Genomic DNA, 228,105 nt, shown 5'->3' on the forward strand with positions numbered 1-228,105 from the left:
TGTAAGCTCTGTTTTTCTTGGGTTAAAAGTTTGTTTTTCTCTTTTAGCAATAGTGAGTTTATTAAAAATTGGATATAGCTCAAAAGTTAGATTAACTAGATTGAGGGAGATTAAAAATTCTTATTTATATGAAAAATCAAGGTTTGATGGTTTAAGCAGTAGATTTGATGATTTAATCTCTTTAGAGGGCGAGCAAAGATTTATGAAGGATCAAGATCAAATGATTTCTAGAGACATAATCAGAGTAATATGGCGTTGATAAGTATGATTATAGGGTCATTTAATTATCGAATTTTTTAATTAATTTTTACAGCTTGTGGGTAAGAGTATTAAGGGCTTAGTCCTAATAACAGGAACAACATCAGGAGTAGGATTAAATACCTTAAAACCTTTGTTGAAATTTGGATGGGAAGTTATAGCGGTAAATCGCTCAAATAAAAGGGCAGTAGAAATAGCTCAGCAATCTTTAACAGATTCTCAAATAAAAAATATTCATTTTATAGAAATTGATTTGTCTGATTTAGACGATGTAAGAAATGGTTGTAGTGAGATATTGAAAAAATTTAAAAAACCCATAAATTCTATTATTTGTAATGCTGCAGTTTATAAACCAAGATTACGGAAGCCTGAAAGGTCTCCCCAAGGATTTGAAAATTCTATGGCAGTTAATCATTTTGGTCATTTTCTCTTGATTAATCTTCTTCTTGATAATATTTTGTCCTCTGAGAAAGAAATTGATTTAAATGGTAGAACAATTAAATTCAAACCAAGAATAACCGTATTAGGAACTGTTACGGCAAATTATTCAGAACTAGGCGGAAGAATTCCTATACCTGCTCCAGCTGATCTAGGTAATTTATCTGGATTTAAAAATGGATTTTTATCTCCAATTAGCATGGCAAATGGAAAAAAATTTAAACCCGGGAAAGCATATAAAGATAGCAAACTGTGCAATATGGTGACAGTACAAGAATTATCAAAAAAATATCCTAAAGAAAGAATAATTTTTAATTCCCTTTACCCTGGATGTGTGGCCGATACAAAACTCTTTAGGGATACCCCTTGGCTTTTTAGATTTTTATTCCCAATCTTTCAAAAATTCATCACAAAAGGATATGTATCTCAAAGATTAGCTGGAGAAAGAGTAGCTCAAGTAGCGACTCTTAAAGAATATGCTAAGCCAGCAGTCCATTGGAGTTGGGGAAATCGCCAAAAGTTAGGAAGAAAAGCTTTTTCTCAAAAATTGTCTAAGAGAATTATTGATTCAAATATTTCAAGACAAACTTATGAATTAACTAGAAAATTGGTTGGATTAGCTTAGGTAGTTAATCAAATCCTAATAAATCAAAAATTTCTCTATCTTTTAGTGGAGTACCCTCAAGTGGTTCCACATTGTCTAACATATTTTTAGCGAGAGATAAATATTCATTTTGCACCTCAACCACATCTTCAGTTGGTTCCATTTCAAAAATCGTACACTTTTTAAGCCTTGATCTTCTAATGGCATCTACATCTTTAAAGTGAGCCATGGTTTTTAAACCAGTTCTATTATTGAACTTATCAATTTGATCGGTATCTTTGGATCTATTTGCTACTACTCCACCTAATCGAACTTTATAATTTTTTGCTTTTGCTTGAATTGCAGAAACAATTCTATTCATTGCAAATATTGAATCAAAGTCATTAGCCGTTACAATTAGGCAGTAATTAGCGTGTTGTAAGGGAGCGGCAAAACCTCCACAAACGACGTCTCCCAAGACATCGAAAATAACTACATCGGTGTCTTCTAGTAAATGATGCTCTTTTAAGAGCTTTACTGTTTGGCCTGTTACATATCCGCCACAACCTGTACCAGCTGGAGGACCTCCACTCTCGACGCACATTACACCATTAAACCCCTCAAACATAAAGTCAGTTGGCCTTAATTCCTCACTATGAAAGTCCACTTCCTCCAGAATATCAATAACAGTAGGAACCATCTTGTGAGTAAGAGTAAAAGTACTATCGTGCTTTGGATCACACCCTATTTGTAAAACTTTTTTACCCAATTTTGAGAATGCTGCTGAAAGATTAGAAGACGTTGTTGATTTGCCTATACCCCCCTTACCATAAACAGCAATTACTAATGCTCCTTCTTCAATATTTACTTTTGGATCTTGCTTGACTTGAACACTACCTTCTCCATCAAGAGGCTTATTTATTGTACTTGTCATTTAAAGCTGAAATTAACACGTTAATAAATACATTCTTGCAGGAATATGCTTCTATAAATGTATTTCTCAACAAATAGTTATTTATCAAGATTAAAGATACAAGATATATGTTTATAACTAGATATTATGGGATTATTATTGTTATTATGAGTGAAAATACTCATGCTAGAGTAATATTTTATTTGTAAGGATTAACCGAAATAAGCCTTCGCGTCGTAAAGGGTCTCGTCGTTAATTTCAGGGAGACCTTTGGATAGAGCGTATTTCTCGGTATTTGATTTAACTTTACCTCTTACAAAAAATGGAACTTTTGTAAGTTCTGCTCTTCCAGAGTCTGTCCAAATTATATTCCCCTTTTTTTGAACATTTATATTACTTTGGGCATGCTCATCTACTTTATTATCAAGACCTTTTGTAGCAGTATGGCCAAGATGACTTTGATGGCCATCAACAAATTCAAAGTCATGTTTGAACATATCAATAAGATGTTCTTCAAGACCCATCATAAGAGGATGAACCCAGTCGTCAAAAATTACATTTGCGCCTTCCCATCCCATTTGAGGGCTGTATCTTGCAGGAACATCTTGAACATGCATTGGAGTACTAATTACTGAGCATGGGATACCAAGTCTTTTTGCGCTGTGCCTTTCCATTTGGGTCCCTAAAACTAATTCGGGAGATGCTTTTTTCATGGCATCTTCTACTTCTAAGTAACTATTGGTAATTAGTGCTTCTATATTTAATTCCTTAGCTGCAGCTCTTACTTGCCTTGCCATTTCTCTACTATAAGTTCCCAATCCAACCACCTCAAAACCTAATTCATCTTTAGCAATTTTGGCAGCTGCAATAGCATGAGTACCGTCACCAAATACAAAAACTCTTTTCCCAGTCAAGTAATTTGAATCAACTGACTTTGAGTACCATGGAAGTTTTGACTTGTGCTCTAGTTCCTTTTGATTCGTTAACGGAAGGTCAAGTTTTTCATGAACTTCGTTAATAAAATTAATTGTATTTTTTATACCAATTGGGATGGTAGTTGTATATTCCATTCCGCAATTACGCTTAAGCCATTCACAAGAAGTCTCAGCAATCTCGTGATACAGACAAATATTAATATCAGCATCAGTTAATCTTGTAATATCATCTGGACTTGATCCAAGTGGTGCAACCACATTAGTATCAATACCTTGCTCTGAAAGGATACGTTGAATCTCGATAACATCATCTCTGCATCTAAATCCTAATAATGTAGGACCTAATATATTTACTTTAGGTCTTCGACCTAAAGATTTCCATCTTTGAGGATTAATCTTGTCAATTTCGTTTGCCTTATCTTTTAAAAGAGTTCTAATTATTTGATAAAAGGTTTCTGAGGCACCCCAGTTTTCTTTTTTGCTATAGGCTGGAAGTTCAAGGTTCACTATTGGGATATCAAAACCCATACCTTTTGCAAGTGCTCCTGGCTGATCTTGTATTAATTCAGCAGTGCAACTTTCACCTACTAAAAGAGTTTTTGGTTTAAATCTTTCAACTGCTTCAGTAATATTCCTTTTAACTAGTTCTGCTGTATCTCCTCCTAAGTCTCTAGCCTGAAATGTTGTATAAGTTACTGGTGGTCTTTGACCTCTTCGTTCAATCATTGTGAAAAGAAGATCTGCATAAGTATCTCCTTGAGGAGCATGGAGAACATAATGAATATCTTTCATTGATGATGCAACTCTCATTGCACCTACATGAGGAGGGCCTTCATATGTCCAAAGAGTTAATTCCATAATTTAATGTGTTGCTAATGATTTGGAGGTGAGTATTTGATTCCTTGTTAAAGGCCTTGAAAAGAGCCCAGCCAAGTCTGCCGCCTGATCAATTCCATGTATGGGACTAAACACCATTTCTATAGACCATTTAGTACTAATCCCCTCTGCCTCCAAAGGATTTGCTAAACCCATTCCGCAAACTACTAAGTCAGGGTTGGAAGCTCTTACGCGATCAAGCTGTTTTTCTACATGCTGACCTTCAACAATTTTTGTATCATCCGGTAATAAATTAAGCTCCTCTTCCATTAAATCTCTATTTAAATAAGGTGTTCCAACTTCAATGAGTTCCATTTCACATTCGTTATGTAAAAATCTTGCTAATGAAATTTCAAGCTGTGATTCAGGTAAAAGAAATAATTTTTTTCCTCTTAATATTTCTTTGTGTTTTTCTATTGCCTGCCTAGCTCTATTAGCTAAAGGAGCAATTACTTCATGAACTTTTAGTTCATGAATTTTAAAGGCAGCTGCAGCAGCTAAAACCCATTTTGTGCTTCCCTCTACACCTAGTGGAAATGGAGCCTGAATTATTCCACAACCACGATGCTTTAGGTCTCTGACCGTATCACTCAAATATGGTTGAGCTAACAGGACCTTTGTATTCTTTCCAATCTTTGGTAATTCAGTTGATTGCCTAGGAGGAAAACTTTCAACATTTGTTATTCCAATATTATTGAATATCTTCTTAAATCTATCTTCCACATTATTAGCTAATGTCCCAACTAATAATAATTTCTCATCATCTGTAGATTCCATTAATGGAACAAGAGCTTTCAATGCTCCATCTTCGCCTTGGGTAAAGGTGGTTTCGATCCCGCTGCCAGAATAGTTAACGAACCTTACTTGACCCAAAAATCGGGAGTTTAATTTTTCTGCAACGGTGGCGAGATCAAGTTTAATCACTTCGCTAGGACAAGAACCAACAAGGAAGAGGGTCTTTATTTCAGGCCTTCTAGAAATAAGATCATTGACTACTCTGTCGAGTTCTTCATGAGCATCGGCAAGACCTGCTAGATCTTTCTCTTCAAGAATAGCTGTCCCAAATCTTGGCTCAGCAAAAATCATAACCCCCGCAGCACTTTGAATTAAATGTGCGCATGTTCTCGACCCCACAACCAGAAAAAATGCATCTGGCATCCGTCTGTGTAACCAAACTATTGAAGTAAGGCCACAAAAGACTTCTCTAGGACCAGTCTCTTTATTAAGATCTACTTTACTCATTAAAATATTTAGAGCTTATTCTTCAAGCTTGCATAAACTTTTGGATTTAAGCACTAATTGATAAGTTCTCTTACAAAATGTATACATTTAAAAAACTTATATGAAAGTTTAAAAACTTTAATAAGAATAATTAAACTAATTTATTGACTCTGAAATTTAATTTCTGTAATAAGAACTTCCTTGGCCAAGTTTAGATAATTTCCAGACATTCCTGGCAACTTTTATGGCTAATATTCCACCTCTCTCTATCTTTGATTTGCCAGGCTTTGCTCCCATTAAAATTGAGACTTCGGAAGTTGTTAGAGGTGCTCCTGTCTTAATAGCTAATTCGGTTAACTCTAGTCTATCTCTAAGATTTTTAAGATTTAATTGATCTGGTTTCATCTCTCCCAACCAACTAAATGAAGGATCTTTCTGAGATAACTTTTGCATTAAACTTAAGCTTACTAAACCGAGGGTTTGATCAGGACTTAATTCATTGTCAGATGCAGAAGAATCTGGTCCTTTTTTTTGAGAAGTTACCATAAAATTTCATATCTTTAATTTGAAGTTATCGGTTCGTACGAAGCATGCAAGTTAATTTAATAGAAAAAAAAGAACCCTAATCCGTTATAGTCTCCTGAATGGAACCAACTTCTAGCTTAAATAGAGGAGATCGAAAAAAAGGAAGTTCTCTTGTTACTGGATCTGAAGTTCAATCTCAGTCCAATGGAGCTAGCTGTTTTATAACAACTGACTCTGAAAAGTCATTAGTTTCAAGACAAGCAAGTCAAGTTGAGCAAATAGAATTAAGGACATATGTTTTTTTAGATTCTTTACAACCTCAGTTAGCTGCATATATGGGGACTGTGAGTAGAGGTTTTTTACCAATTCCAGGTGATTCTTGCTTATGGATGGAAGTTTCTCCCGGAATGGCAGTTCATAGGGTTACTGATATAGCTTTAAAGGCAAGTAATGTAAGGCTAGGTCAGATGATTGTGGAAAGAGCCTTTGGCTCTTTAGCTCTTTACCATAAGGATCAAAGTACAGTTTTGCATTCAGGAGATGTGGTTTTAGATGCTATTGGGAGTGAAGTGAGGAAAAGAACCAAGCCATCAACAAGTTGGACAGAAGTTATTTGTGCAATTACTCCAGATCATGCAGTTTTAATCAATAGGCAAAACAGAAGTGGATCTATGATTCAATCTGGAATGAGCATGTTTATTTTGGAGACCGAACCAGCCGGATATGTACTTAAGGCAGCTAATGAAGCTGAAAAATCCGCTAATATAACCATCATTGATGTAAAAGCCGTTGGAGCTTTTGGAAGACTCACTCTTGCAGGGAAAGAGGGAGATGTTGAAGAGGCCGCAGCAGCTGCAATAAGAGCAATTGATCAAATATCAAATTATTAAATAGATTTTTAATCTATTCCAAATTCTCTTTTTAAAAAAGGAGCAATATTTTTTGCGGCTTTACCTCTACTCCCAAGTTTACTCAATTGAGAATGACTTAATTCTCCATATACACAATTAGCCTCCTTAACCCAAAAAATAGATTCAAACTCTCCGTTAGGATATTTTGGTTCTTTAAGAATTTCCCCCCAGCAAATACCCGTTGCATCTTTTACTAACTTCCCTTCTGGATCACATAGAACCATGCAACTAATGAATTTTGCGCTTCTGTAAGGGATATCACTGAGCTCTCTTATTAACTTAATAAGCTTATCATCGTTATTTTTGGCATATCTTGCAGAATATATACCCGGTCTTCCATCTAAATAATCAACCTCAAGCCCTGAGTCATCAGCTAAGGCCCAAGTCTTAGTCTCTAAAGAAGCTGCTTTTGCTTTTAAAAAAGCGTTGTCAAAATAGGTTTTGCCTGTCTCTTCTACATTTAAATGTTCGGGTTGTTTTTTTACTTTTAAAGATAGAACATCTAACATCTCTAATATTTCAGATACCTTCTTTTGATTTCCGCTTGCAATAGTAAGAACAGAAGAAGAATTCAAAATAATATAAAAAATATCTGAATATTATCTTACTTTAAAACTTGATACAGAGACAGGAGGGGTTGAACATTCCACACCTGAGTAGACAGGGCCTGTCTCGTACGCGCATAACATAATGTAAATTTTTTATTAACACAACCGTATGTTTTGATGCACTAACTAATTTCGATAAGTATTGACATATCAATAGTAGCAAGGGTGATAAGTTTAACTTATCAATGATAGAAAAAACATTAATAGAGTATTTAGTAAAAAATGCTTGACTTATCAGTACGTTATGGACCATTCTTCGGATTGAACATTCCACATTTAGTAATTAGTAGGCAATGGCTACAGAAACAATGGGTATCGCACTCGGCATGATCGAGACACGCGGACTTGTACCTGCAATCGAAGCAGCAGACGCAATGACCAAGGCAGCAGAAGTTCGTCTTATTGGTCGTGAATTCGTAGGTGGCGGTTATGTCACAGTTTTGGTTAGAGGAGAAACAGGAGCTGTCAACGCAGCAGTAAGAGCTGGAGCTGATGCTTGTGAGAGAGTTGGTGATGGTCTCGTCGCAGCTCACATCATTGCTCGCCCTCATAGAGAAGTTGAGCCAGCACTTGGTAATGGCGATTTCCTTGGTCAAAAGGACTAATTAAATAAAGCAAAATCTAATTTTGCCAAAAAATAATTTCCCTTAATAGACCTAAATTTATCCTTATGAGTAAGAAGTATGACGCTGGGGTAAAGGAGTACAGAGATACCTACTGGACTCCTGAATATGTCCCCCTCGACACTGATTTGTTAGCCTGTTTCAAATGCACAGGCCAAGAAGGTGTCCCAAGAGAAGAAGTTGCAGCAGCGGTAGCGGCTGAATCTTCTACTGGTACTTGGTCGACTGTTTGGTCCGAGTTACTTACCGACCTTGAATTTTACAAAGGCCGTTGTTATCGAATCGAAGACGTTCCTGGTGATCCAGAAGCCTTTTATGCATTTATTGCATACCCTTTAGATCTTTTCGAAGAAGGTTCAATCACAAACGTATTAACCTCTTTAGTAGGTAACGTATTTGGATTTAAAGCTTTAAGACATCTCCGTCTTGAAGATATTAGATTCCCAATTGCTTTTATTAAGACCTGTGGTGGACCACCTAACGGAATAGTAGTTGAAAGAGATCGACTTAATAAGTATGGAAGACCACTTCTAGGTTGTACCATCAAACCTAAATTAGGATTGTCTGGTAAGAACTACGGAAGGGTTGTCTATGAATGCCTTAGAGGGGGTCTTGATCTAACTAAAGATGATGAGAATATCAATTCTCAGCCATTCCAACGTTGGAGAGAACGATTTGAGTTCGTTGCTGAAGCCGTTAAACTTGCTCAGCAAGAAACTGGAGAAGTAAAAGGTCATTATTTAAATTGCACCGCTAATACCCCTGAAGAACTATACGAACGTGCAGAGTTTGCTAAAGAGCTTGATATGCCAATCATCATGCATGATTACATAACTGGTGGATTTACAGCAAATACTGGCCTTGCAAACTGGTGTCGTAAAAATGGCATGCTTCTGCATATACACAGAGCTATGCACGCTGTTATTGATAGACATCCAAAACATGGTATCCACTTCAGAGTTCTAGCGAAATGTTTAAGACTCTCTGGAGGAGACCAGTTACATACTGGAACCGTTGTTGGGAAACTAGAAGGTGATCGTCAAACTACTCTTGGTTACATTGATAACTTAAGAGAATCATTTGTTCCCGAAGACAGATCAAGAGGTAACTTCTTTGATCAAGATTGGGGATCAATGCCTGGAGTTTTTGCTGTTGCATCTGGTGGTATCCACGTTTGGCATATGCCAGCACTGCTTGCAATATTTGGAGATGATTCTTGTCTTCAATTCGGAGGAGGAACTCATGGTCATCCATGGGGTTCAGCTGCCGGAGCTGCTGCAAACCGTGTTGCATTAGAAGCTTGTGTGAAAGCACGTAATGCAGGTCGCGAAATCGAAAAAGAGAGTAGAGACATTCTAATGGAAGCTGCTAAGCATAGTCCTGAATTAGCTATTGCACTCGAAACTTGGAAAGAAATCAAGTTTGAGTTTGATACCGTTGATAAGCTCGACGTTCAAGGCTAACTCAGATTTCAAACAAGAGGAGAAAATCATTTCTCCTCAATTTTTCAAACCTCGTTTTTACGAGAATATCATTCACAAATCATTTAATTATGCCTTTCCAGAGCTCAGTTGGTGACTATCAAACAGTTGCTACCCTGGAAACATTCGGTTTTTTACCACCGATGACCCAGGAAGAAATATACGATCAAATTGCCTACATTATTGCTCAAGGATGGAGTCCTGTTATTGAGCATGTACATCCAAGTGGAAGTATGCAAACTTATTGGTCTTATTGGAAGCTCCCTTTCTTTGGGGAAAAAGATCTTAACTTGGTTGTAAGTGAGTTAGAAGCATGCCATAGAGCATACCCTGATCATCACGTAAGAATCATTGGTTATGACGCTTATACACAAAGTCAAGGTACAGCTTTTGCAGTTTTCCAAGGACGCTAAATTTTTATTTAACAGTCAATATCTTTCTCCTTTCAAAACTACAATTTTTATTGGAGAAAGTTTTTTTTAAGAGTTACTAATTTGAAGATTATGTCAACAAAAACAAGTAGAGAGATTGCACTAGAAAGAAGAAAGGCTATGAGTGATGGCGGGAAAAAAGCTGCCTTACATTCTTCTTCTACTAAAGATAGGGTTAGATCATCTCAAGATATAAATTCAACTGGAGCAACTTCTTCAAATAAAAAAGTTTTAACATCACCAAGTAAATCTAATATACCTGCCAATAAAATTGCTAGAAAATCTACTTCATCAAAATTATCGAGTAAAGAACTTGGTATAGAAAGAAGAAAAGCAATGTCTACACATGGTAAATCAGCTATTAATTCTTCAGATAGAACACGTACTGATGTTAAAAGTGATATTAAAGTTAATAAAGTTATTTCAACCGAAAAACCTCAGGCCTTAAAAGACCACAATAACAATATTAAAGATAATCAAGTAGTTAAACAAAATATCAAAAGAAGAATTAATCAAAAGAGAAAACCGATAACAAATACAAGCAGAGATATTGTTTTAGCAAGAAGAGAAGCTCAATCTAAACATGGAAAATCAGCATCAAAACAAAATACAAGTGCTGCTTCTTTAGCGAGAAGAGGAGACCCGGATTTGTCTAGTAGGGAAATTTCTCAAAGGGTAAGAGAACTTAGAAGTAAAACAGGATCTACATCAAAACAAGGTAATGGTAAGTGTAGGCCATGTGGTCCAAACAAAAATGGCTCTAAATTAAATATCGCTGATGCAAGTTGGAAAGTTGGAAAAAGTGAAACAGATTCTGGACAAACTGTTACGGGAACACAAGCAAACAGATCTTTGAAAACAACAGGTAATGAAGCTAGCACCTGTAGAACAGTAACTGGGACACAATATATGGGAGCTGAGGTGACTGGTCAATTCTGTCAAGACAAACCAAAATATAAACAACCTATAAGAGCATCTGTTACAACTACAACATCAGGGAATAAGGTTACTGGTAATGAAGTCGGAAGATCTGAAAAAGTTACTGGGGATGAACCTGGGACTTGTAAAAACTTGACTGGAACAGAATATATTTCTGCTAATCAGTCAAAAAAATATTGTGGGGAAGTAATAAAAAAACCATCAAAGGTAATGCAAAGTATAACAACTGATGGATTAAAAGTATCTGGTTCCTTGCCAGGAAGATCATCCTTAGTAACTGGAGATGAATCAGGATCTGGGAAGCAGTTGACTGGCGATCAATATCTGGGATCAGAGCCTAGCCCAAAAGGAAAATCATTTGAAAAAGTTGGAAGTTATGACACTTTAAATGGAAATAACGTTACAGGAACTGGTGTAGGAAGATCTGATTATGTAACAGGTAATGAATATGGTAGCTGTAAAAATCTGACGGGAGATGAATATATTGGTTCCCAGCAATATGAAAAATTCTGCGGATCTACTCCAAAGCCTGAGGCTAGGAAAGTTGGTTTGAGTCTCTCTTCCAAATCTAATTTGATAAGTGGAACAATGACAGGTAGATCAAAAATCGTAACAGGCGATGAGCCTGGTTCATGCAAGGTATTAACAGGAACTCCTTATGCAGGCTTAGATCAGATTAATGATAATTGCAATGCTGAAATTGCTGATGATATGAAATCTCGAGCGACAGTCAATTCTGGCAATAATTCAAATGCTAGATTAACTGGACTGCAGCCAGGCATTGGTGGAGTAATGACTGGAGCAACAAAAGGTTCTTGTAAAAATTTAACTGGAACCCCATATATTGGAGGAGATCAGTTTTTATCAAATTGCGAAACACCACCAAACGATGCTTCTTATGCAAATCAAGAGAAGTCAGCCTCAAATTCTTGGAAGGAATTTTCTGTTAATTCACCATCAAGAGAAAAGTATTCAGCTAAAAATACAGAAGGAGTAACAGGTAATAGGTATGAAGATAGTTCAAAGATTACAGGACCTTTTGATATGGCAGAAGATAAAGTCACGGGTACTGAGCAATTTAGATTTGAACCTAATAAAAATATGACTTATAAACAAAAAATGAAACAAGAAGAAAGTCAAAATATTGATATTCCTACAGATAAAAAAGAGCCTTCTAAAATAACAGGTGAGGGTCAATCTGCAGGGAATATAACAGGTGATGACTGGGATAGAGGAGATAAAGTTACGGGAACAGAAGGAGTTTCTGCTAGGAAGAGGAATCCATCAAGAGCGGGATTTATGGGGGCAATGCCACCTGTTGATAATAAGAGAAATGATGAGACAGAAAAACCTGATTTTCTTATAACTGGATCTAGTGGTAACACTCGCGATGGACAACTGGTTACCTTTTCAGGTGGTGCAAGAGGTTAATTAAATAATGCCTTTGAGAGGACTGGCTAAAGCCAAGAACTTCACATTGGGGCCAACTGCTCCAATGAAAACCTTTACAGAAAATGTTCATTCACAGAATAATGAAATAAATAATTTAAAAAAAATTGATAAGACTCATAACTTAACTAATAATTCTCAGAATGAAAAACTTTATAAATATGAGAGTCAAATAAAAAGTAGTTTTGACAGAATTGTCCCTACTTTGAAAGAAATTGCTCGTATACAACATCATGAGGATTTCATAAATACAGCTCAATCTATATCTAAGCAAAATTTAGGAATAAATTTGCCAACACATATTTTAGATAAATCTTGGGTTAAACCATTAGATATGAGGGCCTTATATGCATGGTGCGCCTTTAAGCAGCATGAGAAATTAAGCGATAATTTTTTCGAAAATGATCCTTTAGAGGGGTCTTTTGGTAGTCCTAACGCAAATAATTTCGAGACAGCACTGCTAGATTGTGGAATTCATTTGTTAGACATAACGCCCTGCTCTGACGGAAGATTGGCTCATTCAGTAGCTTATGTAATGAGAATTCCATTTAGTGCAGTTAGAAGAAGATCACATGCAGGGGCACTCTTTGATATTGAAAATACTGTGAATAGATGGGTAAAAACTGAACATAAAAGATATAGAGAAAATAATCCAAATGAAGCCCATGAAGATACAAGGTATTTAAAAATCGTCACATACCATTTTAGTTCTGTTGACCCTTTACATCAGGGATGTGCGGCTCATGGTAGTGATGATAAATTAGCAGCTAAGGAGGGTAGTGAAAAATTACTTGCTTTTAAGGAGGCGGTTGAAAATAGCTTCTGCTGCGGGGCTTCAGTAGATCTAATGTTAATTGGTCTTGATACTGATACTGATTCTTTAAAGATTCATTTATCTTCAAGTGACGGAAAGATTGATTTAGAAAATACTATTTCTAGTTTAGACATTTACAATTCCACAATAAATTTTTCAAAAGACGAAGCAGAAAAAGAAATTTGTCAGATTATTTCAGGTAATTCTAATAAGGTTCAACTAAAGGGATTGGACAAGTTTGTCTATAAATTAATAGTCAATAATATTTCTCAGATTGATTATGTTAAGAAATTTCATAAAGGTTCTTATGAAGATATTGGTCATGCTGAAAGGTTTATTGGGGTTGGGATTGGTTTCAAAGAGGTTCATCTAAGAAATTTAACGTATTTTGCGCATCTTGATACAGTTGAAGAAGGAGCTCCTGATTTGGATGTGGGAGTAAAGATTTTTACAGGATTAAATGTTTCTCAAGATCTACCTATTCCAATAGTAATAAGATTTGATTATTCTGGTAAAGTACCTGGGGCGAAAGAAAGGGCTGCAAAAGATTGTTATAGAGTCAATAATGCGATATCAATTAGATATAAAAGTTTAGTTGATAAAGGGTTGTTGCACACTTGTCTTACTATTAGAGATAGGGACAACATTCATTCCGCCCAAATAATTGGAATGTCTTTAGATCAAAAAACAAAGGAGGCCCATTAAATCATGCTTATTTGCAAGGTATTGAAACCACTTGTTTCAACAAATAGAATACCGGGATTCGAGCATAAGCATCTTCAAGTAGTTTTAGATGGCTCTTCTAATAAGGTTGCCGTTGATGCTGTGGGATGTAAGCCCGGTGATTGGGTTATTTGTGTTGGTAGTTCTGCTGCTAGAGAAGCTGCAGGGAGTAAGTCATATCCAAGTGATTTAACGATTGTTGGAATTATTGATCATTGGGATCCCGATAGTCCAAAACAGATTGAGGTGTAGAAATTTTGGAAATAATGAAGGTATGTGGAAGAATGGTCTGCACCCAGAGAGTAGCTGGCCTTGGACACATGAATTTGAGAATTTTAGAAAATAATAAAGGTAAAAAAGTTGTTGCAGTTGATCCTGTTGGAGCTAGAGAAGGTAATTGGGTATTTACTGCTAGTGGCTCAGCAGCAAGGTTTGCTTGCCCTAATCCAGAAGTTCAAACTGATTTAACCATTGGCGGAATTATTGATTACTGGGAATCTAATTAGACTTTTATAGTTTTTGCTTGTCCTAATTTATTTGTCAAAATAATTAGTAAAAATATAAAATAAATGTATAGTATTAATTGCTGTTGCAAATTATGTCTTAATGTGGAAACAAAGGGAATCTCCTTCAAGAATTGAAAAAAGATTTGAGTTTGAAGAGTATCAAAAAATTAGTATATTTTTGAAAAAAACAGATGAATTATGTAAAGAAAAAAATATCTATCCCAATATTAGTTTTGGTAAGAATTTTGTTAGTGTATCCATCTTTTTAGATTCTGAGGAAATACCAAGTAATGAAAAAGACTTTTCTATAAAATTAGATAATTTCTTTTTAGAAAAATAATGTGCTTAATAATGATTAGGTTTATCTATATCTCTTTTAATTAGTGCCATTAAATAAGTAGGGGCTTTATATCTTCCAGGAAGGCATCTATTTAATGTTTCAAGATGACCCCAACAAACTGTCCTTTCAATCTCTTTTAGTGAATTTCCTTTTAAAATTAATAACCTTAGCGCTTTACAAAATAAAGGGTAGCCTGCTTCTAGTTCGTCTATATTTAGCTTTGCTGCTGTCATAGATCATAGAAGTTTTGTTATTTAATAATCTATACAAATATGGCGCATAATTGGTTCTTATTTCAAATTTCTAAATAATAATAAATTAATCTAGAAAAGCCACGCAATCTATTTCAATTAAAACACCTTTTGGCAAAGAAGAAACTTCTACACATGCTCTTGCCGGTGGGTTCTCCACATTAAAAAAATCACTATAAATATCGTTAACAGTTTTAAAATTTTTTAAATCAGTTAAATAAATAGTCGTTTTTATTACATCTTCTGCTTTTGCTCCTCCAGCATTAAGAACAGCTAAAAGATTTTTTAAAACTTGAGTAGTTTCTTTCTCAATATTACCTAGGCAATTTATTTTATTTGAAACTGGATCGATGGCAATTTGACCCGAACAATAAATAAAATTTCCTGCTTTGATTGCTTGGTTATAGGGACCAACAGGGTCTGGTGCATTAGCAGTCTTAATTACTTTTGTTGAAGACATTTGAATAGGGATATATATATAAATTTAAACCCATGAATCTTTATTTGCTCTTAAAAAAGAAAATCCTTTTAAATTATCTGCTCTTAAAAACAGATTAATTTTCATCTCTTCTTCAAGTAGGCATGGAATTGTAAGTTCTTTTAAAGCTATTTTTTTTTCAACTTCAATGAGTTTATTTTTAATATTTTGATTCTCTGGTTCAAGATCTAATGCCCACAAAAGATTTGATTTCGTATATTCATGAGCACAGTAGATGAGTGTGTTTTTGGGTAATGACTTAATTCTTTTGAGAGAATAATACATTTGTTTATAAGTACCTTCAAAGATTCTTCCACATCCAGCAGAAAATAAAGTATCACCAATGAATAGAATAGGAACGTTGTTATTTATATAGAAAGCTATATGAGATCTTGTGTGTCCTATTACTTCGATTACTTTAACTTCTTCATCTAATAACTCTAATGTGTCTCCATCCTTAACGGATGAATTCTGAAATGGTATACGATCTTTTTCTTTACAGGAGGCTATAACCTTAACATTTGGCCATTCTTTTATAAGCTCTCTAGTCCCTCCAATATGATCTGAGTGATGATGAGTTTGTAATATAGCTTCTAAATTGAGATTATTAGTTTTTAGGTATTCTTTTACAGGTTGAGAAAGAGCAGGATCAATAACTACTGCTGATCTATTTTTTTTCCAGAGCCAAATTATATTATCCCTTAGAACTCTTATCCCAATAATTTTATGCTCTTTATTAAATTCCATTATTACCTTAGAATTAAAAAATTGTTTGAAAATAAATTGATCTATGATTACTATAGCTTTACCTAAAGGAGCTCTGTTAGAAGATTCAATTTCAATTTTTAAAAAAGCAGGATTGAACTTCTCTGATGCATTACTAGAGAATAGTAGATCATTAACTGTCGAGTCGAAATGTAAACGAGCCAAAGCCTTACTGGTAAGAAATGGAGATGTCCCAGTTTATGTAAGTTACGGGCAAGCAGATTTAGGAATTGTAGGTTATGACGTATTACAGGAATCTGAATTGAAAGTTGCTAAATTGCTTGATTTAGAGTTTGGTGGATGTCACATGTCACTTGCTGTAAAAAATAATAGTAATTATTTAAAACCTACGGATCTTCCCGCTAATTGTAAAGTGGCAAGTAAATTTACAAAAACTGCAAGAGCCTATTTTGATGATTTAAATATACCAGTTGAAATTGTTCATCTAACGGGATCAGTAGAGCTTGGACCTATTACTGGAATGGCAGAAGCTATAGTAGATTTGGTTGCCACAGGTAAGACTCTCAAAGAAAATGGTTTAAGTAAAATTGACGATCTTTTTTATTCAACTGCAAGGTTAATAGCTAATCCTCTCTCTCTAAGATTAGATAGCAACCCTCTCAGAGATGTGATTTTATCAATAGAATCTTCTAAGGATATATTAAATATTTAAAGTAATGTTTTTGAATGATTTTGATAGAATAAAAAAATTAGGTAGATATTTAACTAAAGATAAAAAAACTATTTATCTTATTCTAATAGTCTTATTACCGGTTTCATTTGCAGGGGCTATTCAACCATTATTAGTTGGTCAAGCTATAACAATCTTAAAAAATGAGAGCACAGATGTCTGGTTAAGTAAAACATTCTTTGGGCAATCTATAAATATAATTATTATCACTTTGTTTATAACTGTTCTTTTTAGATTAGTGTTGCAAGGATATCAATCATATAATATCCAATCTGTTGGACAAAGATTAACAGCAAGGATTAGAAGAGAACTTTTCGAACATTCTATTTCTCTTTCTCTTAAGTATCACGATAAAATGCCCGTCGGTAAATTACTAACAAGACTTACCAATGATGTGGATGCATTGGCTGAGGTTTTTGGCAGTGGCGCAGTCGGAGTTATTGCTGATTTTGTTAGTCTTATAGTCATTTCGTTGACAATGCTTTCTATAGATAAAGGATTGGCAACTTTGCTTCTCTTAACTCAAATTCCTGTTTCATATTTTATTATCTGGCTTCAAAAACGCTATAGAAAAGCAAATTATCAAGTAAGAGAGGAATTATCTCAACTTAACTCTGACTTCCAAGAGAATCTTCAAGGTTTAGAGGTCGTTCAAATGTTTAGGAGAGAATTTTTCAATAGTAGGAAATTTTCTAATACGGGTATTGCTTACCAGAAAGCAGTTAATGGGACCATTTTTTACGATAGTAGTATATCTGCTTTTATAGAATGGATATCCCTTGCAGCAGTGTCATTAGTATTGGCGGTGGGAGGGTATCTAGTAACTTCGGGCAATATTGGTTTAGGAACATTAACAACTTTTATTCTTTACTCCCAAAGACTCTTCGAGCCTTTAAGACAGTTAGCAGAGAGATTTACACAGATTCAAGGGGGACTTACTGCTGTAGAGAGAATAAATGAATTATTAGATGAAGAAATTGAGATTAAAGACTCTATTTATACTCAACAACTTTCAGGAGGAATTTTAAGTAAGGATTATAAATTTAAAGGGAAGATTGAATTTCGGAATGTAAATTTTTTTTATAACGAGGGTGAACATGTAATAAAAGACCTATCATTTTTAATTAATCCAGGAGAACATGTAGCTTTTGTTGGCCCAACTGGTTCTGGTAAAACAACCATAATAAGGTTGTTATGTAGACTATATGAGCCTCAAGAAGGCCAGATTTTGATAGATGATGTAGATATTAAGGGTATACCAATAGCAAGACTTAGAAATATGCTTGGTGTCGTGCTGCAAGATACTTTTATTTTTAGTGGTGATGTTTCAGAAAACTTAAAATTAAGTACCGATATTAATAAACAAGACTTAGAAAATATTTGTAAAGAGCTTGGTTTAGATACTTTATTGAAAAAATTGCCTGATGGTTTGAATACTTATCTTAGAGAGAGGGGAGGTAATCTTTCATCCGGAGAAAGACAACTTCTTTCTGTTGCTAGGGTAGCCATAAGAAATCCAATTATCTTGATAATGGACGAAGCTACTGCATTTATGGATCCATCTACAGAAGCAACCTTGCAAAAAGATCTTGAAAGAATATTGAATAAAAGAACGGCATTAGTGATCGCGCATAGATTAGCTACTATTGAGAAATCTGATAAGATATTAGTCTTAAAAGGGGGAACTTTAATTGAAGAAGGGAATCATAGAGAGCTTAGACTCAAAAAAGGATTATATTTCCAACTTTCCGAGCTTCAAGAAAAGGGATTTGCTAGCTTTTAATGATTTTTAGGAACAAAAGGTCATCAATTAAGAAAACAAATATTCTTTCTCAAGATGAGCTGATTAAACATTATGGTATAAATTCTTATGAATTCACCCATCAAGAGAAAAAAGAGATATTTGTTTGTAGCAAGGTCAAGGAATTTGACCTTATTGAGTTAGATCAACTTTTGCAGACTGTAGGATGGAGCAGGAGGCCAATAAGGCGAGTTAAAAGAGCTTTAGAATTTAGTATTCTAGTAGTTGGGTTATGGCGTCATGATGAGAAATTTCCTAGGCTTGTAGGTTTCGCTAGATGTACTGGGGACGGGATTATTGAGGCAACTATTTGGGATGTTGCTATCAATCCTGTTTATCAAGGACTTGGTTTAGGTAAAGAATTGATGAAATATATATTGCAAGAATTAAAAAAAATTGGGATATCAAAGGTTACTTTATTCGCGGACGCCGAGGTGGTTTCATTTTATAAAAGGCAGGGTTGGGAATTAGAACCAAAAGGTTCAAAATGTGCTTTTTGGTATGCAAATTAATTTAATTTTTGTAGTAATCATTATGTAAAGATTTTATTGACTCTCCTCTTAACCATCTTTTCCTATAACTCCAATTCTTGAATGCTTGAAAAATGATATTAGTTTTTTCCCACTTCCTACTACTTGTATAAATTGGAATAGTTAATCTTTTTAAAGATGTCTTATTCTTTAATCTTTTTATAAAATCTAAATCCTCCATCAAAGGAATTTTTCTATAACCTTTATTCTTAAAATATATTTCCCTGTGAATTAAGAGACCTTGATCACCATATGGATCTTTGAAGATATAGCTTCTTAGGTTTACAACTATCTCGAGAAATCTGTAAATAATTTTTTTATTATTAATCTTGAATTTAAAAAAATAAACAGAATTTTCATCGTATCTCATTACTGACTTCACTTTTTTTAACCAATCTTGATTAAGCCTAGAATCGGCATGTAAGAAAATAAACCATTTTCCTGTAGCCTTTTTGGCTCCGATATTTAATTGCAACCCTCTGTTCTTTTTTTTTGATTTATGTATCTTTGATCCATATAATTTTCCTATCTCTACAGTTTTATCCTCACTATTACAATCTACAATTAGTATCTCTGCTTCCTCATTAGAAATTGATAAATCCGAGAGAAGTAATGGTAAGTATTGAGATTCGTTATAAGTTGGAATAATAATTGAGATTTTATGCAAGTTAATTATCCTCTTTTTTCGATATCTATAATCGTATCAATATCTATTTTTCGATGAAGGAAGTCATATTTTAAGTCAATTGAAGAAAGGTTTTTAATAGTTTGTTCAAGGACGTCTTCTCTACCCCATTTAATGTTTATAAAGGGTAAATATAGATTAGCAGATAATAATCTTTCAGAAAAAGCAATAAGCCAATATCCTCCATCATTTGAGGGGCCTAAAATCAGATCATTTTTTTTAAGTTTTGAAAGAGTATTTAATAAATCCATATGACAAAAATCTGGAAGATCAGTCCCTATAAAAATAATATTTCTTTTTTTTTTTAAACTATTTTTTTTTTCTATAAGAATTTGCCTTCTCATCTTTTCTCCTAAACATCCTTTACCTTGTAATTTAAAGTTTTTAATTCCTAATTCATTACTCCACCTTTTACTATTTTTTAATCCTAGTCCAGATATGGCTAAGGAAATATCAATCAAACCTTTATTCTCCAGAAATTTCGCAACTGAAACAGTATGAACTGTCATTTTTTTCTGCACTTTTGCAGAACTAATTTTCCCTATATCTTTTGATAATCTATTTTTGCAACGACCATAAGCATGCCACTTAGTCATCACTATGAGTAGTGCTTTATCCAACAAAACATAAACAAGGTGTAATTATTATAAGGTTTAGGCAATTAATAGATTTCACTTTTTTAAAATTTATAATCTGTATTGTTAATAAATTTTAAATTTATCATGATCTTATGATTTGAGACTGACCAATTAATAAATTCCCACTAGATTAAATATCTATTGAAAAAATTTAGTGCAAGCAGCCAATCCTATTTGGGCAGAAGTTCAACAATTACTTCAAAAGAATTTAAGCAAGCCTTCTTTCGAAACTTGGATAAGGCCAGCAAAATTTAATTGTTTTGAAAATGGATTGTTAACTCTGATTACTCCAAATAACTTTACAAGTGATTGGCTAAGAAAAAATTATAGTGAAACTATTGAAAAAGCTGCAGAAGAAATTTGTGGACATAATGTAAAAGTAGTTTTTAAGTCTGAAACTAATATCAACAACAATTCAAATTCTTCTGATTCAGTTAGCCAGCAAAATATTAATTCTCAATCAAAATCATTTTCAATAAATCAGAGTAATAATTTAATTAATAGATCAAAAAAATCTCATTCTTTAAATACACGTTATGTCTTTAAAAGATTTGTTGTAGGTCCTAATAGTCGAATGGCCCATGCTGCAGCTTTAGCAGTGGCAGAATCTCCGGGAAGAGAATTTAATCCCTTATTTATTTGTGGTGGTGTCGGTCTTGGAAAGACTCACTTGATGCAAGCTGTTGGTCATTATCGAGTAGAAATTGATCCAGATGCGAAAGTTTTATATGTCTCCACTGAAACTTTCAGCAGTGATTTAATTCAATCTATTAGAAAAGATGGAATGCATGCCTTTAAAAATAAATATAGATCAGTAGATCTATTATTAATTGACGATATACAATTCTTGGAGGGGAAGGAATATACACAAGAAGAATTTTTTAATACTTTCAATGCTTTATATGAAGCGGGTAAACAAATCGTTATTGCAAGTGATAGGCCTCCTAGTCAAATACCTAAATTACAAGAAAGGCTAATTTCAAGATTCTCAATGGGATTAATTGCAGATATTCAACCTCCTGATATAGAGACAAGAATGGCGATTCTGCAGAAAAAAGCTGAACAAGAAAGAATGAATCTCCCAAGAGATTTGATTCAATTTATCGCAGGAAGATTTTCTTCAAATATTCGAGAATTAGAGGGAGCCTTTACTAGGGCAGTGGCTTTTGCCTCAATAACTGGATTACCTATGACAGTTCAATCAATTGCTCCAATGCTTGATCCAAATAGCGTTGGAGTAGTAGTGACTCCTAAGCAGGTAATTAAAAAAGTCTCAGATTTCTTTGAAGTTTCAGCTGAAGAATTAGTTAGTTCAAGCAGAAGAAAGCCAGTCAGCCAGGCAAGGCAAATAGGCATGTATCTAATGAGGCAGGGAACTGATCTAAGCCTTCCGAAAATTGGAGATGAATTTGGAGGTAAAGACCATACAACAGTTATGTATGCTATTGAGCAAGTGGAAAAAAAATTGTCAAGTGATCCAAATGTTGCCAGTCAAGTTCAAAAAATAAAAGATTTACTTCAAATAGATTCAAGAAAAAATTTATAATCTTTTTTTTAATATAAATCTGGCAGGATCTTGATCATATCTATGTTTTTCTGGAATCTTATCGATTTTGGTATTAAGATTCGTTGACTCAATTTTATTTAAAGATTGTCTTAATATCCTTGCAGAAATTACAGGCATATCTCTTGGCACAGAAATTCTATTTTTTAAGTAGTTGATAGATGTAGCTGCCTTTTTGGGAACTTCATTGATTTCGGAGGTAATCATATGGGTAAGAGCAGCCCTTAATGATTCCTCAAATAAGTCTTTTTCATAAGGATTAGCGTTAATAATATTGTCTTTATGTTTTAGAACTCTTTTAAGTGCAAATTTAGCGTAATAACCCAAGTCAATATCTTGATTAAATTCCAAGTTCCCTAGCCCTTCTCCTACATCTATTAGATTAGAAAAGGAAATTTGTTGATCATTAACATCCTTAAAGCAGCCACCCATTTGAGGAGGTAGATCATGGGAATGAGTATGAAAATCACCTTGAGTACCTCTATATGCACTGAAATTTTCAAAAAGGGTTAACCATCTATCAATAAAAGGATAACTATTTCTTAAATCGAACCCCTTGTAATAACTTAATGAAGCATTCATTCTTTCCATATATGGAATAAAAATTATGTCTCCAGTACCTGGCTCTAATTTTTCTGAATCATGTATTGGTGAATCAATAAACCCTGTTTTGGATAAACTTAATATTTTTTCTAATTTGCAAATAGATTCTCTAAATTTTTTTTTTCGAAAGGATAAATCTAAATAACTAAAGCTTTTTCTGCAAAGCCAATTACACCATGATCTAAAAATTTCTCTTTCTAAATTTCTAACTTCTCCAATATCCTTTGATAATAGAGAGGAACCAAGTGTTCCATATTCATTTTCTAAAAAAGTGATAATGTTATCACTTTCAGTTATTATCTTGCCATTCAATTCTATCGCAGGCAATTTACCAGAACTTACTTTGTTGAGATACCACTTTTCTTTTTGGCCATAACAATACATATTTATTTTCTTCACTTTGTAAGGAATCCTTTTGAATTCAAGCCATAACCATATTTTTTGACAGTAAGGGCACCAAGAATGTCGATCTCTATAGAAAATCAGTTCGACTTCTTTTTCGCAATGGCCAAATAATCTTAAGTTTGAATAAGAATTATTTATCCCATTAACTCTATCAATATCATCAATTTTGAATTTACTTAAATCAGCCCAACTCAAGATGTTATTCATTTATTGAATTTAAGCTTTATATTTACGATATAATAAATGATTTTAAAGGTTTTGGAATTCGAATTTGACTTAATTGTTTTGGGTGCTGGTTCGGGAGGATTGGCTGCCGCAAAACGAGCTGCGAGTTATGGCGCAAAAGTTGCAATAATTGAGGTAAACAAAATTGGAGGGACCTGCGTTATTCGAGGTTGCGTGCCAAAAAAATTGATGGTTTATGCTGCTAATAATAGAAGAAATATGTTGTCTTCAGAAGGTTATGGGTTAATAAGCAAAGAAATAACTTTTGAATCAAACATTTTACTGAAAAATGTGAGAGAAGAAGTTTCTAGATTAAGTGTTTTACATTCAAATTCTTTAAAAAAATTAAACGTTAAAGTTTTTGAGGGCCTTGGAAGATTTTTAAATCAAAATACAGTAGAAGTAGTTTGTCCAAAAACAAAAAATATTTTAAGAAAAGTAAGTGCCAAAAGTATTCTTATTTCAGTTGGTGGCAAACCAAAAAAATTAAATATTCCTGGAACAGATTTTGCGTGGACCAGCGATGATATTTTTGAATTAAAAGATTTTCCTAAGAAATTGTTAATAGTTGGGGGAGGTTATATTGCCTGTGAATTTGCATCTATTTTTAAAAACTTAGGCACTGAAGTTACTCAATTAATAAGAGGTGAGAACTTGTTAAATGGTTTTGATAAAGACTTGTCTGAATGTTTAGAAAAATCAATGACTTCCTTAGGTATAAATTTAAAATTCAAAAATCAGTTAAAGTCCATTAAAAAGATAAATGATGGTCTAGAGTCGACTTTGGAATCAGGAAGTAAATTATTAACCGATAATATACTTGTTGCAACTGGACGAGAGCCATCTCTTAAAAGATTAAATTTAGATACTTTAAATCTTAAAATGGATGGAATATATTTAGAAGTTAATGAGCTTAATAAGACAAGTATTTCTAATATATTTGCTATTGGAGATATAGTAAAAAGACCAAATTTAACACCTGTAGCAATTGAACAAGGGAGAGTTTTTGCAGATAATTATTTCGCTGCTCTTAAAAGAAAAGTTAATTATGAAAATATTCCTAAGGCAGTCTTTACTATCCCAGAAATTTCAACAGTTGGACTTAGTGAGGAAAAGGCAAATGAAATTTATTCGGAAGTAAATGTGCAAGTTTTTAAATGTAATTTTACGCCTATGTCTAATACCTTTAAAAAGAATAAATCTAAATGCATGTTAAAACTTGTGGTCAATAAAAAAAATGATAAGGTCCTAGGCTGCCATATGTTTGGAGAAGCAGCCTCTGAGATTATACAAATGGTTGCAGTATCTTTAAATACAGGGATTACTAAAAAGGATTTTGATACTACTATGGCGTTGCATCCTACTATTTCAGAGGAATTTGTAACTATGTACGGGTAATTAAATTATCTTCTTGTTGTTTTGAGACTTTCTTGGGCAAAAAGGAATACTGTTAAAAATGCAAAATAAACAAAAATACAAACTCTCAATTCATAGAGATTGTCAAATCCGTTTAAGAAAAATATTTTATCAACGATGTAGAAAATATATAGATTTAAAAGTATAAAGCCTTCAGTTCTTGTAATTTTACCCTTGGTCCAAAAGATTGGGAGGCAAGCAAAAGTCGTTAAAACCATAAATGGTAAGTCAACTTTTATAAGACTTTCATCAATTGTAAAACCTTTTAATCCAGAAAAAATACTGCAACTTCCAAGAATAAGTAGCTGATTAAGCAAATTGCTTCCAATAACATTACCAATTGCAAGATCTGTTTTACCTTTTAATGCTGCAATTATTGAAGTAACTAGTTCTGGCAGAGAGGTACCAGTCGCAACTATAGTTAGACCAATAATAATTTCATTTACCCCCAATAGAGTCGCTAAGGATTGAGAACCATTTACTAAAATATTTGAACCAAAGCTTAGAAGTAAAATTCCAGATATTAATTTCAATATAATATTAAATTTAACTTTCTCAATGCCTGGAGACTCTTCTATCTCTGGCTCAGCTTTTTTAGTATCCTCCTCATTTTCCTTTATAGTATTTATTTCCCAAATTGTATTTAAAGTTAAACAAAATATCAGAAAAATTCCTGCTTGCCAAGTTAAAAGACCAGTTGAAGACATTGCCCAGACTGCACATGAAATAGCTATTAAAAGAGGTACATCTCTTCGGACAATTCTACTTTTTACTTTTAAAGGGGTTATCAATGAGCTTATACCTAAGACAACAAGAACATTAAAAATATTGCTTCCTATTACATTACTTGCTGCGAGTGAGTCACTCCCCTTAAAGGTTGAATTTAAACTTACTAATAATTCAGGAGAACTTGTCCCTAAGGAAACTACGGTCAATCCTATTACTATTTGAGGTATCCCTAAAATTAAAGATAAAGAAATCGCCCCTTGAATGAATAATTCTCCACCTGCAAAAAGTAATATTATTCCAATTATGATCTCTATTATTGGCAATATAAATTCACTCATATTTAAAAGACTTCTTTACATGATTATATCTTTAATTGATTCAATAACTTTCTGAAAACTATTGTCAAATTTTATTTGCTGTTAAAATTAATTAAATAATTAAAATTTTGAAAGAATTAACTATATCAAAACCGGATGATTGGCATTTACATTTAAGGGAAGGCATTGTTTTAAAAAATATTATTAGGTTTACATCTCAATATTTTGGTAGGGCTATTGTGATGCCAAACACCAAAAACCCAATAACATCTATAGAAAAATGTATTTCTTATAAAAATTCTATATTTGAAGCATTGTCTAATAATTCTACATTTGAGCCATTAATGACGATATATCTTACGGACGAGACAATAAAACATGAATTAGTAGAAGGTTTTAAAAATAAAGTTTTCTTTGCTGCCAAATTGTATCCTGCTAATGCAACAACAAATTCCAGACATGGAGTTAAAAAAATAGAAAATCTTTATGAAATTTTTGAAGTTATGCAAGAACTTGGAATGCCACTTTTAATTCATGGAGAAGTCACTGACCCTGAAGTAGATATTTTTGATAGGGAAGAAGTTTTTATTGATAAAGAACTTTCACCTTTAATACAACAATTCCCAAGATTAAAGATTGTTTTAGAGCATATAACTACCTCTTATGCAGTTGATTTTGTTCAGAGGAATAACTTAGGAGCTACTATTACTCCACATCATTTACACATAAATAGAAATGCAATGTTCTTTGGAGGTTTAAATAGTGACTTTTACTGCTTACCAGTCGCAAAGAGAGAAAACAATAGAATTGCTTTAAGGAAAGCTGCTACTAGTGGAAAAGAATGTTTTTTCATAGGCACGGATTCTGCTCCTCACTTAAGACAGTGGAAAGCTTTTTGTGGTTGTGCAGGCATTTTTAATTCTCCAGTAGCAATAGAAAGCTATTTAAAAGTTTTTGAGGAGGAAAATGCACTTAATCAATTCGAAAAATTTGCCAGCTTGAATGGGCCTAATTTTTATAATCTACCTATTAATAACGAAAAAATTAGATTGGTATCAAGGTCAAATAAAATTCCAGAATTTATTGAAGTAATTGAACAAAATAAGGTTGTTGGACAAATAAAACCATTTCATGGAGGTGAAACTTTAACTTGGCGAGTAGAGGGAGTTGTTAAATAAAAAATTAAATATCACATACTAATAACAGAAAAATATGATTATGTCATTTTTTCATAAATGATTAATTTAATGATTGAAAGATATAATCCCATCTCAATATTCCGAGAAAATGTAAATATTCACATTTTTCTTGGTTTATTAAGATACTTTCGGCTACGATTAAAAAGCGCAAATTCCTCTTGGGAGTGTGGCGGAATTGGTAGACGCGCCGGACTTAAAATCCGTCGAGCGCTTTAGCTCGTGGGGGTTCAAGTCCCCCCACTCCCATTCTTAATCTATTTAATTTTAGTTCTTACGATAACTTTTAATAGTTGTTATGTTTTAACTAAATAAACCAGAAATTTAAATGGAAAGTATTTTTAATAATTCATTTGCTACTTTAGTTGCCTACGTAGGGATTGTTTCTATTTATTTATTGGTTATTCCGTTAATACTTTTTTACTGGATGAATAATAGATGGAACGTTATGGGCAAATTTGAGAGATTAATAGTTTATGGATTAGTATTTCTTTTCTTTCCAGGTTTAATTTTATTTTCTCCATTTTTAAATCTAAGATTAAGAGGAGATAGCAAAGGTTAAATTTTGACTAAAGGTAAGGTTGTACAAATAGGTTTATTAATCTCATTATTAGGATTATTAAGTTATAAATTAGCGCCACAATTGGGTATCGATAACTTTACAGCTAGCACAATCTCTAACTTTGTTTTGATTGTGATTGTCATAAGTTGGGTTACATCTTATGTTCTTAGAGTTTTAAACGGAAAAATGACTTTTATGGAACAAAGGAAGCGCTATAGAAAAGAGTATGAAAAAATTGTGAATGATAAACTAGAAACCAAATTTAACTTATTACCAAAAGAAGAGCAGGAAAAACTAATGGAAGATTTAGAAAAAAATCCATAAACTATTTAAAAATTATCAAATAAAAATCTCAAAAATTCATGAAAGAAAACAAGAAAACGCAATTTCCTATAAATAAAACTTTATCAAAAATAAATAAGAAGTTTTTGGAACTAAAGAAAAGCGATAAATTAGCATTGATGCCCTTCATAATGGCAGGCGATCCTAATATTGAGACTACATCCGAGATTTTATTAAAGTTGCAAGAAAAGGGTGCAGATCTTATTGAATTAGGAATCCCTTATAGCGACCCTCTTGCTGATGGCCCAATAATTCAATTATCAGCTTCTAGAGCATTAAAGTCAGGAACTACATTGAAAAATGTTATTCAATTATTAGAGTCTTTAAAAGATAAGTTGCATATTCCAATAATACTTTTCACTTATTTTAATCCTGTATTAAATTTTGGACTTGAGAATTTTTGTGAATTGGCATCTAAAGTAGGAGTCTCAGGATTAATAATTCCCGATCTTCCTTTGGAAGAAGCATATAAATTTTCAGAAATAATTAGTTCTTATTCTATAGACTTGATATTATTAGTTGCTCCTACTACTCCCTCTGAAAGAATGAAAATTATATCTAATAATACAAAAGGTTTTACTTATTTAGTAAGCGTAACAGGAGTAACTGGAGAGAGAAACAAAATGGAAAATAGAGTAGAGAATCTTATTACTAAATTACAAGAAATAAGCATTAATCCTGTAGCGGTTGGTTTTGGAATATCTTCTCCTGAACATGTTAATAAAGTTCGTAAATGGGGGGCAGATGGAGTAATTATTGGTAGTGCATTTGTTAAAAGAATCTCTAATAGTAATGAAAAGGAAGTTGTTAATCAAATTGGTAAATTTTGTGAAGAAATGCGTAAAGCTGCTGATCAATAAATGTAATTAAAAAAGTAATTTTGTATGTTTATTTTATTAAAAAACCCCTTATGAAAAGGGGCTTTAATTCTTATAATTAGAATAATATTTTATGGGAATTATTCCGAGGGTAATAATCTTATTTGTTTTCTCCCAAGCTTTATTTCAAACTCATCACCTGCTTTTAAGTCTAAAAGTGCTGTATATGCTTTCCCAATCAAAAGATTCCCATTACCTTGAACTGTCGCTATATAACTTAACTTTCTACCGCCCTTACCAATACCAGCAACTCCGGTATCTCCGAGGTTAACGCCTTTTGCTTCAAGAAGTGCTTCATAAAAAGCAGTGAAATTTAAACGTTCGCTTCCATTTTTTTCGTGGAAACGTATCCACATTTACGAACAAGATCTGACTTGCTAACATCACCAAGTTCTTTAACTTTAGCAAGGAGATCGCTACCACTTAGCATAATAAATTAATAAAAAGTTATTCTTAAATAACATAGCAATTAGTGAGTAATTTGTGCAATTATTAAGCATGTATTTATTCAATTAGTTATCTTTTAATGATGGAAAAATTTATAGTATTTGGGAAGTATTGTGACGATGCAATTAACAAAAGGGAACCATTTCGTAAAAATCATCTTGATAGACTTGGGGATTTAAAAGATAGAAACATTTTAATTACTTTAGGACCTACTAAATGTACAAAATATTTATTTGGTATTTTTAACGCTAATAATGAAAATGAATTAAGACAATTAATTGAGAAAGATATTTATTGGAAGGAAGGTATATGGATTGATTTTGATATTTATCCATGGATCCAAGCATTTTAAAAAAGTATATATATTAAAAAACGATAATCTTTTAGCTAATTTTATTTATAATTAGAATGTCAATTATTTTTTAAAATTGTAAAAATAAGGTTTTTATTTATAGAAAAAATTAAAAATAAATAATAGAATTTTCAATAAAAAATGTTTCTTAAACACTATGTATATATGGTTATTTAAGTTAGTTTTTAAATAAAAAAATTGCTAAGTTTAAATATTTTATTTACTACTGTCTTTTTTTATTTGGTTCACTAGGGAGTCGATATCTAATTGATTATATGGGTGGGTTTCTTTTATTCCTTGAGAATTTGTCGGAATATTGTTTAGCCAATTTTGTTCTATCTTTATGAGATTTTTAACAACATTGAAAATACCTCCTTTTTTATAAAATTCTTTAACTTTTTGGGAGATTTCGGAGGTTCGGCTTGATTTGAGATTTAATTCATTAGCTAGATCTTTTTGTGTATATCCATGGGATTTTAACCAATCTTTAATAAAAGATATAAGTTCTTTCTCTTCTCCCTGTGATAGTTTACTCATTTAACAAAAGGGAACAATTTATTAAGTTTCCTTTCTGCTCTTGCTCTTATTGCAGGAGTCATATATCTACTCCATATACTTAAAACTGCAGTGAGAGCAACAAAGTCATCACTGTAACCTACTAAAGGCATAAAGTCAGGAAATAGATCAAATGGCATTATTAAATAAGCGAGTGCGGCCATTAAGGAAACTCTTACTTGTGTTGGAGTAAAAGGATCGAGAGCCATTTCTAGAACTTCTAAAGCTGGTTTTGCAATAGTTCTACCAGCTCTTATTAAGATTTTTATAATTATATTTTCATCTAATGATGAACTTTCTAAAACCTCTGCATCATAAATTTTTTCTTTGTCTTTGTAATAGCTATCATTCATGATTTTTAGCTAACACTATCAACTAGTCCATTTTGGATTCCTGCTTTCCTAAGCTTTCTCAAGGCTCTTTGTACAACTTGTCTGCAATATTCTCTACTACAACTCATATGTCTTGCAACTTCAGCCAAAGTTCTCCATTCATTTGAACCATCTAAACCGAATCTAAGGCTTACTATCTTTCTTTCTTTTTCAGTAAGATTTGCCTTGTCTAATAATGTCCAGGCAGAGGCTGTCCTCTCAGCTAGTTCTGCTAATTCCATTGGAGGCGTTTGATCGCTTGGCAGAATATCAACAAGTTCAGATGGATCCGACTTGGATTTTACCGTACCTTGAAGACTTACTGTTATACTCCTTAATTCGCAAGAAAGTAGTTCATCTATCTCCTCTTTAGTAATTTTCAGTTCATTTGCTAACTCAATGCTAGTGGGAGGAAAACCTTTAAGTTGCATTAATTTTGATTTTGCTGCTCTTAATTTAGTAAGCTTTTCATTAATGTTTACCGGTATTCTTATTGTTCTACTTTGCGTTGAGAGTGCTCTGTTTAGTCCCTGCCTTATCCACCAGTAAGCGTAAGTAGAGAATCGATGCCCCCTTGAAGGATCATATTTCTCTACAGCTCGCGTAAGACCAAGAGTGCCTTCTTGAATTAAGTCTAATAAATCTAAACCTTTTCCCTGATATCTTTTTGAAAGATTTACTACTAATCTTAGATTTGCCGTAATCATTTCATTCTTAGCTTTTTCACCAATTTTTATTTTCTTTTTTTCCTCTTCGGAATATTCACAATCGGGACCTTTTCCACCGGCTGTTTGACATCTATTGATAAGTACTACCATTTCTTGGACTTTTCTTCCCATAGTGAGTTCCTTCTCTGGTGTCAAAAGTTGATGACGACCTATTTCTCCAAGAAAATCGCTTAATGAACTCACGATTTACACCTTTACGTAATGTATTTAACTTATAGTTAATTTCTTAATAAGCTATACATGTAATAATTAATTAATAATTAATTAATAATTAATTATTATTATTATTTATTAATTTGATTAAATTTATAGATTCAAATTATATATATTTAATTATTTTTTCCCCTTCTTGATTCAAGAACATTTAGTACATCTCTCCACTTAACTCCCTTATATATCAATGCAACTTGGAGATGATAAATTATATCAGAAGCTTCATTTGCAATCTCATCTTTGTCATTATCTTTGCAAGCCATAATAAATTCAGCAGTTTCTTCTCCTATTTTTTTTAGGATAGTATTACTACCTTTTGTTAACAAATGATTTGTATAACTTTTTTCTAGAGGATTAATTGATCTTTCATGAAGTGTATCAAATAATTCTGAGCAAATATTAGAAAAAGGACTTGTTTTCTTTGCTGTTTTATTCATTGAAATACTATCTATTTCATTGAAAAAACAACTTTTTTCGCCTGTATGGCATGCCCCTGAGCCATTCTGTTCTATCGAAAGAACAAGTGCATCATTATCGCAATCAAATCTAATTTCTTTAAGAAATTGGGTACTTCCGCTCGTTGCTCCTTTTCTCCATATTTCGGATCTAGATCGACTCCAGTAATGTACATTTCTTGTTTCGAGTGTCTTATTTAAGGATTCTTTATTCATCCAAGCCAGCATAAGAATGGATCCGTCTAGCCAATCTTGTGCTATTGCAGGGATTAATCCTTTATTATCAAAACGAAGTTCTTCTATGGAAAAATTTTTTGAATAAGCCATTATATTTAATGTGTTAGACCTCTTACTCTTTGTTTTACTAAAGTTTATCTTATCAGTTTATTAATGGATATTCATTCATCAAAATTTTCTTGCAGCAAAAGTTATGAGGATTTTCCCTGCTCTCATAGGCAATGGCGCCATGATGGACACTGTAGATTTGTTCATGGTTATTCAAGGACATTTACCTTTTGGTTCACTGCGAAAGAATTGGATAAAAATGGTTTTGTCGTTGATTTTTCTGGTTTGAAACCTCTTGAGAAAAGGCTTAAAGAACAGTTTGATCATACATTTCTTGTAAATAGTGATGATCCTTTATTAAATTACTGGAGGAAATTACATGATTTAGATGCTTTGAATTTGAAGATTATGGATAATGTTGGAATGGAATATTCTTCTGAAATGATTTGGCAATGGGCTAATGAATACTTAAAGGATAATGATAAAGAAAGAACATGCTGCTGGAAAACTGAATCAAAAGAAAATAAATCAAATTCTGCTAGTTATGAAAGATTACCAGAGTGGTTTTAAGATTTATTTAAAAGTTTATAAACAAATTTAAAAATAATACTTTAATCAAAATATCAATTTACAAATATGCATCCATCTTTAATAGAAATATAAACCTCTTTTTTATTTAAGTAATTGTTATTGAGAATATTATTTGCAATTTTTGTCTCGATTTCTTTTTGAATAATTCTTTTTAATGGTCTTGCTCCATAACTATTATCAAAACTATTTTTGACTAGATGGTCAATAGCCTCATCTGTAATTTGAAAGTTTAAGTCTTTTTTGATAAGCCTATTTTCAAGTTTTTTTAGTTGTAATTTAGCTATATCTTTTAATTCATTTAATTCCAAATTTTGAAATATTATTATTTCATCTAGGCGGTTTAAGAATTCTGGTTTAAAAAATTTCTTCAATTCAACATTTACAATATTTTTAATTTCATTTTTATCTTCATTCCTAATAGATAAATCATTTATAGATTGACTTCCTAAATTACTTGTAAGAACAATTATTGAATTTTTAAAACTAATTGTTCTGCCTTGCCCATCGGTAATAATCCCATCATCAAGAACTTGTAATAAGACATCTAATACATCTTTGTGGGCTTTTTCTATTTCATCTAGGAGTATAAGAGAGTAAGGGTTTTTTCTGACTGCTTCGGTTAATTGGCCTCCTGATTCAAAACCTAGATACCCTGGAGGGGCCCCAATAATTTTACTTACAGAATGCTTTTCCATATATTCAGACATGTCTAGTCTCGTGATTGATGAATTCGAGTCAAATATTGTTTTGGCTATTACTTTGCTTAGTTCAGTCTTTCCTACTCCTGTTGGCCCTAAAAATAAAAAACTAGCTATTGGTCTATTAGGATCATTTAGTCCTGTCCTTGATCTCTTAATTGAATCTGAAACGGCGCATATAGCATTATTCTGACCAATAATTTTTTCTTTAAGAGTTAATTCTAGTTTTAAAAGTTTTTCTTTTTCAGATTGATTTAAATTATTTACTGGAATAGAAGTCCACTTCGAAACAACTTCTGCTATGTCATCAAAATTAACTTCTTGCCTTAAAAGATTCTTTTCACCACTTTTAAAAGAATCTACTAAATTCTCACTTTTGATTTTTAATTTCTTTTGTAAAGAAATTAAGGTTCCAAATTCTAATTCTGCAGCTTTATTGAGATCAAAACTTCTTTTGGCTTGTTCAATTTTTAATTGAGTAGATTCAATTTCTTCTTTTAAATTACTAATCTCGTCAATTTCTTCTTTCTCTTTTTGCCATTGATGGTTTAATTCAGATTGCCTAATCTTAAGATCGTGAAGCTCATTATTAATTCTTTTAAGCCTTTCTAAAGAAAAATTATCTGATTCCCTTTGTAAGGATAAATTCTCCATTTCTAGTTGTAAAACTTTTCTATCAATCTCATCAATTTCTTCTGGTTTGGATGTTATTATCATATTTAATCTTGAAGCCGCTTCATCAATTAGATCGATTGCTTTATCTGGTAGGAATCTATCATTAATATATCTTTCACTTAAGCTAGCAGCAGCAACAAGAGCATTATCAGAAATTCTTACACTATGATGAACCTCATATTTTTCTCTTAGCCCTCTAAGTATTGAAATCGTATCATCTACTGAAGGAGCGTTAATTTTTATTTTCTGAAATCTCCTTTCAAGCGCAGGATCTTTTTCAATATTTTGTTTGTGCTCATTAATTGTCGTAGCACCTATACATCTTAATTCCCCCCTTGCGAGCATTGGTTTTAAGAGATTACTGGCATCTAAAGAGCCTCCAGTTGCTCCAGCACCAACAACTGTATGAATTTCATCTATAAAAAGAATAATCTTACCTTCAGAACTTTTAACTTTTTTTAAAACATTTTTAATTCTCTCTTCAAATTCGCCTCGGTATTTTGCTCCAGCTATTAATGAACCCATATCGATTGATATCAATTGCCTATTATTTAATGAAGATGGGACATCTCCATTAACGATTCGCTGAGCTAAACCTTCTACTATTGCAGTTTTACCTACTCCAGGTTCTCCTATTAGAACAGGATTATTTTTGGTTCTTCTGCTTAATATTTGGATCGTTCTTCTGATTTCTTCATCCCTCCCAATAACAGGGTCAAGGATGCCATCCCTAGCTGATTTTGTAAGATCAATGCCGAATTTATCTAAAGTTTCATTTGAACTTTCAAAATTATCATTAATCGTGGATTCAGATTTCATCTTATTTAAAAGTTCTAAAAATTCAGGGATTTTTTTTGTATTTAAAACTAATTCACTGCAAATCTCATCATAAGACAAACCGTAAAGTATGTGTTCTGTTGATATCACTACATCATTAAACGAAACTCTTAAATCATTTGCTTTTAAAAAAACTTTTTCTGTGGTTTCTCCTATGAATAGAGTTTTTTGTTTATTCTTCATTTTTGCTTTCGCATCTAATAAAGAAGTTAACTTTGTTTCTATCTTTCTAATATTTACACAATTTTTTTTTAGTATTTTAGAGGTTAAAAGATCTTGTTTTATTAGTGCAAGTAATATATTTTCAGAATCTATATTTTGCTGAAAATTATTTTGTGCAATTTCCTTTGACAAAATAAAAATGTCCCAAGCAGAATTGGAGAATTCACTTGGGACAAATTTCATTTAAACGAATGTAATTAATTTAATTAATAAAATAGTTAGTAAATATTTTTTAATTAATTAGGTATTTTATTCAACAATTACTTTCCCTACCATCCCTGCACCTCTGTGCGGCTCACAATAGTAATCAAAAGTTCCTGCTGTATCAAATGTTTCTTCCCATGATTCGCCAGGAGCGAAGGCTAGATCAGCATGACTTAATTCTTCATGGCCATCAAAAACAGCATTATGAGGAGCTAATTTATTATTGATGAATTTAACAGTATCACCTGTACTGATAGTTACAGAACTTGGTTCAAAAGCTAACATCCCAGCGTCAGTACCAAGCTTAACTTCAACAGTTTTAGCAGAAACAGAAGAAATTCCAAGTCCTAGAGTTAAAACTATTGCAAAAAAACCTGCAAAGATTGAACGTAACATAATTTAAATTTATTATTTATATATATTACAAGGTTTTTGGAACTAAATCGCGAGAAGTTTAATTGATATTACAACCTGGTAACTTTGCTAACCTTAAAACATCTTGCAGGGATCTGGCATAACTTTTTAAATTTAATTTCTCAGGATTAGTTATGGGCACATGGTTAAAGTCATATTTTTTTATGCTGAAGCTATCCCAAGGAGTCATTTGAATAGGAAGCACTCTTAATAATATTTTCATTATTGTTTTTGTTAAGGGAATGGAAAAGTATCTATTCATTCCGTTTCTCTTTAAAAGGATATTTATCGCATCATCAATTGAAATAAAGTTTTGACCTAATACAAATTTTTTGAACCCTTTGTAATTCTCTTCTTTATGATTTTTAATTAGAAACCCACAAATTTGTGCAATGTCATTGGCATGTATAAAGTGAAACTTTGAGTCAAGTTTTAGAAATCTTGCTATCCAAAGCCATTTATTTATTTCTTTCAATCCGCTTGTTAAATAGCTCGCGGGATACTTACTTCTTTTATTAAGAGTCCCTCCAAAAACTAATGTAGGAAAAACTGCGAATGTTTTTTCTGCAAATGAGCTCTCTTTAAGTCTTTCAAAACACTTATATTTTGTTTGAATATATTCTGTTCCATAAGTTAAAGATTCCCTCATTAATTCACATTGTTCGTTGAGTATGCTGGCTGTTGAAAAATAAATTATTTTCTCTAATTTATCTTTTTCAAGCATTCCTAGTAACTCTTCGAACGCTTTTATGTTTACATCATAGGCTCTTTTTGGATCACCCCAAGCAGTCGCAGTGTGGATAAGAAAATTTACCTGACTAATTTCTTTACTAAATCTATCGCATTCTCTGATATCACATATAAGCAATTTAATCCGTTTGTTTTTCTGTATAGCAAGGGGGAGCTTATTTTTATCTCTTACCATGAGATAAAGCCTATATCGGGTGTTTCTTAAAAACCAATCAATCAAATATTGGCCAACACATCCGTTAGAACCTGTTATTAATAAGTTTTTAATTGCCAAAATTTAAATTAATAAGTTAGTTTTTTACCATGTTCAAAAAATGTTTTAGCATTTTCTTCTGGTGTGCCTGGTAAAATTCCATGACCTAAATTAAGAATATATTTTCTCTCTTTTACTTTATTGAAAGTATTATCGATTCTCTCTTTTATTGAATCTTTATTTCCAAATAATATACCTGGATCAACATTTCCTTGTATTCCAATTCCTGTAGGGATTCGCTTGCAAGCCTCCTCAATATCTACAGTCCAGTCTAGTGAAATTATATCTACACCAGTTTTAGCCATTCTTTCTAATACCCCAGCACTGCCCGATATATACAATATTATCGGAGTATCTGGGAATTCTTCTTTAACGATGTCAACAACTTTCTTTTGATAAGGGCCAGCAAAAATATCGTAGTCTTGAGGACTTAATTGCCCTGCCCAAGAGTCAAAAATTTGTACAACTTGAGCGCCAGATTTTATTTGATACTTTAAATACTCACCAATGGATTTTGCAAAGTGATCTAGAAGTTTGTGAAGTAAATCAGGTTCTTTAAAAGCCATTGATTTTATTAAAGAATAATTTTTACTGCTTTTACCTTCAACGACATATGCAGCCAAAGTCCAAGGCGCCCCAACAAAGCCAAGAACCGTTGCTTCATTTTTTACATCTTTTTTTAATGATGAAAGGACTTCTCCCACAAAACTTAAACTTTCGTTCGGAATTAATTCTTTCAACTTTTCTACTTGGCGAATATTTCTTATGGGATCTTCTATTATTGGACCCTTACTTTCTATTATCTCAAAGTTGATCCCCATTCCAGGAAGAGGGGTAAGTATATCTGAAAAAAGAATTACACCATCTGGCTTGAAAGCCAAAAAAGGTTGCATTGAAATTTCATAAGAGAGTTCTGGGTTCTCAGACCTTTCCCTAAAGCTTGGGTAGCGTTCTCTTAAATCTCTGTAAATCTTCATATATCTGCCTGCTTGTCTCATCATCCATACTGGAGGCCTATTAACTTTCTTTCCTAAGGCAGCAGATAGTAAAAGTGGTAAATTCTCACCCATTTTTTGAGTACAATATGATTTTTTAAAAATTAAAAATCTTTAACTTAAAAATTTTAAAACGTGGAGCAGATTAAAATCACTATGTGAAGAATTAAATCAAATTGACCAATAAATAAACCTTTATTATTGCTTTAATTGATGCTTAAAGATACTTACACTTAGCGGTGGCAAAACAATTTCTAGAGCATTTTCATAATTATGAATATTATATTTTAAAGTTTCCTTACCTCCCATATTACCTTTGTTACTGCCGCCATATTTAGAACCGTCTGAATTGAAAATCTCTTTATAGAAGCCCTCTAAAGGAACACCTATTTTATAGGATCCATGAAAGTTAGGGGTAAAGTTTGCAACAATTACAAGCCATTCATTACTTTCATTTTCCCTTCTCATAAAACTGATAACTGAATTGGAGGTGTCATTGCAATCTATCCATTGGAATCCATAAGGATCAAAGTCATTTTTCCATAAAGAAGGCTCATTTTTATAAAGTTTATTTAAGTCATCAACCAAGTTTCTAATACCTTTATGGGGTTCAAATTCTAAAAGTTCCCATTGAAGATCATCCCAAACATTCCATTCTTGCCTTTGTCCAAATTCCATTCCCATAAAAATTGTCTTTTTACCAGGATGTGTCCACATGTAAGTTAATAGAGCCCTTGTATTCGCGAATTTTTTCCAATCATCTCCTGGCATTTTATGTAAAAGATGACTTTTCCCATGAACAACTTCATCGTGACTTAGGGCAAGCATAAAATTTTCGGTGTAATTATAAGTTATTGAAAAGGTCACACTATTTTGATGAAATTGCCTAAACCAAGGATCTATTTCAAAATAATCGAGCATATCGTGCATCCAACCCATATTCCATTTTAAATTGAAACCTAGTCCACCTACATTTGTAGGCTCGGTAACCATTGGCCAAGTTGTGGATTCTTCAGCAATAGATAGTGCGCCTGGAAAATGCTGAAAAAGTACATGGTTTGCTTGCTGAAGAAATTTAACAGCTTCTAAATTTTCATTCCCACCATTTTCATTTGGTATCCATTCACCCTCTGGACGTAAATAGTCTCTATATAACATTGAAGCTACAGCATCTACTCTTATCCCATCGATATGGAATTCCTCAAACCAATATATAAGGTTTGCTACCAAAAAATTCCTTACTTCATTTCTACTGTAGTTAAATATTAAAGTACCCCATTCTTTATGCTCTCCAATACGAGGATCACCATGTTCATAAAGATGACAACCATCAAAGAAAGCTAAACCATGCTTATCTTTTGGAAAATGGCCAGGAACCCAGTCGAGAATTACACCTATACCCTCTGCATGACATCTATTTATAAACTCTTTAAATTCATTAGGAGTGCCATATCTACTTGTCGGGGCGTACCAACCTGTAACTTGATAGCCCCAGGATCCATCGAAAGGATGTTCTGAAATAGGCATTAATTCGATATGAGTAAATCCTCTTTCTTTTACATATGGGATAAGCTTTTCTGTTAACTCTGGATAAGTTAAAAACCTTGTCCCAGGTTTTAAATCTGCTGCAGGAACTGGAGATCTTGTCTGTCCATTTTTTTCAATATATTTATTCTCAATTGAATCGTGCATCCAACTTCCCAAATGCATCTCATAAACTGAAATAGGTTTATTAATTTGACTAGATGAATCTCTATTAGTTATCCAAGAACTATCTTCCCAATCAAAATTGTTAAGTTTAGATACTATTGAGCCATTTTGGGGCCTGATTTCATGAAGGAAACCATATGGATCAGCTTTTTCATAAATATGTCCTTCTTGAGTTCTTATTTCATATTTATAAGCATCTCCTTCTTTCATTATTGGCATAAATAATTCCCAAATACCACCCAGCCTTTTTTGCATAGGATGATGTCTACCGTCCCAAGAATTTATATCTCCGATTATTGAGATTGATTTTGCATTTGGTGCCCAAATACAGAACATTACCCCTTGTTGATTTGTTTCTTCATGGATGTGAGCCCCCATTTTTTCCCAAATATGATGATGGTTACCTTCAGCAAAAAGGTGTCTGTCTAATTCCCCCATCCATTCTTTCCTATAAGCCCAAGGATCTTGCTGTGAATGAGAAACTCCTCCTCTTGACACATTTATTTGATAATTATTTTTGGGATCTTCAGGAAGTGTTACTTCAAACAGCCATTTATGATTTAACGTAGTTGTTTTATAGGTTTTATCTTTAAAAATAATATTTACTTCATCTGCTTCAGGCATCCATACTCTCGTTATCCACTGTCCATTAACGAAATGGGGGCCTAAAATATTTAATGGATTATCATTGCAACAATTTTCGAGGTTGAAAGCTTCTGATTTAATCCAGTCTGCTTGAATAGTTTCTTTCATGACTGGTAGCTGTTAAGGAATTAGTTTATCAAATTATCAACCAAATAAAAAAACTTAATTGAAAAATGGAGTCATTTTCATAAATGTTTTATTTAGTTCAAAACTTAAAGTTATTATTTTGTGATTAATAGTTGGGGCACCAAGCATATCGTCACCAAATCCTGAATTAACACCAATAGCTGGGTATGCAGCAGCTGATATAGATAACCTTAGTTTTGTACCTTTTAGAATCGTAATATTAGTAGGATGCATTGCGATTTCGCAATCACATTTTTCGTCTATTTGTAAGTTTTTAACTCTTAAAAATCCAGTTGAAAATTGGTTTACAGTTTTATCTTCTTCATTAACAAGAGACAAAGCAAGACATATATCAAAGCTTTTTCTGTCACTCTTTACAGAGGTTTCAAGTATAGGCATTCCTGAAAGTTGAAGATCTTCTTCGAAGGAATTGGTTTGAAAAACACCCACATCTAATCTTTTGTCAAAAATATATCTATCAAATAACCCAGGATTTGGACCTAAGTGTCCTCCTTCTGCTTGAAATGGCCTCCAAGGATCATGAACAATTGAAAACCAGCCCGACCCTCTTGAATTCAAAAGGAGACTCCCATCAATAATTTCGAAATTAGCTGTTCCATTACTTTCAAGACCAAACTTGCAATCTTGAATCTTGTCTTCTTCAATTTCATCCCATTTTTTTAATGAAAGATTCCAAATTTTTTTATTCTTAAAAGAATTTGTTTTATTAACTTCTTTATTTGTTTTGAGGTGGGTATCAAAAAAATCTAACAAAGTATTTTGTGATCCCTCCCACCAATTTAGATGTGTAGAATTCCCAATAATTATTTCAGGATTTCCACCTGCTGCTTTTGATTTTTGATAGAGATCAAATGCTCCTCCTAGATGAGGATCCCAAAGACCACCAATAATTAACATTGGTTTTTTTAGCCATGATGAAATAAGTTTTATCTCTAGAAAATCTTTATTTTGATTTAGATTGTTAAGCCATTCAAGTATAAAGTTATTAGGATCATATTTTTTTAAAAGATCTAATCCTTTTCTTAAATAACTTTTATTTTCTAGGGCTGATCTTATTTCTTCCCATCCTAAAGAGTTATTTTCCCTTCTCATCTTTAAGGCAGCTATTTGTAATCCCCACGCAATATTATTATTCCACCAAAAAGCTCCACCATCCGAACTCCAATGATTTTTTAAATCTATCCCCGTCATTGCGGGAGATAAGCAATCAGGAGGCTTTGAATCTTTTGTTCCTGTAAGTTGGGTTAATCCTTGATATGAAAAGCCATATAACCCAAGCTTACCATTGCATTCTTTTAAAGATCTTACCCATTGGTGCGTTTCTGATGTATCACTAGGTTCTTGAGAGAACCCTTTGAATACTCCACCAGATGATCCCTGACCTCTAACATCTTGTACTACTACTATGTAACCTTTTGAAGCCCACCATTCAGGATGAGAATAAGTAACTGTTGAAGCTATTTCTCTTCCATATGGTTGTCTCATTAATAGCGCGGGCCAAGAACCTTTATCTTTAGGTGTCCAAATTCTTGATACTAATTCAACTCCATCATTTAATTTTAAAGACTTATCAACCCATTTTACTTCGCGCATTTAAGTGTTTATATAACCTGAGGACAATGAAGGCCAATTACATAAATAGATAGAATTTCAGCATTAATTGGATTCAAGTTATTTTTTTTTGAAACAAACTCTATAGCTTTATCTGAACTTGCTGAGATGCCTTTTGAATTTAATTCTTTAAATTTATTACACATCTTAATAGCATCACCAGGATTCTTTTTGACACTCTCCAAAAGACTTGATTGACTTAAAACAGGATTTATATTTGCTACCGATAAAAATAATAATAAAAAAAAGTTATTCATCTTATTTATAATCTTTTTAAAATTCTACATTAAATAAATCTTTTAACCAAGATTTTAAATAGATTTACAGATTTTATTAGCCCTCTTTATCCAATCTTTTAACGTGGATAAAGTAATATTTGTTTGAGTTTTAGTTCTAAGACTTCTCTCCAATCTTCCAATTCTCTCTTTGAGATCATATGGGTTTAAAATTGAAAGAGATTGAATAGACCCTATACCGCAGTGTAATAGTAAGTAAGATTCATATGGAGTTATTGAAAGCTCATTTTTAAAATTAGCAATAGCTCTGATTTTTTTTAAATTATTTAGTGTACATAATGAATGAGATCTTTGAATGATATTTAATTCAGAATCACTAAGTTGACTTAATCTTTTAAAGTCATCTAGTTTCTTTTTAATTAAAAAAGATTTTTCATGTCTGAAATTTTCGGGTAAAATTTCTAAAAATTTTTCTTCTATCATTTATTCATCTAATTCATATTAAATCTTTTTTCTATTTCTCCAATAATTACTGGCTTACTAACGTCATTGGATATCTTCTCAAGTTTCCTAATTTTAATTTTTACTTTTGATCCTGATCTACTACCTTTTTTAAGATTTTCAGATAATTGCTTTAAAGTCGGTTCAATTGCTTCCTCTGGAAATTCACTATCAGCTTTTGTAACAATTAAATCAAATCCATTATCATAAACAATTGGAACATATTTTGCTCCATCTATTTTTACATTATCTGTATAGCTCTGTATAAAAGCCCAACTGCTTAAAGAGAGTAATAATGAAAATATTGTCGCACCTGTAATTCTAAATTTAAAACCAAAGTTAAAAATAAATGCAATCAAAGTAACTAGAAAAAGAAATATTCCTAAAAATCCAAATATCTTAGGTGTATTCGCTAATAGTTCAAAAAAAGACATTTAGTGGCTTTAACCTGATTAATTTCTTATATTTTGTAAGCCTACTCTATTTTGGGATTCTAACTTGAAAAAAATTAGATCTCTAAATTTTAATAAAAAGCTTTTATTCTTAGGGACTACTTTATCAATTAGCTTTTTAGGAACTTTTTTATTAAATAAATTTCTTGAAGATTTCTATACCAATAGAAAACCCATACTTGAAAATAGGATAGAAAAATTTTTAAATAAAGAAGTAGATTTGGGGGATTATTCTGGGATCAGATTTCTTGGGATATCTTTAAATAATCTAAAAATTATTGATAAAAATAATTTAAATTCTGAAATCGTATCGAAGAATATCTATGTAGGCATAATGCCAATTAGATCATTTTTAAATCAAAGATGGATTTTTAATGTAAAACCAAAAAAAACTAAAATTGAAATAAAAAATGATTTTTTCAAAAGGGTAAAATCTGATGATAATAAAAATAGATTTATAAAAAGTAAAGTAAACTATGATCTAAATTTTAATTTAAATGAATCTGCAAATTTCAAATTAAAGGATATTGGAATAGAGACTAAAGTAAAAGGAACATTGATATATAAATCAAAAGCTAAGCAGTTTATTGGAAATTTTCAGACACATACTAAGGGTAAAGGTAATTTAAATTTAAAACTTAATACTAATTTAAATAAAGACTTTCTGAATCTCGAGATATTATCCCGTGGGATAAACTTGAAGGGATCTAAGTATAGTTTTGGTGATAGGAAATTTGCTATAAGAGGAGGGAATATTAAATCTAATTTTAAATTTTATAAATCTTCCAAAAAAACTTCTTGCAAAGGCAATCTTTCTTTCAATAACTTAAGATTAAAAACTAATAATTTAGTAGAGGATATAAAAAGTGATTCTATAAGGTTTTTATGCCAAGGTAATAATGTTATCGCGGATACAAATAATCTTAATTATGGTACTTTAATCTCTGATTTTAATCTCAATGTTCCTTTAAATAAAAATATTAATAATATAAATTTAAAAGGTAATCTTGGATATTTAGATAGTTTAAATCCTGAAATACAACTATCAGGAAATATACCCTATTGGGTTGATAAAAGGGGTATAAATTTTGGAAAAATTAATTCAAGTTTTATTCTTAATAGAACCCAATTATCTAATTTAAATATTTTCCGTAAAGATAAGATAAGAGGTTTTATTACTGCAAAAGGAGAATTAAAAGGTGAGATAAATAAACCTGATATTAAAATCAATTTCAATGTTGATTATCCTCATTACAAAGGGATGAGGATAAGAGAAATATGGGAGGGTGAGATTAAAAATCAAAATAATAAATATGTAGTCAATATGAAGAATAGATATTCACCAGTGCCCTCTTTCCTTACCTTTAATCTTGATTCAAAGATTAAGTTAGAGAATATAACATTTAGCAGAATATTTAATTCCAATAAAGGTAGTATAAATTTAATTAAAGAGAATGATAAGTATAGTTGGAATGCAAATAATTTTCCCTTAGATGAGCTTGAATTGGCTATTGGTAATAATGAATTCGATAGAGTTAGTGGAATCGTTAATGGTTCTGGTTTTATATCTAAAGATCAAACTTATTTTGATGGTCGTTTAGCTTGGAGTTTGGGCAAATATAGGAATATAAAGTTTGCTAATTCATTATTCGATTTTACTTTTGATAATAAATCATTTTTGGTTAATTCATCACTTTATCCAATTGATGGAGGTATAATTGATCTTGAATATGATTCTAATAAAGATGATTTTAATATAAATTTTAATAATATTAGTACTAGTTGGTCATTACAAACAGCAGTCGATATTTTAAATTTTGATAATAAAAAATTTCTTCCTAATAGTAATTCTAGAGTCTTGGATGATATCGAAATTGATAATATTGAAAGCTCATTTAACGAAAAAATACTTTTTATAAATAATTTTTTAAATAATGACAAAACTTTAGAAGATAAATTTAATTTAAAAAGATATTTGGATAAATTTCAAAGTAGATATGATGCAAATATATCTATAGAAGGAAATAATAAATCTAATTTTAAATTAAAAACTAAATTAAATGGATATTTTGATATTAAAAGCGATAATAAAAAAAGTTCTAGAGAACAGTTTTCTTTAGATTTAGAAGGAGGAATTTTTACAGGAAAAGGTATTTTGAATATTTATAAATTACCTTTAAAAACTATAAATATATTTTTAGATAAACCAAGAGACTTTAAAGGAAATTTGGATATTAATTTAATTTATAATTTAGATAAAAAATTCTTTGCTACTAATATTTCTTCGAATAATACGTCAATTAATAACAGTCCGATCAAAATAGATATTGGAGAAGTCGAATATGGTGATTCGATTTTTGATTTAGATTTATCTTTTTTATTGAATAATTCAAACACCCCAATAAATATTTCAGGTTCTATTCCTTTTAACAAAGAGGATAATTTAGACTTGAGATTAAATGGTAATGGAAAATTTATTGAATTAGTAGATATCTTTGCCGATGATTATTTCACTTTTAAAAAAGGTGATATAACTCTCAGAATGATAATAAAAGGAACTGTTAATAAACCGATTGCTAATGGTTTTGTTTTTATAAATGATTCTGAAATTGATATTTATAGTAATGTCATTAAAAATATTAATAGCACAATAATTTTTGATTTTGATCAAATAGAAATCAAAAGCTTTAAAGCTTCTGATGATGCTTCTGGAAATATTTTTATTAAGGGGGTTTTACCTTTTTATAGTAAAAATAGTTTGAATGAAAAAGATATTAGCTTATTGACTAATAATTTTAATATTAAATCTAATAATATAAAATTTCTAACTGACTCTAAAATCAATATTAGTGGTTCATTCAAAGATCCTTTATTTAGTGGAAAGTTAGCACTAAAAAATGGGCTAATTAATTTAAATAATGCTAATAAAAAAAATAATAAAAAAAATAATTTTAAAGAAAGAAATAATGAAAGAAATTGGCCAGAAATATTTTGGGAAAAAGATAAAAATATTGAAATAATTTCTAATGAAACTATATTAAGTTCTTTTCTTTTAGGAGAAAACTTACCAAATTATCTTGAAAATTTAAGTTTTAAGAATCTAAAATTAAAACTTGGGCCGGATTTTAGAATTCAATATGCAGGTATAGTTAAGGCTTATTTAGATACCAAGTTAGATTTAAATTTTAATGGACAGGTTGGAGAAGATTTAAATGCTAGAGGCCTTATTAATTTAAGTAGAGGTACAGCAAATTTATATACAACACCATTTAAATTAGATAAAAATAAAGAAAATTATATTTTATTTGCCTCTAGAAGTGGCATTGTTCCTTTTATTAACTTTTCACTAACTAGTAAAGTTCCAGATTCAATAATACCAATTAGTGAAAATAATCAAGATCTTAATATTTCAAGAGGTCTAGATGCGAATGTTAGTTCAAGTGGTTTTGGAGCGGTTGGTATCGGTAATACAAGACTTATAAAAATCGAAGCATCATATGAAGGCTTTTTAGATCAATTATCATTTGAGGATGAAAATAGAAAAATACTATTAAGAAGTACTCCAAGTTATAACAGATCTCAAATTATTGGTTTGATAGGAGGAAACTCTGCAAATTTAATAAATAGAGCATTTATTTCTCAACTTAATACGGCAAATGGATTTAGCGAGAAATTTCAATTGTCTTTGTATCCTGCTCTAATAGAAAATAATGAATCAATTAATAATGTTTTTTCTAATGAAAACCTTGATGTAGATGATACTGATGAATCATCTTCAAATGCTGGGTTGTCTACTCAAGCTTGGATTGCCGAAATAGGTCTTGATATTACTGATAGAGTTAACTTTGCTGTTCAAGCTACTCCAGATAGAGATGATTTACCCCCTTTAGGAATACTTACTTTACAAGCTAATCCAAACTTAGAATTATTAGGTTCTCTAGATTCAGAGGGAGAGTGGAAAAGTCAAGTTCAATTATTTTTCAGATATTAATTCCTAAAATAAAAGTTTTTAAGAATGCTTATTTTGAATTATTATTAAGTGAATTAAACTTAATTATGACTGATATATTTGAAGTGCCAACTCCTGATAATGAGCTTTTAGAAAAAGCAAAGCAACTTCGTCTGGCTTCAATTAAAACAAGTCAAACAAATAATGATGACAGAATTAGAGCCTTGAACTTAATGGCTGATTATTTAGAAAAAAACTCTAAAGAAATAATTGAGGCTAATATCGAAGATTATAAAAAAGCAGAAATTAAAGGAATTTCAAAGTCCTTACTTTCTAGATTAAAGCTATCAAAAGAAAAACTTAATTTAGGAATTGAAGGGGTAAGACAAGTTGGGAATTTGATTGATCCAGTTGGTCAAATTCAAATAAAAAGGGAACTTTCTAAAGGTTTAATCCTTGAAAGAAAAACAGTACCCATAGGAGTATTAGGAGTGATTTTTGAATCAAGACCTGATGCTGTAATGCAAATAAGTTCTCTGGCCATTAGATCTGGAAATGGAGTAATGCTAAAAGGGGGAAGTGAAGCAAATTTAACTAATCTTGCAATAGTTTCTGCACTTAAGGAGGGTCTGCAAGATTCAAATCTTGATGAAAATGCAATCTGTCTTCTCACAAGTAGAAAAGATAGTATGGCAATGTTGAATTTAGAAAAATATATAAACTTAATAATTCCAAGAGGGAGCAATGAACTCGTTAAATTTATACAGGAGAATACAGAAATTCCTGTTTTAGGTCATGCTGATGGAATTTGTCATTTATATATAGATAACGAAGTAAATCTAGATATGGCTTTAAAAGTGGCTTTAGATAGTAAGATCCAATATCCAGCTGCATGTAATGCTGTTGAGACTCTTTTGATACATAAAGATACTGCCTCTGAATTTTTGAATAAGGCTATTCCAATGTTTAACTCTAACGATGTTAAATTGATTGGAGATAAAAAATCTTTTCAATTGGGTGTTGCTTTTGAAGCTAATTATGAGGACTGGCAAACTGAATATTTAGATCTTATTCTTTCTATAAAAATTGTTAATGATTTAGAAGAAGCAATTGCTCATATACAAAAATTTAGTTCAAAACATACAGATGGAATAATTACGGAAAATATCAATAATGCTAATAAATTTATGAGCGAGATAGATAGTTCAGGTGTTTTTCATAATTGCTCAACAAGATTCGCAGATGGTTTTAGGTATGGCTTTGGAGCAGAAGTTGGAATATCTACACAGACATTGCCCCCAAGAGGCCCAGTAGGTCTTGAGGGGCTAGTAACTTATAAGTATTTTTTAAGAGGCGAAGGCCATATTGTTGATGATTTTTCATCTGGAAAATTAATCTATTCACATAAAGATGTTTAGCTCTTAGAAATGGAAACATATTTAAAAATTAAGGATATTAAACTTTGGGCAAGAGTTGGTGTTTTAGAACAAGAAAGGGACCTAGGTCAACTTTTTAGTTTAGATGTATTTTTATGGTCTGATTTTGAAAATTGTACTCAAAATGATGATATTAAAAGTACAGTTGATTATTCGAAATTAGTTGAAATATTAAAATATCAATCTAAGAAAATATGTTGCTTAACTATTGAGAAATATTCAAATGAAATTTTAAAAATTATTGATGAAGAGTTTCAACTTAGCAAAATTAAAATTATATTAACGAAATGTAAACCTCCAATTACTGGTTTTGATGGAGAGGTTTCAATAGTAAGAGTTTTTGAAAATAATTAACCGTATTGTCAAAGAGAAATCCCATAATATTAATTCATGGACTCTGGAATACAGCAGACATTTTCTCTTCGATAACTTCTAAACTTGATGAAATTGGAATTGAATATTTTTCCCCAACATTAAAGCACGAATATGGAATGACATCTATTGTTGAATTAACTAATTTATTAAATTATTTGATTTTAGAAAAATATGGTTATGAAAAAGAGCTTGATATTTTGGGATTTTCGATGGGTGGAATAATTGGTAGATATTGGATTAAAAAATTGAATGGTTATAAAAGAACTCGAAGATTTATAACTATTGGTTCGCCACATAATGGAACTCTTTCATCTCAATTAATTCCTAAGTATCCCTTTAAAGGAATATCTGAGATGAAAATAAATAGTCCTTTATTAAGAGAGCTTTCTAGATCCGATTATCTTCTTAGTGGAATCGATTGTATTAGTTTTTTTACTTATTGGGATCTTATGGTTTTCCCTGGATGGAGAGCTTGTTTGAATTCGGGTGAGAAAATATCATTAAAGATCTATAAACATAAAAATTTGGTAAGAAATCCAGATGCTGTTGATAAAATTATCGAAAAACTTCTTAATTAACAGATGATAGACCTAAGTGTCTTATCAAAGAATCGGTTTTAGGTTCTCTCCCTCTAAATAATTTAAATACCTCTAAAGGAGAGAAACTTCCACCAAGACTTAAAATTGTATCTTTGAATTTTTTACCTATGACTTTTATATTTTGATTATTTTCTAAATCAGCCTCTTCAAACATAGAAAAAGCATCGGCGCTTAAAACCTCTGCCCATTTATAAGAATAATATCCAGCGGAATAACCTCCTGCAAATATGTGGCTAAAGCAACAAAGGAACTTATCTTCTCGAATAGGCTCGATTACCGTTGTATTTCTGGCAATTTCTTTTCTTATCTCATCAGAATTTTTACCCTGATTACTATTAATATTGCTATGCAATCTTATATCTGTAATTGCAAAATGTAGTTGTCTTAAAGTAGCCATTCCGCAATTAAAAGTTCTATTCTTTACTAATTTTTCGAAATTCTCATCAGATAATTTCTCCCCTGTTTTATAGTGTTTGGCAATATTTAATAAAGTGTTTTTGTGAAAACACCAGTTTTCCATAAATTGACTAGGAAGTTCAACAGCATCCCATTCTACATTATTAATACCGGCTGCTTGTGGAAGATTTACTGTGGTAAGCATATGTTGAAGACCATGACCAAATTCATGGAACAAGGTTTGAACTTCATCAAAACTCATCAAACTTGGTTTGTCTTTGGATGGCGGGGTTTGATTACAAACTAAATAAGCAACAGGTAATGTAATTCTACCAATATTGTTTCTGTTAAGGCATTCGTCCATCCAGGCACCTCCCCTCTTTGACTCGGGACGAGAGTAGGGATCCAGATAAAATGAAGCTATTTTTTTATCATCTTTATTTAGGATATTAAAAAACAAAACGTCATCATTCCATATAGGAGCTTCATTTATGGCTTCAATTACTTTGATGTCGAAGAGCTTTTCACTAAGTTTAAAAAGACCTTTTAAAACATCATTCAGAGGGAACCAGGGTCTAAGTGATTCTTGATCTAAATTAAGTTTTTCCTTTCTGAGAAGCTCCGACCAATAGCTAATGTCCCATGATTGAAGATTTTCAGAGTTAGGGAATCCATTATCTTTTGAAAACTTATTAAGTCTAACTAATTCATTTTTGGCTGTTTTAAAGGCAGGCTTTCTAATCTCCTCTAAAAGTTTTTCAACATTATTAATTTCCTTAGCCATTTTTGTTGAAAGGCTTAATTCTGCCCAGCTTTCGTAACCAAGAAGTTTAGCCTGTTTAGTCCTAAGAGATAGAATTTCTTCAATTATTTGAGAGTTATTTTTTTCTCCATGAGAGGCTCTGCTTACAAAAGCTTTATATAATTTTTCCCTGAGATTACGGTCACTGGCATATGTCATAAACGCGGTATAGGTCGGAATATCTAAACTTAATCTCCATGGCCCATTTTTTGCATCAGCTTCTCCTTCTTTATTTAAGGATTTGTGAGCTGATATTGACATTAGTTCTAAAACCCTTTCTGGGACTCCATCTATTTGAGATTTATCATTTAGGATTAATGACCAAGAATTAGTAGCATCTAAAACATTATTGCTGAATTTTGTAGAAAGTTTTCCAAGCTTTTCAGAAATAACATTGAATTCTTTCTGGGTATCTGTATTTAATGAAATACCTCTATGTTCCATTTCGAGAATTTCTTTTTCTAGAATTCTATTTTTGATTTCATCAAAATCATTTGTTTTTTTAAGCTTTAAAAGAGCACTATAAATAATTTTACTTTGTCCAAACTTATTACTTAGATTAATAATTTCAGGTAGAAACTTTGAGTAAATTTCTCTTAAGCTTTCAGAATTTTTTACTCCATTAAGATGACTTATAACTCCCCAACTCCACCTTAGAATCTCATTGACTTCATTTAAAGGATTAATTACTTTGTCCCATTCTAGATTTTCTTGTTCTAAGTAATTAGATAAAAATTTTTCAATTTTTTTGAAATCTAGATTTATCTTTTCTATTACGCCTGGAAATTCTTGATTAATTCTATCGGAAGAAAATTTGTTAAATTCTGGTAATTCTCCGTAATTAAAAATTGAAGTTTCCATTTTATCAAAGATTAAATTGACTAATGTTTGAGATTAACCCAATTAATTTAGCTAAAGTTAGTTGTTGACTGAGAGCATTTGTTGAAGATTCATATAAATTTATAGCAATTTTTGGCCAAAAACCTATTACTAAAGTAGGCAATAATAAACTGAACCCGATTGTCAATTCTCTACCATTCATTTCTTTTACGGTAGCTAGCGCAGGAATTCTAGGTCCGAAAAATACTCTTCTACACATCGAAAGAAGATATATGGGCGTTAGGACAAGACCAATTGCCGCTATAAGAATTGTGATTGATCTAAAAAGAGAGCTAAAACCCTCTTGACTTGTGATCCCTAAAAATACGGTGATTTCGCTTATAAATCCACTCATTCCTGGTAAGGCCAGAGACGCTAGTGAGCTCGCCAAGAAAAAAGCAAATGTTATGGGTAAGACCTTTGCTAAGCCACCCATGTTTGGAATTGACAGAGTATTTGTTCTCTCATAGAAGGAGCCTGTGACGAAGAACATTGCCGCCGCTATGAGTCCGTGACTTATCATTTGTAGCATTGCTCCGCTTATACCTAACGCATCAACTGCTCCAATACCCAGAAGAACAAAACCCATATGACTTACTGAACTACATGCGATTCTTCTTTTCACGTTATCTTGAGCAAATGCATTTAAGGCCCCATATATTATATTGATAATTCCAAGAATAATTAAAGCAGGTGCAAGTTGTAGATGCACTTCGGGTAATATTTGTACATTAAATCTTAAAAGAGCATATCCCCCCATCTTTAAAAGGATTCCCGCTAGTAACATTGATACTGGAGCATTAGCTTCCCCATGAGCATCAGGTAACCAAGTATGCAATGGGAAGATAGGAAGTTTAACACCAAAACCTATTAGAAATCCTAGATAAGATAATAATGCGAGACTACCTTTTACCTGTTTATTTGTTATTTCGGTAAGATTTAGGGTAAATGTATCACCACTCAATGCAAGTGCAAGTCCGCTTATAAGTATTAGTAATGATGCTAATGCTGTATAAAGAATAAATTTTGTAGCTGCATATAATTTTTTCTTGCCTCCCCAAATAGCAATAAGAAGATAAACAGGAACCAATTCTAATTCCCAAGCTAAGAAAAATAATAAGAAATCTTGAGAAAGGAAAACTAGTGCTTGAGCTGAGGCCTGAATTAGTAAAAGAGCAAAATATAAATTAGATTTTTTCTTTATTTTCCAACTAGCTGCAGCTGATAAAAAGGTAATTAATCCGCTCAAAGCTACTAGTGGCGCAGATAGTCCATCTATGCCAAGAGACCATTCTAGGCCTATTGAGGGTAGCCAAGTTAATCTTTCAATAAGTTGTAATGAGCTATTTGTTGTATCAAATTTTTGGAAAAGTACTCCAACTATGAGAAGAAAATCTATAAATAAAAAACTTAATGAGATATTTCTTGGGAGTGTATTATCTTCTCCTTCCTTAGAACTTAAGAAAGGCATTATTAATGCCCCAATTAAGGGTAATAAAACAATAGATGATAGCAAAGGAAAAGATTCTAAATTCATAGAATAATGAATAATTTTTTTATTCTAGTTGAAGTTGTTCTAGCTTGAGACTATAACATTAAAAATGCCTAAGTAAAACTACTTACCAGAGATATCCCTGAATTGGCTGCCTGTTGTTTGGACGTTCAAATATGGTGCTCTACTTGCCACGCCTGAGTTTTCCCAAGCTTTTACCATGGCTTGACTGACTTCTCTACCCTTGTCCTTTTTACACAAAGCTAATATACTTGGCCCTGCTCCACTAATTGCACAGCCCAAAGCGCCAGCTTGTAGTGCGGCATCTTTAACTTCCAATCCACCTTTAATAAGCTTCCATCGGTATGGTTCATGTAATTTGTCAAACATGCCCTCTTTTATTAATTCATCATTACCTGTTTTTAAGCCGTTTAGTAATAAAGTAAGTGCCCCCATATTTGTTACAGCATCAGAAATAGGTACATTCTTCGGCATTACTCTCCTTGCTTCACTTGTACTTAAACGTATAGCAGGTATTGCAACTACAGTTTTAATTGAATCATGCCAGTCACATCTAATAATTCTCCATCTCTGAGAAGATGACCTGGCAGTTAAACATAGCCCCCCCAAAAGAGAAGGAACTACATTATCAGGATGACCTTCAATATCAATCGCAAGTTCTAAAAGTTTTTCTTTAGGTAAAGGGGAGTTCATAATCGCATTTGCTCCGATTAGTCCTGCAACTATTGCTGTTGCACTACTCCCTAGTCCGCGAGCAGGGGGGACTGCTAATTTCACTCTAGCTTCAAGGGCGAAAGGTTTGATATTGGCACTTTCCCATACTTTCTGCGCAGCCCTAAAAACTAAATTTTCTGGGCCTCCTCTTAAGTGATTACCATCAGTACTCTCCATTATCAAATCAAATCGATCTCTGCCTCCATCTATTCTTGTAAAGATAAATTCGTTATATAAATCTAATGCTGCACCTAGACAGTCGAATCCAGGACCTAAATTAGCAGTTGTAGAAGGAACTGTTACTATAATTTTTTTTCCTACTTCTGGAGAAGACATATGAAAATTATTCTTTTTGTGAAAGCATTTTTGCTCTGCAGGCTGCGCTAAATAATCCAAACTCTTCATCTAAGATTACATTCACAGGTATATTTTTAAGAATATCTTTTAATCTTCCTTTATCTGAAAATTGTTTCATAAATAAACCTGATTTAAAGTTTATGAAATGTTTTGGAGCGGTTCCTCCAGAAATCCATAACCCTCCATAACATAATTCTTGAAGAGCAACGTCACCCAATAATGAGGCGTAAGCATCTAACCATATTCTTTCCACTTCAATCATCATCTTATCCCCTAGATTAGAAAGATTACAAATTTCTTGAGGAAGTTCTTTTCTTAAATTATCAGAAGTTTTTAATTCTTTTAAGTATTTTTGTAGAGGATGGTTTTTGGCATCAGGTTTGCTAAGTCTCCACTCAGCTATTCTTGATAACCCAGTCCCACTTATGATTCTTTCACAAGATATTCTTTCAACTTTTAAAGAATATTTGAGCCAATTCTTTAATTCCCATTCTAAATCTGACTTTGGCGAGTATTCAACATGACCACCTTCGCTAGCTAAAACTTTTACTTTATTTCCAGATATTATGCCTTTTGCAATGCCTAGACCAGTTCCTGCTCCAACGATTGCATGTAAATCTTTATTGACGCCTACTGACCGGTCTCCATTTTGAATAGCAGAATATTGACTTTTTTTCAAAAAAGGTATTCCATAAATTTGCACTGCAAAATCGTTTACTAGCTCGCAATTTTTAAATTTAAATTTCTTTTTTAATTCATCGCCAGAAATATTCCACGATAAATTAATTATTTCCGCATTATTATTAGATATGGGACCTGCTACCGCGAAACAAGCAGAAAAAGGATGATTAATGTTTTTGCATTCATTTTTTAAGAAATCTTCTAAAATTGTGTCAATTGAATCCCATTCAGAAGATAAATATTTTTTTTTTAAAATTAAAATTGGAGTACAAGTATTAACTTCCTTTTTGAAAATTCCTAAAAGAACTTTTGTACCTCCTAGATCACAAGCAAGAAAATTCATCTGTGAAAATTATTCTGTTCTTCCTTTTTTTTCTATTAAATTATTCATTAATTTATAGAGATCATCTAACTTGAAAATTCCTAAATTTTTTCCATCTAAGGCTCTTAAAGCAACTGAATCAAATTGTTCTTCTTTATCGCCAATAACTGCAATTAACGGAATTCTTCCAATAGTTGCTTCTCTTATCTTATAGCCTATTTTTTCATTTCTAATATCAACTTTCGAACGATATCCCTTAGAATTTATTAATTGATTAAATTTCAAACATTTTTCAATATTCCTATCGGTAATGCTCAACAAAATTATTTGATAAGGTGCAAGCCAGATTGGGAATTTGGCTTCATATTGTTCTATTAAGATTCCAATAAATCTTTCAAAAGATCCCAAAATTGCCCTGTGGAGCATTACTGGATTTCTTTTTTCGTTATTCAAATCTATATAGGTTGCATCCAATCTTATAGGCATTGAGAAATCAACTTGAATTGTTCCACATTGCCAAACTCTATCAAGACAATCTTTTAAAGAGAATTCTATTTTTGGACCATAAAAAGCCCCTTCTCCAGGCTGTAATACCCATTTAAGACTTTTATTATCAAGAGCCTTCATAAGTGCCTCTTCTGATTTATCCCAAATATTTTCACTCCCCACCCTTTTCTCAGGACGGGTTGATAATTTGATAATAATTTCATCAAAACCAAAAGTTTTATAAACCTCGAAAACAAGATCAATGAAAGTAGACACTTCAGCTTGTATTTGTTCTTCTGTACAGAAAATGTGTGCGTCGTCCTGAGTAAAATTTCTAACTCTCATTAAACCGTGCAATGCACCAGAGGGTTCATTTCTATGACAAGAACCAAATTCAGCAAGGCGAATAGGTAAATCTTTATAACTTTTTAAACCTTGATTAAATACTTGAATATGGCAAGGACAATTCATTGGTTTTATTGCATAAGTTCTATTTTCTGATGCCGTAGTGAACATATCTTCTCTGAATTTATCCCAATGACCTGATTTTTCCCAAAGAGATTTATCAACAGCTTGAGGGGTTTTAATTTCTAGATAATCATTTTTATTAAGTATTTCTCTTACATATTTTTCAAGAACTTGGTAGATTGTCCATCCATTTGGATGCCAAAAAATCATACCTGGAGATTCTTCTTGTATGTGAAAGAGTGAATGCTTTTTTCCAAGTTTTCTATGATCTCTTTTTTCCGCCTCTTCGATTCTTTTTAAGTAATCATTGAGTTCTTTCTCTTTAGCCCAAGCAGTTCCATATATTCTCTGTAATGATTCATTTTCACTATTACCTCTCCAATATGAACCAGATAACTTTAATAATTTAAAATGTCTAAGGTGGCATGTATTTGGAACATGAGGACCTCTGCACATATCAATATATTCTTCGTGTTTATATAAATTGATGAGACCTTCATCAGGAATTTCTTCAATTATTCTTAATTTAAAAGTTTCATCTCTTTCTTGAAAAGTTTTAATTGCTTCTTTTTTGGTAACTTGTAAAATCTCAACATCATAATTTTTTTTAATTAAGTTATTAATTCTGTTTTCTATTTTTATTAAATCCTCAGGCGTAAATCTATATTCCGAAAAAATATCATAATAAAAGCCATTATCAATTACTGGACCAATTGCCATTTTTATATTTGGATAAAGTTGTTTAACGGCATGACCAATCAAATGAGCAAAGGAATGTCTAATTATCTCTATACCGTCTTTATCACGGGATGTAATTATTACCACTTTAGAATCATTATCTATGGGAAGTGTTGCATCAAAAAGAACGTCATTTACTTTTCCCGCAATTGTTGCTTTGGCTAAGCCGGATCCAATACTCTGAGCTATTTCTTGAATAGTTACCGGCTTTTCAAATACTTTTTTAGATCCATCTGGTAATGTTATTTCTGGCATGATTTATTTCTCTATTTCAAAAAATCCTAATTCAGATTTAACTCTACTAAGGGTTTTATTTGCCACTACTTCAGCTTTCTCTTTACCTTGGATAAGTATCTTATTTAACTCATGCGGATCGTTAATCAGAACTTGATATCTTTCTTGAATAGGTTTAAGCGATTCTATTATTTGTTCTGTAAATATTTTTTTAAAGGTCCCCCATCCTGTTTGAGATAAATCGTTCTCTAATTCAGAAACTTCTTTACCACTTAATAATGAATAAATCATTAAAAGATTTCTGGATTCAGGCCTCTCGGGATTATTAAATTCCATTCCCATATAACTATCACTTTTAGCTCTTTTTATTTTTTTTGTAATTATTTCAGGAGTATCTAACAAATTAATTCTACTCCCCTCGTTAATGTCACTTTTGCTCATTTTTTTAGATCCATCATTTAAGCTCATTATCTTTGAACCTTTTTTCATAATTATTGGTTGAGGAATTTTTAATATGTTTTCTTCCTTACCAAATTTGGCATTAATTCTCTGTTGTGCAATATCTTTGGCAAGTTCTAAGTGTTGTTTTTGATCTTCCCCTACTGGAACATAATCAGCATCGTATAACAAAATATCCGCAGCCATTAAGATTGGATAATCAAATAATCCAATAGAAACATTATTTCCTTGCTGAATAGATTTTTCCTTAAATTGGATCATTCTTTCCATCCAATTTATGGGAGTCATGCAATTTAATATCCAACAAAGTTCTGAATGTGCAGATATCTGGCTTTGAACAAAAATAGAACAAATTTTAGGATTTATACCACAAGCAATATATAAAGCTGCAGTGGAAAGTGTATTTTTAGAAAGTTGTTTGGTGTCATATTCTGTAGTAATTGCATGTAAATCAACTACACAAAGGAATGTTTCATGCTTCTCTTGGAGTTCAACCCAATTGTTTATTGCTCCAAGCCAGTTACCAATATGTAAATCTCCTGTAGGTTGAACTCCAGAAAGAATCCTTTTTTTATTTGTCATCCACTTCTTCTTGTTCTTTTTTGATTTCTTCTTTGATTTCTTCTTTGTTAGGTTGAGTTTGTTCACTAGGTGTATTTTTAACTGGTCTTGCAAAAGGATCAGGAACTACTTTTTTACTTCTGTTTTCAGAAGCTGTTGCCTTATTCGGTGACGATGTGTTTTTGTTATTTCTTGCAAATTTTGTTATCGATTCCATTAAATCTTTATCTTCAATCATTTCGCTAAGTGTTCTAACTGAAAATCCTAAAACTGCGACTGTCGACTTGAGTTGAAAAGCCTCCTGTATTGATCTAACAGCTTTCATTTCATTATCACTTAATCTTATTCGAAATCCTCCTCCATCTCTATTTCCTCCAGATCTGTTCCTAAAGTTAGATCTATCATTATTACCACGGCTTCTGTAGTTCTCTTGACCATAATTATTGTCGTAATTGGAATTTGACATCTTAGAGATTCTTTTTTTTATTTAAACAGTCTATTAACTTACCACCTAGTTATGCAAGAAGTCTTAAATTGAGCTTTAAAAAATTTTATCTATAGTTGAAGAGTTATGTAATTTTTCTTTTTTCATTCACAACTTGCACTAAAGTAGAAAAATAAGGATATTAAATTATTGTGTTTGATATTAGCAAAGAAAACTTTTTTAAGAATTTAATAAAGTTCCCCAAAAAAAATATATTTATGATTCTACTTTTTTTAGGTTTTGGAGAATGGTTTTTAAGTGATTTAATAAATTTTGCAGGCGGTTCGATAGGTTTTTTTATTTTATGTTTTGGGGGATATTTTTACTTAAAAAGTGAAAAGCCAAAATTTAATGAGCCAAAGGACTTAGATGGTTGGATAAAACTTTGTAATGAAGATTTAGATTTCTTCGAGGAAATTGAATTACATAATAATTTAGAAAAACAAAATATTAATAGAAAAAAAGCTCTTGAATTAATATTAAATAGAGAGAAAAAAGAAGAGATTTATTGTATTGGGCAGAAGAATTTTGACTCGAATGCAACATTATTTAAAAATTACTTTAAAGAAGATAAGTTTAAATTAAATTTTATGGAAAGACTTCCAAAATATAATTCTTCTGAAATTGTTCCTGAAGTAATTTTAAATAGCGATGCTATTTTGTATTTTTTAAAATTACCTTTATCCGCTAATGATTTTTTGTGGTTAGAAAAACTTCCTAAAAATATGCCCATTTGGTTAGTTGCATCATTTACAAAAGGATTAAGTTTTAATAATGAAATAGAAGAAGTTAAGGCTCAGATTTCAGGAGAATATGCAAACAGAATAATTAAATTTGACAAAACTAAAAATAGCTTTGCAAATATACCTTTTTCTTTGCGTAAGTTTTTTATAAGTTCAAATAATAATATTGAAAATACTAAAAAAAGACTTTTGAAGAGATTGCATACGAATTGGCAATCTGAGATTGAGGGAATAAGAAGAATGCAGTTGAATGATTTACAGAGGAGAAATCAAATTATCGTTGCTACTTCAGTTTTCTTTTCTCCGATTCCATCAATAGATGTCTTATCAATGACTGTTTTAAATTCCTTAATGATTAAAGAAATTAAGTCTATATGGGGATGTAATTGGTCTCCAGAAATATTGGATAAAGTATCAAAACAAATAATCAAGACTGCAATTGCACAGGGAGTAATTGAATGGAGTGGTCAGACTTTAATAGGTTTAACAAAATTGCATGGCCCAAATTGGTTAGTAACTGGGGCATTCCAAGCAATAAGCGCAGCATATTTAACAAGAGTAGTATCAAGTTCATTGGCCGATTTCATGGCTTTAACAAAAGGAGTCTCAGAACCTGATTTGGAATTTATAAAAGAAAACTCCGATAAGATCGTTGAAAGAGCCTTTGAAAATGAAAAAATAAATTGGAAATCTTTGATACCAGAGTTAAATATTCCATTGACTCGACTCACCTAATAATTCCAAATTTTAGACTTACTGTAAAGAAAATTATGAAAAAAAAGTTATTGCACTTTGTATTTTCTTTTCTAATATGTGTTAGTGCAAATTCATGCAAAAGGACTTCTTTTGAAAAAGAAACTAACAAAGAAGTAATTTTGGCTAGTTTTACAGTCCTGGCAGATATTATTGAAAATGTTGCTAAAGATGAGTTTTCTGTTAAATCAATTACTAAACCAGGAGTTGAAGTTCATGGTTATCAGCCAACTCCAAGTGATCTTATAAAAGCTTCCAAAGCCGATGTTTTTATTGATAATGGATTTGGATTTGAATTATGGGCTGAGAAATTTGTTTCAAACTTACAAATTAAGAGAGTAACTATTTCAAATAGATTAGAACCAATTTTTATAAGTGAAGATTTCTATAAAGGTAAACCTAATCCTCATGCGTGGATTTCTCCTAAAAGGGGAATGATTTATGTAAATGTTATCGTTGATTCTTTATCAGAATTAAAACCATCGAAAGCAGAATCATTTAAAAATAACGGACAAATTTACAAGAATAAAATCGCTAAAATAGATAAAGATTTTTCACTTTTTATTAATAATCTTAAGAAAAATAATAGGTATCTAGTAACTTGTGAAGGGGCATTCTCTTATCTCACAAATGATTACGGATTAAAAGAAGCTTACTTATGGCCAGTTAATGCTGAAAGTCAAATTACACCGAAAAGAATGGCAAGTACAATTTCTTTGGTAAAAAATAAAAATATCCCATCGGTCTTTTGTGAAAGCACTGTAAGTAATGAATCACAAATGGTTGTTGCCAGTGAAACAGGAGCAAAGTTTGGGGGAGATCTTTTTGTTGATTCGCTTTCTCAAGATAATAAGAGTGCTAATACTTATTTAAAAATGCTTCAACATAATTTGACTCTTATTAAAAAAGGCCTCAATTAAAAATATGGATGAACTTAATTATAAAAATTATAGAATTGAGGCAGAAAATATCTGTGTTGATTATCACGGAAAAGTTGCCTTATATGATGCGAATTTAAAATTAAAGGCCGGACAAATTTGTGGATTAGTAGGAATGAATGGTGCGGGGAAAACAACTTTTTTTAATGCCTTAACTGGTTTTGTAAATATCTCAAAAGGTAAAATAAGAATAAATGGTGAGTCTTTAAGAATTGCTCAACAAGATCAGTCAATTGCATATGTTCCTCAAAGTGAAGGAATTGATAGTCAATTTCCAGTAAGTGTGTGGGATGTTGTAATGATGGGTCGATATGGGTCAATGAATATTCTGAGATCGCCAAGAGAATCAGATATTCAAGCTGTTAAGGATGCTATAGAAAGAGTTGATCTTATGGAACTTTCATCTACCCCAATTGGCAATTTATCTGGGGGGCAAAGGAAAAGAACTTTTTTAGCAAGAGCTATTGCACAACGGGCATCAATACTATTACTTGATGAACCCTTCGCGGGAGTTGATATTAGAACTGAGAAACTTATCTCAGAATTATTTATGCAATTTAAAAATGAGGGAAAAACAATTTTGCTATCTACTCATGATATGATTCATGTTCGTGAATTTTGTGATTTAGTTCTTTTAATAAATAAGACAGTTGTTGCATATGGAGAGACTTCGGAAGTATTTACCCCAGAAAATATTACAAGTACTTTTGGAGGGATGTCGCCAGATGTCTTGTTTGGACCTGAATCTTAAAATCTAGTTTTATGGATCTATGCTTTTTATCTACAAACATAACTTCTTTTGTAGCAGATCCTTTATCTCATGAATTTATGAGAAAAGCTCTATTGATGAGCTCATTAGTAGCAGCTGTTTGTGGATTTTTATCTAGTTATTTAACACTTAAAGGTTGGGCTTTAATGGGAGATGCGGTATCTCACTCTGTAATGCCTGGTGTTGTTGTGGCTTATGCTTTGGGACTTCCTTTCTCGCTTGGGGCTTTCATTTTTGGAGTGGGTTCGGTAGCTTTAATAGGCTTTGTTAAACAAAAATCCAGAGTTAAAGAAGATACCGTAATTGGCTTGGTTTTCACAGGTTTTTTTGCTCTTGGAATAGTTTTAGTTTCAAAGATTAAAAGTAATATTGATCTTCACTCAATTCTTTTTGGTAGCCCTCTAGGGATTTCTCTCTCAGATGTAAAACAGACGGTATTTATTTCTCTATTAGTGGTAATACTATTGTCAGTTTTTAGGAAAGACTTAATACTTTATTGTTTTGATCCAAGACACGCAAAAACAGTAGGAATTAATGTCTTATTTCTTCATTATTTATTACTTACATGTTTGTCTTTAGCGGCTGTAGTTGGATTACAATCTGTTGGAATAGTTCTGGTTGTTGCAATGCTGATTACTCCTGGGGCAACGGCATATTTATTAACAGATAAGTTTGATAATATGACCATCATTTCAGTAATTAGTGCCATCATTTCAAGTGTATTTGGTATTTATTTTAGCTTTTGGTTTGATCTTGAAACTGGCGGCTCAATTGTATTAGTTCAAACGTTTATATTTTTATTTGCTTTTTTATTTGCTCCAAGATACGGGATATTTAAATTTAAAAAATTATTTTCTAGTTATTAGTGAAAAATGGGAAATTACCTAAATAATAAAAGTTGGAATTGGTGGCCTTTATTTCCCCTATATCCATATGGAAAAAAGAAAACTATTCTTAGAGAAATAATTCCTAACGAAATATGGTCCTTGGAACAGATTCAGGGTTTATATTATGTTGCAGTGCCAATCAGAATGACAATAATTAAGGTTAATAATGGACTAATGCTAATTAACCCTTTACCCCCTACGAAGGAACTTGTAAAAGCATTAGAAGAATTAATTTCCATTTATGGAAAAGTAAAAACAATTGTGCTCCCTAGTGCTTCTGGATTAGAACATAAAATTGGATTACCAGCATTAGTTAGAGTTTTCAAAGATGCTGAGATTTGGTTATGTCCTGGTCAATGGAGTTTTCCTATTAATCTTCCTTTAGATTTTCTTGGAATCCCGTCGAACCGGACAAAGATACTTTTTAAAGATGGAACTCCTTATGAAGAATGTTTTAAATGGTCTTCATTAGGGCCTTTGAATTTAGGACTTGGAACATACCAGGAGGTTAGTTGTTTTCATCTCTCAACAAGGACATTACATGTTACAGACGCTATAGTTGGCATCGAATCAACGCCTCCAGAAATATTTGACTTCGATCCTACCCCTTTATTATTTCATTCGAGAGATCGAGGCGATGAACCTATTCTTGATAACGTTGAATCTAGAAAAAAAGGTTGGGCAAGAATTGTATTGTTTTCATCTTTTTTAAAACCAGGAAAATTAAATATTCCCTCTCTGAAAGAAATTATCAAATACTCTTTTAAAGAAGGTCTTCGAAATAAGAAATCACATTTTGGAATTTACCCTTTTTTATGGGATGAAGATTGGGAATCATCTTTAGTTGAAATAATGGGTGAAAATATTCCAAAAATTCAGATTGCTCCTGTTTTGCAAAATTTAATATTTCCTAGATCAAAAAAAGTACTTCTTGGATGGCTAGAAAAAATTAAAACTTATGAAAACATGGAATATTTGATATCAGCTCATTATTCTGCCCCTATTAATTTCAAAGAAGAAAATTGTCAGAATTTGATAGATGAAATTAATTCAGATAAATGGAATAAATTACCAGATGATAATAAATTCCTTATTAATTTATATAAAAAATTATTTGAATTGGGGATAATCCCAAAAAAAGTAAATGTTTAGAGATTTATTCTTCCTCAATGGACATGTCTTCATCACTTTTTAGTGTTTGTTCAAGCTCTTTCCTTTGCTCCATTTGTCTCAAGAAATATCCTGTCATCATTGCAGAAGAAAGTAAATTAGCGATATTATCTTTTGAAGATGTTATTTTTACATCAAATTGATCAGATGGCAACATCCCTAGAAGACCTTGAACATTGTGCCTTATTATTTCTTGAATATCTTCACTAGCCGATTTGGCTACTCTCTGCATAACTTCTGGAGACTGTTTTTGTAGATATTGAATCAAATCATTCTCATCATTTGGATCATTATTTTCAGTAGCTAGAAATTCAGGATTGAACATTTAGGCATCTTCAACTTATAAAAACCCTACAACACCATGAACCCTTTAACCTAAATTATTAAGACTAGGGAACCGAATAGGACCAATGTTATTTAATGGCCAATATCTAAAAATAGCCTTTCCTATTACTTTTTCATAAGGGAGGAATCCCCATATATGTGAATCCATACTGTTATTTCTGTTATCTCCCATTACCCATAGTGATTTCTCAGGAACATAATATGGACCTGTTGAATAGTTGATGTTCTTATCAGAAATATAATTATTTTGAGCAATATCATTTAAATATAAATTACCTTCTTTTACTTCTACTTTATCTCCAGGGACCCCTATTACCCTTTTGATTAACGCAATATCTGATTCATACCCAGCGTCAATTAATTGTTCTGGAACATTAAAAACAATGATTTTATTTTTTAATTTAGATAAGTTTGATTTAGAAGTGATTTTTGGAGTTAACTTTTCAACTAATATTTTGTCTTGGATTTGAAGGGTCGGGAGCATAGATCCTGAGGGAATCCACCTTGGTTCGATTACTTGCCAACGTATAATCAAAGCAATTATTATCCAAATAAAAAGATTTTTAAAATCCTTTAGTATTGAACTTTTTTTTTCAGCTGGATTTTGCATTGTTAAATTATTTATTTGTTAAGAGGAATTTCTAACGTATTTATATAAATTATGACATCACATATAGAATGCCAAAATTTCTTTAGAAGTTTACAACTTTTAGATCTTTTTACAAAAATAGGGGTTAAAAATTTAATTTTATGTCCAGGCAGTAGATCAGGTCCTTTAGCAATAGCCGCAGGAGAGTTAAATAAACGTAGAGTTTTAAATGTATTTAATTCAATAGACGAGAGATCTGCTGGGTTTCATTCACTTGGAATTTCTACTGCATCTGGAGATGTTTCATTAGTTGTTACAACATCTGGAACGGCAGTTGGTAATTTATTACCTGCAGCCATTGAGGCAGATAAATCATGTAAATCAATTGTATTTATAACTGCTGATAGACCTTTAAGGTTAAAAAATTGTGGTTCTAATCAAACAGTAAATCAAGAGGAATTTTTGAATTCAGTTTGCAGAAGTAATTTGAGTACTAATTTAAATGGAATTCATGAAAATAATGATGATGATATTTTGAAAATTGTGGAAACTGTAAAAAAACAAATACTACAATCGCCTGGACCTATTCATTTAAATATTGCATTTGAAAAACCTTTGGATATATCTTTAAAAAATAAAAAAAAGAATTTTGAGGTTTTTGAAAGGTTTTATTTAAATAAAACCTATAAATTTTTAAAAAATGACAATCAGAACAAAAATATTCAATTTTCTGAAAAATTTTTTAAAAGGATAAATTTGTCTAATCCTGGAATTATTATTGTTGGCCCATATCAGGGCTCTACTAAAGATTTGTTTTCTTTTAATAGTGCTTTAAAAAAATTGCAAGAAATTACAGGATGGCCAGTTTTTGTTGATCCTGTTTCAGGCGTTTCAGCTGAATTGAAAGGTTTAGTTGAAAATTGGGAATTAATTCTTAAAAAGAATAAAAATATTATTCAATGTGATCAGATCTTAAGGTTTGGTCCCCTTTCCTCTTCTAATTATTTGGAGGATTTTTTATTAAATTTTGAAGGGTTACAAATTCTTGTAAAAGAAAATAATATAAGAAAACTAGATCCTATAAAAAAATCTTTAGAATATGATTTTGGAATAAGTAATTTTGTTAACCAACTTTTAGGAGCATTTTTAAATCATAAAAAGAAGAGTAAACCTTTGATCAATTTGGGACAAGTTTTGATCAAAGAAGGAGCAAAAATAAAGGAAATTTTAAAAGAACAACTATTTTCAAATACTGAAATAACAGAATATAAACTTGCAAATTTTGTACCAAAAATTTGGCCAGAAAATTATCCTATTATGCTCTCAGCTAGCAGTCCTATTAGAGATTGGCTCACATTCTCTGAAAATGCGACTTTAACAAGGGAATGTTTTAGCTTCAGAGGGGCTTCAGGTATAGATGGAACTTTATCACTTGCTTTAGGTATTGCAAGAATAACTAAACCTTTACTTCTGGTAACTGGCGATTTAGCATTAATTCATGATATCAATGGTTTTCTCATTGAAAATGCAATTGAATTAAATTTAACTATCTTATTAATCAACAATAATGGTGGAAATATATTTAATAATTTATATAAAAATAATTTAGATGAAGAGGAATTAAAGAAACTTTTCATAATGCCTAAATCTATAAATTGGGAAAACCTAGCAAAAGGTTATCAAGTACCAATTAAAAATGTTTCAGATTTGAATAAATTAAGAGAAGCTTTTGAATGGAGCCTTTCTATGCAAAAATCAGTAATAATTAAAGTCGATATTAATGTTGAAAACGAAATGAAAGGAAGAAATTTAATCTTAAAAAAAATTCTCACAAGTTAATCAATTTACTTTTTCAAACTTTTTAAATCTATGAAAATTTTACCTGGAGAAACTAACTCAAATTGGACAGAATGGAAATCTTATGAAGATATCTTGTTTCATAATAGTGGAGATGGGATAGCAAGAATCGCAATTAATCGACCTGAGAAAAGAAACGCATTTCGTCCAAAAACGGTTTGTGAGATGTTAGATGCTTTCAATCTTGTTCGAAACGATGAGAAGATCGGAGTTGTACTTCTAACAGGTGCAGGCCCAGATAAAAAAGGGGTGTTTTCGTTTTGTTCAGGAGGGGATCAAAGTATTAGAGGTCAAAATGGATACGAAGATGATGAGGGTACTCAACGACTAAATGTATTGGAATTGCAAAGGTTAATAAGAACTTTACCTAAAGTGGTTATAGCTTTAGTCCCCGGTTTCGCAATAGGGGGAGGGCAAGTTTTACAGCTTGTTTGTGATCTAAGTATTGCGTCTGAAAATGCAATATTTGGACAAACAGGTCCTAGAGTTGGGAGCTTTGATGCAGGATTTGGATCAAGCTATTTAGCAAGATTGGTGGGACAAAGAAAGGCAAGGGAAATTTGGTTTTTGTGTAGAAAATATAATTCTAAAGAAGCCTTAGAAATGGGTTTGGTAAATGCGATTACAAAGATTGAAGAATTAGAAGCTGAGGGTGTAATCTGGGCAAGAGAGATTCTACGAAATAGTCCAACTGCTATTCGAATACTTAAGGCGTCATTTAATGCTGAGTGTGATGGAATAGCAGGTATTCAAGAATTATCTGGGTACACAACTCAGCTATTTTATTCGACGGATGAAGCAAAAGAGGGCAGAGATGCCTTCCTTGAGAAACGGCCACCTGATTTTTCTGATTACGGATGGACTCCTTAATAGCTTCTTACTCTTTAAAAAGCACTTTTTATAATAAATAATCTTATGAGAATTCTTCTTGCTGCTGCTGAATGCGCTCCAATGATCAAAGTTGGAGGGATGGGAGATGTAGTTGGTTCATTACCACCCTCATTGATAAAACTTGGTCATGATGTAAGAGTTATAATTCCTGGCTATAGCAAATTATGGAATCTACTAGAAGTATCAAGCGAACCAGTATTTAGAGCAAATACTATGGGAAATGATTTCTCTGTGTATGAAGCAAAACATCCAATACATAATTACGTAATCTACCTAGTTGGACATCCAACTTTTGATTCGGGCCACATATATGGAGGAGAAGATGAAGACTGGCGATTTACATTTTTTGCAAGTGCTACTGCTGAATTTTCCTGGAATTGTTGGAAGCCCCAAGTTCTACATTGCCATGATTGGCACACGGGTATGATTCCAGTATGGATGCATCAAGATCCCGAAGTAAGTACAGTTTTTACTATACATAATTTAAAATATCAAGGACCATGGAGATGGAAGCTTGAAAAAATGACCTGGTGTCCATGGTATATGCATGGAGATCATACGATGGCTGCTGCAATGTTATATGCAGATAGAGTTAATGCAGTTTCTCCAACATATGCTGATGAGATAAAAACTCATGAGTATGGAGAAAGTCTTGAGGGATTATTGAATTATATTTCTGGTAAATTAAGAGGTATCCTCAATGGGATTGATCTAAATGAATGGGATCCTGATAAAGATAAAGTGTTACCTGCACAATTCAATATTAAAAATTTAGAAAGTAGATTAGAAAATAAGATTATTCTTCAGAAAGAAATGGGACTTGAGGTCAATAGTAAAAAATATCTTTTAGGTATGGTAAGTAGGCTAGTGGACCAAAAAGGTGTTGATTTAGTTTTGCAAGTTTCCCGAAGATTACTCGCATATACAGATTCTCAAATTGCTATTTTAGGTACAGGTGATAGATCTTTAGAATCTGGATTATGGCAATTAGCATTAGATTATCCTGGAAGATTTTCAGTGTTTCTTACTTATGATGATTCTTTATCAAGGCTTATATATGGAGGATCTGATGCATTCTTAATGCCAAGCCGATTTGAACCCTGCGGTATCAGTCAATTACTTGCTATGAGATATGGATCAATTCCAATAGTAAGAAGAGTTGGAGGCTTGGTTGATACTGTTTTGCCTCATGATCCAGAAAATAATAGTGGTACAGGTTTTTGTTTTGATCGATTTGAACCGATTGACTTTTATACTGCTCTAGTAAGATCTTGGGAGGCATTTAGGCATAAAGATAGTTGGAAATCATTACAGCTCAGAGCTATGAGTCAAGAATTTAGTTGGCAGAGATCGGCATTAGAATATGAATCGATGTATAAAGATGTATGTGGGATAAAGGCGCCATCCCCGGATATTGCTGAAATTGAAAAGTTTTCTTATGGGCAATCTGCTGATCCTTCTCTTAAAACAATGTGATCTAAGTTTTAATGGATTTTTCTGTACCTGAAGTTAATAAGATTTTAGGTAATATAAAAAATTGGGATAATCTTACAAATCAATTTCAAAGTTTTAAAAATATAAGTCTAGATAGTCGTACAATATTAAACCGCGAACTTTTTATTGCTATAAAAGGTACAAATTTTGATGGACATAATTTTCTTAATGAGGTTATAAAAAAAGGAGTAAAAGCTGTTGTAATTAAAGAGGGGATGCAGAATTTATTACCTTATAAGTTCCCTTTTTGGACCGTTCCAGATACTTTAGAGGCTTTTCAGAAATTAGCATTATTTAAAAGAAGAAAATTAAATATACCTGTTGTAGGAATTACGGGATCAGTTGGTAAAACAACTACAAAAGAAATGATGGGAGAGGTTTTAAAGCAATTAGGAAAAATCAAATTAAGTCAGTTAAATTTTAATAATGAAATTGGGGTAGGCCTCACCATACTTGATTCTGACTTTAAAGATAAAACTTTAATACTTGAGATGGGGATGAGAGGCCTTGGGCAGATTGAAAATTTGTCCAAATTTTCTGAACCTGATATCGCAGTTATTACAAATATTGGAAGCTCTCATATTGGAATACTAGGCTCAAAAGAAAATATCACTTATGCAAAATGCGAAATAACTAAACATTTAAATCCAAAGGGCGTTGTAATTATTCCTGCAAACGATTTATTTTTAGAAGAAACTTTAAAAAGAAATTGGAATGGAAGAATTATTAAAGTAGATTTACTAGATAAAAATCAAAAAGCTCAGAGTTTAAATAAAACTAATTTGCAAGGATTTTATAATAGATCTAATAATTCTGTAATCATAGAAGATAAGATCTTTGAAATATCTTTTCAAGGTTTTCACAATGCATTTAATTTCTTATTTGTATATGCGGTTGCAAAAGAGTTAGGAATAAAATTCAAGGATACTAACAAATTTAATTTTGTCAGTTTAAATGGAAGGAATAAAATCCTGAAATCAAAAAAGACCACCATTTATGATGAAACCTATAACGCTTCTCCAGAATCTGTAAAAGCATGCATTAATAATTTATTAGATAATCCAAATAATCATTTTTTAATTTTTGGGAGTATGCAGGAATTAGGTAATAAAAGTCAAAAATATCATAAGGATCTTTTTGAACTCATCGATAGATCAGATATAAAAAAATGTATTTTTATCTGTGATAAAAATGATGAAATCTATTATGCAGATTATTTAAAAAAGAGTACTAAATTCTTATTCCTTAATGAGATAAATAAAGTTGGTGAAACTATAAATAAATATACAAAAATGGGAGATTTCATCCTTATTAAAGGTAGCCGTTGTTGGCACCTTGAAAAAGTTATTAAATCAATTGATTGATTTTAGGATTTATTTTTCTTCCAATTTTCAATATTTATTTGTTTGCTTCTAGCAATAGCTAAGGAATTATTTTTAGAATCTTCAGTAATTACTGAGCCTGCTCCAGTCGTTACTGAATCACCAAGATTAATAGGCGCTATTAGAACTGTGTTGGCTCCAATACTAGAGTTTTTACCAATGTTAGTTTGATATTTTTTGGCGCCATCAAAATTTGCTGTAATAGTTCCTGCTCCTATATTGGTATATTTACCAACTTTAGAATCGCCAATATAACTTAGATGATTAACCTTAACTTCCTGATCTAGTTGGCTATTTTTTATCTCAACAAAATTACCAATTTTGCTTTTAGAAGAAATTTCACAATTAGGTCTTATATGACTATAAGGACCAATTTTTACATGGTCCATTATTTTGGAATCAAAAATAGTTGAATTTATAATTTCGCAATTTTCATTAATGATCGCATCTTTTATGAAAGAATTTGGACCAATTCTACAATTATTAGAAATTCTAGAATTTCCTCTTATATGAGTATTTGCTTCGATTATTACATCTAATCCTATTATTGACTCTTCACTTATTGTGCAACTCGCTGGATTAATAAAAGTTACTCCTCCAAGCATATGTTTCCTTTTTATTAAGGTTTGAATGGTTTCTTCGCATTCTGATAATTGAACTCTATTGTTAATTCCTTGAAGTTCGCCATTATCTTCAACTTCAAAGCTATAGGAATTTTTTAGTAAGCTAATAGTGTCAGTCAGATAGATTTCTTTTTGTTTATTGTTACTTTTTAAAGTATTAATTATCTTTGATAATCTTTTCCAACTAAAGCAGTAAATTCCTGCATTCGTCAATAAATTAGAACGTTCATCTTTGTTGCAATCTTTTTCTTCGACTATCCTTTCAATTAAATTATTTTTAGTAAATACTCTTCCATAGCCATGAGGATTTTTTTTTCTAGAAGTAATTAAGGAAACATCGGCTGTTTTTGAGTCATGAAAGTTAATAAGGTCTCTCAAAGTTTCGGCTTTGATAAGTGGAACATCTCCATTTAGAACCATCAAGTTCCCTTCATGTTTTTTTACTTCCTGAGAGAGAACTTGAATAGCATGACCTGTTCCTTTTTGCGGATTTTGAACAATAAAGTGAATGTTTTTATTTTTAAGTACTGATTCTTCAACCTCCTTTGATTTGTGACCTACGATGATAAATATTTTATCTGGTTTTAACTCATTACAAGAATTGATAACTCTTTGAAGGAGAGTTTTACCCGATAATTTATGTAAGACTTTAGGCAGTAAGCTCGTCATCCTAGTACCTTTACCTGCAGCTAATATCGCAACAGTTAACATATTTATTTAGATATTTTATTTAAATTTTACTGTTTATCTTCTATTTCGTCATTCCCCATTTATCTCTCCATTTTTTTGATGTCTTGAGATTAGATAAAAATTGTTCTTGGACTCTTTTTTTAATAATATCTTTTGGATTTGAATTTAAAGTAGGATCACGATAAGGGATACTTGCTTTAGTCAATAAATGTTCCTCTTCCATCCAAGATAACTTTTTTAAATATAAATTATTTTGTAAAACTTTTTCGTCAATATTTTTTACAGCAATTGTCCCGTAACTCCATAAATTTTTAGAGACTAAATTTGGCTTATTATTAAAAATATTCAAACCAAAATCTTTTAATGTGCTTCTTATCGCAGCTGAACAAGAGTAGGTTATTAAATATCCTTGAGGATTAAGTTTTTGAGTCACTTTTGATAGAAATTCAACTGACCAAACTTGAGGACATTTTTGAGGGGAAAACCCATCTAAGTAAATTAAATCGAATTTAATATTTGCAGGAATATTTTTTATTTTTTCTCTGGCATCGCCCCATAAAATATCACAGTCAAAAAATTGATCTTTATATTTAGAATTCTTTAATAATGCTTTTAATATTTTAAAAACTTTTGGATGCCATAACTTTTGAAATGATTTATTTCCTAGAGAATATTCTAGAGGCTTTTTATCAATTTCTAAAGCATACCAATTTATCAATGAATTTTGTCTAATTACGTTATTAAATAATGAAGCTGAATTGTATCCTAGACCGAAGCAGATATCTAAGACGTTCAGAGACTTATCTTTGAATCTTTTTAAATCAGAGGGATATATGAACTTAATTTCAGTTTCTTTTAGAGCCCCTTCAAGACTATGAAAATTCTCTTGAAAAATAAGACTCCTTAGTGTAATACTCCCATCTTTAGTTAAAACCTCTTTTAATTCTGACAAGAATTCTCGGATCAATTGATTAGTTTTTCTAGATCGTCCCAAAAAGTTGGATACGAAACTCTAGAAGCCTCTGCTCTTGCAATCTTTGAGGAGCCCTTAGCTAAAAGTGATGCTATAGCAAGGCTCATTGATACACGATGATCAGTTTCACTATCAACTTCAGCAGAATGAAACTTAGACTCACCATTAATTATTAAACCATCTTCCTTTTCTAAAATATTTGCACCAAATTTTTTAAGTTGGGTTGCCATTACTTTTAATCGGTCTGTTTCTTTAACTCTTAACTCTTTTGCATCTTTAATTTCTGAAACTCCACTACAAAAACAAGCTGCTACTGCAAGTATTGGAATTTCATCTATAAGTTTTGGAAGAATATCTCCTTCTACTTTAAAAGGTTTTAAATTACTTACATATTTTATATTTATAGAACCTATGGGTTCTCCTGCAATTGTAGATTTATCTAAAATTTCATAGTTGCATCCCATTTCATTCATTACATTCAATATCCCTGTTCTCGTTGGATTTAGGCCTACATTTTTAATGATAATTTCAGATTCTGGCACTATAGATGCGGCAATCATCCAAAAAGCTGCCGAGCTAATGTCTCCTGGAATTAATATATTTTGACCTGTCAAATTAGTTCCTGATTTTATTACTATATTTCTTCCTAATTCTCCTCTTATGTTTATGTCTGCCCCAAATGCTTTAAGCATTCGTTCAGTATGATCTCTCGAGGATGCAGGCTCAATAACTGAGGTAGTTCCAGATGCATTTAACCCTGCTAATAATATTGCAGATTTAACTTGAGCACTTGCTACTGGAGTTCCAATTACACAACCCTTTAGTTTATTACCAGTAATAGAAATAGGAGCTTTTGTCCCATTTTTTCTACCGTGAATTATGCCCCCCATAAGTGATAATGGCTTGCTAACTCTTCCCATCGGTCTTTCATTAAGAGATTTGTCTCCAGTTAAGATAAAATTTCGCCCTTCTTGTCCCGCTAAAAGACCCATTAATAACCTCATTGTGGTTCCTGAATTTCCGCAATCAAGAATTTCTTCAGGTTCTTTAAAATCATCTATACCTAAACCTTTGATAGTAAAAGGTTGATTTTTTTTTATTTCAGGAATATTTACACCCAATTTCCTAAGACAATCAGCAGTTGAAAGTGGGTCATCAGAATATAAAAAACCTTTAATATTTGTTTCACCTTCTGCAATACTTCCTATTATCAAAGATCTATGCGATATTGACTTATCTCCAGGTACGTTTAGTATCCCTTGTAAACTTCCTCCACCTTTAACAGTGCGTATATGATTAGTATTCAAATTAAAAAAGTGGTTTAATTTTTACAGATTTTTTCATAAGTTCATAATATCAATAAGTTTGTTTTTTAAAAAAAATATTAAAAGTTAAGTAACTGTTTTCTATAATAATTGAAGAATGGCAACTTATTATTAATCTTTCTTATTACCATGTCGCAGATGATGTTCCAGAAACAGAGTCTGATATTGCTGTTGTTATTGATGTTTTAAGAGCAACAACAACAATTTCTTGGGCATTGAAAAACGGGGCAGATTCAATTCAAGTTTTTTCTGATTTAGAGTTACTAAAAAAAACCGCTAAAAAGTGGGATGGTAATAAAAGACTAATGCTTGCAGAAAGAGGTGGGAAAACGATTGATGGTTTTGATTTAGGTAACTCACCATTATCTGTAACGAAAGAGACAGTTCAAGGTAAAAGACTATTTATGAGTACAACGAATGGTACTAAATCACTAAAAAAAGTACAAAATGTAGAAAATTTGTTTGCAATGTCTCTTCCAAATAGAAAAGCAGTAGCTGAAAGGATAATATCCTTAAATAAGAAAAACGTTCTTATTTTAGGAAGTGGATGGGAAGGGTCTTATTCACTAGAGGATTCATTAGCCGCAGGTGCACTCGCCATATATATAAAAGAAAACTTTAACTCTGAAGTGAATATTTTGAATGATGAATTGCAAGCTTCATTAGCACTTTGGAATGTTTGGAAGAATGATATTCTAAAATGTTTAAAGACAGCAACTCACGGAAAAAGATTGACAAGTCTCGGTGATTATGAAGATGATTTTAAGTGTTGTTCTGAACTTGATTGTTTAGATATTGTTCCTACTCAAGTTGAGAGAGGTGTAATTCGTGCCTCATAATTCGCGGATTTATTTTCTAGGAGTGAAATCTTGACTGATTTTTTAGTGGCCGCTTTACAAATTACAAGTACTTCTAATGTTGAAGCGAATTTTGCTGAGGCTGAGGAACAGATTGAATTAGCCTCTAGGAGGGGTTCAGAACTGATAGGTTTGCCAGAGAATTTTGCATTCTTGGGTGAAGATAATGAAAAACTTAGAATGGCTTCTGAATTATCAATAAAGTGTACCAACTTCCTAAAAACGATGTCTCAGAGATATCAAGTTTTTCTCTTAGGAGGAGGTTATCCCGTCCCCGCTGGAGATAATCGTCATACTTTCAATAGATCAGCTCTTTTTGGCAAAGATGGACAGGTTTTAGCAAAATATGACAAAATCCATCTTTTTGATGTTGATTTACCTGATGGTAATTTATACAAAGAATCATCAACTATTTTGTCTGGGGAGGAACATCCTCCAGTTATTGATGTTCCAGGCCTTTGTAAAATAGGATTATCTATTTGTTACGATGTTAGATTCCCTGAACTTTATAGACACCTTTCCTCGAAAGGTGCTGAACTTATAATGATTCCTGCAGCATTTACAGCTTTTACTGGAAAAGACCATTGGCAAATTTTACTTCAAGCAAGAGCGATTGAAAATACAGCTTATGTAGTAGCCCCTGCTCAAACAGGTATTCACTATGGGAGAAGACAAAGTCATGGACATGCAATGGTTATAGACCCTTGGGGAACTGTTTTGTCTGATGCAGGAAAAACACAAGGAGCAGCAATAGCCCCTGCAGATAAAGAGAGGGTCCAAAAGATAAGAGAGCAGATGCCAAGTTTAAAACATAGAAAAACTAAGATGTTTGCAAAATAATGCCAAAGTTTTTTTTTAATAAACTTTTTAGCTGCTTATCATTATTCTTACTTTTAAATTCAAGTATTTTCCCAACAAAAGCATCTAGTGCACTAGCTGCTTGGATTTTAAATTCAAATGGGGTTTTAGAATTAAGAACTAAATCAAATTCAAAATTAAAGGCCTACTTTCAAAAAGGAGGAAGTGTTTTTGGGGATAGATTTTGGATAGATTTTCCTGGGGAACTAAAAACTCCAAGAACAATAGAGGGAAATGGTCTTATAAAAGAAATTAGATTAGGTAAACCAAATAAAGGTAAAACCAGATTAGTCTTCGAATTTACGGAAAATAATAATTTGAAACCGCTTAATTGGAGGTTAGTTGCAATTGATAAAAATAGATGGAAAATTAAATTATTTTCTTTACCTAAAAATTCTTTCCAGACAATAGGTGAAGGTCTTGTCAGTAAATCATATAACAATCCCAAGGCTAATCAAAAGCCAATTAACTCAAGGAGAGGAAATTATAAGTTTATACAATTACCGGATATCAAGCGTAATAAGTTTTATGTTGTGATTGACCCTGGTCATGGGGGTCCAGATCTAGGAGCAATCGGGATAGGAGGGCTAAGAGAAGCAGATGTGGTACTTGATGTTTCTAAACGAGTAAAAAAATTATTATCTGATAAAGGGGTGACGGTTAGATTAACTAGAAATAACGAAATTGATTTAGATTTACCTCCAAGAGTCTCAATAGCTAACCGAACTGATGCTGATATTTTTGTAAGTATTCATGCGAATGCTTCAAGAGGTAAAAGAAGAGATATTAACGGGTTAGAAACTTTTTATTACACCGGATGGAGAGGACGACTATTGGCAAAAAAAATTCAAAAACAAATACTTAAAGTTTCTCCTGGAAGTCCAGATAGAGGCGTGAGACAAGGTAGATATTTCGTTATTAAAAATACCAGAATGCCAGCTGTACTTGTAGAAATAGGTTTTTTAACAGGAAGGTTAGATGCTAGAAGGCTAGAAAAATCTATCCATCGTGAAAGAATAGCTTATGCAATCACAAAGGGTATTCTTGAATACCTTTCTAGGACAGAGTGAAACTTAAAATAGGAATATTTGATAGTGGTATAGGGGGATTTACGATTCTTAGTGCCTTAATGAAAACCCGTGAGGATATTGAGGTTTTTTATTTGGCAGATACAAAGAGAGTTCCTTATGGAAATAAAAATATTGAACAAATAAGATTTATCGCAAAGGATATTTGTAATTGGTTTAAAGATAAAAATTTGGATGTATTACTAATAGCCTGTAATACTACAAATGCTTGTGCCTTAGATATTTTAGAAAATAACTTACAAATTCCTTGTTTTGATCTAATTAATTCAGTTTCAGAAATAGTAACTAAAAAATATATTGGTGTTTTGGCAACTCCTGCAACTATTAAAACATCATATTATAAAAAAATAATTGAATCAAAGAGAGAAAATGTACAAGTATTCCAACAAGCATGTCCTGAATTTGTTCCAGAAATAGAAAAAACAAACCTAGACTTAAATAAATTAAATTATCTATCGGATTTATATATTAATCCTCTATTAAAAGAAAATATTGAAGAAATAATACTGGGATGTAGTCATTATCCTTTGATTTATAACGTTTTAAAAAGTAAAGTGCATTCAAATATAAGGATTATTGATCCCTCAGCGGCTTTAGTAAATAACTTTAATAATTCATTTTTAATTCCAAAAAATTATAGTTATGAGAGTACTTCCAGCGATAATATTAAATTTTTTGTCACCCAAAATAGTGAAGATTTTTCTAAAAAAGTAAAATATTGGTTGGAAATTAATAAAGAAATTAAGTTGGTTAACCTCCGAAGCAATGATTGATTCTTTAATATATGTAGGAGGCCAATTATGAATACAGTAACAGAACTTCTACAACCAGTTGAAAATGATCTTGATGATCTTATTAATGAACTGAAAAATTTAATAGGTGCTGGTCATCCAATTCTTCAAGCAGCCGCTGAACACTTATTTAGTGCCGGAGGAAAAAGGTTAAGACCTGGGATAGTTTTATTGATTTCAAAAGCTATTTCTCAGGACTTTACTTTGACAACCAAACATAAAAGACTTGCAGAGATTACTGAAATGATTCATACAGCATCATTAGTTCATGACGATGTTGTAGATGAAGCATCCACAAGAAGAGGTGTTGATACTGTTCATAGCAGGTTTAATACGAGAGTTGCTGTACTAGCTGGGGATTTTTTATTTGCTCAAGCTAGTTGGCATTTGGCAAACTTAGATAATGTAAAAGTAGTTAAACTTCTTAGTAGGGTAATAATGGATTTAGCAGAAGGTGAAATAAAGCAAAATCTAAATAGATTCGATTCGGCACAAACTTTTTCTAAATATATAAATAAAAGCTATTGTAAAACAGCTTCTCTGATTGCAAATAGTACAAAGGCAGCTGGAGTTCTATGTAATTTAGAAGATGACAAATTGAATCACTTATACGAATTTGGAAAGAATATCGGATTGGCTTTTCAGGTTGTCGATGATATCCTTGATTTCACTGGTAACGATAAACAATTAGGTAAACCAGCTGTAAGCGATCTCGCAAGTGGTTATCTAACTGCTCCTGTTTTATATGCTCTAGAAGAAAATGAAAATTTGTCTGTTCTGATAAATAGAGAACTTGTAGAAAAGGAAGATTTGAATAATGCTTTGAATATTGTTATGAACTCGCAAGCAATAAAACGTTCTAGAAAATTAGCTGAAGATTTTGCTCTCCACTCAAAAGAAGCATTGTTATGGCTTCCTGACTCAGAATATAAGAGGGCTTTGTTATCTTTACCCGAATTTGTGCTCAGTCGTCTTTACTAGATTTATCAAAAAATAAATTTTTGTAGTTAAAAATACATTATGATTTTTTGAAAATTATAATTAACTTGAATAAATAAATTTTGACTAGATTCATCTAATGACATTAGATAAGAAACATTCAATCAACAATATTCTTGAAGAAAATAGACTCTTCCCCCCTTCAAAAGAATTCTCAGATAAATCAAATATAAAAAGTTTTGAGGAATTACAAAGTTTAAAAAAACAATCTTTAGAGAACCCAACAAAATTCTGGGAATCTTTTGCAAATTCGGAAATTGATTGGTTCGAACCATTTCAGACTGTTTTAGACCGAGAAAATGCGCCCTTTTTTAAATGGTTTAAGGAAGGTAAGTTGAATATCACTTATAACTGCTTAGATAGACATATCAAAAACGGAATTGGGAATAAAACAGCGCTTGTATGGGAAGGCGAGCCAGGAGATAACAAGAAATATACGTATCAAGAACTTCTCAAAGAAGTATGCAAAGCTTCAAATGCTTTGAAATCTTTGGGAATAAAAAAGGGTGATTTGGTCTGTATTTATATGCCAATGATTCCTGAGGCGATGGTTGCCATGCTCGCTTGCGCGAGAATTGGAGCTCCTCATTCCGTAGTTTTTGGAGGCTTCTCCTCTGAGTCGTTAAAAGATAGGTTAATTGATGGAAATGCCAGATTTGTTATAACGGCAGATGGTGGTTTTAGAAAAGATAAGGTAATTGAGCTTAAGAAAGCTGTTGATGCGGCAATTGAAAGTGGGGCAAATAAGATTGTTGAAAAAGTTATTGTTGTTCAAAGAACTAAAAAAGATATCTCGATGGTAAACAATAGGGATTTTTGGTGGCACGAATTATTAAAAGATCAAAAAGATTGGTGTGAACCTGAAATTATGAATAGCGAAGATAGATTGTTTGTCTTATATACTTCAGGATCCACTGGTAAACCAAAGGGTGTTGTTCATACAACTGCTGGTTATAATCTCTGGTCTCACCTTACATTCAAGTGGATTTTTGATATAAAAGATGATGATGTCTATTGGTGTACAGCAGATGTTGGGTGGATTACTGGACATAGTTATATAGTATATGGACCTTTATCCAATGGAGCAACAACTCTTATGTTTGAAGGTGTTCCAAGGGCATCTAACTTAGGGGCTTTTTGGGAAATTATTCAAAAATACAAAGTTACTATTTTCTATACAGCGCCAACAGCGATAAGATCATTTATGAAATCTGGACGTGAAATCCCTGACCAATACGATTTAAGATCTTTGAGACTTTTGGGGACAGTTGGCGAGCCAATTAATCCTGAAGCATGGATGTGGTATCGAGAGGTAATAGGTGATAATAAGTGTCCAATAGTAGATACATGGTGGCAAACTGAAACTGGTGGTGTGATGATAAGCCCGTTACCAGGAGCCGTTGCTACAAAGCCAGGTTCCGCAACATTCTCTTTGCCTGGAATCGAGGTTGAAGTTGTAGATAAAAATGGAGAAAAGGTGGTGGAAAATGAGGGTGGATATTTGGTTGTTAAAAAACCTTGGCCTGGAATGATGCGTACAATTCATGAAAACTCTCAAAGATATTTAGAAAGTTATTGGGAATATATTTCTTTTAAAGGTGAAAAAAATGTTTATTTCGCTGGTGATGGGGCTCGGATTGATAATGATGGATATATTTGGATTATGGGAAGAGTTGATGATGTTATAAGTGTTTCCGGGCATCGTTTGGGAACTATGGAGATAGAGTCCGCATTAGTAAGTCATAAATCAGTTGCGGAAGCTGCTGTTGTCGGAAGAAAAGATGATTTAAAAGGTGAGGCTATTGTTGCATTTGTATCTTTAGAAAAAGATATAAATAGTTTTCCAGAAATAGTTGAGGAGTTAAAGAAACATGTAGTTAATGAAATTGGAATTATTGCTAAACCAGAAAAAATAATAATTTCAGATTCTCTTCCAAAAACGCGTAGTGGAAAAATAATGAGAAGAATTTTGAGATCCTTGGCAGAAGGCGAAAAAATAAGTGGAGATATTAGTACTCTTGAAGATAGTTCTGTTTTAGAAAAATTAAAGGAAATATCTTAAATTGATTTATCAATCAAATTAGATATTTGTTTGATTGTATTTCTTTTAAAATCATCGTCAGCCCAATCACCTAAGAAATTTTCTCTTAGTCCTGCGCTAGCAATAATAGTATGAGTTCCCTTAAGCTTTATTCCTTTGGAGTTATCTTCTTTTCTTGCTCTAAGACAAGAAAGTAATTTATCTGTTTGATCTAATTCATCTGAGTTGAATTTTATTAGAAAATTATTTTTTTGATTATAAGTTCTTTTGATTATTCCAAAAGTTCTTTCTGGGCTTGGGCTGAATTCACTATTGAATTCTAATTTTTGAGAAATCTTTTTTAAAAATGGTATAGATCTGTTAGCACTAAAGTTATTAAAACTTATTGATATAAATTTCTCGCAATTCCTACCTCCATCTGGAGAAATTAAGTGAAGTTTGCAACCAAGGCTATGTCCAATTCTTATTGAAGGAATTGATGTTCCGATTCTCTTTGATAAGGATCGTTGACAATTTTTAAAATCTTTCCAGGCTTTCATTGCCAGTTCTTGATGGTCAAATTGAGGAGTGTATTTGTATGCATGTACTGCATAGTTTTTATCTATTAAGCTTTTTATAAATCTTTTGTAAGTTAAATCTGGTTTAGATGCTAAATAACTGCCTCCAATAAATTCTATAATTTTTTTGGGATTTGAAGGCCAATAACAGTAATTATTAAATTGATATTTTGTAAAAGTCATTTAATATTCTAAATTCAAACTATTAGGTTGATTTCTAACAAGATTTAGTTTTTTTTCGTAATTTGGTTAATTATCATTAATTTAAAAGAAAATAATATCAAATGCGTCAAAATACAATAGATGCTTTTTTGATAATTGGAACTACCAAACAAAAAAAAGATAAATCAATTGGATTTTCTTAATAATGAAATTAAAAATAATGATAATGAGAAACCCAATTTTTTAAATAAATCAATCTCAAGCTCCAAAAATAATAATAAAAATCAATCAATAGAAAATATTTTAATTCTTGATACTGAGACGACTGGCTTAGATGAAAATAAAGATGAAATTATTGAGGTAGGTTGCATTTTATTTAATGTAAATACTAAATCTGTTCTCTCGCAGGTTTCGTTCTTATTCCCAGTAAGTTCAAATGAAGCTGAACACGTTAATGGGATTTCTGCAGAAGTTACTAATATTAAACAACCTTGGGAGGACGGCTTAAATTTCTTTTTAAAACTTGTGGATTGTTCAGATTTAATAGTTGCTCATAATGTTGAATTTGATAAAAAATGGTTTGGAAAGGGCAGATTGCCCAAGCTCGAAAAAAAATGGATTTGTAGTTTAGAGGATATTAATTGGTCATTTCAAAAAAACTTAAAAAATAGACCATCAGTTACTGATCTTGCACTTTCTTTTTCAATACCAGTTTGGAGCTTACATCGGGCCTTATCAGATTGCTTTTATATTTCGGAGGTTTTCAAAAAATGTGAGAATTTAGAAGAACTTCTTTGTAAAGCGACTGAGCCAAGATTTTTATATAAAGCATTAGTGAGTTATGAAGAGAGATCATTAGCAAAGAAGGCAGGATTCCTCTGGAATAATCCTAAGCAAGGTGCTTGGGCTAAAAAATTAACAGTCGAAGAAGCAAATAGTCTTGATTTTAAAGTGCAAATATTGGATTAATATTTCAGCTCTTTAAAATTGAAAAACCTTTAGTGCATTTTACAGGGCATCCATTTTTTACCCATTTTATGCGCACCTATACATCCATATTCTGATGAAGCTTTTTCGGCATCCTCTTTTGTTTTAAAAAGGCCTGCATCATTAATATTTGAAGTCTTCTTTGAAGGAATGTGATGCTCATGGCCATGTGATTTAGGAGAATATTCCCATAATCCCATAGTTGTTATTCCAGCAGAAATTATTCCCATGCCAACTACGGATAAATTTACTATTCCCATAGCAACAGCACCAAAAGAAAAAACACCCATTGGGACTACCCCAATACTAATAACGCCCATTGGGACAATTCCAATAGAAACGATACCTAAGGGAGCAATGCCGAAGGCAAATTTTTTTGGTTTTGTTCCACAATGCTGACTCTCTTTATTAGTTGTTATTCCCAATATTTTGTATGAATGTTAGATTAAATTATGACATAAAGAAATTCAGCAAAATTTAATTTCTATTTAAATTAAAAAATTTTGAATTATTATTTAGAACTTTGAATAACTTTAAAAATCTTAGAGGAACAGTAGATCTTTTACCTGATCAATTAATAAAGTGGCAAAATGTCGAGAAAATAATAATACAACAACTTTTTAGGTCTTCTGTAAAGGAAATTAGGACTCCAATACTAGAAATGACTGAATTATTTATGCGTGGTATTGGTGAAGGAACCGATGTTGTTAGCAAAGAGATGTATACATTTTTAGATAGAGGTGAAAGGTCCTGTACATTAAGACCAGAGGGTACTGCTTCAGTCGCAAGAGCATTAATACAACATGGAATATCAACTAGACCTTCTCAGAAACTTTGGTACATGGGACCAATGTTTAGATATGAGAGACCTCAAGCAGGGAGGCAAAGACAATTTCATCAGTTAGGAGTTGAATTTATCGGTTATGAATCTGTAAATAGTGATATTGAAATTATTACTTTGGCTTGGGATATTTTGCAGAAATTAGGAATTAAAGAACTTAATCTTGAAATTAATACCTTAGGGGATCATATTGATAGGTCAAATTTTCAAAAGGCATTTTTAAAATGGTTAGAGGTTAATAAAAACTCTTTAGATTTAGATTCTCAAAGGAGAATAGATAAGAATCCTTTGAGAATTTTAGATACTAAGAATGTTCAAACAAAACAAATTCTTAAAGGTGCTCCCAGATTATTTGACTTTTTGTCTGAAAAAAGTCTCGAGAGATATTTAATTATTAAAGAAAAATTAAAGCTTCTTAAAATACCGTTTATCGAAAATTTCAATTTAGTAAGAGGTTTAGACTATTACACACATACTGCATTTGAAATTACCACCGGAACATTAGGTTCACAAGCTACAGTATGCGGAGGAGGAAGATATGATAGTTTGATTAGTCAAATGGGCGGGGCAGAAACTCCAGCAATTGGATTTGCAATTGGATTAGAAAGACTAATAATATTATGTGGTAGCGAGCTTGAAGAAACTAGAGAAACAGATATTTATATTGTGAATAAAGGTATTCATGCTGAAATATTGGCAATGGAATTATCCAGAAAGCTAAGAAATTATGATTTAGTAGTCGAATTAGATCTTAGTGGAGCATCATTTTCAAAGCAATTTAAAAAAGCTAATAAATTAAAATCAAAAAGTATTATTGTAATTGGAGATGATGAAGCAGTAAAAAATGAATTTGTTATTAGGCTTTTTAATAATGATAATTCAGTAAATAAAGAAGAAACTATATCAATTGAAGATAATATGAAATTAGAGAAGTGGATAAAAAGTAATTTAATTTTAGATAAAAACCTTTAGAGTAATGAAAATCATTTTATTAGTCTTTTTTTTTATTATGTTCTCATTTATATTTTTGAAATTTTATAAATATAAAAAAGCTTTTAAAAAAGATAAAAGTATTAAATTTAATAAAAGTAATCTGTACAACTGGATGAATTTGACAAAAAAAGAAAGATTTGATTTATCAAAAAAAGAATCTAATTCATACTTAAAAAAAAGGAAAACTTTATTAGAAGAAATTAGAAAAGAATATAAAATTATTTCTAAAAATGATTAAAAAAAGTTTATAAGTTTTTAATATTCGTGGAAATTTACTGGACTTCTAATAAAGCTATTAATGGATTAAGACATTTTGTTTTAGTAAATAAAATTAATGAGCAAAATCAAATTAATTTTTTGATGGTTTCTGTTGTTGATGTAGAAATAAGTTTAAAAATCTCAAATGAGGAATTGTTAAATAGTGGGAATTGGAGTGAAGGATGGTTAAATCTTCCTAAAAGTAAAGCGATTACTAAAGATTATTCAGATTACAAATTAAGTAATAATTCAAAAGAAGACATTGAAAAAATCTTTGTTAAAAATGATTCTTTATTCGATATAACTTAATTTGAGATAAAAAATAAAGTCAAAAATATCCATAAAAACTGTATTCTTAACAATCAAATAATTATTTTAAACTTTTCTCCCCTTTCAAAGTAATAAAATAAACGTTATCAAGGATTAATAATATTTAATAAGTCAATGTTAGAAAATATATGGCACCCATCTTATTCTGCTGCTGAGTATTTAGGCATAACTGAAATTAAACTTTCCCATCTAAGGGAGAATGGCTATTTTAAACCTGGAATACATTGGAAAAGCTCTCCTCTTGGACAAAAAAAACCCTGGAATCCAGAGGTTCTTTACAATTCAATATTATGTAGAAAAATAATGGATGAATTTTATTCTGAAGAAAAAAATGACCAATATGCAGCTTAATTTTTTAATCATTTAAAACCTGTTAAGAATTAAAAATTAATTCTAAGTAAGCCATTATTTTACTAAATTTTCATCCTCACAATCAATTAAAGTGCTTTGAAGTATTGGATATAGGTTGAGCATATTTATATATTGATCTGATTTGCGATAAGACTTGGCAGCTTTTTTGTAATGCCCTTGTGATTTCATTTCTAGTGAAATTTTTCTAGATGTTCTTTGGGAAGTTGTCATAAGTATCGTTACCTTATCCCTTTTTTAGTAATTGTTAGATCATGGGTCAATAATGTATTTGTTTTTATTACACAAAAAATTGCTTATGTCAGCAAAAAAAGATTTATAAAAATTTGAATTTCTTTGAAAATGCAATAAAAACTTGGCTTAATTAATTAATTTTTCGATTAAAACTATGTTCTTTGCGCATGAAAATCCTAATTAAATTTAGCTTCCCTGTAAGTCCCTAGAATTAATAACCTTTACAATTTTGTTATTAATTCATCCGTTTGATGAAATATAAAGTATTCTCAAAACGTTTAAGCTAATCAATTCCTAAATGCAAACCTATGGTAATCCAGACACCACCTATGGATGGTGGGCTGGTAATTCAGGTGTAGCTAATCGCTCAGGAAAATTTATCGCTGCTCATGTCGCTCATGCAGGGTTAATTGTTTTTTGGGCCGGTGCTTTCACTCTTTTCGAACTATCAAGATTTGACCCCAGTGTCCCAATGGGTCAACAACCTCTTATTGCACTTCCTCACTTGGCTACCCTTGGAATAGGGTTTGATGCTGATGGAGTTCTAATGGGAGATACCAAACCTGTACTAGCTATAGCTATTGTTCACTTGGTTTCCTCTATGGTACTTGCAGCTGGTGGATTACTTCACTCGCTACTTCTTCCAGGAAATCTTGAAGAATCAGAAGTCGCAAAGGCAAGGAAATTCAATATTGAATGGGATAATCCAGATAAATTAACTTTCATTCTTGGACATCATTTAATTATTCTTGGATTCGCTGTAATTCTTCTTGTTGAATGGGCAAGAGTTCATGGAGTCTACGATCCAGCTATTGGTGCCGTGAGACAAGTTGAGTATGATCTAAACCTTGCTGAGATTTGGAATCATCAAACAGATTTTCTACTAATAGATGATTTAGAGGATGTTATGGGAGGTCATGCTTTCCTTGCATTTGTCTTGATTACAGGTGGTGCTTGGCACATTGCTACAAAGCAAGTTGGTGAATATACCAAATTTAAAGGTAAAGGTCTTCTATCTGCAGAAGCAGTTCTTTCATGGTCTTTAGCAGGTATTGGTTGGATGGCAATTATTGCTGCCTTCTGGAGCGCATCAAATACAACAGTTTATCCTGTTGAGTTTTTTGGTGAACCACTTGAATTGAAATTTAGTATTTCTCCATATTGGATTGATACTGTTGACCTTCCTGATGGTGTTTATACATCAAGGGCATGGTTAGCAAATGTACATTACTACTTTGGTTTCTTCTTTATTCAAGGTCATCTATGGCACGCACTAAGAGCCTTAGGATTTGACTTTAAGAGAGTTACAAATGCTATCAGTAATATTGATAGTGCTACGGTTACTCTTAAAGATTAAATTTTAGTCACTAATAAATATTAAAAGGCCTCAATTAATGAGGCCTTTTTTATTTGATAAATTTTATCTATTAAATTAGATTTAAAAAGTATTAAGTTTAAAATAGTTGAATATTTCTCTCCTACAAAATCAAAATATTTTTTCAAATTCCATTTCAATAAGTTTAATAGGATTTTTTGTAATCGGTTTTTTCTTGATTTTTGGAAGGAAATTTAAATTTGCTGTTCAATTAGAAAGATTTGGATTACCCATAGCTGTTATTTCTGGAATTGTAGGAATATCGATAGGTCCCTATGGATTAATTAATATTTTATCTAAGGAGACTACAAATGTTTGGAGTAATTTTCCTACTCCTCTATTATCTCTAGTGTTTGCGACATTAATGATGGGAAGGCCAATCCCAAATATTAATGGTTTAATTAGACCCATTGTCAATCAGTTTTTGTTGGCTCTCTCATTGGGCTTTGGTCAATTTCTTGTAGGAGGATTAGTAGTCAAATACTTATTGTCTCCTTCTATGGAAACAAATCCTTTAATGGGATGTTTAATAGAGGTTGGTTTTGAGGGAGGTCATGGTGCTGCAACTATTATTGGAGAAAGTTTTAACAAACTTGGATTCTCAGATGGCTTAGACTTAGGTCTTGCCATGGCTACAATGGGACTTTTATCCTCTTCCTTATTGGGTAGTTTTTTTATTTTTGTAGGAAGAACTTTAGGAATTTCAGATACAGAGCAGATCGTTGATAAAACGGATAATGAAAATCCAAATCTGAAAATAGGCATTTTTTCAGATTTGAGAATTTTATTAATAAATCTTGGCTTTGTTGGGTTGGCAATTTCTTTTGGAGTCTCGATACTTAAGCTTTTAAGGTATATTTCAAACTACTTTGGTGAATTCTCAAAAGAAGTAATCCTATCTCTTCCTGTATTCCCACTTATTCTTATAGGATCACTTTTGATTCGATATATCTTAGAAAAAACCAATAATACAGAATTTGTATCTAATCTTCTTCAAAGAGAAATTGGCATCTTGTCCACAGATTTATTAATTTTTACAGCAATGGCAAGTTTAGATATTGCTACTGTTCTTGATAATTGGAGATTGATTTTGGTACTTACTATTTTTGGTTTGATTTGGAATTTAATTTGTATTGCTTATTTCGCATACTTTGTATTTGAAAAACATTGGTTTGAGAGAAGTTTAATAGAATTTGGAAATTCAACTGGAGTAGTTGCATCTGGACTACTTCTTTTAAGACTCGCTGATCCAAAAAATATTTCTAAAACACTTCCGATTTTTACATCAAAGCAACTTTTTGCTCAGTTAATCTTATCAGGAGGATTTTTTACAGTATTAGCTCCATTATTGATCTCAAAAATAGGATTAGATTTTTGGACAGAGATTTGTGCATCAATAACTCTTTTTACTATTTTGGTTGCATTCTTTTTTAACAAAAGGTTTTCTACAAGTTATCAATAATAAATTAGGTTAGTATAAAAATATATTTTTCTTGATTTATGTCCTACACACCATATGATATTCCTCCTCAAGAAAGTAAAGAAAAATGGTTTAGGAGTCACTTGCTTGGAAGAGAAGTTGAACTAGGTGAATTATATAGTCTTGGATTTAACGAACTGGATTTGATTATGGCTGAAACTGCAGAAATTAGAAGTGATATTGAATTTAAAGAAAAAAATATTGGAAAATTTAGAACAGCAGGATATTTTTTAGAATTAGCCAGAATTATTGAAAAAAGAAAATTACTTGAAAGCTAATTAAAATCGAAATATTCTTTGTTTTTAGATGGTTTCCATGGATCAAATTTATGCATTAATTTTTTAAATTGTTGATGTTTTTCGAAATATCCTAACCAATTTTTTATAGGATCATCAAAATAATTTGTTTTTTTTTGGCTTTCGCAAGCAATTTTAAATTGCCTTACAAATGGCCAAATACACCAATCTGCAATCGAAGGTTTATCTCCAATTATCCATCTATTGTTTGTAAGGATTTTATTCCATTTTTTTATGAATTTAGTAGCTTCTAAATAATGGTAATCTTCTTCGCTAGCATTAAATCTTGCGGAATATTTAAAACGATCTAAATGATATTTAAAACTATGATCATTTTCAGAAATAATTTCTAAAATTTCTTTTTCTTTATTTTTGGGATTATAAAATTTCTTTATATTCTCCTTTTCTGACTCTGAAAGTGCCCATATTATGATGTCTAAGCTTTCCTCTATGACTTCATTATTTTTTTTTAATAAAATTGGAACAGTTTTTGTCCTTGATTTATTCATGAATTCGATGGGCTTATTTTTTAAATCAACTTCTCTTATTTCTACTTTGATTTCGCAAATTAATAATGCCCATCTAACTCGAATTGCATATGGACATCTACGAAATGAATATAAAATATCTGTTGTCATTTTGTAAAAAAATAAAAATTTTTTGATTCTTTTAGTATTATCTACATAGGAATAATCTTAACTTTACATCGAAAATGGCGGGATATGTTTACCTCATAAGAGTTGGAGATCTTTATCGTATTGGTAAGGCAGATAATCTTGATAAGAAAATTAGAAAACTCAAGCCAGATGAATTACTTACTTCCATCATGACTAAAGAACCTGAAACACTTGAAGCAAGGTTATTGAGAAAATATAAATCCCAAAGAATTCCTGAAACGGGATATTTGAAGCTCACTAAAAGACAAATATCTGAATGTAAAAAACAATTTGACTTAAAAGGAAATTTACCGCATACACTTGATGCTGAGGTCTCCATAACTTTATTTGCATCTTTTTTATTATTTGGAACAAATTTTTTAATTCTTAATTACTTTAATGTTGGATTTTTAAGAAATATTTCCTATTCATTCGGTTTTGCCTCGATACCTATGATAATTTTGTTTCTAACAGGTAGTTTTGGAGGATATTTCTCTGATGATTTATCTCTATTTTCGTTATTAACAAATCGAATAAAAGGTTTATTTATAGCTATTGCGATGATAACAATGGCTTTTTTAATGTTCAGACTAAATTAAATTTCATAATTACAATTTAATGCTATTTCAAATGGAACTGACTGCATTGGTAATTTTAGTATTGTAGAACATATTTCAGCTATATCCCCTGGTTGAGTCATTTTTGACTTTTCTATGGATGATATTTTCTCAGCCATTTTTGTATTAACCCAACTAGGACAAATAGCAGTAACTCTAATATTTTCTTCCCAACCTTTGTTCTTCATCGTTTGACAAAGGCTCATTAAAGCAAATTTTGATGAGGAATATGCTGCTAAATCTCCCTTGGACCTTTTGCCGCTCATTGAAACTAAAACGATAATTCTTCCATTATTTGATTGACTTAAGTGCTTCCAGGAAATTCTGCATAAATGCCATATGGCTAAAAAATTTATATTAAAAGTATTTAAAATCTCTTCTTCATCCCCATCTTTATATAAAAAAGGAACTTTTGAAAGGACTCCAGAACAGTTTATTAAAGTATCAAAACCTCCAAATTTACTAACTGTATTTTCTACCCACTTTTTGGCGGAAAATTTATCTAATGCATCATATTTATTTAGGAGTATTTTTTCATTAGTCCAATTATTAGGATCAATAACGCTTCCTTTAACAGACTCTAAATCTCTTAGCCCAATACTAATTCTATTTCCTGCTTTTAGTTCTTTATGTGCAATATTTAGTCCAATTCCGCTATTGGCACCACTTATCAAAATAGTTCTCATTTTAAATTTTAATTATATATTTGGTAAAACTATCCTCAATAACATTCTTAGTTCTTTACCATGCATAATCATTAACCCTTTTTTTACACTCCAAGGGGCCCTTATAAACATTATGCACATTGCATACACGATTTCCCTTAAGGATAATGTATCAGTTAGAAATCCATACCATTGAGTTTTAGGTAATTTAAAGAAACTACCAAAAAATTCTCTTAATAGTTTTTCATCGAATCTCATAAGTTTTTCCAAACCAAATTGGTAGATTGATTTCTTTCTTATTAATTCTTTAGGCCATAAACTCTCCCAGCCTTTTCTGGCAATATGATAAGTACTTAATTTCTTATCATTCATTGCAGTTGATATAGCTTTTGCCACTAGTGGAGCTCTCCTTAAAACATTACCAATTAGATATCCTGATGCTGGGTGAACCATTGAAGCTGCTCCACCGTACCCCAATACTTGTTGTTTAAAATCTGGGATAGGCATATTCATGGGTAAAAATAAACCAAGTTCTTCATGTTGCATGCTAGTAATTGAGATGTTTCTGTAAGAAAGTCTTTTTTCTAACCTTTCTTTTAAATCCTCCATCGTTAAAGGATTTACTAATCCAAGCGAAGTCTCTTCAAGAAAATACTTTCCATTCCCCATATCCATTGCATAAAGAAAAGTAGGTGGTTCTTTTTTTTGTTCCTCATTTAAATGATCATTACGATAATCCATTAAGACAAATTGCCCTTTTTTAAGTGGAGGCTTACTAAAACTTCCTACTATCCCGTAACAAGTCTGGACTGCTAATGGTCCACATGATTTTAATTTAAGAAATACAGGATCATAACCTGTTGCATCTACAACTAATCTTGCTGAGTAGGTTTTGCCATTACTTGTTATAACAGTACTTTTATGTTTCTGAAAGGTTATCTTCTCTGCAAAACCCTCATGCCATTTAATTAGAGACTTATTACATTCATTTAACCAGTAACGATGTAATTTCTTCTTGTCAAATAATCCATAATCTAAAGAATGCTCAGTTGCTTTATTCTCATAGTGATGTTCTTCAAGAGAACCATGCCCAAAAAAACTAACAGTATTTTTCCACCTATATTCAAGTAAATCCTGAAGACCAAGTTGATCTACTTCCTTTCCCCAAATCCCATAGGTATTTGGCCAAGGCTCGTCAGGACCATTAGGGGAAAGAACCTCTACCTCTAATTTTTCTTTCCCTAAAGCTGAGGCAATCGCCATCCCCGCAGGTCCTGCTCCTAAAACTAATACATCGGGCAATCTTTTAGAAGGCATTAATTATAAATTCTGAAGTTAAAAAAGTTTTTGAAAAAATAAAAAATATCTAAAACTTCATTTTTATAATTCATTCAAAAATTTTACAAAGAGAATAAATTTAATAATAAGCAAGAGACTCTATAACTAGTCCTTTTGTTTTGAGTGTTTTAACAATAATTTATAAGAAATTAAAAGAAAAAATAATATATAATTTTCTTACTATAAATAATTGATTGTTTAATAGATATGATAAAAGATAAAAATATCTTAATAACAGGAGGTAACTCCGGGATTGGTTTTTTTACAACAATTAATTTGTTGAAAACTCAAAATAATCTATATATTCCAATTAGATCAATATCAAGAAAAGAAGAATTTTTATTAAAACTAATAAAGTATTTTGATAAAAAATATATAGAAAAACATTTAAATCTAATTGATAATATTGATTTATCTGATTTGGAAAATATTTATAAAGTAAGAGATTTTTTAATCAGAAAAAATGTTTCTTTAGATGTAGTTATTTTAAATGCAGGCTTACAATATACTGGATCTTTTTATCCTAAAGTCTCAAAACAGGGAATTGAATTAACTTTCGCTGTTAATCATCTCGCACATTTCTATTTGGTTAATATTCTTATAGAATTAATAAATAGTAAAAAAGAATCTAGGATAATTATTACATCATCAGATGTTCATGATCCAAAGAGTTCAGGAGGAAATGTTGGAGAGAAAGCAGGTTTAAATAATTTAATAAACTTTAAAGAGGAAATTTCAGGAAAATATACAAATTTTAATTCTGATAAGGCTTATAAAAATAGTAAATTATGTAATGTTTTATTTGCTAAGGAACTTTCAAAAAGATTACAAATTAAATCTAGTAAAATAACTGTTATTTCTTGGGCTCCTGGTCTTGTAATTCCTAATGAAGATTTGGGTTTTTTCAGATATAGTACCAAATTTAATTTCTTTGGATATATTGTTTTTTCAATTATTGCAAAAAATATTTTAGGTATTTCTGAAAATGTAGAAAATGCAGGGAAGTTGCTTTCTGATATCGTTTTTGATAATGATTTCAATAATATTAAGTACTTACATTTAAGCAATAAGCTTGTCTTTTATAAAAAACATAAATTACTTAAAAGTGAAGTAAGTGAGGAAGCTAGTAAAAAAGAACTTGCTTCAAGACTTTGGAGTTTTAGTGAGGAATTATGCCGATCATTTGGATTCGTTTCTTTCAATATTTAATGTTTGAGTTGGGAATGCAAATTCTATTTTATTTAAAGAAAATTCTTCAATAATTCTTAAGTTGATACTTTGTTGTGCTTCCATAGCAGCTAAATAATTATTGGTTGGGATGTAATAAACTAGTTCAAAATTAAGACTGAAGTCTCCAAAATCTGTAAAGTGACATCTATCAAAAGAAGCATCTTTAGTTTCTTCAATGATTTTTTTTATTATTTTTGGAATCATTTTCATCAGGGATGGAGAAGTTTCATAAACAACTCCTAATTTATGGACTAGTCTCCTTTTCTTCATCTGAGCATAATTTGAAATGATCCCATTAGTTAATGCACTATTACTCATAACTATTACTTCTCCGTTAATACTTCTTATTCTTGAAGATCTTACCCCTACTCTTTCTACCATTCCTAATACGCTATCTGACTTTATAAATTCGCCTTTTTGAAAAGGTTTATCAAGTAAAATTGTAATGTATTCAAAAAATTCTTGCACTGGATCTTTTAATGCTAAACCTGCCCCGATTCCACCTGCGCTAAGCAAAGCCCAAATTGCGGTCATTTGTACTCCTATATTTTGTAAGAAAAATATTGAACCTATGGTCCAAGTAAAAGCCTTAATTAAAGGTGTTAATGATGAGATCATTGAACTAATCGAAGAGTCATCAATTTTTGCTGTAGATTCTGTTAGCGATCTTATTAATACTTTATTTAAAGCTTTAATGATAATTATTAATATAAATAATTTTTGAATATTTAATAGTACAGATATAAAAGTTATTTCATCAATGAAAAAATAATCAATTGCGAAATAGGCTGAGAGAAGAAAACCTATTGGTTTTATAATTCCAGTAAGTGTTTCAAAAATAAAATCATCAAAATTTGTTTTTGTTCTTTTAGAAATCCTTTTAAAAATAATCTTTGAAATTTTAGATATTATTATTGATAATATTATTCCAATAAAAAATATAGAAATTGCAAAAAACAAGTTTTCCGTAAATAATTTCATATCTAATAAATCCTTAAATAACTAATATTTAAAGTTTAAATTATCTCTAAAAATAAACCAGTCTTAATTACCTTTAACTTTTGATGATATTACTAATTTCTTTGAATTCTTTTCTATCTGAGGTTTTACAAATTTCGAAAATTATTGATTCGGTTGTAGTAATAATTGCTCCTTTATGAAGCATTCTTTGTAGTGCTATTTCGTGATCTGAATTATTTCTGCTTCCCATTGCGTCAGATATGATTAGTACTTCATATCCCTTTTTTAAAAATTCTAGGACACTTTGTTGAATACAAATGTGTGTTTCAAATCCGCAAATTATCAAATTACTAATCTTTTTATCATGAAGTTCCTCAAAAAGAACTTTACTAGTAGCTAAGCTAAAATCCATTTTTTGAATATTAGTAAAACCTACTTTGGGTAATAACTTTGGGATTGTTTTGCCCAGTTTTAGAGGGTTTTGTTCTGAGACAAATATGTTCTCATCCAGGATTTGGTAAGCGCTTAATAGCTTTTGAATATTTTTGATTATTGAATCTTTGTTAGTAATTCGGGATATAATCTTTTCCTGAACATCTACTAATAGTAAAGCGTTTTTGATTGGTAATTCGCTTTTAGAAGAATGAGTCATTAATTTCTTTTCTACAATATTTAAAGATATACCTTAAATACAGATATGTTTTTAATTTAATCTTTTTGAGGAACTTTAGTAAATATTTATTAGTTAAAAGTTGATTTACTCTCATCAAGAGTTATTATTGAGAATAAATATTGCTTTTTAATTGTCCTTTTCTTCTCAATATCAAGTTATTACATCTCCTTTAGGAGATGGCTTGCATAAAGATGGTAAGAGATTAACTCCCCAAAGACTTAAAGTTTTAAATTTATTTGAGAATATTGGAGCAGGTAATCATTTAAGTGCGGAAGAAGTTCATGCAAAATTAATTAAATCTAGTTCCAAAGTTTCCCTCGCAACAATATATAGAACTTTGAGACTTCTCGTTCAGATGGGGTTGTTACATGAATTGGAGATTAGTGAAGGCGGTCATCGATATGAATTATTAAGTAATGAAACAGCAGATCATCATCACTTGATTTGTATTAGATGTGGAAGAACTGAAGAATTTGAAAGTGATGAAGTATTGAAGGCCGGAAAAGTCGCCGCTAAAGTTAATGGTTTTACACTTATTGAATCTTCTTTAAATGTTAGAGCTATATGTCCTAATTGTATTTAGCAGAAACTAAGTTAAAGTTCCTCCACAGCTTGATCCAGCCCCTGCTGTGCAAGCAAAGCAATGTTCCTTAACAGCTACTCCATAATCAAATTTAAATGATTTGCTCATTAAATCAGAAAGTGTCTTTGGTCCTTTATTTCCTTTTAAATTTATTTGCTGATTAAAGTCACAATCATAGATTTGCCCTTGCCAATTAACACTTATCGTTTTTTTACACATAAGTTTTTCTAAATTATTTTTATTAAAATTTTCTTTAAGTAATTTGTAATATGAATCAAGTTTGTTTTCGCTATTAAGAGAGTCTGCGTATCTATTAATTGGCATATTGGTTATTGTATAAAGATTATTAAATGAAATATTGTACTTTTCAAAAAGTATTCTTTTATAGTCTTCTTTTAGGATTACTTGTGATGGAGGAAGGATAGGATTTACGGGATTATAAACTAGATTTAATTGAAGTCCATCTTTTTGTTTCCCATATCCTAAGTCATTAAGTATTTTTAAAGCATTAATACTTTTATCAAAGACTCCATAACCCCTTTGTAATTCTACATTATCCTTTTCATAGCACGGGAGTGATGCTGTTACTATTACGTTATTCTTAGCAAGAAACTGGGGTAAGTCTTCGAATCCATCTTCAAAGAAAATTGTTAAATTACATCTATCAATAATATCAATATTTTTATCACTTAAAGTAGTAATTAAATTTCTAAATTCAGGATGCATTTCCGGAGCCCCCCCGGTAATATCTAAAGTTTTAATTTTATATTTTTCTATTACTTTTGGAATGAGTGAAATTATTTCATAAGACATCTTTTCGCTACGTAATGGACTTGAATTTACATGGCAATGTTTACAAGCCTGATTACATTTAAGGCCAATATTTATCTGGAGTGTTTCAATATGTTCTTTCTTTATTAAGGGAAAACTATCTATCATGATGTGGGAAGTTTTAATTACAGTATAATTAAATATTAGTTTTTAATTTTGATCTATTTTTTGCAAATTTAATAAACCAATCTAAATATTCCTTAGGACCATTCTGAAAAATCATATCGAACTTTAAGTTGTCATCATCATCACTTATTCCTTTTAGACCAGATATTTTTGTAGAAGGTCTATAAACTTCTCCTGAACTACTATCAACGAAAATTATTTTATTATTACTCTCAAACTCTTGTCCTAGTAATTGTATAAATTCTAAGAAAGATCGATCACTTCCACCTCTTGAGTAACCATTATTTGGAATTTTTTGGGATGTAACTGTGTCACCAATCCCAATAATTGTTGGCATATCTTCGGGTTTAATATGTTTTTTGCAGAAATTCACTTTTTCTATTAACGATTTAGGAGAGTCTTTAAAATTAAAGTTTCTACCAAATGGAGCTATGCCAGTAGAATCATAAATAAATTTATTTAATAAAAAGAGAACCCCAGAGTCTTTGACTGCACCTTTAATAAGTAACTGTATGTCAGTTGATCCAATATCATTTTTACTAGAAAGTTTTATTATTTCATTTCCATTTTTGCTCCCTAGATTTGGAGATATGTGAAGAAAAAATGAGTTTTCAAGTCCTTGAGTTTTGGCTTTGTAAATAATTTCATTCATCATATCTTCAAAGCTCTTTTGAATAATTTTTCTTTTTTCAGAATCATCTTTTACTAAATCGAAAAGGCTATTAAAGTTTATTGTTGGAGAGAACCTTGTTTTACATATTGATTTTGAAGCATGAGAATTTATTTCTTCTTGAACGAGATTAGGAAAAATTTTCTTTACTATTTGTTCAAAGCTAGGCCTCATTAAGTCTGGAACTTTGGCTAAGAAATCGACCTCTTCTTTTGATACTCCCTCAAAACTTATATTCCCATTATTATCTTGATATTCCACCCCGCATGCAGCTAAACCTCTTAAATAAAGGCCTTTTTCTTTTGGCTGATCAATACCTATTAAGCTCCTTTCAACTATTCTGTTAACCCCTCTTGGACCTTCATGTTCTCCGCACGTTAAAACATAAAATTCTTTTTCTAAATTTTTAACGGCAAATATGAATTTCGATTCCAGTTTTCTAGTCATTGGGTCTTTTACCAATGGAATACATACTCCATCTATATCTTGAATAAATAAGATATTTTTAGAATTAATTATTATTTCTTCAAAATCTAAATTAATGTTTTCCATTTCTATTTTAAAAATTCCCTCTCTTTTGAATCCATAATAAAGCTTGAACTTGAAAATATAAAATTCAATATTTATATTAAAACGATTTGCGATGGCAATAAATTGGTTTAATGTATAAAAATGCTATTTATAAAAAATATTAAGATGATTTATGGATAAAAAGTACAAAATGAATAATAGTTTTTTTAGGCAGTTTAATAACAAAGAATCTTTTTATTCATTGTTAGAAGACATTGAAAGCTGCAAAGTGGGATTCTATAGTGTTGGGTTATATCCAGCATCATTAGCATATAACTGTGCAATGCATTCTGAGTCAAATAATATTCTTTTAGCTCCAAGACCTGGAAGAGATTTATTAGGTGCTTTTTCTAAAGATGTTCTTTCTAATATGGAACACAAAATAATAGAAAAAGTAGAAGGTATGGGAAATTACTTTTTTGAGGGCAAAAGTAAGATCAATACACTCGAAGATCTTCTTTTAAAATGTAATATCGTTATTCTAGCTTCAAATAGTAATCACATACAAAATGATATTCGTTATGCCATAGAATTAAGAAAATCTTTAAATCGTGAGAATGTAGTTCTTGCATGTCTTGTGGGCTCTTTTTGTTTTGATGATGGAGATAAAAAACCATACATTTTATGTAATCAATATCCTGATTTAGCTTTCTTTACAGGCTTTCATCGTCATGGTGCATTACGAAACCCTAAAGATAGTTTTACCGCTAATTTTTGTCATCCTGACTCATTAACAGCTCTAATTGGTGCAAGAATTTTAAATCAATTGTCTCCAAATATTCAAGTATCCCCTGGAGTTCATAATATTGAATGCCAGTACATTAAGTCCATAAAAAATATTTCTTCAATATTCGCAGGGTTTGTCACTAACTTTCATTCAGAAAAGCCTGGAATGTTGCCCACAATTAATACTGTTTTATTAACTCAGTGCTTGGATCAAGCAGCCACTGTTTCTTTAAAAGTTAGAAAAGAAAATAAATTTCAAAACGTAAATTTTTCATTAAAAGAACTTGGATATGGTGAAGATATTATTATCTCTAAAGAAAATCTTGGTAACAAATATGTTGAATCAGCTGATTATACTTTTTCTCAACTAAATGCTGTTAAAGCTGATGTTTTAGGGAGCATGTCGTTGCCAATAGAGGGAAATCCAACAAGGAATTTTCAGGCAGGACAAGTTTTATCAGATATGCTTTTAAGACTTAAGAGATGTCCTAATGATGTCGGTGAATTTATTAATTGGTGTGAAAAATTTAGCTTAGGTCAAGGAGGCCTTGAGGGATTGAAATCGCTAATATATTGGCCCAAAATTTACAGGGAATTTAATATTAAAAATAATAATTGCTCGATGATTAATCTAATTTATTTATGCTTTAATGCAGAAGCTGAAGAAAAAAAAGATATTTATGAAGTATTAATTAATTCAGATGCAATAACTAATTTTTGTCAGGAATCTGTAAAGCCTAATTTATGTTTAGAACTAAATTATAAACTTCAAGGAATGGATATTTTTGATAATAAAAAATTATTTTATGAGAAATTAATTTCAAATAATAATAAAATGAATTTTGAAAAAAAATTATACGAAAAATTATCTTCTAAAAAAAATCCAAATTACATTAAAGCAATAAATATAATAAATAAATACTTTACTAATTAGTACAATACTTACTAAATTTATCTAAATCAATTGAGTTGCTCTTTTCTATTATTTACTTATCCTAATTTGAGAGTTAGACTTATTAAGTTAAAGTAGGTTTTTTTTGAATAAAGAATTATCGCACCGCTCTCCTGAACTCAAAGCTCTTGGTTGGAACCAAGAAGATTTAACAAGGTATGAGGATTTATGGGACTATAGTCAAAGATGGGGATTGATAAATCTTGAAAGAGAAGACAGACAATTTTTGAAAAAAGCAGAGAAGTTACTTCCTAAAATTCAAAACAAAAAAGCATCTGTTAAAAAATCTATTGAAGAGAAATCTTATTATTTATGGTTAAATTTCTATCTTGAAGAAATTAAAATTTTTAGTGAATCTAACGTGCCCAAAAAACAAGTAAGTGTTTGGACTCTTTTGATTCAAGAGGAGTTGAAACTTCTTAAAGAGCTACAACCAGTAATGGGATTACCAGATACTTTGAAGGCTAAAAATTTGTTTGTTAATAGAAAACAAATTATTGAAAAAGCTTTTAAAGAATACGATGCTAAAAATAATAACGTGCCTTTTGATTTCATTAATATATTTAATAAATCTGAGAAAGATGTGATTAAAAGCTGGAAATCTATTATTGAAAAAGATCCTGAAGCAAACAAAAATTTCCCTATTGTTGATATTAATAATGTAGAAGATTTGAGATCTGAAATAAATGAAGATTTAAAATCATTTATGAGGGGAAATTATCCATCATTAAGAGAGGATTTATAAAGATTTATCTTCTTTATATTTATTTTTAGGAAGTTTTTAAGTTAAATAGATAATAGGAATTATTTAAAAATTTTGAGTAACCAAAAGTTCGAGACTCTTCAGTTACATGCAGGACAAGAGCCTGATCCAACTACTAACTCTAGAGCTGTCCCTATTTATCAGACAAGTTCTTATGTTTTTGATAACGCTGAGCATGGAGCAAATCTTTTTGGATTAAAAGAATTTGGAAATATCTATACAAGACTCATGAACCCTACGACTGATGTCTTTGAAAAGAGGATGGCAGCTTTAGAAGGGGGTATGGCTGCATTAGCAACTTCATCAGGTCAAGCTGCTCAATTTCTGGCAATAGTAAATTGTATGAAAGCAGGAGACAATTTTGTCTCAACATCCTTCTTATATGGAGGAACTTATAATCAATTTAAAGTTCAATTTCCTAGATTAGGAATAGAAGTTAAATTTGCTGAAGGAGATAGCATTGATAGTTTTAAAGACAAAATAGATGATAAAACTAAAGCAATCTATGTTGAATCAATGGGAAATCCTAGATTCAACATCCCAGATTTTGAGGGTCTTTCTAATTTAGCTAAGGAAAATGGAATTCCTTTAATTGTTGACAATACTCTTGGGGCGGGAGGAGCTCTAATTAAACCAATTGATTTTGGTGCCGATATTGTTGTAGAAAGTGCAACTAAATGGATAGGAGGGCATGGAACTAGTATTGGTGGAGTAATTGTTGATGCAGGAACTTTTGATTGGGGAAACGGAAAATTCCCACTTATGAGTGAACCAAGTGATGCGTATCACGGTTTAGTACATTGGGATGCGTTTGGATTTGGGAGTGATATATGTAAATCTTTAGGTGTCCCTGATAATAGGAATATAGCCTTTGCTTTAAGAGCTAGGTTGGAGTGTCTAAGAGATTGGGGCCCAGCGCAAAGTCCTTTTAATTCTTTTTTATTATTACAAGGTTTAGAAACCTTAAGTTTGAGAATAGAAAGACAAACTTCTAACGCTCTTGAGTTAGCAAAATGGTTAGATTCTAATCCTCAAGTTACAAGTGTTAATTTTCCTGGTTTAGAATCTGATCCTTATTACTCAAGAGCTAAAAAATATACTACTGGCAGAGGTATGGGATGTATGCTTATGTTCTCTTTAAATGGCGGATATGAAAATGCGGTTAAATTTATTGATTCTTTGGAATTAGCTAGTCATCTTGCTAATGTGGGAGACTCCAAAACTTTAGTTATTCACCCTGCTTCCACAACACACCAGCAATTATCTGAGGAAGAACAATTATCAGCAGGCGTTACTCCAACAATGGTAAGAGTATCTGTTGGGATAGAGCATATTGATGATATAAAAGCAGATTTTGAGCAGGCACTTTCAAAAATTTCTTAAATAATGGAGATTCTTTGGCTTTAATAATACCTAGTAATTATCACAAGATTAGTGATGTAGAGAAAAATCATATTTCTTGGATTGAACCCGATTTGGCTGAAAGACAGGATATACGACCATTAAGGATTGGTATTTTAAATATCATGCCTCTTGGTAAGCAATATGAATTTAATTTATTACATCCTCTTGGTTTATCCCCTCTTCAAATTGAGCCTGTTTGGATAAAGTTAAAAACTCATTCATATAAAACATGGGATCTTAACCATTTAAATAATCTTTATACAACATGGGAGGAGGCAAATGATCCAGAACCATTAGATGGAGTAATTATTACCGGAGCACCTGTTGAGCATTTAGCTTTTGAAGAAGTTAAATATTGGGATGAATTCGTAAATATTACTAATGAAGCAAGAAATTCTTGTGCAAGTACCCTTGGGTTGTGCTGGGCAGGATTCGCACTTGCTTATTTGGCAGGTGTTAATAAAACAGTATTTGATAAGAAATTATTCGGGGTATTTCCATTAAAGAGTCTTGCCCCTGGTCATCCTTTAATGGGTACGCAAGATGATGAGTTTATTTGTCCTCAAAGTAGATTTGCAGGGTTACCTGATCTTGAAATGGAAGAAGCTCAAAAAGAAGGGAAATTAAATTTGCTCGCATATGGCAAGGATGTTGGTTACACAATATTTGAAACAAAAGATCAAAAACAACTCATGCACTTAGGTCATCCTGAATATACAGTGCATAGAATAATTAGCGAAATTAACAGAGATAAAGAAAAGGGAGATGTACCTCCTCCTGAGAATTTTGATATTAATTCTTCAAATACATCTTGGAGATCCCATCGGAATCTCCTTTTCCAGCAATGGCTATGGTTTTGTTATCAGCAAGTTAGTCTCAGTTGAATTTAATTAGTGAGAGGTTTCAAGACCTCCTAGTCTTTCAAATAAGTTCAAGCTTTCTTTATTTAAACCAATAATTTCAACTTTTGAGCCGCTATTTTTGAATTTTCTAATAATTTGATCTAAAGCAACAACCCCGCTCTGATCCCAAATATGAGCTAAAGACATGTCAATTAAAATATCTTTTGGATGCTCATGAATATCGAATCCTTGTAGAAAATATATTTTACTGACAAAAAACAATTGACCTTCAACTTTGTAAGTTATTTGGTTTTTACCTTTAACTCTTGAAACCGTTATTACTTTTGCAACTTTCCTGCTAAAAAGTATTGCAGCTAAACCAACTCCTGCAATAACACCTAGGGCAAGATTATGTGGTTTTGTAAGCATCGTAACCGCAAAAGTCATAAGCATTACTGCGGTATCACTTTTTGGTATCTTTCTAATATTCTTCAAACCAGTTAAATCAGCAGTGCTTATTGCAATTGTTATCATTATTGCTACTAAGGCGGCCATGGGTATGGCCCCTATCCAAGGCTTTAGAAGGATGATCATTAATAATAATGATAATCCTGAAATTAAGGTTGATAACCTAGATTTACCTCCATTCTCATTATTCATAACTGATTGCCCTACTAACGCACAGCCTGCCATGCCTCCAAATAAAGAGGATATTATATTAGCTATACCTTGTCCCCTTGCTTCTTTATTTTTGTTGGAACTTGTGTCTGTGGCATCATCTAAAATATCTTGAGTTAAGAATGTTTCCATTAAACCAACCAGCGATATCGCTAAGGATGTTGGCAATATCACACCCAAAGTTGAAAGGTTGAATGGTACTTTCCCATTCGCTAATTCACCAAATGGTAAGGAGAGACTAGGGAATCCATTTGGTAATGTCCCTAAATCACTTACGGTAGGGATTTCTAATTTAAAAAATACACTTATTAAAGTAAGCAAAACAATTGCTACTAATTGAGAAGGAATTACTTTTGTTATTTTGGGAAATCCGTAAATAACAATTAATCCTAAAATTACAAGAATCCAAACGGTAGGTATTTGACTATTTGTTGGATATTTTGAAAGTTCATTTTCTAATAGTTTCCCTTCATTAATGCCAATTCCTAGTTGAAGGAATTGAGCTTGAAATATTAATAAAGCAAGAGCATTTACAAATCCGCTTAATACACCTGTCGGTACAAACCTCATTTGATAAGCCAGCCTTAGATATCCCCAGAGTATTTGAAAAACACCTGTTAATAATCCTGCTGCTATTAAATAGGAAAGACCAAGATTTGTTCCAGGGGCCTGAGCTTCTCCAATAGCAACAACCCCAGTCATTAGGAGAGCTGTTGATCCTGTCGCGGAAGTAATCATTCCCCTTCTGCCACCAAGAATCGCAATTGTTATAGATAAGCAGAATGCGCCATAAAGTCCAACTTTAGGATCAACCCCAGCAATTCCTGAAAAAGCAATCGCTTCAGGAATCATTGCAAAAGCCACTACTAATCCCGAAAGAATATTAGATTTTGGATCGTCTAACCAATTTTTAGATAAATATTTGGTGAAATTTGACATTTTAATTTCTTCTTATACTTAAAAAGTTACCTTATAGAGGAGGCAAAATACTTTCTGGATCACAAATATTCTTTAAAGTTTTTAATTCACTAAGTCTTTCTCCAAAAGATAAATAGACTTCTTCTTCGTGAGAATTTAAATGATTATGAATCTGAGCTAGATGTATGTTTGGGAAAAATATTTTTAGTTTCTTCCAAGATTCATTCATCCACTTCAAAACAATTTCCTTTTCTTTAGGATCACCTTTTTTCCATGCGGCATAGATCCAAGGTTTCCAAGTGCTTGCCCGATGAATAAAGAAACTTGATTTATGGTTTAATTCTTTTGTCTTTCCTCCAAGCTGTTGTGAGGCAACATAACAAGATTTATTTGGTTTGTCTCTAATTATTTCGTTCATACATTTAACAAAAATTTGAACATTATCTTTTAAATCTCCTCCAAGAAGGCTTATTACTTCTGAATGGTTATTCTTATTTAATTCGAATAGATCTAATTCTTTTGGAAAAAAATTTACCTGATTATAGTTCTCGTAACTTTTTATTTTGAGAGAATTAAATTTTTCAAGTTTTTTTAAATAGTTTTTGGTGATTTTGTTATCTGAGTCATTTTTTATCTCCGCGAAGATATAAATATATATATCTTCGGCATAAATCCATTGTAGGCTTAAATTCTCTGGGAATCCCTCAGCCAAATTAATAATCTTTGAGAGTTCATTATCATCTACAAATCCTTCAATAATTTGTATAGGGTGAGATTGGAATGTTTTAAGACCAATTTCAGTAATTATTGCGAGAAAGGGAGCAGCACCTTTAAGCCCTTCCCATAATAGTTTTTGGGAGGAATCCAGACTGTTTTGCTCTAATGATATAAAATTTCCGTTCCCTAAGTATCCTTTTATAGACTCAATATTATCAATAGCTAATCCATATCTTCGACTCATCGGACTTATTCCTCCGGTTAATATGTAACCTGCTCCGGGCAGTTTTGATAGGCCTGTTGGGAAGGTCTTATTATGTTTTTCTAAATAATTCATAAGATCCTTCATAATCACCCCACCTCCAATTTTTATTAGATTCTTTTCTTTCTCAAGATGAATTTGGTTATATTCTTTTCTTAAATCAAGAGTAATTAAACCATTTCTAGCGCAGCTTGATGTAGTACCCCCGCTGCAAACACAAAGATATTCTGATTTTTGGGATGATTTGTAATGGCTATTAAATAAATCATCTATTTTATAAATTAGGTTTTTAACGTGTGCATCACTGGAATTAATATTTGGAACTTCAAGTAAATTATTATTTTTTTTCACTACTAAATATTCTTCTTTACTATTATGTTATTAGTTATTCCTTACAATTGGATACTTTTGATTCGAACTTAAATAAGCAAATTGGCATACTCATTTGTGGTCATGGGAGTAGAAATAAATTAGCTATTACAGAATTTCAGGAATTAACTAGGCTTATACAAAAGAAATTCCCATCAATATTAGTTGAATTTGGTTTTTTGGAATTTGCAAAGCCATCTCTTACTGATGCTTTGGATAAATTAAGAAATAGTTCTATTAAAAAAGTAATAGCTATACCGGCTATGCTTTTTGCTGCTGGGCACGTTAAAAATGATATACCAAGTTTGCTTATGAATTATGCGAAGAAAACAGATATAGAAATAATTTATGGAAGAGAATTAGGAATTAATAATTTAATGATTAGTGCAGCTTGCGAGAGAGTTAAAGAAGTGTTCAAAAAAAATAACTCTCTTATTCCTGAAGAATCATTATTAGTTGTTGTTGGAAGAGGTTCTTCTGATCCTGATGCAAATTCTAATGTATCTAAAATTACAAGAATGGTTGTTGAAGGAGTTGGTTTGGGCTGGGGAGAAACTGTATTCTCTGGGGTAACATTTCCATTAGTAGAACCTGGGTTGCGGAATGTTGTAAGACTTGGTTATAAAAACATAATTATTTTTCCTTACTTTCTTTTTTCAGGGGTACTGGTAACAAGAATAAAAAGGCAAAGCGATATAGTGGCGCTTGATAATCCACATGTTGAATTCCATGAGGCAAAATATCTTTCATCTCATAAATATGTTGTTCAAACATTTGTAGAAAGGATTGAAGAAATTTTTAATGACGAGAGCAACAATTTTATGAATTGTTCCTTGTGCAAATATAGATCGAACTTATTTGGTTTTGAAAAAGAAGTTGGTTTAGTACAAGAAAGTCATCATGATCATGTTGAGGGCATAGGACTTAGTTGTGATTTGTGTGATTCTGAATGTAACGGGGCATGTGAAACTAATAACCAAAGCTTGAGTGATGTTGATGATCACTCAGTACCTTTAGTAGAAAAAAATAATGATGAACATCATCATAAACATGGTGAGCACCATCACCATCATCATAGTATTTATCCAAATTCAAAACATCCCTTGGGCCCTGTTACGCTTCGCTTGCTTAGTGATGATCAAATCTTAAGAAATTCAGTTGAAAAAGACTGAATCAACCGTCTCTTTCTTAATTTGGTCTCAATAGACTAATCATATATAAGTATTCCTAATAGATATTTGGAAATGTATTTTGGGCTATATTTTCCACAGTTAGTAATAAGTTTTCCACGTCCATATCCACATGAAATTAGGTATAAAGCCTTATCTCGAAAATAACAGCACTTCAACATTATTATTGACTTTTCTTAAACCTTTTTTCAATTTACCCCTTTGGAAAACCGTTTTTGTTGAATCTAATTTATAACATGAGTCTCATTTGATAATGGTGTAGAAGTGATAAAAATATATTTTTGACTTTTAAAAAAAAATAGACAATTATATTTGTATACGAAGTTTGTATTTATGAATCAAATAAATCAAGAAAATAACATTGAAGTAAAATTTGATAATTCTTTCCCATCAAAAGTTTCTTTAGAAACTGAGCTTTCAGAAAGTCTTTATGAAACTATGAAAGATTTTGTTTTACATAATCCTACTTGGGATCAATACAAACTTATAAATTCTGCTTTAGCTACTTTTCTTGTCCAAAATGGATGTACTGATAGTTCAGTTTCAGAGATTTATATAAATCAACTTTTTAGACCTTCTAATTCTTTTTAATATTTAAACAAGCTCTTCTGCTTATGGCCATCATCGTCAGGGTGGGACTTTGCCATGAAGAAGTTGGCCAACATGCACCATCTAGTACAAGGACATTTTTGCATCTCCATAGCTGATTTGATTTATTGACGACACTTTCTTCCTCACTAAATCCCATAGCTGCTCCCCCTACTTCATGAATATAATATCCTGGTGGTGGTGGACTTCCTGACAGTGCAATAGATTTTTCTGTAAATAACCCTATATATGGGATATTTATGAGCTCATCCATTCTTCTGATTTTTCCATCTGCCGCTTTTATTGAATCTCTTATCGTACTTTCCATATGTTTAGCCATATTTAATTCGTTTTCACTCCATTTGAATTCAATATGAGGGATTGGAATCCCCCAGCTATCTGTTCTCTTAGAGAGAGTTACTGAATTTTCTTTTCTTGGTAGGACCTCACCATGGGCGATTAGAAACCCCGTAGAAGAATTTAATTCTTTTTGTAAAAACTTAGGAATTCCAAGCCTATCAATTGCTCCCCAAATTCCATAGCCTCTTAAAAAGTTAATACTTTCAGGTTTAGGTAAGTTTGACCCGAAGGGTATGAAAAAACTCCCTGCGCCCGATAGGTCAGGATAAGAATTAGAATTAAAATTATTTTTTTTCTGAATTTTATTAGGAATTGAAAAAAACCTACAGATAGAAATATGATCCATCAAATATTTTCCTAACTTGCCGGAGATATCTTTAAAACCTGAAGAATTTGATTTGGATTCCGAGTTAAGTAGAATTCTAAGTGTTGATATTGTGGATGCACATAGAATAATTAAATCGCAATTTAATGATATTCTTTTACCATTTACTAGATTTACAATGATTATTTTTGTAGCCAGCTCAGTTATTTTGTCTGTTTCGAATGATTCTACGAGGTGATTAGAAAGTATTTGAACATTTCCGGTGCTTATGGCTTTTTTAAAGGTGGTCCCGACACTTGAAGATCTTGGCCATTGGTCTTCTTTAACTGAGGAGTTACGGTCAAATCCTCTAGATTGAATAAATGGGTAGTTTAATTTTAATTTAACTTGATTCCCAAAAATACTTTCATTACTTGTGAGAGGTATTTCACCAATATATTTCCCATCTGGAACTTCTTCAATGTTATCTTTTTGTCCATAAATTCCACAAAACTTCTCAATAAAATCATAATGAGGCGACAATTCATCGTAGGTTATAGGCCAATCTGGTCCGTACCCATCTTTTTTTGATGGGTGAAAATCATCTGGAGAAAATCTCAAGGTAATACCTCCCCAAGTTAATGATCTACCTCCAAATTGCTTCCCTTGAGTCCAAAGGAATGGCTTCTCTTTTGATTGGCTATAAGGATGATTTAATTCATTTGAATATAAATCAGGGTTATTTTTCCAATAACCAGGATGTTTACTTTGATTAGCATGTTTCTTTGAGATTATTCCCGAAAATCTGTTTAAGGTATCTTTCGGCTCATTACTACTGGCCTCATTTCTTTTAATTTGAGGTCCTGCTTCTATTACTAGAACTCTAATTCCTTGTTCGGCCAAAGTAAGTGCAGCTACTCCTCCTGTTGCTCCTGAACCTACTACGATTGCATCAAAAGGATTTATATCCAAAATCTACTTTTATATTTTTCATATCAACAAATATAGCATTCAGTTAAATATATATTTCTTGTTTTCAACTTAAGAAGTTAGAATTTATTTAAACATTTTTAGATTTAAATGAGATTTATAATATTGATTATTTGCTCGATTACTTTAATCTTTCCATTGAGTTGTTTCGCAGCATTAGATTACGGTAAACAATCATTATTAGGAACTGATTTTTCGGGATCTGATTTACAAGGTGCAACTTTCTATTTGACAGATTTACAGGATGCAAATTTGTCAGATTGTGATCTTCAAAATGCAAGCTTATATGGAGCAAAATTAAAGGATACTAATTTAAGTAATTCTAATTTAAGAGAAGTTACTCTAGACTCCGCAGTGTTGGACGGAACTGATCTAACAAATACTAATTTAGAGGATTCTTTTGCTTATAGTACACAATTTGAAAATGTAAAAATTCAAGGAGCAGATTTCACAAATGTCTACTTGCCAAAGGATGTTTTAAGGGAATTTTGTAAAGACGCCTCTGGAACTAATCCTTTTACTAATAGAGAAACTAGAGAAACTTTGGAATGCGATTATATTTAAACTAAACAAATGAAAGTTCTTTCTTTATTGTTCTCTGTTTATAAAGTGATCGCCCCACAGGCCAACCTAAAGTAAATAAATGTCTTATTAAAGTATTTGAGTATCTGTAATTTAATTTACTAGAAAAACTTATTTCCAATTCATTTAAAGTTTTTATTAATAAACTAAGGTCTTGCTTTTTACCTTTCTTTTTATCTAATAAAATCAAATCGCTACGCAGTAGCTTATTTTTCAGGATTCTATCATTTTCAGCAAAGCCTACTTCTATTGAATTAAACCTATCAGAATAAAGAGAATAAAGTATTCCAAATTTAGATTTTTGAGGTACTAAATTTAAAGATGATGAAATAAATTTCCGATATTCTTTATTTAATTTTTTTGATACCATTTTATTTTTGTTCGTTTTGAGAAATCTCATATTTTTCTAATAAATTATTCACTTCTGCTAAGGCAATTCTTTTCTGACAAGCAGAATCATATCGATTAATTGCTATCGATGGAATCGAACCTTTGCTCTTCATTTCTCTTAGACCAGTTTCTAAACACTGAAATGCAACACTTGATAGATCGCGGCCTTCTGCAGCTGCCCAAACTTTTAAAAGATAATTGAGATTTGAAGGAACGGATATTTGAACCTTGTTTGAATTAGAAGTATTTAAAGCAATGTCATCGAGGCTTATTTCTTTTGAGGATATAGTTTCTTTAACTTTTTTCTTTAAATTTCTAACTTGTCCTAATGCATCTTGATTGTTTTTAAATTTTCTCTCTATTTCAAATAAATCTTCTTCGGTATTAATTAAAGCTTCTAACGCCCACTTTGCGTCATCCTCCGCAATAGTTGTGCTCTTAAGCCATTCATCTCTAATGTAAGACCAATTCTTGGACATAAATTCTTAGCTATAATCTAAGAATAGTTTAATCTATTTAAATTGTCTATAGATTCTATTCAGAATATGTTTAGACTGTAGTATTTATATCAGCATTATAAATTTTTTAAAAAACAATAACTTTTTTCTAATCTGATTAAGAATTTCGACCTTTGGGACGACACACAGTTCTATGCAAATAAAAATAGCTTTAAGGATCAAAGTCTTTACATCTTGATCTTTCGTTTTCGTAATCTTTGATTGCATTATCCCATTCTGATAAATCTGCATCTTTCCTAAAAATATATAAATCCATTTGCTTGGAATAATTTAGTGATTCAATCCAACTATTCATTGAGGAATTACAAAAAATTATACTTCCAAATTTGTCATAGTCTATAGAATCCCTTTTTGCAGCAAATTCCGCATTTGCACGTTTCTTATCTAATTCTTTATATTTCAAATCCTCAATAGTAGGTTTTGAAAAAATTAAGGATGCTTTTTTCTCTAAGTTTAAATATATAAGAAGGCATCCTCCCATAAAAATAAGAATAGCCACTCTAATTAGCCAAGTTATAGCTTTATCCATTAATACTTAATTTTGTCTTGACACGGCAAAGTAAAAACAAGAAACCCTTCCAGAAATTCCCACTACCAGAAGGGTTATTAAATTGAATACACTACTATACGTAATCAATCTATGTCTTGGAGTTAAACATATATTCAACTCATTGAGGTTTGGCCTCAATTAATTTATAGCAAAATAATTAGAAACCAACCTATTTATTTACTACTTTTCCTCCATACTGTCTAACTATTTTATCTAACAAAATACGCATATCTTTATTTTTAAGTTTCTCTATTTGCTGCAAATTTTCAAGAAGATCACATATTTGATCCTGTGTATCTTCATTTAATTCAGAAATTGCCATAACTAATCTCTTTCAATAAGTTCAATCTTATATCCATCAGGATCTTCAACAAATGCAAGAACAGTTGTGCTGTTTTTCATCGTTTTTGGTTTAGTCGTAACATTACAGCCGTTATCTTCTAATCCCTGGCAAATGTCATATATATCTTTTACACCAATAGCGATATGTCCATACTTATTTCCAAGCTCGTAGTCTTCTGATTTCTTGCTCCAATTATGAGTCAACTCAATTACTGCATTATCTTTCTCAGAACCATAGCCAACAAAAGCTAAAGTAAATTCTCCATGAGGATAATCTTTCCTTCTTATAAGATTCATCCCTAATATATTTACATAAAAATCAATAGACTTATCTAAATCACCAACTCTCAACATGGTGTGTAAAATTCTCATTTAAAGTTTAATTGTTTATATACAATGATATTTAGTAAAGTTGGTTTTTAGGAAAATACGTTAAATTAAATATTAAAGAGTAGGTTTTAATTGAATCAAATAATTCAACGAGCAACTTCAGTTATTTTTTATACTTTGCCATTAAAGGCTTCATTGCCTTTTGGATACTATTTATTATATAAATTTTCTTTTTTAAAAGTACTTTTATTTCTCACATTCCCTGTCGCGATAATTGAAAGATCCTTACCTTTTGGGGGTTTATTATTCTTTATAATATTGTTTGCAGGAGTTGTAAGAAATCCAAATGTCCCCTATTTCATAAGATATAACGCTTGCCAAGCATTACTCCTTGATATTGCCTTGATCATAATTAGTTATCTATTACGTATTTTGCCTTTAGTTGAATTTGGTTCAATAGTATTTGTATTTTCACTATCTATTTTTATTTTTTCTATCTTCCAGTGTATTAATGGCGTTGAACCCGAAATACCGTTTATTAGCAAATCTGTAAGAATGCAAATTTGAATACCTTCATAAATTTTTGTTTACTTGCGAATTTTTAACATTCATTGAAAATAGATTCCCATCTTTTTTGACTAAATTTTATAGCTTCCAACGGTGGTTCTGTTCCTCCTACTTCAAATGCTTTAATTAAGGATTTATTAGCTAATAATCCTAACCTTGCAGCTTCTCTCTGTCTTGAACATACATTTTTTCTAGAACCATCTTTGAGATTAGTTTCTATTTCTTTGAGAATTTTACTGGCTTCATTTGATTTAGAGTAAAAATCATTCATATAAACATCAAGAGGTGTTTCAGCTAGTGTTTTATTTGGTGAAAAGATGAAAGTTAGCAAAATTAAAAAAGAGATAATGATAAATCTGCTCATTTCAAAATCTTAGATAATTTATTTTTTGACCTTTTTAATACTAAATAAAAAGTTATTACACTAATAGTCCCTGATGGGCCAATAAAAACATGCCAAATTTGATTTCCAGTTATTGATAGATTTGTTCCAAAGAAAGTTGTAAAAAGAATGCCAAATATTGGGTAAGCAATGAAGATCCAATCTTTAAACATTCGTTGCCAATTTATAATCAAGAATATACTAATAATTACTTGTAAAGAGAGAGCGATCGTTTTATCTATTAATAAATAGGAAACTATTGAGCAAAAACAAAGGAAGATATTTGTTCCAATAGCAAATTTATTTTTAATAACTGATATGGTAAAACTTGTTAAGCCTAATGCAAGAAAAGTATAAAAAAACCAATTAAAGAGAGAAGAATGATCTATATAAATCCAATTTGTTTTTGTATGATCAATCATCTCAAACATTGAGGCTAAACCTAAAAAAATAAAACCAAAGGGAATAAGAATATGGTTTTTAATATTTTTAAATTTATTAATTGATTTAATTCCAAAAATTATTGGAACAATTACTGCTTGCAAATGTGCAGAAAATAAGAGAAAGAAAAACAAATTTATTTAAATATCCTCAACTTAATTTAAATTCAAATTTAATATGAAGGTGTAAATTATCTCAAAAGAGAAATATACCATTGCCCAACCAAGACAATTAATAATGTGAGAACCAAGGGAAAAGCAGGATAGCGAGTTTGGAAATTTGCTGGTGGCCAAGGAGACCATGAGATTAATCTACCTTTGGGTTCTTTTGAAGTAATTATTTTTTTTGTTTTATTGGTACTTTGTGTTTTTGTTGCAAATCCTTTTCCCATAGCTATTGCCAAAAATTAACTCTAACAAAAACAAAAATAAACAGTGTATTTAAAACCAAATAAGATCTGTATTGGATTACCATTTGAATAGTCTTGTTTTTAATATGGGAGAAGCTAAAAGAAGGAAAGATTTGGGTTTACCACCTAGAGAAAAAGAATTTGTTTTACCCGAATTTAATAAAGATAAGGTCAAGCAGAAAGTTAGAAATACTTTATATAAATATCCGATTATTCCTTTCGTATTTTATGGTGTTGCAATTGTTATCCTTTTTGTTGGCGTATTTGGTGTCATTAAATACTATAAGTAATGATTGATTATTTTTTTGAATAAATAATAATGTGGGAATTAGAAAAGATTGCAAAAGTTTTAAAATATAGAATGTTGAAATCAGAAGAAGGATTAGATAATAAACCCTCTATATTATTCTGTGGAATGGATTCCTATCAAAAGAGAGATCTTCACAGCGAAGCAAAAAAAGCAGGATTCAAACCTGTATATTCAATGAAGCATCCATCAATAAAAGTCTTAATGCAAAGGTCATCATCAAGAAAAATAGAAACTGATAAGTACAAAACGACCACTATCGACATAGAACATTTTTGGTATATGTGTAGACATCTTTTATGAAAAATGATTTATTAATATTCAGATTAATGAAGCAAGCGCGCTAAGAGTTAATCAATAAAACCTTAAGATCAAAAAATAAGTAGTTCTATTATCTAAATATAAATCCGTAACTTGGTAAGTCATCCTCAGACTCTAAAGAAAACTAGAATTTAAACAATCAGTAGTAGATCAATAGTAAAAGTCACAACAAGATCCCTTCAAAGTTTCAGTTTAACTATGCTTACTAAATCAATTGGTTAAAATAAAATAAATAATTTTTTTCGAGAGAATAACTTAATTTCAAATAATTAAAAGGTAACTTTGACAAAATGGCAACTAGAATAAATAAATATTTAAGTGAAGTCGGCTACTGCTCTAGAAGAGTAGCAGATAGTCTAATTGAAGAAGGAAAAGTAACTATTAATGGTGAAATTCCAGAAATGGGTACCAAGGTAGAGGAAGGAGATCAAGTAGAAGTTGAAGGTCAAAGAATTGAAAAATCAATGAAACATGAAAAAATATACTTAGTTTTTAATAAACCTGTTGGAATTGTTTGCACAACCGATAGAAGAGTAGAATCCGACAATATAATAGATTTTATTAAATATCCCACAAGAATTTTTCCAATTGGAAGATTGGATAAGCCCAGTGAGGGATTAATTTTCTTAACTAACGATGGCGATATCGTAAATAAAATACTCAGAGCAAGAAATAATCATGAAAAAGAATACATAGTAAGCGTTAATCGACCGATTAATAGAGACTTTATTCAAAGCATGAGTAATGGCGTTGAAATATTAGGTACCATTACTAAGAATTGTTTCGTAAAACAATTGGGGCCAAAAAAATTCAGAATCATACTCACTCAAGGACTTAACCGTCAGATTAGGAGAATGTGTGAGTCTTTAGGATTCAGAGTAAAATCATTAAAGCGTGTAAGAATTATGAATATTAAGTTAGACGTATCAATAGGAGAATATCGCGAATTTACCAAAGAAGAACTCTTTGAATTGAATAAATTACTCGAAAACTCTTCAAAAACATATGACTAATCAAAAAGCCTATATTTCCAATAAAAAAGTGCTTTTGGTTTTCCAAAAACACAAGTTAAATTTGCTTGTCTATTAATTATGGCGGAGAGGGTGGGATTCGAACCCACGGTACCGTTGCCGGTACGCTAGTTTTCAAGACTAGAGCCTTAAACCACTCGACCACCTCTCCAGGTGAAAAATATTAAATTTTTAACGTTATTATTATAGCAAAAGAAGGTTAATTTTTTAGGGAACTTTTGTGAAACACGTGTATAATTTTATATGAAATCGGTTGATATAACTAGATATCAATCTAGTTTTCAAGAAATATATGACATTAAAGAAGTCAATAAATTATGAAAACATATCTAGAAGAGAGACTTGAATGGTACGACCACAATTACAGAATAGGAAATTCCTTAATTACAGATAAACAATTTGATCAGTTAGAAAAAAATCTTTTAAGAATAGATCCTGATTGTGATTACTTCACTAATAAAAAATCTCTCCCATTACCTTCATTAAAAAAGAATTCTATTGATGAATTTTTAGAAGGATTGCTACCTGATACTCGATTATTAATAGAACCTAAGATTGATGGCATTGCTATTGCTTTGCAATACAGAGATGGCACTTTAGAAAAGTCCATTTCTAGAAAAGGTATAGATGTCACAAACAAAATTGCTGAAATTCAAGACATTCCCCTCAAACTTCCTGTTTCAGGAATTTTGCAAATTAGAGGCGAACTTTTCACTCCAAATAGATCTCCCAACTTTTCCCAAAGAATTGCATCAGGCTTCGTCCGAGCTGCAGCAGGGTCTCCAGAAGGTATCAGCTTTTGCGGTTTCCAAATTATTAATGGAAAGCTTAATCAATACGAAACCATTCAATATCTTAAAAAACTTGGCTTCAACACCCCAGACATTAAAAGCTGTAATTACACAAGCCAAGTCCAAGTCTTTAGGAAACAATGGTTAGATAAAAAAATATTTACTGAATATCCAACTGACGGAATAGTAGTCAAAATAAATTCTAGAAAATTACAATTAATTAGAGAGAAATCAAAGATTGATTATCCTCACTGGCAGATCGCCATAAAGGATTAATGTTGTTTTTTGGAATAGGTAAAAAAGGAGATCTTCTTTTTAAAGACTCGTTATAAAGAAAAAACAACATGTAGCTGCGAGTGATCACTACACAAAAGTTGAAAAATGCTAGAGCCACACAAATAGGGCAATGTGGAAATCCCATTAAAATTACGTTCTAAAGTTTGTTTTTCATTCTGTCTATAATGTTTATCATTTCATCTAGCCATTCTGAATTACTTTTTGACTGTCTCTTATGATTTTGACTTCTTTGAATACTCATAAAATAAACCTTTTATAAATTTAGTTTATATTATTGGAAGAATTTATTGGGATCAATAAGCAAAAATACTAGATTGATTGATATGACTTAGTTCTATTAATAAATCTATACAATTAATAAAAAAGGAACATAGGGGGTACTATTCGATATTAATCTTCATGAGGGAACTAAAGAACAGGTTATTGTTTTTTTCAATGAAGAAGATATTAGATTACTTATTATCAAAATGAATTAGCCAAAATTAACATTTTGTTGAAATATCCCAAATAAATTATTACCAACTATGGCAGCAATAATTAAAACAAAGGCTACTATCGCAAAAAGAGCACTTACATCTTTAATATCATAAGGAGTTTTAAATAGAGGTTTTTCCTCTGTCATGATTTTCCTCTTAAGGTTTAATATTTAATCATCTTATATCATTGTTTGAAAGTACAATTGAGTATTTCTTCGCTTGACTTCAGATGTTGACTCGTTTTATAGAGTAACTAGTTACAAAGGAAGGTTATGAAACTTACAACACCTTTTACTATCCTCAATAATTCACTGAATGACATATGGAGGATGCACGATTTTAATTATCAATTACCAAAAGATACTTTTAATGAGTACTGGGATGAGGAATGTATTTTGCATCCTACAAATTCTCATTGTAAAATTTATGATGGTTAGTTATAAATTGAGATTCGGATATTTTGAGCCATAAAAAAGGCCACGTAACGTGGCCTTTTTTTATTTTTGTATAGTAATTAACTTGTGTAAGCTTTGCCTCTATAAGTTAATTCTGTATGCTGTTTTTTTGCAGCTACTTTGTTTTGGACGTATTTTTGTCCTCTGTAGATAAGTGTCATCTATTTTCTCCGGTTTCGCCCAAGTCCCCGTTCCATGGCTTAAGTCGATTTGCGGCTTGCATTATTACAAGTTGAACGTTTTGGTAGCGGTTGCTACAAATTAATATTAACACATTGGTAATTTTTTGTGAAGGCTTTAAATGACATTTATACTATTTAATCGAAGAAAATTTATCTATTAAGTGATACGAAATCTCTTTTTAGAATAATTTAATGATTTAGACAGGTTACATTTTGTTCAATTAATCTATTTATTTTTAATAACTTTACTTTTTAAATGTAAAATTCAGAGGATTATAACGATGTTTATGTTCTCAAGAAACAAAAAATCTCCTAGTAAAAAAGCTTCAGTAGTTGAAGAAAAACCTTTGTATGCGCAGTTACTTCCATTCGCGAATGTCATGACTGAGAAGGTTCAAGTGGTTAATGCTTTGGCTTTTACTTTAATAATGGGTGTTTCAATTTTTGGGATAGCTCTTTGGAGGCTTTCTGCTCTAACTTAATTATCTAATTTTTCAGAGAATTAATTTTTGACTCTTTGTCGTTAATCATTGTAATTAGCCACTTAGAAGCTAAAGCTCGAGATATAGATCTATTTTTAAGAAATCTACATATATAAATATGTAGATTTTTTTCGTTTCTAGAGTTAAATTTCTCTTCAAATTCTAATATTGATTCTTCTGTATTTCTTTTCCTAAGCACGTCTACTAAAGCATGAGTAGATGAATCATTAAAAAAATTACCAATATTTAAGCTTAATGTCATAGTCAATTTATATACCTACTTAAGATGTAGCCATAAATTAAATTTTTAAACACAAAATTAAATTAATTTACAAATAATTTAATATTTAATTTTCTGGTTTAGCTAACGGAAGTAAACACTTATCTGAATCACAACCAGCTGGTCCTGCTTCGGAGAGCTCTCCAATATCATATTTATTAAGTGCATCAAAGAAATCATTATTTACTTTCCTTTCAGTTACCTGTGCCTGCAAAGATAAATATTCCTCTTTACTTATAGGTTCAAAAGGTAATCTTGGGAATGTAGCATTTGCACTGAATCGAGCTAATAATGCTGCAGAAATATACCCTTCGTTATTTTCTATCGCATTATGTATTGCTTTTGCTAAATCTTCAATTTCACTTTCTCTAAATTCAACAGTTGCAGAAGTATTATGTTCTGTATAAAACTTTTGAACTTGCATATAAAAATCGAATTGTGCAAGGGCAGAGAAGTTATTGATATCTATTTGATCTGCTCCTTCTATGTTTGCCCAACTTACTTCTGTTGGAATTTCAACGAGCCATTCAGTACATCTTGGGTCAAATGGATTATCAAGTAAGCATCCTTTTTCATCTTTATCGGATTGAGATGGAACAACAGAGTAACCATAATCCATACAAGCTAAAGCGATAGGATCATTCTTTCTGAAAGTTATTCTTCTTAAAAATCTTTGTGCTTTAGGTGGATGCCATCCAGGAGCAGCTCCAGTTAAAAGACTTTTGGTGCCAGCAGGTTGAACTGTTGTGCATCTATTAGGTCTTCTGAGATTATGTTTGTCGCAGTATTCCCAAACAGTTTCTTTTACAGTTTTTCTCCATGAATCTAAGAATTTAGCTTCTTGCTTTTTAAATTCTTTTCCTTCTTCGTTGTCAGGTCTCCCAGCTTCCCACCATTTCAACCAAGGTGTTCCAAACGCATGTACAAAGAAATCAAATAATCCTGTAAAACTAACTCCCACAATAGGATCATACTCCCTACTTTTTCTATATCTCTCAACTTCGAATTCATGATTTAGTAAACATGCCACTGAAAGAGCTGCAGCTTTAAAGGCTTTTTTTTGTTCTTCAATATTTTCTGGATCTATTTGATTTAGGTGAACTTCGGCCAAGTTACAATGAAAATCGTTGCCTAATATTTCTCCGCAAGGATTAAGTCCATATCTACTCATTCTATGATCTAGTTCTTCTTCAGAAAAAGGTCCGTAATTTAGATTAATCCAATTTCTAGCTTCCTCTTTACCTTGTTCCGAATATATTTCTATGAATTCATTTTTGAGATCTTCTCCTTTCAAAATATCTGCATTTGATCTTGCTATTGCTTCTGGCGCAAATTGAATTGCTCCTTCACCTGAATGAAATTGCTTGGTTACAGCATCCAGAATTGTTTGATAAGAGGGCTTTGTATGATAAACCCTTGTATGATTTGCCATTCTAAGAGCGTCCTTTTCAGGATCGATTCTCCAATTACCTTCTTCGTCTTGACTCCATAGATTCTCTTTAGCTGAGGCTGCTTCTTTGTCATCAGATGCAAACTGCCTCATGCCAGCGCTTCTTCTTATATTACCTGCAACTATTGTTACAGCTGCTTCGTCAATAAGTAAGCAACACTCAACTGTATTTAGCTTTCTACCAATCGCTTTTCCTAATAAAGAAGCAACTCGAGAGTATAGATCCTTTAATTTAATAGGATTCGCCATACCTCCAAAACCTTTTAATGATTCTCCTGCTGGCCTAATATCTTCTAAGTTAATATGAACATTAACTTCTTTCTCAAGACTTTCATTGCTTGATGCTTCAAGAAGATATTTATAACTATCTACCCAGCCTCTTCTGCTATCCCCAACTTTTATAAAAATATCGTTTCCTTTAATTTCTAAAGAAGATTTTTCCTGCCTTTGATCTTTAGGAGTTATTCCTACTTCGCTTACTGATTTAATAGTTATTTTATTTTTTACTGTTGGAAGCTTATTTATAAAATGGGGCTCTATTATTGCTCCTGTGCCGCAACCCATCATTGCTAAATCCATCATTAAGGCAAAAGCTTCCCAATCAATTAAATTTGTCGAAGTACAATTATATGCTCCTGAAAAATTCTGGTTTTTATTAATCCATGGAGTCCCTCCGATCCATAACCATCTTCCAGATGGTTGAGCCTTTTGGTTGCTCTGCATTTCTCTCATTAACATCAATTCTTGATCAGAGAGTTTTCCTAATTCTTTTAATCCAGATAAATTTCTTTCTCCAACTTCACTCCAATTCTCTCTTTTCCCGGAAACTGTCTTTCTGCTATATGACCTAAAGAAGACAGGATAAGCAGCAGGAGCTGTTTTTGGGAAGTCATCTTTTCTAAGATTATTAGAATTGCTCTCAGAGGAAGCTTTATTTGGTGCAATTGTCACGATAAAAAAAGTATGTAAATTTACCCGTAAAGGAAGAATAACTCTACCTGTGGCGTCTGCAACTATTCTTACCACTATTTAACGGTTTGTGTAAAAATATGTTTATTATGAAATCTTTGTTCACGGAAGTTTATGGAAAGAACTGTTGAACCTGAATTAATGGAAAGAGAAGATCAAGTTGATTCTTATGCTAAAGCTGACTTTTCAGAGGGAGAGAATAATCTTATTAGTCAAATAAATCATTACTTGATTAAAAATAATATTTATTTGAGTGAAAAAGAATTGATTGTTGATTTAGGATGCGGGCCTGGCAATATTTCTGAAAAGTTATCAACTAAATGGCCTAATGCCAATGTTATTGGTATTGATGGCTCCAAAGAGATGATTCGAATAGCTGAGTTAAATAAAAAGAATTCCTTAAATCGGAGTCGATTAAAAAATTTGCGTTACATTTGTGCAGATATAAAAAGCCTTAAATCAAGTGATATTTCTTTCGAAAAAAATATAAGTTTATTAGTCAGCAACAGTTTAATTCACCATATTACTTATCTGGATGATTTTTTTAATTGCATAAAGAGATTATCAAGTGATTTGACTATAAATTTTCATAAAGATCTTAAAAGACCGATTGATGAACAATCAGCTTTATATTTAAAGGAAAAATGTGGGGAAAAATATAATGAAATTCTGACTAATGATTATTACGCATCATTAAAGGCTTCTTACACATCAAAGGAATTAAAAGATTTTATTTTTGAGAATAAATTATCCTCTTTAGAGGTGTTCGAAGAAGGTGATCAATATTTAGTCATTTATGGTAAGGTTTAGAGTTAATGGGATTGTTAAAATAGAATTTAATGAGTTCAAGTACTGAAAACTTAAATAATAAAAATATCTTAGAGGCGGTAAATAAAAGAAGGAACTTTGCGATTATTTCACATCCTGATGCTGGTAAAACAACTCTTACTGAAAAACTTCTTTTGTATGGAGGCGCTATACAGCAAGCAGGGGCAGTAAAAGCAAGAGGTAATCAAAGGAAAGCTACTTCTGATTGGATGGAACTTGAAAAACAAAGAGGTATTTCAATTACTTCAACTGTTTTGCAGTTTGAATATGAAAGATCAGTAATAAATCTGTTGGATACCCCTGGTCACAAAGATTTTTCTGAAGATACATATAGAACTTTAGCTGCCGCAGATAATGCAGTAATGCTTGAAGATGCCGCTAAAGGATTAGAACCTCAAACAAGAAAATTATTTGAGGTATGCAGAATGAGAAAAATACCTATTTTTACTTTTATTAACAAGATGGATAGACCGGGCAGAGAACCTTTTTCGTTGCTTGATGAAATTGAATCAGAGCTTGGTTTGAATACTTTGCCCGTTAATTGGCCAATTGGTATAGGTGAGGAATTTAGAGGAGTTATTGATAGATTTACAAGAGAGGTTATTTTATTTGATAAAGCTGTTAGGGGGAAACAGTCAAATGAGAAAAGAATGAGTTTAGATGATAAAGAACTTTCAAAATATGTAGAGAAAGAATTACTTGAGATCTCTCTTGAAGAGCTCGAGGTCCTTGATGAGGCAGGTTCGAAATTAGAAAAAGAAGAAATTTTTAATGGTTCACTTACTCCTGTTTTCTTTGGCTCGGCGATGACAAATTTTGGGGTAAGACCTTTTTTAGATAGTTTTTTAAAAATGGCTCAAAAACCAACTTCAAGAAATAGTAATAAGGGAGATATTGAGCCTGCAAGCGATGAATTTAGCGGTTTCGTATTTAAGTTACAGGCAAATATGGATCCAAAGCATAGAGATAGAGTTGCTTTTATAAGAGTTTGTAGTGGAAAATTTGAAAAGGATATGTCAGTCAAGCACTCAAGAACAGGAAGAACTATTAGATTATCTCGACCTCAAAAAATATTTGGTCAAGACAGAGAAGTAGTTGATGATGCCTATCCTGGAGATGTAATTGGACTTAATAACCCTGGAATGTTTTCTATCGGAGATACTTTATATACAGGCGCTCATCTTGAATATGAGGGTATACCCTCCTTTAGTCCTGAAATATTTAGTTGGCTAAGAAATCCAAACCCTTCAGCATTTAAAAACTTTAGGAAGGGAGTAAACGAACTTCGTGAAGAAGGTGCTGTTCAAATACTTTATGACTTTGATGAGAGCAAAAGAGATCCTATCCTTGCAGCTGTTGGACAATTACAGTTGGAAGTAGTTATTCATAGATTAAAAAATGAATATGGTGTAGATGCCAATCTTGAATCTATGCCATATCAATTGGCACGATGGGTTTCAGATGGATGGTCTGCTATTGATGAATTAGGAAGGATCTTTAATTGCAAAGTAGTAAAGGATTGCTGGAATAGGCCAGTAATCCTTTTTAAGAATCAGTGGAATCTTAATCAATTTATTGAAGATAATGAGAATTTAGACTTAAAAAAAGTAGCACCTGTTGTTAGTGGAGTGGAACCAATTGTTTTATAAAGTCCTATTGGATAATAAAATTGGTTAATCTATAGTCATTGTAAAAATCAATTGGATTCAAATAAAAGCAAAAATAATCCCGATAAAACACCCTATGAAATATTAGGTGTTGACGAAGGTGCCGATTTTGAAGATATACAAAAAGCAAGAGATCTTAAAGTTAAGGAAGCTGGTGAAGATCTACTACTTAAGGCAAAAATAGAATCATCTTTTGATCAATTGTTAATGGGTAGTTTGAAAGCAAGGCAGTCAGGTAATGTTAGTTTCGAAGCTCAAAATGCTTCTAAGAAAGAGAAACAAATTAATAAACTCATTAATAATGATTTCCCGCTTTTATCAAAAATAAAAAATTTGAATAATAATGGTAACAATTCAAACGAATATAGCCTTCCCAAAATAACCCCTCCATCTTTTGATAATCTTTCAATCAAATTATCTGTTGGATTATTATTTTTGATAATACTTTTAATTAGTCCTGATTCTTACAACAGACTTCTGCTTTCTGTTTCAACTTTAATCCTTACTTATATTCAAATTAAATCAGGTAAAAAGTTTATTAGTTCTCTTGGATGGAGTGTGACATTTCTTTCAATAGGATTAATATTTGGAGGTTTATTTGAAACTAACTCATTTATTCAAGAAATATCTAATAACTCTTTATCAATTCAAAAAATTCAAAGTTTACCAGCAATGATAATTTTGTGGATAGGAGTAATTTTCCTTTAAATTAATTTTTAATCATCTCTTTAATCTCTTCAGAATTTATTAAATATTTATTCTTGCAAAATTCGCAAACTAATTCGGCTTTTCCTTCTTTAATTAAAATATCTTTCAACTCGTTTTTATCAAGCATTTTCATAGCATTTAAACTTCTCTGTCTAGAGCACCTACATTCAAATCTAACTTCTTGAGTTCGAGCTTTCTCGGAAATTGATTTATCGTCAATATCTGGAAATATATTTTTTATTAGTGAAAGAAGATTATCTTTTGATTTAAATAAGTCTTCACTAAAAGAATTAATTTCTTTACATCTTTCTTCAAGCAGCGAGACTAATAATGGATCAGTTTCTTTCTTTGGCAAAACTTGAGCTAACAATCCTCCGCTAGAAATAATATTTTTATTTTGAATCTTTTCCCCAATAAATACAGCAGAAGGAGTCTGCTCAGAATGATATAAATAAGATGCTAAATCTTCAGCAATATTTCCATTAACTAACTCAACAGTGCTGGTAAAAGGTTCTCCAAATCCATTATCCCGAATAACATTTAAATAGCCTGTCCCTAATGCTTTTGTGAAATCAAAAGAATATTGATTTTGCTTAGTTTTGACTAGATCTAATTCCAAATTAGGATTCCCTACATAACCTCTAACTTTCCCATCTCTGCCCGCATCCACAAGTAATCCCTTTAAAGGGCCATCAGATCTTACTCTTAAAGTGACTCTCCCATGCATTACTTTCATCGAACTTGCTAAAAGAAGAGAGGCGCTGAAAGCTCTCCCAAGTATAGAGGTAGTTAGATAAGACAATCCATGCCTTTCTTTCGCTTCCATTGATGAATCTGTTGTTAATACCGCAACTAACCTTATTCCACCATTAGCCGCAGTTGCGCGTACAATTTTATCCCCCATAATTTTTTTTCATTAATTCTTTAATCTTTCCTTGTTCAAGAACTAATATTTTAGACGGTATCCCCTCGAATAATGAGGGTTCATGAGTAACGATAATTATTGTATTTTTATTTTTGAGATTCAGAACTAAATTCTTAACATCATTTTTCATTGACCAATCAAGCCCAGCAGTTGGTTCGTCAAGTAAAAGAATAGTTGGATTTCTCATTAGTTGAACTGCTACAGCTAATCTTCTCTGTTGACCACCACTTAATTTCTCAGGAGGTTGAGTAAGATTTATATCTGATAGCCCAACTTTTTTTAAAACTTGCTCTATATTTTTTTCTCTTAATGATTTATAACCAATTTTTAATTCTTTTCCAATGGTTGTTCCTAAAAAGTATCTTTCTGGGAATTGGAATACTACTCCACTTATCCATCTTCTTTGCCTAGCAGTGATATTTTTATTTTTCCAAGTAATCTTTCCTTTCTGAGGAGTAATTAGTCCACTTATTATTTCCAATAGAGTTGTTTTCCCTGAACCACTTTTGCCACAAATTAATATAATTTCATTTTCATGAATATTGAAACTAATATCATCTAATATTTTTTTATTTCCTGTTTGAGGTTGATAAGTAATATCTTTTAAATCAAGCATTATTAATTTAGTTGTAGGTATAAAATTTAAACTTTGAATTATCAACTTATAATAACTATATATCTAAAAAAAAATAACAGTAAAAATGAATATTGCATTTAGAGAAGTTGATCCTTTTAATTGTTGGATTTGGATAAAATTCTTTGAAATTCCTACTGAAGCAGAAAAAAACTACTTAGATGGAGTTTTTGATAGTTGGTATGTTTTAGGTAGGTTAGGTGGTTTTAATTCTGAAAATTTACAAACTCATGAAGAGGGTTCTGATTTAAGTTGGATGTCATACGATAATGAGCAAAAAGAATCTGCCCTTCCTGCCTTAATGCATAATTTAGGTGTTATGGAATATCAAAATTTATGGTCAAGAAGTTGGGTTGATTTTGGAACTTCAGATTCACTTTCTATTGATATTTTAATAAATGCGTTAAATGAAATATCTAATAATTATGTAAAAATTGATGAATTAATAATTGGGGGAGAAAATAGTGATTGGTCGATTGAGGAACATGAGGATTTGGTTTTTAAAAATTGATTTTTATATATGGATGATTTAACAAGACTATTTATGCAGAATGAAAGAATAATTAATAACAAGAACAATGATTTAAAACTTACAAATAATGAAGCGCGCTACATAAATAAAGTAATGCGAATAAAAATTGGTAAAGAAATATTTATCACTAATGGCGAAGGTTCATTATGGAAAGCTATAAACTTAGAGGACAATTATATAAAGATAAATGATATTAATAATCCTTATTTATTTCAAGAAAAAGAAAAAATTTTATTAGGAATAGCTGTTGTTATTCCTAAAAATGGTGTTGAAGATATTCTAAAAATGTGTACTGAAATAGGAATTGATTTTATACAACCTTTGTATTCAGATAGACAAGTTAAGAAGTATACCAACTTCTCAAATAAACTTATAAGATGGAATTCAATTGTTAATGAAGCTGTTGAACAATGTGAGAGATTATGGAGACCATCTATTTTGAGTGGTATTAATTTATTTGACTGGATAAATTCTCTAGAAAATAAAGATATTATTTCAGTATCTGTTACAAGAGATGATAGCACTGATAATTTAAATCATTGGTTAAAAAAAAAGCAAAGTGTTTTGGATAAAAAAGGAGGAGTTTTATGGAATGTAATTGGACCGGAAGGAGGCTGGTCCCAAGGTGAAATTGAATTTTTTATTAAAAATAAAATTGCTTTTGTAAAACTTTCAGAAAGCATTTTAAGAACTTCAACAGCTACTGTTAATGCAACTTCAATTCTTAGTCAATGGCGTAATGATCTTAAATTAATTCTTTAAAAAAATGAATTTACTTTCTAATGATTTTTTATTTGGTTTTTTAATAAATTTTATTCTAATTTCTTTGTTTTTTAGAGTCCCATTGATGACAAAAGCGGGGTGGATAAGTGCTGGGGTATTAGGGTCTATTTTATGGGGATGTTTGTCATGGCAAGGTTGGATCTCTGTTGTAATATATTTATTTCTTGGATCTCTTGTGACAAAAATTGGTTATAAATTTAAAAACGAAAAAGGGATAGCTGAAAAAAGAGGTGGTAAAAGAGGTCCTGAAAATGTTTGGGGTTCGGCTGCAACAGGATTGTTTTTTGCAATAATGGTTAAATTGAATTTTACTAATTTAGTTTTTTACAAAATTGGTTTTGCTGCAAGTTTTGCCGCAAAGTTGGCAGATACTTTTGGTAGTGAAATAGGAAAAAGATTTGGTAGAAATACATATCTAATTACTTCGTTTAGAAAAGTTGAAAGAGGAACGGAAGGAGGAATTAGTTTAGAAGGCACAGCGGCAAGTTCCTTAGGCGCAATATTTATGTCATTAATAATGTTTATTTTAAATATTATCTCAACAAAATATCAATTTTTGATAGTTGCAATTTCTGGTTTTTTAGCAACAATTTCTGAAAGTTTTATTGGAGCTAAATTTCAAGACAAATATAAATTAAGTAATGAATTAGTAAATTCTATTCAAACAAGTATTTCTTCTGTAATTGCTATTTTTGTTCTAATTTTTTATCTCAAAGTTTCTACTTAAATTACCTTTTATCAAAATTAGGATTCCTTCCATTTATTAAGAATATCCCAACTTTTAAGACGTTGATAAATCCAAAGATGTCCATGCGTATTTAAGTGTATACCATCCTCTGCGATCCAATTCTTACTTCTGTTATCTGAGTACATTTCTCTAAAAGTTGGCAGAAAAGGGACATTTTGATTAATACAGACTTCTTCCATTCTTCTTTCATAAGAATGACAGAAATCATTTGAATACCATAAACATCCAGCAAATGGCATTTTGTTTTCATCAACTGGGGTTAGCCCAATTACAAAAACTTGAGTTTGGGACTTCATTTCAAAAATTAATCTTTCTAATCCATACTCGAATCCATTTATCTCTAATTGGTGTCGCCCATTTTTTTGTCCAATTGTTGGTGTATCATTAAGACCCACATTTAAGAGGATAGCTTTGGGTTTATTTCTTCTTGTTTCTCCTCTTGACGACCATTCTTTTTCCCAACGTAAAGAAACCTTTTCAATTCCATCTCCTCTTACCCCTAGTGGATAAATAATTGGAAAATCATGAAATTTAGACCAATCTTTTCTTAGTCTTTCGCACCATCCTCCTCCTACAGTATCCCCCCATCCATATACTGAACTATCTCCGATTACAACCAATTGTTTTGGTAAAACAGGCACAAGATTCCTTTAAATTATTTCACTTGATTTGAGAAGATTTTTATTACTAATCAAGTTAAATTAATTTTGATTTTACCATTTATTAATTCTCCAATTATTGCAATTGAGCTATAAGCAAACAAAATCACTATGACTTCTTCCCATGCAAATGAAGTCAATGATTCTTGAAGTTGCCAACCTAAACCAACACTACCAATTACTCCCAGAATGGCTGTTTCTCTAATTATAATGTCTGATCTATAAGCACAATATGCTAAGTAACTATTTGCTTGTTTAACAAATAATCCGTAAAGCCAACTAGACCTCTTTGCAACTCCTAATGATTTCATTGCAATATATTGTTTATTATCTTGGTTATGTAAATTCGCCAAAAGCAATTTGCTTGTTATAGCTGCGTTATGCAATCCTAATGTTATTGCTGCTAAAGATATTGAAGGATCATTAAACATTAAGAGTATTAGGATTAATACAGGCGGTGGTATTAAACGAAATAAAAATGAGATTATTCTGATAATTGTAATTCCTATTTTATTATTGAAAATCAATATAAAAAGGGGAGGAAAACTTATAGCTATTCCAGTAGATAAAAGACATAAAACTATTGTTTCTAATAATAGCTTTAAAAAATCGTATGAAATAAAATTAACGTTTGATATCAAAAGATTATTGATTGAATTAAAAGGTATTGCATTTTTATTAAATATAAAATAAACAAAGAAAGATAAAGAAAATAAACTAATACAAAATAAAGCTATTACAAAAGAGGTCAATAAATTCTTAGAAGTGTTAGAGAGGTTGAATCTTTTTAATAGTTTTTTTGAGATAATAATTAAAAAAGCTAAACCCCAAAGATAAGTCCATAGCTCTCGGAAATTCAAAGTTTGAAAGGACAAAAATATACTTGTGCCTATTCCTCCAACTCCAAACAATCCTAAAACTGCTGTACTTCTTATGGCACATTCCAAACGGTATAACCCAAAATTTTTAAAGGTTTCTATCACTGGAGCCCAAACTAATGTTATTAAAGTGGAAGATTTAATACCATTAATTTGTTTAATTGATTCAATAGTTTTAAGATTAATATTTTCTATTTGCTCACTAAAAACTTTTGCATTTATAGCAACATAAGGAATGCAAATAGCTATTATTCCAATTGAAAAATTTATACCATATATTTGCATTAATATAAGTCCCCAAATTATTTCATGAATCGATCTTATAAAAGTTAAAAATAAATTTAAAAATCTCTTTAAAAATATAGGTAAATTTAATATTTTATAAAAAATTTCTGAAGATAATATTCCAAAAATAACCCCAAATATAATACTTATTAGCCAACTAAAAAATGCAATAAAAATAGTTTCATTTAATCTTTTTACTAAGGTGAAAATGATTTCATTATTAATTTTTGGATTAAAGGCAGAAATAATAAATTCTTTAAATAATTCAATTCCTCCAATATGAAAATTAATAAATAGTTCATAGGCTATAGGTATACAAACTAGTATTGGTAGAAAAGTTATTGACGAAGAATTTAATTTTAATTTATTCAATTATCTAATAAATCTTGTTTAAATGATATTTTTTTAATTTAGTTTTCTCTAAATCAAATAATATTTCACCATTTTTCATTCCAATAATTCTATTAAAACCATCTAATAAATCTAATCTATGCAAAGAAATTAAAGTAGTGTTAGGAACTTTTATTTTATTTTTATTTTTAGTAATTAATAATAGATTTTTAATATTAGAAGTTAGTTTTGGATCTAAATTATTAAAAGGCTCATCAGCAAGTAGGATATCTGACTCTTGAATTAATGATCTTGCAATAGCAACTCTTTGTTTTTGGCCTCCAGATATTTTTCTAATATTTTTGGAAAAAATAGATTTCTTAAGATTACAAACTTGCATATATTGATGAGCTTTATTAAAAGAACTTATATTTAGTAAATTTTTAAAAGCAAATAGGAAACTTTGTTTTCCAAGAAGTCCACAATTTACATTTTGTTCTGCTGATAGATCTTCTATTAATCTTAAATCTTGCCAGATAGTTGATATCCTAATCTTTTGATGTAAGTTTAATTTATCAAATTCTGTATTAAATAATTTGACTCTACCTTTGTTAGGCTTGAGTGTTCCGTTAAGAATAGATATAAGAGTAGTTTTACCCGCGCCACTTTTGCCTAATAAGGCAATTTTTTCACCCGATTTAATTCGTAAACTTAACTTGTTTAAGGTGAAATTATTTTTATTTTTATAGCTTACCTCTTTTAATTCGAGAAGAGTATTAATCATCTGATTTTTTTTAATTTTCTCGCGATTACCTCGATATTTTTATAGTCACTAGATTCTGCTTCTATAAATTTTTTTGCGTTGAACATATCTAATATCTTTTTATTTTCTTTATTTTTAATATCCAAATTAAGAATTGTAGATTTAAGTTCTTTAGTAAAACCTTTTCGAAATCTATTATCAAGATTTCCTTGAGCAACCCAATGATAGTCAACATAATCAGGAGTAATCCAAAAAAGATTTACATTTTTTGTTCTTTTAGGATTATTTTTAAGATTATTTTCCCACACTTGTTTATTTAAAGCTCCTGCATCAAAGGCCCCACTATTAACTAAAGCGATAGTTGCATCATGACTACCGCTAAATCCTACTCTTTTTCCTTTAAAGTTTTCTATTTTTATTCCAGCATCATTAAGGTAATATTCTGGCATTAACCTTCCAGATGTTGAATTTTCAGAACCAAAAATAAATCTTAGATTCTTGAGCTTTTTAAGTCCATTTTTATTGGAAATTGAATCAAGTTTTAATTTCTTATTCACAATAAAAACGCTTTTAAATTCTTTATCAATATCTCGTTGAGCAATCACAATTGCATTAGGGGTTTGTAATCTTGCCTGAACTCCGGATAAACCACCAAACCATACTAAATCTAAATCATTTGCTCTAAATCCAGTAACCGCAGCAACATAATTAATAACGGGAATATACTTTACCTTTACATCTAGAGTCTTGGCTAATTCTTTTGCAAACAAATTAAATCTTTTGTCTAACACCTCTTGATTTTGATCAGGAATTGCCCCAATCTTTAAAACTTTTGGATTCGCATTCAAAGGTGATGAAAGAATCGCAAAAAAAATAGTAGAGGTTACAACTATCTTTTTGATGTTAATAAAAATCTTATTCATTTAAAAGTAATAATTTAAAATCCCTTTCTCTAATCTTGTTAAGCCATCAAGAATCTTTTCTTTTGAAGAGGCACAAGATATCCTAATACATTGATCATCACCAAAAGGTTTTCCAGGCACCACCACTAAACCATAATCATTAAGAATTCTTTTGCAAAACTCTACAGAAGTCATGGAGTTATTAGGTAATCTAGGAAATGCATAAAAAGCTCCATTAGGTGGAGATATAAATAGTCCTTCGATATTTTTTAGCCCTTTATAAAGGACTTCTCTTCTTAGATCATAATGGCTATTGATTTCTAAGAAAAATTCTCGGTTTATTTTTAAAGCCTCTAGAGCACCTCTTTGAACGAAAGAACAAACATTACTTGTACTTTGGCTTTGTAAGGCTGATGATGCTTTAATAACATCTTTTTGTCCTACTAAATAACCAACTCTCCACCCAGTCATTGCCCAACCCTTTGCAAAACCATTAATTATAAAAATTCTTTCTTTTAAGTCAGTTGCTAGTGAAGCTAAACTTAAATGCTTAAATTCTTTTTTAAGAATTAATTCGTAAATCTCATCTGAAAGAATATTAATATTTTTGTTTTCTCTTACTAATTCTGCAATTTGTAACAACTCTTCTTTTGGCATTACTCTACCAGTTGGATTGTTGGGAGAATTAATAATTATAAATTTCGTTTTTGGAGATATCTTAGATTTTAAATCTTGTATATTTATTTTGAATCCATCTTCAGCAGAAGAATTTAGGAATACAGGCTTTCCCCCTGCCAATCTAACCATCTGAGGATAGCTTAACCAATAAGGAGCAGGTATAATCACTTCGTCCCCATCATTCAATAAAACCTGGAAAAGATTATAAATTGACTGTTTTGCTCCATTTGTTACCATTACATTTTCATATTCAACATTTAAATTGTTTTGGGTTTGAAGTTTTTCAGCAATGGCTTTTCTAAGTTCTAAATCTCCTGAGGCAGGACCATATTTTGTATATCCATCAAATATAGCCTCACTTGTTGCTTTTAATATTTCATTGGGAGCATCAAAGTCTGGTTCTCCAGCACTTAAATTACAGATGTCTTTTCCCTCTTTTGCGAGTTGGTTAGCTTTAGCACTTATCTGCAGAGTAAGTGAAGGCTCAATAGAGAGTGCTCTTTTTGATAAATTTACTTCACTCATTTGATCTAAAGTTCTTTAAATATAACTTTTGAAAAATTTATTTTATTAATAAATTAAGAATAAGTAAAGGTATCACAGATTGGTTTAATTTGGTTCATTTTCTTAATTTAATTTATTTTCGTATTGTCTTTTATGAAAAATTAAAATGTGGAGTGAAGAATCATATAGTTATTATTATTTTTTTAATCATTTTTAGTTTTAATATTATTTATAAGCTTTGAACTTAAATTTGCTTTGAAAAGATTAGTCATTAGTAGAGGTAATGTATTTGCAAATTTATTAATTATTGGGGAAGCACCTGGTGCTCTAGAAGACTTAGAGGGAGAGCCTTATGTTGGTAGATCAGGGAAATTGTTAGATGAACTATTAATAGAAGCAGGAATTGACTTACAAAAGGATGTATATTTTTGTAATGTAATTAAATGTCGTCCTCCAAACAATAGAAAACCAACTAATAAGGAAATAAATATTCATAAACCATGGTTAATGCAGCAAATTAAACTAGTAGATCCAAAATTTATTATTTTAACCGGTTCGACTGCTATGAGAACTATTTTGGAAATAAAGAATCCAATTTCTAAAACAAGAGGAAAATGGTTTAAGAAAGGTGGGAGAGAAATTATTACTATTTTTCACCCATCTTATTTGTTGAGATTCTCTTCAAAAGATGTTGAAAAACCATATGATCTAACTTTAAAAGACCTTAAGAAGGTTAGTAGTAAACTATATGCTTTATAATTTAAGTAAGATTTTTTGAATTTCTAGAATTTAATGTCACTTACTCAATCAAAAGAGGTGAATAGTCTCTCAAGGAGATATTCAACTTATATTGAGAGAAGGATAACTAGAACAGTAATGGTTGGGGATATCGCAATTGGTAGTGATTATCCAGTAAGAGTTCAATCGATGATAAATGAAGATACCATGGATGTGGATAATTCTTATTTAGCAATTAAAAGACTTCATGAAGTTGGATGCGAAATAGTAAGACTAACTGTTCCTTCTCTAGCTCATGCAAAGGCTGTTGGGGATATTAAAGAAAAATTAATAAAAAATAATATAGATACCCCCTTAGTTGCAGATGTTCATCACAATGGAATGAAAATTGCAATGGAGGTTGCAAAACATGTTGATAAAGTAAGAATTAATCCAGGATTATTTGTTTTTGAGAAATCAGATCCTACAAGGACTGAATATACTGACACTGAGTTTGAGACTATTAAAAAAACAATTCTTAAAAGATTTACTCCACTTGTAGAAGTTTTAAAGTCCGAGAATAAAGCTTTAAGAATTGGAGTTAATCATGGATCTTTATCCGAGAGGATGCTCTTTACTTATGGAGATACACCTTTAGGGATGACAGAATCTGCAATGGAATTCGTCAAAATCTGCGATGAGCTTGATTTTCATAACATCATTATTTCTATGAAAGCATCAAGAGCACCAGTGATGTTAGCTGCATATAGAATGATTGCAGATAGATTAGATGCAGAAGGATATAACTACCCTTTGCATTTGGGTGTTACTGAAGCAGGAGATGGTGATTATGGAAGGATTAAGAGTACTGCAGGTATAGGAACACTTCTTGCTGAAGGTCTTGGAGATACTATCAGAGTTTCTCTAACTGAAGCTCCTGAAAAGGAGATTCCAGTATGCTATTCAATTTTGCAATCTTTAGGATTGCGAAAAACAATGGTTGAATATATAAGTTGTCCTAGCTGTGGTAGAACGCTTTTTAATTTAGAGGAGGTTGTAGATAAAGTGAGGAAAGCCACTTCCCATTTGACTGGTTTAGACATAGCAATAATGGGTTGTATAGTAAATGGTCCAGGAGAAATGGCAGATGCTGATTACGGTTATGTAGGCAAAGGTAAAGGTACAATTGCTCTCTACAGAAGAAAAGAAGAGATAAAAAGAGTACCTGAGGATGAAGGGGTTGATGCTTTAATTCGGCTCATTAAAGATGATGGGAAATGGATTGATCCCTAAACTTATTTTTAATTTATAATTTAATCAATAGAAAAATTAATGCTTATTACCGACCCTTGAAAATAAAAAAATTGTTTAAAAATAAACTTATCTTTTTAATAGTGACAACTTTTTCTGGGCTATTGGTGAGTAATCATTCAAAGGCGACAATTTTAGAAAATAACTATAAAGAGGTTATTGATCACGTTTGGCAAATAGTATATAGAGACTTCCTTGATTCAAGTGGGAAATTTGAGAGATCTAATTGGATTAATTTAAGAAAGGAATTTTTAGCAAAAAAATATTCAGATAATAATGAAGCTTATGATGCAATTAGAGATATGCTTTCAAATTTAGATGACCCATATACAAGATTTCTAGACCCAAAAGAATTTAATCAAATGAGAATAGATACTTCAGGAGAATTAACTGGAGTCGGAATACAAATTGCTAAAGATAATGAATCTGATTCTATAATTATTATTTCTCCTATAGAGGGAACTCCTGCTTATGAGGCTGGAATTAAAGCTAAAGATATTATTTTATCAATCGATAATGTATCTACTAAAGGGTTGAATATTGAGGATGCAGTTAAATTAATAAGGGGCAGAAGGGGTACAAAAGTTAAACTTGAAATCCTAAGAAATGGGAATTCTTTTTACAAGTCCTTATTAAGAGAAAGGATAGAATTAAAATCAGTGACAAGCAAAATCAATAAAACTAAAGATGGATTATTAATAGGTTACGTTAGATTAAAGCAGTTTAATGCTAATGCATCAAGAGAGATGAAAGATACATTAAAAGATTTAGAAATAAAAAAAGTTTCTGGATATGTTCTTGATTTAAGAAGTAATCCCGGAGGATTATTAGAATCTAGTATTGATATTTCTCGTCAATTTATTGATAAAGGCATAATCGTAAGCACCTTATCTAAAGATGGTTTGAGAGAAACAAAAAGAGGAAATGGTAAGGCTTTAACAAAAAAACCTTTAATTGTACTTGTCAATGAAGGTTCGGCGAGTGCAAGTGAAATAGTCTCCGGAGCAATAAGAGATAATAACAGAGGTAAATTAGTAGGTAAGAAAACTTTCGGCAAAGGCCTTGTTCAGTCTATGCGAACTTTGGTGGATGGTTCAGGGTTAACAGTTACGGTGGCAAAATACTTAACTCCCAATGGAACGGATATAAATAAGTTTGGAATTACTCCGGATATAGAAGTCAAGATGAATTCCAATCCAATTCTTCAAAGAGAAATTGGTACTAAAAGAGATAGACAATATAGAGCTGGTGAGAAAGAACTTCTTAAAATTATTAAAAAAACTAAATTAGTAAGTCAGTTTCAACCTGATTCTGCAAATGTATTAGCTGTTTTTAAAAATAATGAAAATAATTTCGTTTATTCATTGAATTAGATGCTCATATCCAGCATTCTTTTTATTGGTTTGTAAGCTTTTTTAATTATTTCAGGGTCTAATTCAATTGAAGGGGAATTGTTTTTTAAACAATCTAAAATTTTTTCTAATGTATTCAATTTCATATATGGACACTCATTACATTTACAACCATCAATATCTGGTACTTCAATAAAATTTTTATTAGGTTCTTTCTTTTTCATTTGATGAATTATCCCAGGTTCAGTTAAAACCATATAAGTATCAGAATAATCATTACTAACGAAATCTAATAACTTACTGGTTGAACCAATAAAATCTGAAAGTACTAATAAATTTTGGCTGCACTCAGGATGGGCGATTACTTTTGCATCGGGATGTTTGTACTTTAATTTTAATAAGGCCTCTTCACTAAATGTTTCATGAACTATACAGCTGCCTGGCCAAAGTTTAAGTTTTCTTCCTGAGTTTTTTTGAACCCATCGACCAAGATTTTTATCTGGCGCAAATATAATTTTTTTATCTTTAGGAATTTTTTCTACTAATGAAACAGCATTGCTACTTGTGCAAATTAAATCACTTTGAGCTTTTACTTCTGCAGTACAGTTTATATAACTTACAACATAATGATCAGGATTTTCTTCTCTAAATTTTTGAAACTCTTCTGCAGGACAATCATCAGCCAAGGAACAACCTGCATCAATATCAGGTAATAAAACTGTTTTGTTTGGGCTAAGTATTTTCGCAGTTTCTGCCATAAAATGAACACCACAAAAAACTATTGTGTCTGCATCATTATTTGCTGCTTTCCTAGAGAGATCTAAAGAATCTCCAATAAAATCAGCGATATCTTGAATTTCTGGCGCTTGATAATAATGAGCAAGAATTATCGCATTAGCTTTTAAGCAAAGCTCCTTAATTTCAGAAATCAAATCTTTTTCATTTTGAATAGATTTCTGTTTTGCAGTAGAAGTTATACTGGTCAGGATTTACAATGTCTCTTAATAGATTATATGCCTTTAAATAGAAAAATTCTGACAAATTTAAAAATTGCTATTGTTGGTGACTGTCACGGTCAGTGGTCTGAGGCGGATATTGGGATTTTAGCGCTTATAAAACCAGATATTGTCTTATTAATTGGAGATATTTCTGATGGTAGTATCAAAATAATAAAGAAGATTAATCTAATAAAAATTCCTACTTATGTGATTTTGGGAAATCATGATCGAGGTAAAGACTCCACAGGAGAGACTCTTTTAAAACAGATTCGTATTTTGCAAGAAAAATATTGTGCTTGGGATTTGAAAATATTTAATAATCAGTTAAATATTTTAAGTGCTAGGCCCTGTAGTTCAGGAGGTGGTTATTATCTTTCAAATGAGGTTAAAGCTGTTTATGGGCCCATAAGCGAACAAGAGTCAGTTAATAAAATCATTAAAAGTTCAGAAAAAAATATCAGAGAATTACCTCTTATTTTGATGTCACATGCAGGTCCTTCAGGCTTGGGATCAGACTCTACAAGTATCTGTGGAAAAGATTGGAAAGAGCCTCCTTGTGACTGGGGAGATAGAGATTTAGCTGTTGCTATTTCAGAAATACAAAAAAAAAGAAAAATTGACCTTGTCATTTTTGGACATATGCATAATCGTCTGAAAAGAAATAAAGGTTTGAGAAATATGTTCAAAATTGATAAAGAAGGTACAGCTTATTTGAATTCTGCAATAGTTCCGAGATATAAAAAAAATATAGAGGGCGAATTATTAGTAAACTTTTCATGGGTTGAGCTTGTAGATAGTGAAATTTCACATATTTCTCACAGATGGTATTCAGAGTCAGGGGAGATATCTGAAGAAGAAATACTTTTTAGAAATGGAGATTTTTAGCAGGATTTTTAACTTTTTTTCGGTTTCTCATATCTAGAGAATACGGTTTGTGATAAAAGGTATCCTGCAATTGCTGCTGCAGCAAAGGCAAGTCCATTTTTGAATAACGGTAATACTTCGCTTGTTCTAGAAATTATTGGTGCCAAACCAAAAATGCCAAATAGCATTCCCCATAAAGGAGAAAGAAGAGCTAAAAATCCAATTGATATGATTTGACCCTCTTTTCTTGGGGCGGCAGCAAATCCTGCCACTAATCCTCCTAAGATAGAAGTACACAAAGTCCATATATATTGTTCTTTTGGTAATCCAGGAACAACCTGGCAACCTCCTCTATCAAGACAAATTTTTACTGAATTAATTGCATCTAATACTGCTCCATCTTCTCCATGATCTTTTACATAATATTGATTTCCGAATCTTGTTTGAAGTTCCACCCAAAATAATCTTGGCATGAAAGCAAAATATGCTTCACCAACATTAAAATTTAATAAATTACCTCCTCTAGGATCTGCAATTACTAATAAACTTGTTTCATCTAAATCCCAATAATCTTTAATAGCAATTCCAGGGACACTTTCGAATTGAGATAAATATTTAATCTTCCAACCACTTTCCTTTTCTAAGTTATTAAGATTTTCCTCTAAAGATTTTTTCTGATTTGGACTTAATGTCTTAGCTAAATCAATAACAGGTGTTTTTTCTTCAGGTAAAAGATTTGGATTATTAATAGCAAAAGAAGGTTCATTAAAAATTAAAATTACTATAGATAGAAATATTCCTAAGAAATAGTTAATCTTTGAATGCATAAAAGTTTTTTTGTCTTTATATATTTTCACCGATGGAAAGCCTACCCGCGAATAATCAAGAATGGTTAATAAAAAAAATAATAAAAAAGGGAGGAACTATAAGTTTTTATGACTATATGGACATCGTTTTGAATGACCTAAATAATGGATACTATGGAAGTGGTAAAGCTAATTTAGGCTCTAAGGGCGATTTTGTTACTTCGCCTTCAATGTCAGATGACTTCGCGTTTTTGTTATCGAAACAAATTTATGAATGGTTGATACAGGTAAAAAGTAAATCAAATTGTGATGATAAGTTATCAGTGATTGAGTTTGGAGCAGGAGACGGCAGTCTTATGAGTGGTCTCCTTGAATATTTCTTTATTAACGATAAAAAAATATTAAAAAATGTTTGTTTTATCATTATTGAGCCAAATAAAGGAATGATAAAAAAACAGCAAAAGAAATTAGAAAAATATTTAAAACTGGGTTTTGATATATTATGGAGATGTTTAGAGGACTTGGAAGATAGAAGTTTAAATGGGGTTGTATTAGCTAATGAGGTACTTGATGCTTTGCCAGTAGAAAGAATAATAAATTTAAAAGGTAAAATGCAACGGCAAGGAGTCTCTATAGATAAGAAATCAGGAAGATTGTTCTTTGAAGCAATTTCAATTACAAAAGAATTAGAAAAAAGTATTGCCTCTGCTCAGGAAAAATTAGATATTAATATTCCTCCTAAATATGCTCCAGAAGGATGGACTACCGAATGGCATATAGATAATAAAAAATGGTTAATGGCTATTTATGCAAAAATCAATAATGGAATTTTATTAATAATTGACTATGCCAAAGAAGCTAAAAGATATTATTCATTGGGTAATAATAATGGGACATTAATTTCCTATAAAAACCAAAAAATTGTAGAAAATATTTTTGAGTCTCCAGGGGATTGTGATTTAACGTCTCATGTTTGTATTGAAAGTTTAATTTATGATTCGGAAACTTTAGGTTTTGAAACTATTGGAATAGTCAAACAAGGAGAGGCATTATTATCACTTGGTTTAGCCGAAAGACTTTTTGAAATTCAGAATGAACTAAAGGACGATATCTCAAAAGCTCTTTCTAGAAGAGAAGCCTTGTTGAGATTAGTTGACCCAATCTGTTTAGGAGATTTTAAATGGTTTGTTTTTAGCAAATTTAATAATAAGAAATTTAAAATAAATTCACTCTGTATTCGCTAATTGAAATATTTTAGGAATTGCGATTCATTTATATCATTAAATATATCAACTTCTCCAAGCTCTATAGGTAATATAAATCTCATTTTCCCATTACGTACTTTTTTATCACCCATAAGTATTTTCATTACGTCATTCTTTTTGATTTTAGGTGTTTGTATTGGTAGACCATAGCTTTCAATAAGATGATCTTGCCTTAAAGAATGCTCTTTTGACCACAAGTTCTTTTCAGTCGCAATATCTCCTGCAATTTTCATTCCAATCGAGATGGCTTCGCCATGTAAATACTCTCCATATCCGCACAAATTTTCTATTACGTGGCCAAAGGAATGACCATAATTTAATATTGCTCGAATTCCATTTTCTTTCTCGTCTTCAGAAACTATACAAGCCTTAGTTTTAATTGATTTATTGATTATTTTTATTAATGATTCGTTCTCGAGATTGAGGATTTTATCTCTATTCTTTTCATTTTCTAAGTATTCGAAAAGTGATTTATCTTTTATGACGCCATATTTGATAACTTCCGCCATACCTGCCTTGAATTCCCTCGTTGGTAAAGTTATTAGAGTTTCAGGGTCAATAAAAACTGCTTTTGGCTGATAAAAAGCTCCTATTAGATTTTTCCCTTTAGGATGATTAACCGCTGTTTTACCACCTACAGATGAATCAACCATAGATAATAATGTTGTAGGGATTTGAATATATTCAATACCTCTTAACCATGTAGCGGCGGCAAAACCAGTGACATCCCCTACAATTCCGCCACCGAGTGCAATTAGTAGGGAATTCCTATCCAAACCAACCTCAAAAGCAGCATTAAATATCTCACTTAAACTTGCAAAGTTCTTATGTGATTCTCCAGCTTTAATATTGAATATTTCAGCATTAAAATTATTCTTTTTTAAATTATTAAGAAGTTTCCTCCCAAATAATGTTGAGATTTCTTTATTAGAAACTATAAGTATTTTTCTATTACTATTAATACCAATTCGGATTAGTTCTTCTCCAATGTTATTAATTAATCCTTGTTTTATAATAACTTCGTATGAATTATTACTTAGAGGAACTAGTATTTTGTTCTTATGCACAGTAAATGTTTTAGAAGAGTTTTTTATTAATTTTAAAAATTGATTTTACTTATTCTAACCCTATCTTGACTTAAAAATTAGATTTAAATAATCAGTTGTTAAGAATTAAAAATCATAATAAGATCATCATATGAATCAAAAAAAAAATATAGAAAATATACAGAAAAATTATTCAATAGGAATAATTGGAGGTGGTCAATTAGCTTTAATGCTTGCTGAAGCTGCAAAAAATAGAGGAATAAAAGTATGCGTTCAAACTAAATCTTCCAATGATCCAGCAGGTTCAAAAGCAGATTATGTAATTGAAGCTGATCCCCTAAAGGTAAAAGGGAATAAGGACTTAATTAAAGAGTGCGAAAAAATTATTTTTGAAAATGAATGGATTAAAATTGAAAAATTGAATTCAATTGATTCTAAAAATATTTTTGTACCAAGCCTTGAATCAATTCAACCTTTGGTCGATAGGATCTCCCAAAAAATATTAATAGAAAGATTGAACCTCCCATCACCAAGATGGAAATCAATAGAGGAATTTAAAAGTCTTAATGATGAAGAAATTGAGTCTTGGAATTTTCCTCTAATGATTAAATCTTATAAAGGAGGATATGACGGTAAAGGAAATACAAAAATCAATACTAGAGAAGATTTAAATTCTTTTTTTGTTGAAACCAATTCAGAAGAATGGATAATTGAAGAATGGGTTGATTATAAAAATGAGTTTGCTTTAGTAGGATCTAGAGATTTTGATGGAACAATAAGATTCTTTCCAATTGTCGAGACATTTCAAAAAAATAATATTTGTGATTGGGTTTTGTCTCCAGCTGAAATTGATTATGATTTGAAGACTTTTGCGAAAAATATTTTTTCATCAATAGTAAATGAACTTGATTATGTAGGAGTGATGGGAATTGAATTTTTTTATGGTGATAAAGGACTATTAATTAATGAAATAGCCCCTAGAACTCATAATTCCGCACACTTTTCTATTGAAGCTTGTTCTTCAAGCCAGTTCGATCAATATGTTTGTATATCTTCAGGCATCAAGCCTCCAGAAATAAAAATGCATTCCCAAGGATCCTTAATGATAAATTTACTAGGTTTAAATAAAAAATTTCCTTTGTCCATAAAAAAAAGATTAGAATTATTATCTCAAATCAGGGGTTCTAATCTCCATTGGTATGGTAAATCCAAAGAAAGTGTTGGAAGAAAAATGGCTCATATAACGTTTTTACTTAACGAAGATAATCAGTCGAAAAGATTTGTAAAATCAAAAGAAATATTAAATAAGGTAAGAGAGATTTGGCCATCTCCAAATGACTAAAGAAATAAGTTAATATTTACATACTGGATCTTTGGTCAAGTTCTTCTTTATGTGCTCTGATCTGACTCTTTTTCGACTTGAGGAGACTGTCGTGATGTAGACGTAAACCAATCCTGTAATTGGAAACGAAAGCCCACTTTGACTCCTCTTCTGGCTTTTCCAGGTCGATGCATCAGAGAACTGGCGGGGATTCGGTGTTACCTATCAAACTGCATGCTAATACATGCTTTTGATAGGTAATTTTATTCCCAGAATCAAGAGAAAAAGGTAAATAAAAAATTCAATACTTGACGAACTATACTCACTACACTACAGTAGTAGTACACCTGTATTACTTACTAATGACTCTAGGAGGAGCCAATGTTTGGTCTAATTTTTCTTATGGCAGTCGTGTTGATTCACCCAATGGCTGGATACTTAACCCGCAAGGCAGCTTTTTAATCTTATTTGAAAACTGCAAGAAATCAGCACGGAACAACATTAATGTTTATACCCATCTCTTATTTACAAATCATCTAGGAGAACCAGCAGGACTTAAAAACACAAGACTTCATGATCTTGACTCTGCGTTTGAAACATGGAATGAACTAATAGCTGGAGGATGGACTGAAGTAACAAACCAATTTCAAGAATCAGCATGACATACTTAAATCCAATCAAAAAGAAACTTTCAAAAGAGAATAGAAAAGTATCTGCTCAAGACCCATCAAAACTATTAGCAGAATTTTTTAGTGGCGTAGTAATTAACCTCGATGAAGAATACATCTATGACTAATGGAAGATCCTCAGTCATGGGATTACTTCGATTTTAACTCAGAACTGAAAAGCAAACGTACAAAGATTTGCATTACTTGCACTCACTTTCGTTACAGCACGATAGATCAATGTGTAACTATCTTGACCTGTCCCTTTCACCAGAAGCTTATTCCTCAAGGAGATCACTTAGTTAAGGGATGTAAATGTTGGAGAGAAAATAGAACTATCTTTGCGTCTGAAGCTGCTTAACAAAAAGCATTGATAAATATATTTTATGCTTAAATATCTTTAAGTTCTTATTACATTCTAAATGCCTTATTCAGAAACTAAAGTAATTATTGGTGGACTAGCCCATATCCCAGTCCTTATTTTTATTTTTAATTTCATAAAAAATAAATTTGAAGCTAGGGCTCAATCAACTTCTATTAGTTAATATATTTGCCTAATCTTTATGTTTAGTTATTTGGCTTTCTTCAAATATAGATTCTTTTTATTAGCCTGATCTGATGTAAACAACATAACTAATATTGTCCCAACTAAGAATGAAAACATCGTTGTTACCTCTAAGACCGTCACCATCTCACTAGGCAGATAATTTGTAAACATAATAAAGTTCAACTCTTATTTCAAACGTAGCAACTATTCAAATTTTGACCATTGGTAATAACTTTATTTATTCGAAGTTTTAACAATGAGTTTTTAAAAATAAGAAATACCTTTTTAAAACAACTATATTCCTAATAAATTTTTTATATGAAAATTTCTGACAATTTAACTACTTCAGTTGTAGATCCAAAGACAACGAAAAGAAAATATCCAAAAGCAAGGATAATTGTTCTTGATGATAATTTTAATACGTTTGAACACGTAGCAAATTGTCTTGTAAGAACTATCCCTGGAATAAGTGAAAAAAATCATTATTACTTGCACTCTTAGTTGATAGGGAAGGTTCGGCAGAAGTATGGAGAGGACCCTTTGAGCAGGCAGAACTATATCATCAGCAACTTGTCACCTAATGATTAACTATGGCACCAATTGAAAAGACATAAAAAATAGTAAATACTTGGTGAATTACTTTTTTCAGCATATAACCAATAAGTAACAATACTCATCAATATCCACGAAAAAAAATATCTTGTATATGTTATATATGTGTGTAGGAGAAGTTTTACTGAAACAGTGGAAACAAGGAAACACTTGGTTTAGTAAAACTATATAAAGATCTCTAGAAATAGAGATCTTTTTTATTATCTAGTTTTAATTTGCATAAAAATGTACTTTTGACAGTAATAGAAATGTATTAATAGTCATAAAAAGAGTTTTTAAATAGTCTCTTATGTAGATCAACTTTCAATCGTATATTTTATCTTGGTCTAAAATTTCTCTTTTGTATTTCTCACTAAGTTCATAATTGTATTGAAATTTCTGTATTATTTTTACGATTTCATCGATAGCTTTTTCTGTTTCTTCTTTAGGTTTCATGATTTAATAAACGGTGAAAGTAGTAAGAGTTTTATTGTAATTTTCTTACTAAATTTATAGTTTTTATTATTTGTGTTTCTTAAATTTGAATTCAAAATAAGAAAGCAATAATACAAAAAGAAAAACCAAGATTAATCCCAATCAAACCATACGTAATTTTAGTTAAAACCAAATCATAGCAAAATTGTATTTGCGGCAAGTGTTGAGGTATGTGCCTTATTTATCAGTTGAAGTTTCTATATCTTCATAAAGAGTTTTAGTTGATCTACTAAATCCATTAGCTCTTAGGTATGCCTGGGACTCTCTAAACTTTTCTGCTAGTCTTTGCGCGTATGGAGTACTTATTGAAGAATGAGTCATAATATTTACTTTGCAATTACATCCATAATGCAAATTAATTGAATAATTGAAAAATGATCAACCGTACAAAAATGACAAATTTAAGACTTTTTACTTAGTTGAAATAATTAGTGAAAATAAAGAGAGGATTGTGAAGACTGCATAATTAATTAGAATCATTTCTGAATTTAATTGAACGAATCCAAGAATAGTATCTCGATTTTCTATTTCGTTGCTCTTTAAAAATTAATCTATCTGCGGTCTGCGACGGTGATTCTCCCCTCTTAATATCGGTCGACATGGCAATACCAAATCCACTAGCCTCAATTTTAGGAGTTCCACCTTCAAGATAAAAGAGAAAGGACCAACCTTTATTCCACCCAAGATAAAAAGGATTTTGGGACATGAATTTATTTATAATTAATACACCAATAATAATTTCTAAATAAAATCTTTTAATGTATTTAGTAATACATCTAGAAATAGTTTCCAAAAAAAAAGGGAGCTAATTACTCCTTTTCTTGATCAACTTTGAATCACTTATTTATGTTGGAATTTTTACTCTCCATAAAAGGCTAATTTGTTTTAGCCAGAACAAGAAAAGGCGCCTGCAAGAATATTTTTAAAAATCGGTGCTTGACCTAATGCATATAAGAAAAAGACTGATGATGCAAAAGTAAGGACTATTTTATAAGTTTTGTTAACTTTTAAATTAGAGAACTTTGTAAGTGCTGAGTTCATTTTTTCATTATTTCTATAACCAATATAGCCCCTTAAATAAAAGATTCAGCATCAAAATTTACCAAAAATTAATTTTGTTGTTGCGGTAATTCGGTGGCATTTTTTATTTGTTCAAATTCATTTTTAGAAACGACTCTTATTTTGTAATTTGGATATCTTCTTTTCCACCAGTTATTTATTGATATTGCAATTCCATCCAAGTCTTCAGTACAGATATGTACACATATAATTTTATCTTGATCTTGCTTAAAAAATTCCCAATTCGTAGGTGAATTCATTTAATAAAGTAAATAACTAAACCTATAAAAGAACTTCCTACCAGTAGCAGGACCATTAATAAAGCTATTAGCTTTGCTAGACCCATAAAGATAAATTCGAATCTCCTGTTGATCTCTGCATCCAATGAATTTTCCAAACATTACCCACTTTTTTAAAAATAGAAGTAACTGTTGGCAAATCATCATTAGGAGTCCCTTTATATCTGAATTTTGAACCAAAAGTGAAAATGCACATTGCGACATTATCACTTAGAAATTCGAATCGGTGTATTTTTGTTATTTCTGCTTTTTCTTGTACTACATCCCCAGAGTTCATCATTTCTTCAAATCCTTTTGCACTTATTGGATTACCACTTGGTCTGATAAATAAAAAATCGGGAGTTGCATTGTTCATGAAAAAAGAACCCATCTTTTCTGGGGATGCGAGCTCATCTAACAATGAAATAATTTTTTCTTTATCAGTCATTAGAAATGTTAGTTTTATCTATATTATTTTAGACAGACTGTCAATAATCTATTTAGTTTTAATAATTGTAAATATCTATCGTCAAACAAACTAATTGTTTAAGTATTAACTTGCGGTATCTTCTTGGGCCCATTCTTTATGTTTTTGTTCTAGATCTGTAACTGAATCCCTTTGATAAGTTAACTTTAAATGATTATGAGCTAGCTGATCTTTGGCTACCTTCATATCGTTTGAAAAGAAATTCAATGGCTCTACTTTCATACCTTTTTTATTTTCCATTGTTTCTCCGATTCTTTAAATACGAATACATTTATAAAATGTTTTTATAAGAAACCCCAGAAATTTAATCTTTTATTTGGATTTGCTTTACAGATTTAGATGAAATTACTTATTTAGAGGGGTCAAGACTTGAGTTGGAATCCAACTGGGTTTATCCATAATCCATTTCTCTCTGTCTTCATATTTAACTGTCCATAAAAAAAATGAAGATATTTGCTTTAAAGATACTCCAACTATGAATCTTGTTCTTGGACTGATAGTAATAAATCCAACCATTAAAATTAATAAAATTAATCTAAAAATAGTTTTAAACATTTAAAAATATTATGGATTAAATTAGTAAATTTTTCATTTAATCCAAATACTAGCAACAGCAGTATTCATATTTATACCATTTTTTTTAAAGATATAAAAATGTTTTTTTATTATTTAGCCTCCATTAAAAAAGAAAAAAAAGATTGACTACTGACTTTAGTAATCAACCTCTTAACTTAGTTATGTGTAATAGTAAACAATTGGCTGCTTAAACCAATCTAATGAACTTCTCTGGTGGACTATCAATCATTTCTAATCCCTCCGTTTGAATAATTCAAAGTTAGTATGAATAAATTTTTTTGTATATGCGCAAATATGCTGATTTATTTAAAACTTAGTATGAACAAACTTTTTATTTTTTCTTCTAAAGTTTTTAACAGATAACGTTTAATAATTATTTTAGGTATTCTTACGCTTGATTTTTACAAGTAGTACGTACTAGATAACACTCAAATCAAAGGAGGTTATCAAATGACCAACTTGGGATTAGAGCTACTCATATTGACTGTATTACTTATTTATTTTGGAGTTTTTATGACTCAAAATATTTATGAACAATATGAAAAAGCCTATTTACGCAAAACTATTTTTTGCAGCAAATCAAAAAGTGACCCCTATTGCATTGCTGAATAACTAGGGTTTAAAACATTTCTTAAAAAGGAGGTTAATCATGTATTGCGGGAATTCATATAAACATATGCTCAAAAATGCAGTCAATTCTTTTCTAAATATTTTTACTGCTCTTGAGTCAAACTCAAGAGCTTTATCTGATGACCAAATGGAATGCATGCAATTTGGGATTTGTTCTTTTGTTCCAAAGACATCAGAAGAAATTTCCTATTTTCATTACTAATTAGGAGAAAAACATGAAGATTCAAACGCCTTTCACAGTTCTACCAAAGTACTTTAATTACTTCCACAACTACTCTAATAAGGCTAACGAAGAATTAGTTTTATATACTTATATTCCTGAGTACCTAAAAAAAATACTGAAAAAAATTAAGAAGCTTTAATTAAAAGTTATTGAGATAAGGAATGTTCAAATCATCCTACTAATCAGTATTGTTTAGTCTATTGTGATTAACCTTTTTAATTCTTTTTATCCCAACTTGTTTATTGATTACAAGTGAATTATTCTAAATTTTTTAGTCTGTTATGAAGAACTTGCTAAAGGATTTGAATGAATTAAGTTTTTAATTATTTATACACAATTTAGGTAAATTATAAAATGTTAATCATATCAATTTTGAATCACTATTTTAAATTTCTATTATTGGAATTAAAATTAAAAAATTAATTTTTAGTGTTTGAAGAATATATTAAGATACTTAATAAGTTTTATGCTTTATTTAAACAATATTTGAAATCTTAACTATTTAAATAAAACCTGGAATTATCCATCCAAAAAAACCATAATTTACAACTAAGGCCAATAAACCAACCATGGCTAACCTCCCATTTGTTATTTCGGCATTTTTCCAAAAGCTTTTTTTTCTGTTATTCATTTTGGGGGACTTTTGGGAATCAAATAAATTAGGGTCTAAAGGCTCCTGTAATCTCTTTATGGTGTAAAGGGTAAATTGCAATGTTATAGCTATAACGACAATTATAAAACCAGTAAGTGGACTCATTAGATTAAACGAATCCAGGAATAATTTGACCAGTTGTTAAATAAGCTCCAACCGCCGCAATGAACCCAATCATTGCAAATCTCCCATTAAGTTTTTCAGCAACAATTTTTTCTTTTTCAACAGATTTGATTTTTGCCATTATTAAGTTATTAATTATTAATAAATGTAACACAAAATTTACGTATTGTAATAAAAAAGGTGAAATATAGCTTTTTCTGGATATTTAATTACATTTTTGTTACATAAGTGTGGAAAAATTTATTAGATTTATAAATTTAAAAAATTTTTTCTCTAAACTATTTTATTTATTAGTTATTTTTGTTTACTTGAGGTAGGTAAAACTTGTTTCCAAGAGTGTAGCCAATTGACATTAATACTAAACCTATCAATTGAGGTAAATGTGCATTTGCTAAAGAAATTTTATCCATTATTTAAGGTAGTTTAAAAACTATAATAGTTAATAATTATTTATTCTGTAGTCTTTTATTAAATTTATGAAAATTAGAAATTTTAATAATCGATTTCACCAGATTCTTTTAATGAATTAACAATTCTCTCATTTTCAGTTTTTAAATTTTCTAATGCTGATTTAGTAAATTGTTCTTTAGCTTCAAATTTTGCTGAGCGGATTATTTTTTTATTAGGCCATTTCTTATTTTGCTCTTGCTTCATTTTAAATTTGTTTCTTAGTGGATATTAAAAGAAAGAGTTTTTTATAAAAGTATAGATTTTTACAAAATGTTAGTTAATAATAATTATTCATAAACTTTTCTTTAATTATTTAACTAACGATTTAAGTAAAAAATTTTAAGTTGAAAATATCATTAAAATTTATCCAACAGTCTTTTGATATAATTTAAATTGCTCAATCTTTTGGAAGCCTCAACCAACCGCTAGTCCATTTTGATTTTAGAGTTAACCAAGAAATCCTTTTAATATCTTTTTTGTTTTTTGTTGGGAATAGATCTACCCATCTTTTGTCATTTTTACCTCCATAGGCCTTTACTTGATAATGACGATTTCCTTCGATTGTTTTTGGTGCTGTCCAGCAATTTGTGGGAGGCCATTTCATATATTAATTTTCTAAAAAAAAAGAATTTTATAACGTGCTATTGCCTGTTAAAACTAAACCATAGTATGCAATAGTTCCAAGAATTAAAACTATACCCAATACTCGAATAATCATTTTTAATAATATTTAATTTTGAATAATATTAAAAATAAATCAATGAGTAAAATAATTGTATTATTTTTTAATCTTATGAATTGTTAAAAATTTATTTTCTCATTCCTCATTCTTTTTTTTTTTGATTCCTAGCCAATGAGTGACATGATTCTGGATGCCACTCATGTTGGATTCTTGCAATGAAATCATAAATAAAAGAATCAGGACATTCCGTTATTTCTTGAAGCTCAGAAAGTTCCCCTTTAATAAATTCATAAACACTTGAAACTATTCCAATATTTTGTTCATAAGTAGGTTCCCAAGTTTCAGATTCCTTTTTCATGTATTTGTTTTTTCTCTTTTCTTATCTTCTATAATATCGTAATAAATGATATCTCCATAATCAGCATCTGAACAACATATATCTCCATATATTTTATCTAATAAATCATAAGCATCTGCAAAGTTTGAAAAAGTTTGCGATGTGACATCATCTTCTTTTCCATCAATTCTTATAATTTTATAATTCATGAAAAAATTCTCTTAAACTAAACTAAATTTACTATGAAGCTTAAATTTTTATTTAAGAGATTTAGGGTATAGCTTCTCAATCTTGTCTTTTTGTTTTTGTAATTTCTTTTTCTTATAATTTTCTGACAAAGTTCTTCGAATTAGTAATTGTGGGATTAGCCATATCAATGCTATTGCGAAAGCCATAAAAACAGGATTTCTCCAAGTAAGTCTAATTAATTCTTGAGTAAATTCTTGATTTAAGATCTCCATGAATTAATCTTCTGAAAGTAATTCATTGTTGGGAAATTTATCTTTAATTTTTAAAAGATATTCTTGTAAGTTTTCTTTGTTATCGGAACACATTTTTTCTAATGACCTTTCCATAAATTTGTTTAAACCTTTACCCTCCAATCCTAAAGACTTTGTTCCGGATGCATACATCATTACTAATAATACCTTTGCTTCGTTCTCAGTCATCCAAGCATGCGATGCTATTAATCTATAAATTCTGTCTAATGGACTTTTACTTTCTGACATTTTCAAATTATAACTAAAATCCTTTCCATTACACCAAATGAATTCGGAATTAAATTTTTTTTTAGGGCTTCAGAAATTATAATATTTGAAATTATCTAAAAATATGTCTACTTACCTCATAACTGGTTCAAATAGAGGAATTGGATTGGAATTATGTAAACAAATAATTGAGAGAGGAGATGAGGTAATAGCTACCTGTAGAGAGGCTTCTTCAGATTTAAAAAACTTGGGTGTAAGAATTGAAGAAGATATTGATATTTCTTCAGAGGATTCAATCAATAATTTAAGGCAATCACTATCAGGGGTTGAATTAGATTGTTTAATTCATAATGCAGGTATTTATGAATTTAATTCGATTGATAATTTTGATCATGAAAGTATTATTCGTCAATTTGTAGTAAATGCTTTAAGTCCTCTTTCTATGACTAGATCACTGAAAGGTCTTTTTAAAAAATATTCAAAGATTGGTTTTATCACGAGCAGAATGGGATCCATTGGTGATAATTCATCCGGGAGCTCCTATGGTTATAGGATGTCTAAAGTAGCTTTATCCATGGCAGCGAAATCACTTTCAAGAGATTTGTTAAAAGAAGAAATTTATGTTGCTATTTTGCATCCAGGCTTAGTAAGTACTCGTATGACTGGATTTACAAAAAATGGTATATCTACAGAAGAATCCGCAAATGGACTCTTAAAACGTATCGACTCTCTTAATAAAAATAATACTGGGACATTTTGGCATACTAATGGAGAGATTTTGCCTTGGTAGATTTAATTTATTTTCTTGAACTCTGGCTTATAAAAAATGATTTGTTAAAAAAGCTTTAAATTTTAATATATTTAGTTTCTTTATTAAATCATGTTGGTTATGTTAGAGAAAATATTAGTAAAGGAGGTGATTCATTGTCGTATCTACCGAAAATTACGGTTACAGAAGAGACCGTGAAATCAGTATCTACAACCTGTTCATTGGTCTCTTATTCTTTAATAAAGAAGAAAGGTTTTATTATTAATAGATTTATATAAAAACAACCAAAATTAATATTAAAAGCTCTGTTTCTCTTGAAGTGACAGGGCTTTTTTATTTGCTTAGTAAATTAAAAAGTTTATTTATTAATTCCTTTCTTTTTAAGATTGTTTTTTCTCCATACTGTTTATCCTCCTCCCTTAGAATTGACTGACCCTTTGGACCTAATCCTTTGGTTATAAATAATTTATTCTCATTTATCCATCTTTCGGTCATTTCCTTTTTTAACTCGACATGGAATTGTAAACCGTAAGCTAAATCCCCAATCTTAAAAAATTGCTCTTTACAACGGATACTACTGGCTATGAGTTCGGCATTTTTTGGTAATAAAATTCTATCGCCATGCCAATGGAGGACATGAAAAGGAGTTTCACAAAATTTCTTAAAGTCATTATTTGATTGATTAAAAAAAACTTGAGACCATCCAATTTCTGGTAAAGGTTTAGGAGGAGATCCTTGTTTTAAAATTTCGACATCTCCTGCTGCTGCGTTTGCTAATAACTGAGCTCCTAAGCAAACTCCGATAATTCTTGTCTTTTTTTTTAATTCTGAATTTATAAAATCGCTTTCTTTTTTTAGCCATGGATATTTTGTGCTCCCAATATCTTTGACTCCCATTGGTCCACCCATTATTAAAAGTAAATCGTCTTTATTAGTTTTAGGTAGGTCATCACCTTGGTCCAGACGGATGATTTCTATATTCATCTCCCTCTCCTTAGCTATCTGATAAAAAAGCCCTGGTCCTTCGATTTCTAAATGTTGTAAAACTAATAACCTTTTCATTTGTAATTTTTAATCAGAAGTCAATTAACAAATTTTATTTATGACATAATTAAAAAATTAATTAATGATGTTTATTTTGTTTTACCAAAATATATCAAAGCTAAAAAAGAAATTGTACTTACGATTGCTATTAAATACCAACCTGACGATGAGTTGCTAGAAATTTCTGACATTTATTATGGGGATTTTTCTGAAGACTTAACTATTTGGGAAAAAATTAGTAATGAGGCTAATAAAAATATCAAAAGTATATATGTGATGTTCATTTATAGAAATATACTTACGATGAGAAAAATAATTCCAATAACTACAGCAACGATAGCCCCGTCAACTAATAAGTCTTTCCATGTGTAACTATTTAGCATTTTTATTTTATCCTCCTCACTCATTAAATTCTTAAGCCACGTCCAGTCTAAAATTTGCGTTAAGGCTATAGCAAATACCAAATGACCAACCAAAATACCAATTAGGTCAATACGAGATATTTCTTTAGTAAAACTTGTGATACTAAAAATTTCCACTATTTTTTATTTTTATTAGAAAGAGCGCCACCTTCCTTTTTATACTTGTCCCAGGCTTCACTTATTTTTGCTTTTGAAAAACTTTCTTTACTTTCTTTCAATTTGTTTTTTAGCCCATTAAAACTATTCGAAAGCTCTTTTTTTGTTGGCTCATCAAGAAATTTTGAAGTGAGTTTCCAGAGATACCAGCTACTAGCGGCGAGTAAAATTAAACCTAATAATTGCATATGATTAGTTTTTTATCATCCTACAACTATTTAAATGGAAACGATATTCTCAGACTGAAAAAAATTAGAATTTATATCTCAAATGATTAAAATTTTTCTTTAAAACTTTAACCAGTGAAAAAATATTCTTTCTAACAACCATATGGTTAATCCACCTTCAATAAAAGCTAGCCAATACATTCCATAATCTGAAAACCCCATCTGCTCTTTAACCGTACTTATTATCTTTTTATGAGCTTGAATGAGATCTTTCATTTTTAATTAAATATTGAAAGAGTTAAAATCTTTGGATCTCTTCCATCAAAAAACCTTTTCCGTAACAGCAAAGACAAGTTCTGGCTTCGTCTAATGAGATTCTTAAGTAACCTACACCATTGCATTTGATGCAATTAGTCTTGGTTTTAGAATAGATCTTGGAGTTGAGTTTAGCAGCTCTATTCAAAAAAGAAACAGTTTCTTTGCGGCCATTGGCTTTATCTGCTTTGTTTAAAAGCTTTTTGTAATTTACTTTTAATTCTTTTATGGTCATGGGTTCAAACGTGGAATGATTGTACTAAAGATTGATTGGGTAGAAAATATTAAGTATTTTCTAGAAAAATTCAAAATGAATATATATTTAATCTCAACATGAGATTTATTTAATATAACTACTTTTAATTACTATCGTAAGTGTTAAACCTTGATATTATTGGATTTAACAGAAAATTTATATTTTCAATTTTCAAGTTTCTTAGATATCCGTAAAATAAAATTAATATTGTTTGAATTTGCGTAAAGTTATTTTTGGACTCTATCTAATAAAAGATTACTAATGGAATATTGTAATTTTAAAAATAATTAAATTATCAAGCAGCTCTATAAGAACCGCTTGGTCTTTTAAGACTCTTTAATAAACGATCGTTTTCTTCAGTAAGAATATCAAGATTAGATTTTTTAAAATCTTTTTGCATATCAGATGATTGTTTCTTAATTGTTTTTTCAATCATTGAATTCTAAGATCTAGGAAAACCAACTTTGATCTTATCGTTCCTAAAAGAATTCCGCGTGACATTTTTTACAAAAAAGCTTATATTTTATTTCGCACATAGAAAAGTGAATTAAATCTACAACTTGTGGAAAAACCTGTTGAAAAATGGTTAAAAAGTGGATAACTCATGGGGATCATGATAAAAACAGGGTTTTTTGGCTTATTTTCTGAGTATTAATACTGCATCAATAAATTATTAAATGTAGTTTAATAATCAATAAAACTTACTGAAACAACAATGGGATCATTCCTTTTCTAAAAAAAGATATTTTTATAAATAAAATTTTTTTCTAGTAAATCAAATACATATTTTTATTTGCAACATGTTTCAAAATGAAAATTTTATTAAAGGAAAATTTTACACCTAATAATATTTTTCAAATACTTTTTGTAAATTTGAAAAAAAAATATGTTAATTCGGTTTTCTCTCTGGTTTAATTTTTCACATTCAAAATCAATCTAATAGATTAGGTCATATTCAAAAATTAAAAATGACAGAAGAAAAAACAGATTCTAAGAAATGTGGTGGAAAGAAAAAAATCATGTTTGCTTATGGTTTTATTCAACTTAGTTCTAGTTTCGTATCTGCAATAGCTTTAGCGGCAATTGCTTTTGGATTTTGCTCTATAAAAAAGGAATCTAAAGTATTTAATAATTGCGTAACTGAAATTGTAGAAAATGGTAGTACTAATGCAGAGGCAGTTAGATACTGCAACGGTGGCAATTAAATTAGTTTAATTAAATGAACTCTACTCATGGTTTTCTACTTGATTCTTTAAAAGAGGAACCAATTGGTGAGACAGTTAATTTTGTTTGGTACATAACTGATATCGGTATTGCTGCTCTTTTCAAGGGAAATGAAATTCTTAAGACTTATAACGTAAATGTTGAAATAGAGGCAAAAGATATAAGCCTTGATATCAGTAAGGAAGAGAAAGAATATTGTGAAATTGAAGATAAAAAACTTTTTATCTTTTATTCCTGAAGTAATTAGTTATGTCAATAGGATGGTTCTAAATTATAAGCTGACTCTTTGACACTCTTTTCACTAATTATCTCAAATGTAAGTTCTTCATTTAAGGCATTAATATAGGAAGTATAGAGTTTGCCCCAAACAAATTCAAACTCATCCTTACTAAGGTTTTTAAAAAGAATTTCTCCTTTAAAATAAATGTGATAAGAATCAAACATCTTGAAAAATTTTTTCTAACCTTTTTTAACGCAGTTAGATATGTCTGACGTATTGATGGCTACTAAAAGAAAATTTAGAAAAAACTTCTTTATTTTTTTTAATCCATGCGGGTATTCATTTTTTCCTTCTTAAATAAAGACACAGTTTCATCAAGATCTAAACAAGGTTGAATATTAATATCCATAAGTCTTCTCCATGGATGCCATTGTTTCCAAATTGTTTCTAAAGAATCTGCACTAACAACGGAATGACCAATGCCATTTTGGATCATAAAAATCCATGAATGAACTTCGTAGTTCTCAGGTCTATTTTGAGGACCTCCCGATTCATACCAATTAATAAGCATTTCCCCTCCTTCTTCTTGATCTTCACCGTCTGCAAATTCATAAGAAATTAAATATCTTTGCATGTAATTTAAAATTTTTAATATTTAAGCTTGATAATACAGTATTGCCTTTCAATTACTTGATTGCTAAAAATCTAAAAGAATCCAGTCTTATTGATGATCCTAAGAATTGAAAAAATCAAAAAGAATATTTTAAGTAATTTTTTGTTTATAAATAAAACCATTTTTGAGTATTTTCAAAAACATGATCTTTTTGTCTGATTTGAAGCATGTAAAATTTTGACTTAAATTTTTTCTTACTAAGATCTATAATATTAAGTGAATTTATATAGTTGATAAGAAGTTCATGAATAGAAAGTCAAATAATTCTAATCCAACTGGAAATCTAGATTATGACAAGATTCTTGAGGAGGAAATAATTAATTCTTATGAAAATAAGTTTGAAGCTAATTCTAATATCAATAATAAAAACAAAAGATTTTACAGACTTAAAAGAACGCCTCTTGAAGTAATAAATAGATTATTTTTCTTTTTCTTTGTTGGAAGTTTTATATTCTCATTCTTTTTAGCTTATTCAGAAAATAAAGTCTGGTTCATTATTTATTTAATTAGTGCATTCTCATGTATTTTTTATACTCCAAATAGAAAAGCCCTTAAGGAATTAATAGCAGCCTGGCCTAACATTGAAGATCTTATTAAAGGAAGAAGCTTGTGGAGGAAGGATAATAAATAATGAATCCAATTATTTTTTTTAAAAAGTGGTTATTAAATATTCTTGTTCCTTATATTGAGGGATCTAAAAAGAAAAAGGAGAAAAAATAATAATGAATGCGGTTGGATTAGGAATAACAATTGAACTTTTTTTGTTAATTGGAGTAATGTTTTGGATAAAAAAATTGAAAAGTAATCAGAATAGACAACCCGCCTTATCAAAAAAAATTATAAAAAACCTAAAGTTTTAAAAATTTTAAATAAAAATTTGTTTCAGAAAGATCAATTGGTTCAAGAAAATTAGTTTTCTTTTAGCTCTCACTTTGCATGAAAAATCAGTTAGAACATTGGAATAGTTTTTAATAAGATGACTTTTACAGCACAAGGCCTTGCTCCAGTAACAAACCCATTAAATAGTGTTTTAGTTGAAAAGAAGCTAATAAATTTTGATCAAAAATTTATTCAACTCGTTTCTTTAGCTGAGGGTTTACCTAGAACTGAAGTCCTAGAAAGTGGTAAAAATTACTGGAGAGGTGTTTGCAGAAGTGCAATATTCAGATTTCCAGACGATCTTGAGATTTTAAAACTCGATGCAAGGAGTTATGTTGATAGGTCCAAAGGGATAATTCAAATAAGATCAGCGGCAAGATTAGGTCAATCAGACTTAGGTGTTAATTTAAGAAGAGTAGAATATTTATTTAATCAATTAGAGAAATTTTAATTAGGTAATTAGTCTGATTTATATTTAGTTAAGGTTCTTTTTACTTTATAGATGTGCTTTAATTCGAAAGAATATTTGAACAGCCATGGTGAAAATAATTTTAGTTGCGATTATTGTCGCTCTAGTATATTCTCAGCCTGATTTACGTTTGACCGTAGCCGATTGGTTGAGATCAGCTTCTGATTTTTTAATTGAGTCAGTAAAAGTAAAACAATAAAGAATTGTTCTGAGAGATTTAAATTACACCTGAAACAGAAAGCATTTGTTTAATGCATAATGCGACAAAAATAAATATTAATATCCGACTAAATATGTATTTCACAAAATTAATAAATTCTTTTAGATACATAATAGAAAAATATTGTGAAATTTTTGAATAGTTAACGATAATAAGAGATATGAAGCTTAGATTATTTGAGTTCTATTTTATTAAAGACTACTTAAGGCCTTGGTTTGGTCTTATTTATTCTTTATTCTTTCTATTTTTTTTAGGTGCTATTGGGTATCGAATTACAGAGGGCTGGGACTGGGGTGATTGCTTATGGATGGTTCTGATCACAATAACCACTATTGGTTTTGGAGAAGTTCAAACTTTAAGTCCTGAAGGAAGAATTATCACTGTTCTTATAATCGTTGGCGGATTAATTTTTATTCAATTTACCTTCCAAAAAGCTGTTAGATTATTTGAATCCGGCTATTTTCAAAGAGTAAATGAATTACGCTTTAAAAGACTTCTAAGAAAAATGGAAAATCATGTAATTTTGTGCGGATATGGGAGGGTAGGTCAGGAAATATCTAATCAAATAAAAACACAAAATATTCCTATTATTGTTGTAGAAAGCGATGAAGATAGAAAAAAGATTGCTGAAGATAATGGATTAGAAGTTCTTTGTGCCGATGCAACTCTTGATGAAACCTTAAAACTAGCTGGTTTAGATAAATGCAAAAGTTTGGTTGTTACCTTACCTAATGATGCTGCTAATCTATATGTCGTTTTAAGTGCTAAAGGGATAAGAAGTTCAATAAGAGTAATTGCTAGAGCTGGAACGGAAGAAGCAGCTAGTAAATTGAGATTAGCTGGAGCAAGTATTGTTGTTAGTCCTTACATAGCAGCGGGAAGAGCTATGGCCTCAATGGCTTTAAGACCAATAGCGATTGACTTCTTAGATTTATTGGCGGGAAGTGAATGTGAAATTGAAGAATTTGAATTAAGTAATGATATTAGCCTTTTTGAAACTGCAGAAAAGATTACTCTTTTAGAGCTTGGAATAGGTAAAAAGAGTGGTGCAAAAATATTAGCTATTAAGGAAGATGAAAAGTTAATAACCAATCCTGGAGGTGATTTTTTACTTCAGCCTGGTCAGGTATTAATTGCTTTTGGAAGTAAGGAACAACTAACTACCCTTAATAGACTTTTAGGAAATCTTGTAGTTTCAGTTGAATTATTAAAGTAATTTTAAAGGGTTTTGAAAAAATTCCTTAATCTTAAAAAATTTTCTAATTTTAAGAAAAAACCACCTTACTTTACTGAAAATACAAATTATTCAATTAAATAAGTCTGTCTCTTTAATTTTGTGTGAGGAAGATTAAAGAGACAATCTAAAGATAAGTAAAAAGGTTTAAGGAAAAATTAAAAAGAAAATAAGATCAAATAAAAAATAAGTATTGAATGTAACGTAAATATGAAATAATTACAACAAATAAATTTGATTATATAAAATTAATTTGTTAGGAGATTTCATGGCTGCTAAAGAACATAAAAGTTTGCAAGGATCAAAGATTCTTCTGATAGAAGATGATAAAAGTATTAGGCTTACTGTTACTGAATCATTAATAAGTGAAGGTTTTGAAGTATCAAATTTTAAAGATGGGTCTAGTGCTTTAGATTTTATTTTGGGAGAAGGAATAAAAGATTTTGATCTTATCCTTCTGGATTTAATGTTGCCAGGCTTAAATGGGTTAGAGTTATGCAGAAAAATAAGAAATGAAGAATTATATACACCTATATTGATTTTGAGTGCAAAAGGAAATGAATCGGATAGGGTTCTTGGCTTAGAAGTAGGAGCTGATGATTACCTAACAAAGCCATTTGGGATTAGTGAATTAATTGCTAGGTGCAGAGCCTTACTAAGAAGGTCTAAAAGGGGTAAAGAAAAGAAACAAAAAATTGAAACGATAATCGAATATAAAAATATTAAGATGTTTACAGAAGAATGCAGAGTAACAAATTTTAATCAAGAAATAATATTATCTCCAAAAGAATTCAAATTATTAGAATTATTTATCAAAAATCCTAAAAGGGTATGGTCTAGGGATTTAATACTTGAAAAAATATGGGCTATAGATTTTATAGGAGATACAAAAACTGTGGATGTACATGTTAGATGGCTTAGAGAAAAACTAGAAGAAAATCCCTCCGCGCCAAAAATTATAAAGACTGTTAGAGGTTTTGGATATAGGTTCGGATGAAAATTAAATCGCTTCAAGAATTAGTATTGTTCTTTCATGAAAAGTGGAAGATTAAAGTTAAAAAATTTCATAAAAGAGAAGATAAAAATTTACTAACTAAAAAAAGATATAAGGAGTTTATTGACTTTCCCTTTGAAAAAATTCCTCCTTTTGAAATTTTATCTTGGTTGGATTATTCTTCTCAGGGATGGATTATTTTATCATCAGATTTAACTATCAAATATATCAACGATAAAGCTTTAAAACTTATTAGGCGCATTAAGTGTAAGGATGTTATTGGAAAAGCAATAAATGATATTAGTGAATTAGAAATTTTAAGAGATAAAATTCTTTATTCAAGAAAAAAAGATTTACCCTGCTATTTAGATTTCAATATCTTTGGCGATCCAATTAGTGCAAGACTAGTAAAAGGAAGAAAAAAAACTTTTTTAATAGTACTAGAAAGTAAGTTATCTATTGAAGCATTAAAAGATAGACAAACTCAACTAATAAATGATGTTTCTCATGAATTGAAAACCCCCCTTACATCTCTTATTCTTATTGGAGAAAGATTGGAATCAACCGTCTCAAAAAAAGATAAATACCTTATTAAAAGGCTTAAAAAAGAATCTAAAAGATTAAAAAAAATGGTTGAAGAGACATTAGAACTTTCGAAATTAAATAATAGTTTTTCTTACTCAACAAATCAAAAAATTGTTATTGGAAAATTAATTATTGAAACTTGGGAGACATTAAAGCCACTTGCAGAAAAAAAAGAGGTCAATATAAATATCAAGTGTTTAGATAAGTATTTGATTTCAGGTGATTATCAGAATTTAAAAAGAGCTTATATAAACATTATCGATAATGCTATTAGATATTCACCTAATAAAGAGGAAATTAAAATTGAAATTTTTAGAAGAGATAGTTCTGTGGTTATCAAAATTCGTGACAATGGGGTAGGTATAGAAGATGGCGATTTTAATAAGGTTTTTGGACGTTTTTATCGAGGAGATCCTTCTAGGTCAAAATTTAAAAAAAGTGGAAGCGGACTAGGTCTTTCAATAACAAAAACAATAATCACTAACAATAAAGGATTTATTAAGGCCTACAATAATAAAGATGGCGGGGCGACTATAGAAACTATATTTCCTTTAGTTAAATAACATTTGAAAATAATTTTTAAAAGATTTCGGGGCATGATTTTTCTGCTATAAACCTTTTTAAATTCAAAACACCCTCCCTTGTAAAAAGAATACTACCTTCTTTAAGATCATCTGCCCAATAAGAATCCTTTTTCCCAATAGCTAACCAGAGCCTATCGGGTAAAGTTGGCATATACATGCTTTCGAAAGCCGAAGTGTCGATATTATTTTCTTCTTTCATATCTTTGCATGCTTCAATCATTAGTTTAGGTCGATTTAAATAATGCCTAACACCCTGCCAATAATATTTTGTTTCAGCTTTAGCTGGATTAGTTAAAAAAAGAATAAATAGTAAATATTTCATACCTAAATTTTAATTAAACTAAAAGAAATTGATGAAAAGATACCACCTGTTTATAAGGTGGTATCTTTGTTTGATTTTAAATTTTTCCTATATTTAGGAAAAGTGTTTCTCCTGTTGATTTCTTTCCAGTTCCATCATTATCAGTTGAGATCCAGGCTTGACCATCATTATTAATGGCTAATCCTTCAACCTTTTCAAGAATAAAACCACCAGTGGATTTCATTACTGGTTTTAGATCAGTAACCAATTCTTTTTCAACTAAAGGATAAAGTCTTGGAGGCATAGTAGTTTGAAGACCTTCGAAAACTACACCATCTAAATCAACTTTATATATGGCTTTTAGCTTTGCCTTTTTACCATAAAAACTATCTCTTTCAATAACGTAAAGAGCTCCGTCATGATAGGTCAACTCAGAAATCCCTACGCCACCCTTTTTGATTCTATCTAATTGATAATTTACAGCCCCCCATTGCTTACTTATAAGGTTATAGGAAAGTATTTTAGTTGTATTGAAAGTATCATCACCCCATGGTTTTTGTTGAGCAATATAAAGGATATTTCCATTTCTTGTTATTCCTTCGAAACCAGGGTTTTTAGCATAATTAAGATATGAAGGCGGTGGAGTTATCTTCTCTAAAATGTCACCCTCTGAGCTTACATGGTAAATAGCGGGTGGATGTTCAGTTAGTTTTTTCTTGATTCCTTCGGTAGATATATAAAACCCACCCCTCCCATCAGTTGTAATACCCTCTTGATCCATAAATAAAGCTGTTTTGCCATCAAGCTTTATATCTATAGCTCTTTCTAGTAAAGCTGGTGAACTTGAAGGATCAATTACATATATTCTTGGCTGAGTTTTAAATGTTCCATCATTTACAGCATAGATTTTTCCGTCTTCACCAGAAACCATTCCACTTATAGCTCCCCAAGAAACAAATTCAAGGCCATTTTCATTTGTTAAATGTGGGTAAGAAGCTGGCGCGTCTTGCAGTTGATAAATAGTCACATGAGATGATAAACCAGGCTCTTTTTTGTTGTAGTCTTTTTCATTTGCTGATGCTATTAGACCTCTATCAGGAATAGCAACAAATCCTTCTGGTCCAATTCCGGAAGGTAATAGTTGAGTCAATACTGGTTGACTTAATTCTGTTATATCGTAAACAGCTACTATTCCTGCTCTTTCTGCACCAACGAATAAATACGGTGTACCATCAATTTTACCGAATGTAACTGATTCAGGTTCTACACCTTTTTTGCCAGCTCTCCCATCTTGGAAATGACCTATTTGGGCGATTGATCTTTCTAATCTATTTGCATCCTCATATACTACTGTTCCATCTTTTTTGAAAATAGTCCAAGATCTTGATCCACCTCTTTTTGCTTGTCCAGGAGCTTTATGTTTATAGTCCCCTTCGTTCGCTGTTGCAAAATGATCGTTATCTATCCATGTCAGACCGTCTGGTTCTCTTCTTACATTTTTTAGCTTTTTCTTGAATTTATGAGCACCATCTTTCTTTGTATCCATACCAGCCATTTGTTTTACAATGCCAGCTGTAAAATGTGAAATAACTTTACCTTCTTTATCGATAACTGCAAGATGGTTATTCTCTTGAATAGAAACTACAGTTTCACCAAGATCATTAATTGCAACAAATTCAGGTTCTGGATCACTTGGGGCGATACTTGCTAATCCAGTTAAATCTACCTTTTTAATAGAATTACATTGTATTTTTCCTTTTTTATTTAGCTTTACAAGAGAAACATATCCAGCAGGGTTAATCTGTTTCCCATCTTCATCTAATTGAGGAATCTGTCCATCTTTATACTCTTCATCTCTTTCATTTTCTATTGCAACTGCTAAAAACGAACCATCTGGTGAAACAAAAACGCTGTCAGGTTGCCCACCAAGATCACATTCTTTTACCGCTCTTCTTTTGTCTAAATTATATTGAACTAAAGCTCCTGATGGATTGGTATAGCTTTCAGATGTATTTGATCCTATGTATATATTATTTCCTAAAGCAGCAATTCCAGTTGGTTCTGCTTCAAGCTCTACAATCCCAAGGGCTTTTGGTTTTGCAGGATCAGAAATATCAACTAAACCAACTACCCCTAGATCACTATCTGTATACATCAATGTCTTTCCATCTTCTGAGGCTGTAACTACTTCAGAAGATGTTTTGGTTGTAGATTTTGATCCCTCTGGTAAATTTTCACTTACATTAAAAGAAGAAATTCTGTTAAAGTTTTTTTCATTTGTCCAATACTTTGTGTTCCAACTTGCAAATCCACTAGTTGTAGATGAGGCGACAATTGCAAGTAATGCTGAAAAACTTACAGCAGCTAATTTTTTTTTCATTTATTGCATATGAAAATACTAATTAATCTTCCCTTTCTAAAGTTAAGAACAAAAAATACATTTATTAAGATCAATTTAAGGTTTTAAAAATATAAGCAAAAAAAAAAGACCTATCGCTAGATAGGTCTTTTTTTGTGTGTAAGATTTTCTAATTAATTTAATTAGAATGAGAATGATAGGAATGAACCAAATCCAGTAGTGTTATCTGAACCTGCTACTTCAGAAACGTAAACAAAAGGAGTAACACTCATACTGTCGTTAAGTGGATATTCGTAAGAAAGATCGTATGCATAGACGTCTGTTGTACTGTCTTTCATTTGACCATTAGTTCCAACGTTTGCACTTAATGTACCTTCGCCTACATCACCACTGATTCCAAAAGCCCACTGAGTTGTGTCTTCCCCTGTACCTTCTGGAGTACCGAATTCAAAACCACCACTAAGTGTAGTTGGTAATCCTTCAGGACTGTAATAAGCAGTTAAACCGTAGTAGCTGGCTGTGTCTTTATCAGAGTAAGCTGCTGTGAAGCCGTATGAATCTGTCTCATAACCAACAGCTAAGCCATAAGCGTCAGAACTTTGTTCAGTGAACAAACCGGTACCATCTCCACCAGATACACCTATTCCAAGTTCAAAACCATCTCCAAATCCAGTTGAAGCACTAAATGATGTATCACCACTTAAGTCAACAGAGTTTGCAGCGCCACAATCACCTAAGTTGTCAACCATGTTATTCATGGAACATGCATTAGGCCAAGTCTTGGATGCATCCATAGAATGACCAACTGCCATATCCCAAGAACCTACAGGGAAAGAGTAGTTAATGTCGTCAAGCTTTAGTACGTCAGCGTTACCTGAACCCCAGTCTAAACCAACCTTGTCAGCACCAACATTTGTTAGACCATTTCCAGTTTCAATCTCAATGTTTAACTTATCTTCACCTGTGAAGCTTGTATTAAAGTCAACTTCAAGGATGTATTCAAACTGAACTGTATCATTGTTGTTAAGCCCAGTTTGACCACTCGCTGAATCAGTTGCACCTATTAGGAACCCTGCTCCAGCACTCATAGTAGTAGTTTCTGAAAACTGTCCAGCTTCAAATTCGTTAACACGAGCTTCAAGGCCATCAACTCTTCCCTTCATAATTGCCAACTCAGAACCAAGTTCGTCACTTAAGCGATTAATCATTGATCCGTTCATCATTCCTTCTCCGCCTGCAAGAAGATCATCTGATTGAATTACTGAATTCAAAACAGCTGCAGCTTGGATACGAGAAATTGATTTACCGTTGAAGATTGAAGAATCAACATTATTTGTTTTTGTTGATAATTCTTTTAAAGATTCATAAGTCCAATCTCCTGGAAAGAACTCATTACTTTGGAAGTCGCTCATAGAAGCAACCTTTGAAGAATCAGAGTAACTGTTAAGATCAATTGAATTGATCTCTGCAGCGTTAACTGCAAAACCAGTACTCATAGATATAACTGCAGGAACTGCAATTAATTTTTGAAATAATTTCATGTAAAGTCACACACTTTTAAAAATGGATGTTAATCCAAACTTTTTATAACTTTGTAAGGTTAAGAAATTTACAAGAGTTGGTAAAATAAAGCTATTTTTAACTAGCCCTTAATCATTTCTTATATTGATTGACATATTTTTAAGTCTTGTATTCAAATTTAAAAATATTTGAAAATAAATTTCTCAGAAATTCTTTTAATAAGTTTTAGAAACCTAACTGAATAAAGCTTGGTATAAGATAAGTTTAAGAGAAGATTAATTAGCTATTAATTATTAAATAAGCTTAAGAAAACCATTACTAAACAAATACATAAGATGCTATAAATATGGAGTCTTTCAACATTTTAAAACAAGACTTATGAGCATTGCAAAGAAAGCTCTCCTATTCACTTCTGCGCTAGCTCTTATAGCTGGTCCAAGTGTAACCGCTTCAACAAGATTGAGTGGAGCTGGTGCTTCATTTCCAGCAAAAATCTATACTAGATGGTTTTCTGATTTAGCAAAATCAGGTGGACCAAGAGTTAATTACCAGGCAGTTGGTTCTGGTTCTGGAAGAAAAGCATTTATTGATCAAACTGTTAACTTCGGTGCATCAGATGATCCAATGAAAGATAAGGATATTGCAAAGGTTACTAGAGGTCTAGTTCAAATTCCTATGGTTGGTGGAACTATTGCTTTCGGATACAACTATGATTGCGATTTAAAACTTACTCAAGAACAAGCAGTACAGGTTGCAATGGGTATGGTTAAAAACTGGAAAGAATTAGGTTGTAAAGCCGGCAAACTAACTTGGGCACATCGCTCTGATGGTTCAGGAACTACTAAGGCTTTCACAAACTCTATGGAAGCATTTTCACCAACATGGACTCTAGGAACTGGTAAATCAGTTAAGTGGCCAGCAGGTGTTGGAGCAAAAGGAAATTCAGGTGTTGCCGGTGTAATTCAAAATACTCCAGGTGCAATTGGTTATGTTAACCAGTCCTATATTAAAGGTAATGTTAAGGCAGCAGCACTTCAGAATTTATCAGGTGAATTTTTAAAACCATCTGTTGAAGCTGGAGCTAAAGCTCTTAACGGCATTACTTTAGATGAAAATCTTGCGGGTAAGAATCCTAATCCAACAGCAAAAGGTGCATATCCAATTGCTTCTCTAACATGGATACTTGCTTATGAAAAAGGCAATGGTAGAAATACTAAAGCTATCAAGAAGTCATTAAGCACACTTCTAAGTGATGAATATCAAGATAAAGCTCCAACTTTAGGATTTGTTCCACTTAAAGGAGATATCCTTGAGAAATCAAGAGCTGCAGTTAAGAAAATTGGTAGATAATATTTAAAAAATATATTTACATAAAGGGAGAAATTAATTCTCCCTTTTTTTATGCAAAAAGATATTTTGTTGAACCTAATATTAGAGAAATAAGGATAAGTATGTATGTTGGAACTACTTTAAAAAAAGTTAGTAAAGTTGAAATGGAAATTATAAAAATTGAGCTTATTAAAGTGTATTTTGATGAAAGGTAATCCTCTATTAAATTAAAGCCAGAAAAAATAACTGCACCTGGAATTGTATTTATTACTCCTTCAATAAAGAAAGTTAATAAATTATTTCTATTTTTTAAAAGGCCTTTTCCAAAAATAAAAATCAAAATAAAACTTGGTAAAAATATTGCAAACGTTGATATAAATGAATATTTCAAAGCCTGATTAATACCTCCAATTGAAAAACCTGCTTTATATCCAATAAAACTTGTAGTTAATAAGACAGGACCAGGCGTTATTTGACCAATCATTATGCCATCAATAAATTCATTATTTGTTAACCATCCTTGTGAGATAACGTAATCACTCATTAAAGGAATAATTACTAATCCGCCTCCAAATATAAAAAGTCCCGATTTGAAAAAGAATAAAAACAGATTAAGATAATTTATTAAAAACTTTGAGTTTAAAGAATCTTTTAAAAAATTAAAAAACTTAAAAATATTTATAGAGAGTGAACTAAACAAAAATGAGGTCGTTGAAAATATAGATAAAGGGACCAAGCTATAAAAAATATCTTTGAATTTCCTTAAAAATATATTTATCAATCCTGCAATAGTAAGAATTGTTATGAGTGGAAATTGAATACTATTATATTTGGCAAATATAAGGAGAAATAATATTGAGCTAGAGAAAAATATTCGATCAACCTTTAATCTTTTTTTTAATAGAACTAAAGAGAATGAAAAAATTATTCCTGCAATAATAGGAGGATTAAAATAAATTAAATCTGTTAAGAATTTTGATCCAGAACCAATTTGCCAAAAAAAACTAAAAACTAATACCGAAACGAATCCAGGGATAATGAAACATATCCCGGATATCAATCCACCAAGATAACCATTAATTTTAAGACCTATATATATTGCTAATTGAGTAGATATTGGTCCTGGAAGTATTTGACATAATCCAATACCTTTTTCAAAAGATTGTGTTGTTATTAATTTTTTATTATTTATAAGTTCATCTTCGAATAAAGAAATATGAGCATATGGTCCTCCAAAACTGAAAATACCAATTTTTAGAAAAATTTTTGCAAGTTCAATTAATGATATTTTTGCCATTTAAATACTCTAATTTCTAAAAATTAGTTTTTATGGTGATGATAAGCTTTGTTTGATTGATGGTAATTTAAGACTCGAAATCCAAGATAATAATATTAGAAGTGATGAAAAATAAAGACAATATTGAAGACCAATACTTGGATTTCTCCCAATCATAAATAGTAAGCCAGATAGTAATGTTCCAACTAGTCTTCCAGAAGCATTTGCCATGTAATAGAAGCCAACATTTAAACTGACTTTTTCATTATCAGAGTATGCCAAAATCATATAAGAATGTGTAGAAGAATTCATTGCAAAAACAAACCCAAAAATAGTTAGTCCTAAAATTATTGCTATTGATGGAGAACTTTCTCTCCATAATGCGATTCCTATCAAAGATGGTATGACCATTAATACGGCACTCCAAAATTGGATAGCTTTACGATCTGGACTTTCTTTCTGGCCCCACATTTTTCTAATTGCTGGAGCCGAAGCCTGAACAATTCCATAACCTATTACCCAGGCCCCAAGAAAGAATCCTATTTCCATGTAGTCCCAACCAAATGCCATATCAAGGAATACTGGAAGAGCTACAACAAACCAAACATCTCTTGCTCCAAAAAGAAAGAATCTTGCTGCTGAAAGAATATTTATGGCATCTGATTTTGAGAAAAGATCATTAAAAGCTGGTTTGGTTTTCATCTTGCCAATTTCTCCAGGTAAAATTAATGTCAATAAAAAGGCTAAGCAGAGTCCAAAACCCATAATCCCTACAGCATTATTGAATCCAAATAACTTATATAACAGTCCACCCAAGAAAAAACCAACTCCTTTAAGGGCATTTTTAGATCCAGTTAAAATAGCAACCCATTTAAAAAGTTGTTTTTGGCTAGTATCATTGCCATTATTTGTCTTTGGAACAACTGTCTTAACAGCACTTTTAGCACTCATTTTATTTAAATCTTTTGCTATCCCACTGACTGCTTGAGCAATCATAACGTATGCGACACTAAATATTACTGGCCAATCCTCCTTAACTGGAATAAGCATAAAAAGGGCAATGATTTGAAGGATAGTCCCAATCCATAAAGTAAGCCTTAAACCATATCTTGCTCCTATCCAGCCACCATATAGATTAGTAATTATTCCAAAAAACTCATAAAAAAGGAAAAGTAAAGCAATTTGCAGAGTTGTATAACCTAGTTCATGAAAGTGACCAACAACTAATAATCTTAATGCGCCGTCAGTAAGCGTGAACGCCCAATAGTTTGCTGTTACAACACTATATTGTTGAATATTAGATAACTTCATAAAGACATAAATTAAATCTCTTTTTTGATTACATATTCAGTAAGATCTGCAAGCCTGCAGCTGTAACCCCATTCGTTGTCGTACCAAGCGTATATCTTTAATAAATTTGAATTAACAACCATTGTTGATAAACTATCAACTATTGAACTTCTAGAGTCATTTACATAATCTGCAGAAACTAAAGGTCTTTCTTCGTAACCAAGAATTCCTTCTAAATATGTTTCAGATGCTTTTTTAAATTCATTATTTACTTGCTCTTCAGTTACAGCATTATTTAATTCAAAAACTGCATCTGTTAAAGAACCATTAAGTAGAGGAACTCTTACTGCATGGCCATTTAATTTTCCTTTTAATTCTGGGAAGATCTCAGCTATTGCTTTAGCAGATCCAGTAGTAGTAGGTATTAAACTTTGCATACATCCTCTTGCTCTCCTCAAATCACTTTTATAAAAATCTACAGGAACTTGAGTGTTCGTGACATCGTGAATAGTTGTAATAGCGCCATGTTTAATTGAGAAATTTTCATTAATTACCTTTACTATCGGAGCTAAACAATTTGTAGTGCAGGATGCTGCAGTTACTAATTTATGTTTGGAAGGGTCATAAAGATTTTGATTTATACCGTAAACAATATTAAGTGATTCAGCTTCTGCAACAATTCCTTTAACTGGACAAGCTACTATTACTCTTTTCATTCCAAGAGAATCAAAATAGGGATTTAGTTTGTCTGGCTTTTTATTCTTTCCTGTACATTCCAAAATAATATCTACAGAAGATTTTTCCCAAGGTACATCAAGGTAATTTTTAAAAGATGTGTAGGCTAATTTCTTTCCATCAATTATTATTTCTTCTTCTTTAACCTTTATATCTTTCACCCATCTACCATGGACTGAATCAAATTCGAGTAGATGCGCAGCAGCATTCGAATCTCCTGCCATCTCATTTATATGAGTTATTTCTGTATCAGCTCTATCCCATAATGCTCTGAAAACTAATCTGCCAATTCTTCCAAAACCATTAATTCCAATTTTCATAACTTTGAAATTTTCTATTTAAATTATACATCAAAATATTTTGATGTATCAAGACCTTGTTGTTAATGAAATCTTTTTTTTTAAGCTATAATAATAATAATTTAATTACTTTAAAATTGTTAAAAGAGAGTAGCAAAGTAAAAAAAGAAAATATATCTAAGTTGATAGTTTCATTTTCTGATCCTTTTAGACTAGAAATAATTGACCTAATGATGGATGGAGAAGTTTGTGTTTGCGATATTATGAAATTAACTAATTTATCTCAATCAAGAATTTCATATCATATAAAAATTTTGAAGGAAGCTGGTGTTATCACAGACAGACAAGAAGGTAGATGGGTGTATTACAGCCTAAATAAAGAATCTCTCTTTTTGATCAAGGAATGGATAACTTCTTTGACAGATTATTCCTCAACTAGAATACGTTGCTGCAATTAAATTATATTTTAAATTTTATTAATTAACTTCTGATTCCCTGTCATAAGTCATTCCTGATTGTTCCATCCACTCAGCTTTAGTTTTGCAATTTTGTTTGTGATTAAAGATGTGAAAACCTTCAATAATAATCATTACGGATAGAAGTAAAACAGGAATGAAATATACAGGTGAAGATATTACTTCTTTATATTTGATTTGAGCAATGAATTCCTTGTATTTAAACATCCCCACAATTTCTTTTATTAAATAATATTCACCTATGGTTAAGTAAAGTTAAAGAAAAATTTTTTAAGAAATTAAATATAGAGATGTTTACTTAAAAAATAAAACCTTACTAATTGAAAGTCAAACTAAAATAAAAACAGTAATAAGTATTTTAAAATGAGTAAATTTTCCTCTAAAGAAATAGAAAGTCAATACAACCTGATAAAAATGCTTTTATCTGATCCTGAAAAATATAAAGATGCGATAGATGCAGTTAAAAAAGATATTGATTATATGCCAGTAGAACTAAAGAAAAAACTTGAAGAAGAAAAAATTACTTTATAAATAATTTTTTGGAAGACTTAGAAATATTTACTAAATAAAGCATCAAAGGAACTTCTACAAGTACTCCAACTATGGTAGCTAAAGCAGCTCCTGAATTAATCCCAAAAAGAGTTATCGATACAGCTACTGCAAGTTCAAAAAAGTTTGAAGCGGCTATCATAGAGCCTGGACACGAAATAGAATACTTTTGCCTAAAAAACTTCATTGAAAAAGCAGTTAAATAAAAAATAAAAAGAGTCTGTATTATTAATGGAATTGAAATTAAGATTATATGAATAGGATTTTGTAATATAGATTTTGATTGAACAAAGAATAATAAAAAGACTGTAAGAATTAAAAAGAATAACGAATAACTTTTACTTTTATTCAAAATACTTTTTATTCTTTTTTCGCTATAGATTTTATTTTTTAAAAATAATGCTAGAAAAAGTGGTACCAAAATAAAGATTATTACAGAACTAAAAACAGTATCTAACGGGATATCTATACTGTTAAATCCTAAAAGAATTTTTGACAATAATGGAAAGGCTAATATTAATATTAGATCATTAATAGCTACTTGTATTAAAGTAAATAAAGGATCTCCTTTAGCTAGATTACTCCAGACAAAAACCATTGCTGTACATGGCGCTATTCCTAATAGAATCATTCCAGAAACATATTCTTTAGCAAGTACAGGATCTATCAAATTACCATATAAAAAATATAAAAAAGAGGCTGCGATGATTGCCATTGAAACTGGTTTTATTAACCAATTAATAAAAAGGACAATAGAAAATCCTTTAATCTTATATTTCAAATTTATGACTGACTTGAAATCTATTGATAACATCATTGGGAAAATCATTCCCCAAATAAGAATTGCTATTGGAAGATTTATTCTTGAGAGTTCTAATCCGCCTATAAATTGAGATAAATTAGGAAATAAATAACCGGATAAAGATCCAATACACATTGCCGAGAAAACCCAAATACTTAGATATCTATCAGAAAATTTCATTTAATTTTTTTAATCAACTATCCAAAATAGTACTTTATTTAATCTAAATAATAGCCTTTCTTATTTTTGCAGTAATCCATTCACTAAAAATTACCGCTACAACTATTGCTAATAAAATAACTGATACCTTAGCCCAAGCTAAGTCTCCTATTTGAGGATCTAATTCTATCCCTATACCTCCTGCTCCAACTAAGCCAACAACAGTTGCTTCTCTAATATTTATATCCCACCTGTAAATAGAAATACTCGTAAATGCAGGGAGAATTTGGGGCACTATACCAAATTTACCATGTTTGATAAAGATTAATTAAAAAACAAAAGTAGTTTAAGGTCTGTTTATTAATCATTTAACTTTTAGATTCTCAAATTTTAATCAAATATGCCTAGCTCATTAAATATTTTTTAATTTATTTTTAACTTTATAAATTTAACGTAAAAGTTGACTTTAAAAAAATATGATAATTCCTGAAAAACAAAATATTGATCTTGAAGAAAATACTATTTTGGAAGTTAAATCAGGAATATTAATTCTGGAAGCTAAAATTATAAAAAAGAAATTTATAGTTGGGATAATAAAAGAAGAGTGTGTAATAAATTTGGCATTTAGTAATTTTAAAAATATTAAATTAATTGCTTTAACAAATTGCGAAATTAATACTATTGAAAAAGGAGTATATTTTTCATCTAAAGATTTATTAATAAAAAGCTTAACAAGAATTGATCAATTGGAAAAACTTTTGACAATAAGAGAAATTAACAAATCAGAAGAAAAGCTCAAAGAATTTCTTTTATATTTATCTTCAATAATTGGCTTAAAAAAAGATAATCATATTTATCTAAATTTAAAAAAATATAATTTTACTCAGAAACTCATAGGCTATTCAATTTCTACAACAAGAGTAACTATTACAAGAGGTTTAAAAAATCTAGAAAAAAAAGGTTGGCTTAAATTAGAAAAAAAAGGGATTTTAATTCCTTTTAAAGATAATTAACCAAATCTTAATTAAACAGACTTATTTTTAAAACTAAATAAAATAGTTTTATGTCTTGCTCAGTAACATCAGTTTTCACTTTTAAAATCGAAAGTACTTTCGATGAATGGGCTGCAATATTTGATAGTGCAGAAGCAGATAAAAGGCATTCAGAATTTGATATTAAGCCACTTTTTAGAGGAGTAAGTAAGGAAGATCCTCAAAAAGTTATTGTTATTCATCAAGCTCCAGAAGGTAATGTTCAAAAGTTTGTAGAAGCTAATGGTGACTGGATGGCAACTCATAGAGTTGACTTATCAACAATGGAAGAATCATCTTGGACTTCTTCAGCAACAACGGAAAGTTGTTGTGATTAACAAATGAAAAGACTACTATTCCCACTACTAGCTCTCTCAACTATTTTCCTTGCGAGTTGTACTAATAACTCAAACAAAATAGGTACTCAAAAGGTTTCTGAAACCCAAGAAGCAGAGAGAAGTTTGTCTCGATTGGTATGGCTACAGAATTGATACCAAGAAAGCAATTAATGATTTAAGATCTTAAAGTTGAAACCGAATCAGAATTAATGACTTATTGTGATTTCTTCAAGAATGTAGCTGATACAAAATAGTGCGTATTTAATATCTAAAATATATTTTGAAGTTATTTTATTTCTAACTTCTCCGCCTTCCTCAGTATTTGATTCTTCAAAAAAACAAGCGCGTCTAATTTTTCTTCTTTTTCTTCAATATTTACAAATTTCATTTCTGCAATTTCAATAATTGCTTTATTAACATTTTTAAGCTGTTTCTTAATAATTCTTTTTGGGATTTTAATAGATTCCATTGGAATTAATATTTTCTTTATATTCCCTTTATTTTTATTAAAAGCAAGCCCCTTACTACAAAATTCTTTTAATTATTTAATTTATAATTTTTTTATTTAATCTTGCGGTTCTTTATTAGGAAAATAATTTAATATTTTCCGTTTTTTATCAGTATTTAATCTTAAATAGAAATTTTATCTAATGGCAAAATTTCTTGAGCTTTAATCGATTCTGAATGAATGTCATTCTCTAATGTTTTATATAGTCTTCTTGATTGAGGTGATTTGAGCGCATTATTATAATTTTCAATAAATTCAGAGTCATTCAAAAAAGATTTTTGTTCACTTTTAAAATTTTCTTTATAAGAATAATTAATAGATTTGATCTTTATTTCTTGATTATCACTATATGAGGAAGATGAATTTTTAAAAATCATTTTTATATTTACTCTGTTCAATATTTAAGACGTTAAAATAAATAACACATTATTATATTATTTTCCTTAGATTAAGAAGTAATTAAGCAAAAAATAAATTTGTTTAAAAATATTTTTTAAATTTCTAAATGAAATATTTTTTTATCGGTAATAGCTTATTTAATCAAAATTTAATTAAGTGTTAACAATAGAGACCTATAAAATAAAAATTAATAAATAACAACTTATCGAATTTATTGCTTTTTCACTTCTTGAAAATAAAAAATCTGAAGATAGATTGTACAGAAAAGAAATTCAGAGTTATCTTACCCAACTTAATAAAAGACACTTAAAAGCAATTACAAGTGAATTTATCCTCTAAAAAAACTATGAAAAAGCTATTAATTCTTACTACCCTTATAATTTCTTCTTGTAGTACTAAGGATGAACTATCCATTACTGATGAAAATGCATTATTTTCTGTAACTAAAGAAAGTGCAGTTCTTGTATGTGGAGGTAAATCAAGATTAATTGAAAGTAATAATGAAGAAATAATCAAAGTAGAAATCAAGGATTCTTCGAGTACTGAAAAAGAAAAATTTGTTCAATTTACTCTCGTTGAGACAGATAGAAAAGGGGGTAAATATAGAATTGTTAATTGTTATCCAAATAAAGATCCTAAAAAATCGGTAATTAAAACAATAAAGACTAATTACAAGTTAAATTAGTTTTAATTGATATAACGCTAACCACCAGTACAGAAACGAACCGCATCAGATGTTGGCGAACCAGTCGCTTTCATTTCTTCAACACATTCATTAAAGAACTTTGATTCTTTTTTTAATGAGCAAAAGCTTAGTGCAATAGCTACTAAGGCAACAGCTGATACAACTGCAGATCCTAGTTGTATCACTCCATAAGCAAGCATAGCTTTATTCTTTTTAAAATCTTTTTTTGTATCTTTCTTTTTATCAGACATTTTTTTAAAATTCTAAGCTTATTATACTCTACTAATTAACTAGACTCCACATACAGAAAAGGTAAGTTATGACTTAAATGATAATTGTATATTGTTATCCCCTCAGTTTCCATTTCCAGATCGTATTCATCCATGGTTAAGTAAAGTTAAAGAAAATTTTATTTAAAAAATAAATATAAAGATATTTTCTTTTCGTAACTTTTATATATACCTTTAACCCTTCTTAAAGTCTTTTGGAAAATTTAATAGTAGTTTTATAGAACATATCCTTTTTTAATGGAAGAGAAATTAATTCTTTTCAAGAATCGTAAAAGATACGGGATTGAAAAAAATATAGATATCATATTTAAAAATACAACCCTAGTCTTGTCTAGTCTTGTATCAATAGTACTATTTGGAATTATTTTAGTAGTCTTTATTCAGTCATTTGAATCATTCTCAAGATATGGCTTGAATTTTCTTGTAACTTCTGAATGGAATCCTGTAAGAGATGAATATGGAGCTTTTACTGCAATATATGGGACATTAGTTACTTCTATTTTTTCATTATTGATTACTATCCCTTTAGGCGTTGGAACTGCGATATTTATTACAGAGGATTTTGTTCCGAAATTTGTCAGAGAAATAGTAGGTTCATTTGTTGAATTACTAGCAGCTATACCATCTGTTGTATTGGGATTATGGGCAATATTCGTTATGGAACCTTTCCTTAGAGTCTTTTTTGTCTTTTTACATAATTTCTTTGGTTGGATTCCTTTATTCAGTTCGGAGCCTGCTGGTCGGAATTCACTTTTAGCGATAATAATTTTAGTGGTAATGCTTTTGCCAATAGTGACATCTATTGCAAGAGATTCTCTTAATCAAGTTCCAAAAAAGCTTAGGAATGCAGCCTATGGAATTGGTGCAAGTAGATGGAAAACTATATTTTCGGTAATTTTGCCTGCTGCATTATCTGGAATTATGGCAGGTATTCTTTTAGCTTTAGGCAGAGCTATGGGAGAAACTATGGCTGTCACAATGATTATTGGAAATTCCAATTCATTTAGTTGGTCACTATTATCGCCTGGATATACCATCTCCTCTATGCTTGCAAATCAATTTGGAGAAGCAGATGGAAGTCAGGTCTCATCACTTTTTTATGCAGCTTTTGTACTTATGATACTTTCTTTAGTGGTCAATATTTTTGCTCAATGGTTAGTTAAGAAGTTTAGTCTTAAATATTAGATAATTATGAATTCTCTTTATTACCAGAAAAAACTATCAAGAAATGTGGGAGATAAATTCTTCACTTCTTTATCAGTTTTTTGCGCACTCATTGCAATACTTCCTTTGATTTTTGTAGTTACTTATATTCTTATTAAAGGGGGAGCTCAGATAAATCTTGATCTATTTACTTTAGAACCAAATCCTCCTGGAGATGATTTAGATGCAGGGGGAATTAATCCTGCATTAATTGGGACACTAATAATTACAACTATTGCTTCAATTATCGCCATACCAGTAGGGGTAGGCGGAGGTATTTATCTAGCTGAATATTCAAAGGGGGGGGCTTTTTCAAAATTTATTCGATTCGGAGTTAATGTTTTAGCTGGTGTTCCTTCAATAATTGCAGGTGTATTTATTTATGCCTTAATCGTTTCAACAAAAATTTTATTTGGCAGTATGTACAGTGGTTTAGCAGGTGGTATGGCTCTTTCAATATTGATGTTGCCTACAGTTATAAAAACTACTGATGAAGGTTTAAAGTTAGTACCAAATGAATTAAGGTATGCTTCTCTAGGCATAGGAGCAAGTATGTATACAACAATATTAAAAATAACTTTACCTTCAGCATTTAGATCTATTGCTACTGGTGTTGTGCTTGGAATCGCAAGAGCAGCAGGCGAAACGGCACCATTAATTTTTACTGCTTTATTCTCTTATTACTACATAACGGGATTTGGAGATTTGTTCTATGAAATGGGCTCTTTAGCGGTGCTGATATACAATTTTGCCCTTGAACCTTATGATGCGCAGAATAAACTAGCTTGGGCAGCTTCTTTTATTCTTGTTATAACAATACTGTCAGTGAATATATTTTCACGGATATTGGCCGCTTTTACTGAGAAAACCAAGAGGGTATGAAATGATTAAAAATACTAAAAAGTCGCAAAAGAATAAAATTTTAACTCTTGAGGATGTTTCTATTAGTTATGGTACTTTTGAAGCCGTAAGAAATGTTTTTTGCAATTTTAAAAGTGGAGATATAACTTCACTCATCGGCCCTTCTGGTTGCGGAAAATCAACAGTTCTTAGAGCTTTAAATAGAATGAACGATTTAATTCCTAATTGTTCATTGAGAGGGACGGTCCTCTTCGATGGAACTAACATTTATGACAAAAGAGTAGATCCAGTTGAAGTTAGAAGAAGAATCGGAATGGTTTTTCAACAACCTAATCCTTTTCCTAAATCTATCTACGAAAATATTGCATTTGGAGCAAGAATTAATGGATTTGTAGGTGATATGGATGAACTAGTTGAAAGTTCACTAAGAAAAGCTGCTGTATGGAGTGAATGTAAGGATAAATTAAATGATAGTGGTTACTCCTTATCTGGAGGACAACAACAAAGACTATGTATAGCAAGAACCATTGCAATTGAACCGGAAATAATACTTATGGATGAACCTTGTTCAGCATTAGATCCTATTTCAACTTTAAAAATAGAGGAGACTATGCATGAACTTAAGAAGAATTATACAATAATAATTGTGACTCACAATATGCAGCAGGCTCTAAGAGTTAGTGATATGACTGCATTCTTTAATGCAGTTGAATACGAAGAAGGAGATGGAGGAAAGGTTGGATATCTAGCGGAATTCGATTCTACAAAGAAGATTTTTAGTTCTCCTAAGGAAAAAACTACTCAAGAATATATCTCAGGGAAATTCGGATAACTTTTATTTCTTACCTATAAAAGACGAATTTAAACTATTTAAGGGGATTAGGTCTAGACAAACAGTATAAATACCTATATAGTAATTTCTAATTTCCAAAGTAAATTTGAAAAACTTTCCTTATCTTCCTTTTTTAATCTTTGCAGGCGCATTAATAACAACAGCTACTATAGGCTTACCAGTATTCACATCATAAATTTTGAACTCTTTTTTAATCTCTGATGTTATTGTGATTATGAAAAAAGAAGATTTAACCGCAAGTCCTCATATAACATCAATAGATAGAGATTTATTTGACTTTATAAAAAACAGAGTGAAGATAGGTTTATGTGTGAGTGAAAATTTGTTTTAAAACCATCATTTCAAGTGGTGTATTTCTAACTAATTAACTATGAATAAAACTCAAGAACAATTGGAAAAACTAAGAGAGGTCGCTGAGGCTTCTCTAACAAAGACAGAAGAACTGCATAAAGTTTTAGCTCAAATAGAAGCTCTTATGTCTAGAGAAGAAATGCAAAAAGTATCTAAAAAAAATAAATAGGAGATTAAGAAAAAATATTTAAATTGTACTTTTTATTACATCTGTACAATATAAAATTCGTTATCAATTAATTAACAGAACCCGTTCCAAAGTTTCTGTCAGGTCTCGAGGTCTTACCTTCTTTAAGTAAAAGATCTCTTTTTATTTGAAATTGCTTAATATATAGAGTTTACTAAATATTTGAAGGAATTAATTTATAACCTTACTTACTTCTTTCTTGCAAACATTTACATCGAAAGATTCAGTTCCAACAATTTCTAAGCCTGTTTTCTCAGTGACTTTTACAGTAGCGTTGCACTCATCTTGTTTAAGAGCCATATAGCTGGGCTTTTTATTATCTAGTTCTATCTCAGTTTCGGGTTCAAGATTAATATCTTTTTCATATTGCTCCATTACTAATGTAAGGGCTTCAATCTCTACAGAAAAGTTTTCATTAGCATTTAGTCCCAAGGGCACTAACAGAACTTGAAATATAAGAATAGTTATTAATTTTTTCATTATTAAAAGTTAAGTTTATTTTTTTTATAACGTAATTATCAAGTTAAGGAAAGGGTAAAAACTTTTATATTATTTTCTTGGGAACTTATTTTTATCATTAACTATACAAATTTCTTAATTTAATTTACTAAATGAATAATAATAATGAGATTTATATGTATAAATTAGTACGCTCAAAGAATGAATTTAATTATTATTATTTTTAATAATTCTGTAGATTCTATACTGCAATAATCTCTTTTTCAGAAATAATTGCCCATTTTTTAAATGAATTCTTACAAGGATATCCTCCCGTGAGATCTCCAAATGCTGGCAGGTATAATGTATTATTTTTTTCATCCATTGCAAAACATTTAAAGGATAATTTATCTTTTGAATTTTTTAAAAATGTTTTCGGATGATAGTGTCCGCAAATATTTAAAATTTTATTTTCAAATTTTCCTATTGGCTCGTGACTAAATATAAAATTACTAGATCTTTTATATTCAAGAAAGCTTATATTTTTGACTTTGCAACCGATATCATGATTGCCCACTATTAATTCAATTTTAATATTTAATGACTCTGAAAGATTTTCAACTTTACTTTTTATAGATTTACTTATTGAATATTTACTATGAAATAAATCTCCTAGAATAATTAATTTATAAGGTTTATGGTTTTCTACAATTTTTTTTATGCTTAATAAATTTTGTTCATCTGAATTATTTGTAAGAGGAATCCCATTCTGCTGAAAATATTCTGCTTTACCGAGATGAACATCACATATTAATAGTTCATTTGTTTGAGGCAAAAGTAATGCTTTTGAAGGGAGCATTTCTAATGACGTATCCCCCCAACTTATTGAAAAAGACTTTTTTTGCATTTAACTATTATATTTTTTTATAAGTTTATCTACTCTTTTTTCTATAGATTCATTGCTTAATGTATTTTTAAGTCTTTCAACTAATAAAGGAAAAGCAAATGGACTTGGAGTTTTAGTCTCGTTTAATATTATTTTTAAATTAGATAATCTTTCTAAGGAATTAGTAATTCGTTTATTTTCTAATTGGTACTCTTTTACTTCTTCATGTGCTTGTTTGATTAGCAGATGACCCTCTTCATATCTAGTAAAAACATCATAAAAAAGACTTGAACTTATTTGAAGTTGTGATGAACTTTTTGTTTTGGTGGGATTATTTTGATTTACTAATCCACTAATTTGAGCAATGTTTTTAAATCTTCTCTTTGTTAATTCTGAAAAATTTATTGCATTTTCTAAATCTTCTTCCAAGTTTCTATTTTCTATAAAATATGAAAATTCTTTTTCAATACTTGAAAAGTCATAATTTTCTGAAGTGGTTAAGCTAAAACCAAAATCATTTGCAGAAATACTAAATGTAGATTGCTTTTTACTAGCAAATCTTAAAGCCCAAAGAAAAGCAATTCCTTCATTAACAAATTTTCCATCAAGTGTAAAAACAAAAAGACTTGTTAATTCTTTAGTTTTATAGATTTCAATAAGTAGTTGATTCTTTTTTGGAATATCTGAAAGATCTTTCTGTTTTTTTAAAATTGGAAGTAATGATATTAATTCTTTATTAATATACTGATCATCATTTTCTAAGTTATTGCAAATATCTAGTTCGCTTCTTAAATTATCACTTAAAAGATCAGAGATAGCCATTTGACCTCCAACCCATGCTGGAATTAAAGAACTTTTATTGGATGATTTTTTTACATATAAAGTCATATCTCTAATTTTTATAAACTGAAGCATTTTGCCAGCGAAGTAAAAAGTATCACCTGCTTTTAATTTACTGGCAAAGTTTTCTTCTAAATTGCCTAATGATTTTCCTTTTAAATATTTTACATTTATAAATTTATCGCTTGTTATTGTTCCAATATTAAACTTATGCATCCTTATTAAAGATTTATCTTTTACAAAATATTTGAAGTTATGTTCATCCCCTTTTGATTTTTCTCTTTCTATCTTTTTATATTTTGGATAAGCTTTCAAACATTTTCCTCCATACTCCAAAAAATCAATACACCAATCCCAATCTTTATCATTTAGATTTCTGTAACTCCAGCAATCTTTAATTTTTTCTTTCTCAGTAATGGGATTAAAACCTGGCCCACAAGCTAAACTAACTAGATGCTGAAGAAGAACATCAAAAGATAGTTCAGGGAGCCTAATACTTTCAGATATTCCACTTTTTATTATTCTCCTCATAGCACTAATTTCGAGTAATTCTAATGAGTTAGTAGGCATAAAAATTATTTTTGACTTTCCTCCAGGTCTATGAGCACTCCTCCCTGCCCTTTGAATAAGTCGAGCTAAGTTTTTAGCACTTCCTATTTGTACTATTTGATCAACAGGTTGAAAGTCAATCCCTAAATCTAATGAGCTTGTACAAACAACCCATTTTATAGATCCGTTTTTAACCCCATCTTCAACTATCTTTCTCTCATCTTTATCCAATGAACCATGATGTAAAGAAATCTTATCTTCCATTTCTGGGAGACAGAATTTTAAGCATTGATACCATCTCTCAGACTGATTTCTAGTGTTAGTGAATAGTAGTGTACTTTTGTTTTTATCTAATACTTTTAGAAGTAAGGAATAACTCCTAATTCCTAAATGTCCACTCCATGGAAAGGTCGTTTCTTCTTCAGGTAAAATACTAAGGATTTCGATTTCTTTTTGAATATTAGTACTTATTACTGTTGGTATTTCCCCTTTTGTTCCAACAATAGCTCTTGCTGCTTCTGTAATATTACCGATAGTGGCAGACATTCCCCAAATTTGTAAATCTTTTTTATTTCCTCTAAGCCAACTTAGTGATAATTCACATTGATTACCTCTTTTACTACCCATTAACTCGTGCCACTCATCAATAATTATTGAAAATATATTACTAAATATTTTTTTAGATTCTTTATTAGATAAGAGGAGAGAAAGTGATTCTGGAGTCGTTATTAGAATATTTGGAGGTTTAAGTATCTGCATCTTCTTTTCATATGGGCTTGTATCACCATTTCGGATTCCAACGGTTATTTCTTGATTAAAAAATTGAGATGCTAAATGTACTGCATTTTTTAAATCTCTACTTAATGCTTTTAATGGAGTTATTAGTAAAATACTCAATCCAGTTGGTTTTGTGGAATCTTTTAATTTCGAAAGAGGTCCCATTAAAGCTGCATAAGTTTTACCGCATCCTGTAGGAACCTGAATGATTCCATTTTCTCCATTGAAATATGCTTTCCATGATTCAATTTGATATGGCAGAGGTTCCCATCCATTTTTATAAAAAAATTTTTCTATATTCTTAATTTCATTTTTATTTATAAAGCTTACCATTATTTATTTAACATTAATTTCTGAGCGTTTTCTAAGGTATCAGCATCTTTAATTAGCTTATCTTTCCTCCATTTAGTTATTCTTGGAAATCTAACAGCAATTCCTGATTTATGACGTTTTGAAATTTGTATATTTTCGAAGGAAATTTCGAAGACCATTTCCGGTCTTACTGATCTAACAGGTCCAAATCTATCAATAGTATTTTGTCTAATCCATCTATCTAACTCTTTAATTTCAGTGTTGTTTAATCCAGAATAAGCACTAGCAAATTTGATTAATTCTCCATCTTTCCAAAGAGCAAAACTATAGTCAGTATATAGACCTGCTCTTATCCCACTCCCGCCTTTGGCATAAATGAGGACTGCATCGAGTTGCATTGGATCAACTTTATATTTCCACCAAAGACCTTTCTTTCTGCCTGGAGTGTAGATTGATTTTTTATTTTTAATAACTAATCCCTCCGTTCCATTATCTCTAGAATTGTTTTTAAAAGTTTCTACCTCTTCCCAATTTTTTGGATATATTAAATCACTTATTTTAAAAATATTAGATAATTCTTCTTTACTTTCATTTAACCAATTATATAAATGTTTTTCTAAACTGTTTCTTCTGATTTCTAAATTTGAGTCTCTTTGATCTTCTCCATTTATTTCTAAAATATCATAGGCAATAAATATAATAGGTAAATTTTTTTGAATTAATCTTGATGGCGCCTTTCTATTAATTCTTTTTTGAAGCAAAGAGAAATTAAGAGGAAGACTCTTCTTAAAATCCCAGACTAATAATTCACCATCTATTACAAAGTCATCTTTGATAGATGAGATTTTTTCTACTAATTCAGGGAAAGATTTATTTACTAAATCTTGACCTCTTGTCCATATTGAAACTTTTCCTGACCTTTTTATTAATTGAATTCTGATTCCATCCCATTTCCATTCAAACTGAAAATCGTTAGTTGATTTATCTATAATTTTCTTTTCAAAAGTATTAGCTAGAAGAAAGGGGTAAGGTTTGTAATTTAACTCTGAAGGATTTATTTTTTTATCTATTAATAATTTATATGATTCTTCAGAGGGAATAAAATCGCCCATTAATCTATGAGAAATTATTGCTTCATCTATATTTATTAGCTTGGCTATAGATTTTGTTATCAATCCTATAGAGACTCCAACTCTAAAAGTACCAGTTAAGATTTTATTTATAACTAGAAGATTTTCTTTTGGAATAGTTTCCCAAATTTCTTTCACTCTTAACTTCTTCTCATCTTCTTTAAGAATGGATAACTCTGGAAAAGATTTATTTAATAATTCATGCAGAGAACCATCTTGATATTTTGTATTTTTTTCTGTGATCACATTCCTTAATAATAGGGATATAACTTCTGCAGAATCTCCAACTTTTAAATAACAAGAATCAATTAACCATAAAGGGTATTCATAAATTTCTGAAAATAAAGTTTTAAGGGATCTTCCACTTATAAATCTCTTATTGTTTTTTCCTGTAAGTAAATATATTGTCCATGAGTTTTCTAAAGCCTCATTTGAAGAAAAATAGTTTTGTAAAATTCCAATCTTTTTATTTGTGCTATTACAAGAGTCTAAATTTATAAATAATTCTGAAAACTTTTTTAGGCTCATTTTTTAAATTCAAATTCAAGAACATTTATCGAATTTTTTTCTTTTAAATATTTATTTAAAGCTTCACTCTCTCCATGGTGAAAAAAAACATTTTTAGCTTTAGATTCTTTTATTGTCTTTAAAATAGCTATCCAATCAGCATGGTCTGAGATAGAAAAACCTTTATCATACCCAGACCTCTTTCTGAGTGCTCTAATTGACATCCAGCCACTTGCAAATCCAGTTTGAATGTCTTTAAAATTTTTTAGAGAAGAACTTTTATTTAAAGCAGGTGGAAGTATTATTAGACTTCCTTTAAGATCTGAATTATTTTTAGTTTGTTCTAATTTCGTTGTTTCAATAATATCAATACCTAATTTTTTATAACAGTTATTCATCCTATAAATACTGCTGTGTGTATAAATATTATTTATAAAATTTGTTTTACTAATTTCATTCAATAGTCTTTGTGCTTTTCCAAGCGAATAGCAAAATAAGATAGATGTTTTTTCTTGGGATGAGTTCACCCATTTTGTAATATCAGATGCCGTCTTTTGAGGTTCATCCCACTTAAAAATTGGCAAGCCAAAAGTTGATTCACTTATTAAATAATCAGTTTTTACTATTTCATATTCTTTGCAAGTTTCATCTTTTTGACGTTTAAAATCACCAGTGATTAACCAAATCTCTTCAGCGAGACTAAATTTGATTTGACTTGACCCGAGTATATGACCTGATGGATGGAAAGAAATTTTGATACCGTTAATTTTAAATTCTTTTTCATAATCGTAAGTTTTAATATTGATTTCTTTTCCTATTCTTTCTTTTATAATCACTGCAGTTTCATAAGTTGAAATATATTCATCGCATCCAAAAGTGAAATGATCCATATGGGCATGAGTAATTAGTGCTCTTTTTACTGGTTTAATTGGATCTATCCAAGTATCAGCTAGTTCACAATAAAGACCACTACTTGTGTATTTAATTAAATAAGAACTATCCTCTTTCAATAATTTAAATTATTTTAATGATGTTAATTTAGCGAATTATGCCCACGCTTGTTTAGTTAATGCTATTGCTGAAATAGCTAAAAGAGAAATAAAAACAAATTTATTACTCCATTTCATCATGAAAACCCCTAAATCAAATGATATTTTTTCAGGTTGTGGAACCTGTTTTTGAACTATTTCTTTTTTTGACGAATCAACTTTATTAAAGCTGTAATTTTTAATTTTATTTATTAGTTTTGACTCTATATTTGATAAATCTTCTATTTCACTTAATAGGACTTTATCGTCTGGATTAATAAAATTAGTTAGTGTTTCAATTTCTTGTTGTTTAGAAGAGCAAAAGTCGTTTACTATTTTTTCAGAATTTTCACCATTCTTTATTTTTGATAGGATCTCTTCTCTTGACCAAGAATTTTCAAGAGATTTTAAGGCCTCAGTGATTTTCATTTTAAGTATTTTTACTTATGATAATTATTTAGATATTTCTTCTGTGGTTTTAAATACTTAAAATAAGGAAAAAATTTGTTTTATTTAAGATTTCGATATAAGTCTATTTGGGAAATAACTTATTTTTGTTTCTTTTTTAATTTTTCTTGTTTTGCTTTTAATTGAAGTTTTCTTTTGGTTAATTTCAACTATTTCTTCAGAAACATTTTTACCTGTTTCAAAGTAATTTTTTACTTTTTCTAATTCTTCTTCATTTAATCGTTTTGTTGCTCCTTTCGCATTAATACCTATTGATTTGCAAGCCAATAAAATTCTATTACTATCAATATTAAGTTCCTTTGCAATACTATAAATAGGAGTGTTAGAAGCCATTATTTATTCGTAAATCAATATTTGTATTATATCCTTATTAATTCAGAAATTATTAAATATGAAATTTTTATGAACTTTCTGTAGTTGAATTGAATTTATTTTAAGTCTTCGTCATTTCTTAAATCATTAAATTTCTTCTTCATTGTGGGATTATTTTTAGTTAACTTTTTAACTGTTAAATCTTGCGATTTACTATCAGCAGATAAAAGATGTTTTTTAGATACTAGTAATGCCTCTTTCGTTTTTTGTAAATGACTTATTGATTTATCTATTTCAGAAATTGCGTCATTAAATCTATCCTGCGCTAATGAAACATTTTTCCCTACCGCATTTTTAAATTGATCAAGAGTACTTTCAAAGTTTGTTATGTCATAATTCTCTCTTTTCATTAAATCTATTTGAGTTTTATACTTTAAAGTTTCGAAAGAAGCATTTCTAAGAAGAGAAATAATAGGCAGAAAGAATTGTGGCCTTATTACAAACATCTTTGGATATTTATAAGAGACATCTACAATTCCCGAATTATATAGTTCACTTTCTGGTTCCAATAATGAAACCAATACTGCATATTCGCATGATTTCTGATTTCTATCTTTATCTAATTCTTTAAAGAAGTCTTCATTTTTTCGTTTATTAAAACCATCAGCACTTTGGTTTTTCATCTCAAACATGATAGACACGATTTCAATTTTATTATCATCAAACTCTCTAAAAATATAGTCACCTTTGCTTCCTGAACTTGCATCATTATCTTTTTCAAAATATGAGTTTTTAAAAGCAGTAGCTCGATTTAGATTGAATTGCGTCTCACAATGTATTTCTAATGTTTCTCCAACCATTTTTGTTGAAAGTTTAGATTTCATATCTCTTAGCTCTTGAATTGTTAAATCACGCTCAGTAATTTTGTTCTTAAATTTTTCTTCAATTTCTCTCTGGTTTATGGATTGTTCTAATTTCATTTTTTCAATAGAGTTTATTAATGTATTTTTTTCTTTTTCTAAACTATTTACAGCTTCAATTACTTTATTCTTTGACGATAAATCACTAATTACAGATTGCCTTTCAATATCCTCCTTTAATTTAATTACTTCATTATTGAGTAAATTGATTTTGTTGGTAGCTTTATTTTTTAGTTCATTTAATTCATTTAATTTCTTTTCTTCAGCGATATTTAACTTAGACTCAAGGTCTTGAATTTTTGCATCTTTTTTTTGCCTGTCTTCCATTAATTTTATTTTTAATTCTTGTTTAGCAATTTCTATCCCTTTATTCTTATCTTCTTCAGCGAGTTTAAGTCTTTCCTCTATTTGCTTGTTAAATTCCTCGTCTTTAATTTGAAGAAGTATTTCTTGAAAGCTGCTGGGATCTATTCTGAATGTTTTTCCACATGATGGACATTTTATATCTTTCATTTTTTACTAATAAAGAATTTTTTTTTTGAAAATGACATGATACTTTATTTATTTATAAGGAATTTAATTATGGATATAGAATAATCATAGATTGAATATGATGCATCAAATAATTATAAGAAATAAAAATAATTCGTCTCCTTCTAAATTAAACCTGATTCTTTTAAGAAATTGATTTTATTTGCTAGTTCAATATCTGCTGTTGAGATAGATCTATCTGAAGTTTTTTGGGAAGAGATTGTATATCCGCTATCATCAACAAACTCATCCTCTGAATCGGATATATTTTTAATGGGTTGATTATTGGTATAAGTTTCAGAATTAAATGATTTAGTTTTACTCAAATTGCCATATCCAAAATTTGCGATACCTCTAGAATCCAATGCTTCTTCTACTAGTATTCCAACAACTTTTGACCTGCTTATAGATTCACTTTTAGATATTTGATCTATAATTTCCAGAACTCTTTTCCTGGGTAAATACCCTATCCTTTTAACTGGATTTTCCATACGAATCAAGCATTTGACGTAATTGTAACACTTTTGTCAAATATTTCTAGGCGATAAAATATTTAATATTTATAACGTAGTAACTATTTATTATGGTATCCATAACATTATCGTTCTGAATTGTAATGAAATAGTTTATTTCTTAGATTTTTTTCGATTACTTCATTATTATTATTTTTAAACAATTTTTTTAAGTAATTATTACAAGGACCTTAAATTTTTAAACCACTTTTTATGAAAGATAAAACCTATAATAATGCCGACAGTTTTGCTATATCTTTTGATGAAGAGTGGCAAAAAGTTGATTGTAATGATACGGCTCAAAAAATAGATAAAGTTATTGAAATTTTATCTGAACATCCATTTGTTATTTCAAATTTTGATAATGCAAAAAATATAGCAGAATTTAGAATTTATTCTCTTAAAAAATTTAAATAATTATAAATATTTACTAATTTTAAATTGTAAATTATTTGTTTAATAGTTAACTAATAGTTTTTAATTAAATGTTTGGAGAATTAAAAAATCCTTTAGTAAACAAAAATATTATAATTCCAATTATTGGACCAATGCCAAATATAAATAAAATTAATTTGGCTGAATTTTTTGTCTGTCCTAATTCATTATTAGCCTCTTTTCTTAATTTTTTCGGATTCTTTTTTGATGATTTTTTCTTCATAAAAACTACTTTACAACAAACTAATAACGAAATAATAAATAATTTAAGTTTTGATTAATTTCTATTTGTTTGAGATATCTCATTAAAATATAAAAAAATACAATATTGTATAATAATTATTAATTTTCGGTAGATATGAGTGCATCTAAAAGAGAGGAAGTTAGTTCCCACCTTAGATATATAAGATTAGAACTTAGAGAGATGCATCAAATGCTTATAAGGGATGATTTATTACCTGATCTTAGCGAGGCAAAAGAAGTACATGCTCAACTAGATGCTCTTTATGAACTGTTGTCTGACAAAAGAAAAAAGAAGGTCAAGAATGAATTTGAAAATTTCTAATTCTCAAATATTAATTTTTTTGTGAACAATTAAGAGCTGAATTCTATTTTTTTTCTTTTGTCGTGCAACAACTCTAATTTATTATAAATTTCTTTTATTTGTATTTGTAAGATATCCGTTGAGTCGATGTTACTTAAAGATTCCATCGCTAGTAATAGACTTTCTTTAGCCTCAATTAAATGTCTACATTCTTTACTACCTGCTTCGTATGACATAATTGTAAAAATTATATTATTATAAATATACTAAGAACAGTTCAGTATTGTGTGATACTTTTATTGGTTTAATGCTTATTACTGTCATATTTAATACAAAAATGTAGTCATAACTTATTAAGCTAAAAATAAAAATTTATTCTATGAAAGAAGATTCTAGAGATATTAAATTTTGCATAAATTTAGCAATTGATAATGCTGAGAAAAGAATTAAATTATTAGAAAAAATGGACCAAAAATGTATTTTGGAAGAATATAAAGAGTGGTTAAAAGAGAGTATTGATTATCAATCAATCTTATTACTAAGAGAGGACCCAATTATTTAAAGATTAAATTTTGAAAAAAAATTCAATTTAATCTTTTGATTGAGAAGTTATTTTAAATAAAAAATATAGACTGAGAACAAAAACACTTATAAGTATTATGGTTAAACTTGAAAAGTTATACATTTACTAATATCACTATAAAATTATTAATAATATTATTTTAACAAATTTTTGATTTGTAATTATTTATTATTAGTTTTCATTTATTAGGAAATTAATAAATTTAGTAAATTCTTTCTTTTCTAAATTAATATTTTTGGAGGTTTTTTTTAATTTGTTAAATATGACTTCTAACAAATATTCTTTCTTATTCAGCATAATTTTTAACTATTTTTCTAATAAATAAACTTTTTCTTCACCTATTTTATCAGGGGTTGTTATTTTACAACCTTTGTCTTTTTCCATATCGCAATCTTTAGTCGCAGGAAATGATTTCCAGGTACATATTTTTTCTTCTGTATATTGTTTAGAAATAATCCATCCATCATTGAGGAAATCAGAAATGCCATCTTCTCCACAGGAATATCTTACTTCCATTTTGCTTTTTGATAACTTTGTTTGCTGACTCTCCTGTTCTTCAGAATCTATTATCAACTCCTGCTTATTAGCTGTTGCTTTGCAAGAAGTTAAAAAAATTAAAAGTAAGAATAATTGAGTAATCTTAATAGAATTTTTCATTCAATTTCAATTTTTTGGAAAGTATTTATTTATTTTCTAAATTATAGTTTATTTTGATTCGATTACTTTCAACATTTGATCCATTTTATACATTAGGGTTTTGACTTCATCTGGTTGTGGTAATAATAACTCTTCAGTAACGGTAAGGTGTATTCTTTTTAATTCTTTTCTAAGATCCTTTAAATGCATCTTCACATCTTCTTTTTTTTGTCTAATATTAGTCATGAAATTAATAATTAATGATTGAAATTGAAATTATGAAATTACATAAGTTTTTAGTAATTTTATATGGAAAAAATCATTAGATCAATCTTCGAGGTTTTTGATTTCATATATTTCATCGCCCCCATTACAAAAATTAGTTGATAACATTCTTAATTCGTTTCTTTTTATATTAATTAGATTTTTATTTTTTACAATATAATTTTGGGCATTATTCTCGCAATCTAATCTATTTTTAGAGTATTTAACTAGTGGATAAATATAAGTTAAACCAGCTAAAAAGAAAAAAAATATAATTATTAACTTTTTCTCATTTTTAAGCATCTCGGTATATTTTTTCTTTGACTTTAATACTTTAATAAGCCATTTATCTGGTAATCCAATTTGAACAAATAATAATTCGACCCACCACGGGAGAGATTTATCTTTTTTATTATTTGAATTTGTTGAAGCTTTTAATTTTTTATTTTCAAAGGTTGGATCTTTTATACCTGGGACCTTTCTTGATTCTTTTTTCTCCATATCATCAAATGTCTTATATGGAATATAGTGGTTTTATTTTGATTTGAAAACTATATTTTTATTTTTTAAGTTTTAAATTGATTTATACATGATTTTGATTATTGTAAATTTGTAATTTAAATATATAAGTTCATAATGCCTAAAAAAAGAAGAAAGTTAAATAAAGATTTCGAAAAAAAAATATATACTTCAAAAAAAAATGTAGAATTAGTATTGGCTAAAATTTATGATATTGACGATGAGGATATCCAAAAAGAATATATGAGCGCCTTTAACGATGTTGTTTATTCTTATGATCAATTAACAAAAGACTATGAATTAACTGGATTCAATGATAATTCTGACAAATTGATTGCTGACTACAAAAAAGCTTTTTCTCTTTTTGAGTCAGAGTTTGAAATATAAAATAGATTTATTTATTGAAAGGTATTACAGGAATTTCAATTTTATTACCTTGTAATAAATTTAATTTTCTTAATTTTAGTTTTTTTATACAAGTAGATCTTGTTGTTTTCTTTTGACATATTTCTTTTATTTGATAATTAGAAAGTGAATAAGCACTATTCTCAGATAAAAATAAAATAAAAAAAAAGAAAAGGGTATTGAAAAATAATTTCATCAATTTTTTTTATTTTTAAGAAAGTTTAAATCTTGTTTTTAAGATTAACCATAATTACAAAAATCTAAAAGCTTTTTTAATTCATCTTTACTTAAGTCTGTAGAAATAAAAACTTCTTGAGCTGTTTTACCCCTTCTTGCAATTGCTTTATAACCGTTTATTGTCTTTACAGATACTCTTATAACTAAATTAGTAGATCTCCCTCTTACTCTTGATATTATTGCTGGGGTTATAGTTTTAATCCTTATGTTTAAGGCAAGTTTTTTAAGAACTGGAATCAAACCCTCTATGTGAGTACTATGATTTAGAACAACTCTTCCCAAGGTGGTTAATCTCTAATATCTTTATTGTATTTAATAGAATTCATTTCTGAGAAATAAATTTTTGTTTGAAAAGGATTGGATTAAAAATTTTTTTTTGGAAGTTCTGTTATATTGGATTTATTAATTAAATTATGATGATTTTTCAGATAGGTTGGGCTGCTTTAGCAGCAATTTTTACTTTTTCAATTGCTATGGTTGTTTGGGGCAGAAATGGTGACGGTTCTATTGATATATGATTTTTCATCATTTAACTTTGAGGATTATTTAAGCAAAATTCTTATTTTTGCATCTTTTGCTTTACTAAGTCTAATTACTATAGCAGTAATTTATATCTCTTATATTTCTTGGAAAGATAAGAGAAGAATAGAGAAATAATTTTTTTATTTTAAAACTATTTCTTCTTTTCTTTCTTATCTTTTATTTTTGCTTCTTGAAGTAGTTCTTTCGCTTGTTCCATTTTCAATATACTGCTTTTATAAATTCCAATATCCTTTTCTGCTTTATTAAATGATAAATTTAATTTATTAATGATATCTGAAATAATTTTATTTTTTTCAGGATCCTTAATATCCTTAAAATCAGTGGCGTTAGCTATGATTAAGTAAATACCTAAATTCAATATCCTCGATGAGTATAGATTAGAATCTGATTTTTGTTTTAATAAAATAGATATTTCTTTTAAGGATTTATCTTTGTAGACTTCAAGAGTTTTCTTGGAGGCTTCTTTTATTTTTTTAGGTTCAAAATTTGAGGAATTACATAATGATTCAAAAAGTACCCTTAAATGTTCCTCGGGCTTATAACCTTTCGTTAATTCTTTAAATGTTTCTGTTAGACCAACACAAAATAAATCATCTTGTATAAATTCATTTTGGTGATTTAAAAGATTTAGTTCAACAAGCATTTCATCAACTATCCTTTTATATAAACCTGGAATTACGTAAGGGAATTGTTCATGAAATAACTTTTTGCTATCCGAGACAGTCAATTTTTCTTTCAATTGTTTATATGTAAACCTTAATAACCATAGCGTATGTTGAGTCAATATCGTTAAGATCTAATAAACAGATAAATATTATTATGATCCCTTTAGTTTTAGAAGAATCTGGCGGAAGTGAAAGAGTATTTGATATTTACTCGAGACTTTTAAGAGAGAGGATTATATTCTTAGGAGAACAAGTAACTAGTGATACTGCTAATAGAATTGTTGCTCAATTACTTTTCCTCGAAGCGGAAGATCCTGAGAAAGATATCTACATGTATATTAATTCTCCTGGAGGTTCGGTTTATGATGGTTTAGGCATTTTCGATACTATGCAACATGTAAAGCCTGATATACATACTGTTTGTGTTGGTCTCGCTGCTAGTATGGGTGCCTTTTTACTTGCAGCTGGAACTAAAGGTAAAAGAAGTAGCCTGAGACATTCAAGAATCATGATTCATCAACCTCTTGGAGGTGCAAGAGGTCAAGCCAGTGATATAAGAATTCAAGCTGATGAGATTTTATATTTAAAAGAACGTTTAAATACTGAGCTATCTGAAAGAACAGGTAAAGAACTTGAAACCATTAAGGGAGATACTGATAGAGATTTTTATATGTCTCCACAGGAGGCAGTAGAGTATGGTCTAATAGATTTGGTTTTAGATAAAAAACCCGTTAAAAATATTTAATTAAGTATTTGCGGAGTTCTTTCTTTTTCAGGAATTTGTGTAAATTTAGAAAGAATTTTTACAAACTCTTCACCATCCAATGTTTCTTTTTCAATTAAAAGATCTACAATCTTATCCATTGCCTCTCTGTTTTTACTTATTATTGAGTAGGTTTCTTTATAACAGTCTTTTACCATAACTCTTACACTTTCATCAATTTGTTTAGAGATAGAGTCAGAAACCTCGCTTCTAGTCATTAAATCTCTTCCTACAAAAACTTCTTGATTACCACCTTCAAGAGCAATTGGGCCAAGTTCACTCATTCCAAATCTTGTAACCATTTGTCTAGCCATTGAAGCTACTTGTTGAAAATCTCCTCCAGCTCCAGTTGTTATTTCCCCTTTGCCGAAAACAACATCCTCAGCCGCTCTTCCTCCAAGAGCACCCATTATTCTTGCCTTCAAATTTGCCCTACTTATAAGAGATTGGTCATCATCAGGAGTAAACCAAGTAAGACCTTTTGCTTGCCCTCTCGGAATTACAGTTACTTTCTGAACAGGATCATGAGCTTTTACTAAAGTTCCTATTATTGCATGTCCAACTTCATGATAAGCAATTAATCTTTTGCTTCTTCCATCTGTTAGTGGAGAACCTTCCATTCCGGCAACTATTCTATCCACTGAATCATCAATTTCTAAAATTCCTATTGACTCTTTTCTTCTTCTTGCTGTTAAGATTGCGGCTTCATTTAGGAGATTTGCTAAATCAGCTCCGGTAAAACCAGGTGTCCTTCTTGCAATACTTTCTAAAGTCAAATCTTCCTGTAGAGTTTTATTTTTTGAGTGAACTTCAAGAATCGATAATCTTCCTTTAATATCAGGAGCATCAACTGTAACTTGTCTGTCGAATCTTCCTGGCCTCATTAAGGCTGAATCCAAAACATCCGGTCGGTTAGTTGCAGCAATAATAATAATCCCACTATTACCTTCAAATCCATCCATTTCAGTTAAAAGTTGATTTAGAGTTTGCTCTCTTTCGTCATTTCCACCACCGATACCAGCTCCTCTTTGCCTTCCTACTGCATCAATTTCATCAATAAATATTAAGCATGGACTATTCTCTTTGGCTTTTTTGAAAAGATCCCTAACTCTACTAGCACCTACACCAACAAACATTTCTACAAATTCTGACCCTGCAAGCGAGAAGAAGGGAACTCCTGCTTCTCCTGCAATTGCTTTTGCTAAAAGTGTTTTACCAGTTCCTGGAGGACCTACAAGTAAAACCCCTTTGGGTATACGAGCACCAACAGAAGTAAATTTTTCAGGTTTTTTTAAAAATGTAACCACCTCTTCTAGATCCTCTTTTGCCTCATTTACTCCTGCGACATCGTCAAATACAACTCCAGTATCAGCATCCATAGCAAATCTAGCTTTTGATTTCCCAAATTGCATAGCTTGACCTGGTCCGCCAGGCATACCATTTGATCTCCTAGCTAAGAGAATTAAGCCTCCTATCAGAATTGCAGGGAATAAAAGATTACCGAGAATACCTAATGCTGGTGGTGTAGTTTTCACAGGGTGAACGTCAAAACTTATTCCTTCATTTTTAAGATTAGTTATTAATTCAGGTGTAAGACCAGGCAAGTCTACTCTTAATCTTTGTACTTTATTATCCAGATCTGAGTCTATAGTTTCGATAACAGCATTTCTACCTCCATCAAAAATATCAACTGATGTAACTCGACCTGAATTAATATAATCTAAAAATCTTCCATAACTAACTCTTGCTACAGCTGAATTTTTGGGGGCTATTGTAGTGCCATTGGATTTTAATGAGTCAATATTGCTTGTTGAAAGGAATTGATATGAAAGAGCTATAACTAGGATAATTGGAAGCGCCCATAAAATTATTGTTTTAAGTTTTTGATTCATTAATTTATTTCATATAAAAATTTGTATAATTCTAGAATGAAACGATGCATTTCGTTGATATTTTTCTTAACTTAATCTTTATAGTAGATTTAGTTTATTTTAAATAATTTTAATGGAATTTAATATTCAAGATAAAGTTAAACTAAAAAATCCTTTGTCTTATCTTAAAACCTCTGACAACATGCCTATGCTTAGGCCACCTGATTTAGTAGCTATTGACGAAGTTGGAGAAATAATAGCTATAAAATCTCCTGATACTGTTGAAATAAAATTTAGAAGAGGATCTTTCTTAATTGATACTGACAAGATAGAAAAAACACAAATTTAAAAATTTCTTATCCAAATTTTATTAATTTCATTACATATTTTTTCGTCTCCAGAAATACTTAAAAAGGGTCTTTTAAAATATTTTTTAGTTACTTTCAAAATATCTGCGGAGTTTACATGATTAATTTTATTTATAAAATCATAATTTTGGTCTAATGAATATCCCATGTATTGAATCTTTCTATGTAATATTTCGTTTAAAGTTTGGTTAGATATTAGAAATGAACTTTTCAATTTAATCTTTGCTAAATAAATATCCTTTTCGATAATTGGAGAAGATAATAATTTTCTCCATAATTCTGATAAGATTTCAAATGCAAGAAGCGCATTTTTATTAGAGACAGAAAAGTAAATTAAAAAAGGAGAATTTTCTTTTCTACAGGGGTTATAGACCCCAACTTCATATGTTAAACCTTTCCTTTCTCTAAATAATTTGAATAAGACAGAAGTCATTCCATACGATAGATGTGATTCTAAAATTTTCAAAGGTAAGTATTCATGGCTTGATATCGGACATGTTTGATTGCCTAACATTAAAATTATTTGATTCGACTTCTGATATGTGCTTACAAACCTATTCAAAAGATTAGGATTATTGTTGTAATTTTTGCTTTCTAATTTATGAGTAATTTTATTTTGGTCAATATTTTGGTTTAATAAATCAAAACTTTTATTTTTGATTTTTAAATTATTAGAAATTAGATACTTATTTCTATTTTTAAAATTCTCATATTCAGATAAAATATCATTATGAGTAATTTTTAAAATATCTTCTTCATATCCAGAAGAGTTATAAGCGTAGGAATGTTTTAAATAAACAATTTTTCTCCATTTTTCAAAGGTAATATTAAATGGATTTTCCCTATCTTTTTTTAAGGTATTAATAGTTGATTTCTTTACATTTTGGAATTGGTTATATGAGAGTATTGGTTCATTAATAATTAAATTTATTAAAGGTAAAAGTTTATTAAAATGTTCATCTAATGATTTGAGGCTTATTATCATACCGTCCTCTAATGTCTCTAGATTTAGTTCCGCTCCATGTGAATCGACATACTCTGAAAAAGCTAAATTTTCAAAACCTTTACATCCTCTGGTTAATAATGAGCAAAGAATTTGATTGATTCCTTTTTTCTCTTCAATATCCATATTGCTTCCACCATTTATCCAAACCATCGCAATTGAAAAATTCCGACTAATTTTTGTTTCGTAATGTGCTTTTGTCATTTGCCTGTTGATGCAATCAAAGTAAATTTATTTCTTGATAAATAATTTATGATTTCCTTAAAGTTATTTGTATTACTCCAGTAATCTAAATGATTATTTAAATCAATTAGAGTATTTTTCCTCCCCCATAAAAGCTCATTTCCAAAAAATGAAGTTAATTGTGTTGACGTTTCTAGATTAAAAATATAGTTACTTTTAACGATATTAATTGCTTTTCTAATCTCATTTAAAGTTAAATTTTTACAACTTACAACCTCTTGAATTGTTTCATTAATTTCTTCCTCTACGTTTTTTAAATTTATTTCATCGCAGCAAGCTTCAATTACTAATAAGCTACCAAATTCTCCACCATTTACATCTACATATATTGATTCAACTAGGTTCCTTTCTTCCTTTAAAACTTTTACTAATCTACTATTTCTTCCTACACAAAGTATTGATGCTAATATTTCAAACCCGATATTCATTTTTTGATTCTTTAGGCTTGGTATACTCCATGCCATGAATATTCTAGCCAATTCAATATTCTTAAAATTAATCTCTTCTCTTCCAGTGCTTGCGACTAAAATTGATTTGTTATTATTTTTTATTTGAGAAGTTTCATTAGGATCTAGATAAGAAAAGTTATTTTCGTGATATATTTCATAAGTTTTCTCAGATATATTTCCAGCAATAGCAATACAAAAATTATTCTTTTTGTAAAAGCTTTTGTGAAATTTTTCTAAATCAGCTTTTTTTAATGATTGAAGATTTTTTTCTGTGCCTAATATTGTTTTGCCATATTTATTATTCTTCCATACTCTGCTTAAAAAATAATTAAAAAGTTTTTCATCAGGCTGATCATTTTGTTGTTTTATTTCATCCATGACAACACTTTTCTCTTTTTCAAATTCATCAATATTAATGCTTGGAGATAAAACAATGTTTGTCAAAAGAGCCAGTGATTCTTTAAAGTTATTTTCAGGTATTAATACATAGTAATGTGCATCATCATATCCAGTTGAAGCGTTGCTCATCCCCCCAAGAGATTCGATCTTATAATCAAATTCTCCTGGCATTAATTTATTAGTACCCTTAAAAATCATATGTTCTAAAAAATGAGCTGTTCCGTCTCTATCTGATTCCTCAAATGCAGATCCTGCTTTAAACCAAAAATCTATGCATACAAGAGGTAATTCTTTATTTTCCACAAAAACGCATTTAGGTTTGCTTGAATGGTTAAAGTATTTAACTTCTCCTGGGTTCATTGAAATCCTTTCCTTATTATAATTTTGATACTTTTTAAACTTGTTGTCTAAATCTTTAACCAAAACTAAATTAATTGACCCACTTATTTTGACTTTATTGCAAAATATAAAGGTTCAAAGGTCTAAGCTTAATGACCTCAATTGCATAGAGGTAGATCCTAAGCTTTCAAATATAATTTCCAATGAAGAAGGTAAGGAGCTATATATAGAAAATGAATTTTATAAAGCAAAAGGATTTAGAAAGTTACATATTGAAGTGGCTGAATTTTCAAAAAGTCTAAAGATTCTACATTGCGTATTTTTCCCAGACCCAAAGTATGATATTCCAATATTTGGAATGGATTTAGTTAAAGTTAATGAACTAGTTTCAGCAGCTATTGTTGATTTATCTCCTTCATCGAAGAACCAAAATTTAAAATATGATCATTTATTGTCTCATATTGATAAAAGTGTTTTTAAATCTAAAAGGGAAATTCCAATCTGGGGAAATATTTTCTCTAAAAATGTTTTTTTTGCTTCCTTAAAAAATGAAAGTGAAAAAAATGCTTTTTGTAAAATAGTTGATAATTATCTTTCTGTTTTAATTCAATTAAGTCAAAGCACTAGTCCTGATTCTGATTATGAAATAATTGAAGAAAGAATTAATTATCAAAAAAATTATTGTGTTCAGCAAATGAAAAACGAAAAAACAAGTTTAGTTTTGCTTAAATATTTTGATAAAGTATGGGTAGATGAATATATCAAAAAAGTATTATTTGATTTTTGATGTTTATAAATAATTTTAAAAATATAATCTTTTATTTTTTGATATTTTTACCATTATCGATCGGAATAAGTTCATGTTCTCAAAATAAAAAATTAAATTCTAATTCTAATATAGAAATAACTTCTGATTTTACTCCTGTAATAGAAGCAGTCGCAGCATTAGGTCAACTTTCTCCAGCTGGGGATATTAGGCAATTATCAGCACCAATCTCTCAATTTGGATCATCTCCTCGTTTGTCTGAACTACTGGTGAAGGAGGGCGATTTTGTCAAGAAAGGTTCAGTACTAGCCGTTTTTGAAAATAGAGAAAAATTAGTTGCAGATCTTGAAAAGAAGAATAACCTTATCAAAACTAATATTTTAGAGATTTCATTAAAAGAAGATCAAATTAAAAGATATGAATTAGCCGTTGAAAATTCAGCATACTCATTAATAAAACTTTCTCAGAGAAAAGATGAATTGTTAAAATTACAAAAACAAAAAATAATTAACGTTGGCGATAAAAAAAACATTGAGATAGATCTTTTTAACTCTCAACTTAGAAGCCCAATTGATGGCTATATCCTTGATGTTAATACAAGAGTTGGAGAAAGATCTAAAAACGAAGGGATACTTGATATTGGCTCAAGTCAGAATATGGAGGCTCTTATAGAAGTCTATGAATCTGATATAAATAGAGTATTTATCTCGCAAAATGTTGAATTAAGTAGTGAAAATGGAGGCTTTAAAAAAATTCTAAAAGGGGAAGTAATAAGAATTAGCCCACAAGTAAAACAGAGAAAGGTCTTATCCACAGACCCTACAGGTGATGCGGATGCTCGTATTATTGAAGTTCTTGTAAAGTTAAATCCGGAATCCATAAAATTAGTAAAAAACTATACTGGTATGAAAGTTATTGCAAAATTCCTCCCTTGATAAATTTTTCTTTCATAAAATTTAGGAAAATCCCTTTAGCTTGGTTGCTACTTACAAGACAGCCACTCAGATTAATAGTTGCTATTGCAGGAATCAGCTTCGCGGGGATTTTAATGTTTATGCAATTAGGCTTTAGAGATGGATTATTTGATACAAGTGTAACCATTCATAAACTTTTGGATGCTGATCTTGTGTTGATAAGTCCAAGATCAAAAAGTTCCATAAGTATGAGTGGATTTCCAAAAAGAAGACTAATTCAAACTTTAGCTTTAGAAGACGTTGAAAAAACTGCCCCTGTTAACTTAACTTACCTTCTCTGGAGGAACCCAGAGAATCTAAAAACAAGATCTATTTTAACCTTAGGATTTAATCCTTCAGATTCTCTTTTACTAGATGATGGATTTTCAAGAAAGGCTGATAAACTTAAAAATCCAGGAAGAGTTCTTTTTGATAAACTTTCAAGACCAGAATTTGGGCCTATAGAAGATTGGTTTCTTTCGGAGAAGAGAGTAGAAACCGAAGTTGCTGGTAAAAGAGTACTAGTTGAAGGTCTTGTTGAGTTAGGTCCTTCCTTTGGAGCAGATGGAAACCTCATAACAAGTAGAGAAACATATCTAAGGCTTTTCCCTGCTAATCCAAAAGGAAGTATTGAAATAGGTTTAGTGAAACTGCAAAATGGTTCAAATCCTATTCTGGTATCTGAAATTTTAAATAAGTCTTTACCGAATGATGTTCGTGTTTTAACAAAAGATCAATTTATAGAATTTGAAAAAAATTATTGGAAAAACAGTACCGCGATTGGCTTTATATTTAGTTTAGGAGCTTTAATGGGCTTTGTAGTTGGTTGCGTTGTTGTGTACCAAATACTTTATAGCGATGTTACTGATCATCTTCCTGAATATGCAACCTTGTTAGCTATGGGGTATAGATTAAAGACTTTGTTTTTTGTTGTAGCTAGAGAAGGCTTTTTATTAGCATTATTTGGCTATTTGCCTGCTTATTTTTCTGGGCAAATACTTTATTCAATTATCCGAAATTCTACGAAATTACCCATTGTAATGGATGCCAATAAAACAATTTTAATTTTTATTTTGGTTTTGGTTATGTGTATGGGTTCTGCTGGGATTGCTATGCGTAAATTAGTCGATGCAGATCCTGCTGAAATATTTTAACTAGAATTATTTATATGCCTAAATCTATCAATAAAAAAGATAAAAATTCAAAAACTGTTTCTATAAATAATTTGAGTCATTATTATGGAATTGATGAAAATAAGAAACAAGTACTTAATAATGTAAATTTCTTTATTGAAAAAGGAGAGTTGGTTCTTTTAAAAGGACCCTCTGGATGTGGTAAGACAACTCTTCTAACTTTAATTGGTGCATTGAGAACATGCCAAAGTGGAGATTTGACAGTTTTAAATAATCAACTAAATGGGGCTTCAAGAAAAACTAGACAAAAACTTCGAAGAAGTATAGGGATGATTTTTCAGGGACATAATTTGCTTAGATGTTTAACAGCAGAACAAAATGTTCAGATGGGAGCAGATTTAATTACAAATTTAACGTACTTACAAAGAAGAGAATTAGCAAGGAAGTGGTTATCTGCGGTTGGTTTAGAGGACCATCATAAAAAACTACCAAATGGATTGTCAGGAGGCCAGAAACAGAGGGTTGCAATTGCAAGAGCATTATCCGCGAATCCCAAACTTTTACTTGCGGATGAACCTACTTCAGCTTTAGACAGTGTCACTGGAAGAGAAATAGTTTCACTTTTACGAAAATTAGCAAAAGAGCAGAATTGTTCTGTCCTTATGGTTACTCATGATCCAAGGATTTCAGATATGGCGGACAGGATATTAAACATGGAAGATGGTAAGATATTTAATGCACTTAGTGAGCTAAGATAGTTAAAAGTAAAAAAGAATTTTTATGTCAAAGAGAAGAAATTTAAAAAAAGAAAAGCAAGACCGTAATCGTGCATATGCTAGAAAATTTAAAAAAAGAAAGCTTAGATCTGATGGTAGACCAGAAGGAAATAACGTTGCTGGAACAGCTAATAATGGCGGAGCAGCTGATTAGTAGAAATTTGGATCTTTTGTATTTTAAATTCTGTATATTAAAAACTAAATAATATATGGTTATGAACGTAAGCATCGTTATTCCAACTTATAATAGAAAACCAATATTGGAAAAATGTCTAAAAGCCCTTGAGAAGCAGAACTTAAACGAGAATATCAGTAATTATGAAGTAATAGTTGTTGATGATGGCTCTACGGATGGCACAACCTATTGGATAAAAGATAATTATGAAGTTCTCCCTCATGTGGTCTTATATGAACAAGAACATGGCGGACCTGCTCTAGGAAGAAACTTAGGTGTAATGAAATCTAAATATGAAATTATCATTTTCATCGATAGTGATCTCATTGTTTTAGATGACTTTATAGCCTGTCATGTAAATAAACTATTATTCTCTTGGAGTAAAAATACTAAAAAATGCTTTACTTATGGTTCAGTTATTAATACTTCTAATTTCTCGAATCCAGAAAGTGAAAGATATAAATTAACTGATTTTTCCTTTGCATACTTTGCTACTGGAAATGTTGCTATTTCAAAAGAATTACTTTTAAGTGTTGGATTATTTGATAACTCTTTTAGCCTTTATGGGTGGGAAGATCTTGAGCTGGGAGAGAGATTAAAAAAATTAGGAACAAAATTAATTAAATGTCCAGAAGCTGTTGGATTTCATTGGCACCCCCCTTTTGATTGTGGGCAAATTGAATCATTAGTATCCCAAGAAAAAGAGAGAGCAAGGATGGCTTTAATATTTTATAAAAAACACTCAAATTTGAGAGTTAGATTTATGATTCAATTAACTCCGATTCATATTCTGCTTTGGCAAATAATTTGTCTGGGGGGATTGATAAGTATTAAAAGATTATTACCGTTATTAAGATTTCTAATTGATTCAGGGAGAAATAGAATTGCATTAGAGATTGTTAGAATTCCGCTCAATTTAATTTATGTAAAAGAACTTAGAAGATTAATTTAAATTTTAAAAATTAATCTTAAAGATATTCTTTTAGGATTTCTGATTATTTGCTACAATATTAAAAACTAAAACCACACATCTGACTGTTTCGGGTGATTTAAATATTTAAATTTCCCGTCGGATGGAGGCTAACCCGAAACTTATTCAAACATGGCTGTTGTATCACTATCTGAAATGATGGAAGCTGGTGCCCACTTTGGGCATCAAACTAGACGTTGGAATCCCAAAATGTCTAAATATATATATTGTGCGAGAAATGGGGTTCATATTATTGATCTTGTTAAGACTGCTCTATGTATGAATAACGCTTATAAGTGGACAAGGAATGCTGCAAAAAGTGGAAAAAGATTTCTTTTTGTAGGTACGAAGAAGCAAGCATCAGATGTTGTTGCTCAAGAAGCTGTTAGATGTGGTGCTGCTTATGTGAATCAGAGATGGTTAGGAGGTATGCTTACCAACTGGACTACTATGAAAGCAAGAATAGAAAGATTGAAAGATCTTGAGAGAATGGAAAGTAGTGGGGCTATCGCTATGCGACCAAAAAAAGAAGCGGCAGTTTTGAGACGAGAATTAGAACGCTTACAGAAGTATTTAGGCGGTCTTAAAGGTATGAGAAGACTACCTGATGTAGTTGTTCTTGTAGATCAAAGAAGAGAATCTAATGCTGTTCTTGAAGCTAGAAAATTAGACATTTCTTTAGTTTCAATGTTAGATACTAACTGTGATCCTGATTTGTGTGAAGTCCCTATTCCATGCAATGATGATGCAGTGAGATCTGTTCAACTTATTTTAGGGCGACTTGCAGATGCAATTAATGAGGGAAGAAAAGGTTCTAACGATCAAAGAAAAAATTAATTTATTTTCAAACTTTAATAAAAACAAAAACATTATCTTTTTAAATGGGAAACATTACAGCAAAACTTGTTAAGGATCTTAGAGATAAGACCGGAGCAGGAATGATGGATTGCAAAAAGGCTTTAAACGAGACAGATGGAAATGTTGAAAAAGCCTTAGAATGGTTAAGGAAGAAAGGTATAGCAAGTGCAGAAAAGAAATCAGGAAGAGTTGCTGCTGAAGGTTCTATTGGCAGTTATATACATACGGGTTCAAGGGTGGGTGTTCTTTTAGAACTAAATTGTGAAACTGATTTTGTTGCTAGAGGAGATATATTTCAATCTCTTTTAAAAGACGTATCTATGCAAGTTGCTGCATGTCCAAATGTAGAATATGTTTCTATTGATCAGATACCAAAAGATATAGTCGAAAAAGAGAAACAAATAGAAATGGGTAGAGATGATTTGTCTGGTAAACCAGAAAATATTAAAGAAAAAATTGTTGAGGGAAGAATAGCTAAAAGACTAAATGAGTTGGTCTTGCTTTCTCAACCTTACATAAAAGATAGTGCACTTACAGTTGAGGATCTTGTGAAACAAGCAGCAGCTAAAATCGGTGAAAATATCAAAGTTAGACGTTTTACTAGATATACATTAGGCGAGGGTATTGAAAAAAATGAGATGGACTTTGCTGATGAAGTCGCATCTTTAAAGTCAAACTAAAAAACTTGACCAATAGTATCAAAGGTAGAAATTCAAAAGAAGTTACAATTCAGCTAAAAAGGGCTGAAACCCAAAAAAATATATTAATAAAAAATATTTATAAAGAATATGAGACCTATTTTGATATCGTTAGAAAATCTATGCTTATCTCTGCTAAAAAAGGTATAGCTGGCATTTATTCTGATTTTTCTATTAGTGATAAAGCATTGCATTCAAAAGAATTAAATATATTTTTAAACAAAAATATTAGTCTGCTTATCAATTCAAAACTTCCATTTATAACTATTGAACAACTTAAGTTGGGAGATATTAGTTATCCTACAAAACAGTTAGTGAATGCAAGTGTCTTAAAAGAATTGGTAAAACGAAAAGAATATCAAACAGTTCATATTGATCATGAGAATGAAAAAACTGCTAACGAATCCATTGAATTTCATTGCGATAACAATTTAAATACATATGAATATTATGAATCTTTAAGTGAAGATGAAATTTCTTCTGTAAACTTAGATGAAAGTTGTTATTTAAATTCTTTTTCTAAAGAAATAAGTATTGAAAATATTGAAGAAGGGAAACGTTTAGTTAATGCTTTCCTTGAATTAATAGAAGAAACAAGTGATAATAAACTAATTGATTATGAAAAAATAAATGATCAAGCCCCTGATGTTTTTATCTCAAGTGATAATTTAAATACTTTTGAATTTATTGATAAATCATTTAGCAATTTTTTGTTGAATCTTTCATATAACATTAATTTAGAATTATTTAAAATAGAGTTAATAAAAAAAATTATAACTGAAGAAACTTTCAAATGTTTATCAAATAATAATTCTATAATTAAACATCCATACCCTTTTGTTATTAGATATGATTTGTATCCAGATAATTTATATCCAAGAAAAAATAAGTCTTCTGATGTTTATTTGTTTAATATAACTAATGTTGAATTAGAATTGTATAACTTAGATCTTTCAATCTGTAGAAATAATATAAATGATTTAAAAAATAGGTTTAAATTATTAAATAAAAAGCAAAGATATTGGAAAAATAAGGAACTTGCCTCAAATAGTTCAAAGTAATTAAAATTTAAATTTATCTTGTTGATAAAGTGACTAATAATGAAGAATATATTAATTTAATTAAGGATTGGATTAGACCACTTCAAAAAGCTCTTACGCTTGAATCAGAAAATAGATTTACTAATTTACTAGGAAAAAAACAATATTTTAATGATTATTTAAATAAGTCATTAAGTAATTTAAATAATTTGAAATTAACTAATGAATTTATTAAATTATTTGGTGAATTCTCAAGTAAATATTCTGAATATAATGACTTAGACATCAAACAAAGAAAAAGATTAGTAATTGATACTAGAAAAGGTCTACTGAAATTGGGTAAATCTATTAATTTAAATTATTCTAATAAATATACAGATAGTTATTATTCAAAAAACATAGATTCTAATCTATCCTTAAACTCAGACATTGGGTTAATAAAAAGTATTGGCAAGATTAATAAAAATAAGTTAAATGAATTAGGTATATATTGTATAAAAGACATAATTAATTATTTTCCACGAACTTATCTAGATTATACAAATAGAGTTAAAATAATTAATTTAAAACCTGATAATCTATATACCTGTATTGCAACTGTAAAAAAGTTTTACATTTATAAGAGTTCAAACAATAGTAATTTATCAATAATGAATATAGTGATATTTGATGAGACCTCCTCAATAAAAGTCACGAAATTTTTTTTAGGCAAGAGATTTAGATCTTATTCTTTTTTTTCTTCTCAGAAATCACTATATATTCCAGGTACTAAATTAGCGATATCTGGTAAAGTCAAATTATCTGAGTATGGAAAAAATTTTGTAGACCCGCAGATAGAAATTTTAAATACAAATGAAGAATCTTTTAATTTCTCTGGTAAGATTATGCCTTTATATTCGCTATCAGAATCATTCTCAAATTTAAGTTTTATAAGATTAATTAAAAGAGTAATTATTTATTCAAAACAATATCCAGATATACTCAATCAAAAACAACTTAACTTTTTATCTTTAGTTTCAAAAAGTGATTCTTTAATAAATATTCATTTACCTGTAAATCAGAATGCTTTGATAGAGTCAAAAAAACGATTAGTTTTCGATGAACTATTTCTATTGCAAATGAAGTTTTTATTAAGAAAAAGGAAGAATAATAAAAAATTAACTATTCAAAAATCTATTAAAAAGAATTTTTTACTTAAAGATTTTTTAAATAAAGTTCCTTTTCAATTAACAAAATCTCAGGAAAAAGTACTTGATGAAATTAAATCTGATTTATCAGATTTAACACCTATGTCGAGACTACTGCAAGGAGATGTTGGCAGTGGTAAAACTATTATTGCAATCGCAACTCTTTTAATTGAACTTGAAAAAGATCAACAAGGTGCATTAATGGTTCCGACTGAAGTACTTGCCACACAGCACTATAAAAATTTAATACAATTCTTGAACCCACTTTTAGTTTCTGTAGAACTTCTTACAGGTAATACCCCACAGAAAAAGAGAAAAGAAATACTTACAAACTTAAAAAATGGAATGGTAGATATTCTCGTAGGTACGCATGCATTATTTGAAGATAAAGTAGTTTTTAATTCATTAGGGATGGTAGTCATAGATGAACAGCATAGGTTTGGTGTTACACAAAGAAATCGATTACTTAACAAAGGAGATAATACTAATTTATTATCAATGACAGCTACTCCCATACCTAGGACTCTCGCGTTGTCACTATATGGTGATTTAGATATTAGTCAGATTACAGAACTCCCTCCAGGAAGAGTCCCAATAACAACAAAAATTATTTCAGAAGAAGAGTTAAATAAACTATTTAAACGTGTTGAGAATGAGATAGATAAAGGGAAGCAAGCTTATGTAATTTTGCCATTAATTGAAGATTCTGAAAAAATGAATTTAAGTTCTGCAAAAAAGATTTATCAATATTTATCAGAGGAAATTTTTTTAAAAAATAAGGTTGGACTATTACATGGAAAATTAAATTCTGAAGAGAAGAATAATGTCATTAATTCTTTTGTAAATAATGAAGTAAATATATTGGTCTCTACCACAGTTATTGAGGTAGGAATTGATGTGCCTAATGCTTCAATTATGATTATTTATAATTCAGAAAGATTTGGTTTGTCTCAATTACACCAGTTACGAGGGAGAGTTGGGAGAGGATCCCAAAAATCATTTTGTTACTTAGTGACTTCTGAAAATAATGGATTAGAAAATAAAAGGTTACGTGTATTAGAAAAATCTAATGATGGTTTTTATATCGCGGAAAAAGACTTGGAACTTAGAGGTCCTGGCCAACTCTTGGGATATAAGCAGTCGGGATTACCCGATTTTGTATTGGATAACTTACCAAATAATAAAGTTTTAATTGAAAAGGCTAGAGAAGAGGCTCAAAGGGTATTAAAGGAAGATCCTGACTTAAGAGAAAATATTTTATTAAAAGATTTGCTAATAGATAATTCTAACAATAAATTTATTCATGACTTCTTAAATTAAAACTTTTAATTGTTAATTTTTAAATTTATGCAAATATAAAATCAACAGACAAAGTTCATTGAAAATTTGGAATGAGATCCCAATTGAAGAGAATAAAGAGAAATTAATTGCAATACCAAGTTGTTTTAAATTTATTAATCCTCATCCTTACTATGATCTAGGTGCTCCTTATAATGAAAAAAAGTCCATTTGGAGATTAAGAGAAGAAGTTGTAAAGAGATTAATAAAAGTAAATGACTTTTTAAAATTAAAAAATAATAGTTTATCCCTTTTGATTTATGACAGTTGGCGTCCTATCGAAGTTCAAAAATTTATGTTTAATAGAGCTTTTATTTTGGAATGTGAAAGGCTAGATATTGATGCTTCTGAAAAAGATATGGAACGATATCCCATAGTTAAAAAAAATGTTGAGAAATTTTGGGCATATCCTTCGTTCGATGAAAGATGTCCACCACCACATTCAACTGGAGGTGCTTTAGATATCACTTTGGCCGATATGTATGGAAATATTATATATATGGGAAGTAATATTGATCAGATGGATGATAAATCAAAACCAGATTTTTATAATAACATTGACAATGAAGATGCAATTATCTGGAATGATAGAAGAAAGTTACTAAAAGAAATTATGATTAAATTTGAATTTGCGCAGCATCCAAATGAGTGGTGGCATTTTAGTTATGGAGATCAACTATGGGCTTGGAAGAATAGAAAGCCTAATGCTTTGTATGGGAAAATATGATATTTAATTTATCTCGCTTAGTAAATTTGTAATGAAAGATTCCGTTTGATTGTTAATAAAATCCCCAAAATCTTTTTCGGCGCTGCTTTTTTTCCATAATTCTAATAAAGGTTGAATGGTTCTTTCTAAATCATCAAGTTCCATTCTTTGCAAATATGGTTTAGCTAATCTTTGAAGGTTTTTACTTCCCCCCAACCATAGTTGATATTTATTCTGCCCACTCCCAACAAGAGCTAATTCTGCCATATAAGGTCTTGTACATCCATTAGGACATCCTGTCATTCTAAATAATATTGTCTTTTCTATATTCATATCAGTTAATAGGTTTTCTATTCTAGTTAGAACTTCAGGTAAAATTCTTTCAGCTTCGGTCATGGCTAGACCACAAAGAGGAAGTGCTGGACAAGCTAGAGCGTGTCTTTGAATTTCATTGATATCATTAAGATTGTCATATCCGATCTTTTTTAAGGCCTTTTTAATTTTGCTTTTGTTTTTATTGGGGATATTACAAAGCAAAATATCTTGATTAGGAGTAAGTCTTAAATAAAGGTCATTTTCTTTAACAAGATCTCTTATTAATGATTTCTTCTTTCCAGAAAGCCTTCCTGATAATAAAGGTAGTCCAACAAAAAAATAATCTTCATTTTGTTTATGCCAACCTAGATAATCAATTAATTTATTCTCTGGTTCTTTTCTTAAAGGCTTAATTTCTTTTCTAAAGTATTTATCTGAAAGTATTTTTTTAAACCATTTAATACCTTTTCTATGCAAAAGGTATTTCATTCTGGAATTTTTCCTTGATTTCCTATCTCCATAATCTCTTTGAATGGCAACGATACTTTGGATTAGTTCATATGTGTCTTTATTTTCAACATAACCAAGTGGATCTGCAATTCTTGCAAAGGTCTCTTCATTATTATGAGTTCGCCCCATACCTCCACCGATGTAAAAATTACATCCTTCGAATGATCCTTCTTTTGAGGTGAACGCAACTATTCCAATATCATTAGTGAGAAGGTCAACTGAATTATCACCTGGTACGGTAACAGCACATTTAAACTTTCTTGGTAAGTAGGTTGATCCATATAGAGGTTCTTTTTTAGTCCCGCTAAAAACATTCTCTTTGAACTGTAATTTCCTATTCTCTTCAATCTCTTTATCTGGTTTTATCGTGTATTCCAAATCCCCGTCAGCCCATAGCTCTAAAAAGGTTCCTTGCCCGGCCATAGGTGTTAAAAGATCAGCAACTTTTACTGCTAATGTTCTTGCGGTTATGTATTCTGCTGTTTCAAAAGGTGCGGCTGGAGCCATGACGTTTCTATTGATGTCCCCACAGGCAGCTAAAGTCGAGCCCATGGAATTTACAATAGATTTAATTACTTCCTTCAAATTATCTTTTCTGATCCCATGCATTTGGAAGGCTTGTCTAGTTGTCACCCTGAGTGTGCCATTTCCAAGCTTATCAGATAACTCATCTAGAGATAGAAATAAATTTCCTGGGATTTCCCCACCTGGACTTCTTAGTCTAAGCATCATCTGCCAATCTTTACTTTTACCAGGTTTTCTATTCTCTCTATTATCTTGTTGATAACTTCCATGGAATTTTAACAATTGAACGGCATCATTAGTAAAATGATCGCTTTCGTTTTTTAATTCGCTTGCAAGTGGCTCCTTGAGAAATTCGCTGCCTTTCTTGAAATTTTCAAATTTAGAAACCTCTAGACCATTTGCCAAACAAACTATCTCTTGTTTCGCGATCTCTTTTTTCTTTTTTACTTTTTCAACCTTGATCAAGGGACCAAAACATATCTCTTTTTATACATTAGCGAAAAGCTTATTTAACTGGTAGTAAATTATAGTTGTAATAGCCATAAATTATTCTTGTCTAAATATTTACTTGAGATAGGAACAGAAGAGTTACCATCAAAATTTTCTCATTCTGTAATAAACCAAATCAACTCTCTTATAGAATTTGAATTTGATAAGAAAATTATCAAATTTAATAATATTATTTGCACATCCACACCAAGAAGAATAGTTCTATTTCTAGAGGGATTAGTTGATCATGCGGATGATAAGACAGTAATAAGAAAAGGTCCAAAAGCTAATTCTGCATTTCTTAATGGCATACCAACTAATGCTGCTATAGGTTTTGCAAATAGTTTAGGAATTACTATAGATGACTTAGAAATAAGAGAAACAGAAAAGGGTGAGTTTGTATTTGGAACAAAAATTGAGAAAGGAGAATCTACAAGATCTTCTTTATCTTCAATAATCCCTAAAGTAATAAAAAATTTGCAAGGCCCTCGTTTTATGAAATGGGGAGGTGGAAGCTTTAAATTTTCAAGACCAATCAGATGGATAGTCTCACTCTACAACGATGAAATTCTTGATTTTGAATTTAATGAATGTGATCCTAAGATTTCCATAGGCAATACATCAAAAAGTCATAGATTAATTAATAAAGTTATTGAAATACATTCTCCAGATAATTATTTTGAATTAATGGCTAAGAATGGAGTTTTTGTTAAAAGAGAAGAAAGAAAAAAAGAAATTGTTAATCTCATAAATCAGGAATCTCAATTGGTGAATTTAGAGCCTGATCTTTCTGATAATTTACTTAACGAATTAACTGATTTAGTTGAGTCTGCTAATTTATTAACTAGTAACTTTGATAAGCAATTTCTTAATTTGCCTGTTGAGGTTCTCTCAACTGTAATGAAAAATCACCAAAGATATATTCCTCTTCTTAAAAAAAATAAAACATTTTCTAAATTAGATTTGAGTTCTGAAAAAGTTATAAGTACAAATTTCTTTGTGTTATCAAATGGTCTTAGAGAATCTAATAATATTATTTCTAAGGGAAATGAAAAAGTCTTAAGGGCTAGATTCTCTGATGCGAAGTTTTTTGTAGAGAGTGACAAAAAAGTTTCTTCTAAAGAAAGGAATGAAAAACTTAAAACTGTTTCTTATTTGAAAGGTATGGGTAATGTTTTTCAGAGAGTAAAACGAATTGAGGCTACCTCAGAAAAGATACTTAATTATTTGAATGATCAATCTTTAGATACTGAAAAAATTAAAGAAGCTGCAAAGTACTGTAAAAACGATTTGTGTAGTGAAATTGTTTATGAATTTCCTGAATTGCAAGGGATAATGGCGGGGAAATATTTACGTAATGAAGGTTTTAGCAAAGAAATTTGTATGGCTGTAGCAGAACATTATTTGCCTGGTTTTTATAAAGATGATTTACCCTCTACAAAATATGGAGCTATTATTTCTATCTCTGACAAAATAGAAACTTTGATAAGCATATTTATATCTGGGAAAAGACCAAGTGGTTCATCTGACCCATATGCACTAAGAAGAAATTTAAATGGGGTTATTCTAATTATTTGGCAATTTGAATTTGATTTGGATCTTGAAAATATTTTTGAGGAACTTCTTGAATATTGGAAAATTTCACTATCAAATTTGAAATTCGTGAAAGAAAAAGTTTTAAATGACTTAATTGAATTTACTAATCAAAGAATCGTAAGCCATCTTGATGAATTATCAATCAGTAAAGATCTAATTAAAGCCACTTGTTTTATTGATTTATCAGCTGAAAGAAAAATAATGAATATTTTGGATTTAAAAAATAGAATTAATACTATTAACAATCTTAAAGGGACACCAAATTTTTCTGAAATTCAAAAAGTTATCTCGAGAGTTAGTAAATTGGCTGAAAGTGGAAATCTTAAAACAACAATTTTTTCACACAAATATTATGTAAATCCAGATCTGTTCGAAAAACAATGTGAAAATAAAGTATTTGAATTCATCAAAGAATTAGAAGAAATTATTAAATTAAGTAATTGGGATTATTTTCAACTATTTAAATTGTTCGAGGATAATTCTAATAATCTTAATGAACTTTTTGATAACGAAAAGGGTGTTCTAATAATGACAGAAAATCTTGAAATTAGAAATAATCGTCTCAATTTATTAGGTTTGGTAAGGAACTACTCTTTAAAAATTGCTGACTTTACCCTTTTTAATTCTTAACTTTAATTCCACCTTTAATTGAATAGTTCTTTAACATTTTTTCAACTTCTTTTTCTTCTCTTACAGCACTATTAACTGGTTTATACTTTAGTGGTGCTAGTGCTTTTCCTCTTAAAATTGATCCAAGAGTAAGCATGGTAAGTTTAATTTGCTGAAGGGGTTTCATCGCAACAACTCGTTTATACAGGTAACTATCAAAAGTGAGTCTTTGAACATCCATGTCATCACACATTTCTACAAAAGCTTCTCTAGCCGAATCATTTCTATAAAAAATATTTTGAAGAATTTCTAGTACCTTGTAAGTTGTTCCATATTTTTTGTCCCATTTTTTTAAATAATTTTTTAAATCTTTTTCTGATGGAATTTCTTGCCCATTTTTTGAAGCTTCAACTATTTCTTCAGCACACATTCTTCCACTTTTAGCAGCAAAATAAATACCTTCTCCAGAGCTTTTTGTTACATAACCTGCTGCATCTCCTACCAGAGCCATTCTACCTACAACTCTTCGAGGTCTTGGATGCTCAGGAATAGGATGTGCTTCAACTTTTATAACTTCACCATTCACAAGCCTTTTTTTTGCTCTATTCCTTACTCCTTCTTGAAGGCCTTTTATTAAGGATTGGTTTTTTTGCATTGTACCTGTCCCGACTGCGACATGATCATATTTAGGAAATACCCAACCATAAAAATCAGGAGAAACATCTGTTCCTACATACATCTCCGCGAGATCTTCGTAGTAACTCATTTCTTCTTTAGGCAATTTAATTCTTTCTTGGAATGCAATTGCTACTTTGTAATCGCCAGCATCCATAGCTTTAGCAACTCTGCTGTTGGCCCCGTCAGCTCCTATTAAGAGATCTACAGTTAACTCTTTAAGTTCTCCTTTCTTGTCTCCAGAAGAAAAATCTGAATATGAAAGTTTGTATGGACCTTGATTATCATTCCCAGTATCAATTGAAGTAACTAATCCATTAATTAATGTTGCCCCAAGTTCAGAAGCTCTGTTTCTCATAAATGCATCCATTACCTCTCTTCTGCACATTCCTATATATTCATTATCACTTTTGCCATAAACATTATCCAAGCTAATATCAACTTCTCTATTAGAGGGAGATATCATTTTCATATGTCTTACTTTTCTATCTATAATAGTTTCTGGCAAGTCAAATTCCTCAACCATACAAAGAGGAATGGCTCCTCCACAAGGTTTTGCATTATCTAATTTTCTTTCAAAAAGCCAAGTTTTTATACCAGATTTAGCAAGTATTTCAGCAGCACATGAACCACTTGGTCCTCCACCGATAACAGCAACTCTCAACATATCAAAAAAAAATTGTATCCTATTAAAAAACTACATCAATTTTCTTATAAAAGTGCATTTCGTAAATTAATAGTTAATATCGAAATATCTTTTGAATTAATAATTTTATATTGAAAAAAAAGAATCCTATAAATGAAGATATTGAGATACAAGTTGCTGAAAGAATAATCTTAAATGAAAATAATTTTAAATTCAAGAAATATAATTTATTCATAGCTTTTTTTCTAATATTTTTATTACCTTTTATTGGCTTGGAAATTATTAGTAATTTTAAATTAAATCTGAATGGAGTTAATAAAGCCAAAAAATTTTTAAATAATGATCTTAGTATTTTGGGCCATTTACCCTACAAGGAAATTTCAAAAGAAAAATTGGTTTCTATTGAACCTAATATTCAAGTTCATATCGACATGAGTGAAGCTCTTCTTAAAATGAGGGAGGATGCTATAAAAGATGGAATATATTTGGTATTCCTAAGTGGTTATAGATCAATAAATTTGCAAAAAGAAATTTTTTATTCATTAAAATCTATGAGAAATCAGATTGCTGCTGAGAGGGCTAAGGTCTCAGCACCTCCTGGATATTCTGAGCACAGTACTGGCTTTGCTATTGATATTGGAGATGCTGATAAAAGAGAAACAGACTTTGAAGTTCAATTTGAGAACACGGATGCTTTTAGATGGCTTAAAAAAAATGCAGCTAAGTACCACTTCAAATTATCTTTTACACAAAATAATAAAAATGTTGATTATGAGCCTTGGCACTGGAGATATGAGGGGTCAATTGAAGCACTTAAAGTTTTTGAAGCATCAAATAGGAATTTGAAAAAGCTACAAAATTGAAATACTAATAACAATTTTTTATATGATTTTCAAAGTCTTATGGGCAAATCTTTCAGAATAAGCATTCTTTGAGTTAGCCTTAATATATTAATTATTGGTTTGCAATTTTTAGATGTCAGTTTCAATTAAAGAAATAAGAAATGTAGCAATTATAGCCCATGTAGATCATGGAAAAACAACCCTAGTCGATGCATTATTATCTCAATCTGGAATATTTAGAGATAACGAAGTAGTTCCAACTTGTGTAATGGATTCAAATGATCTCGAGAGAGAAAGAGGTATAACAATACTTTCAAAAAATACGGCTGTTAATTATAAAAACACGAGAATCAATATTATCGATACACCTGGACATGCTGACTTTGGAGGAGAGGTTGAGAGGGTTTTGGGCATGGTTGATGGTTGTTTATTAATCGTTGATGCTAATGAGGGTCCAATGCCACAAACAAGGTTTGTATTAAAAAAAGCTTTAGAAAAAGGTCTTAGACCTATAGTTTTTGTAAATAAAATTGATAGGCCTAGAGTAGTCCCAGAAATTGCTGTGGATAAAGTTCTTGATTTGTTCCTTGAATTAGGTGCAGATGATGATCAATGTGATTTTCCTTATTTATTCGGTAGTGGATTATCTGGTTTCGCAAAAGAAGAAATGGAATCTAATAATGATAATATGATGCCCCTTTTTGAAGCTATTCTTAGGCATGTTCCACCACCTGTAGGGGATCTAAACAAGCCTCTGCAGCTTCAAATTACAACTTTGGATTATTCTGATTTCTTAGGAAGAATTGTGATTGGAAAGATTCATAATGGAACTATAAAAAATGGCCAACAAGCAAGCCTAATAAAAGAAAGTGGGAAAACTATCAAGGGTAAAGTAAGTAAACTTTTAGGATTCGAAGGATTACAAAGAATTGATATTAATGAGGCCTTTGCAGGAGATATTGTTGCAGTTTCAGGTTTTGATGATGTAAATATTGGAGAAACGATTGCTTGTCCTGATTCTCCTCATCCACTTCCTTTAATTAAAGTTGACGAACCTACACTAAACATGACCTTTGTTGTGAATGATTCTCCATTTGCGGGTAAAGAAGGGAAATTCGTTACGAGTAGACAATTAAAAAATAGATTAGAGAGGGAATTATTAACTAACGTAGCCCTAAGAGTTGAAGAAACCGATTCTCCAGATAGATTTTCTGTCTCTGGGAGAGGTGAGCTTCATTTAGGGATTTTAATTGAAACAATGAGAAGAGAAGGTTTTGAATTCCAAATCTCGCAACCGCAAGTTATTTTTAGAGAAATTGATGATGTTCAATGCGAACCCATAGAAACATTAGTCTTAGATGTTCCAGAAGTAGCGGTTGGCTCTTGTATTGAAAAACTGGGATCAAGAAAAGCTGAGATGAAAAACATGCAGACAAGTTCAGATGGAAGAACCCAGTTAGAATTTCTTGTACCATCAAGAGGACTTATAGGATTTCGTGGTGAATTTGTTCGAATAACTAGAGGTGAAGGAATTATGAGTCACTCTTTTTATGAATATAAACCTAAAGCTGGAGATTTTGAAACGAGAAGAAATGGTGTTCTTATTTCTTTTGAAGAGGGTGTCGCTACTTTCTATGCTTTAAAAAATGCTGAAGATAGAGGTGTTTATTTTATCAAACCAGGAGTGAAAGTTTATAAAGGTATGATTATTGGCGAGAATAATAGGTCACAAGATTTAGAGTTAAATATCTGTAAAACAAAGCAATTGACTAATATGAGATCTGCTGGAGCAGAAGAGTTAGATACTTTACAATCTCCAGTTGATATTACACTTGAGAGAGCTCTTGAATATATAGGTCCTGATGAAATGTTAGAGGTGACGCCGGATTCAATAAGAATGAGGAAATTAAATAAAAAGAAGACAATGAAAAAATAAAATATTATGAGAGAAGAAGATATTAAAAGTTTTGAGGATGCTTTTTTTGATGCTTTAAATCTCTTTAATAATCAAAAATGGTATGAAGCTCATGATGCCTTTGAGGACATATGGAATACTCTTGAAGGAGATGAGAGACAAATAATACAAGGAATAATCCAAGTATCTGTCTCTCAATTTCATTTAAGTAAAGGGAATTTAAATGGTGCGACTATCTTAATGGGTGAAGGCTTAGGTAGGATAAAAAACAGAACTAATATTGATTTAGGAGTAGATCTCGTATCTTTTTGCAAATGTCTTGATGAATTATTAAGAAAACTTCAATATAAAGAGGAATTAACTAAAAATGATAAACCTTATCTACTGATAAAAGAGCAAAATGAATTTTGAAATAAAAAACGTCTTTCTTACTATTGAAGGAAAATCCATAGTTAATGATGTTTCAATAAAGGTTTGCCCAGGCGAAATTGTAGGTTTAATGGGACCAAATGGTGCAGGTAAAACATCTACTTTTAATCTTGCGGTGGGCAATTTAAGACCTGATAAGGGAGATATATTAATAAATAGCAAATCTATAAAAAATTTACCTTTGCCTATTAGAGCAAAACTTGGTTTAGGATATTTAACTCAAGAAGCAAGTATCTTTAGAGATTTAACAGTTAAAGAAAATATTGACTTAGCATTAGAAAATTCATTTTCTAGTAGAGCAATAGTAAGAAATAAGAGAGAAAAAATAATTAATGAATTTAATCTGAATAAAGTTGTTGATAATTATGGTTATCAATTATCAGGAGGGGAGAGAAGACGGTGTGAAATAGCAAGAGCTCTATCAGTAGGTAGACAAGGACCTAAATATTTACTTTTGGATGAACCTTTTGCAGGGATCGACCCCTTAGCTGTAAATGATTTAAAAAAACTTATTATTAAACTTAGGGATAATGGAATGGGAATTCTTATAACAGATCATAATGTAAGAGAGACTTTGTTAATTACAAGTAAATCATATGTTTTAAGTGAAGGAAAGATTCTTGCTCATGGATCATCTGATGAACTTGCAAATAATCAAATAGTGAAAAAGTTTTATTTGGGGGTTGATTTTCAGCTTTAAGTACTTAATTAAGAAATAAATTTAAATTAAAATAATTGATAAAATCATGAATTTTTTATTTTTTTTTATTATTTTATAATTAAGTAAACTTATACAGTTTTATATTTTACTAATGATATTTGATGGTTTTATCAAAAATTTTATTTACGATCCAGTATCTTTTATAGGCATTTTAATTTTTTATTTTTTATTAATTAATTTGCCTATTTCTCTAATATCGTTATTTAATAAAAAATCCTCTTCTTATGTGAGACTAATTACAATCTTAATTAATCTCTTTATAGCTTTACAGCTTATCTCAAGATGGATAATCTCTGGACATTTTCCAATAAGTAATTTATATGAATCTCTTTATTTCTTAGTTTGGGGCATAACTTTAGGTCAATTATTAATTGAGAAAGAATACTCGACTCCGATAATCCCGGCAATAGCAATACCTATTGAACTTTTAACTATAGCTTTTGCTTGCTTTGTTTTGCCTGAAGATTTAAAGCTATCATCTAATCTTGTCCCAGCATTAAGATCAAGTTGGTTAGTTATGCATGTAAGCGTAGTCATGCTAAGTTATGCCGCCCTTATCATGGGCTCTTTACTATCAGCTTCTGTACTCTTTATCAATAATAGTCAACCTCTTCAACTTAGAAGTAGTTCTATGGGTGTAGGCGGTTTCAAAATATCTAATTCATACTCGACCAACAATGTCATTGAGCCTATAAATTTTTCTCATTCTGAGGAATTAGATACTCTTAGTTATCGATCTATATTAGTAGGATTTGTTCTTCTCACTCTTGGCTTAATTACTGGAGCTATCTGGGCTAATGAAGCTTGGGGAACTTGGTGGAGTTGGGATCCTAAGGAGACTTGGGCTTTCATTTCTTGGTTATTTTATGCTGCCTATTTGCATATGAGAATAAGTAGGGGTTGGCAAGGTAGAAGACCAGCATTACTTGCTACTTCTGGCTTTTTTGTCGTATTAATATGTTACATAGGAGTAAATTTCTTAGGTGTGGGTTTGCACAGTTATGGTTGGATATTTGGAATATTTAATTTGTTTTAAATTCCAGTTATTAAGGCTCTGAAATTATCTTTCCATTTTGCGCATCTAAAGCAACTGACCTTAATTCATCACAACCCTCTTTTAATGTTGGATAAGCAAACATCCCACTTCCTGCAATAAAACAATTAGCACCAGCTTCTGCACATTGCGAAATGGTCCAATTTGCTTTTATTCCGCCATCAACTTCAATATCTACATTTAAATTCTTTTCAATTACGAAGTTTCTAATTTTTCTTATTTTATTTAACATTGTTGGGATGTAAGCTTGTCCACCAAATCCTGGATTAACGGTCATTACTAAGACATGATCAACCATATCCATAATGTTTTCGATCATTTCAAATGGCGTGTGAGGATTTAATGCAACCGATGGTGATCCTCCAAGGTCTCTTATCTTTCCAAGAACTCTATGAAGGTGAACATTAGCTTCAGCATGAGCTATGACAACTCCAGGCTCTCCATTAGGACCTTTGGTAGCTTTTACATATGCCTCAAGCATGGTCTCACAATTATATTGGCTTACCATTAATTGAGTCTCAAAAGGAACTTCGCAATATTTTCTACATGCAGCAATCATTTCAGGACCAAATGTAAGATTTGGTACAAAATTTCCATCCATGACATCAAATTGAATACGATCTACACCTGCTTCTTCAAGATCTTTAACGCATGCCCCCATATTTGCCCAGTCTGCTGGTAGTACGGAAGGAATTATTTGAATTGGTCGATTAACACCTACAGAATTTTTAGAGTTAGTTTCGGGCATTTTATTTTTAAAATATTTAATAAAGATACTATATTTGGTTGCTTATTCCTAATTTCAAGTCACGGCCTGATAAAGTAACACCTGCAAAGAGTTAAAAAAAACTAATAAGCAAATTAATTCTCATAAAAAAGGCATTTTTTATGAGAGTATGTTTTAAACCTCTTAGAAAATCTTTTAAAATTTAATTGTGAATCAAACTTTAATTCAAGAAATTCTCGAAGTAGTCGAGCAAGCCGCAATCGCATCAGCAAAACTTACAGGTTTAGGTCAGAAAGACGAAGCTGATGCAGCTGCTGTTGAAGCAATGAGGTTGCGTATGGGGAAAATTGAGATGAAAGGAAAAATTGTAATAGGTGAAGGTGAACGTGACGAAGCACCAATGTTATACATAGGGGAAGAGGTAGGTAGTGGAAACGGTCCAGGCGTTGACTTTGCTGTAGACCCTTGTGAAGGAACTAATCTATGTGCTAACAACCAACGAGGATCCATGGCAGTATTAGCTGCTTCCGACACTGGGGGGCTTTTCAATGCACCTGATTTTTATATGAATAAATTGGCAGCACCTCCAGCGGCAAAAGGAAAGGTAGATATAAGGAATTCAGCTACTGAGAATTTAAAAATTTTAAGTAATTGCTTAGATCTAGCGATTGATGAACTTACTGTAGTAGTTATGGATAGAGCAAGACATAAAGGTTTGATCAAGGAGATTCGAGAATGTGGAGCAAAAATTCAACCAATTTCTGATGGAGACGTTCAAGCTGCAATTGCTTGCGGATTTGCTGGTACAGGGACTCATTGCTTAATGGGTATTGGAGCAGCTCCAGAAGGTGTTATATCTGCCGCTGCAATGAGAGCTCTTGGGGGGCATTTTCAAGGACAGTTAGTTTATGACCCTGCAATTGCGCAAACTTCTGAATGGGCTGACTATACAAAAGAAGGAAATATAAAACGTTTAAATGAAATGGGAATTACTGATATTGACAAAATCTATGAGGCCAATGAACTTGCATCAGGAGAAAATGTGATCTTTGCGGGAAGTGGAATTACTGATGGATTATTATTTGATGGAGTCAAATTTGAAAAAGACTGTACTAGAACCAGTAGCCTTGTAATAAGTACATTGGATAGCACTTGTCGATTTACAAATACAATACACATGAAAGATGGTGCTAAAAGTATTAGCCTTTAATATTTCAATTTAATTTTATGCATATTGTTGTCGTCGGACTAAGTCATCGCACGGCACCTGTCGAAGTGCGTGAGAAGTTAAGTATTCCTGATCAATCGATTTCAGAATCATTAAAGACTCTGAGTATCAATTCTGATATTTTAGAAGTTTCTATTTTAAGTACTTGTAATAGGTTAGAAATATACGCTCTTGTTAAAGAGATAAATATTGGTATTTCATCTATTAAAGAATTTTTAACAGATTACTCGAGCGTAAATTTTGAAGACCTAAATCCTCATCTTTTTGATTTTAGACAAGAAGAAGCTGTTTTACATTTAATGAAAGTCTCAGCTGGATTAGATAGCCTCGTTTTGGGCGAAGGTCAAATACTCTCGCAAGTTAAAAAAATGATGAGATTAGGTCAGGAGAATCAATCTACCGGTCCAATTCTTAATAGGTTATTAAGTCAATCAGTTAGTGCCGGGAAGAAAGTTAGATCTGAAACTAATTTAGGAACTGGCGCTGTATCAATTAGCTCAGCCGCTGTTGAACTCGCTCAATTAAAAATTGGACAGGATCATGGTGTTGATGGGCTCGTTAGTTTGAAATCTGAAAAAGTTCTAGTCGTTGGTGCTGGAAGGATGAGTAGACTTTTAATAACTCATTTGAAATCCAAAGGATGTAATAGGCTCACTCTTTTAAATAGAAATATTGAAAGAGCCGTTAATCTTGCAGGAGATTTCCCAGATCTTGAAATAAATTGCAAGAGTTTAAATGAATTGGATAAAAATATATCTTTATCCTCTCTTGTCTTTACTAGTACTGCTTCTGAAAAACCTTTTATTGATTTAGCAAGAGTTGAAAAAATTAGTTTAAATAACAAACTTAAATTTATTGATATAGGTGTTCCAAGAAATATATCAAATGATGTTAAACATCATGCTTTTATAGAGTCTTTTGATGTAGATGACTTGGAAGAAGTTGTTTCTAGAAATCAAGAATTTAGACAAAAAATAGCAAAAGAGGCTGAATCTTTAGTTAAAGATGAAAGAATCATTTTTTTGGAGTGGTGGGCTAGTTTGGAAGCAGTTCCAGTAATAAATAAATTAAGATCTGATTTGGAGTTAATAAGAAAAGAAGAGTTACAAAAAGCACTAAGTAGAATGGGACCTGATTTTTCTGCTCGAGAAAGGAAAGTTGTAGAGGCTTTAACTAAAGGGATTATTAATAAGATTCTTCACACACCAGTCACTAAATTGAGAAGTCCTCAGTCAAGAGATGAAAGACAAGCATCATTAAAAATCGTTGAAAAATTGTTTTCTTTGGTAGATGATGAATAAAATTTTTAAAAATAACTGACTTTATATTAAGTTTTTCATTAGATTTTTCTTAATACCTTTGTAAAGTGGCCATTTCCATTTTTAAATTTGCACATAATCAGTTAATTTTAATAGTTGAGTATACCTCCATTAAATTGAATGAAGCGTGTGTTGGCAATCATCCTCGGAGGAGGAAAAGGTTCTAGGCTTTATCCCTTAACAAAAATGAGGGCTAAACCTGCAGTTCCTTTAGCAGGTAAATATCGTTTAATTGATATCCCAATTAGTAATTGTATTAATTCTGGGATTAATAAAATGTACGTTTTAACTCAGTTTAATAGTGCTTCTCTTAACAGACATATTGGGAGAACCTACAATTTAAGTGCTCCTTTTGGGCAAGGATTTGTGGAGGTACTAGCTGCTCAGCAAACTCCTGATAGTCCAAAGTGGTTTGAAGGTACTGCTGATGCAGTAAGAAAATATCAATGGTTGTTTCAAGAGTGGGATGTGGACGAATATTTAATATTGTCGGGTGATCAGCTCTATAGAATGGACTATAGTTTATTTGTTCAACACCATAGAGATAATAAAGCTGATTTAACAGTAGCTGCCTTACCTGTTGATGAATCTCAGGCTGAAGGTTTTGGGCTTATGAGAACAGATGATTTGGGTAATATTAAAGAATTTAGTGAAAAGCCAACTGGTGAGAAATTAAAATCAATGGCGGTTGATACCTCTAAGTTCGGTTTAACCAAGGAATCGGCATCAGAGAAACCGTATCTTGCCTCTATGGGCATTTATGTTTTCAGTAGAAAGACACTTTTTGATCTCTTAAATAAGTTCCCTAGTTATACAGATTTTGGTAAAGATATAATCCCTGAGGCATTAAGTAGAGGGGATACATTAAAGAGTTATGTTTTTGATGATTATTGGGAAGATATAGGAACTATAGGAGCATTTTTTGAATCAAACTTAGCATTAACACAACAACCAAAACCTCCGTTTAGTTTTTATGATGAAAAATTTCCTATATATACTAGGCCTAGATATCTTCCTCCATCAAAACTTGTAGATGCTCAAATTACTGATTCAATAGTTTGTGAAGGAACTATTTTGAAATCTTGTAGCATCTTGCATTGTGTCTTAGGGGTGAGAAGTAGAATTGAAAGTGATTCTGTTATTGAAGATACTCTTGTAATGGGATCTGATTTTTTTGAATCGCTAGAAGAGAGGATTGAATTAAGAAAAGGTGGTGGTACGCCTCTTGGAGTAGGAGAAGGTTCAACTATAAAAAGGGCAATTCTTGATAAGAATGCAAGAATTGGAGATAATGTGGTGATAGTAAATAAGGATAGAGTAGAAGAAGCAGATAAACCAGATGTAGGATTTTATATTAGAAATGGAATTGTTGTTGTAGTTAAAAATGCAACTATTGCTAACGGAACAATTATTTAATTTAGTTTTTCGATCATTTTTCGCTGACATAAGTAATGTTTTTTAAGCAATTTCTCTAAGTTGCATGCAATATATATTTATTGCGTTTTTTAATTTTTATGCCCAAGGCACATTTTGGTTTAATCGGTCTTGGAGTTATGGGGGAGAATTTAGTTCTTAATGCAGAAAGGAACGGATTTTCTAGTGTAGTTTTTAATAGAACCTATTCAAAAACTCAAGAATTCTTAGAAGGTAGAGGTTTAGGAAAGAATGTAGAAGGAGCTAAAACACTTCAAGAATTTGTGAATAAGCTTGAAAGACCAAGAAGAATTTTAATGATGGTTAAAGCCGGGGCAGCTACAGATGCTGTTATTGATAATATTTCTGAATATCTTGAAGAAGGCGATTTATTAATTGATGGAGGTAATTCTCAGTTTAAAGATACTGAAAGACGAGTTGCGACTCTTGAAAGTAAAAGCTTTGGATATATAGGAATGGGTGTCTCTGGAGGGGCTAAAGGAGCCTTGGAGGGGCCAAGCATGATGCCTGGCGGAACTAAAGCCTCTTATGACGCTATAGAAAGTTTATTGACTAAAATGGCTGCGAAAGTAGAAGACGGTCCTTGTGTAGCTTATGTTGGACCCGGTGGTTCAGGCCACTTCGTTAAAACTGTTCATAATGGTATTGAATATGGCATTGAGCAAATTCTTGCAGAAGCTTATGACCTTATGAAAAGAGTCAAAAATATGAATGGATCACAAATGGCTGAGGTTTTTGGTCTTTGGAATAATACTGATGAATTGGCATCTTATCTTGTAGAAATAACGCAAATATGTTTAAACACCAAAGATGAACTAACAGGCGAAGATGTTGTGGAAAAAATATTGGATAAAGCTGGCCAAAAAGGTACTGGATTGTGGACTGTTGTTAGTGCCTTAGAACTTGGTATATCAGTTCCCACTATTTATGCTTCATTAAATGCAAGGGTTATGAGTTCCCTTAAGGTTCAACGTAGTGAAATCGAGAAAACAATTCCGATGGAAGCTATTGAAGATTTTGATTTAGGAGAAATTTCTAATGGTATGAAACCTTTGTTTGATGCAGTCGTTCTTGCTACTATTGCTAGTTACGCTCAAGGGATGGATATATTAAGTGAAGCTTCATCAGTTTATAATTATGAGCTAAATATGCCATCTATTGCTCAAATATGGAAAGGTGGTTGCATTATTAGATCAAAATTATTAAAAAAGATTCAAGATGCATATCAAAAAGATCCAAATTTGAAGAATCTAATTTTTGATGATTGGTTCAACAACGAAATTTCTACAAGAATTGATAATTTAGCAAGTGTCGTTTCTTCTTCAACTAAGGCTGGTATTCCAGTGCCTTGTTTATCAAGTACTTTAGATTATTTAAATAGTTACAGAACAAACAGACTTCCTCAGAATTTAGTTCAAGCCATGAGAGATTGTTTTGGTTCACATACTTACGAAAGAGTTGACAAGGAAGGAAGTTTTCATACTGAATGGATGAAATGATTGAACAATCTTATGGTGGATACAAACTTTACATATATAAAGATAAACTTGAACTCTCATCTAATGTCTCTAATTTTATAGAAAATCAAATTGTTCAAACGTTAAAAATTAAAGATAGATTTCAATTTTGTGTAAGTGGTGGTTCAACCCCTAAATCTGTTTATCAATTACTATCAGAAAGAGATATTGAATGGGAGAAAGTTGATATTTTTTTAGGTGATGAGAGGTGTGTTGATCCAAAATCTGAATTAAGTAACTCTCTGATGTTAAAAAATTCCTTGCTAACTAAATATGGTTCTAAAGCCTTCTTTTATGAGATTTTTAGTGATAAAAAAGTTGACGATAATATCTCAAAAAATTTATTAATTTCTAAATTAAATGAAAAATGTAATGGTAAACCTCCATCTTTTGATTTAACTTTATTAGGCCTTGGTGATGATGGTCATACCGCTTCGCTATTTCCATATCAGAAAAATAATAATGCTGATGATTTTGTAATTTTTAATGAGGGAAAAGGTCTTAAAAGAATTTCTCTAACTCCTAAAGTACTATCTGCTTCTTCAAAGATTATATTTTTAGTTAGTGGGGCTTCTAAACAATTAGCACTTAAGAGACTATTGGATAAAAATGAGTCCCCAGAAAGGACTCCTTCTAAATTAATTAAATCAAGTGACCAGATATCAATATTTTGCGATGAAGAATCTTCAAAAGAATTATCAATTTAGGTAGAGTCTATACTAGTTCTAAACTAATTAATGAGTAATAAAAAAGTTTTATTCCAGAAAAAAGAGTTTGAAGGATGGAAAACCTTAAACGACACTGTTATGGGTGGTTCAAGTTCAGCTTATTGCGAAAATACAAATTCTGGGTTGCTATTAAAGGGAAATATCATAGAGAAAGCTGGAGGCTTTGTTAGTTGTAGATCATCGATATATAAACCTTCATTAGATATTAACGAGTATCAATCTTTTGAATTAAAAATAGATGGTCAAGGTAGAACCTTCAAATTTGCAGTCGCATGCGAAGATGACATCCTTGGCCTGACAGAATTTATTCCTGGTGGTCTGAGATGGATAAAATCATTTCCTACTAAAAAATTTGGAACAACTAAGATAGAAATTCCTTTTAATTCTCTTAATCCATCAGTAAGAGCTAATAAGGTCCGTTTCCCTTTCAAATTTAAACCATCAAAAATTAAGAGATTACAACTGCTGCATTCAAAATTTGGAGATAATGGTCTACTTAATGATGGATTCAAATCGGGTCCAATAAAAATTTTAATAAAATCAATCAGTGTTTTTTGAAGATTTTGCTGAAAAATTTAATACTTTAATTGCTAAGTCTGCAGATTTAACAAATAAACCTTTTCTGCACTCAGTCGTAAAGATTAATGGGGAATATGAAAGAGATAATGAGGATATTGATTTAACTTTAAATATTTTATGTAGAGATAATGAAGGGAAAAGATTGGATATTTATGATCTTGAGTTGGAACTTTTTAAATCAAATAGTGAATTAGTTTTAGTTATTTCGAAGCTGAACTTTCCTGATGAACCTATTTTATGGAGTGGTGTAAAAACAATATGGATGAATAGTAGAGATGGCAAAAAATGCTCTCCACCAAAATATAGTTCAAGATTGGAGAACCTTGCTACGAGGATAAAAAATTTTATTACTTAGAACAGTTTATTAGGAGATTATTCTTCCAAATCTGTAACGGCTCCTAGGCTTGAGGTGCTAACAATTCTTGAATATTTAGAAAGAACTCCTTTTTTATATTTTTTACTAGGCTTTTCCCAGTTAATTCTTCTCATTTCTAATTCCTCATCAGATAGTTCAACTTCGATTAATTGGTTTGTAGCATCAACAGTTATTAAATCGCCTTCTTTTATTAACGCTATATTTCCTCCAACTGCTGCCTCTGGTGCAATGTGGCCAACAACTAGGCCATAGGTGCCTCCACTAAATCTACCATCAGTTATTAGCGCTACTTTTTCTCCAAGTCCTTGCCCAACAATTGCGGATGTTGGTGCCAACATTTCTCTCATCCCTGGTCCGCCCACAGGACCTTCATTTCTTATAACAACAACATTACCAGCTTTAATATCATTATTCAAAATTGATTTGAGACAATCCTCCTCACTCTCAAAGATGCGAGCAGGTCCTTTTAATACAGGATTCTTTATTCCACTAATTTTGGCTACACAACCTTCCGAGGCTAAGTTCCCTTTTAGAATCGCTAAGTGACCTTTTTTATAAAGTGGATTATCAATATCTCGAATGACATCCTGATTCTCTGGAGGTTTAACTGGAATATCTTTTAAGGATTCAACTACTGTTTTACCCTCTATGTTTCTACAATTACCATGTATCAAACCTGTGTTTAGAAGTATTTTCATAACTTGTGGAATTCCACCTGCTTTATGAAGATCGACTGTTACGTATTTACCGCTGGGTTTTAAGTCGCAAATTACAGGTACTTTTTGTCTTATTCTTTCGAAATCATCAATATTGATATCTATACCTGCTGTATTTGCTATTGCTAATATATGGAGAACGGCATTAGTTGAACCTCCAATAGCCATAATGACAGTTATTGCATTCTCAAATGATTCTTTAGTCATGAGAGTTAAAGGTCTAATATCTTTTCTAATTGCATCAACTAATATTTCAGCACTTTTTTCAGCGCTAACTTCCTTTTCGTAATCTTCAGCTGCCATTGTTGAACTATATGGAAGACTTAAACCCAAGACTTCTATAACAGCAGACATAGTGTTAGCTGTAAACATTCCTCCACAACTTCCAGCTCCTGGGATACAATTTTTTTCAACTTCAATTAATCTCTTCTCATTTATTTTCCCAGAAGTTAATTGCCCAACAGCTTCAAATGCACTGACAACTGTAAGATCTTCACCATTTAATTTACCAGGTTTTATTGTTCCTCCATAAATAAATATGGATGGGATATTCATTCTTGCAATTGCAATCATTGCTCCTGGCATATTTTTATCACAACCTCCAATAGCTAAAACCCCATCCATACTTTGCGCATTGCATGCTGTTTCGATTGAATCAGCTATAACCTCTCTTGAAACTAGGGAATATTTCATTCCCTCTGTTCCCATAGAGATTCCATCACTTACGGTGATGGTTCCGAACATCTGAGGCATACCTCCTGCTTCTCTTATTGATTCTTCAGCTTTTAGAGCTAACTTGTTTAGACCCATATTGCATGGTGTGATAGTACTAAATCCGTTAGCAACTCCAATTATAGGTTTAGTAAAATCTTCATCACTAAAACCAACAGCTCTTAACATTGATCTGTTAGGAGATCTTTGGACACCTTGAGTTATTGCAGATGATCTTAATTTATTCATATGATTTGAGAACCTCTATTATTCTATTGTCCTAATTCCTCAAGTTGCCTCCTTACATCAGCAATTGCAGAATTAAGCTCTTCAACTTTTTGCTCTAATTTATCTCCTTCAACGTCTTTAATGTTTTCGTTAGTGTCAATAGCTTCTGAACCATCTTGAATTCTTGATGAA

265 protein-coding genes, 2 tRNA genes, 1 other RNA gene and 2 pseudogenes (2 of these 270 running past the window's edge) are annotated in these 228,105 nt (G+C 30.7%); 138 read left to right on the forward strand and 132 right to left on the reverse strand.

What is annotated here, in order from left to right; translation table 11 throughout:
• A protein-coding gene (locus TX50_RS02895; protein WP_011132176.1) for a hypothetical protein crosses the window boundary here: on the forward strand, positions 1-259 show its 3' portion. 89 nt of this gene lie to the left of the window's left edge; 259 of the gene's 348 nt are visible here — the last part of the coding sequence; its start codon lies off the left edge, out of view; it ends in the stop codon at positions 257-259.
• A 57-nt stretch (positions 260-316) separates the two neighbouring features.
• Positions 317-1,321 (forward strand): protochlorophyllide reductase, encoded by a 1,005-nt coding sequence (locus TX50_RS02900; RefSeq protein ID WP_011132177.1) that lies wholly within the window; start codon positions 317-319, stop codon positions 1,319-1,321.
• 4 nt (positions 1,322-1,325) lie between these two features.
• Here the strand turns inward: TX50_RS02900 and bchL are convergent, their stop codons facing one another.
• The 4 genes from bchL to TX50_RS02920 all read right to left on the reverse strand — a co-directional run bounded on the left by bchL (position 1,326) and on the right by TX50_RS02920 (position 5,770).
• Positions 1,326-2,213, reverse strand: coding sequence for a ferredoxin:protochlorophyllide reductase (ATP-dependent) iron-sulfur ATP-binding protein (bchL, locus tag TX50_RS02905; RefSeq protein ID WP_011132178.1), 888 nt, complete (start codon positions 2,211-2,213; stop codon positions 1,326-1,328).
• Positions 2,214-2,404: 191 nt separating this feature from the next.
• The gene (locus TX50_RS02910) at positions 2,405-3,985 is read right to left on the reverse strand and encodes a ferredoxin:protochlorophyllide reductase (ATP-dependent) subunit B (RefSeq protein WP_011132179.1); all 1,581 of its coding nucleotides are present in this window, start codon (positions 3,983-3,985) and stop codon (positions 2,405-2,407) included.
• Positions 3,986-3,988: 3 nt separating this feature from the next.
• Positions 3,989-5,245, reverse strand: coding sequence for a ferredoxin:protochlorophyllide reductase (ATP-dependent) subunit N (locus TX50_RS02915; RefSeq protein ID WP_011132180.1), 1,257 nt, complete (start codon positions 5,243-5,245; stop codon positions 3,989-3,991).
• A gap of 156 nt (positions 5,246-5,401) precedes the next feature.
• Complete coding sequence (locus tag TX50_RS02920; protein ID WP_011132181.1) at positions 5,402-5,770, reverse strand: hypothetical protein; 369 nt, start codon at positions 5,768-5,770, stop codon at positions 5,402-5,404.
• Between the two features lie 98 nt (positions 5,771-5,868).
• Between TX50_RS02920 and TX50_RS02925 the strand changes: the two genes are divergently transcribed.
• Positions 5,869-6,639, forward strand: coding sequence for a BMC domain-containing protein (locus tag TX50_RS02925; RefSeq protein WP_011132182.1), 771 nt, complete (start codon positions 5,869-5,871; stop codon positions 6,637-6,639).
• Positions 6,640-6,647: 8 nt separating this feature from the next.
• Here TX50_RS02925 and TX50_RS02930 read toward each other — a convergent pair whose 3' ends face one another.
• Positions 6,648-7,235 (reverse strand): non-canonical purine NTP pyrophosphatase, encoded by a 588-nt coding sequence (locus TX50_RS02930; protein ID WP_011132183.1) that lies wholly within the window; start codon positions 7,233-7,235, stop codon positions 6,648-6,650.
• A gap of 326 nt (positions 7,236-7,561) precedes the next feature.
• Between TX50_RS02930 and TX50_RS02935 the strand changes: the two genes are divergently transcribed.
• The 8 genes from TX50_RS02935 to TX50_RS02970 all read left to right on the forward strand — a co-directional run bounded on the left by TX50_RS02935 (position 7,562) and on the right by TX50_RS02970 (position 14,574).
• Positions 7,562-7,873 (forward strand): BMC domain-containing protein, encoded by a 312-nt coding sequence (locus TX50_RS02935; RefSeq protein WP_011819929.1) that lies wholly within the window; start codon positions 7,562-7,564, stop codon positions 7,871-7,873.
• A 65-nt stretch (positions 7,874-7,938) separates the two neighbouring features.
• Complete coding sequence (locus tag TX50_RS02940; RefSeq protein WP_002805854.1) at positions 7,939-9,354, forward strand: form I ribulose bisphosphate carboxylase large subunit; 1,416 nt, start codon at positions 7,939-7,941, stop codon at positions 9,352-9,354.
• A gap of 89 nt (positions 9,355-9,443) precedes the next feature.
• Positions 9,444-9,785: a ribulose bisphosphate carboxylase small subunit gene (locus TX50_RS02945; RefSeq protein ID WP_011132185.1), complete on the forward strand. Its 342-nt coding sequence runs from the start codon at positions 9,444-9,446 to the stop codon at positions 9,783-9,785.
• Positions 9,786-9,875: 90 nt separating this feature from the next.
• On the forward strand, positions 9,876-12,173 hold the full coding sequence (locus tag TX50_RS02950) for a carboxysome assembly protein CsoS2 (protein ID WP_011132186.1): 2,298 nt from the start codon (positions 9,876-9,878) through the stop codon (positions 12,171-12,173).
• A 7-nt stretch (positions 12,174-12,180) separates the two neighbouring features.
• Positions 12,181-13,710 (forward strand): carboxysome shell carbonic anhydrase, encoded by a 1,530-nt coding sequence (locus TX50_RS02955; RefSeq protein WP_011132187.1) that lies wholly within the window; start codon positions 12,181-12,183, stop codon positions 13,708-13,710.
• A gap of 3 nt (positions 13,711-13,713) precedes the next feature.
• Positions 13,714-13,980 carry a carboxysome peptide A gene (locus TX50_RS02960; RefSeq protein ID WP_011132188.1) on the forward strand — a complete coding sequence of 89 codons (267 nt, stop codon included), beginning with the start codon at positions 13,714-13,716 and terminating at the stop codon, positions 13,978-13,980.
• 5 nt (positions 13,981-13,985) lie between these two features.
• Positions 13,986-14,234, forward strand: a complete 249-nt coding sequence (locus TX50_RS02965; protein ID WP_036930884.1) for a carboxysome peptide B — start codon at positions 13,986-13,988, stop codon at positions 14,232-14,234.
• 100 nt (positions 14,235-14,334) lie between these two features.
• On the forward strand, positions 14,335-14,574 hold the full coding sequence (locus TX50_RS02970) for a 4a-hydroxytetrahydrobiopterin dehydratase (protein ID WP_011132190.1): 240 nt from the start codon (positions 14,335-14,337) through the stop codon (positions 14,572-14,574).
• Positions 14,575-14,579: 5 nt separating this feature from the next.
• Here the strand turns inward: TX50_RS02970 and TX50_RS02975 are convergent, their stop codons facing one another.
• From TX50_RS02975 to gloB, 3 genes are all read right to left on the reverse strand, one after another.
• Positions 14,580-14,807: a DUF3136 domain-containing protein gene (locus tag TX50_RS02975; protein WP_011132191.1), complete on the reverse strand. Its 228-nt coding sequence runs from the start codon at positions 14,805-14,807 to the stop codon at positions 14,580-14,582.
• An 85-nt stretch (positions 14,808-14,892) separates the two neighbouring features.
• Positions 14,893-15,285, reverse strand: coding sequence for a Rid family detoxifying hydrolase (locus TX50_RS02980; RefSeq protein WP_011132192.1), 393 nt, complete (start codon positions 15,283-15,285; stop codon positions 14,893-14,895).
• Between the two features lie 24 nt (positions 15,286-15,309).
• The gene (gene gloB, locus TX50_RS02985) at positions 15,310-16,050 is read right to left on the reverse strand and encodes a hydroxyacylglutathione hydrolase (protein ID WP_011132193.1); all 741 of its coding nucleotides are present in this window, start codon (positions 16,048-16,050) and stop codon (positions 15,310-15,312) included.
• 43 nt (positions 16,051-16,093) lie between these two features.
• On the opposite strand from gloB, the gene hisG reads away from it, so the two are divergent.
• The 3 genes from hisG to TX50_RS03000 are packed head-to-tail and all read left to right on the forward strand — an operon-like array spanning position 16,094 to position 19,072.
• Positions 16,094-16,741 (forward strand): ATP phosphoribosyltransferase, encoded by a 648-nt coding sequence (gene hisG, locus TX50_RS02990; protein WP_011132194.1) that lies wholly within the window; start codon positions 16,094-16,096, stop codon positions 16,739-16,741.
• 4 nt (positions 16,742-16,745) lie between these two features.
• A complete protein-coding gene (locus tag TX50_RS02995; protein WP_011132195.1) occupies positions 16,746-18,542 on the forward strand; it encodes an ABC transporter ATP-binding protein in 1,797 nt (598 codons plus the stop codon).
• On the forward strand, positions 18,542-19,072 hold the full coding sequence (locus tag TX50_RS03000) for a GNAT family N-acetyltransferase (protein WP_011132196.1): 531 nt from the start codon (positions 18,542-18,544) through the stop codon (positions 19,070-19,072). The genes TX50_RS02995 and TX50_RS03000 overlap by 1 nt, the downstream gene beginning before the upstream one ends.
• 1 nt (position 19,073) lies before the next feature.
• On the opposite strand, the gene TX50_RS03005 is transcribed toward TX50_RS03000, so the two are convergent.
• Positions 19,074-19,757 carry a TIGR04283 family arsenosugar biosynthesis glycosyltransferase gene (locus TX50_RS03005; protein ID WP_011132197.1) on the reverse strand — a complete coding sequence of 228 codons (684 nt, stop codon included), beginning with the start codon at positions 19,755-19,757 and terminating at the stop codon, positions 19,074-19,076.
• Positions 19,758-19,762: 5 nt separating this feature from the next.
• Positions 19,763-20,371 (reverse strand): DUF2064 domain-containing protein, encoded by a 609-nt coding sequence (locus TX50_RS03010; protein ID WP_011132198.1) that lies wholly within the window; start codon positions 20,369-20,371, stop codon positions 19,763-19,765.
• A gap of 196 nt (positions 20,372-20,567) precedes the next feature.
• Between TX50_RS03010 and dnaA the strand changes: the two genes are divergently transcribed.
• On the forward strand, positions 20,568-21,959 hold the full coding sequence (dnaA, locus tag TX50_RS03015) for a chromosomal replication initiator protein DnaA (protein ID WP_011132199.1): 1,392 nt from the start codon (positions 20,568-20,570) through the stop codon (positions 21,957-21,959).
• On the opposite strand, the gene TX50_RS03020 is transcribed toward dnaA, so the two are convergent.
• Positions 21,954-23,192, reverse strand: a complete 1,239-nt coding sequence (locus TX50_RS03020; protein WP_011132200.1) for a glutathione S-transferase — start codon at positions 23,190-23,192, stop codon at positions 21,954-21,956. The two genes, dnaA and TX50_RS03020, sit on opposite strands and share 6 nt — an antisense overlap.
• A gap of 36 nt (positions 23,193-23,228) precedes the next feature.
• Between TX50_RS03020 and gorA the strand changes: the two genes are divergently transcribed.
• Positions 23,229-24,608: a glutathione-disulfide reductase gene (gene gorA, locus TX50_RS03025; protein ID WP_011132201.1), complete on the forward strand. Its 1,380-nt coding sequence runs from the start codon at positions 23,229-23,231 to the stop codon at positions 24,606-24,608.
• Positions 24,609-24,613: 5 nt separating this feature from the next.
• Here gorA and TX50_RS03030 read toward each other — a convergent pair whose 3' ends face one another.
• Positions 24,614-25,693: a calcium/sodium antiporter gene (locus TX50_RS03030; RefSeq protein ID WP_011132202.1), complete on the reverse strand. Its 1,080-nt coding sequence runs from the start codon at positions 25,691-25,693 to the stop codon at positions 24,614-24,616.
• A 107-nt stretch (positions 25,694-25,800) separates the two neighbouring features.
• Between TX50_RS03030 and pyrC the strand changes: the two genes are divergently transcribed.
• The 5 genes from pyrC (at position 25,801) to trpA (ending at position 28,632) form a co-directional block, all read left to right on the forward strand.
• Positions 25,801-26,850 (forward strand): dihydroorotase, encoded by a 1,050-nt coding sequence (gene pyrC, locus TX50_RS03035; protein ID WP_011132203.1) that lies wholly within the window; start codon positions 25,801-25,803, stop codon positions 26,848-26,850.
• A 181-nt stretch (positions 26,851-27,031) separates the two neighbouring features.
• Positions 27,032-27,117: transfer RNA gene (locus tag TX50_RS03040), tRNA-Leu, on the forward strand.
• Between the two features lie 79 nt (positions 27,118-27,196).
• On the forward strand, positions 27,197-27,430 hold the full coding sequence (locus tag TX50_RS03045) for an NAD(P)H-quinone oxidoreductase subunit L (protein WP_011132204.1): 234 nt from the start codon (positions 27,197-27,199) through the stop codon (positions 27,428-27,430).
• 3 nt (positions 27,431-27,433) lie between these two features.
• Positions 27,434-27,754, forward strand: coding sequence for a DUF3007 family protein (locus TX50_RS03050; protein WP_011132205.1), 321 nt, complete (start codon positions 27,434-27,436; stop codon positions 27,752-27,754).
• Between the two features lie 38 nt (positions 27,755-27,792).
• The gene (trpA, locus tag TX50_RS03055) at positions 27,793-28,632 is read left to right on the forward strand and encodes a tryptophan synthase subunit alpha (protein WP_011132206.1); all 840 of its coding nucleotides are present in this window, start codon (positions 27,793-27,795) and stop codon (positions 28,630-28,632) included.
• A gap of 98 nt (positions 28,633-28,730) precedes the next feature.
• On the opposite strand, the pseudogene TX50_RS03060 reads toward trpA, so the two are convergent.
• Positions 28,731-29,080, reverse strand: a pseudogene (locus TX50_RS03060) (AbrB family transcriptional regulator).
• Positions 29,081-29,179: 99 nt separating this feature from the next.
• Between TX50_RS03060 and TX50_RS03065 the strand changes: the two are divergent.
• Complete coding sequence (locus TX50_RS03065; RefSeq protein ID WP_036930875.1) at positions 29,180-29,449, forward strand: YciI family protein; 270 nt, start codon at positions 29,180-29,182, stop codon at positions 29,447-29,449.
• A gap of 216 nt (positions 29,450-29,665) precedes the next feature.
• On the opposite strand, the gene TX50_RS03070 is transcribed toward TX50_RS03065, so the two are convergent.
• The 4 genes from TX50_RS03070 to hisIE form a co-directional block, all read right to left on the reverse strand.
• Positions 29,666-29,986, reverse strand: coding sequence for a hypothetical protein (locus TX50_RS03070; protein ID WP_011132209.1), 321 nt, complete (start codon positions 29,984-29,986; stop codon positions 29,666-29,668).
• Positions 29,983-30,357 (reverse strand): YkvA family protein, encoded by a 375-nt coding sequence (locus tag TX50_RS03075; protein WP_011132210.1) that lies wholly within the window; start codon positions 30,355-30,357, stop codon positions 29,983-29,985. Before TX50_RS03075 ends, TX50_RS03070 begins: the two co-directional genes overlap by 4 nt.
• A gap of 5 nt (positions 30,358-30,362) precedes the next feature.
• Entirely contained in the window at positions 30,363-31,286 is a 924-nt protein-coding gene (locus TX50_RS03080) for a sigma-70 family RNA polymerase sigma factor (RefSeq protein WP_011132211.1), read from the reverse strand.
• 146 nt (positions 31,287-31,432) lie between these two features.
• Complete coding sequence (gene hisIE / locus TX50_RS03085) at positions 31,433-32,098, reverse strand: bifunctional phosphoribosyl-AMP cyclohydrolase/phosphoribosyl-ATP diphosphatase HisIE (protein WP_011132212.1); 666 nt, start codon at positions 32,096-32,098, stop codon at positions 31,433-31,435.
• A gap of 63 nt (positions 32,099-32,161) precedes the next feature.
• On the opposite strand from hisIE, the gene TX50_RS03090 reads away from it, so the two are divergent.
• Positions 32,162-32,626 (forward strand): 6-carboxytetrahydropterin synthase, encoded by a 465-nt coding sequence (locus TX50_RS03090; protein WP_011132213.1) that lies wholly within the window; start codon positions 32,162-32,164, stop codon positions 32,624-32,626.
• Between the two features lie 53 nt (positions 32,627-32,679).
• Here the strand turns inward: TX50_RS03090 and TX50_RS03095 are convergent, their stop codons facing one another.
• The 9 genes from TX50_RS03095 to TX50_RS03135 form a co-directional block, all read right to left on the reverse strand.
• Positions 32,680-35,262 (reverse strand): ATP-dependent Clp protease ATP-binding subunit, encoded by a 2,583-nt coding sequence (locus TX50_RS03095; protein WP_011132214.1) that lies wholly within the window; start codon positions 35,260-35,262, stop codon positions 32,680-32,682.
• Between the two features lie 66 nt (positions 35,263-35,328).
• Positions 35,329-35,679, reverse strand: coding sequence for a plastocyanin (gene petE / locus TX50_RS03100; RefSeq protein ID WP_011132215.1), 351 nt, complete (start codon positions 35,677-35,679; stop codon positions 35,329-35,331).
• A gap of 58 nt (positions 35,680-35,737) precedes the next feature.
• Positions 35,738-36,721, reverse strand: a complete 984-nt coding sequence (locus TX50_RS03105) for an NAD-dependent epimerase/dehydratase family protein (protein ID WP_011132216.1) — start codon at positions 36,719-36,721, stop codon at positions 35,738-35,740.
• An 8-nt stretch (positions 36,722-36,729) separates the two neighbouring features.
• Entirely contained in the window at positions 36,730-37,770 is a 1,041-nt protein-coding gene (hemE, locus tag TX50_RS03110; RefSeq protein ID WP_011132217.1) for a uroporphyrinogen decarboxylase, read from the reverse strand.
• A gap of 123 nt (positions 37,771-37,893) precedes the next feature.
• A complete protein-coding gene (glgB, locus tag TX50_RS03115; RefSeq protein ID WP_011132218.1) occupies positions 37,894-40,158 on the reverse strand; it encodes a 1,4-alpha-glucan branching protein GlgB in 2,265 nt (754 codons plus the stop codon).
• Between the two features lie 54 nt (positions 40,159-40,212).
• Positions 40,213-41,790, reverse strand: coding sequence for a CocE/NonD family hydrolase (locus TX50_RS03120; RefSeq protein ID WP_011132219.1), 1,578 nt, complete (start codon positions 41,788-41,790; stop codon positions 40,213-40,215).
• Positions 41,791-41,798: 8 nt separating this feature from the next.
• Positions 41,799-42,065: a hypothetical protein gene (locus TX50_RS03125; RefSeq protein WP_011132220.1), complete on the reverse strand. Its 267-nt coding sequence runs from the start codon at positions 42,063-42,065 to the stop codon at positions 41,799-41,801.
• A gap of 54 nt (positions 42,066-42,119) precedes the next feature.
• Positions 42,120-42,527 carry a DUF4332 domain-containing protein gene (locus tag TX50_RS03130; protein ID WP_011132221.1) on the reverse strand — a complete coding sequence of 136 codons (408 nt, stop codon included), beginning with the start codon at positions 42,525-42,527 and terminating at the stop codon, positions 42,120-42,122.
• Between the two features lie 8 nt (positions 42,528-42,535).
• Entirely contained in the window at positions 42,536-42,979 is a 444-nt protein-coding gene (locus tag TX50_RS03135) for a DUF2518 family protein (RefSeq protein WP_011132222.1), read from the reverse strand.
• A gap of 64 nt (positions 42,980-43,043) precedes the next feature.
• Between TX50_RS03135 and TX50_RS03140 the strand changes: the two genes are divergently transcribed.
• The 4 genes from TX50_RS03140 to TX50_RS03155 all read left to right on the forward strand — a co-directional run bounded on the left by TX50_RS03140 (position 43,044) and on the right by TX50_RS03155 (position 49,335).
• Positions 43,044-46,988 (forward strand): translocation/assembly module TamB domain-containing protein, encoded by a 3,945-nt coding sequence (locus tag TX50_RS03140; RefSeq protein WP_011132223.1) that lies wholly within the window; start codon positions 43,044-43,046, stop codon positions 46,986-46,988.
• 65 nt (positions 46,989-47,053) lie between these two features.
• The gene (locus TX50_RS03145) at positions 47,054-48,364 is read left to right on the forward strand and encodes a glutamate-5-semialdehyde dehydrogenase (protein ID WP_011132224.1); all 1,311 of its coding nucleotides are present in this window, start codon (positions 47,054-47,056) and stop codon (positions 48,362-48,364) included.
• Between the two features lie 9 nt (positions 48,365-48,373).
• A complete protein-coding gene (folB, locus tag TX50_RS03150; RefSeq protein WP_011132225.1) occupies positions 48,374-48,736 on the forward strand; it encodes a dihydroneopterin aldolase in 363 nt (120 codons plus the stop codon).
• 5 nt (positions 48,737-48,741) lie between these two features.
• Entirely contained in the window at positions 48,742-49,335 is a 594-nt protein-coding gene (locus TX50_RS03155) for an esterase/lipase family protein (RefSeq protein ID WP_011132226.1), read from the forward strand.
• Here TX50_RS03155 and TX50_RS03160 read toward each other — a convergent pair.
• The 7 genes from TX50_RS03160 to TX50_RS03190 all read right to left on the reverse strand — a co-directional run bounded on the left by TX50_RS03160 (position 49,328) and on the right by TX50_RS03190 (position 58,432).
• On the reverse strand, positions 49,328-51,415 hold the full coding sequence (locus TX50_RS03160) for a M3 family metallopeptidase (protein ID WP_011132227.1): 2,088 nt from the start codon (positions 51,413-51,415) through the stop codon (positions 49,328-49,330). The two genes, TX50_RS03155 and TX50_RS03160, sit on opposite strands and share 8 nt — an antisense overlap.
• A gap of 4 nt (positions 51,416-51,419) precedes the next feature.
• Entirely contained in the window at positions 51,420-52,970 is a 1,551-nt protein-coding gene (locus TX50_RS03165; RefSeq protein WP_011132228.1) for an NAD(P)H-quinone oxidoreductase subunit 4, read from the reverse strand.
• Between the two features lie 78 nt (positions 52,971-53,048).
• Positions 53,049-53,996 (reverse strand): homoserine kinase, encoded by a 948-nt coding sequence (gene thrB / locus TX50_RS03170; RefSeq protein ID WP_011132229.1) that lies wholly within the window; start codon positions 53,994-53,996, stop codon positions 53,049-53,051.
• A gap of 7 nt (positions 53,997-54,003) precedes the next feature.
• Positions 54,004-55,041: a glucokinase gene (gene glk, locus TX50_RS03175; RefSeq protein WP_011132230.1), complete on the reverse strand. Its 1,038-nt coding sequence runs from the start codon at positions 55,039-55,041 to the stop codon at positions 54,004-54,006.
• A gap of 9 nt (positions 55,042-55,050) precedes the next feature.
• Positions 55,051-56,967 carry a threonine--tRNA ligase gene (thrS, locus tag TX50_RS03180; protein ID WP_011132231.1) on the reverse strand — a complete coding sequence of 639 codons (1,917 nt, stop codon included), beginning with the start codon at positions 56,965-56,967 and terminating at the stop codon, positions 55,051-55,053.
• 3 nt (positions 56,968-56,970) lie between these two features.
• Positions 56,971-57,987: a tryptophan--tRNA ligase gene (trpS, locus tag TX50_RS03185; RefSeq protein ID WP_011132232.1), complete on the reverse strand. Its 1,017-nt coding sequence runs from the start codon at positions 57,985-57,987 to the stop codon at positions 56,971-56,973.
• On the reverse strand, positions 57,977-58,432 hold the full coding sequence (locus tag TX50_RS03190) for a hypothetical protein (protein ID WP_011132233.1): 456 nt from the start codon (positions 58,430-58,432) through the stop codon (positions 57,977-57,979). The genes trpS and TX50_RS03190 overlap by 11 nt, the downstream gene beginning before the upstream one ends.
• Before the next feature lie 170 nt (positions 58,433-58,602).
• Between TX50_RS03190 and TX50_RS03195 the strand changes: the two genes are divergently transcribed.
• From TX50_RS03195 to TX50_RS03215, 5 genes are read left to right on the forward strand one after another with little or no spacing between them, the layout of a single operon-like run.
• Entirely contained in the window at positions 58,603-59,928 is a 1,326-nt protein-coding gene (locus tag TX50_RS03195) for a YcjF family protein (protein WP_011132234.1), read from the forward strand.
• A gap of 35 nt (positions 59,929-59,963) precedes the next feature.
• Positions 59,964-60,866: a metal ABC transporter substrate-binding protein gene (locus TX50_RS03200; protein ID WP_011132235.1), complete on the forward strand. Its 903-nt coding sequence runs from the start codon at positions 59,964-59,966 to the stop codon at positions 60,864-60,866.
• 4 nt (positions 60,867-60,870) lie between these two features.
• Positions 60,871-61,635: a metal ABC transporter ATP-binding protein gene (locus tag TX50_RS03205; protein ID WP_011132236.1), complete on the forward strand. Its 765-nt coding sequence runs from the start codon at positions 60,871-60,873 to the stop codon at positions 61,633-61,635.
• Between the two features lie 11 nt (positions 61,636-61,646).
• Positions 61,647-62,519 (forward strand): metal ABC transporter permease, encoded by an 873-nt coding sequence (locus tag TX50_RS03210; protein ID WP_011132237.1) that lies wholly within the window; start codon positions 61,647-61,649, stop codon positions 62,517-62,519.
• A 6-nt stretch (positions 62,520-62,525) separates the two neighbouring features.
• A complete protein-coding gene (locus TX50_RS03215; protein ID WP_011132238.1) occupies positions 62,526-63,692 on the forward strand; it encodes a DUF4336 domain-containing protein in 1,167 nt (388 codons plus the stop codon).
• 4 nt (positions 63,693-63,696) lie between these two features.
• On the opposite strand, the gene TX50_RS03220 is transcribed toward TX50_RS03215, so the two are convergent.
• Positions 63,697-64,035, reverse strand: coding sequence for a DUF760 domain-containing protein (locus TX50_RS03220; RefSeq protein WP_011132239.1), 339 nt, complete (start codon positions 64,033-64,035; stop codon positions 63,697-63,699).
• A 45-nt stretch (positions 64,036-64,080) separates the two neighbouring features.
• The gene (lepB, locus tag TX50_RS03225; protein WP_011132240.1) at positions 64,081-64,665 is read right to left on the reverse strand and encodes a signal peptidase I; all 585 of its coding nucleotides are present in this window, start codon (positions 64,663-64,665) and stop codon (positions 64,081-64,083) included.
• Between the two features lie 51 nt (positions 64,666-64,716).
• On the opposite strand from lepB, the gene menD reads away from it, so the two are divergent.
• Genes menD through TX50_RS03245 form a run of 4 tightly spaced genes read left to right on the forward strand, consistent with a single transcriptional unit; the run spans position 64,717 to position 70,250 of the window.
• Positions 64,717-66,483 carry a 2-succinyl-5-enolpyruvyl-6-hydroxy-3-cyclohexene-1-carboxylic-acid synthase gene (gene menD, locus TX50_RS03230; RefSeq protein WP_011132241.1) on the forward strand — a complete coding sequence of 589 codons (1,767 nt, stop codon included), beginning with the start codon at positions 64,717-64,719 and terminating at the stop codon, positions 66,481-66,483.
• 30 nt (positions 66,484-66,513) lie between these two features.
• Entirely contained in the window at positions 66,514-67,371 is an 858-nt protein-coding gene (menB, locus tag TX50_RS03235; RefSeq protein WP_011132242.1) for a 1,4-dihydroxy-2-naphthoyl-CoA synthase, read from the forward strand.
• A gap of 45 nt (positions 67,372-67,416) precedes the next feature.
• The gene (glgA, locus tag TX50_RS03240) at positions 67,417-68,868 is read left to right on the forward strand and encodes a glycogen synthase GlgA (protein ID WP_011132243.1); all 1,452 of its coding nucleotides are present in this window, start codon (positions 67,417-67,419) and stop codon (positions 68,866-68,868) included.
• A gap of 11 nt (positions 68,869-68,879) precedes the next feature.
• Positions 68,880-70,250: a UDP-N-acetylmuramoyl-tripeptide--D-alanyl-D-alanine ligase gene (locus tag TX50_RS03245; protein ID WP_011132244.1), complete on the forward strand. Its 1,371-nt coding sequence runs from the start codon at positions 68,880-68,882 to the stop codon at positions 70,248-70,250.
• A gap of 2 nt (positions 70,251-70,252) precedes the next feature.
• Here the strand turns inward: TX50_RS03245 and glmU are convergent, their stop codons facing one another.
• Genes glmU through aroA form a run of 3 tightly spaced genes read right to left on the reverse strand, consistent with a single transcriptional unit; the run spans position 70,253 to position 73,861 of the window.
• On the reverse strand, positions 70,253-71,602 hold the full coding sequence (glmU, locus tag TX50_RS03250) for a bifunctional UDP-N-acetylglucosamine diphosphorylase/glucosamine-1-phosphate N-acetyltransferase GlmU (RefSeq protein WP_011132245.1): 1,350 nt from the start codon (positions 71,600-71,602) through the stop codon (positions 70,253-70,255).
• Positions 71,603-71,642: 40 nt separating this feature from the next.
• On the reverse strand, positions 71,643-72,533 hold the full coding sequence (locus tag TX50_RS03255; protein ID WP_036930869.1) for a tRNA (5-methylaminomethyl-2-thiouridine)(34)-methyltransferase MnmD: 891 nt from the start codon (positions 72,531-72,533) through the stop codon (positions 71,643-71,645).
• An 11-nt stretch (positions 72,534-72,544) separates the two neighbouring features.
• Entirely contained in the window at positions 72,545-73,861 is a 1,317-nt protein-coding gene (gene aroA / locus TX50_RS03260; RefSeq protein ID WP_011132247.1) for a 3-phosphoshikimate 1-carboxyvinyltransferase, read from the reverse strand.
• Positions 73,862-73,989: 128 nt separating this feature from the next.
• Between aroA and TX50_RS03265 the strand changes: the two genes are divergently transcribed.
• From TX50_RS03265 to acs, 6 genes are all read left to right on the forward strand, one after another.
• A complete protein-coding gene (locus TX50_RS03265) occupies positions 73,990-74,718 on the forward strand; it encodes a 2-phosphosulfolactate phosphatase family protein (RefSeq protein ID WP_036930866.1) in 729 nt (242 codons plus the stop codon).
• Between the two features lie 30 nt (positions 74,719-74,748).
• Entirely contained in the window at positions 74,749-75,576 is an 828-nt protein-coding gene (locus TX50_RS03270; protein WP_011132249.1) for a carbon-nitrogen hydrolase family protein, read from the forward strand.
• Positions 75,576-76,664, forward strand: a complete 1,089-nt coding sequence (locus tag TX50_RS03275) for an N-acetylmuramoyl-L-alanine amidase (protein ID WP_011132250.1) — start codon at positions 75,576-75,578, stop codon at positions 76,662-76,664. Before TX50_RS03270 ends, TX50_RS03275 begins: the two co-directional genes overlap by 1 nt.
• Entirely contained in the window at positions 76,661-77,455 is a 795-nt protein-coding gene (murI, locus tag TX50_RS03280) for a glutamate racemase (RefSeq protein ID WP_011132251.1), read from the forward strand. The genes TX50_RS03275 and murI overlap by 4 nt, the downstream gene beginning before the upstream one ends.
• 27 nt (positions 77,456-77,482) lie before the next feature.
• Positions 77,483-78,454, forward strand: a complete 972-nt coding sequence (gene sds / locus TX50_RS03285; RefSeq protein ID WP_011132252.1) for a solanesyl diphosphate synthase — start codon at positions 77,483-77,485, stop codon at positions 78,452-78,454.
• A gap of 97 nt (positions 78,455-78,551) precedes the next feature.
• Positions 78,552-80,534 carry an acetate--CoA ligase gene (gene acs, locus TX50_RS03290; protein WP_011132253.1) on the forward strand — a complete coding sequence of 661 codons (1,983 nt, stop codon included), beginning with the start codon at positions 78,552-78,554 and terminating at the stop codon, positions 80,532-80,534.
• On the opposite strand, the gene TX50_RS03295 is transcribed toward acs, so the two are convergent.
• The gene (locus TX50_RS03295; RefSeq protein ID WP_011132254.1) at positions 80,531-81,253 is read right to left on the reverse strand and encodes a DUF1350 family protein; all 723 of its coding nucleotides are present in this window, start codon (positions 81,251-81,253) and stop codon (positions 80,531-80,533) included. The genes acs and TX50_RS03295 overlap by 4 nt on opposite strands.
• Before the next feature lie 135 nt (positions 81,254-81,388).
• On the opposite strand from TX50_RS03295, the gene TX50_RS03300 reads away from it, so the two are divergent.
• The gene (locus TX50_RS03300; RefSeq protein WP_011132255.1) at positions 81,389-82,201 is read left to right on the forward strand and encodes a 3'-5' exonuclease; all 813 of its coding nucleotides are present in this window, start codon (positions 81,389-81,391) and stop codon (positions 82,199-82,201) included.
• Positions 82,202-82,230: 29 nt separating this feature from the next.
• On the opposite strand, the gene TX50_RS03305 is transcribed toward TX50_RS03300, so the two are convergent.
• Positions 82,231-82,644, reverse strand: coding sequence for a hypothetical protein (locus TX50_RS03305; protein ID WP_011132256.1), 414 nt, complete (start codon positions 82,642-82,644; stop codon positions 82,231-82,233).
• 98 nt (positions 82,645-82,742) lie between these two features.
• On the opposite strand from TX50_RS03305, the gene hisS reads away from it, so the two are divergent.
• The 4 genes from hisS to TX50_RS03325 all read left to right on the forward strand — a co-directional run bounded on the left by hisS (position 82,743) and on the right by TX50_RS03325 (position 84,992).
• Entirely contained in the window at positions 82,743-84,032 is a 1,290-nt protein-coding gene (gene hisS / locus TX50_RS03310; RefSeq protein WP_011132257.1) for a histidine--tRNA ligase, read from the forward strand.
• A 133-nt stretch (positions 84,033-84,165) separates the two neighbouring features.
• Positions 84,166-84,291 (forward strand): hypothetical protein, encoded by a 126-nt coding sequence (locus TX50_RS09915; protein ID WP_268741263.1) that lies wholly within the window; start codon positions 84,166-84,168, stop codon positions 84,289-84,291.
• 26 nt (positions 84,292-84,317) lie between these two features.
• On the forward strand, positions 84,318-84,620 hold the full coding sequence (locus TX50_RS03320; RefSeq protein WP_011132259.1) for a TIGR02450 family Trp-rich protein: 303 nt from the start codon (positions 84,318-84,320) through the stop codon (positions 84,618-84,620).
• A 135-nt stretch (positions 84,621-84,755) separates the two neighbouring features.
• A complete protein-coding gene (locus tag TX50_RS03325) occupies positions 84,756-84,992 on the forward strand; it encodes a hypothetical protein (protein WP_011132260.1) in 237 nt (78 codons plus the stop codon).
• Between the two features lie 54 nt (positions 84,993-85,046).
• On the opposite strand, the gene TX50_RS09580 is transcribed toward TX50_RS03325, so the two are convergent.
• Complete coding sequence (locus tag TX50_RS09580; RefSeq protein ID WP_173027954.1) at positions 85,047-85,223, reverse strand: hypothetical protein; 177 nt, start codon at positions 85,221-85,223, stop codon at positions 85,047-85,049.
• 319 nt (positions 85,224-85,542) lie between these two features.
• Here TX50_RS09580 and TX50_RS03330 point away from each other — a divergent pair, with 319 nt between their 5' ends.
• From TX50_RS03330 to TX50_RS03340, 3 genes are all read left to right on the forward strand, one after another.
• Complete coding sequence (locus tag TX50_RS03330) at positions 85,543-86,601, forward strand: chlorophyll a/b binding light-harvesting protein (RefSeq protein WP_011132261.1); 1,059 nt, start codon at positions 85,543-85,545, stop codon at positions 86,599-86,601.
• 106 nt (positions 86,602-86,707) lie between these two features.
• Positions 86,708-88,081 (forward strand): sodium:solute symporter, encoded by a 1,374-nt coding sequence (locus TX50_RS03335; protein WP_011132262.1) that lies wholly within the window; start codon positions 86,708-86,710, stop codon positions 88,079-88,081.
• 38 nt (positions 88,082-88,119) lie between these two features.
• On the forward strand, positions 88,120-88,377 hold the full coding sequence (locus TX50_RS03340) for a hypothetical protein (RefSeq protein WP_011132263.1): 258 nt from the start codon (positions 88,120-88,122) through the stop codon (positions 88,375-88,377).
• Here TX50_RS03340 and TX50_RS03345 read toward each other — a convergent pair.
• Positions 88,374-89,033, reverse strand: a complete 660-nt coding sequence (locus tag TX50_RS03345) for a glutathione S-transferase (protein WP_011132264.1) — start codon at positions 89,031-89,033, stop codon at positions 88,374-88,376. The genes TX50_RS03340 and TX50_RS03345 overlap by 4 nt on opposite strands.
• Before the next feature lie 74 nt (positions 89,034-89,107).
• On the opposite strand from TX50_RS03345, the gene TX50_RS03350 reads away from it, so the two are divergent.
• Positions 89,108-89,650, forward strand: a complete 543-nt coding sequence (locus tag TX50_RS03350) for a GIY-YIG nuclease family protein (protein WP_011132265.1) — start codon at positions 89,108-89,110, stop codon at positions 89,648-89,650.
• On the opposite strand, the gene TX50_RS03355 is transcribed toward TX50_RS03350, so the two are convergent.
• Together TX50_RS03355 and crtL are read right to left on the reverse strand one after the other, a co-directional pair.
• The gene (locus TX50_RS03355; protein WP_011132266.1) at positions 89,647-90,354 is read right to left on the reverse strand and encodes an SDR family NAD(P)-dependent oxidoreductase; all 708 of its coding nucleotides are present in this window, start codon (positions 90,352-90,354) and stop codon (positions 89,647-89,649) included. The genes TX50_RS03350 and TX50_RS03355 overlap by 4 nt on opposite strands.
• A 12-nt stretch (positions 90,355-90,366) precedes the next feature.
• A complete protein-coding gene (crtL, locus tag TX50_RS03360) occupies positions 90,367-91,650 on the reverse strand; it encodes a lycopene beta cyclase (RefSeq protein ID WP_011132267.1) in 1,284 nt (427 codons plus the stop codon).
• Positions 91,651-91,878: 228 nt separating this feature from the next.
• Between crtL and TX50_RS03365 the strand changes: the two genes are divergently transcribed.
• Positions 91,879-92,880 (forward strand): SDR family NAD(P)-dependent oxidoreductase, encoded by a 1,002-nt coding sequence (locus tag TX50_RS03365; RefSeq protein WP_011132268.1) that lies wholly within the window; start codon positions 91,879-91,881, stop codon positions 92,878-92,880.
• Here the strand turns inward: TX50_RS03365 and TX50_RS03370 are convergent.
• Positions 92,851-93,882, reverse strand: a complete 1,032-nt coding sequence (locus tag TX50_RS03370; protein WP_011132269.1) for a mechanosensitive ion channel family protein — start codon at positions 93,880-93,882, stop codon at positions 92,851-92,853. The genes TX50_RS03365 and TX50_RS03370 overlap by 30 nt on opposite strands.
• 73 nt (positions 93,883-93,955) lie before the next feature.
• On the reverse strand, positions 93,956-94,513 hold the full coding sequence (locus tag TX50_RS03375) for a hydrolase (RefSeq protein WP_011132270.1): 558 nt from the start codon (positions 94,511-94,513) through the stop codon (positions 93,956-93,958).
• A 151-nt stretch (positions 94,514-94,664) separates the two neighbouring features.
• Here TX50_RS03375 and TX50_RS03380 point away from each other — a divergent pair, with 151 nt between their 5' ends.
• Positions 94,665-95,117, forward strand: a complete 453-nt coding sequence (locus TX50_RS03380; protein WP_011132271.1) for a Fur family transcriptional regulator — start codon at positions 94,665-94,667, stop codon at positions 95,115-95,117.
• Between the two features lie 6 nt (positions 95,118-95,123).
• Here TX50_RS03380 and arsS read toward each other — a convergent pair whose 3' ends face one another.
• Together arsS and stpA are read right to left on the reverse strand one after the other, a co-directional pair.
• Entirely contained in the window at positions 95,124-96,056 is a 933-nt protein-coding gene (arsS, locus tag TX50_RS03385) for an arsenosugar biosynthesis radical SAM (seleno)protein ArsS (protein ID WP_011132272.1), read from the reverse strand.
• A gap of 28 nt (positions 96,057-96,084) precedes the next feature.
• Positions 96,085-97,296 (reverse strand): glucosylglycerol 3-phosphatase, encoded by a 1,212-nt coding sequence (gene stpA, locus TX50_RS03390; protein ID WP_011132273.1) that lies wholly within the window; start codon positions 97,294-97,296, stop codon positions 96,085-96,087.
• 169 nt (positions 97,297-97,465) lie between these two features.
• On the opposite strand from stpA, the gene TX50_RS03395 reads away from it, so the two are divergent.
• From TX50_RS03395 to TX50_RS03410, 4 genes are all read left to right on the forward strand, one after another.
• Entirely contained in the window at positions 97,466-98,974 is a 1,509-nt protein-coding gene (locus TX50_RS03395; RefSeq protein ID WP_036930968.1) for a hypothetical protein, read from the forward strand.
• Between the two features lie 103 nt (positions 98,975-99,077).
• A complete protein-coding gene (locus TX50_RS03400) occupies positions 99,078-99,737 on the forward strand; it encodes a hypothetical protein (protein WP_011132275.1) in 660 nt (219 codons plus the stop codon).
• A gap of 72 nt (positions 99,738-99,809) precedes the next feature.
• A complete protein-coding gene (locus tag TX50_RS03405; RefSeq protein ID WP_011132276.1) occupies positions 99,810-101,138 on the forward strand; it encodes an O-acetylhomoserine aminocarboxypropyltransferase/cysteine synthase family protein in 1,329 nt (442 codons plus the stop codon).
• 14 nt (positions 101,139-101,152) lie between these two features.
• Positions 101,153-102,043: a homoserine O-succinyltransferase gene (locus TX50_RS03410; RefSeq protein WP_011132277.1), complete on the forward strand. Its 891-nt coding sequence runs from the start codon at positions 101,153-101,155 to the stop codon at positions 102,041-102,043.
• A gap of 6 nt (positions 102,044-102,049) precedes the next feature.
• Here the strand turns inward: TX50_RS03410 and TX50_RS03415 are convergent, their stop codons facing one another.
• Both TX50_RS03415 and TX50_RS03420 read right to left on the reverse strand, forming a co-directional pair.
• A complete protein-coding gene (locus TX50_RS03415) occupies positions 102,050-103,618 on the reverse strand; it encodes a SulP family inorganic anion transporter (protein ID WP_011132278.1) in 1,569 nt (522 codons plus the stop codon).
• 31 nt (positions 103,619-103,649) lie between these two features.
• Positions 103,650-104,927: an FAD-binding oxidoreductase gene (locus tag TX50_RS03420; RefSeq protein ID WP_011132279.1), complete on the reverse strand. Its 1,278-nt coding sequence runs from the start codon at positions 104,925-104,927 to the stop codon at positions 103,650-103,652.
• A 47-nt stretch (positions 104,928-104,974) separates the two neighbouring features.
• Here TX50_RS03420 and TX50_RS03425 point away from each other — a divergent pair, with 47 nt between their 5' ends.
• Positions 104,975-106,117 (forward strand): sirohydrochlorin chelatase, encoded by a 1,143-nt coding sequence (locus tag TX50_RS03425; RefSeq protein ID WP_225866771.1) that lies wholly within the window; start codon positions 104,975-104,977, stop codon positions 106,115-106,117.
• A gap of 351 nt (positions 106,118-106,468) precedes the next feature.
• Positions 106,469-106,726, forward strand: coding sequence for a DUF2811 domain-containing protein (locus TX50_RS03430; protein WP_011132281.1), 258 nt, complete (start codon positions 106,469-106,471; stop codon positions 106,724-106,726).
• Here TX50_RS03430 and TX50_RS03435 read toward each other — a convergent pair.
• Entirely contained in the window at positions 106,713-108,359 is a 1,647-nt protein-coding gene (locus TX50_RS03435) for a GMC oxidoreductase (RefSeq protein WP_011132282.1), read from the reverse strand. The genes TX50_RS03430 and TX50_RS03435 overlap by 14 nt on opposite strands.
• A gap of 108 nt (positions 108,360-108,467) precedes the next feature.
• On the opposite strand from TX50_RS03435, the gene TX50_RS03440 reads away from it, so the two are divergent.
• Positions 108,468-108,941: a pentapeptide repeat-containing protein gene (locus tag TX50_RS03440; RefSeq protein ID WP_011132283.1), complete on the forward strand. Its 474-nt coding sequence runs from the start codon at positions 108,468-108,470 to the stop codon at positions 108,939-108,941.
• Between the two features lies 1 nt (position 108,942).
• Here TX50_RS03440 and TX50_RS03445 read toward each other — a convergent pair whose 3' ends face one another.
• The 5 genes from TX50_RS03445 to gloA all read right to left on the reverse strand — a co-directional run bounded on the left by TX50_RS03445 (position 108,943) and on the right by gloA (position 111,131).
• Positions 108,943-109,329, reverse strand: a complete 387-nt coding sequence (locus TX50_RS03445; protein ID WP_036930967.1) for a hypothetical protein — start codon at positions 109,327-109,329, stop codon at positions 108,943-108,945.
• Between the two features lies 1 nt (position 109,330).
• A complete protein-coding gene (locus TX50_RS03450) occupies positions 109,331-109,828 on the reverse strand; it encodes a VHS domain-containing protein (protein ID WP_011132285.1) in 498 nt (165 codons plus the stop codon).
• A 190-nt stretch (positions 109,829-110,018) separates the two neighbouring features.
• Complete coding sequence (locus TX50_RS03455; protein WP_011132286.1) at positions 110,019-110,396, reverse strand: 5'-3' exonuclease; 378 nt, start codon at positions 110,394-110,396, stop codon at positions 110,019-110,021.
• 190 nt (positions 110,397-110,586) lie between these two features.
• Positions 110,587-110,739, reverse strand: a complete 153-nt coding sequence (locus tag TX50_RS09585; protein WP_173027956.1) for a hypothetical protein — start codon at positions 110,737-110,739, stop codon at positions 110,587-110,589.
• 2 nt (positions 110,740-110,741) lie between these two features.
• Complete coding sequence (gene gloA, locus TX50_RS03460) at positions 110,742-111,131, reverse strand: lactoylglutathione lyase (protein ID WP_011132287.1); 390 nt, start codon at positions 111,129-111,131, stop codon at positions 110,742-110,744.
• Between the two features lie 90 nt (positions 111,132-111,221).
• Between gloA and TX50_RS03465 the strand changes: the two genes are divergently transcribed.
• On the forward strand, positions 111,222-111,656 hold the full coding sequence (locus tag TX50_RS03465) for a Tic20 family protein (protein WP_011132288.1): 435 nt from the start codon (positions 111,222-111,224) through the stop codon (positions 111,654-111,656).
• Between the two features lie 34 nt (positions 111,657-111,690).
• Here TX50_RS03465 and TX50_RS03470 read toward each other — a convergent pair whose 3' ends face one another.
• The 3 genes from TX50_RS03470 to TX50_RS03480 are packed head-to-tail and all read right to left on the reverse strand — an operon-like array spanning position 111,691 to position 112,870.
• Positions 111,691-112,020 carry a hypothetical protein gene (locus TX50_RS03470; RefSeq protein ID WP_036930851.1) on the reverse strand — a complete coding sequence of 110 codons (330 nt, stop codon included), beginning with the start codon at positions 112,018-112,020 and terminating at the stop codon, positions 111,691-111,693.
• On the reverse strand, positions 112,017-112,613 hold the full coding sequence (locus tag TX50_RS03475; RefSeq protein WP_036930848.1) for a hypothetical protein: 597 nt from the start codon (positions 112,611-112,613) through the stop codon (positions 112,017-112,019). The genes TX50_RS03470 and TX50_RS03475 overlap by 4 nt, the downstream gene beginning before the upstream one ends.
• 56 nt (positions 112,614-112,669) lie before the next feature.
• On the reverse strand, positions 112,670-112,870 hold the full coding sequence (locus tag TX50_RS03480) for a hypothetical protein (RefSeq protein ID WP_036930966.1): 201 nt from the start codon (positions 112,868-112,870) through the stop codon (positions 112,670-112,672).
• Between the two features lie 83 nt (positions 112,871-112,953).
• Here TX50_RS03480 and TX50_RS03485 point away from each other — a divergent pair, with 83 nt between their 5' ends.
• From TX50_RS03485 to rluF, 3 genes are all read left to right on the forward strand, one after another.
• Complete coding sequence (locus TX50_RS03485) at positions 112,954-113,178, forward strand: hypothetical protein (RefSeq protein WP_412081025.1); 225 nt, start codon at positions 112,954-112,956, stop codon at positions 113,176-113,178.
• A 29-nt stretch (positions 113,179-113,207) separates the two neighbouring features.
• On the forward strand, positions 113,208-113,498 hold the full coding sequence (locus tag TX50_RS03490; protein ID WP_011132291.1) for a hypothetical protein: 291 nt from the start codon (positions 113,208-113,210) through the stop codon (positions 113,496-113,498).
• A 308-nt stretch (positions 113,499-113,806) separates the two neighbouring features.
• Positions 113,807-114,529 carry a 23S rRNA pseudouridine(2604) synthase RluF gene (gene rluF / locus TX50_RS03495; protein ID WP_011132292.1) on the forward strand — a complete coding sequence of 241 codons (723 nt, stop codon included), beginning with the start codon at positions 113,807-113,809 and terminating at the stop codon, positions 114,527-114,529.
• Between the two features lie 79 nt (positions 114,530-114,608).
• Here the strand turns inward: rluF and TX50_RS03500 are convergent.
• Positions 114,609-114,698, reverse strand: a tRNA-Ser gene (locus tag TX50_RS03500).
• Between the two features lie 166 nt (positions 114,699-114,864).
• On the opposite strand from TX50_RS03500, the gene TX50_RS03505 reads away from it, so the two are divergent.
• Positions 114,865-115,614: an NAD-dependent DNA ligase gene (locus TX50_RS03505; protein ID WP_011132293.1), complete on the forward strand. Its 750-nt coding sequence runs from the start codon at positions 114,865-114,867 to the stop codon at positions 115,612-115,614.
• Positions 115,615-116,107: 493 nt separating this feature from the next.
• Here TX50_RS03505 and TX50_RS09590 read toward each other — a convergent pair whose 3' ends face one another.
• Positions 116,108-116,257 (reverse strand): hypothetical protein, encoded by a 150-nt coding sequence (locus TX50_RS09590; RefSeq protein ID WP_173027959.1) that lies wholly within the window; start codon positions 116,255-116,257, stop codon positions 116,108-116,110.
• Positions 116,258-116,383: 126 nt separating this feature from the next.
• Here TX50_RS09590 and TX50_RS09595 point away from each other — a divergent pair, with 126 nt between their 5' ends.
• The gene (locus TX50_RS09595) at positions 116,384-116,548 is read left to right on the forward strand and encodes a hypothetical protein (protein ID WP_173027961.1); all 165 of its coding nucleotides are present in this window, start codon (positions 116,384-116,386) and stop codon (positions 116,546-116,548) included.
• Between the two features lie 77 nt (positions 116,549-116,625).
• On the opposite strand, the gene TX50_RS09260 is transcribed toward TX50_RS09595, so the two are convergent.
• Positions 116,626-116,727: a DUF4278 domain-containing protein gene (locus TX50_RS09260; protein ID WP_071812974.1), complete on the reverse strand. Its 102-nt coding sequence runs from the start codon at positions 116,725-116,727 to the stop codon at positions 116,626-116,628.
• Between the two features lie 308 nt (positions 116,728-117,035).
• Here TX50_RS09260 and TX50_RS03510 point away from each other — a divergent pair, with 308 nt between their 5' ends.
• Entirely contained in the window at positions 117,036-117,230 is a 195-nt protein-coding gene (locus TX50_RS03510) for a hypothetical protein (protein ID WP_036930846.1), read from the forward strand.
• A 4-nt stretch (positions 117,231-117,234) separates the two neighbouring features.
• Here TX50_RS03510 and TX50_RS03515 read toward each other — a convergent pair whose 3' ends face one another.
• The gene (locus TX50_RS03515; RefSeq protein ID WP_036930844.1) at positions 117,235-117,492 is read right to left on the reverse strand and encodes an RNA recognition motif-containing protein; all 258 of its coding nucleotides are present in this window, start codon (positions 117,490-117,492) and stop codon (positions 117,235-117,237) included.
• Between the two features lie 85 nt (positions 117,493-117,577).
• Positions 117,578-119,911, reverse strand: coding sequence for a ribonucleoside-triphosphate reductase, adenosylcobalamin-dependent (nrdJ, locus tag TX50_RS03520; RefSeq protein WP_036930962.1), 2,334 nt, complete (start codon positions 119,909-119,911; stop codon positions 117,578-117,580).
• Positions 119,912-120,043: 132 nt separating this feature from the next.
• Here nrdJ and TX50_RS03525 point away from each other — a divergent pair, with 132 nt between their 5' ends.
• The 3 genes from TX50_RS03525 to TX50_RS03535 are packed head-to-tail and all read left to right on the forward strand — an operon-like array spanning position 120,044 to position 123,132.
• Positions 120,044-120,739: a class I SAM-dependent methyltransferase gene (locus TX50_RS03525; protein ID WP_011132296.1), complete on the forward strand. Its 696-nt coding sequence runs from the start codon at positions 120,044-120,046 to the stop codon at positions 120,737-120,739.
• Positions 120,740-120,768: 29 nt separating this feature from the next.
• Positions 120,769-122,406, forward strand: a complete 1,638-nt coding sequence (locus tag TX50_RS03530; RefSeq protein ID WP_011132297.1) for a peptide chain release factor 3 — start codon at positions 120,769-120,771, stop codon at positions 122,404-122,406.
• A gap of 51 nt (positions 122,407-122,457) precedes the next feature.
• Positions 122,458-123,132 carry a CPP1-like family protein gene (locus TX50_RS03535; RefSeq protein WP_011132298.1) on the forward strand — a complete coding sequence of 225 codons (675 nt, stop codon included), beginning with the start codon at positions 122,458-122,460 and terminating at the stop codon, positions 123,130-123,132.
• Position 123,133: 1 nt separating this feature from the next.
• Here TX50_RS03535 and hslO read toward each other — a convergent pair whose 3' ends face one another.
• Positions 123,134-124,036 carry an Hsp33 family molecular chaperone HslO gene (gene hslO / locus TX50_RS03540; protein ID WP_011132299.1) on the reverse strand — a complete coding sequence of 301 codons (903 nt, stop codon included), beginning with the start codon at positions 124,034-124,036 and terminating at the stop codon, positions 123,134-123,136.
• A complete protein-coding gene (locus TX50_RS03545) occupies positions 124,026-124,673 on the reverse strand; it encodes an ABC transporter ATP-binding protein (protein ID WP_011132300.1) in 648 nt (215 codons plus the stop codon). Before TX50_RS03545 ends, hslO begins: the two co-directional genes overlap by 11 nt.
• Positions 124,674-124,758: 85 nt before the next feature.
• On the opposite strand from TX50_RS03545, the gene TX50_RS03550 reads away from it, so the two are divergent.
• From TX50_RS03550 to TX50_RS03560, 3 genes are read left to right on the forward strand one after another with little or no spacing between them, the layout of a single operon-like run.
• Positions 124,759-125,202, forward strand: coding sequence for a DUF3531 family protein (locus TX50_RS03550; RefSeq protein ID WP_011132301.1), 444 nt, complete (start codon positions 124,759-124,761; stop codon positions 125,200-125,202).
• Between the two features lie 9 nt (positions 125,203-125,211).
• The gene (locus tag TX50_RS03555) at positions 125,212-125,985 is read left to right on the forward strand and encodes a 16S rRNA (uracil(1498)-N(3))-methyltransferase (protein WP_011132302.1); all 774 of its coding nucleotides are present in this window, start codon (positions 125,212-125,214) and stop codon (positions 125,983-125,985) included.
• Positions 125,986-125,989: 4 nt separating this feature from the next.
• Positions 125,990-126,733 (forward strand): TIGR00297 family protein, encoded by a 744-nt coding sequence (locus TX50_RS03560; protein ID WP_011132303.1) that lies wholly within the window; start codon positions 125,990-125,992, stop codon positions 126,731-126,733.
• Between the two features lie 17 nt (positions 126,734-126,750).
• Here the strand turns inward: TX50_RS03560 and TX50_RS03565 are convergent, their stop codons facing one another.
• From TX50_RS03565 to TX50_RS03585, 5 genes are read right to left on the reverse strand one after another with little or no spacing between them, the layout of a single operon-like run.
• Positions 126,751-127,395, reverse strand: a complete 645-nt coding sequence (locus TX50_RS03565) for a GDSL-type esterase/lipase family protein (protein WP_011132304.1) — start codon at positions 127,393-127,395, stop codon at positions 126,751-126,753.
• Between the two features lie 50 nt (positions 127,396-127,445).
• Complete coding sequence (locus TX50_RS03570) at positions 127,446-128,948, reverse strand: PhnE/PtxC family ABC transporter permease (protein WP_011132305.1); 1,503 nt, start codon at positions 128,946-128,948, stop codon at positions 127,446-127,448.
• 4 nt (positions 128,949-128,952) lie between these two features.
• The gene (locus tag TX50_RS03575) at positions 128,953-129,690 is read right to left on the reverse strand and encodes an ATP-binding cassette domain-containing protein (RefSeq protein WP_011132306.1); all 738 of its coding nucleotides are present in this window, start codon (positions 129,688-129,690) and stop codon (positions 128,953-128,955) included.
• On the reverse strand, positions 129,687-130,592 hold the full coding sequence (locus TX50_RS03580; RefSeq protein WP_011132307.1) for a putative selenate ABC transporter substrate-binding protein: 906 nt from the start codon (positions 130,590-130,592) through the stop codon (positions 129,687-129,689). The genes TX50_RS03575 and TX50_RS03580 overlap by 4 nt, the downstream gene beginning before the upstream one ends.
• Positions 130,593-131,774: a pyridoxal phosphate-dependent aminotransferase gene (locus TX50_RS03585; protein WP_011132308.1), complete on the reverse strand. Its 1,182-nt coding sequence runs from the start codon at positions 131,772-131,774 to the stop codon at positions 130,593-130,595.
• A gap of 234 nt (positions 131,775-132,008) precedes the next feature.
• Here TX50_RS03585 and TX50_RS03590 point away from each other — a divergent pair, with 234 nt between their 5' ends.
• The 3 genes from TX50_RS03590 to TX50_RS03600 are packed head-to-tail and all read left to right on the forward strand — an operon-like array spanning position 132,009 to position 135,154.
• Positions 132,009-132,512, forward strand: a complete 504-nt coding sequence (locus TX50_RS03590) for a uracil-DNA glycosylase (protein ID WP_011132309.1) — start codon at positions 132,009-132,011, stop codon at positions 132,510-132,512.
• Between the two features lie 33 nt (positions 132,513-132,545).
• On the forward strand, positions 132,546-133,763 hold the full coding sequence (gene ispG / locus TX50_RS03595) for a (E)-4-hydroxy-3-methylbut-2-enyl-diphosphate synthase (RefSeq protein WP_011132310.1): 1,218 nt from the start codon (positions 132,546-132,548) through the stop codon (positions 133,761-133,763).
• Positions 133,764-133,819: 56 nt separating this feature from the next.
• On the forward strand, positions 133,820-135,154 hold the full coding sequence (locus tag TX50_RS03600) for a S41 family peptidase (RefSeq protein WP_036930841.1): 1,335 nt from the start codon (positions 133,820-133,822) through the stop codon (positions 135,152-135,154).
• Here TX50_RS03600 and nadA read toward each other — a convergent pair.
• Entirely contained in the window at positions 135,151-136,110 is a 960-nt protein-coding gene (gene nadA / locus TX50_RS03605; RefSeq protein ID WP_080503707.1) for a quinolinate synthase NadA, read from the reverse strand. The genes TX50_RS03600 and nadA overlap by 4 nt on opposite strands.
• A 36-nt stretch (positions 136,111-136,146) precedes the next feature.
• On the opposite strand from nadA, the gene TX50_RS03610 reads away from it, so the two are divergent.
• A complete protein-coding gene (locus TX50_RS03610; RefSeq protein ID WP_011132313.1) occupies positions 136,147-137,016 on the forward strand; it encodes a TIGR04168 family protein in 870 nt (289 codons plus the stop codon).
• Between the two features lie 8 nt (positions 137,017-137,024).
• Here TX50_RS03610 and TX50_RS03615 read toward each other — a convergent pair whose 3' ends face one another.
• Positions 137,025-137,822 (reverse strand): TPM domain-containing protein, encoded by a 798-nt coding sequence (locus TX50_RS03615; protein WP_011132314.1) that lies wholly within the window; start codon positions 137,820-137,822, stop codon positions 137,025-137,027.
• Between the two features lie 32 nt (positions 137,823-137,854).
• Here TX50_RS03615 and TX50_RS03620 point away from each other — a divergent pair, with 32 nt between their 5' ends.
• Positions 137,855-139,045 carry a class I SAM-dependent methyltransferase gene (locus TX50_RS03620; RefSeq protein WP_011132315.1) on the forward strand — a complete coding sequence of 397 codons (1,191 nt, stop codon included), beginning with the start codon at positions 137,855-137,857 and terminating at the stop codon, positions 139,043-139,045.
• Here the strand turns inward: TX50_RS03620 and aroB are convergent.
• Complete coding sequence (gene aroB / locus TX50_RS03625; RefSeq protein WP_011132316.1) at positions 139,042-140,133, reverse strand: 3-dehydroquinate synthase; 1,092 nt, start codon at positions 140,131-140,133, stop codon at positions 139,042-139,044. The two genes, TX50_RS03620 and aroB, sit on opposite strands and share 4 nt — an antisense overlap.
• Positions 140,134-140,263: 130 nt before the next feature.
• On the opposite strand from aroB, the gene TX50_RS03630 reads away from it, so the two are divergent.
• The 6 genes from TX50_RS03630 to TX50_RS09920 all read left to right on the forward strand — a co-directional run bounded on the left by TX50_RS03630 (position 140,264) and on the right by TX50_RS09920 (position 142,643).
• Positions 140,264-141,454, forward strand: coding sequence for a 5-(carboxyamino)imidazole ribonucleotide synthase (locus TX50_RS03630; RefSeq protein WP_011132317.1), 1,191 nt, complete (start codon positions 140,264-140,266; stop codon positions 141,452-141,454).
• Between the two features lie 17 nt (positions 141,455-141,471).
• A non-coding RNA gene (ssrS, locus tag TX50_RS09265) (6S RNA) lies at positions 141,472-141,656 on the forward strand.
• A 139-nt stretch (positions 141,657-141,795) separates the two neighbouring features.
• Positions 141,796-142,095 carry a DUF1651 domain-containing protein gene (locus TX50_RS03635; RefSeq protein ID WP_036930839.1) on the forward strand — a complete coding sequence of 100 codons (300 nt, stop codon included), beginning with the start codon at positions 141,796-141,798 and terminating at the stop codon, positions 142,093-142,095.
• Positions 142,092-142,229: a hypothetical protein gene (locus TX50_RS09600; protein WP_173027963.1), complete on the forward strand. Its 138-nt coding sequence runs from the start codon at positions 142,092-142,094 to the stop codon at positions 142,227-142,229. The genes TX50_RS03635 and TX50_RS09600 overlap by 4 nt, the downstream gene beginning before the upstream one ends.
• Complete coding sequence (locus tag TX50_RS09270; protein WP_011132319.1) at positions 142,229-142,459, forward strand: hypothetical protein; 231 nt, start codon at positions 142,229-142,231, stop codon at positions 142,457-142,459. The genes TX50_RS09600 and TX50_RS09270 overlap by 1 nt, the downstream gene beginning before the upstream one ends.
• Before the next feature lie 61 nt (positions 142,460-142,520).
• Positions 142,521-142,643 carry a hypothetical protein gene (locus TX50_RS09920; protein WP_268741264.1) on the forward strand — a complete coding sequence of 41 codons (123 nt, stop codon included), beginning with the start codon at positions 142,521-142,523 and terminating at the stop codon, positions 142,641-142,643.
• 26 nt (positions 142,644-142,669) lie between these two features.
• Here TX50_RS09920 and TX50_RS09605 read toward each other — a convergent pair whose 3' ends face one another.
• Positions 142,670-142,816 (reverse strand): hypothetical protein, encoded by a 147-nt coding sequence (locus TX50_RS09605; protein WP_173027965.1) that lies wholly within the window; start codon positions 142,814-142,816, stop codon positions 142,670-142,672.
• Positions 142,817-142,963: 147 nt separating this feature from the next.
• On the opposite strand from TX50_RS09605, the pseudogene TX50_RS03640 reads away from it, so the two are divergent.
• Positions 142,964-143,226, forward strand: a pseudogene (locus tag TX50_RS03640) (ATP-dependent Clp protease adaptor ClpS).
• A gap of 682 nt (positions 143,227-143,908) precedes the next feature.
• On the opposite strand, the gene TX50_RS09425 reads toward TX50_RS03640, so the two are convergent.
• The 7 genes from TX50_RS09425 to TX50_RS03660 form a co-directional block, all read right to left on the reverse strand.
• Positions 143,909-144,052, reverse strand: coding sequence for a hypothetical protein (locus TX50_RS09425; protein WP_157859387.1), 144 nt, complete (start codon positions 144,050-144,052; stop codon positions 143,909-143,911).
• Between the two features lie 145 nt (positions 144,053-144,197).
• Positions 144,198-144,524 carry a hypothetical protein gene (locus TX50_RS03645; protein ID WP_011132321.1) on the reverse strand — a complete coding sequence of 109 codons (327 nt, stop codon included), beginning with the start codon at positions 144,522-144,524 and terminating at the stop codon, positions 144,198-144,200.
• 92 nt (positions 144,525-144,616) lie between these two features.
• Entirely contained in the window at positions 144,617-144,772 is a 156-nt protein-coding gene (locus tag TX50_RS09610) for a hypothetical protein (protein WP_173027968.1), read from the reverse strand.
• 68 nt (positions 144,773-144,840) lie between these two features.
• Positions 144,841-145,050: a hypothetical protein gene (locus tag TX50_RS03650; protein WP_036930837.1), complete on the reverse strand. Its 210-nt coding sequence runs from the start codon at positions 145,048-145,050 to the stop codon at positions 144,841-144,843.
• 76 nt (positions 145,051-145,126) lie between these two features.
• Entirely contained in the window at positions 145,127-145,516 is a 390-nt protein-coding gene (locus TX50_RS03655; protein WP_036930835.1) for a DUF3804 family protein, read from the reverse strand.
• Positions 145,517-145,621: 105 nt separating this feature from the next.
• Positions 145,622-145,795: a hypothetical protein gene (locus tag TX50_RS09615; protein ID WP_173027970.1), complete on the reverse strand. Its 174-nt coding sequence runs from the start codon at positions 145,793-145,795 to the stop codon at positions 145,622-145,624.
• Positions 145,796-145,900: 105 nt separating this feature from the next.
• Positions 145,901-146,110, reverse strand: a complete 210-nt coding sequence (locus TX50_RS03660; RefSeq protein WP_036930833.1) for a hypothetical protein — start codon at positions 146,108-146,110, stop codon at positions 145,901-145,903.
• A 670-nt stretch (positions 146,111-146,780) separates the two neighbouring features.
• Here TX50_RS03660 and TX50_RS03665 point away from each other — a divergent pair.
• On the forward strand, positions 146,781-146,963 hold the full coding sequence (locus tag TX50_RS03665) for a hypothetical protein (protein WP_036930830.1): 183 nt from the start codon (positions 146,781-146,783) through the stop codon (positions 146,961-146,963).
• A gap of 523 nt (positions 146,964-147,486) precedes the next feature.
• Here the strand turns inward: TX50_RS03665 and TX50_RS09275 are convergent.
• The 8 genes from TX50_RS09275 to TX50_RS03700 form a co-directional block, all read right to left on the reverse strand.
• Positions 147,487-147,741 carry a chlorophyll a/b-binding protein gene (locus TX50_RS09275; protein ID WP_011132323.1) on the reverse strand — a complete coding sequence of 85 codons (255 nt, stop codon included), beginning with the start codon at positions 147,739-147,741 and terminating at the stop codon, positions 147,487-147,489.
• 4 nt (positions 147,742-147,745) lie between these two features.
• The gene (locus tag TX50_RS03675; RefSeq protein WP_011132324.1) at positions 147,746-147,880 is read right to left on the reverse strand and encodes a high light inducible protein; all 135 of its coding nucleotides are present in this window, start codon (positions 147,878-147,880) and stop codon (positions 147,746-147,748) included.
• Positions 147,881-148,251: 371 nt separating this feature from the next.
• Positions 148,252-148,413: a hypothetical protein gene (locus TX50_RS09620; protein WP_173027972.1), complete on the reverse strand. Its 162-nt coding sequence runs from the start codon at positions 148,411-148,413 to the stop codon at positions 148,252-148,254.
• Between the two features lie 193 nt (positions 148,414-148,606).
• Positions 148,607-148,813: a TIGR02450 family Trp-rich protein gene (locus TX50_RS03680; RefSeq protein WP_011132325.1), complete on the reverse strand. Its 207-nt coding sequence runs from the start codon at positions 148,811-148,813 to the stop codon at positions 148,607-148,609.
• A 220-nt stretch (positions 148,814-149,033) separates the two neighbouring features.
• Positions 149,034-149,249 (reverse strand): hypothetical protein, encoded by a 216-nt coding sequence (locus TX50_RS03685; RefSeq protein WP_011132326.1) that lies wholly within the window; start codon positions 149,247-149,249, stop codon positions 149,034-149,036.
• Positions 149,246-149,437: a hypothetical protein gene (locus TX50_RS03690; RefSeq protein ID WP_036930825.1), complete on the reverse strand. Its 192-nt coding sequence runs from the start codon at positions 149,435-149,437 to the stop codon at positions 149,246-149,248. Before TX50_RS03690 ends, TX50_RS03685 begins: the two co-directional genes overlap by 4 nt.
• A 48-nt stretch (positions 149,438-149,485) precedes the next feature.
• On the reverse strand, positions 149,486-149,689 hold the full coding sequence (locus TX50_RS03695; RefSeq protein ID WP_036930822.1) for a hypothetical protein: 204 nt from the start codon (positions 149,687-149,689) through the stop codon (positions 149,486-149,488).
• 3 nt (positions 149,690-149,692) lie between these two features.
• Positions 149,693-149,956 (reverse strand): hypothetical protein, encoded by a 264-nt coding sequence (locus TX50_RS03700; RefSeq protein WP_011132327.1) that lies wholly within the window; start codon positions 149,954-149,956, stop codon positions 149,693-149,695.
• Between the two features lie 103 nt (positions 149,957-150,059).
• Here TX50_RS03700 and TX50_RS03705 point away from each other — a divergent pair, with 103 nt between their 5' ends.
• Entirely contained in the window at positions 150,060-150,725 is a 666-nt protein-coding gene (locus TX50_RS03705; protein WP_011132328.1) for an SDR family oxidoreductase, read from the forward strand.
• A gap of 312 nt (positions 150,726-151,037) precedes the next feature.
• Here the strand turns inward: TX50_RS03705 and TX50_RS03710 are convergent, their stop codons facing one another.
• The 6 genes from TX50_RS03710 to TX50_RS09430 all read right to left on the reverse strand — a co-directional run bounded on the left by TX50_RS03710 (position 151,038) and on the right by TX50_RS09430 (position 153,500).
• Positions 151,038-151,766, reverse strand: a complete 729-nt coding sequence (locus tag TX50_RS03710) for a type 1 glutamine amidotransferase (RefSeq protein ID WP_011132329.1) — start codon at positions 151,764-151,766, stop codon at positions 151,038-151,040.
• A gap of 266 nt (positions 151,767-152,032) precedes the next feature.
• Positions 152,033-152,287 (reverse strand): hypothetical protein, encoded by a 255-nt coding sequence (locus TX50_RS03715; RefSeq protein WP_011132330.1) that lies wholly within the window; start codon positions 152,285-152,287, stop codon positions 152,033-152,035.
• Positions 152,287-152,514, reverse strand: a complete 228-nt coding sequence (locus TX50_RS03720; protein ID WP_011132331.1) for a hypothetical protein — start codon at positions 152,512-152,514, stop codon at positions 152,287-152,289. The genes TX50_RS03715 and TX50_RS03720 overlap by 1 nt, the downstream gene beginning before the upstream one ends.
• 99 nt (positions 152,515-152,613) lie before the next feature.
• Positions 152,614-152,769 carry a hypothetical protein gene (locus TX50_RS09625; RefSeq protein WP_173027974.1) on the reverse strand — a complete coding sequence of 52 codons (156 nt, stop codon included), beginning with the start codon at positions 152,767-152,769 and terminating at the stop codon, positions 152,614-152,616.
• 22 nt (positions 152,770-152,791) lie between these two features.
• Positions 152,792-153,043: a hypothetical protein gene (locus tag TX50_RS03725; RefSeq protein ID WP_011132332.1), complete on the reverse strand. Its 252-nt coding sequence runs from the start codon at positions 153,041-153,043 to the stop codon at positions 152,792-152,794.
• A gap of 316 nt (positions 153,044-153,359) precedes the next feature.
• Positions 153,360-153,500: a hypothetical protein gene (locus TX50_RS09430; RefSeq protein ID WP_157859388.1), complete on the reverse strand. Its 141-nt coding sequence runs from the start codon at positions 153,498-153,500 to the stop codon at positions 153,360-153,362.
• Positions 153,501-154,032: 532 nt separating this feature from the next.
• Here TX50_RS09430 and TX50_RS03730 point away from each other — a divergent pair.
• Together TX50_RS03730 and TX50_RS03735 are read left to right on the forward strand one after the other, a co-directional pair.
• Positions 154,033-154,269, forward strand: coding sequence for a hypothetical protein (locus TX50_RS03730; protein ID WP_011132333.1), 237 nt, complete (start codon positions 154,033-154,035; stop codon positions 154,267-154,269).
• A gap of 14 nt (positions 154,270-154,283) precedes the next feature.
• Positions 154,284-154,526, forward strand: coding sequence for a hypothetical protein (locus TX50_RS03735; protein ID WP_011132334.1), 243 nt, complete (start codon positions 154,284-154,286; stop codon positions 154,524-154,526).
• Between the two features lie 304 nt (positions 154,527-154,830).
• Here TX50_RS03735 and TX50_RS03745 read toward each other — a convergent pair whose 3' ends face one another.
• A complete protein-coding gene (locus tag TX50_RS03745; RefSeq protein WP_011132335.1) occupies positions 154,831-155,142 on the reverse strand; it encodes a DUF3303 domain-containing protein in 312 nt (103 codons plus the stop codon).
• Between the two features lie 283 nt (positions 155,143-155,425).
• Between TX50_RS03745 and TX50_RS03750 the strand changes: the two genes are divergently transcribed.
• From TX50_RS03750 to TX50_RS03770, 6 genes are all read left to right on the forward strand, one after another.
• Complete coding sequence (locus tag TX50_RS03750) at positions 155,426-155,812, forward strand: hypothetical protein (RefSeq protein WP_011132336.1); 387 nt, start codon at positions 155,426-155,428, stop codon at positions 155,810-155,812.
• A gap of 345 nt (positions 155,813-156,157) precedes the next feature.
• Positions 156,158-156,511, forward strand: coding sequence for a DUF1499 domain-containing protein (locus tag TX50_RS03755; protein ID WP_011132337.1), 354 nt, complete (start codon positions 156,158-156,160; stop codon positions 156,509-156,511).
• Between the two features lie 85 nt (positions 156,512-156,596).
• On the forward strand, positions 156,597-156,728 hold the full coding sequence (locus TX50_RS09925) for a hypothetical protein (RefSeq protein WP_268741265.1): 132 nt from the start codon (positions 156,597-156,599) through the stop codon (positions 156,726-156,728).
• 181 nt (positions 156,729-156,909) lie between these two features.
• Positions 156,910-157,965: a potassium channel family protein gene (locus tag TX50_RS03760; RefSeq protein ID WP_011132338.1), complete on the forward strand. Its 1,056-nt coding sequence runs from the start codon at positions 156,910-156,912 to the stop codon at positions 157,963-157,965.
• A 286-nt stretch (positions 157,966-158,251) separates the two neighbouring features.
• Positions 158,252-158,980, forward strand: a complete 729-nt coding sequence (locus tag TX50_RS03765; RefSeq protein ID WP_011132339.1) for a response regulator transcription factor — start codon at positions 158,252-158,254, stop codon at positions 158,978-158,980.
• On the forward strand, positions 158,977-160,125 hold the full coding sequence (locus TX50_RS03770) for a PAS domain-containing sensor histidine kinase (RefSeq protein WP_011132340.1): 1,149 nt from the start codon (positions 158,977-158,979) through the stop codon (positions 160,123-160,125). The genes TX50_RS03765 and TX50_RS03770 overlap by 4 nt, the downstream gene beginning before the upstream one ends.
• A 16-nt stretch (positions 160,126-160,141) precedes the next feature.
• Here TX50_RS03770 and TX50_RS03775 read toward each other — a convergent pair whose 3' ends face one another.
• From TX50_RS03775 to TX50_RS03785, 3 genes are all read right to left on the reverse strand, one after another.
• Positions 160,142-160,468, reverse strand: a complete 327-nt coding sequence (locus TX50_RS03775) for a hypothetical protein (protein WP_011132341.1) — start codon at positions 160,466-160,468, stop codon at positions 160,142-160,144.
• A 76-nt stretch (positions 160,469-160,544) separates the two neighbouring features.
• Complete coding sequence (locus tag TX50_RS03780; protein WP_011132342.1) at positions 160,545-162,827, reverse strand: esterase-like activity of phytase family protein; 2,283 nt, start codon at positions 162,825-162,827, stop codon at positions 160,545-160,547.
• 161 nt (positions 162,828-162,988) lie between these two features.
• Positions 162,989-164,347, reverse strand: a complete 1,359-nt coding sequence (locus TX50_RS03785) for a porin (protein ID WP_011132343.1) — start codon at positions 164,345-164,347, stop codon at positions 162,989-162,991.
• Positions 164,348-164,705: 358 nt separating this feature from the next.
• Between TX50_RS03785 and pstS the strand changes: the two genes are divergently transcribed.
• Positions 164,706-165,677: a phosphate ABC transporter substrate-binding protein PstS gene (gene pstS / locus TX50_RS03790; RefSeq protein WP_011132344.1), complete on the forward strand. Its 972-nt coding sequence runs from the start codon at positions 164,706-164,708 to the stop codon at positions 165,675-165,677.
• Between the two features lie 49 nt (positions 165,678-165,726).
• On the opposite strand, the gene chrA is transcribed toward pstS, so the two are convergent.
• From chrA to TX50_RS03805, 3 genes are read right to left on the reverse strand one after another with little or no spacing between them, the layout of a single operon-like run.
• Entirely contained in the window at positions 165,727-166,953 is a 1,227-nt protein-coding gene (gene chrA, locus TX50_RS03795; protein ID WP_011132345.1) for a chromate efflux transporter, read from the reverse strand.
• A gap of 30 nt (positions 166,954-166,983) precedes the next feature.
• Positions 166,984-168,243, reverse strand: a complete 1,260-nt coding sequence (gene arsJ, locus TX50_RS03800; protein WP_011132346.1) for an organoarsenical effux MFS transporter ArsJ — start codon at positions 168,241-168,243, stop codon at positions 166,984-166,986.
• Positions 168,244-168,254: 11 nt separating this feature from the next.
• Positions 168,255-169,277 (reverse strand): ArsJ-associated glyceraldehyde-3-phosphate dehydrogenase, encoded by a 1,023-nt coding sequence (locus TX50_RS03805; RefSeq protein WP_011132347.1) that lies wholly within the window; start codon positions 169,275-169,277, stop codon positions 168,255-168,257.
• A gap of 65 nt (positions 169,278-169,342) precedes the next feature.
• Here TX50_RS03805 and TX50_RS03810 point away from each other — a divergent pair, with 65 nt between their 5' ends.
• On the forward strand, positions 169,343-169,714 hold the full coding sequence (locus tag TX50_RS03810) for an ArsR/SmtB family transcription factor (RefSeq protein ID WP_225866772.1): 372 nt from the start codon (positions 169,343-169,345) through the stop codon (positions 169,712-169,714).
• Positions 169,715-169,732: 18 nt separating this feature from the next.
• Here TX50_RS03810 and TX50_RS03815 read toward each other — a convergent pair whose 3' ends face one another.
• Positions 169,733-169,939: a hypothetical protein gene (locus TX50_RS03815; RefSeq protein ID WP_225866773.1), complete on the reverse strand. Its 207-nt coding sequence runs from the start codon at positions 169,937-169,939 to the stop codon at positions 169,733-169,735.
• A gap of 156 nt (positions 169,940-170,095) precedes the next feature.
• Between TX50_RS03815 and TX50_RS03820 the strand changes: the two genes are divergently transcribed.
• Positions 170,096-170,263 (forward strand): hypothetical protein, encoded by a 168-nt coding sequence (locus TX50_RS03820; RefSeq protein ID WP_011132349.1) that lies wholly within the window; start codon positions 170,096-170,098, stop codon positions 170,261-170,263.
• Here TX50_RS03820 and arsB read toward each other — a convergent pair.
• Both arsB and TX50_RS03830 read right to left on the reverse strand, forming a co-directional pair.
• Positions 170,253-171,263, reverse strand: a complete 1,011-nt coding sequence (arsB, locus tag TX50_RS03825; protein WP_036930807.1) for an ACR3 family arsenite efflux transporter — start codon at positions 171,261-171,263, stop codon at positions 170,253-170,255. The genes TX50_RS03820 and arsB overlap by 11 nt on opposite strands.
• 43 nt (positions 171,264-171,306) lie before the next feature.
• Positions 171,307-171,537, reverse strand: a complete 231-nt coding sequence (locus tag TX50_RS03830; protein ID WP_011132351.1) for a PhnE/PtxC family ABC transporter permease — start codon at positions 171,535-171,537, stop codon at positions 171,307-171,309.
• 181 nt (positions 171,538-171,718) lie between these two features.
• On the opposite strand from TX50_RS03830, the gene TX50_RS03835 reads away from it, so the two are divergent.
• Genes TX50_RS03835 through TX50_RS09860 form a run of 3 tightly spaced genes read left to right on the forward strand, consistent with a single transcriptional unit; the run spans position 171,719 to position 172,764 of the window.
• The gene (locus TX50_RS03835; RefSeq protein WP_011132352.1) at positions 171,719-172,255 is read left to right on the forward strand and encodes a helix-turn-helix domain-containing protein; all 537 of its coding nucleotides are present in this window, start codon (positions 171,719-171,721) and stop codon (positions 172,253-172,255) included.
• Positions 172,256-172,305: 50 nt separating this feature from the next.
• Positions 172,306-172,611 carry a DUF3764 family protein gene (locus TX50_RS03840; protein ID WP_011132353.1) on the forward strand — a complete coding sequence of 102 codons (306 nt, stop codon included), beginning with the start codon at positions 172,306-172,308 and terminating at the stop codon, positions 172,609-172,611.
• Positions 172,612-172,614: 3 nt separating this feature from the next.
• Positions 172,615-172,764: a hypothetical protein gene (locus tag TX50_RS09860; protein WP_225866774.1), complete on the forward strand. Its 150-nt coding sequence runs from the start codon at positions 172,615-172,617 to the stop codon at positions 172,762-172,764.
• Between the two features lie 133 nt (positions 172,765-172,897).
• Here the strand turns inward: TX50_RS09860 and TX50_RS03845 are convergent, their stop codons facing one another.
• Both TX50_RS03845 and TX50_RS03850 read right to left on the reverse strand, forming a co-directional pair.
• Entirely contained in the window at positions 172,898-173,080 is a 183-nt protein-coding gene (locus TX50_RS03845) for a hypothetical protein (RefSeq protein ID WP_036930801.1), read from the reverse strand.
• Positions 173,081-173,241: 161 nt separating this feature from the next.
• On the reverse strand, positions 173,242-173,496 hold the full coding sequence (locus TX50_RS03850) for a hypothetical protein (protein ID WP_011132354.1): 255 nt from the start codon (positions 173,494-173,496) through the stop codon (positions 173,242-173,244).
• A gap of 368 nt (positions 173,497-173,864) precedes the next feature.
• On the opposite strand from TX50_RS03850, the gene TX50_RS03855 reads away from it, so the two are divergent.
• Positions 173,865-174,203 carry a hypothetical protein gene (locus tag TX50_RS03855; protein WP_011132355.1) on the forward strand — a complete coding sequence of 113 codons (339 nt, stop codon included), beginning with the start codon at positions 173,865-173,867 and terminating at the stop codon, positions 174,201-174,203.
• Between the two features lie 17 nt (positions 174,204-174,220).
• Here TX50_RS03855 and TX50_RS03860 read toward each other — a convergent pair whose 3' ends face one another.
• Positions 174,221-174,454, reverse strand: coding sequence for a hypothetical protein (locus TX50_RS03860; RefSeq protein WP_011132356.1), 234 nt, complete (start codon positions 174,452-174,454; stop codon positions 174,221-174,223).
• Between the two features lie 276 nt (positions 174,455-174,730).
• On the opposite strand from TX50_RS03860, the gene pstC reads away from it, so the two are divergent.
• The 4 genes from pstC (at position 174,731) to TX50_RS09630 (ending at position 177,930) form a co-directional block, all read left to right on the forward strand.
• Positions 174,731-175,678 (forward strand): phosphate ABC transporter permease subunit PstC, encoded by a 948-nt coding sequence (pstC, locus tag TX50_RS03865; RefSeq protein ID WP_011132357.1) that lies wholly within the window; start codon positions 174,731-174,733, stop codon positions 175,676-175,678.
• 6 nt (positions 175,679-175,684) lie between these two features.
• Positions 175,685-176,578 (forward strand): phosphate ABC transporter permease PstA, encoded by an 894-nt coding sequence (pstA, locus tag TX50_RS03870; protein ID WP_011132358.1) that lies wholly within the window; start codon positions 175,685-175,687, stop codon positions 176,576-176,578.
• A gap of 1 nt (position 176,579) precedes the next feature.
• Positions 176,580-177,389 carry a phosphate ABC transporter ATP-binding protein PstB gene (gene pstB, locus TX50_RS03875; RefSeq protein WP_011132359.1) on the forward strand — a complete coding sequence of 270 codons (810 nt, stop codon included), beginning with the start codon at positions 176,580-176,582 and terminating at the stop codon, positions 177,387-177,389.
• 391 nt (positions 177,390-177,780) lie between these two features.
• A complete protein-coding gene (locus TX50_RS09630) occupies positions 177,781-177,930 on the forward strand; it encodes a hypothetical protein (protein ID WP_011820175.1) in 150 nt (49 codons plus the stop codon).
• A gap of 189 nt (positions 177,931-178,119) precedes the next feature.
• On the opposite strand, the gene TX50_RS03880 is transcribed toward TX50_RS09630, so the two are convergent.
• From TX50_RS03880 to TX50_RS03920, 9 genes are all read right to left on the reverse strand, one after another.
• On the reverse strand, positions 178,120-178,428 hold the full coding sequence (locus TX50_RS03880; RefSeq protein ID WP_011132360.1) for a hypothetical protein: 309 nt from the start codon (positions 178,426-178,428) through the stop codon (positions 178,120-178,122).
• Between the two features lie 220 nt (positions 178,429-178,648).
• A complete protein-coding gene (gene pdeM / locus TX50_RS03885) occupies positions 178,649-179,293 on the reverse strand; it encodes a ligase-associated DNA damage response endonuclease PdeM (protein ID WP_011132361.1) in 645 nt (214 codons plus the stop codon).
• The gene (locus tag TX50_RS03890) at positions 179,294-181,771 is read right to left on the reverse strand and encodes a ligase-associated DNA damage response DEXH box helicase (protein WP_011132362.1); all 2,478 of its coding nucleotides are present in this window, start codon (positions 181,769-181,771) and stop codon (positions 179,294-179,296) included.
• Entirely contained in the window at positions 181,771-183,408 is a 1,638-nt protein-coding gene (locus TX50_RS03895) for an ATP-dependent DNA ligase (RefSeq protein ID WP_011132363.1), read from the reverse strand. The genes TX50_RS03890 and TX50_RS03895 overlap by 1 nt, the downstream gene beginning before the upstream one ends.
• Positions 183,405-184,397, reverse strand: a complete 993-nt coding sequence (locus tag TX50_RS03900; protein ID WP_011132364.1) for a ligase-associated DNA damage response exonuclease — start codon at positions 184,395-184,397, stop codon at positions 183,405-183,407. Before TX50_RS03900 ends, TX50_RS03895 begins: the two co-directional genes overlap by 4 nt.
• Positions 184,398-184,433: 36 nt before the next feature.
• Positions 184,434-184,844 carry a hypothetical protein gene (locus TX50_RS03905; protein WP_011132365.1) on the reverse strand — a complete coding sequence of 137 codons (411 nt, stop codon included), beginning with the start codon at positions 184,842-184,844 and terminating at the stop codon, positions 184,434-184,436.
• Positions 184,845-184,928: 84 nt separating this feature from the next.
• Positions 184,929-185,216, reverse strand: coding sequence for a translation initiation factor IF-2 N-terminal domain-containing protein (locus TX50_RS03910; protein WP_011132366.1), 288 nt, complete (start codon positions 185,214-185,216; stop codon positions 184,929-184,931).
• Between the two features lie 95 nt (positions 185,217-185,311).
• Positions 185,312-186,628, reverse strand: coding sequence for a DUF2130 domain-containing protein (locus TX50_RS03915; RefSeq protein ID WP_011132367.1), 1,317 nt, complete (start codon positions 186,626-186,628; stop codon positions 185,312-185,314).
• 143 nt (positions 186,629-186,771) lie between these two features.
• Positions 186,772-187,137, reverse strand: a complete 366-nt coding sequence (locus tag TX50_RS03920; protein WP_011132368.1) for a hypothetical protein — start codon at positions 187,135-187,137, stop codon at positions 186,772-186,774.
• A gap of 234 nt (positions 187,138-187,371) precedes the next feature.
• Between TX50_RS03920 and TX50_RS03925 the strand changes: the two genes are divergently transcribed.
• The 3 genes from TX50_RS03925 (at position 187,372) to TX50_RS03935 (ending at position 188,158) form a co-directional block, all read left to right on the forward strand.
• Entirely contained in the window at positions 187,372-187,575 is a 204-nt protein-coding gene (locus tag TX50_RS03925; protein WP_011132369.1) for a hypothetical protein, read from the forward strand.
• Positions 187,576-187,643: 68 nt separating this feature from the next.
• Positions 187,644-187,874 (forward strand): hypothetical protein, encoded by a 231-nt coding sequence (locus TX50_RS09435; RefSeq protein ID WP_036930798.1) that lies wholly within the window; start codon positions 187,644-187,646, stop codon positions 187,872-187,874.
• A gap of 77 nt (positions 187,875-187,951) precedes the next feature.
• A complete protein-coding gene (locus tag TX50_RS03935) occupies positions 187,952-188,158 on the forward strand; it encodes a hypothetical protein (RefSeq protein ID WP_036930795.1) in 207 nt (68 codons plus the stop codon).
• A 29-nt stretch (positions 188,159-188,187) separates the two neighbouring features.
• Here TX50_RS03935 and TX50_RS09285 read toward each other — a convergent pair whose 3' ends face one another.
• Entirely contained in the window at positions 188,188-188,373 is a 186-nt protein-coding gene (locus TX50_RS09285; RefSeq protein WP_036930793.1) for a hypothetical protein, read from the reverse strand.
• Positions 188,374-188,516: 143 nt separating this feature from the next.
• On the opposite strand from TX50_RS09285, the gene TX50_RS03940 reads away from it, so the two are divergent.
• Positions 188,517-188,699, forward strand: coding sequence for a hypothetical protein (locus TX50_RS03940; RefSeq protein WP_036930791.1), 183 nt, complete (start codon positions 188,517-188,519; stop codon positions 188,697-188,699).
• Between the two features lie 327 nt (positions 188,700-189,026).
• On the opposite strand, the gene TX50_RS03945 is transcribed toward TX50_RS03940, so the two are convergent.
• The 3 genes from TX50_RS03945 to TX50_RS03950 all read right to left on the reverse strand — a co-directional run bounded on the left by TX50_RS03945 (position 189,027) and on the right by TX50_RS03950 (position 190,121).
• Positions 189,027-189,377: a hypothetical protein gene (locus tag TX50_RS03945; protein ID WP_011132370.1), complete on the reverse strand. Its 351-nt coding sequence runs from the start codon at positions 189,375-189,377 to the stop codon at positions 189,027-189,029.
• A 48-nt stretch (positions 189,378-189,425) separates the two neighbouring features.
• Positions 189,426-189,602 (reverse strand): hypothetical protein, encoded by a 177-nt coding sequence (locus tag TX50_RS09635; protein ID WP_173027976.1) that lies wholly within the window; start codon positions 189,600-189,602, stop codon positions 189,426-189,428.
• Positions 189,603-189,683: 81 nt separating this feature from the next.
• Entirely contained in the window at positions 189,684-190,121 is a 438-nt protein-coding gene (locus TX50_RS03950) for a hypothetical protein (RefSeq protein ID WP_011132371.1), read from the reverse strand.
• A gap of 135 nt (positions 190,122-190,256) precedes the next feature.
• Here TX50_RS03950 and TX50_RS03955 point away from each other — a divergent pair, with 135 nt between their 5' ends.
• Positions 190,257-190,526 (forward strand): hypothetical protein, encoded by a 270-nt coding sequence (locus TX50_RS03955; protein WP_011132372.1) that lies wholly within the window; start codon positions 190,257-190,259, stop codon positions 190,524-190,526.
• Between the two features lie 258 nt (positions 190,527-190,784).
• On the opposite strand, the gene TX50_RS03965 is transcribed toward TX50_RS03955, so the two are convergent.
• Positions 190,785-191,063 (reverse strand): DUF2103 domain-containing protein, encoded by a 279-nt coding sequence (locus TX50_RS03965; protein WP_011132373.1) that lies wholly within the window; start codon positions 191,061-191,063, stop codon positions 190,785-190,787.
• Positions 191,064-191,197: 134 nt separating this feature from the next.
• On the opposite strand from TX50_RS03965, the gene petN reads away from it, so the two are divergent.
• Complete coding sequence (gene petN / locus TX50_RS03970) at positions 191,198-191,299, forward strand: cytochrome b6-f complex subunit PetN (RefSeq protein ID WP_011376303.1); 102 nt, start codon at positions 191,198-191,200, stop codon at positions 191,297-191,299.
• Between the two features lie 155 nt (positions 191,300-191,454).
• On the opposite strand, the gene psb29 is transcribed toward petN, so the two are convergent.
• The gene (psb29, locus tag TX50_RS03975) at positions 191,455-192,108 is read right to left on the reverse strand and encodes a photosystem II biogenesis protein Psp29 (RefSeq protein ID WP_011132375.1); all 654 of its coding nucleotides are present in this window, start codon (positions 192,106-192,108) and stop codon (positions 191,455-191,457) included.
• 32 nt (positions 192,109-192,140) lie between these two features.
• Between psb29 and clpP the strand changes: the two genes are divergently transcribed.
• Entirely contained in the window at positions 192,141-192,734 is a 594-nt protein-coding gene (gene clpP, locus TX50_RS03980; protein WP_275040643.1) for an ATP-dependent Clp endopeptidase proteolytic subunit ClpP, read from the forward strand.
• On the opposite strand, the gene ftsH is transcribed toward clpP, so the two are convergent.
• Positions 192,731-194,644, reverse strand: coding sequence for an ATP-dependent zinc metalloprotease FtsH (gene ftsH, locus TX50_RS03985; protein WP_011132377.1), 1,914 nt, complete (start codon positions 194,642-194,644; stop codon positions 192,731-192,733). The two genes, clpP and ftsH, sit on opposite strands and share 4 nt — an antisense overlap.
• Before the next feature lie 112 nt (positions 194,645-194,756).
• On the opposite strand from ftsH, the gene TX50_RS03990 reads away from it, so the two are divergent.
• Positions 194,757-194,972, forward strand: a complete 216-nt coding sequence (locus tag TX50_RS03990) for an NAD(P)H dehydrogenase assembly family protein (RefSeq protein ID WP_011132378.1) — start codon at positions 194,757-194,759, stop codon at positions 194,970-194,972.
• Here TX50_RS03990 and TX50_RS03995 read toward each other — a convergent pair.
• Together TX50_RS03995 and TX50_RS04000 are read right to left on the reverse strand one after the other, a co-directional pair.
• Entirely contained in the window at positions 194,969-196,198 is a 1,230-nt protein-coding gene (locus TX50_RS03995; RefSeq protein WP_011132379.1) for a M16 family metallopeptidase, read from the reverse strand. The two genes, TX50_RS03990 and TX50_RS03995, sit on opposite strands and share 4 nt — an antisense overlap.
• Positions 196,195-197,445 carry a M16 family metallopeptidase gene (locus tag TX50_RS04000; protein WP_011132380.1) on the reverse strand — a complete coding sequence of 417 codons (1,251 nt, stop codon included), beginning with the start codon at positions 197,443-197,445 and terminating at the stop codon, positions 196,195-196,197. Before TX50_RS04000 ends, TX50_RS03995 begins: the two co-directional genes overlap by 4 nt.
• A gap of 40 nt (positions 197,446-197,485) precedes the next feature.
• On the opposite strand from TX50_RS04000, the gene TX50_RS04005 reads away from it, so the two are divergent.
• The 11 genes from TX50_RS04005 (at position 197,486) to TX50_RS04050 (ending at position 208,045) form a co-directional block, all read left to right on the forward strand.
• Positions 197,486-198,211, forward strand: a complete 726-nt coding sequence (locus tag TX50_RS04005; RefSeq protein ID WP_011132381.1) for a phycocyanobilin:ferredoxin oxidoreductase — start codon at positions 197,486-197,488, stop codon at positions 198,209-198,211.
• Positions 198,211-199,125 (forward strand): efflux RND transporter periplasmic adaptor subunit, encoded by a 915-nt coding sequence (locus TX50_RS04010; RefSeq protein WP_036930787.1) that lies wholly within the window; start codon positions 198,211-198,213, stop codon positions 199,123-199,125. Before TX50_RS04005 ends, TX50_RS04010 begins: the two co-directional genes overlap by 1 nt.
• Positions 199,125-200,297 carry an ABC transporter permease DevC gene (gene devC / locus TX50_RS04015; RefSeq protein WP_036930952.1) on the forward strand — a complete coding sequence of 391 codons (1,173 nt, stop codon included), beginning with the start codon at positions 199,125-199,127 and terminating at the stop codon, positions 200,295-200,297. The genes TX50_RS04010 and devC overlap by 1 nt, the downstream gene beginning before the upstream one ends.
• 14 nt (positions 200,298-200,311) lie before the next feature.
• Positions 200,312-201,034: a DevA family ABC transporter ATP-binding protein gene (locus TX50_RS04020; protein WP_011132384.1), complete on the forward strand. Its 723-nt coding sequence runs from the start codon at positions 200,312-200,314 to the stop codon at positions 201,032-201,034.
• A gap of 22 nt (positions 201,035-201,056) precedes the next feature.
• Positions 201,057-201,206 carry a hypothetical protein gene (locus tag TX50_RS09640; protein WP_011132385.1) on the forward strand — a complete coding sequence of 50 codons (150 nt, stop codon included), beginning with the start codon at positions 201,057-201,059 and terminating at the stop codon, positions 201,204-201,206.
• Between the two features lie 61 nt (positions 201,207-201,267).
• On the forward strand, positions 201,268-202,179 hold the full coding sequence (locus TX50_RS04025) for a glycosyltransferase family 2 protein (RefSeq protein WP_036930785.1): 912 nt from the start codon (positions 201,268-201,270) through the stop codon (positions 202,177-202,179).
• A 150-nt stretch (positions 202,180-202,329) separates the two neighbouring features.
• Positions 202,330-203,034, forward strand: a complete 705-nt coding sequence (rpsB, locus tag TX50_RS04030; protein WP_011132387.1) for a 30S ribosomal protein S2 — start codon at positions 202,330-202,332, stop codon at positions 203,032-203,034.
• 44 nt (positions 203,035-203,078) lie between these two features.
• Positions 203,079-203,735 carry a translation elongation factor Ts gene (tsf, locus tag TX50_RS04035; RefSeq protein ID WP_011132388.1) on the forward strand — a complete coding sequence of 219 codons (657 nt, stop codon included), beginning with the start codon at positions 203,079-203,081 and terminating at the stop codon, positions 203,733-203,735.
• Between the two features lie 5 nt (positions 203,736-203,740).
• A complete protein-coding gene (locus tag TX50_RS04040; RefSeq protein WP_011132389.1) occupies positions 203,741-204,814 on the forward strand; it encodes a hypothetical protein in 1,074 nt (357 codons plus the stop codon).
• 29 nt (positions 204,815-204,843) lie between these two features.
• Positions 204,844-207,300: an ATP-dependent DNA helicase RecG gene (gene recG, locus TX50_RS04045; RefSeq protein ID WP_011132390.1), complete on the forward strand. Its 2,457-nt coding sequence runs from the start codon at positions 204,844-204,846 to the stop codon at positions 207,298-207,300.
• 58 nt (positions 207,301-207,358) lie between these two features.
• Positions 207,359-208,045 (forward strand): M15 family metallopeptidase, encoded by a 687-nt coding sequence (locus tag TX50_RS04050; RefSeq protein WP_011132391.1) that lies wholly within the window; start codon positions 207,359-207,361, stop codon positions 208,043-208,045.
• A gap of 3 nt (positions 208,046-208,048) precedes the next feature.
• Here TX50_RS04050 and TX50_RS04055 read toward each other — a convergent pair whose 3' ends face one another.
• Positions 208,049-209,839: an NADPH-dependent assimilatory sulfite reductase hemoprotein subunit gene (locus TX50_RS04055; RefSeq protein ID WP_011132392.1), complete on the reverse strand. Its 1,791-nt coding sequence runs from the start codon at positions 209,837-209,839 to the stop codon at positions 208,049-208,051.
• 87 nt (positions 209,840-209,926) lie between these two features.
• Between TX50_RS04055 and glyS the strand changes: the two genes are divergently transcribed.
• Positions 209,927-212,089, forward strand: a complete 2,163-nt coding sequence (gene glyS, locus TX50_RS04060) for a glycine--tRNA ligase subunit beta (RefSeq protein ID WP_011132393.1) — start codon at positions 209,927-209,929, stop codon at positions 212,087-212,089.
• Here glyS and chlP read toward each other — a convergent pair.
• On the reverse strand, positions 212,079-213,410 hold the full coding sequence (chlP, locus tag TX50_RS04065; protein ID WP_011132394.1) for a geranylgeranyl reductase: 1,332 nt from the start codon (positions 213,408-213,410) through the stop codon (positions 212,079-212,081). The two genes, glyS and chlP, sit on opposite strands and share 11 nt — an antisense overlap.
• A 110-nt stretch (positions 213,411-213,520) precedes the next feature.
• Here chlP and TX50_RS04070 point away from each other — a divergent pair, with 110 nt between their 5' ends.
• From TX50_RS04070 to ccsB, 5 genes are all read left to right on the forward strand, one after another.
• On the forward strand, positions 213,521-214,252 hold the full coding sequence (locus TX50_RS04070) for a M15 family metallopeptidase (protein ID WP_011132395.1): 732 nt from the start codon (positions 213,521-213,523) through the stop codon (positions 214,250-214,252).
• Between the two features lie 112 nt (positions 214,253-214,364).
• The gene (typA, locus tag TX50_RS04075; protein ID WP_011132396.1) at positions 214,365-216,167 is read left to right on the forward strand and encodes a translational GTPase TypA; all 1,803 of its coding nucleotides are present in this window, start codon (positions 214,365-214,367) and stop codon (positions 216,165-216,167) included.
• Positions 216,168-216,173: 6 nt separating this feature from the next.
• Positions 216,174-216,557: a DUF309 domain-containing protein gene (locus tag TX50_RS04080; RefSeq protein WP_011132397.1), complete on the forward strand. Its 384-nt coding sequence runs from the start codon at positions 216,174-216,176 to the stop codon at positions 216,555-216,557.
• Positions 216,547-217,275, forward strand: coding sequence for an LPS export ABC transporter ATP-binding protein (gene lptB / locus TX50_RS04085; RefSeq protein ID WP_011132398.1), 729 nt, complete (start codon positions 216,547-216,549; stop codon positions 217,273-217,275). The genes TX50_RS04080 and lptB overlap by 11 nt, the downstream gene beginning before the upstream one ends.
• Positions 217,276-217,387: 112 nt before the next feature.
• Entirely contained in the window at positions 217,388-218,332 is a 945-nt protein-coding gene (gene ccsB / locus TX50_RS04090) for a c-type cytochrome biogenesis protein CcsB (RefSeq protein ID WP_011132399.1), read from the forward strand.
• A gap of 10 nt (positions 218,333-218,342) precedes the next feature.
• Here ccsB and rpe read toward each other — a convergent pair whose 3' ends face one another.
• Positions 218,343-219,098 carry a ribulose-phosphate 3-epimerase gene (gene rpe / locus TX50_RS04095; RefSeq protein WP_011132400.1) on the reverse strand — a complete coding sequence of 252 codons (756 nt, stop codon included), beginning with the start codon at positions 219,096-219,098 and terminating at the stop codon, positions 218,343-218,345.
• 187 nt (positions 219,099-219,285) lie between these two features.
• On the opposite strand from rpe, the gene glpX reads away from it, so the two are divergent.
• The 7 genes from glpX to TX50_RS04130 all read left to right on the forward strand — a co-directional run bounded on the left by glpX (position 219,286) and on the right by TX50_RS04130 (position 226,237).
• Positions 219,286-220,287 (forward strand): class II fructose-bisphosphatase, encoded by a 1,002-nt coding sequence (glpX, locus tag TX50_RS04100; RefSeq protein WP_011132401.1) that lies wholly within the window; start codon positions 219,286-219,288, stop codon positions 220,285-220,287.
• 17 nt (positions 220,288-220,304) lie between these two features.
• A complete protein-coding gene (locus tag TX50_RS04105) occupies positions 220,305-221,606 on the forward strand; it encodes a glutamyl-tRNA reductase (RefSeq protein ID WP_011132402.1) in 1,302 nt (433 codons plus the stop codon).
• Between the two features lie 138 nt (positions 221,607-221,744).
• Complete coding sequence (locus TX50_RS04110; RefSeq protein ID WP_011132403.1) at positions 221,745-223,040, forward strand: glucose-1-phosphate adenylyltransferase; 1,296 nt, start codon at positions 221,745-221,747, stop codon at positions 223,038-223,040.
• 98 nt (positions 223,041-223,138) lie between these two features.
• Positions 223,139-224,557 (forward strand): NADP-dependent phosphogluconate dehydrogenase, encoded by a 1,419-nt coding sequence (gene gndA, locus TX50_RS04115; protein ID WP_011132404.1) that lies wholly within the window; start codon positions 223,139-223,141, stop codon positions 224,555-224,557.
• Complete coding sequence (gene pgl / locus TX50_RS04120) at positions 224,545-225,282, forward strand: 6-phosphogluconolactonase (RefSeq protein ID WP_011132405.1); 738 nt, start codon at positions 224,545-224,547, stop codon at positions 225,280-225,282. Before gndA ends, pgl begins: the two co-directional genes overlap by 13 nt.
• Positions 225,283-225,312: 30 nt before the next feature.
• Entirely contained in the window at positions 225,313-225,861 is a 549-nt protein-coding gene (locus tag TX50_RS04125) for a CIA30 family protein (RefSeq protein ID WP_011132406.1), read from the forward strand.
• Positions 225,851-226,237 carry a hypothetical protein gene (locus TX50_RS04130; protein ID WP_011132407.1) on the forward strand — a complete coding sequence of 129 codons (387 nt, stop codon included), beginning with the start codon at positions 225,851-225,853 and terminating at the stop codon, positions 226,235-226,237. Before TX50_RS04125 ends, TX50_RS04130 begins: the two co-directional genes overlap by 11 nt.
• A gap of 17 nt (positions 226,238-226,254) precedes the next feature.
• On the opposite strand, the gene ilvD is transcribed toward TX50_RS04130, so the two are convergent.
• A complete protein-coding gene (gene ilvD / locus TX50_RS04135; protein ID WP_011132408.1) occupies positions 226,255-227,934 on the reverse strand; it encodes a dihydroxy-acid dehydratase in 1,680 nt (559 codons plus the stop codon).
• Positions 227,935-227,957: 23 nt separating this feature from the next.
• A protein-coding gene (locus tag TX50_RS04140; protein WP_011132409.1) for a membrane protein crosses the window boundary here: on the reverse strand, positions 227,958-228,105 show its 3' portion. The gene runs 143 nt beyond the window's last position; 148 of the gene's 291 nt are visible here — the last part of the coding sequence; the start codon falls outside the window, past its right edge — the gene reads right to left on this strand; its stop codon occupies positions 227,958-227,960.

Source organism: Prochlorococcus marinus subsp. pastoris str. CCMP1986 (assembly GCF_000011465.1).
Lineage (GTDB): Bacteria > Cyanobacteriota > Cyanobacteriia > PCC-6307 > Cyanobiaceae > Prochlorococcus_A > Prochlorococcus_A pastoris.

Coding starts and splice junctions, on each gene's coding strand:
- hslO (WP_011132299.1), bottom strand. CDS start 124,036: ATGGGGGATAAAATTGTACGCGCAACTGCGGCTAATGGTGGAATAAGG.
- TX50_RS02975 (WP_011132191.1), bottom strand. CDS start 14,807: ATGACAGCAGCAAAGCTAAATATAGACGAACTAGAAGCAGGCTACCCT.
- TX50_RS03075 (WP_011132210.1), bottom strand. CDS start 30,357: ATGAATGATAGCTATTACAAAGACAAAGAAAAAATTTATGATGCAGAG.
- TX50_RS03210 (WP_011132237.1), top strand. CDS start 61,647: ATGGATCTATGCTTTTTATCTACAAACATAACTTCTTTTGTAGCAGAT.
- lptB (WP_011132398.1), top strand. CDS start 216,547: ATGAATTTTGAAATAAAAAACGTCTTTCTTACTATTGAAGGAAAATCC.
- TX50_RS09425 (WP_157859387.1), bottom strand. CDS start 144,052: ATGACTCATTCTTCAATAAGTACTCCATACGCGCAAAGACTAGCAGAA.
- TX50_RS09605 (WP_173027965.1), bottom strand. CDS start 142,816: ATGTTTACAAATTATCTGCCTAGTGAGATGGTGACGGTCTTAGAGGTA.
- TX50_RS03325 (WP_011132260.1), top strand. CDS start 84,756: ATGTTAGAAAATATATGGCACCCATCTTATTCTGCTGCTGAGTATTTA.
- TX50_RS04020 (WP_011132384.1), top strand. CDS start 200,312: ATGCCTAAATCTATCAATAAAAAAGATAAAAATTCAAAAACTGTTTCT.
- TX50_RS04125 (WP_011132406.1), top strand. CDS start 225,313: ATGAGTAATAAAAAAGTTTTATTCCAGAAAAAAGAGTTTGAAGGATGG.
- stpA (WP_011132273.1), bottom strand. CDS start 97,296: ATGGAAAACATTAATTTAGATTTTGAAGAAATAATAATTAATTCTAAA.
- TX50_RS03455 (WP_011132286.1), bottom strand. CDS start 110,396: ATGGATAAAGCTATAACTTGGCTAATTAGAGTGGCTATTCTTATTTTT.
- TX50_RS03125 (WP_011132220.1), bottom strand. CDS start 42,065: ATGAATAACTTTTTTTTATTATTATTTTTATCGGTAGCAAATATAAAT.
- TX50_RS03660 (WP_036930833.1), bottom strand. CDS start 146,110: ATGTTTAAAACTATTTTTAGATTAATTTTATTAATTTTAATGGTTGGA.
- TX50_RS03555 (WP_011132302.1), top strand. CDS start 125,212: ATGGATGATTTAACAAGACTATTTATGCAGAATGAAAGAATAATTAAT.
- ispG (WP_011132310.1), top strand. CDS start 132,546: ATGTCACTTACTCAATCAAAAGAGGTGAATAGTCTCTCAAGGAGATAT.
- TX50_RS09585 (WP_173027956.1), bottom strand. CDS start 110,739: ATGGCAATTTCTGAATTAAATGAAGATACACAGGATCAAATATGTGAT.
- TX50_RS03245 (WP_011132244.1), top strand. CDS start 68,880: ATGGATTTTTCTGTACCTGAAGTTAATAAGATTTTAGGTAATATAAAA.
- hisG (WP_011132194.1), top strand. CDS start 16,094: ATGATTACTATAGCTTTACCTAAAGGAGCTCTGTTAGAAGATTCAATT.
- TX50_RS03295 (WP_011132254.1), bottom strand. CDS start 81,253: ATGACTTTTACAAAATATCAATTTAATAATTACTGTTATTGGCCTTCA.
- TX50_RS03355 (WP_011132266.1), bottom strand. CDS start 90,354: ATGAGAACTATTTTGATAAGTGGTGCCAATAGCGGAATTGGACTAAAT.
- TX50_RS02970 (WP_011132190.1), top strand. CDS start 14,335: ATGTGGAAACAAAGGGAATCTCCTTCAAGAATTGAAAAAAGATTTGAG.
- TX50_RS03845 (WP_036930801.1), bottom strand. CDS start 173,080: ATGGAATCTATTAAAATCCCAAAAAGAATTATTAAGAAACAGCTTAAA.
- TX50_RS03650 (WP_036930837.1), bottom strand. CDS start 145,050: ATGAATTCACCTACGAATTGGGAATTTTTTAAGCAAGATCAAGATAAA.
- TX50_RS03770 (WP_011132340.1), top strand. CDS start 158,977: ATGAAAATTAAATCGCTTCAAGAATTAGTATTGTTCTTTCATGAAAAG.
- TX50_RS02935 (WP_011819929.1), top strand. CDS start 7,562: ATGGCTACAGAAACAATGGGTATCGCACTCGGCATGATCGAGACACGC.
- TX50_RS09595 (WP_173027961.1), top strand. CDS start 116,384: ATGAAACTTACAACACCTTTTACTATCCTCAATAATTCACTGAATGAC.
- TX50_RS03550 (WP_011132301.1), top strand. CDS start 124,759: ATGAATATTGCATTTAGAGAAGTTGATCCTTTTAATTGTTGGATTTGG.
- TX50_RS03515 (WP_036930844.1), bottom strand. CDS start 117,492: ATGACATTAAGCTTAAATATTGGTAATTTTTTTAATGATTCATCTACT.
- TX50_RS03880 (WP_011132360.1), bottom strand. CDS start 178,428: ATGAAAAAATTAATAACTATTCTTATATTTCAAGTTCTGTTAGTGCCC.
- pstB (WP_011132359.1), top strand. CDS start 176,580: ATGATTAAAAATACTAAAAAGTCGCAAAAGAATAAAATTTTAACTCTT.
- TX50_RS02920 (WP_011132181.1), bottom strand. CDS start 5,770: ATGGTAACTTCTCAAAAAAAAGGACCAGATTCTTCTGCATCTGACAAT.
- chlP (WP_011132394.1), bottom strand. CDS start 213,410: ATGTTGAGAGTTGCTGTTATCGGTGGAGGACCAAGTGGTTCATGTGCT.
- TX50_RS03995 (WP_011132379.1), bottom strand. CDS start 196,198: ATGACAAAAGCACATTACGAAACAAAAATTAGTCGGAATTTTTCAATT.
- TX50_RS03215 (WP_011132238.1), top strand. CDS start 62,526: ATGGGAAATTACCTAAATAATAAAAGTTGGAATTGGTGGCCTTTATTT.
- TX50_RS03775 (WP_011132341.1), bottom strand. CDS start 160,468: ATGAAATATTTACTATTTATTCTTTTTTTAACTAATCCAGCTAAAGCT.
- TX50_RS03905 (WP_011132365.1), bottom strand. CDS start 184,844: ATGAAAATCACTGAGGCCTTAAAATCTCTTGAAAATTCTTGGTCAAGA.
- TX50_RS03755 (WP_011132337.1), top strand. CDS start 156,158: ATGACTTTTACAGCACAAGGCCTTGCTCCAGTAACAAACCCATTAAAT.
- TX50_RS09625 (WP_173027974.1), bottom strand. CDS start 152,769: ATGAAAGATCTCATTCAAGCTCATAAAAAGATAATAAGTACGGTTAAA.
- TX50_RS09640 (WP_011132385.1), top strand. CDS start 201,057: ATGTCAAAGAGAAGAAATTTAAAAAAAGAAAAGCAAGACCGTAATCGT.
- TX50_RS03680 (WP_011132325.1), bottom strand. CDS start 148,813: ATGAAATGGCCTCCCACAAATTGCTGGACAGCACCAAAAACAATCGAA.
- hemE (WP_011132217.1), bottom strand. CDS start 37,770: ATGGGTGAGAATTTACCACTTTTACTATCTGCTGCCTTAGGAAAGAAA.
- TX50_RS03630 (WP_011132317.1), top strand. CDS start 140,264: ATGAATCAAAAAAAAAATATAGAAAATATACAGAAAAATTATTCAATA.
- TX50_RS09590 (WP_173027959.1), bottom strand. CDS start 116,257: ATGACAGAGGAAAAACCTCTATTTAAAACTCCTTATGATATTAAAGAT.
- TX50_RS03525 (WP_011132296.1), top strand. CDS start 120,044: ATGGAAAGAACTGTTGAACCTGAATTAATGGAAAGAGAAGATCAAGTT.
- gorA (WP_011132201.1), top strand. CDS start 23,229: ATGATTTTAAAGGTTTTGGAATTCGAATTTGACTTAATTGTTTTGGGT.
- TX50_RS03620 (WP_011132315.1), top strand. CDS start 137,855: ATGGAAAGCCTACCCGCGAATAATCAAGAATGGTTAATAAAAAAAATA.
- TX50_RS03450 (WP_011132285.1), bottom strand. CDS start 109,828: ATGTCCAAGAATTGGTCTTACATTAGAGATGAATGGCTTAAGAGCACA.
- TX50_RS03785 (WP_011132343.1), bottom strand. CDS start 164,347: ATGAAATTATTTCAAAAATTAATTGCAGTTCCTGCAGTTATATCTATG.
- TX50_RS03375 (WP_011132270.1), bottom strand. CDS start 94,513: ATGACTCATTCTTCTAAAAGCGAATTACCAATCAAAAACGCTTTACTA.
- TX50_RS02925 (WP_011132182.1), top strand. CDS start 5,869: ATGGAACCAACTTCTAGCTTAAATAGAGGAGATCGAAAAAAAGGAAGT.
- TX50_RS09260 (WP_071812974.1), bottom strand. CDS start 116,727: ATGACACTTATCTACAGAGGACAAAAATACGTCCAAAACAAAGTAGCT.
- arsB (WP_036930807.1), bottom strand. CDS start 171,263: ATGAAATTTTCTGATAGATATCTAAGTATTTGGGTTTTCTCGGCAATG.
- TX50_RS03160 (WP_011132227.1), bottom strand. CDS start 51,415: ATGGAAACTTCAATTTTTAATTACGGAGAATTACCAGAATTTAACAAA.
- TX50_RS03815 (WP_225866773.1), bottom strand. CDS start 169,939: ATGTTTAAATACAAGGAATTCATTGCTCAAATCAAATATAAAGAAGTA.
- TX50_RS02915 (WP_011132180.1), bottom strand. CDS start 5,245: ATGAGTAAAGTAGATCTTAATAAAGAGACTGGTCCTAGAGAAGTCTTT.
- TX50_RS02945 (WP_011132185.1), top strand. CDS start 9,444: ATGCCTTTCCAGAGCTCAGTTGGTGACTATCAAACAGTTGCTACCCTG.
- rpe (WP_011132400.1), bottom strand. CDS start 219,098: ATGCCCGAAACTAACTCTAAAAATTCTGTAGGTGTTAATCGACCAATT.
- TX50_RS09630 (WP_011820175.1), top strand. CDS start 177,781: ATGAATAAAACTCAAGAACAATTGGAAAAACTAAGAGAGGTCGCTGAG.
- crtL (WP_011132267.1), bottom strand. CDS start 91,650: ATGCCTTCTAAAAGATTGCCCGATGTATTAGTTTTAGGAGCAGGACCT.
- folB (WP_011132225.1), top strand. CDS start 48,374: ATGGAAACATATTTAAAAATTAAGGATATTAAACTTTGGGCAAGAGTT.
- TX50_RS03000 (WP_011132196.1), top strand. CDS start 18,542: ATGATTTTTAGGAACAAAAGGTCATCAATTAAGAAAACAAATATTCTT.
- TX50_RS03835 (WP_011132352.1), top strand. CDS start 171,719: ATGATAATTCCTGAAAAACAAAATATTGATCTTGAAGAAAATACTATT.
- ftsH (WP_011132377.1), bottom strand. CDS start 194,644: ATGAATCAAAAACTTAAAACAATAATTTTATGGGCGCTTCCAATTATC.
- ilvD (WP_011132408.1), bottom strand. CDS start 227,934: ATGAATAAATTAAGATCATCTGCAATAACTCAAGGTGTCCAAAGATCT.
- TX50_RS03545 (WP_011132300.1), bottom strand. CDS start 124,673: ATGCTTGATTTAAAAGATATTACTTATCAACCTCAAACAGGAAATAAA.
- TX50_RS03610 (WP_011132313.1), top strand. CDS start 136,147: ATGCCTTTAAATAGAAAAATTCTGACAAATTTAAAAATTGCTATTGTT.
- TX50_RS03070 (WP_011132209.1), bottom strand. CDS start 29,986: ATGAGTAAACTATCACAGGGAGAAGAGAAAGAACTTATATCTTTTATT.
- TX50_RS03780 (WP_011132342.1), bottom strand. CDS start 162,827: ATGAAAAAAAAATTAGCTGCTGTAAGTTTTTCAGCATTACTTGCAATT.
- TX50_RS03935 (WP_036930795.1), top strand. CDS start 187,952: ATGAGTGCATCTAAAAGAGAGGAAGTTAGTTCCCACCTTAGATATATA.
- TX50_RS03890 (WP_011132362.1), bottom strand. CDS start 181,771: ATGGTAAGCTTTATAAATAAAAATGAAATTAAGAATATAGAAAAATTT.
- typA (WP_011132396.1), top strand. CDS start 214,365: ATGTCAGTTTCAATTAAAGAAATAAGAAATGTAGCAATTATAGCCCAT.
- TX50_RS03440 (WP_011132283.1), top strand. CDS start 108,468: ATGAGATTTATAATATTGATTATTTGCTCGATTACTTTAATCTTTCCA.
- TX50_RS03505 (WP_011132293.1), top strand. CDS start 114,865: ATGAAAACATATCTAGAAGAGAGACTTGAATGGTACGACCACAATTAC.
- TX50_RS03950 (WP_011132371.1), bottom strand. CDS start 190,121: ATGGAGAAAAAAGAATCAAGAAAGGTCCCAGGTATAAAAGATCCAACC.
- tsf (WP_011132388.1), top strand. CDS start 203,079: ATGGGAAACATTACAGCAAAACTTGTTAAGGATCTTAGAGATAAGACC.
- gndA (WP_011132404.1), top strand. CDS start 223,139: ATGCCCAAGGCACATTTTGGTTTAATCGGTCTTGGAGTTATGGGGGAG.
- TX50_RS03820 (WP_011132349.1), top strand. CDS start 170,096: ATGAGTAAATTTTCCTCTAAAGAAATAGAAAGTCAATACAACCTGATA.
- TX50_RS03725 (WP_011132332.1), bottom strand. CDS start 153,043: ATGACCATAAAAGAATTAAAAGTAAATTACAAAAAGCTTTTAAACAAA.
- TX50_RS03990 (WP_011132378.1), top strand. CDS start 194,757: ATGGAATTTAATATTCAAGATAAAGTTAAACTAAAAAATCCTTTGTCT.
- TX50_RS03675 (WP_011132324.1), bottom strand. CDS start 147,880: ATGGCAAAAATCAAATCTGTTGAAAAAGAAAAAATTGTTGCTGAAAAA.
- TX50_RS03510 (WP_036930846.1), top strand. CDS start 117,036: ATGTTCTCAAGAAACAAAAAATCTCCTAGTAAAAAAGCTTCAGTAGTT.
- TX50_RS04080 (WP_011132397.1), top strand. CDS start 216,174: ATGAGAGAAGAAGATATTAAAAGTTTTGAGGATGCTTTTTTTGATGCT.
- TX50_RS03945 (WP_011132370.1), bottom strand. CDS start 189,377: ATGAAAAATTCTATTAAGATTACTCAATTATTCTTACTTTTAATTTTT.
- gloA (WP_011132287.1), bottom strand. CDS start 111,131: ATGAGAATTTTACACACCATGTTGAGAGTTGGTGATTTAGATAAGTCT.
- rluF (WP_011132292.1), top strand. CDS start 113,807: ATGGCAACTAGAATAAATAAATATTTAAGTGAAGTCGGCTACTGCTCT.
- TX50_RS09920 (WP_268741264.1), top strand. CDS start 142,521: ATGCCTTATTCAGAAACTAAAGTAATTATTGGTGGACTAGCCCATATC.
- TX50_RS03365 (WP_011132268.1), top strand. CDS start 91,879: ATGATAAAAGATAAAAATATCTTAATAACAGGAGGTAACTCCGGGATT.
- TX50_RS03580 (WP_011132307.1), bottom strand. CDS start 130,592: ATGAATAAGATTTTTATTAACATCAAAAAGATAGTTGTAACCTCTACT.
- ccsB (WP_011132399.1), top strand. CDS start 217,388: ATGATATTTGATGGTTTTATCAAAAATTTTATTTACGATCCAGTATCT.
- TX50_RS09275 (WP_011132323.1), bottom strand. CDS start 147,741: ATGAGTCCACTTACTGGTTTTATAATTGTCGTTATAGCTATAACATTG.
- thrB (WP_011132229.1), bottom strand. CDS start 53,996: ATGTCTTCTCCAGAAGTAGGAAAAAAAATTATAGTAACAGTTCCTTCT.
- glmU (WP_011132245.1), bottom strand. CDS start 71,602: ATGTTAACTGTTGCGATATTAGCTGCAGGTAAAGGTACTAGGATGACG.
- TX50_RS03665 (WP_036930830.1), top strand. CDS start 146,781: ATGTATTGCGGGAATTCATATAAACATATGCTCAAAAATGCAGTCAAT.
- TX50_RS03135 (WP_011132222.1), bottom strand. CDS start 42,979: ATGTCTTTTTTTGAACTATTAGCGAATACACCTAAGATATTTGGATTT.
- thrS (WP_011132231.1), bottom strand. CDS start 56,967: ATGCCAGAAATAACATTACCAGATGGATCTAAAAAAGTATTTGAAAAG.
- bchL (WP_011132178.1), bottom strand. CDS start 2,213: ATGACAAGTACAATAAATAAGCCTCTTGATGGAGAAGGTAGTGTTCAA.
- TX50_RS02940 (WP_002805854.1), top strand. CDS start 7,939: ATGAGTAAGAAGTATGACGCTGGGGTAAAGGAGTACAGAGATACCTAC.
- pstC (WP_011132357.1), top strand. CDS start 174,731: ATGGAAGAGAAATTAATTCTTTTCAAGAATCGTAAAAGATACGGGATT.
- TX50_RS03010 (WP_011132198.1), bottom strand. CDS start 20,371: ATGACTAAGTGGCATGCTTATGGTCGTTGCAAAAATAGATTATCAAAA.
- TX50_RS03850 (WP_011132354.1), bottom strand. CDS start 173,496: ATGATTTTTAAAAATTCATCTTCCTCATATAGTGATAATCAAGAAATA.
- TX50_RS03030 (WP_011132202.1), bottom strand. CDS start 25,693: ATGAGTGAATTTATATTGCCAATAATAGAGATCATAATTGGAATAATA.
- TX50_RS09270 (WP_011132319.1), top strand. CDS start 142,229: ATGGAAGATCCTCAGTCATGGGATTACTTCGATTTTAACTCAGAACTG.
- TX50_RS02960 (WP_011132188.1), top strand. CDS start 13,714: ATGCTTATTTGCAAGGTATTGAAACCACTTGTTTCAACAAATAGAATA.
- TX50_RS03655 (WP_036930835.1), bottom strand. CDS start 145,516: ATGACTGATAAAGAAAAAATTATTTCATTGTTAGATGAGCTCGCATCC.
- TX50_RS03895 (WP_011132363.1), bottom strand. CDS start 183,408: ATGAGCCTAAAAAAGTTTTCAGAATTATTTATAAATTTAGACTCTTGT.
- TX50_RS03635 (WP_036930839.1), top strand. CDS start 141,796: ATGACTCTAGGAGGAGCCAATGTTTGGTCTAATTTTTCTTATGGCAGT.
- TX50_RS03095 (WP_011132214.1), bottom strand. CDS start 35,262: ATGAAATTTGTCCCAAGTGAATTCTCCAATTCTGCTTGGGACATTTTT.
- TX50_RS03585 (WP_011132308.1), bottom strand. CDS start 131,774: ATGAGTGAAGTAAATTTATCAAAAAGAGCACTCTCTATTGAGCCTTCA.
- TX50_RS03130 (WP_011132221.1), bottom strand. CDS start 42,527: ATGATAGAAGAAAAATTTTTAGAAATTTTACCCGAAAATTTCAGACAT.
- arsJ (WP_011132346.1), bottom strand. CDS start 168,243: ATGAAGTTATCTAATATTCAACAATATAGTGTTGTAACAGCAAACTAT.
- TX50_RS03920 (WP_011132368.1), bottom strand. CDS start 187,137: ATGGAAAATCCAGTTAAAAGGATAGGGTATTTACCCAGGAAAAGAGTT.
- TX50_RS03395 (WP_036930968.1), top strand. CDS start 97,466: ATGAATAATAGTTTTTTTAGGCAGTTTAATAACAAAGAATCTTTTTAT.
- TX50_RS09620 (WP_173027972.1), bottom strand. CDS start 148,413: ATGAAGCAAGAGCAAAATAAGAAATGGCCTAATAAAAAAATAATCCGC.
- menD (WP_011132241.1), top strand. CDS start 64,717: ATGACATCACATATAGAATGCCAAAATTTCTTTAGAAGTTTACAACTT.
- TX50_RS03730 (WP_011132333.1), top strand. CDS start 154,033: ATGACAGAAGAAAAAACAGATTCTAAGAAATGTGGTGGAAAGAAAAAA.
- TX50_RS03750 (WP_011132336.1), top strand. CDS start 155,426: ATGAATAGAAAGTCAAATAATTCTAATCCAACTGGAAATCTAGATTAT.
- TX50_RS03470 (WP_036930851.1), bottom strand. CDS start 112,020: ATGAGCAGATTTATCATTATCTCTTTTTTAATTTTGCTAACTTTCATC.
- TX50_RS03120 (WP_011132219.1), bottom strand. CDS start 41,790: ATGCGCGAAGTAAAATGGGTTGATAAGTCTTTAAAATTAAATGATGGA.
- chrA (WP_011132345.1), bottom strand. CDS start 166,953: ATGGCAAAAATATCATTAATTGAACTTGCAAAAATTTTTCTAAAAATT.
- TX50_RS03805 (WP_011132347.1), bottom strand. CDS start 169,277: ATGAAAATTGGAATTAATGGTTTTGGAAGAATTGGCAGATTAGTTTTC.
- TX50_RS03700 (WP_011132327.1), bottom strand. CDS start 149,956: ATGTCAGAAAGTAAAAGTCCATTAGACAGAATTTATAGATTAATAGCA.
- petE (WP_011132215.1), bottom strand. CDS start 35,679: ATGTTACGTTCAATCTTTGCAGGTTTTTTTGCAATAGTTTTAACTCTA.
- TX50_RS03330 (WP_011132261.1), top strand. CDS start 85,543: ATGCAAACCTATGGTAATCCAGACACCACCTATGGATGGTGGGCTGGT.
- TX50_RS03340 (WP_011132263.1), top strand. CDS start 88,120: ATGTCCTACACACCATATGATATTCCTCCTCAAGAAAGTAAAGAAAAA.
- hisIE (WP_011132212.1), bottom strand. CDS start 32,098: ATGGCTTATTCAAAAAATTTTTCCATAGAAGAACTTCGTTTTGATAAT.
- TX50_RS02955 (WP_011132187.1), top strand. CDS start 12,181: ATGCCTTTGAGAGGACTGGCTAAAGCCAAGAACTTCACATTGGGGCCA.
- TX50_RS09635 (WP_173027976.1), bottom strand. CDS start 189,602: ATGACTAATATTAGACAAAAAAAAGAAGATGTGAAGATGCATTTAAAG.
- TX50_RS04025 (WP_036930785.1), top strand. CDS start 201,268: ATGAACGTAAGCATCGTTATTCCAACTTATAATAGAAAACCAATATTG.
- TX50_RS09915 (WP_268741263.1), top strand. CDS start 84,166: ATGAATTTGACAAAAAAAGAAAGATTTGATTTATCAAAAAAAGAATCT.
- TX50_RS09615 (WP_173027970.1), bottom strand. CDS start 145,795: ATGGAAAATAAAAAAGGTATGAAAGTAGAGCCATTGAATTTCTTTTCA.
- TX50_RS09600 (WP_173027963.1), top strand. CDS start 142,092: ATGACATACTTAAATCCAATCAAAAAGAAACTTTCAAAAGAGAATAGA.
- TX50_RS03190 (WP_011132233.1), bottom strand. CDS start 58,432: ATGTCAAATTCCAATTACGACAATAATTATGGTCAAGAGAACTACAGA.
- TX50_RS03275 (WP_011132250.1), top strand. CDS start 75,576: ATGCCAAAGTTTTTTTTTAATAAACTTTTTAGCTGCTTATCATTATTC.
- TX50_RS03415 (WP_011132278.1), bottom strand. CDS start 103,618: ATGTCAAATTTCACCAAATATTTATCTAAAAATTGGTTAGACGATCCA.
- TX50_RS03165 (WP_011132228.1), bottom strand. CDS start 52,970: ATGAATTTAGAATCTTTTCCTTTGCTATCATCTATTGTTTTATTACCC.
- lepB (WP_011132240.1), bottom strand. CDS start 64,665: ATGCAAAATCCAGCTGAAAAAAAAAGTTCAATACTAAAGGATTTTAAA.
- TX50_RS03695 (WP_036930822.1), bottom strand. CDS start 149,689: ATGGAGATCTTAAATCAAGAATTTACTCAAGAATTAATTAGACTTACT.
- menB (WP_011132242.1), top strand. CDS start 66,514: ATGAAAATTTTACCTGGAGAAACTAACTCAAATTGGACAGAATGGAAA.
- pgl (WP_011132405.1), top strand. CDS start 224,545: ATGGATGAAATGATTGAACAATCTTATGGTGGATACAAACTTTACATA.
- TX50_RS03560 (WP_011132303.1), top strand. CDS start 125,990: ATGAATTTACTTTCTAATGATTTTTTATTTGGTTTTTTAATAAATTTT.
- TX50_RS02950 (WP_011132186.1), top strand. CDS start 9,876: ATGTCAACAAAAACAAGTAGAGAGATTGCACTAGAAAGAAGAAAGGCT.
- TX50_RS03955 (WP_011132372.1), top strand. CDS start 190,257: ATGCCTAAAAAAAGAAGAAAGTTAAATAAAGATTTCGAAAAAAAAATA.
- pdeM (WP_011132361.1), bottom strand. CDS start 179,293: ATGCAAAAAAAGTCTTTTTCAATAAGTTGGGGGGATACGTCATTAGAA.
- TX50_RS03490 (WP_011132291.1), top strand. CDS start 113,208: ATGTGGGAATTAGAAAAGATTGCAAAAGTTTTAAAATATAGAATGTTG.
- TX50_RS09925 (WP_268741265.1), top strand. CDS start 156,597: ATGGTGAAAATAATTTTAGTTGCGATTATTGTCGCTCTAGTATATTCT.
- TX50_RS04105 (WP_011132402.1), top strand. CDS start 220,305: ATGCATATTGTTGTCGTCGGACTAAGTCATCGCACGGCACCTGTCGAA.
- TX50_RS03840 (WP_011132353.1), top strand. CDS start 172,306: ATGTCTTGCTCAGTAACATCAGTTTTCACTTTTAAAATCGAAAGTACT.
- trpA (WP_011132206.1), top strand. CDS start 27,793: ATGAAAGAAAACAAGAAAACGCAATTTCCTATAAATAAAACTTTATCA.
- TX50_RS03720 (WP_011132331.1), bottom strand. CDS start 152,514: ATGCAATTATTAGGTTTAATTTTACTCGCCGCTAGTAGCTGGTATCTC.
- TX50_RS03530 (WP_011132297.1), top strand. CDS start 120,769: ATGAGTTCAAGTACTGAAAACTTAAATAATAAAAATATCTTAGAGGCG.
- pstA (WP_011132358.1), top strand. CDS start 175,685: ATGAATTCTCTTTATTACCAGAAAAAACTATCAAGAAATGTGGGAGAT.
- TX50_RS02910 (WP_011132179.1), bottom strand. CDS start 3,985: ATGGAATTAACTCTTTGGACATATGAAGGCCCTCCTCATGTAGGTGCA.
- TX50_RS03685 (WP_011132326.1), bottom strand. CDS start 149,249: ATGAAAAAGGAATCTGAAACTTGGGAACCTACTTATGAACAAAATATT.
- TX50_RS03765 (WP_011132339.1), top strand. CDS start 158,252: ATGGCTGCTAAAGAACATAAAAGTTTGCAAGGATCAAAGATTCTTCTG.
- petN (WP_011376303.1), top strand. CDS start 191,198: ATGATTTTTCAGATAGGTTGGGCTGCTTTAGCAGCAATTTTTACTTTT.
- pstS (WP_011132344.1), top strand. CDS start 164,706: ATGAGCATTGCAAAGAAAGCTCTCCTATTCACTTCTGCGCTAGCTCTT.
- TX50_RS03200 (WP_011132235.1), top strand. CDS start 59,964: ATGAAAAAAAAGTTATTGCACTTTGTATTTTCTTTTCTAATATGTGTT.
- TX50_RS09610 (WP_173027968.1), bottom strand. CDS start 144,772: ATGAACTCAGCACTTACAAAGTTCTCTAATTTAAAAGTTAACAAAACT.
- TX50_RS03045 (WP_011132204.1), top strand. CDS start 27,197: ATGGAAAGTATTTTTAATAATTCATTTGCTACTTTAGTTGCCTACGTA.
- TX50_RS09285 (WP_036930793.1), bottom strand. CDS start 188,373: ATGTCATACGAAGCAGGTAGTAAAGAATGTAGACATTTAATTGAGGCT.
- TX50_RS03910 (WP_011132366.1), bottom strand. CDS start 185,216: ATGGCTTCTAACACTCCTATTTATAGTATTGCAAAGGAACTTAATATT.
- TX50_RS09580 (WP_173027954.1), bottom strand. CDS start 85,223: ATGACAACTTCCCAAAGAACATCTAGAAAAATTTCACTAGAAATGAAA.
- glgA (WP_011132243.1), top strand. CDS start 67,417: ATGAGAATTCTTCTTGCTGCTGCTGAATGCGCTCCAATGATCAAAGTT.
- TX50_RS09435 (WP_036930798.1), top strand. CDS start 187,644: ATGTTTGGAGAATTAAAAAATCCTTTAGTAAACAAAAATATTATAATT.
- TX50_RS03145 (WP_011132224.1), top strand. CDS start 47,054: ATGACTGATATATTTGAAGTGCCAACTCCTGATAATGAGCTTTTAGAA.
- TX50_RS03220 (WP_011132239.1), bottom strand. CDS start 64,035: ATGTTCAATCCTGAATTTCTAGCTACTGAAAATAATGATCCAAATGAT.
- TX50_RS04010 (WP_036930787.1), top strand. CDS start 198,211: ATGTTTATAAATAATTTTAAAAATATAATCTTTTATTTTTTGATATTT.
- glgB (WP_011132218.1), bottom strand. CDS start 40,158: ATGAAAGAAACTATTCAAGCAGACTGGATTAAATCAGAAGCTTTCAAC.
- TX50_RS03860 (WP_011132356.1), bottom strand. CDS start 174,454: ATGTCTGATAAAAAGAAAGATACAAAAAAAGATTTTAAAAAGAATAAA.
- gloB (WP_011132193.1), bottom strand. CDS start 16,050: ATGGAATTTAATAAAGAGCATAAAATTATTGGGATAAGAGTTCTAAGG.
- TX50_RS03810 (WP_225866772.1), top strand. CDS start 169,343: ATGAAATCTTTTTTTTTAAGCTATAATAATAATAATTTAATTACTTTA.
- TX50_RS03925 (WP_011132369.1), top strand. CDS start 187,372: ATGAAAGATAAAACCTATAATAATGCCGACAGTTTTGCTATATCTTTT.
- glk (WP_011132230.1), bottom strand. CDS start 55,041: ATGAATTTTCTTGCTTGTGATCTAGGAGGTACAAAAGTTCTTTTAGGA.
- TX50_RS04110 (WP_011132403.1), top strand. CDS start 221,745: ATGAAGCGTGTGTTGGCAATCATCCTCGGAGGAGGAAAAGGTTCTAGG.
- TX50_RS03745 (WP_011132335.1), bottom strand. CDS start 155,142: ATGCAAAGATATTTAATTTCTTATGAATTTGCAGACGGTGAAGATCAA.
- TX50_RS03735 (WP_011132334.1), top strand. CDS start 154,284: ATGAACTCTACTCATGGTTTTCTACTTGATTCTTTAAAAGAGGAACCA.
- TX50_RS02980 (WP_011132192.1), bottom strand. CDS start 15,285: ATGTCTTCAACAAAAGTAATTAAGACTGCTAATGCACCAGACCCTGTT.
- TX50_RS03205 (WP_011132236.1), top strand. CDS start 60,871: ATGGATGAACTTAATTATAAAAATTATAGAATTGAGGCAGAAAATATC.
- TX50_RS03690 (WP_036930825.1), bottom strand. CDS start 149,437: ATGAATTATAAAATTATAAGAATTGATGGAAAAGAAGATGATGTCACA.
- TX50_RS03710 (WP_011132329.1), bottom strand. CDS start 151,766: ATGAAAAGGTTATTAGTTTTACAACATTTAGAAATCGAAGGACCAGGG.
- TX50_RS09430 (WP_157859388.1), bottom strand. CDS start 153,500: ATGATTGAAAAAACAATTAAGAAACAATCATCTGATATGCAAAAAGAT.
- TX50_RS03345 (WP_011132264.1), bottom strand. CDS start 89,033: ATGACAACAGATATTTTATATTCATTTCGTAGATGTCCATATGCAATT.
- acs (WP_011132253.1), top strand. CDS start 78,552: ATGACATTAGATAAGAAACATTCAATCAACAATATTCTTGAAGAAAAT.
- TX50_RS04000 (WP_011132380.1), bottom strand. CDS start 197,445: ATGAACCCAGGAGAAGTTAAATACTTTAACCATTCAAGCAAACCTAAA.
- TX50_RS03370 (WP_011132269.1), bottom strand. CDS start 93,882: ATGAAATTATTTACGGAAAACTTGTTTTTTGCAATTTCTATATTTTTT.
- TX50_RS03445 (WP_036930967.1), bottom strand. CDS start 109,329: ATGGTATCAAAAAAATTAAATAAAGAATATCGGAAATTTATTTCATCA.
- TX50_RS03940 (WP_036930791.1), top strand. CDS start 188,517: ATGAAAGAAGATTCTAGAGATATTAAATTTTGCATAAATTTAGCAATT.
- TX50_RS09860 (WP_225866774.1), top strand. CDS start 172,615: ATGAAAAGACTACTATTCCCACTACTAGCTCTCTCAACTATTTTCCTT.
- TX50_RS03575 (WP_011132306.1), bottom strand. CDS start 129,690: ATGATTAATACTCTTCTCGAATTAAAAGAGGTAAGCTATAAAAATAAA.
- TX50_RS02995 (WP_011132195.1), top strand. CDS start 16,746: ATGTTTTTGAATGATTTTGATAGAATAAAAAAATTAGGTAGATATTTA.
- TX50_RS03350 (WP_011132265.1), top strand. CDS start 89,108: ATGGCGGGATATGTTTACCTCATAAGAGTTGGAGATCTTTATCGTATT.
- TX50_RS03065 (WP_036930875.1), top strand. CDS start 29,180: ATGGAAAAATTTATAGTATTTGGGAAGTATTGTGACGATGCAATTAAC.
- rpsB (WP_011132387.1), top strand. CDS start 202,330: ATGGCTGTTGTATCACTATCTGAAATGATGGAAGCTGGTGCCCACTTT.
- TX50_RS03020 (WP_011132200.1), bottom strand. CDS start 23,192: ATGAATAACATCTTGAGTTGGGCTGATTTAAGTAAATTCAAAATTGAT.
- TX50_RS03855 (WP_011132355.1), top strand. CDS start 173,865: ATGAAAAAGCTATTAATTCTTACTACCCTTATAATTTCTTCTTGTAGT.
- TX50_RS03760 (WP_011132338.1), top strand. CDS start 156,910: ATGAAGCTTAGATTATTTGAGTTCTATTTTATTAAAGACTACTTAAGG.
- sds (WP_011132252.1), top strand. CDS start 77,483: ATGAATACAGTAACAGAACTTCTACAACCAGTTGAAAATGATCTTGAT.
- TX50_RS03090 (WP_011132213.1), top strand. CDS start 32,162: ATGGATATTCATTCATCAAAATTTTCTTGCAGCAAAAGTTATGAGGAT.
- arsS (WP_011132272.1), bottom strand. CDS start 96,056: ATGATAGATAGTTTTCCCTTAATAAAGAAAGAACATATTGAAACACTC.
- TX50_RS03615 (WP_011132314.1), bottom strand. CDS start 137,822: ATGCATTCAAAGATTAACTATTTCTTAGGAATATTTCTATCTATAGTA.
- TX50_RS03705 (WP_011132328.1), top strand. CDS start 150,060: ATGTCTACTTACCTCATAACTGGTTCAAATAGAGGAATTGGATTGGAA.
- TX50_RS03480 (WP_036930966.1), bottom strand. CDS start 112,870: ATGGGAAAAGGATTTGCAACAAAAACACAAAGTACCAATAAAACAAAA.
- trpS (WP_011132232.1), bottom strand. CDS start 57,987: ATGACAAATAAAAAAAGGATTCTTTCTGGAGTTCAACCTACAGGAGAT.
- TX50_RS03915 (WP_011132367.1), bottom strand. CDS start 186,628: ATGAAAGATATAAAATGTCCATCATGTGGAAAAACATTCAGAATAGAT.
- TX50_RS03430 (WP_011132281.1), top strand. CDS start 106,469: ATGAATCAAATAAATCAAGAAAATAACATTGAAGTAAAATTTGATAAT.